Annotated in this window: 216 protein-coding genes, 3 tRNA genes and 4 pseudogenes (2 of these 223 cut by a window edge); 102 read left to right on the forward strand and 121 right to left on the reverse strand. The window is 64.2% G+C overall.

Translation table 11 applies throughout. The features are described from left to right. The 4 genes and pseudogenes from FGF80_RS04640 to FGF80_RS04655 form a co-directional block, all read left to right on the forward strand. A protein-coding gene (locus FGF80_RS04640) for a phosphate uptake regulator PhoU (protein WP_138652484.1) crosses the window boundary here: on the forward strand, window positions 1-169 show its 3' end. 827 nt of this gene lie to the left of the window's left edge; 169 of the gene's 996 nt are visible here — the last part of the coding sequence; the start codon falls outside the window, past its left edge; its stop codon occupies window positions 167-169. A gap of 233 nt (window positions 170-402) precedes the next feature. Next, window positions 403-954 carry an outer membrane protein assembly factor BamB family protein gene (locus tag FGF80_RS19515; protein WP_138652486.1) on the forward strand — a complete coding sequence of 184 codons (552 nt, stop codon included), beginning with the start codon at window positions 403-405 and terminating at the stop codon, window positions 952-954. A 15-nt stretch (window positions 955-969) separates the two neighbouring features. Then, window positions 970-1,134 (forward strand): annotated as a pseudogene (locus FGF80_RS04650) (outer membrane protein assembly factor BamB family protein); the annotation flags it as partial. After that, complete coding sequence (locus tag FGF80_RS04655) at window positions 1,131-1,433, forward strand: outer membrane protein assembly factor BamB family protein (protein ID WP_175416979.1); 303 nt, start codon at window positions 1,131-1,133, stop codon at window positions 1,431-1,433. The pseudogene FGF80_RS04650 and the gene FGF80_RS04655, both read left to right, overlap by 4 nt. A gap of 21 nt (window positions 1,434-1,454) precedes the next feature. Here FGF80_RS04655 and FGF80_RS04660 read toward each other — a convergent pair whose 3' ends face one another. The 3 genes from FGF80_RS04660 to FGF80_RS04670 all read right to left on the reverse strand — a co-directional run bounded on the left by FGF80_RS04660 (window position 1,455) and on the right by FGF80_RS04670 (window position 5,746). After that, entirely contained in the window at window positions 1,455-1,826 is a 372-nt protein-coding gene (locus FGF80_RS04660; RefSeq protein ID WP_006184384.1) for a 30S ribosomal protein S8e, read from the reverse strand. A gap of 199 nt (window positions 1,827-2,025) precedes the next feature. After that, window positions 2,026-3,486: an outer membrane protein assembly factor BamB family protein gene (locus FGF80_RS04665; RefSeq protein WP_138652490.1), complete on the reverse strand. Its 1,461-nt coding sequence runs from the start codon at window positions 3,484-3,486 to the stop codon at window positions 2,026-2,028. Window positions 3,487-3,490: 4 nt separating this feature from the next. Beyond that, a complete protein-coding gene (locus FGF80_RS04670) occupies window positions 3,491-5,746 on the reverse strand; it encodes an NADP-dependent malic enzyme (protein ID WP_006184382.1) in 2,256 nt (751 codons plus the stop codon). Window positions 5,747-5,894: 148 nt separating this feature from the next. Here FGF80_RS04670 and FGF80_RS04675 point away from each other — a divergent pair, with 148 nt between their 5' ends. Next, window positions 5,895-6,362, forward strand: a complete 468-nt coding sequence (locus FGF80_RS04675) for a phosphopantetheine adenylyltransferase (protein ID WP_138652492.1) — start codon at window positions 5,895-5,897, stop codon at window positions 6,360-6,362. 139 nt (window positions 6,363-6,501) lie between these two features. Here FGF80_RS04675 and FGF80_RS04680 read toward each other — a convergent pair whose 3' ends face one another. Further along, a complete protein-coding gene (locus FGF80_RS04680) occupies window positions 6,502-6,810 on the reverse strand; it encodes a transcription initiation factor IIB family protein (RefSeq protein ID WP_006184380.1) in 309 nt (102 codons plus the stop codon). 229 nt (window positions 6,811-7,039) lie between these two features. Between FGF80_RS04680 and FGF80_RS19030 the strand changes: the two genes are divergently transcribed. The 4 genes from FGF80_RS19030 (at window position 7,040) to FGF80_RS04695 (ending at window position 8,809) form a co-directional block, all read left to right on the forward strand. Further along, window positions 7,040-7,213: a hypothetical protein gene (locus tag FGF80_RS19030; protein ID WP_175416980.1), complete on the forward strand. Its 174-nt coding sequence runs from the start codon at window positions 7,040-7,042 to the stop codon at window positions 7,211-7,213. Between the two features lie 95 nt (window positions 7,214-7,308). Continuing rightward, a tRNA-Leu gene (locus FGF80_RS04685) sits at window positions 7,309-7,393 on the forward strand. A gap of 152 nt (window positions 7,394-7,545) precedes the next feature. Beyond that, the gene (locus tag FGF80_RS04690) at window positions 7,546-8,058 is read left to right on the forward strand and encodes a hypothetical protein (RefSeq protein WP_138652494.1); all 513 of its coding nucleotides are present in this window, start codon (window positions 7,546-7,548) and stop codon (window positions 8,056-8,058) included. Between the two features lie 4 nt (window positions 8,059-8,062). Further along, entirely contained in the window at window positions 8,063-8,809 is a 747-nt protein-coding gene (locus tag FGF80_RS04695) for a S1 family peptidase (protein WP_138652496.1), read from the forward strand. 18 nt (window positions 8,810-8,827) lie between these two features. On the opposite strand, the gene FGF80_RS04700 is transcribed toward FGF80_RS04695, so the two are convergent. Continuing rightward, the gene (locus FGF80_RS04700) at window positions 8,828-9,085 is read right to left on the reverse strand and encodes a hypothetical protein (RefSeq protein WP_138652498.1); all 258 of its coding nucleotides are present in this window, start codon (window positions 9,083-9,085) and stop codon (window positions 8,828-8,830) included. A gap of 219 nt (window positions 9,086-9,304) precedes the next feature. Between FGF80_RS04700 and FGF80_RS04705 the strand changes: the two genes are divergently transcribed. The 3 genes from FGF80_RS04705 (at window position 9,305) to FGF80_RS04715 (ending at window position 11,393) form a co-directional block, all read left to right on the forward strand. Further along, complete coding sequence (locus tag FGF80_RS04705; RefSeq protein WP_138652507.1) at window positions 9,305-9,703, forward strand: hypothetical protein; 399 nt, start codon at window positions 9,305-9,307, stop codon at window positions 9,701-9,703. Between the two features lie 108 nt (window positions 9,704-9,811). Then, entirely contained in the window at window positions 9,812-10,624 is an 813-nt protein-coding gene (dacZ, locus tag FGF80_RS04710) for a diadenylate cyclase DacZ (RefSeq protein ID WP_006184372.1), read from the forward strand. A 1-nt stretch (window position 10,625) separates the two neighbouring features. After that, window positions 10,626-11,393 carry a mechanosensitive ion channel family protein gene (locus tag FGF80_RS04715; RefSeq protein WP_006184371.1) on the forward strand — a complete coding sequence of 256 codons (768 nt, stop codon included), beginning with the start codon at window positions 10,626-10,628 and terminating at the stop codon, window positions 11,391-11,393. A 12-nt stretch (window positions 11,394-11,405) separates the two neighbouring features. On the opposite strand, the gene FGF80_RS04720 is transcribed toward FGF80_RS04715, so the two are convergent. Then, the gene (locus tag FGF80_RS04720; protein ID WP_138652509.1) at window positions 11,406-12,227 is read right to left on the reverse strand and encodes a nucleoside phosphorylase; all 822 of its coding nucleotides are present in this window, start codon (window positions 12,225-12,227) and stop codon (window positions 11,406-11,408) included. Between the two features lie 60 nt (window positions 12,228-12,287). Between FGF80_RS04720 and FGF80_RS04725 the strand changes: the two genes are divergently transcribed. After that, on the forward strand, window positions 12,288-12,722 hold the full coding sequence (locus FGF80_RS04725) for a DUF488 family protein, N3 subclade (RefSeq protein ID WP_138652511.1): 435 nt from the start codon (window positions 12,288-12,290) through the stop codon (window positions 12,720-12,722). 45 nt (window positions 12,723-12,767) lie between these two features. Here the strand turns inward: FGF80_RS04725 and cdd are convergent, their stop codons facing one another. From cdd to FGF80_RS04760, 7 genes are all read right to left on the reverse strand, one after another. Next, a complete protein-coding gene (gene cdd / locus FGF80_RS04730; RefSeq protein WP_138652513.1) occupies window positions 12,768-13,187 on the reverse strand; it encodes a cytidine deaminase in 420 nt (139 codons plus the stop codon). 34 nt (window positions 13,188-13,221) lie between these two features. Continuing rightward, entirely contained in the window at window positions 13,222-14,268 is a 1,047-nt protein-coding gene (locus FGF80_RS04735; RefSeq protein ID WP_138652515.1) for an ABC transporter permease, read from the reverse strand. Beyond that, window positions 14,261-15,511: an ABC transporter permease gene (locus FGF80_RS04740; RefSeq protein ID WP_006184366.1), complete on the reverse strand. Its 1,251-nt coding sequence runs from the start codon at window positions 15,509-15,511 to the stop codon at window positions 14,261-14,263. The genes FGF80_RS04735 and FGF80_RS04740 overlap by 8 nt, the downstream gene beginning before the upstream one ends. Continuing rightward, window positions 15,508-17,151, reverse strand: a complete 1,644-nt coding sequence (locus FGF80_RS04745) for an ABC transporter ATP-binding protein (protein WP_138652517.1) — start codon at window positions 17,149-17,151, stop codon at window positions 15,508-15,510. The genes FGF80_RS04740 and FGF80_RS04745 overlap by 4 nt, the downstream gene beginning before the upstream one ends. A 4-nt stretch (window positions 17,152-17,155) precedes the next feature. Next, window positions 17,156-18,208 (reverse strand): BMP family lipoprotein, encoded by a 1,053-nt coding sequence (locus FGF80_RS04750; protein ID WP_006184364.1) that lies wholly within the window; start codon window positions 18,206-18,208, stop codon window positions 17,156-17,158. 118 nt (window positions 18,209-18,326) lie between these two features. Beyond that, window positions 18,327-19,742: a phosphohexomutase domain-containing protein gene (locus FGF80_RS04755; RefSeq protein ID WP_006184363.1), complete on the reverse strand. Its 1,416-nt coding sequence runs from the start codon at window positions 19,740-19,742 to the stop codon at window positions 18,327-18,329. Window positions 19,743-19,822: 80 nt separating this feature from the next. Then, entirely contained in the window at window positions 19,823-20,461 is a 639-nt protein-coding gene (locus tag FGF80_RS04760; RefSeq protein WP_138652519.1) for a MaoC family dehydratase, read from the reverse strand. 264 nt (window positions 20,462-20,725) lie between these two features. On the opposite strand from FGF80_RS04760, the gene FGF80_RS04765 reads away from it, so the two are divergent. The 7 genes from FGF80_RS04765 to FGF80_RS04795 all read left to right on the forward strand — a co-directional run bounded on the left by FGF80_RS04765 (window position 20,726) and on the right by FGF80_RS04795 (window position 27,029). Further along, window positions 20,726-21,046 carry an AbrB/MazE/SpoVT family DNA-binding domain-containing protein gene (locus tag FGF80_RS04765; protein ID WP_138652521.1) on the forward strand — a complete coding sequence of 107 codons (321 nt, stop codon included), beginning with the start codon at window positions 20,726-20,728 and terminating at the stop codon, window positions 21,044-21,046. After that, on the forward strand, window positions 21,043-21,528 hold the full coding sequence (locus FGF80_RS04770; RefSeq protein ID WP_138652523.1) for a hypothetical protein: 486 nt from the start codon (window positions 21,043-21,045) through the stop codon (window positions 21,526-21,528). Before FGF80_RS04765 ends, FGF80_RS04770 begins: the two co-directional genes overlap by 4 nt. A 42-nt stretch (window positions 21,529-21,570) precedes the next feature. Beyond that, window positions 21,571-22,116 (forward strand): poly(R)-hydroxyalkanoic acid synthase subunit PhaE, encoded by a 546-nt coding sequence (locus FGF80_RS04775; protein ID WP_049907885.1) that lies wholly within the window; start codon window positions 21,571-21,573, stop codon window positions 22,114-22,116. Further along, window positions 22,113-23,588, forward strand: a complete 1,476-nt coding sequence (gene phaC / locus FGF80_RS04780; protein WP_138652525.1) for a class III poly(R)-hydroxyalkanoic acid synthase subunit PhaC — start codon at window positions 22,113-22,115, stop codon at window positions 23,586-23,588. The genes FGF80_RS04775 and phaC overlap by 4 nt, the downstream gene beginning before the upstream one ends. 107 nt (window positions 23,589-23,695) lie before the next feature. Then, window positions 23,696-24,439, forward strand: coding sequence for a beta-ketoacyl-ACP reductase (locus FGF80_RS04785; protein WP_006184357.1), 744 nt, complete (start codon window positions 23,696-23,698; stop codon window positions 24,437-24,439). 170 nt (window positions 24,440-24,609) lie between these two features. Beyond that, a complete protein-coding gene (locus FGF80_RS04790) occupies window positions 24,610-26,097 on the forward strand; it encodes a sugar transferase (RefSeq protein ID WP_138652527.1) in 1,488 nt (495 codons plus the stop codon). After that, entirely contained in the window at window positions 26,094-27,029 is a 936-nt protein-coding gene (locus tag FGF80_RS04795; protein WP_138652529.1) for an NAD-dependent epimerase/dehydratase family protein, read from the forward strand. The genes FGF80_RS04790 and FGF80_RS04795 overlap by 4 nt, the downstream gene beginning before the upstream one ends. Before the next feature lie 23 nt (window positions 27,030-27,052). Here FGF80_RS04795 and FGF80_RS04800 read toward each other — a convergent pair whose 3' ends face one another. From FGF80_RS04800 to FGF80_RS04820, 5 genes are all read right to left on the reverse strand, one after another. Continuing rightward, window positions 27,053-28,153, reverse strand: coding sequence for a glycosyltransferase (locus FGF80_RS04800; RefSeq protein ID WP_238705346.1), 1,101 nt, complete (start codon window positions 28,151-28,153; stop codon window positions 27,053-27,055). 21 nt (window positions 28,154-28,174) lie between these two features. Beyond that, window positions 28,175-29,818, reverse strand: a complete 1,644-nt coding sequence (locus tag FGF80_RS04805) for an O-antigen ligase family protein (RefSeq protein ID WP_238705347.1) — start codon at window positions 29,816-29,818, stop codon at window positions 28,175-28,177. Beyond that, on the reverse strand, window positions 29,818-30,912 hold the full coding sequence (locus FGF80_RS04810; protein WP_138652531.1) for a glycosyltransferase: 1,095 nt from the start codon (window positions 30,910-30,912) through the stop codon (window positions 29,818-29,820). Before FGF80_RS04810 ends, FGF80_RS04805 begins: the two co-directional genes overlap by 1 nt. A 64-nt stretch (window positions 30,913-30,976) precedes the next feature. Further along, the gene (locus FGF80_RS04815) at window positions 30,977-32,431 is read right to left on the reverse strand and encodes an oligosaccharide flippase family protein (RefSeq protein ID WP_138652533.1); all 1,455 of its coding nucleotides are present in this window, start codon (window positions 32,429-32,431) and stop codon (window positions 30,977-30,979) included. Window positions 32,432-32,528: 97 nt separating this feature from the next. Continuing rightward, window positions 32,529-32,837, reverse strand: a complete 309-nt coding sequence (locus tag FGF80_RS04820; RefSeq protein ID WP_138652534.1) for a transcriptional regulator — start codon at window positions 32,835-32,837, stop codon at window positions 32,529-32,531. A 366-nt stretch (window positions 32,838-33,203) separates the two neighbouring features. Between FGF80_RS04820 and FGF80_RS04825 the strand changes: the two genes are divergently transcribed. Further along, complete coding sequence (locus FGF80_RS04825) at window positions 33,204-33,461, forward strand: hypothetical protein (protein ID WP_238705348.1); 258 nt, start codon at window positions 33,204-33,206, stop codon at window positions 33,459-33,461. Between the two features lie 13 nt (window positions 33,462-33,474). Here FGF80_RS04825 and FGF80_RS04830 read toward each other — a convergent pair whose 3' ends face one another. The 7 genes from FGF80_RS04830 to FGF80_RS04860 form a co-directional block, all read right to left on the reverse strand. Continuing rightward, the gene (locus tag FGF80_RS04830; RefSeq protein WP_138652538.1) at window positions 33,475-35,931 is read right to left on the reverse strand and encodes an MFS transporter; all 2,457 of its coding nucleotides are present in this window, start codon (window positions 35,929-35,931) and stop codon (window positions 33,475-33,477) included. A gap of 105 nt (window positions 35,932-36,036) precedes the next feature. After that, window positions 36,037-36,864 (reverse strand): undecaprenyl-diphosphate phosphatase, encoded by an 828-nt coding sequence (locus FGF80_RS04835; protein WP_006184344.1) that lies wholly within the window; start codon window positions 36,862-36,864, stop codon window positions 36,037-36,039. Window positions 36,865-36,941: 77 nt separating this feature from the next. Beyond that, window positions 36,942-38,744, reverse strand: a complete 1,803-nt coding sequence (gene glmS / locus FGF80_RS04840) for a glutamine--fructose-6-phosphate transaminase (isomerizing) (RefSeq protein WP_138652540.1) — start codon at window positions 38,742-38,744, stop codon at window positions 36,942-36,944. Between the two features lie 2 nt (window positions 38,745-38,746). Continuing rightward, a complete protein-coding gene (locus FGF80_RS04845; protein ID WP_138652542.1) occupies window positions 38,747-39,925 on the reverse strand; it encodes a sugar phosphate nucleotidyltransferase in 1,179 nt (392 codons plus the stop codon). Between the two features lie 270 nt (window positions 39,926-40,195). Continuing rightward, complete coding sequence (locus FGF80_RS04850) at window positions 40,196-41,224, reverse strand: NAD(P)H-dependent flavin oxidoreductase (protein WP_138652544.1); 1,029 nt, start codon at window positions 41,222-41,224, stop codon at window positions 40,196-40,198. A 13-nt stretch (window positions 41,225-41,237) separates the two neighbouring features. Further along, complete coding sequence (gene moaC, locus FGF80_RS04855) at window positions 41,238-41,744, reverse strand: cyclic pyranopterin monophosphate synthase MoaC (protein ID WP_138652546.1); 507 nt, start codon at window positions 41,742-41,744, stop codon at window positions 41,238-41,240. Next, window positions 41,737-43,164: an NAD(P)H-hydrate dehydratase gene (locus FGF80_RS04860; RefSeq protein WP_138652548.1), complete on the reverse strand. Its 1,428-nt coding sequence runs from the start codon at window positions 43,162-43,164 to the stop codon at window positions 41,737-41,739. Before FGF80_RS04860 ends, moaC begins: the two co-directional genes overlap by 8 nt. A 99-nt stretch (window positions 43,165-43,263) precedes the next feature. Here FGF80_RS04860 and FGF80_RS04865 point away from each other — a divergent pair, with 99 nt between their 5' ends. Next, entirely contained in the window at window positions 43,264-43,761 is a 498-nt protein-coding gene (locus tag FGF80_RS04865; RefSeq protein WP_006184338.1) for a hypothetical protein, read from the forward strand. A gap of 219 nt (window positions 43,762-43,980) precedes the next feature. Here the strand turns inward: FGF80_RS04865 and FGF80_RS04870 are convergent, their stop codons facing one another. Continuing rightward, on the reverse strand, window positions 43,981-44,259 hold the full coding sequence (locus FGF80_RS04870) for an acylphosphatase (RefSeq protein ID WP_006184337.1): 279 nt from the start codon (window positions 44,257-44,259) through the stop codon (window positions 43,981-43,983). A 309-nt stretch (window positions 44,260-44,568) separates the two neighbouring features. Between FGF80_RS04870 and FGF80_RS04875 the strand changes: the two genes are divergently transcribed. Beyond that, on the forward strand, window positions 44,569-45,783 hold the full coding sequence (locus FGF80_RS04875; RefSeq protein ID WP_006184336.1) for a COG1361 family protein: 1,215 nt from the start codon (window positions 44,569-44,571) through the stop codon (window positions 45,781-45,783). A 40-nt stretch (window positions 45,784-45,823) separates the two neighbouring features. On the opposite strand, the gene FGF80_RS04880 is transcribed toward FGF80_RS04875, so the two are convergent. Continuing rightward, on the reverse strand, window positions 45,824-46,705 hold the full coding sequence (locus tag FGF80_RS04880; protein ID WP_006184335.1) for a DNA-3-methyladenine glycosylase family protein: 882 nt from the start codon (window positions 46,703-46,705) through the stop codon (window positions 45,824-45,826). Between the two features lie 142 nt (window positions 46,706-46,847). Here FGF80_RS04880 and FGF80_RS04885 point away from each other — a divergent pair, with 142 nt between their 5' ends. Further along, window positions 46,848-47,318 carry a DUF555 domain-containing protein gene (locus FGF80_RS04885; RefSeq protein ID WP_049907877.1) on the forward strand — a complete coding sequence of 157 codons (471 nt, stop codon included), beginning with the start codon at window positions 46,848-46,850 and terminating at the stop codon, window positions 47,316-47,318. Between the two features lie 217 nt (window positions 47,319-47,535). On the opposite strand, the gene FGF80_RS04890 is transcribed toward FGF80_RS04885, so the two are convergent. The 4 genes from FGF80_RS04890 to FGF80_RS04905 all read right to left on the reverse strand — a co-directional run bounded on the left by FGF80_RS04890 (window position 47,536) and on the right by FGF80_RS04905 (window position 49,832). Further along, complete coding sequence (locus FGF80_RS04890; protein ID WP_008453476.1) at window positions 47,536-47,772, reverse strand: UPF0058 family protein; 237 nt, start codon at window positions 47,770-47,772, stop codon at window positions 47,536-47,538. 285 nt (window positions 47,773-48,057) lie between these two features. Then, complete coding sequence (locus FGF80_RS04895; protein WP_006184332.1) at window positions 48,058-48,237, reverse strand: DUF7836 family putative zinc-binding protein; 180 nt, start codon at window positions 48,235-48,237, stop codon at window positions 48,058-48,060. Between the two features lie 110 nt (window positions 48,238-48,347). Continuing rightward, the gene (locus tag FGF80_RS04900) at window positions 48,348-49,328 is read right to left on the reverse strand and encodes a transcription initiation factor IIB (protein WP_006184331.1); all 981 of its coding nucleotides are present in this window, start codon (window positions 49,326-49,328) and stop codon (window positions 48,348-48,350) included. Between the two features lie 216 nt (window positions 49,329-49,544). Then, entirely contained in the window at window positions 49,545-49,832 is a 288-nt protein-coding gene (locus FGF80_RS04905) for a DUF357 domain-containing protein (RefSeq protein WP_006184330.1), read from the reverse strand. Between the two features lie 123 nt (window positions 49,833-49,955). Here FGF80_RS04905 and FGF80_RS04910 point away from each other — a divergent pair, with 123 nt between their 5' ends. The 3 genes from FGF80_RS04910 (at window position 49,956) to FGF80_RS04920 (ending at window position 55,708) form a co-directional block, all read left to right on the forward strand. Then, the gene (locus FGF80_RS04910; protein WP_006184329.1) at window positions 49,956-51,281 is read left to right on the forward strand and encodes an FAD-dependent oxidoreductase; all 1,326 of its coding nucleotides are present in this window, start codon (window positions 49,956-49,958) and stop codon (window positions 51,279-51,281) included. A gap of 317 nt (window positions 51,282-51,598) precedes the next feature. Continuing rightward, on the forward strand, window positions 51,599-53,221 hold the full coding sequence (locus tag FGF80_RS04915; protein ID WP_006184328.1) for a COG1361 S-layer family protein: 1,623 nt from the start codon (window positions 51,599-51,601) through the stop codon (window positions 53,219-53,221). Window positions 53,222-53,224: 3 nt separating this feature from the next. Beyond that, complete coding sequence (locus tag FGF80_RS04920; RefSeq protein ID WP_138652550.1) at window positions 53,225-55,708, forward strand: efflux RND transporter permease subunit; 2,484 nt, start codon at window positions 53,225-53,227, stop codon at window positions 55,706-55,708. Window positions 55,709-56,319: 611 nt separating this feature from the next. Here the strand turns inward: FGF80_RS04920 and FGF80_RS04925 are convergent. From FGF80_RS04925 to FGF80_RS04935, 3 genes are all read right to left on the reverse strand, one after another. Continuing rightward, window positions 56,320-57,948 carry a DUF7827 domain-containing protein gene (locus FGF80_RS04925; RefSeq protein ID WP_238705349.1) on the reverse strand — a complete coding sequence of 543 codons (1,629 nt, stop codon included), beginning with the start codon at window positions 57,946-57,948 and terminating at the stop codon, window positions 56,320-56,322. Window positions 57,949-58,374: 426 nt separating this feature from the next. Further along, window positions 58,375-60,852 carry an HVO_2072 family ArtA-dependent S-layer glycoprotein gene (gene csg, locus FGF80_RS04930; protein ID WP_138652552.1) on the reverse strand — a complete coding sequence of 826 codons (2,478 nt, stop codon included), beginning with the start codon at window positions 60,850-60,852 and terminating at the stop codon, window positions 58,375-58,377. A 468-nt stretch (window positions 60,853-61,320) separates the two neighbouring features. Beyond that, window positions 61,321-61,926, reverse strand: coding sequence for a TetR/AcrR family transcriptional regulator (locus FGF80_RS04935; protein ID WP_138652554.1), 606 nt, complete (start codon window positions 61,924-61,926; stop codon window positions 61,321-61,323). 266 nt (window positions 61,927-62,192) lie between these two features. On the opposite strand from FGF80_RS04935, the gene FGF80_RS04940 reads away from it, so the two are divergent. Together FGF80_RS04940 and FGF80_RS04945 are read left to right on the forward strand one after the other, a co-directional pair. After that, window positions 62,193-63,803, forward strand: a complete 1,611-nt coding sequence (locus FGF80_RS04940; protein WP_138652556.1) for a COG1361 S-layer family protein — start codon at window positions 62,193-62,195, stop codon at window positions 63,801-63,803. A gap of 3 nt (window positions 63,804-63,806) precedes the next feature. After that, on the forward strand, window positions 63,807-66,344 hold the full coding sequence (locus FGF80_RS04945; RefSeq protein WP_138652558.1) for an efflux RND transporter permease subunit: 2,538 nt from the start codon (window positions 63,807-63,809) through the stop codon (window positions 66,342-66,344). Between the two features lie 172 nt (window positions 66,345-66,516). Here the strand turns inward: FGF80_RS04945 and FGF80_RS04950 are convergent, their stop codons facing one another. Next, entirely contained in the window at window positions 66,517-67,326 is an 810-nt protein-coding gene (locus tag FGF80_RS04950; protein ID WP_138652560.1) for a hypothetical protein, read from the reverse strand. A 106-nt stretch (window positions 67,327-67,432) separates the two neighbouring features. On the opposite strand from FGF80_RS04950, the gene FGF80_RS04955 reads away from it, so the two are divergent. Continuing rightward, complete coding sequence (locus FGF80_RS04955) at window positions 67,433-67,828, forward strand: CopG family ribbon-helix-helix protein (RefSeq protein ID WP_138652562.1); 396 nt, start codon at window positions 67,433-67,435, stop codon at window positions 67,826-67,828. Between the two features lie 173 nt (window positions 67,829-68,001). Here FGF80_RS04955 and FGF80_RS04960 read toward each other — a convergent pair. Further along, window positions 68,002-68,313: pseudogene (locus tag FGF80_RS04960) on the reverse strand (DapH/DapD/GlmU-related protein); the annotation flags it as partial. Window positions 68,314-68,857: 544 nt separating this feature from the next. On the opposite strand from FGF80_RS04960, the gene FGF80_RS04965 reads away from it, so the two are divergent. Beyond that, a complete protein-coding gene (locus FGF80_RS04965) occupies window positions 68,858-69,187 on the forward strand; it encodes a hypothetical protein (RefSeq protein WP_138652566.1) in 330 nt (109 codons plus the stop codon). Here FGF80_RS04965 and FGF80_RS04970 read toward each other — a convergent pair whose 3' ends face one another. The 4 genes from FGF80_RS04970 to FGF80_RS04985 all read right to left on the reverse strand — a co-directional run bounded on the left by FGF80_RS04970 (window position 69,188) and on the right by FGF80_RS04985 (window position 72,210). After that, on the reverse strand, window positions 69,188-70,402 hold the full coding sequence (locus FGF80_RS04970; protein ID WP_138652568.1) for an inorganic phosphate transporter: 1,215 nt from the start codon (window positions 70,400-70,402) through the stop codon (window positions 69,188-69,190). 326 nt (window positions 70,403-70,728) lie between these two features. Then, window positions 70,729-71,064 carry a chorismate mutase gene (locus FGF80_RS04975; RefSeq protein WP_006184316.1) on the reverse strand — a complete coding sequence of 112 codons (336 nt, stop codon included), beginning with the start codon at window positions 71,062-71,064 and terminating at the stop codon, window positions 70,729-70,731. After that, window positions 71,061-71,933: a shikimate kinase gene (locus FGF80_RS04980; RefSeq protein WP_138652570.1), complete on the reverse strand. Its 873-nt coding sequence runs from the start codon at window positions 71,931-71,933 to the stop codon at window positions 71,061-71,063. The genes FGF80_RS04975 and FGF80_RS04980 overlap by 4 nt, the downstream gene beginning before the upstream one ends. Before the next feature lie 46 nt (window positions 71,934-71,979). Beyond that, on the reverse strand, window positions 71,980-72,210 hold the full coding sequence (locus FGF80_RS04985; RefSeq protein WP_138652572.1) for a hypothetical protein: 231 nt from the start codon (window positions 72,208-72,210) through the stop codon (window positions 71,980-71,982). Window positions 72,211-72,244: 34 nt separating this feature from the next. Between FGF80_RS04985 and FGF80_RS04990 the strand changes: the two genes are divergently transcribed. Together FGF80_RS04990 and FGF80_RS04995 are read left to right on the forward strand one after the other, a co-directional pair. Next, complete coding sequence (locus FGF80_RS04990; RefSeq protein ID WP_138652574.1) at window positions 72,245-72,676, forward strand: DUF5796 family protein; 432 nt, start codon at window positions 72,245-72,247, stop codon at window positions 72,674-72,676. Further along, window positions 72,676-72,921: a DUF7508 domain-containing protein gene (locus FGF80_RS04995; RefSeq protein WP_138652576.1), complete on the forward strand. Its 246-nt coding sequence runs from the start codon at window positions 72,676-72,678 to the stop codon at window positions 72,919-72,921. The genes FGF80_RS04990 and FGF80_RS04995 overlap by 1 nt, the downstream gene beginning before the upstream one ends. On the opposite strand, the gene FGF80_RS19975 is transcribed toward FGF80_RS04995, so the two are convergent. Next, window positions 72,823-73,104, reverse strand: coding sequence for a DUF7128 family protein (locus FGF80_RS19975; protein WP_455429712.1), 282 nt, complete (start codon window positions 73,102-73,104; stop codon window positions 72,823-72,825). The two genes, FGF80_RS04995 and FGF80_RS19975, sit on opposite strands and share 99 nt — an antisense overlap. A gap of 40 nt (window positions 73,105-73,144) precedes the next feature. After that, entirely contained in the window at window positions 73,145-74,047 is a 903-nt protein-coding gene (locus FGF80_RS05000) for a ribonucleotide-diphosphate reductase subunit beta (RefSeq protein ID WP_006184311.1), read from the reverse strand. Window positions 74,048-74,133: 86 nt separating this feature from the next. Between FGF80_RS05000 and FGF80_RS05005 the strand changes: the two genes are divergently transcribed. After that, window positions 74,134-74,772 (forward strand): helix-turn-helix domain-containing protein, encoded by a 639-nt coding sequence (locus FGF80_RS05005; protein ID WP_006184310.1) that lies wholly within the window; start codon window positions 74,134-74,136, stop codon window positions 74,770-74,772. A gap of 89 nt (window positions 74,773-74,861) precedes the next feature. Beyond that, window positions 74,862-77,096 (forward strand): AAA family ATPase, encoded by a 2,235-nt coding sequence (locus tag FGF80_RS05010; protein ID WP_138652578.1) that lies wholly within the window; start codon window positions 74,862-74,864, stop codon window positions 77,094-77,096. Window positions 77,097-77,366: 270 nt separating this feature from the next. Here the strand turns inward: FGF80_RS05010 and FGF80_RS05015 are convergent, their stop codons facing one another. The 4 genes from FGF80_RS05015 to FGF80_RS05030 form a co-directional block, all read right to left on the reverse strand. Further along, window positions 77,367-79,595, reverse strand: a complete 2,229-nt coding sequence (locus FGF80_RS05015; protein ID WP_006184308.1) for a CDC48 family AAA ATPase — start codon at window positions 79,593-79,595, stop codon at window positions 77,367-77,369. A 523-nt stretch (window positions 79,596-80,118) separates the two neighbouring features. Further along, on the reverse strand, window positions 80,119-80,739 hold the full coding sequence (locus FGF80_RS05020) for a hypothetical protein (RefSeq protein ID WP_138652580.1): 621 nt from the start codon (window positions 80,737-80,739) through the stop codon (window positions 80,119-80,121). Between the two features lie 1,056 nt (window positions 80,740-81,795). Next, window positions 81,796-82,011, reverse strand: a complete 216-nt coding sequence (locus FGF80_RS05025; RefSeq protein ID WP_006184306.1) for a hypothetical protein — start codon at window positions 82,009-82,011, stop codon at window positions 81,796-81,798. 424 nt (window positions 82,012-82,435) lie between these two features. Then, window positions 82,436-83,221 carry a hypothetical protein gene (locus FGF80_RS05030; RefSeq protein WP_049907867.1) on the reverse strand — a complete coding sequence of 262 codons (786 nt, stop codon included), beginning with the start codon at window positions 83,219-83,221 and terminating at the stop codon, window positions 82,436-82,438. Window positions 83,222-83,656: 435 nt separating this feature from the next. Between FGF80_RS05030 and FGF80_RS19520 the strand changes: the two are divergent. Beyond that, window positions 83,657-84,036, forward strand: a pseudogene (locus FGF80_RS19520) (transposase); the annotation flags it as partial. Between the two features lie 777 nt (window positions 84,037-84,813). Here the strand turns inward: FGF80_RS19520 and FGF80_RS05035 are convergent. Next, window positions 84,814-85,200 carry a hypothetical protein gene (locus FGF80_RS05035; RefSeq protein ID WP_006184303.1) on the reverse strand — a complete coding sequence of 129 codons (387 nt, stop codon included), beginning with the start codon at window positions 85,198-85,200 and terminating at the stop codon, window positions 84,814-84,816. Between the two features lie 742 nt (window positions 85,201-85,942). On the opposite strand from FGF80_RS05035, the gene FGF80_RS05040 reads away from it, so the two are divergent. Next, entirely contained in the window at window positions 85,943-87,457 is a 1,515-nt protein-coding gene (locus FGF80_RS05040; protein ID WP_175416982.1) for a hypothetical protein, read from the forward strand. Window positions 87,458-87,613: 156 nt separating this feature from the next. Here FGF80_RS05040 and FGF80_RS05045 read toward each other — a convergent pair whose 3' ends face one another. Beyond that, window positions 87,614-88,381, reverse strand: coding sequence for a hypothetical protein (locus FGF80_RS05045; protein WP_138652582.1), 768 nt, complete (start codon window positions 88,379-88,381; stop codon window positions 87,614-87,616). A 96-nt stretch (window positions 88,382-88,477) separates the two neighbouring features. Between FGF80_RS05045 and radB the strand changes: the two genes are divergently transcribed. Continuing rightward, entirely contained in the window at window positions 88,478-89,209 is a 732-nt protein-coding gene (radB, locus tag FGF80_RS05050) for a DNA repair and recombination protein RadB (protein ID WP_006184299.1), read from the forward strand. Window positions 89,210-89,408: 199 nt separating this feature from the next. On the opposite strand, the gene FGF80_RS05055 is transcribed toward radB, so the two are convergent. Then, entirely contained in the window at window positions 89,409-90,566 is a 1,158-nt protein-coding gene (locus FGF80_RS05055) for a CBS domain-containing protein (RefSeq protein ID WP_006184298.1), read from the reverse strand. Window positions 90,567-90,671: 105 nt separating this feature from the next. Between FGF80_RS05055 and FGF80_RS05060 the strand changes: the two genes are divergently transcribed. From FGF80_RS05060 to FGF80_RS05080, 5 genes are all read left to right on the forward strand, one after another. Beyond that, complete coding sequence (locus FGF80_RS05060) at window positions 90,672-90,983, forward strand: lycopene cyclase domain-containing protein (RefSeq protein WP_008453553.1); 312 nt, start codon at window positions 90,672-90,674, stop codon at window positions 90,981-90,983. A 114-nt stretch (window positions 90,984-91,097) separates the two neighbouring features. Further along, window positions 91,098-91,841: a CAP domain-containing protein gene (locus tag FGF80_RS05065; protein WP_138652584.1), complete on the forward strand. Its 744-nt coding sequence runs from the start codon at window positions 91,098-91,100 to the stop codon at window positions 91,839-91,841. Between the two features lie 118 nt (window positions 91,842-91,959). Then, complete coding sequence (locus FGF80_RS05070; RefSeq protein ID WP_138652586.1) at window positions 91,960-92,742, forward strand: YihY/virulence factor BrkB family protein; 783 nt, start codon at window positions 91,960-91,962, stop codon at window positions 92,740-92,742. Between the two features lie 81 nt (window positions 92,743-92,823). Then, entirely contained in the window at window positions 92,824-93,477 is a 654-nt protein-coding gene (locus FGF80_RS05075; RefSeq protein WP_138652588.1) for a hypothetical protein, read from the forward strand. Between the two features lie 123 nt (window positions 93,478-93,600). Next, window positions 93,601-93,810: a hypothetical protein gene (locus FGF80_RS05080; protein WP_138652590.1), complete on the forward strand. Its 210-nt coding sequence runs from the start codon at window positions 93,601-93,603 to the stop codon at window positions 93,808-93,810. 145 nt (window positions 93,811-93,955) lie between these two features. Here FGF80_RS05080 and FGF80_RS05085 read toward each other — a convergent pair. Then, a tRNA-Val gene (locus FGF80_RS05085) sits at window positions 93,956-94,030 on the reverse strand. 188 nt (window positions 94,031-94,218) lie between these two features. On the opposite strand from FGF80_RS05085, the gene trpD reads away from it, so the two are divergent. The 4 genes from trpD to trpG are packed head-to-tail and all read left to right on the forward strand — an operon-like array spanning window position 94,219 to window position 98,214. Next, window positions 94,219-95,235 (forward strand): anthranilate phosphoribosyltransferase, encoded by a 1,017-nt coding sequence (gene trpD / locus FGF80_RS05090; RefSeq protein ID WP_006186226.1) that lies wholly within the window; start codon window positions 94,219-94,221, stop codon window positions 95,233-95,235. Beyond that, complete coding sequence (locus FGF80_RS05095; protein WP_138652592.1) at window positions 95,232-95,882, forward strand: phosphoribosylanthranilate isomerase; 651 nt, start codon at window positions 95,232-95,234, stop codon at window positions 95,880-95,882. The genes trpD and FGF80_RS05095 overlap by 4 nt, the downstream gene beginning before the upstream one ends. A gap of 2 nt (window positions 95,883-95,884) precedes the next feature. After that, a complete protein-coding gene (trpE, locus tag FGF80_RS05100; protein ID WP_138652594.1) occupies window positions 95,885-97,573 on the forward strand; it encodes an anthranilate synthase component I in 1,689 nt (562 codons plus the stop codon). Beyond that, window positions 97,570-98,214 (forward strand): anthranilate synthase component II, encoded by a 645-nt coding sequence (trpG, locus tag FGF80_RS05105; RefSeq protein ID WP_006186223.1) that lies wholly within the window; start codon window positions 97,570-97,572, stop codon window positions 98,212-98,214. Before trpE ends, trpG begins: the two co-directional genes overlap by 4 nt. A gap of 105 nt (window positions 98,215-98,319) precedes the next feature. Here the strand turns inward: trpG and FGF80_RS05110 are convergent, their stop codons facing one another. Next, the gene (locus tag FGF80_RS05110; protein ID WP_006186222.1) at window positions 98,320-98,505 is read right to left on the reverse strand and encodes a hypothetical protein; all 186 of its coding nucleotides are present in this window, start codon (window positions 98,503-98,505) and stop codon (window positions 98,320-98,322) included. Between the two features lie 415 nt (window positions 98,506-98,920). Here FGF80_RS05110 and FGF80_RS05115 point away from each other — a divergent pair, with 415 nt between their 5' ends. Together FGF80_RS05115 and FGF80_RS19035 are read left to right on the forward strand one after the other, a co-directional pair. Beyond that, on the forward strand, window positions 98,921-102,043 hold the full coding sequence (locus FGF80_RS05115) for an adenosylcobalamin-dependent ribonucleoside-diphosphate reductase (protein WP_138652596.1): 3,123 nt from the start codon (window positions 98,921-98,923) through the stop codon (window positions 102,041-102,043). A 113-nt stretch (window positions 102,044-102,156) separates the two neighbouring features. Next, window positions 102,157-102,333: an HVO_2523 family zinc finger protein gene (locus FGF80_RS19035; RefSeq protein ID WP_175416983.1), complete on the forward strand. Its 177-nt coding sequence runs from the start codon at window positions 102,157-102,159 to the stop codon at window positions 102,331-102,333. Between the two features lie 55 nt (window positions 102,334-102,388). Here FGF80_RS19035 and FGF80_RS05120 read toward each other — a convergent pair whose 3' ends face one another. Next, window positions 102,389-103,102: a TVP38/TMEM64 family protein gene (locus FGF80_RS05120; protein WP_138652598.1), complete on the reverse strand. Its 714-nt coding sequence runs from the start codon at window positions 103,100-103,102 to the stop codon at window positions 102,389-102,391. A gap of 239 nt (window positions 103,103-103,341) precedes the next feature. Between FGF80_RS05120 and FGF80_RS05125 the strand changes: the two genes are divergently transcribed. Next, window positions 103,342-103,426 (forward strand) — tRNA-Leu (locus FGF80_RS05125). Window positions 103,427-103,932: 506 nt separating this feature from the next. Further along, window positions 103,933-104,496, forward strand: a complete 564-nt coding sequence (locus FGF80_RS05130; protein ID WP_138652600.1) for a DUF420 domain-containing protein — start codon at window positions 103,933-103,935, stop codon at window positions 104,494-104,496. A 51-nt stretch (window positions 104,497-104,547) separates the two neighbouring features. Here the strand turns inward: FGF80_RS05130 and FGF80_RS05135 are convergent, their stop codons facing one another. After that, complete coding sequence (locus FGF80_RS05135) at window positions 104,548-104,745, reverse strand: DUF5800 family protein (protein WP_006186216.1); 198 nt, start codon at window positions 104,743-104,745, stop codon at window positions 104,548-104,550. Between the two features lie 148 nt (window positions 104,746-104,893). On the opposite strand from FGF80_RS05135, the gene FGF80_RS05140 reads away from it, so the two are divergent. From FGF80_RS05140 to FGF80_RS05165, 6 genes are all read left to right on the forward strand, one after another. Continuing rightward, window positions 104,894-105,751, forward strand: a complete 858-nt coding sequence (locus tag FGF80_RS05140) for a polymer-forming cytoskeletal protein (protein WP_006186215.1) — start codon at window positions 104,894-104,896, stop codon at window positions 105,749-105,751. Between the two features lie 255 nt (window positions 105,752-106,006). Beyond that, window positions 106,007-106,873, forward strand: coding sequence for an electron transfer flavoprotein subunit beta/FixA family protein (locus tag FGF80_RS05145; protein ID WP_138652602.1), 867 nt, complete (start codon window positions 106,007-106,009; stop codon window positions 106,871-106,873). A gap of 1 nt (window position 106,874) precedes the next feature. Continuing rightward, the gene (locus FGF80_RS05150) at window positions 106,875-108,464 is read left to right on the forward strand and encodes an electron transfer flavoprotein subunit alpha/FixB family protein (protein ID WP_138652604.1); all 1,590 of its coding nucleotides are present in this window, start codon (window positions 106,875-106,877) and stop codon (window positions 108,462-108,464) included. Then, on the forward strand, window positions 108,457-110,130 hold the full coding sequence (locus tag FGF80_RS05155) for an FAD-dependent monooxygenase (protein ID WP_006186212.1): 1,674 nt from the start codon (window positions 108,457-108,459) through the stop codon (window positions 110,128-110,130). Before FGF80_RS05150 ends, FGF80_RS05155 begins: the two co-directional genes overlap by 8 nt. Window position 110,131: 1 nt before the next feature. After that, window positions 110,132-110,533 (forward strand): hypothetical protein, encoded by a 402-nt coding sequence (locus tag FGF80_RS05160; protein ID WP_138652606.1) that lies wholly within the window; start codon window positions 110,132-110,134, stop codon window positions 110,531-110,533. 173 nt (window positions 110,534-110,706) lie between these two features. Next, window positions 110,707-111,306 (forward strand): plastocyanin/azurin family copper-binding protein, encoded by a 600-nt coding sequence (locus FGF80_RS05165; protein ID WP_138655472.1) that lies wholly within the window; start codon window positions 110,707-110,709, stop codon window positions 111,304-111,306. A 39-nt stretch (window positions 111,307-111,345) separates the two neighbouring features. On the opposite strand, the gene phoU is transcribed toward FGF80_RS05165, so the two are convergent. The 13 genes and pseudogenes from phoU to FGF80_RS05230 form a co-directional block, all read right to left on the reverse strand. Further along, window positions 111,346-112,017 carry a phosphate signaling complex protein PhoU gene (gene phoU / locus FGF80_RS05170; RefSeq protein ID WP_006186209.1) on the reverse strand — a complete coding sequence of 224 codons (672 nt, stop codon included), beginning with the start codon at window positions 112,015-112,017 and terminating at the stop codon, window positions 111,346-111,348. Between the two features lie 127 nt (window positions 112,018-112,144). Beyond that, window positions 112,145-112,780 (reverse strand): annotated as a pseudogene (locus FGF80_RS05175) (IS6 family transposase). Window positions 112,781-112,851: 71 nt separating this feature from the next. Further along, window positions 112,852-113,343 (reverse strand): metal-dependent hydrolase, encoded by a 492-nt coding sequence (locus tag FGF80_RS05180; RefSeq protein ID WP_138652608.1) that lies wholly within the window; start codon window positions 113,341-113,343, stop codon window positions 112,852-112,854. Between the two features lie 162 nt (window positions 113,344-113,505). Beyond that, window positions 113,506-114,375: a phosphate ABC transporter ATP-binding protein PstB gene (gene pstB, locus FGF80_RS05185; protein ID WP_138652610.1), complete on the reverse strand. Its 870-nt coding sequence runs from the start codon at window positions 114,373-114,375 to the stop codon at window positions 113,506-113,508. Window positions 114,376-114,377: 2 nt separating this feature from the next. Further along, window positions 114,378-115,265 (reverse strand): phosphate ABC transporter permease PstA, encoded by an 888-nt coding sequence (gene pstA, locus FGF80_RS05190; protein ID WP_006186203.1) that lies wholly within the window; start codon window positions 115,263-115,265, stop codon window positions 114,378-114,380. After that, on the reverse strand, window positions 115,265-116,194 hold the full coding sequence (gene pstC, locus FGF80_RS05195; protein WP_138652611.1) for a phosphate ABC transporter permease subunit PstC: 930 nt from the start codon (window positions 116,192-116,194) through the stop codon (window positions 115,265-115,267). The genes pstA (FGF80_RS05190) and pstC (FGF80_RS05195) overlap by 1 nt, the downstream gene beginning before the upstream one ends. Next, window positions 116,191-117,165, reverse strand: coding sequence for a PstS family phosphate ABC transporter substrate-binding protein (locus FGF80_RS05200; RefSeq protein ID WP_049908140.1), 975 nt, complete (start codon window positions 117,163-117,165; stop codon window positions 116,191-116,193). The genes pstC (FGF80_RS05195) and FGF80_RS05200 overlap by 4 nt, the downstream gene beginning before the upstream one ends. 276 nt (window positions 117,166-117,441) lie before the next feature. Further along, window positions 117,442-117,687 (reverse strand): hypothetical protein, encoded by a 246-nt coding sequence (locus FGF80_RS05205; protein WP_138652613.1) that lies wholly within the window; start codon window positions 117,685-117,687, stop codon window positions 117,442-117,444. 48 nt (window positions 117,688-117,735) lie between these two features. Continuing rightward, window positions 117,736-118,452, reverse strand: a complete 717-nt coding sequence (locus FGF80_RS05210; RefSeq protein ID WP_138652615.1) for a phosphate signaling complex PhoU family protein — start codon at window positions 118,450-118,452, stop codon at window positions 117,736-117,738. Further along, on the reverse strand, window positions 118,452-119,363 hold the full coding sequence (gene pstB, locus FGF80_RS05215) for a phosphate ABC transporter ATP-binding protein PstB (RefSeq protein ID WP_138652617.1): 912 nt from the start codon (window positions 119,361-119,363) through the stop codon (window positions 118,452-118,454). The genes FGF80_RS05210 and pstB (FGF80_RS05215) overlap by 1 nt, the downstream gene beginning before the upstream one ends. A gap of 1 nt (window position 119,364) precedes the next feature. Continuing rightward, window positions 119,365-121,002, reverse strand: a complete 1,638-nt coding sequence (gene pstA, locus FGF80_RS05220) for a phosphate ABC transporter permease PstA (protein WP_138652619.1) — start codon at window positions 121,000-121,002, stop codon at window positions 119,365-119,367. 46 nt (window positions 121,003-121,048) lie between these two features. Beyond that, complete coding sequence (pstC, locus tag FGF80_RS05225; RefSeq protein WP_138652621.1) at window positions 121,049-121,990, reverse strand: phosphate ABC transporter permease subunit PstC; 942 nt, start codon at window positions 121,988-121,990, stop codon at window positions 121,049-121,051. 43 nt (window positions 121,991-122,033) lie between these two features. Continuing rightward, on the reverse strand, window positions 122,034-123,011 hold the full coding sequence (locus FGF80_RS05230) for a PstS family phosphate ABC transporter substrate-binding protein (protein WP_138652623.1): 978 nt from the start codon (window positions 123,009-123,011) through the stop codon (window positions 122,034-122,036). Between the two features lie 533 nt (window positions 123,012-123,544). Between FGF80_RS05230 and FGF80_RS05235 the strand changes: the two genes are divergently transcribed. From FGF80_RS05235 to FGF80_RS05245, 3 genes are all read left to right on the forward strand, one after another. Further along, window positions 123,545-124,540: a phosphate signaling complex PhoU family protein gene (locus FGF80_RS05235; protein WP_138652625.1), complete on the forward strand. Its 996-nt coding sequence runs from the start codon at window positions 123,545-123,547 to the stop codon at window positions 124,538-124,540. A gap of 111 nt (window positions 124,541-124,651) precedes the next feature. After that, complete coding sequence (locus tag FGF80_RS05240) at window positions 124,652-125,314, forward strand: class I SAM-dependent methyltransferase (RefSeq protein WP_138652627.1); 663 nt, start codon at window positions 124,652-124,654, stop codon at window positions 125,312-125,314. Window positions 125,315-125,452: 138 nt separating this feature from the next. After that, entirely contained in the window at window positions 125,453-126,082 is a 630-nt protein-coding gene (locus FGF80_RS05245; protein WP_138652629.1) for a phosphoribosyltransferase, read from the forward strand. A 53-nt stretch (window positions 126,083-126,135) separates the two neighbouring features. Here the strand turns inward: FGF80_RS05245 and gdhB are convergent, their stop codons facing one another. From gdhB to FGF80_RS19045, 7 genes are all read right to left on the reverse strand, one after another. Further along, window positions 126,136-127,455 (reverse strand): glutamate dehydrogenase GdhB, encoded by a 1,320-nt coding sequence (gene gdhB, locus FGF80_RS05250; RefSeq protein ID WP_138652631.1) that lies wholly within the window; start codon window positions 127,453-127,455, stop codon window positions 126,136-126,138. Between the two features lie 2 nt (window positions 127,456-127,457). Further along, window positions 127,458-127,604, reverse strand: coding sequence for a rubrerythrin-like domain-containing protein (locus FGF80_RS05255; protein WP_006186192.1), 147 nt, complete (start codon window positions 127,602-127,604; stop codon window positions 127,458-127,460). A gap of 112 nt (window positions 127,605-127,716) precedes the next feature. Further along, entirely contained in the window at window positions 127,717-130,713 is a 2,997-nt protein-coding gene (locus tag FGF80_RS05260; RefSeq protein ID WP_138652633.1) for a bacterio-opsin activator domain-containing protein, read from the reverse strand. Between the two features lie 270 nt (window positions 130,714-130,983). Beyond that, a complete protein-coding gene (locus FGF80_RS19040; protein ID WP_006186191.1) occupies window positions 130,984-131,157 on the reverse strand; it encodes a DUF7556 family protein in 174 nt (57 codons plus the stop codon). A 218-nt stretch (window positions 131,158-131,375) separates the two neighbouring features. Next, complete coding sequence (locus FGF80_RS05265; RefSeq protein WP_138652635.1) at window positions 131,376-131,582, reverse strand: DUF2196 domain-containing protein; 207 nt, start codon at window positions 131,580-131,582, stop codon at window positions 131,376-131,378. Between the two features lie 99 nt (window positions 131,583-131,681). Next, the gene (gene msrB / locus FGF80_RS05270) at window positions 131,682-132,080 is read right to left on the reverse strand and encodes a peptide-methionine (R)-S-oxide reductase MsrB (RefSeq protein WP_006186189.1); all 399 of its coding nucleotides are present in this window, start codon (window positions 132,078-132,080) and stop codon (window positions 131,682-131,684) included. A 106-nt stretch (window positions 132,081-132,186) separates the two neighbouring features. After that, window positions 132,187-132,348 (reverse strand): hypothetical protein, encoded by a 162-nt coding sequence (locus FGF80_RS19045; protein ID WP_162831893.1) that lies wholly within the window; start codon window positions 132,346-132,348, stop codon window positions 132,187-132,189. A 212-nt stretch (window positions 132,349-132,560) separates the two neighbouring features. On the opposite strand from FGF80_RS19045, the gene FGF80_RS05275 reads away from it, so the two are divergent. The 3 genes from FGF80_RS05275 (at window position 132,561) to FGF80_RS19050 (ending at window position 135,449) form a co-directional block, all read left to right on the forward strand. Continuing rightward, complete coding sequence (locus tag FGF80_RS05275) at window positions 132,561-134,156, forward strand: bacterio-opsin activator domain-containing protein (protein ID WP_138652637.1); 1,596 nt, start codon at window positions 132,561-132,563, stop codon at window positions 134,154-134,156. A gap of 117 nt (window positions 134,157-134,273) precedes the next feature. After that, window positions 134,274-135,227 carry a phytoene/squalene synthase family protein gene (locus tag FGF80_RS05280; RefSeq protein ID WP_138652639.1) on the forward strand — a complete coding sequence of 318 codons (954 nt, stop codon included), beginning with the start codon at window positions 134,274-134,276 and terminating at the stop codon, window positions 135,225-135,227. A gap of 69 nt (window positions 135,228-135,296) precedes the next feature. After that, on the forward strand, window positions 135,297-135,449 hold the full coding sequence (locus FGF80_RS19050) for a hypothetical protein (RefSeq protein WP_175416984.1): 153 nt from the start codon (window positions 135,297-135,299) through the stop codon (window positions 135,447-135,449). A gap of 32 nt (window positions 135,450-135,481) precedes the next feature. Here FGF80_RS19050 and FGF80_RS19055 read toward each other — a convergent pair whose 3' ends face one another. The 4 genes from FGF80_RS19055 to FGF80_RS05295 all read right to left on the reverse strand — a co-directional run bounded on the left by FGF80_RS19055 (window position 135,482) and on the right by FGF80_RS05295 (window position 139,092). Beyond that, on the reverse strand, window positions 135,482-135,643 hold the full coding sequence (locus FGF80_RS19055; protein ID WP_175416985.1) for a hypothetical protein: 162 nt from the start codon (window positions 135,641-135,643) through the stop codon (window positions 135,482-135,484). An 81-nt stretch (window positions 135,644-135,724) separates the two neighbouring features. Then, complete coding sequence (gene cruF, locus FGF80_RS05285) at window positions 135,725-136,627, reverse strand: bisanhydrobacterioruberin hydratase (RefSeq protein WP_175416986.1); 903 nt, start codon at window positions 136,625-136,627, stop codon at window positions 135,725-135,727. Next, complete coding sequence (locus FGF80_RS05290; RefSeq protein ID WP_138652641.1) at window positions 136,620-137,492, reverse strand: prenyltransferase; 873 nt, start codon at window positions 137,490-137,492, stop codon at window positions 136,620-136,622. Before FGF80_RS05290 ends, cruF begins: the two co-directional genes overlap by 8 nt. 109 nt (window positions 137,493-137,601) lie before the next feature. Next, the gene (locus FGF80_RS05295; protein WP_138652643.1) at window positions 137,602-139,092 is read right to left on the reverse strand and encodes a phytoene desaturase family protein; all 1,491 of its coding nucleotides are present in this window, start codon (window positions 139,090-139,092) and stop codon (window positions 137,602-137,604) included. A gap of 159 nt (window positions 139,093-139,251) precedes the next feature. Between FGF80_RS05295 and FGF80_RS05300 the strand changes: the two genes are divergently transcribed. Next, window positions 139,252-139,950, forward strand: coding sequence for an SDR family NAD(P)-dependent oxidoreductase (locus FGF80_RS05300; protein WP_006186181.1), 699 nt, complete (start codon window positions 139,252-139,254; stop codon window positions 139,948-139,950). A 448-nt stretch (window positions 139,951-140,398) separates the two neighbouring features. Here FGF80_RS05300 and FGF80_RS05310 read toward each other — a convergent pair whose 3' ends face one another. The 10 genes from FGF80_RS05310 to FGF80_RS05355 all read right to left on the reverse strand — a co-directional run bounded on the left by FGF80_RS05310 (window position 140,399) and on the right by FGF80_RS05355 (window position 147,954). Then, on the reverse strand, window positions 140,399-140,683 hold the full coding sequence (locus tag FGF80_RS05310; protein ID WP_081603348.1) for a translation initiation factor eIF-1A: 285 nt from the start codon (window positions 140,681-140,683) through the stop codon (window positions 140,399-140,401). A 133-nt stretch (window positions 140,684-140,816) separates the two neighbouring features. After that, the gene (locus FGF80_RS05315) at window positions 140,817-141,326 is read right to left on the reverse strand and encodes a YkgJ family cysteine cluster protein (protein WP_006186179.1); all 510 of its coding nucleotides are present in this window, start codon (window positions 141,324-141,326) and stop codon (window positions 140,817-140,819) included. A gap of 261 nt (window positions 141,327-141,587) precedes the next feature. Next, on the reverse strand, window positions 141,588-142,007 hold the full coding sequence (locus tag FGF80_RS05320; protein WP_138652647.1) for a hypothetical protein: 420 nt from the start codon (window positions 142,005-142,007) through the stop codon (window positions 141,588-141,590). Between the two features lie 26 nt (window positions 142,008-142,033). After that, window positions 142,034-142,822, reverse strand: a complete 789-nt coding sequence (locus FGF80_RS05325; RefSeq protein ID WP_006186177.1) for an adenosylcobinamide amidohydrolase — start codon at window positions 142,820-142,822, stop codon at window positions 142,034-142,036. Then, entirely contained in the window at window positions 142,819-143,877 is a 1,059-nt protein-coding gene (locus FGF80_RS05330) for a pyridoxal phosphate-dependent aminotransferase (protein WP_138652649.1), read from the reverse strand. The genes FGF80_RS05325 and FGF80_RS05330 overlap by 4 nt, the downstream gene beginning before the upstream one ends. Continuing rightward, entirely contained in the window at window positions 143,867-144,919 is a 1,053-nt protein-coding gene (gene cobT / locus FGF80_RS05335; protein ID WP_138652651.1) for a nicotinate mononucleotide-dependent phosphoribosyltransferase CobT, read from the reverse strand. The genes FGF80_RS05330 and cobT overlap by 11 nt, the downstream gene beginning before the upstream one ends. A 1-nt stretch (window position 144,920) precedes the next feature. After that, complete coding sequence (locus FGF80_RS05340; RefSeq protein ID WP_138655476.1) at window positions 144,921-145,508, reverse strand: NTP transferase domain-containing protein; 588 nt, start codon at window positions 145,506-145,508, stop codon at window positions 144,921-144,923. Continuing rightward, a complete protein-coding gene (cobS, locus tag FGF80_RS05345; protein ID WP_138652653.1) occupies window positions 145,508-146,272 on the reverse strand; it encodes an adenosylcobinamide-GDP ribazoletransferase in 765 nt (254 codons plus the stop codon). Before cobS ends, FGF80_RS05340 begins: the two co-directional genes overlap by 1 nt. After that, window positions 146,269-147,267: an adenosylcobinamide-phosphate synthase CbiB gene (gene cbiB, locus FGF80_RS05350; protein ID WP_138652655.1), complete on the reverse strand. Its 999-nt coding sequence runs from the start codon at window positions 147,265-147,267 to the stop codon at window positions 146,269-146,271. Before cbiB ends, cobS begins: the two co-directional genes overlap by 4 nt. Before the next feature lie 39 nt (window positions 147,268-147,306). Beyond that, the gene (locus FGF80_RS05355) at window positions 147,307-147,954 is read right to left on the reverse strand and encodes an HAD family hydrolase (RefSeq protein ID WP_006186171.1); all 648 of its coding nucleotides are present in this window, start codon (window positions 147,952-147,954) and stop codon (window positions 147,307-147,309) included. Between the two features lie 189 nt (window positions 147,955-148,143). Here FGF80_RS05355 and FGF80_RS05360 point away from each other — a divergent pair, with 189 nt between their 5' ends. Further along, a complete protein-coding gene (locus tag FGF80_RS05360; protein ID WP_138652657.1) occupies window positions 148,144-148,548 on the forward strand; it encodes a helix-turn-helix transcriptional regulator in 405 nt (134 codons plus the stop codon). A 65-nt stretch (window positions 148,549-148,613) separates the two neighbouring features. Here the strand turns inward: FGF80_RS05360 and FGF80_RS05365 are convergent, their stop codons facing one another. Next, window positions 148,614-149,225 carry a translation initiation factor IF-2 subunit beta gene (locus FGF80_RS05365; RefSeq protein ID WP_138652659.1) on the reverse strand — a complete coding sequence of 204 codons (612 nt, stop codon included), beginning with the start codon at window positions 149,223-149,225 and terminating at the stop codon, window positions 148,614-148,616. Between the two features lie 442 nt (window positions 149,226-149,667). Here FGF80_RS05365 and FGF80_RS05370 point away from each other — a divergent pair, with 442 nt between their 5' ends. The 4 genes from FGF80_RS05370 (at window position 149,668) to FGF80_RS05385 (ending at window position 152,525) form a co-directional block, all read left to right on the forward strand. Beyond that, window positions 149,668-150,621, forward strand: coding sequence for a PGF-CTERM sorting domain-containing protein (locus FGF80_RS05370; RefSeq protein ID WP_006186168.1), 954 nt, complete (start codon window positions 149,668-149,670; stop codon window positions 150,619-150,621). A 406-nt stretch (window positions 150,622-151,027) separates the two neighbouring features. Further along, on the forward strand, window positions 151,028-151,255 hold the full coding sequence (locus FGF80_RS05375; RefSeq protein ID WP_006186167.1) for a hypothetical protein: 228 nt from the start codon (window positions 151,028-151,030) through the stop codon (window positions 151,253-151,255). 293 nt (window positions 151,256-151,548) lie between these two features. Continuing rightward, a complete protein-coding gene (locus FGF80_RS05380) occupies window positions 151,549-151,977 on the forward strand; it encodes a hypothetical protein (protein WP_138652661.1) in 429 nt (142 codons plus the stop codon). Window positions 151,978-152,114: 137 nt separating this feature from the next. After that, a complete protein-coding gene (locus FGF80_RS05385; protein WP_006186165.1) occupies window positions 152,115-152,525 on the forward strand; it encodes a hypothetical protein in 411 nt (136 codons plus the stop codon). Between the two features lie 153 nt (window positions 152,526-152,678). On the opposite strand, the gene FGF80_RS05390 is transcribed toward FGF80_RS05385, so the two are convergent. Further along, window positions 152,679-153,029, reverse strand: coding sequence for a thioredoxin family protein (locus FGF80_RS05390; RefSeq protein ID WP_006186164.1), 351 nt, complete (start codon window positions 153,027-153,029; stop codon window positions 152,679-152,681). A gap of 223 nt (window positions 153,030-153,252) precedes the next feature. Here FGF80_RS05390 and FGF80_RS05395 point away from each other — a divergent pair, with 223 nt between their 5' ends. Both FGF80_RS05395 and glnA read left to right on the forward strand, forming a co-directional pair. Next, the gene (locus FGF80_RS05395; protein ID WP_138652663.1) at window positions 153,253-153,606 is read left to right on the forward strand and encodes a hypothetical protein; all 354 of its coding nucleotides are present in this window, start codon (window positions 153,253-153,255) and stop codon (window positions 153,604-153,606) included. Window positions 153,607-153,836: 230 nt separating this feature from the next. Then, a complete protein-coding gene (gene glnA, locus FGF80_RS05400; RefSeq protein WP_138652665.1) occupies window positions 153,837-155,192 on the forward strand; it encodes a type I glutamate--ammonia ligase in 1,356 nt (451 codons plus the stop codon). A 48-nt stretch (window positions 155,193-155,240) separates the two neighbouring features. Here glnA and FGF80_RS05405 read toward each other — a convergent pair whose 3' ends face one another. Further along, window positions 155,241-155,471: a helix-turn-helix domain-containing protein gene (locus FGF80_RS05405; protein ID WP_006186157.1), complete on the reverse strand. Its 231-nt coding sequence runs from the start codon at window positions 155,469-155,471 to the stop codon at window positions 155,241-155,243. Between the two features lie 166 nt (window positions 155,472-155,637). Here FGF80_RS05405 and FGF80_RS05410 point away from each other — a divergent pair, with 166 nt between their 5' ends. Continuing rightward, window positions 155,638-155,940 (forward strand): hypothetical protein, encoded by a 303-nt coding sequence (locus tag FGF80_RS05410; RefSeq protein WP_138652667.1) that lies wholly within the window; start codon window positions 155,638-155,640, stop codon window positions 155,938-155,940. A gap of 654 nt (window positions 155,941-156,594) precedes the next feature. Here FGF80_RS05410 and FGF80_RS05420 read toward each other — a convergent pair. The 6 genes from FGF80_RS05420 to FGF80_RS05445 form a co-directional block, all read right to left on the reverse strand. Next, a complete protein-coding gene (locus FGF80_RS05420) occupies window positions 156,595-157,431 on the reverse strand; it encodes a metallophosphoesterase (RefSeq protein ID WP_138652669.1) in 837 nt (278 codons plus the stop codon). A 10-nt stretch (window positions 157,432-157,441) separates the two neighbouring features. Further along, a complete protein-coding gene (locus FGF80_RS05425) occupies window positions 157,442-159,211 on the reverse strand; it encodes a hypothetical protein (protein ID WP_138652671.1) in 1,770 nt (589 codons plus the stop codon). Beyond that, window positions 159,208-160,482, reverse strand: a complete 1,275-nt coding sequence (locus FGF80_RS05430; protein ID WP_138652673.1) for a Single-stranded DNA binding protein — start codon at window positions 160,480-160,482, stop codon at window positions 159,208-159,210. The genes FGF80_RS05425 and FGF80_RS05430 overlap by 4 nt, the downstream gene beginning before the upstream one ends. A 55-nt stretch (window positions 160,483-160,537) precedes the next feature. Beyond that, window positions 160,538-161,173 carry an IS6 family transposase gene (locus FGF80_RS05435; RefSeq protein ID WP_138652675.1) on the reverse strand — a complete coding sequence of 212 codons (636 nt, stop codon included), beginning with the start codon at window positions 161,171-161,173 and terminating at the stop codon, window positions 160,538-160,540. Between the two features lie 109 nt (window positions 161,174-161,282). Further along, window positions 161,283-162,386: a M20 family metallopeptidase gene (locus FGF80_RS05440; RefSeq protein ID WP_138652677.1), complete on the reverse strand. Its 1,104-nt coding sequence runs from the start codon at window positions 162,384-162,386 to the stop codon at window positions 161,283-161,285. Between the two features lie 95 nt (window positions 162,387-162,481). Then, on the reverse strand, window positions 162,482-164,125 hold the full coding sequence (locus tag FGF80_RS05445; protein WP_006186151.1) for a globin-coupled sensor protein: 1,644 nt from the start codon (window positions 164,123-164,125) through the stop codon (window positions 162,482-162,484). 160 nt (window positions 164,126-164,285) lie between these two features. Between FGF80_RS05445 and FGF80_RS05450 the strand changes: the two genes are divergently transcribed. After that, a complete protein-coding gene (locus tag FGF80_RS05450; protein ID WP_138652679.1) occupies window positions 164,286-166,160 on the forward strand; it encodes a PINc/VapC family ATPase in 1,875 nt (624 codons plus the stop codon). 85 nt (window positions 166,161-166,245) lie between these two features. Here the strand turns inward: FGF80_RS05450 and FGF80_RS05455 are convergent, their stop codons facing one another. From FGF80_RS05455 to FGF80_RS05465, 3 genes are all read right to left on the reverse strand, one after another. After that, window positions 166,246-167,307, reverse strand: coding sequence for a Brp/Blh family beta-carotene 15,15'-dioxygenase (locus FGF80_RS05455; protein ID WP_138652681.1), 1,062 nt, complete (start codon window positions 167,305-167,307; stop codon window positions 166,246-166,248). After that, window positions 167,297-168,079: a lycopene cyclase domain-containing protein gene (locus FGF80_RS05460; protein WP_138652683.1), complete on the reverse strand. Its 783-nt coding sequence runs from the start codon at window positions 168,077-168,079 to the stop codon at window positions 167,297-167,299. The genes FGF80_RS05455 and FGF80_RS05460 overlap by 11 nt, the downstream gene beginning before the upstream one ends. 327 nt (window positions 168,080-168,406) lie before the next feature. Further along, window positions 168,407-169,132 (reverse strand): bacteriorhodopsin, encoded by a 726-nt coding sequence (locus tag FGF80_RS05465; RefSeq protein ID WP_138652685.1) that lies wholly within the window; start codon window positions 169,130-169,132, stop codon window positions 168,407-168,409. Between the two features lie 166 nt (window positions 169,133-169,298). Between FGF80_RS05465 and FGF80_RS05470 the strand changes: the two genes are divergently transcribed. Continuing rightward, window positions 169,299-169,901: a hypothetical protein gene (locus tag FGF80_RS05470; RefSeq protein ID WP_138652687.1), complete on the forward strand. Its 603-nt coding sequence runs from the start codon at window positions 169,299-169,301 to the stop codon at window positions 169,899-169,901. A 272-nt stretch (window positions 169,902-170,173) separates the two neighbouring features. Then, window positions 170,174-171,091 (forward strand): NAD+ synthase, encoded by a 918-nt coding sequence (locus tag FGF80_RS05475; RefSeq protein WP_138652689.1) that lies wholly within the window; start codon window positions 170,174-170,176, stop codon window positions 171,089-171,091. Between the two features lie 64 nt (window positions 171,092-171,155). Here the strand turns inward: FGF80_RS05475 and FGF80_RS05480 are convergent, their stop codons facing one another. The 7 genes from FGF80_RS05480 to FGF80_RS05510 form a co-directional block, all read right to left on the reverse strand. After that, window positions 171,156-171,569: a hypothetical protein gene (locus FGF80_RS05480; RefSeq protein ID WP_138652691.1), complete on the reverse strand. Its 414-nt coding sequence runs from the start codon at window positions 171,567-171,569 to the stop codon at window positions 171,156-171,158. A 45-nt stretch (window positions 171,570-171,614) separates the two neighbouring features. Then, entirely contained in the window at window positions 171,615-171,911 is a 297-nt protein-coding gene (locus FGF80_RS05485) for a MarR family transcriptional regulator (protein ID WP_006186143.1), read from the reverse strand. Window positions 171,912-172,153: 242 nt separating this feature from the next. Continuing rightward, window positions 172,154-173,803, reverse strand: a complete 1,650-nt coding sequence (locus FGF80_RS05490; protein ID WP_138652693.1) for a long-chain-fatty-acid--CoA ligase — start codon at window positions 173,801-173,803, stop codon at window positions 172,154-172,156. 159 nt (window positions 173,804-173,962) lie between these two features. Further along, entirely contained in the window at window positions 173,963-175,147 is a 1,185-nt protein-coding gene (locus tag FGF80_RS05495) for a DUF5305 domain-containing protein (protein ID WP_175416987.1), read from the reverse strand. A gap of 139 nt (window positions 175,148-175,286) precedes the next feature. Next, entirely contained in the window at window positions 175,287-176,465 is a 1,179-nt protein-coding gene (locus tag FGF80_RS05500; RefSeq protein WP_138652695.1) for a signal peptidase I, read from the reverse strand. A gap of 165 nt (window positions 176,466-176,630) precedes the next feature. After that, complete coding sequence (locus FGF80_RS05505) at window positions 176,631-177,800, reverse strand: CARDB domain-containing protein (protein WP_006186139.1); 1,170 nt, start codon at window positions 177,798-177,800, stop codon at window positions 176,631-176,633. 66 nt (window positions 177,801-177,866) lie between these two features. Continuing rightward, window positions 177,867-178,514: a hypothetical protein gene (locus tag FGF80_RS05510; RefSeq protein WP_175416988.1), complete on the reverse strand. Its 648-nt coding sequence runs from the start codon at window positions 178,512-178,514 to the stop codon at window positions 177,867-177,869. Window positions 178,515-178,957: 443 nt separating this feature from the next. Between FGF80_RS05510 and FGF80_RS05515 the strand changes: the two genes are divergently transcribed. From FGF80_RS05515 to FGF80_RS05535, 5 genes are all read left to right on the forward strand, one after another. Continuing rightward, complete coding sequence (locus FGF80_RS05515; protein WP_455429713.1) at window positions 178,958-181,690, forward strand: DUF7289 family protein; 2,733 nt, start codon at window positions 178,958-178,960, stop codon at window positions 181,688-181,690. Window positions 181,691-181,950: 260 nt separating this feature from the next. Further along, window positions 181,951-182,523 (forward strand): DUF7344 domain-containing protein, encoded by a 573-nt coding sequence (locus FGF80_RS05520; protein WP_006186136.1) that lies wholly within the window; start codon window positions 181,951-181,953, stop codon window positions 182,521-182,523. Window positions 182,524-182,526: 3 nt separating this feature from the next. Further along, entirely contained in the window at window positions 182,527-183,627 is a 1,101-nt protein-coding gene (locus FGF80_RS05525) for a hypothetical protein (RefSeq protein WP_138652699.1), read from the forward strand. Between the two features lie 117 nt (window positions 183,628-183,744). Then, window positions 183,745-184,062 (forward strand): EMC6-like membrane protein, encoded by a 318-nt coding sequence (locus FGF80_RS05530; RefSeq protein ID WP_006186134.1) that lies wholly within the window; start codon window positions 183,745-183,747, stop codon window positions 184,060-184,062. A 1-nt stretch (window position 184,063) separates the two neighbouring features. Next, the gene (locus tag FGF80_RS05535; RefSeq protein ID WP_006186133.1) at window positions 184,064-185,878 is read left to right on the forward strand and encodes a ribosome biogenesis/translation initiation ATPase RLI; all 1,815 of its coding nucleotides are present in this window, start codon (window positions 184,064-184,066) and stop codon (window positions 185,876-185,878) included. A gap of 53 nt (window positions 185,879-185,931) precedes the next feature. On the opposite strand, the gene FGF80_RS05540 is transcribed toward FGF80_RS05535, so the two are convergent. Further along, on the reverse strand, window positions 185,932-186,453 hold the full coding sequence (locus tag FGF80_RS05540; RefSeq protein ID WP_006186132.1) for an archaemetzincin family Zn-dependent metalloprotease: 522 nt from the start codon (window positions 186,451-186,453) through the stop codon (window positions 185,932-185,934). Between the two features lie 39 nt (window positions 186,454-186,492). Here FGF80_RS05540 and FGF80_RS05545 point away from each other — a divergent pair, with 39 nt between their 5' ends. The 3 genes from FGF80_RS05545 (at window position 186,493) to FGF80_RS05550 (ending at window position 187,978) form a co-directional block, all read left to right on the forward strand. Next, window positions 186,493-186,897 carry a UPF0146 family protein gene (locus FGF80_RS05545; RefSeq protein WP_269150344.1) on the forward strand — a complete coding sequence of 135 codons (405 nt, stop codon included), beginning with the start codon at window positions 186,493-186,495 and terminating at the stop codon, window positions 186,895-186,897. Next, window positions 186,894-187,034, forward strand: coding sequence for a hypothetical protein (locus FGF80_RS19060; protein ID WP_175416989.1), 141 nt, complete (start codon window positions 186,894-186,896; stop codon window positions 187,032-187,034). Before FGF80_RS05545 ends, FGF80_RS19060 begins: the two co-directional genes overlap by 4 nt. 62 nt (window positions 187,035-187,096) lie before the next feature. Continuing rightward, entirely contained in the window at window positions 187,097-187,978 is an 882-nt protein-coding gene (locus FGF80_RS05550) for a TIGR01548 family HAD-type hydrolase (protein ID WP_138652702.1), read from the forward strand. 33 nt (window positions 187,979-188,011) lie between these two features. On the opposite strand, the gene FGF80_RS05555 is transcribed toward FGF80_RS05550, so the two are convergent. After that, entirely contained in the window at window positions 188,012-188,551 is a 540-nt protein-coding gene (locus FGF80_RS05555) for a Rieske (2Fe-2S) protein (protein WP_138652704.1), read from the reverse strand. 129 nt (window positions 188,552-188,680) lie between these two features. Here FGF80_RS05555 and FGF80_RS05560 point away from each other — a divergent pair, with 129 nt between their 5' ends. The 3 genes from FGF80_RS05560 to FGF80_RS05570 all read left to right on the forward strand — a co-directional run bounded on the left by FGF80_RS05560 (window position 188,681) and on the right by FGF80_RS05570 (window position 191,163). Continuing rightward, on the forward strand, window positions 188,681-188,902 hold the full coding sequence (locus FGF80_RS05560; protein ID WP_006186128.1) for a hypothetical protein: 222 nt from the start codon (window positions 188,681-188,683) through the stop codon (window positions 188,900-188,902). A 79-nt stretch (window positions 188,903-188,981) separates the two neighbouring features. Continuing rightward, complete coding sequence (locus FGF80_RS05565) at window positions 188,982-190,643, forward strand: acyl-CoA synthetase (protein WP_138652706.1); 1,662 nt, start codon at window positions 188,982-188,984, stop codon at window positions 190,641-190,643. Window positions 190,644-190,740: 97 nt separating this feature from the next. Beyond that, window positions 190,741-191,163 (forward strand): universal stress protein, encoded by a 423-nt coding sequence (locus FGF80_RS05570; protein WP_138652708.1) that lies wholly within the window; start codon window positions 190,741-190,743, stop codon window positions 191,161-191,163. A 98-nt stretch (window positions 191,164-191,261) separates the two neighbouring features. On the opposite strand, the gene FGF80_RS19065 is transcribed toward FGF80_RS05570, so the two are convergent. Beyond that, a complete protein-coding gene (locus tag FGF80_RS19065) occupies window positions 191,262-191,480 on the reverse strand; it encodes a hypothetical protein (protein ID WP_175416990.1) in 219 nt (72 codons plus the stop codon). A 231-nt stretch (window positions 191,481-191,711) separates the two neighbouring features. Then, entirely contained in the window at window positions 191,712-192,293 is a 582-nt protein-coding gene (locus FGF80_RS05580; protein WP_238705368.1) for an IS6 family transposase, read from the reverse strand. 401 nt (window positions 192,294-192,694) lie between these two features. On the opposite strand from FGF80_RS05580, the gene FGF80_RS05585 reads away from it, so the two are divergent. After that, window positions 192,695-193,531, forward strand: coding sequence for a GNAT family N-acetyltransferase (locus FGF80_RS05585; protein ID WP_138652710.1), 837 nt, complete (start codon window positions 192,695-192,697; stop codon window positions 193,529-193,531). Between the two features lie 69 nt (window positions 193,532-193,600). Here FGF80_RS05585 and FGF80_RS05590 read toward each other — a convergent pair whose 3' ends face one another. The 4 genes from FGF80_RS05590 to FGF80_RS05605 all read right to left on the reverse strand — a co-directional run bounded on the left by FGF80_RS05590 (window position 193,601) and on the right by FGF80_RS05605 (window position 197,077). Continuing rightward, the gene (locus FGF80_RS05590; protein WP_138652712.1) at window positions 193,601-194,107 is read right to left on the reverse strand and encodes a DUF2391 family protein; all 507 of its coding nucleotides are present in this window, start codon (window positions 194,105-194,107) and stop codon (window positions 193,601-193,603) included. Window positions 194,108-194,175: 68 nt separating this feature from the next. Then, a complete protein-coding gene (locus FGF80_RS05595; protein WP_138655482.1) occupies window positions 194,176-194,907 on the reverse strand; it encodes a hypothetical protein in 732 nt (243 codons plus the stop codon). Window positions 194,908-194,956: 49 nt separating this feature from the next. After that, entirely contained in the window at window positions 194,957-196,342 is a 1,386-nt protein-coding gene (locus tag FGF80_RS05600) for a sodium/calcium exchanger membrane region (protein WP_006186121.1), read from the reverse strand. A gap of 69 nt (window positions 196,343-196,411) precedes the next feature. Continuing rightward, window positions 196,412-197,077: an AIM24 family protein gene (locus FGF80_RS05605; RefSeq protein ID WP_138652714.1), complete on the reverse strand. Its 666-nt coding sequence runs from the start codon at window positions 197,075-197,077 to the stop codon at window positions 196,412-196,414. Between the two features lie 207 nt (window positions 197,078-197,284). On the opposite strand from FGF80_RS05605, the gene FGF80_RS05610 reads away from it, so the two are divergent. Then, the gene (locus FGF80_RS05610) at window positions 197,285-197,746 is read left to right on the forward strand and encodes a pyridoxamine 5'-phosphate oxidase family protein (protein WP_006186119.1); all 462 of its coding nucleotides are present in this window, start codon (window positions 197,285-197,287) and stop codon (window positions 197,744-197,746) included. A gap of 845 nt (window positions 197,747-198,591) precedes the next feature. Here the strand turns inward: FGF80_RS05610 and FGF80_RS05615 are convergent. Further along, window positions 198,592-199,668, reverse strand: a complete 1,077-nt coding sequence (locus FGF80_RS05615) for a hypothetical protein (RefSeq protein WP_138652716.1) — start codon at window positions 199,666-199,668, stop codon at window positions 198,592-198,594. A gap of 2 nt (window positions 199,669-199,670) precedes the next feature. Beyond that, window positions 199,671-201,212, reverse strand: coding sequence for a glycerol kinase GlpK (glpK, locus tag FGF80_RS05620; protein ID WP_006186116.1), 1,542 nt, complete (start codon window positions 201,210-201,212; stop codon window positions 199,671-199,673). Window positions 201,213-201,516: 304 nt separating this feature from the next. Here glpK and glpA point away from each other — a divergent pair, with 304 nt between their 5' ends. The 5 genes from glpA (at window position 201,517) to FGF80_RS05645 (ending at window position 209,277) form a co-directional block, all read left to right on the forward strand. After that, complete coding sequence (gene glpA, locus FGF80_RS05625; protein WP_138652718.1) at window positions 201,517-203,226, forward strand: anaerobic glycerol-3-phosphate dehydrogenase subunit GlpA; 1,710 nt, start codon at window positions 201,517-201,519, stop codon at window positions 203,224-203,226. Then, complete coding sequence (glpB, locus tag FGF80_RS05630) at window positions 203,227-204,531, forward strand: glycerol-3-phosphate dehydrogenase subunit GlpB (protein ID WP_138652720.1); 1,305 nt, start codon at window positions 203,227-203,229, stop codon at window positions 204,529-204,531. It abuts the gene before it with no gap. Window positions 204,532-204,615: 84 nt separating this feature from the next. Beyond that, window positions 204,616-205,947 carry an anaerobic glycerol-3-phosphate dehydrogenase subunit C gene (locus tag FGF80_RS05635; protein ID WP_006186113.1) on the forward strand — a complete coding sequence of 444 codons (1,332 nt, stop codon included), beginning with the start codon at window positions 204,616-204,618 and terminating at the stop codon, window positions 205,945-205,947. Continuing rightward, window positions 205,947-207,113, forward strand: coding sequence for a Cdc6/Cdc18 family protein (locus FGF80_RS05640; protein ID WP_006186112.1), 1,167 nt, complete (start codon window positions 205,947-205,949; stop codon window positions 207,111-207,113). Before FGF80_RS05635 ends, FGF80_RS05640 begins: the two co-directional genes overlap by 1 nt. Window positions 207,114-207,201: 88 nt before the next feature. Continuing rightward, the gene (locus FGF80_RS05645; protein WP_138652722.1) at window positions 207,202-209,277 is read left to right on the forward strand and encodes a hypothetical protein; all 2,076 of its coding nucleotides are present in this window, start codon (window positions 207,202-207,204) and stop codon (window positions 209,275-209,277) included. A 71-nt stretch (window positions 209,278-209,348) separates the two neighbouring features. Here the strand turns inward: FGF80_RS05645 and FGF80_RS19750 are convergent, their stop codons facing one another. Next, complete coding sequence (locus FGF80_RS19750) at window positions 209,349-209,483, reverse strand: DUF7503 family protein (RefSeq protein WP_007108947.1); 135 nt, start codon at window positions 209,481-209,483, stop codon at window positions 209,349-209,351. A 573-nt stretch (window positions 209,484-210,056) separates the two neighbouring features. Then, complete coding sequence (locus tag FGF80_RS05650) at window positions 210,057-212,969, reverse strand: oligosaccharyl transferase, archaeosortase A system-associated (protein WP_138652724.1); 2,913 nt, start codon at window positions 212,967-212,969, stop codon at window positions 210,057-210,059. Between the two features lie 166 nt (window positions 212,970-213,135). Here FGF80_RS05650 and aglG point away from each other — a divergent pair, with 166 nt between their 5' ends. Beyond that, the gene (gene aglG / locus FGF80_RS05655; RefSeq protein WP_138652726.1) at window positions 213,136-214,089 is read left to right on the forward strand and encodes a glucosyl-dolichyl phosphate glucuronosyltransferase; all 954 of its coding nucleotides are present in this window, start codon (window positions 213,136-213,138) and stop codon (window positions 214,087-214,089) included. A 33-nt stretch (window positions 214,090-214,122) separates the two neighbouring features. Here aglG and FGF80_RS05660 read toward each other — a convergent pair whose 3' ends face one another. Then, the gene (locus FGF80_RS05660) at window positions 214,123-215,034 is read right to left on the reverse strand and encodes a glycosyltransferase (protein WP_138652728.1); all 912 of its coding nucleotides are present in this window, start codon (window positions 215,032-215,034) and stop codon (window positions 214,123-214,125) included. A gap of 215 nt (window positions 215,035-215,249) precedes the next feature. Between FGF80_RS05660 and FGF80_RS05665 the strand changes: the two genes are divergently transcribed. The 7 genes from FGF80_RS05665 (at window position 215,250) to aglJ (ending at window position 224,328) form a co-directional block, all read left to right on the forward strand. After that, complete coding sequence (locus FGF80_RS05665) at window positions 215,250-216,677, forward strand: sulfatase-like hydrolase/transferase (protein ID WP_138652730.1); 1,428 nt, start codon at window positions 215,250-215,252, stop codon at window positions 216,675-216,677. Window positions 216,678-216,734: 57 nt separating this feature from the next. Beyond that, on the forward strand, window positions 216,735-218,174 hold the full coding sequence (locus tag FGF80_RS05670; protein ID WP_138652732.1) for an oligosaccharide flippase family protein: 1,440 nt from the start codon (window positions 216,735-216,737) through the stop codon (window positions 218,172-218,174). A gap of 46 nt (window positions 218,175-218,220) precedes the next feature. Next, window positions 218,221-219,417, forward strand: coding sequence for a glycosyltransferase family 61 protein (locus FGF80_RS05675; RefSeq protein WP_138652734.1), 1,197 nt, complete (start codon window positions 218,221-218,223; stop codon window positions 219,415-219,417). 91 nt (window positions 219,418-219,508) lie between these two features. Continuing rightward, window positions 219,509-220,921: a sulfatase gene (locus tag FGF80_RS05680; protein WP_175416991.1), complete on the forward strand. Its 1,413-nt coding sequence runs from the start codon at window positions 219,509-219,511 to the stop codon at window positions 220,919-220,921. A gap of 171 nt (window positions 220,922-221,092) precedes the next feature. Beyond that, window positions 221,093-221,827, forward strand: a complete 735-nt coding sequence (gene aglF / locus FGF80_RS05685; protein ID WP_006186101.1) for a UTP--glucose-1-phosphate uridylyltransferase AglF — start codon at window positions 221,093-221,095, stop codon at window positions 221,825-221,827. A 98-nt stretch (window positions 221,828-221,925) separates the two neighbouring features. Beyond that, complete coding sequence (gene aglM / locus FGF80_RS05690) at window positions 221,926-223,215, forward strand: UDP-glucose 6-dehydrogenase AglM (RefSeq protein ID WP_006186100.1); 1,290 nt, start codon at window positions 221,926-221,928, stop codon at window positions 223,213-223,215. A 105-nt stretch (window positions 223,216-223,320) separates the two neighbouring features. After that, window positions 223,321-224,328: an S-layer glycoprotein N-glycosyltransferase AglJ gene (aglJ, locus tag FGF80_RS05695; protein WP_138652738.1), complete on the forward strand. Its 1,008-nt coding sequence runs from the start codon at window positions 223,321-223,323 to the stop codon at window positions 224,326-224,328. 70 nt (window positions 224,329-224,398) lie between these two features. On the opposite strand, the gene FGF80_RS05700 is transcribed toward aglJ, so the two are convergent. Beyond that, window positions 224,399-224,728 carry a DUF5789 family protein gene (locus FGF80_RS05700; protein WP_006186098.1) on the reverse strand — a complete coding sequence of 110 codons (330 nt, stop codon included), beginning with the start codon at window positions 224,726-224,728 and terminating at the stop codon, window positions 224,399-224,401. A gap of 155 nt (window positions 224,729-224,883) precedes the next feature. On the opposite strand from FGF80_RS05700, the gene FGF80_RS05705 reads away from it, so the two are divergent. After that, the gene (locus FGF80_RS05705; RefSeq protein WP_006186097.1) at window positions 224,884-225,093 is read left to right on the forward strand and encodes a ribbon-helix-helix domain-containing protein; all 210 of its coding nucleotides are present in this window, start codon (window positions 224,884-224,886) and stop codon (window positions 225,091-225,093) included. A gap of 125 nt (window positions 225,094-225,218) precedes the next feature. Here the strand turns inward: FGF80_RS05705 and FGF80_RS05710 are convergent, their stop codons facing one another. Beyond that, window positions 225,219-225,349: the 3' portion of an MPN domain-containing protein gene (locus FGF80_RS05710; protein WP_138652740.1), read on the reverse strand. Its footprint extends 292 nt past the window's final position; only the last 131 of its 423 coding nucleotides appear in the window; its start codon lies beyond the right edge, outside the window; it ends in the stop codon at window positions 225,219-225,221.

The raw sequence follows: 225,349 nt of genomic DNA on the forward strand, positions 1-225,349 counted from the left end.
CGTCGTCGAGATCGACGAGCACACCCGCCAGATCGACGACATGCTTCGAGATCTCGAGCCGGCACAGGCCCAGTCCCTCGGGCTGATCGTCGACTCGCTGTCCCGGAGCGCCGACTACGGCGGGAACGTCGCCGAAACGGCGCTACAGAAGGCCGCGCCGCGCCCGTGACGGGGTGCCGAACGCACAGGTAACCTGAAGTACGTCCGCTGTAGACGGCCGCTGTGACTATCGACCGCACGAGGAGCCGTACTCGGACTCGTTACGGGAAGCGTGACGACAGCAGCGGCTGGCTGTACGACACTGCCCGGCACCGACGACCGTGCTGCCGGAAGCGACTCTGACGGCGACGAATCGGACAGCAGCGACACCGGGCAGTCCGACGCTGACGGGACCATCACCGACTGGCCGACGCCGCAGTACGATGCCGCGAACACGGGCACGGCCGGCACCGGCGTCGGTCCGCGCAATACCGCGACGCTCCGTGGCTCACACACAGCCGAGGACCGGATCGGTGCCGAGCCGGCAATCGCCGACGGCGTCGCAACGCCGGCAGTTGGGACGGCAGCCTCTACGCGCTCTCGCTTGCCGACGGGAACCTCGAGTGGGCCGTCGACACCGGCAGTGGCATCTCGACGCCACCGGCCGTCGTCGACGAGACGGTCGTCGTCGGCAACGGTGCTGGTTCCCTGGCCGCGCTCGACGCGGCCAGCGGCGAGCCCTCGTGGACGATCGAACTCCCCGCACCGGTTCGAGCGGGTCCCGTGATCGCCGACGGGACGCTGTACGTCGGCTGTGGCGACGACCGCCTGTACGCGCGGTCGCCGACCGACGGGTCCGAACTGTGGTCGTTCCGAACGGCGGGGCCGGTCGCCGGGGGACCGACGGTCGCCGACGGGACGGTCTACATCCAGAGTCACGACGACTACGTCCACGCGATCGATATCGCCGATTGATCCGAGCGCTGGACGGTCCGGGTCGAGAACGGCGGCGGGTCGAACGCGCCGACGGTGGTCGACGGCACGGTGTCCGTGGGAGATACCAACGGGACGCTCTACGCGCTCGAGGCGGCGAGCGGGGACGAACGGTGGACCGCGACGGCTACCGGAACCGTCCGAACGCCGGCCGTCGTTTGAGACACCGTCTCCACACGAGCAGCCTGAGTCGCGCCTTCGATTCGACGACTGGTACCCGCCGCTGGCAGGCGGATGTCGGTCGTATCGGCGGCTCGCCGACCGTCGCGGACGGGGTCCTCTACGTCGGGACGTGGGACGCGGTCGTTCACGCGCTCGATATCGCGGACGGGTCACCCCGCTGGACGTACGACGCCGACTACGAAATCTCGCGGTCGGTCGCAGTGACTGACGGCGTGCTCGTCTACGGCGACGACTACGGCAATATCGTCGCGCTCGGGGAGCCGGAACCCGAGCAGTAGGAAACTGCGGTCGAAAATTCGTTACTCGACGAGAACGGCGTTGACCTGCCCGGTCTGGCCGGGACGGGACGTGACGCGGGCCTGTCCTTCCGAGGTTTCGATGACGGCCCCCTTCGTGATGATGTTCCGGCGGACGTAGTTCGGGTTGGCGTCGTTCTCGACGACGTCCTCGATCTCCGCGGAGACCGTTTCGCTGCCCTTGTTGACGCTTGCGACGTTCGTCGCGAGTGCGCGGGTCTTCGATCCGTTCCCCCGAACGTCGACGGTTCGGAACCGCGGCTCGCCGACCTCGGTCTCCGTCGGGAGGCGACCGAGTTCGTTCTTGCGGCGCTTTCGCACGTTCTTCAGTCGACCACCGGTTCGCTTGCGCGTAGAGCGTCCCTGATCTTGCATACCCGATAAAAATCCGGGCGTATACTTGAATGCACTGCTACGAAATTTCACTCTGCGGGCGCGGCTTGGCCGCGCTCTCGGTGAAATTTCGATCAAAAGCACTCCTCCCTCCGTTCCGGGCCGCTTCGTGGCCCTCTACATCGATCGTCGGCCCGCTCGCTCCCTGCGGTCGCTCGCGGTGAGTGTCAGTGGCCCGCACTCAGTCGTCCGGAACCAGACAGTACGCGTGGCCGGGCTCCTCGAGCACCGTCTCCTCGTCATCGTCGTAGTAGTGCGAGAAGTCGCCGCGCTCGGCGTAGTAGATCCTGTTGCCCCGCGGGATCGCGCCGCTGGTCACGTGGCCACGGTTTTCGACTCGCCAGCGCCGGTCGCCGGTTTCCCTGTCGAGGGCGTACAGGTGCGTATCGTAGGACCCGACGAGAATCGTCTCCGCGGTGGCGGTTATCGAGCCGATGACCCGGCCGCCGACGTCCGTCGACCACAGCTCGTCGCCCGTCTCGGTATCGAGCGCGTACACGTGATGGTCGTCGCTCCCGACGTAGACGATCCCCTGCTTCGGATCGATCGCCGGATTCGACATGACGACCTCGCCGGTATCGAACGACCACTCCTCGCTCCCGTCGGCGAGGTCGAGCCGGTAGAAGTGGCCGTCCCAGGAGCCGGCGAACGCCGCGCCGTCGTAGACCGGGATCGTCCCCTTGATCTGCGCGCCGAGATCGAACCGGCCGCCGGCCATCGGTTCGCCGTCGGGACCGCCCTCGCCGCCCGCCTGGAACGACCAGGCGAACTCGAGCGAGGGGAACTCCCAGCAGTAGACGACGCCGTCGTTCGAGCCCGTGACGAGCCGGCCGGTCTCACAGTCGATCGCGGGCGAGGGATGGGGCATCCCCCAGAGACGGTCATCGCTCCAGGTCGGGTTCCCGGTAGCGGCGTCGATCTCCCAGAGCGCGCCGCTGGCGGGGTTCTTGTGCTCGGTCAGGAGATAGAGCGAGCCGTCGACGTACGCGGGGCTCGAGCCGATCGCGATCGCGTCACCGAAGTCGCGAGTCCGGGTGTGCCAGACGATATCCCCGGTCGGAACGTCCACGGCGTAGAGTTCGCCGTCGTAGCCGCCGATGTAGGCGGTGTCGCCGACGATCGCCGGCGTTCCGTGGAAGCCGAGGCTCCGGCCGGCACCGGTCTCGAGGGTCCAGCGGCGCTCGCCGGTCGGCGCGACGGCATGGATCGTTCCGGTGTCGCCGGCGACCAGAATCGTCTCGCCGTCGGGCGTCGGCCGCGGCGTCGACTTGGCCGCGGTGTGTCCGATGCGGTTGACCGGGATCGACCACGCTTTCCGGACGGTCTCGGGGACGGTCGCGTCGGGATAGTAGCCGTACCGGCGCAGTCCGCGGCGGAACATCGAGCGGTCGTCGTCCGCCGGCAGCGGGACGTAGCCGTCGGCGGCATCCGCGGCGCTCGCGACGGCCCCGCAGTCCGGCGGTGACCGGTACTGGCGGGCGGTACAGCCCGCGAGACCGACGGCCCCGGCAGTCGCCGCGGTCCCGAGAAGCGTCCGTCGCGATACTCGAGCACCGCCGGCTTCGGAGCGGGCCCGATCGACCTCCGCGTCGTCGGCGTCCCGGTCGGTGTCACCGTCCCGAGGGGCGGCGTGCTCGCTCACGCGTTTACTCCTGCTGGGCGTCGACGACCGCGACGCCGGCCAGGTTGACGATGTCCTTGACCTCGTCGCCCCGCTGAAGGACGTGGACCGGTTCGTCCATGCCGACCAGCATCGGGCCGATGGCGTCGGCCCCGCCCAGCCGCTGGAGCAGTTTGTAGCCGATGTTCCCCGACTCGAGGTTCGGGAAGACCAGCACGTTCGCGGGCTCCTCGAGGTCGGAGAAGCCGTACGTGCCCTCGAGGATGTCCTCGACGACGGCGGTGTCGGCCTGCATCTCGCCGTCGACCGTGAAGTCGACGTCGGGGTCGTCCTGCAGCATCTGCGCTGCCGTGCGCGGTTTGCGGGTCCCCTCGTTGTCGACGCTCCCGAAGTTCGAGTACGAGAGCAGGGCCGCACGGGGTTCGATGTTGAACCGGCGTGCCAGTTTGCCGGTCTGTTTCGTGACCTCCGCGAGGACCTCCTCGTTGGGGTCCTGGTTGACCGTCGCGTCGGCGACGAAGATCACGCGGTTCTTGAACGTCAGCATGTAGACGCCGGCAGCGTAGTCGACGTCCTCGTCGGTGCCGACGACCTGCAGCGGCGGTCGCAGCGCCGAGGGGTAGTGATGGGAGAGGCCGGTCAGTAAGGCGTCGGCGTCGCCCTGTTCGACCATCACGCTCCCGAAGTAGTTCGAGTCACGCTCGATGAGTTCGCCGGCTTCGCTGCGCGTGATCCCCTTCCGGGCGCGGAGTTCGTGAAGCCGGTCGGCGTACTCCTCGTAGTCGCCGACGGACGGATCGGCGACCGTCGGATCGAAGTCCAGCCCGAGGTTGGCGGCCGTCCCCCTGATCTCGTCCTCGTCGCCGATCAGGACCGGCAGGGCGATCCCCTGCTCCTGAATCTGGTAGGCCGCGCGGATCATCTTCTCGTTCTCTCCCTCCGCGAGCGCGACCGTCTTGGGGTCGCTCTTGGCCTTGTTGAGGACGACCCGCATCATCTCCCGGGACTTGCCGAGGCGGGCCTCGAGTTCCTCCTCGTAGGCCTCGAGATCGATCTCGGTGCGGGCGGCACCGGACTCCATCGCGGCCTGGGCGATCGCCGGCGCGACGCGGAAGAGCACCCGTGGATCGACGGGCTTGGGAATGATGTAGTCGGGGCCGTACTGAATCGGCTCGTCGCCGTAGGCCTTGACAACCGCGTCGGGAACGTCTTGGCGGGCGAGTTCGGCCAGCGCCTCGGCGCAGGCGACCTTCATGTCCTCGTTGATCTCGGTGGCGCGCACGTCGAGTGCCCCGCGGAAGATGAACGGGAACCCGAGGACGTTGTTGACCTGATTCGGGTAGTCCGAGCGGCCGGTGGCCATGATGACGGTGTCGTCGCGGGCCGCCTTGGCCTCCTCGTAGCCGATCTCGGGATCGGGGTTGGCCATCGCGAAGACGATCGGATCGGCGGCCATCGACTGGACCATCTCCTGCGAGACGATGCCGCCGATCGAGAGCCCGACGAAGACGTCGGCTCCCTCCATCGCGTCCGCGAGCCCACCCTCGGGCACGTCGCGAGCGAACTGCTGTTTGTACTCGTTGACCTCGCCCGCCGCGGCGCGGTCCGCGGTGATGATCCCCGTGGAATCACACATCGTGATGTTCTCCTTCCGGACGCCAAGCGAGACGTAGAACCGCGCCGTCGCGATGGCGCTTGCCCCCGCCCCCGAGAAGACGACCTCGAGTTCATCGAGGCTCTTGCCGGCGATGTCGGCGGCGTTGAGCAGTGCGGCACCCGAAATGATCGCGGTGCCGTGTTGGTCGTCGTGGAAGACCGGAATGTCGATCTCCTCGCGCAGTCGTTCCTCGACGGTGAAACACTCGGGTGCTTTGATGTCCTCGAGATTGATGCCGCCGAACGTCGGCTCCATCATTTTGATGGCCTCGACGAGCTTGTGGGGGTCCGAGTCGTCGAGTTCGAGGTCGAAGACGTCGATGTCGGCAAAGCGCTTGAACAGGACGCCTTTCCCCTCCATGACCGGTTTGGAGGCCTGTGCGCCGATGTCGCCGAGGCCGAGCACGGCCGAGCCGTTCGAGACGACGCCGACGAGGTTCCCCTTCGCCGTGTAGCTGTAGGCGTCGGTTTCGTCCTCGTCGATCTCGAGACACGGCGCGGCGACGCCGGGCGAGTACGCGAGCGAGAGGTCCCGCTGCGTGTTCGTCGGTTTCGTTGTCGATATCTCGATCTTTCCGGGCGGATCGGTCCGGTGGTACTCCAGTGCGTCCTCGTCTAGTCCCATATCGGGGACACTGCAGGGGACTACTAAAAACAATGCGAAGGGTAGTTTCGACGTGTGTCGAAGACCCCGCGTATAACGGGATGCGACGTTCCGTGAGAAAAGATGATAATTCGACCGTTTTATACGCACCGCGAGACTGACCTGGGATATGGACGTCGCGCTTGGTGGGACCTTCGACCCCGTTCATGATGGCCATCGACGGCTGTTCGAACGGGCGTTCGAACTCGGAGACGTGACGGTCGGGTTGACCAGCGACGAACTCGCGCCGAAGACACGAGATGTCGACCGACGAGTCCGATCGTTCGACGACCGGAAAGCGGACCTCGAGACCGAACTCGAGTCGATCGCGGCCGACTACGACCGCACGTTCGAGGTGCGGACACTCGAGTCGCCGACGGGGATCGCAACGGAACCGCAGTACGACTATCTCGTCGTCTCGCCGGAGACCCGCGAGGGTGGTGCACGGATCAACGAACTCCGCCGCGAGCGCGGCCACGATACCCTCGACGTGGTCGTCGTGCCACACCTCCTCGCCGACGACGGCGACATCATCTCGAGTACGCGAATCGTCAAGGGCGAAATCGACGAACACGGAACGGTCATCGACGACGACTGAGACGACCGCGGTTCCCAGCGACTGCCCCACCAACTCGGCGCGTTCCACTGGAGTCAGGGTGCGGCGTCCGTTCTCGTATCGTATACTTATCCCGAGTCAGGCCGCCACTGAGCGGCGACCGAGTGGGTGTATGGTGGTGTTACCAGCGCGGCGGCTCGAGCCCGGCCGCCTCGAGCAACTCCTTCCAGCGGGACTGGATCGAGAGTCGGGAGACGTCCGCGGCCTCCGCGACCGCGCCCTGTGTGCGGCCGTCGCCGGCGACGAGCGACCCGGCATAGAGGCTAGCGGCCAGGACCGCCCGTTTCGAGCGATCGGACGCCGGCACGTCAGTCAGAAAGAGGTCGACCGCACACGATCGCGCCTCCGTCGAGAGCTCCAGGCGCTCGGCGACGGTCTCGAGGTCCTCGAGCCACGGTTCGTACTCGATGCGATCCCGGGCGCTGTGCATACTGCCGGATATCGGGTCGGACGGCATAAACCTACGGTCACCACCGTCGGCGCGTTCGGCGGCGGTCGCGTCGGATTGGCTCGCCAACGCTGTACTACGACTGGCAACGTTCAGGTACGAATATCTCGGCCAGACGGCCGTTCTCGGCCGATTTCACTAGGCGACGACTACTAAACCAGCCCTCGGCCCAAGGGCGGAACGCCGGTCGCCGGGGCGGTCGTACCTGTCCATGAAAGACCCAACCTGCAAACTCGTCTGTACCGGGTGCGGACTCGAGATGCCGTACCGGGAGCGGTCGCTGGCCGAACAGGCCGCGGAACTCCACCAGCTACGGGACGCCGAGCACGTGACGTTCATCGTTCCCCCGGACTGGTCGCCGGAGGAGTCGGTGAAACACTGCTAGCGCCGCTCGAGGGGCGGGCGGGACGATTCGACGGCCGGCGCGCGGTTAGCGCGGACCGACAGGTACTTACTCGATTCGTGAAAAGTCGGACGTGAGCGCGGGTAGCCAAGCTAGGCCAACGGCGCAGCGCTTAGGACGCTGTCCCGTAGGGGTCCGCCGGTTCGAATCCGGTCCCGCGCATTGCTGTCGCGAGCAAACTCGCGAGCGACAGCAATCGTCTTCCTCCGGTTCGAATCCGGTCCCGCACAGTGTGAACGTGAAAGACCGTCGTTCAGCACTCCGTTCGGGCGGTATCGGGATAGACTAAAGGAGTCCGTTACGTATGCTCCGCCATGGGCGATCAGGAATCGGAAATCCGCGAAGCCATCATCACGACCGCCGTCACTGATTGGTTACAGGATTCCAATCCGTTTTCGGATATCGTTTTCAAAGACGGGCTGCTTCGAGACGTAACCGGCGAATTGGGGGACGATGTCTCCGAGAACGATGTCGAATACGTGTGGAAACTCATGACTGAGGAGGGGTATTTTCGGCACCGTGGGAAAGCGCGCCGAATCACCACCAAAGAGATCGACGAAGCGGAGGAATTCGGCGTGGAGACACCCATGGATTCGACCGTCCAGGAGGAAATCCTCCGAGAACTGAAAGAGTCGGAGCGGAAGAACGTAACCAAGCCGGAAGTCACCCGATCCGACCTTCTCGAGTCGCTCGAGTACGATCCGGAGACGATCGATTACAATCTCTTCTACTGCAAGTCCAAAGGATGGGCCGACGTGCAATCGTTTATCGAGCGCTCCCCATGGCGACGGGCGGAGATAACCAAATTCGGTCGCAAACGGGTGTGACTGCATGTCGGTTGCTGAGATAGCAGCTGCCGCGGTTCGAATCGAGATCGAAGGGACGCCTCTGGGAACGGGATTTCGGTTTCTCGACGGCGAGACGGTACTGACGAACGCCCACGTCGTCGAACCGACCATCCGGGAAGGAGTCCCCGTCCGAGCGAACACGGGAACGGCGACGGTCGAGTTGGAACTCGTCGATTATTCGCCCGAGCCGGAAGCCGGTGGCCACGATTACGCCATTTTAGCGGCGAGCGAGGGGTTCCCGTCGGAAACGGAACCCCTACAGCCCTGTTTCGACTCGCTAACTCGTGGTGACGACGTACTCTTCGCCGGCTATCCGTTCGAACTGAACGAGGTACTGGTTCACTCGGCCATGGTTTCCGGCGAACACGAGAACGGGTTTTATCTCGATGGCTCGGTAAACTGGGGGAATTCCGGCGGCCCGATCGTAAGCGCAGCGACCGGCCGGGTCGTCGGGATGATCACTGAACGTGAGCTATATCAAGACCGAAAACTGGACGAAATAACGCAGGACCTACGACAGATCGAAAACCAACTCCTGCGGGTGCAACGCGTGTACTCGACGACTGTGAACGATGTCGAACTCGAGGAACTCACCCTCAACACCGTCCAAGAAATCCAAGACGCGATAGAAATACTTCTGGAAAACGCGAACAGTGGGTTGGGAATCGGCTACGATATCAAGCACGTACTCGATGGACTCGAGGCAAACGGCATCGATACTGGTCGATAGAAGCCGCTTCCGGTCTTGCTACTCGTCGTCCGATACCGTACTCGCGTCTAACTCCCCCTCGAGATACGCCGTCCCCGCGTCGGTAATCACGTAGAACCCGCGCGACGGCCGCTCGACGAGGCCGTACGAGGCGAGTTTTCGGCAGCGAACGCCGATGTAGTTGTTGTTTCGGTCGATTTCGTCGGCGATCGATTTGGGAGTCCCAGCGCCCTGCGCTCCTAGATACTCGAGGATTTCGTCGTCTGCCCGCGTCATCCACTCAGCGCGCTTTCGCATTGGTAGAGCTATGCTAAGCAGTACTCCATCAATGTACGCTGGAACGTTGTTATGGGCAATGAACGGCTCTCCTTCGAGATATATCTAATCTTTGTAAATATGTAAGGCACAGTTTTTTGTTAGTAGACAATACAGTATCGAGTACGGGAGTGACGCGACCGTGTCGCTGACCGGCCAGTCAGTGAGAACGACGGTCCGTCATCGTTCCCACGACGATCCATGCCAACCGACGACTCGCGGGGGTCCGACGCCCCCGACCGACCGGACGAATCGACCGAAACCGACGCACGAACGTCGCTTGCGGGGTACGGCGAACGCCTCGGGGCGATCGAGGCGCTCAGTCGCGACCTGCTGGCGGCGGTCGAGGCGACGGCCGACGCCGACGACTGCGAGCAGGAGTGGCGACGGGACGCGGTCCGACACCTGCGGGAAATCCGCGCCGAAGCCGTGTTCGCCCGTCGAGCGCTGGCGGGACGCCCCGTCCACGAGGGCGTGACGACCGACTCGGACGACGGGACCGTGCCGATGATCCGGACCAGCGGCGGCGGGGGCACCGTCGTCCACGGTCCCGACCCGATGGCGTTCCAACGCACCCACGACGACGCCGACGAGCAGTAAGCCGACTGCCGCCACCGATCGTTTCGAGCGATAGCCGCGGAGCAAAACGACAGACGCGCGTCAGACGCTCCATAACGCTTATTCGCGCAGGGCCGGGTTGTAGTATCAATGGCCGGGTTAGACGACGTGTTCGGGGACCTCTTTGCGAATGTGGACGCGGTCGTGCTCTTTTCACCCAGCGGCTCGTACTACGAGCAGTTCATGGCCGTCGACGATCTCGACATCGTCGTCGTCGGAACCGAAAACGATGTCGGCGCGGAGACGTTCGTCGAACTCCCCCTCGAGTTCGCGGCCATCACCGACCGGATTCGCTTCGGTCTCGAGGGTGCCCTCGAGCAGGGCGTCGTCGAGGACGGGGACGACCTCGCGTGTGCGACGAGCGTCTTCAGCGACGAGATCGATACGGTCTCGCGCGTCCGGGCGGACGCGGAGACGCAGACGGGAATCTACGACCTGTTCGTCAAATCCCGGGCGGACCCGGAAGTCGTGAAGTCGGTCCTCGAGGTGGCGATCGAACTCGGCAAGAAGGGCCAGAAGGGCAAGCCCGTCGGTGCGCTGTTCGTCGTCGGCGACGCGGGGAAGGTGATGAACAAGTCGCGGCCGCTCTCGTACAACCCCTTCGAGAAATCCCACGTCCACGTCGGCGACCCCATCGTGAACGTCATGTTAAAGGAGTTCTCGCGGCTCGACGGCGCGTTCATCATCTCCGACGCGGGCAAGATCGTCTCGGCGTATCGCTACCTCGAGCCGTCCGCCGAGGGGATCGACATTCCGAAAGGGCTGGGTGCGCGACACATGTCCGGCGCTGCGATCACGCGTGATACCAACGCGATCTCGATCGTGCTCTCGGAGAGCGACGGGCTCGTCCGGGCGTTCAAGGCCGGTGAACTCATCCTGGAGGTCGATCCGGAGGCGTACTGATATGGTAGCGTGGCAGCCACTCCTCGACGAACCGGCCGTCATCGCGGCGGCGGTCCTGGCGCTCGGCCTCGTCGTCGGCTATCTGGTCGGCCGGCTCAACGAGGAGTTGCTCTCGGCCTCGGGCGTCCCGGAAACCGTCGAGGGCACCCCCTTCGAACGGACGGCCCAGTCGATCGGGACCTCGACGGTCGAGATCGTCGCGCGGCTGAGTTCGTGGTTCATCTACGGGATCGCGGTGTTGACCGCGATCCACATCGCGCAGTTGCTCGACACGGACGCGTTCTGGCTGCGTGTCACGGAGTTCATCCCACAACTGTTCATCGCCGTCCTCGTGCTCATCCTCGGCTTCGTCATCGCCGACAAGTCCGAACTGGTCGTCGGCGAGTATCTCCGGGGCGTCAAACTCCCCGAAGTATCCGTCATCCCGAAACTCGTCAAGTACTCCGTTCTCTACGTCACCTTCATTATCGCGCTCGGACAGGTCGGGGTTCACGTCCTCGCGTTGCTGATCCTGCTGACGGTCTACGCCGTCGGCGTCGTCATCGTCGGCACCGTCGCGTTCAAGGACTTCCTCGTCTCGAGCGCCGCCGGCATCTACCTGTTGCTCAACCAGCCATACGGGATCGGCGACGAGATCAGGGTCGACGACCAGACGGGGATCGTCCAGGAGGTCGACCTGTTCGTCACGAAAATCGAGGACGACTCCGAGGAGTACATCGTTCCGAACCGGAAGGTCTTCGAGGACGGCGTCGTCCGAATGCGGGACTGACGCGGCCGCGGGCTACTCGAGCGACAAGCCGGCGTGCCAGCGGTCGACGCCGGCCTCGCGTTTGACGGCGTCCATCTTCGCGAGGAGATGGGTCGCGAGCGTCGCGGTCTCGGCGGCGCGGGACTCGCCGTCGGTGCGGAACTCGCCGGTCTCGCGGTTGGCGTAGACGGTACAGACCGCGCCCCCCCGAAGCCCGTACAGGTTCGCGAGCGTCAGGATGGCGCTGGCCTCCATCTCGATGTTTTTGACGTTCGCCGCTTTGAGTTCGTCGACCAGGTCGTCTGCGCCGGCGGCTTCGAAGCCGTCGACGCCGGGCCGCCCCTGGCCGGCGTAAAACGAATCGGCACTCATCGTCACGCCGGTGTGGTAGTCGTAGCCGAGTCGTTCGGCGGCGGCGATCAGCGCCGAGACGACCTCGTGGTCCGCTGTTGCGGGGTAGTCCTCGCGGACGTATTCGTCGCTGGTTCCCTCCTGTCGGACCGCACCGGTGGTGATGACCAAGTCGCCGACGTCCATCTCGGGCTGGATCGCGCCACAGGAGCCGACACGAACGAACGTGTCGACGCCGACGCGGGCCAGTTCCTCGACGGCGATCGCAGCGGAGGGACTGCCGATGCCGGTCGACGTGACCGAGATCGGCGTTCCCTCGTACGATCCCGTCGCCGTCCGGTACTCGCGATGGTGGGCTCGAATCTCGTGGTCGTCCCAGAAGGCGGCGATCTTCTCGAGGCGCTCGGGGTTGCCGGGGAGCAATACGGTGTCGGCGACGTCCGCCGAGTCGATCTCGAGGTGATACTGTCGGTCGGCGTTCGGGTCTTCGCTGTCGCGGGTCATCGACGAGCGGCGGTTCGGGTCGGCACGGTATATAAATGCTGGACGGCCGTACGAGAACACATGGCACGCGGGACGATTACGGACGCCTCCGTCAGGGCGATCCGACACGGGTTGGCCGACTTGCCGGCGGACGCGACGCGTATCGGCGTACTGCGACGGCCGCCGTCTCGGGCCCGTGCGGTCGTCGACGAGACCATGCCGGAACTGGGACTGCCCGACGATCTGCTCGCGTCGATGCGTGACGCCGCGGCGGAGATGAGACTGCAGGGGCTCTGCGACGAGGGGGCTCATAACGCCGCGTGGGAGCGGGTTGGGGTCGGCGAGGCCTATCGAACGCACCTCGAGACGGACGCCGATGCGCGAGACGCGCTCGCGGCGCTGGACGACAGGGTGGCCGCCGGCGAGTCGCTCGTGCTCGTCTGTGTCGAGAATACGGAGACGAAACGCTGTCATCGGACGATTCTCAGGGCGGCGCTCGAGGGAGCCGAGTCCTGACGGCGCTCGCTGTCGGTTCGTCTGCGGGACGGATCGACCGCGGCCTCACTCGAGCGTCTCCTGACTGATCGTGTTCGGCAACAGTTCGTCGAGCGTGTACTCGGTCACCGCGTCGCCCTCGTCACAGAGCACGACGAGATCGCCGTCGCAGAACTCCGTGAGCGTCTGTCGGCACATCCCACAGGGGGTGACGCCGTCGCGGCGGTCCGAACTGACCGCGAGCCGTGTGAACTCGCGGTGACCGTTCTTGACCGCCTCCGCCACCGCGACCTCCTCGGCGTGGAGGCTGTTGCTGAAGTTGGCGTTCTCGAGATTGCAGCCGACGAAGACCGCGCCGTCGGTGGTCTCGAGTGCCGCGCCGACCCGGTACTCGGAGTAGGGCACGTGTGCGCTGTCCTGGACGTCGCGGGCGGCGTCGATGAGATCGTGGTCGGTCACGAGCGGTGGTTCCTCGAGCGAGTGCAAGAAGCCATCGACCGGTCGGTCTCGACGGCGGGGGTCAGTCCTCGCCGGACTCGTAGTGGTCGCCGGCGGCGTCGGGCAGGCGGGTGCGCCCGACGAACACGAGGACGACGATGACGGTCATGTGCGGGAGCGTCCGGATGAGCTCCGTCGGGATGGCGTACCCCGCCGCCTGTAGCCCGTTTTGCATCGAGTTGAGCCCCGCAAAGAGGAACGACCCGAGGAGGGCACCGATCGGGTGGTAGTTCGCGAGCAGGTAGGTCGCGATCGCGATGAACCCGCGACCGTTGATCACGGTGTCGCCGGTGCCGGCGAACGTCCCGAGGGTTCCGAGGCCGAACCCTGCGCCGCCGAGTCCGGCGAAGACGCCCGAGAGGAGGACCGCGGCGTACCGGACCTTCCGAACGTCGACGCCGGCCGTATCCAGCGCCTTCGGGTTCTCGCCGCTGGCGACGACCCACCGTCCGAAGGTCGTCCGGGTGAGGAGATACCAGCCCGCGATGGCCCCGGCGAGCATGAGGTACACCTGCGGTTCGGTGTCGAACAGGAGGTAGCCGACGAACGGGATCTCCGACAGCACCGGGACGGTCACGTTCTCGAACCGAGTGATGTTCGCGGTGTTGGGGCTGTCGAAGAGGATTCGCGAGGCAAACGGCGCGAGGCCGAGCGAAATGAGCCAGACCGCGAGGCCGGCGATGATCTGGTCGGCCTCGAACTCGAGGCAGACGATCGCAAACAGCAGCGCGAAGAGGACGCTGACGAGGACGCCGATCAGCATGCCCCACCACAGGTTCGGCAGGCCGGCCGTCGCACCGCCGTCGCCGAGCCGGTTGACGACGACGATCGCGCTGAACGCCGAGACGATGAGCAGTCCTTCGATGCCGATGTTGATGACGCCGCTCTTCTCGGCGAAGATGCCGCCGATCGCCGCGAGCGCGATCGGGACGGCGAATCGGAGCGTCGATGTCTGCCAACTCGCCGGCGTCGCCCAGAGGACGAGCAGGAAGGCGGCAACACCGCCGACGGCCGCCGCAAGCGGGCGCTGTTCGAGGGCCGTTCGCGCTCGATGGACCGAGTTACGCATCGGCATCACCTCCGTCGTTGGCCCCCGCGTCACCGCCGTCGGTCCGTGCGGGGCTCGCCGAGTCGACGGTGACGTACCGCCGTCCGAGCATGCGGAAGAACTCCGGCATCGCGACGAAGAGGATGATGAGTCCGGTCAGGATCCCGACCAGTTCCGGCGGAACGTCCGTCGCGGTCCCGATCGCGTTCCCGCCGCTATCGAAGATGCCGAACAGGAACGCCGCCGCGCCCACGCCGATCGGACTGTTGCCGGCCAGCACCGAGACGGCGATGCCGTCGAACCCGAGCGACGGCACGTTCTCGATCCAGCGGCCGTGGACCATCAACACCCAGAAGGCACCGCCGATCCCGCCGAGCGCTCCCGACAGGGTCATGCTGGCAACGGTCATCCGCTTCTCGTCGACGCCGCCGTAGGCGGCCGCTCCCGGCTGAATGCCGCTCGTCCGGAGTTCGTAGCCGAACGACGTCCGAGCGAACAGCCACGCGATACCGATCATGAGCGCGACGGCGAACGCCAGCGCGAGCAGGGAGAAGTCCATCCGACCGCCGAAGCCGACGACCGGGACGGTCGGTATCTCGGCGTACTCCGGGACCGGTGCCGTCTGCGGGTTGGGACTGTTGGGGTCCTGGAACTGCCAGGAGAGCAATGTCGACGTGATACCGACCGCGATGATGTTGAGCATGATCGTCGTGATGACCTCGTTGGCGTCGGCGTAGGCTTTGAGCGCGCCCGGAACCGCACCGTACACCCCGCCGGCGAGCGCGCCCGCGAGGACGCCGAGCGGAATGAGGACGACGGTCCCGATGAACCCGGAGGGAACGACTGCCGCCGCGTAGACGACCGTCACGGCCGTCGCGAGGCCGCCGACGACCAACTGCCCTTGCGTCCCGATGTTGAGCAGGCCGGCGCGGAACGCAACGGCGACCGACAGCCCCGAGAAAATCAGCAGCGTCGTCCGCTGCAGCGTCGTCGCGAGGCTGTAATTAGTGAGCGTCCAGCCACCTTCGAGGGGGTGGCCCAAGGCCCCGAGGAACAGTTCGTAGTAGACCTGCATCGGGTTGTAACAGAACGTTGCGCCGCCCATCTCGAGGCCGGTCCGGCAGGACGCGAACGCCCCGGAGACGAAGACGAGGACGCCGCCGATGAGGACGGCGGTCACCAGCGCTGCGAGGCTGATGACGAGTCGGTCGACGACTGACGCCCGAGCGAGGCGCTCGGCGATCGACTCGAGTCGGTCCCTCATCGTGACTCACCCGGGTTGGGTTGGCCGTCGGCCTCTCCGGCCGGCCGCTGGCCGGCCATGCGCAGTCCGAGTTCCTCCTCGGTGACGGCGTCGGGCTCGGTGACGTCGATGAACTCGCCCTCGTACATGACCGCCAGTCGGTCCGACAGCGATTGGATTTCGTCGAGGTTCGAGGAGACGAGCAGCACGGCGACGCCCTCGCGCCGAAGCTCGAGCAGGCGGTCGTGGATGAACTCGGTCGAACCGATGTCGACGCCGCGGGTCGGATGGGTCGCGACGACGAGCGAGGGGTCGCGCTCGAACTCGCGGCCGACGATGAACTTCTGCTGGTTGCCGCCCGAGAACGACTGCGCGGCTGCGTTCGCGTCCGGGGGCCGAACGTCGTAGGTCTCGATGATCTCCTCGGCGTGGTCGCGAACGCCGGGCCAGTCGATGCGGCCGCCACTGGTGAATCGCCCCGATCGCTGGCTCCCGAGGACGCCGTTTTCGACGAGATCGAAGGGCATAACGAGCCCGCGCTTCTGTCGGTCTTCCGGGATGTAGGCCATCCCGTTCTCGATGCGGCGGCGGCGAGACCACGCCGTGATGTCGTCCCCCGCGTAGTCGATCGTTCCCTCGTCGGGGATTCTGAGGCCGGTGATCGCCTCGATCAGTTCGGCCTGCCCGTTGCCGTCGACGCCCGCGATGCCGAGGATCTCGCCGGCGCGTACGTCGAGGTCGATACCGGAGACGACCTCGACCCCGCGGTCGTCCTCGACGGTGACGTTTCGGGTCGAAAGGACGGTGTCGCCCGTCTCGACGGGGTCGGAGTCGGCCTCGAGGATGACCTCCCGGCCGACCATGCGCTCGGCCAGCGCCTCCCGGTCCGTTCGGTCGGGATCGACCGTACCGACGGACACCCCGTCCCGGAGGACGGTGATCGCGTCCGCGGCGTGGGTCGCCTCCTCGAGTTTGTGCGTGATGAAGATGATCGTCTTCCCCTGGTCGGTGAGTTCCTCGAGGACGTCGTAGAGACCCTCGACCTCCTGGGGAGTGAGGACGGCGGTCGGCTCGTCGAGAATGAGCACGTCCGCACCGCGGAACAGCGCCTTGAGGATCTCGACGCGTTGCTGGACGCCGACGCTCACGTCTTCGACGGTGGCGTCCGGATCGACCTCGAAGCCGTATCGGTCACAGAGGTCGCGAATCTCGCGGTCGATACGGTCCCGATCGACCGCCATCCCGAACCACTTCGTCGGTTCGTTCCCGAGTGCGATGTTCTCGGCGACCGTCATGGAATCGACCAGCATGAAGTGCTGGTGGATCATCCCGATACCGGCGTCGATGGCGTCTCTGGGCGAGTCGAACGCGCGCTCCTCGCCGTCGATAACGACCCGTCCCTCGTCGGGCCGGTAGAGCCCGTAGAGGACGTTCATCAGCGTCGTCTTGCCGGCACCGTTCTCCCCGAGTAAGGCGTGTACGGTTCCGCGCTCGACGCGGAGATCGACGTCGTCGTTCGCGACGACGCCGGGGAAGCGCTTGGTGATGCCGTCGAGGTGGACGGCGAGGTCACTGTTCGTCCCGTTGAGATCAGCAGTATTCGTCTCCACCGCTGCGGTCGGTCCCGTCCCATCAGTCGTTCCCGATTCGGGCTCACTCATGCGATTACAGTTCGCTTGGGACGTCTATCTCGCCGTCGATAAGCGCTTGTTTGGACTCCGCGAGGGCGTCCTTGATCTCCTGGGGAATGTCGGCACCGAGCTCGTCGCCGTAGACGGCACCGACCCCGTCCTGCTCGAGTCCGAGAGCCTCGGTTTCGCCGCCCTCGAACGTCCCGTTGACGACGGATTCGATGGCGTTGTAGACGGCGGTATCGACGCTCTTGACCATGCTCGCGAGGATGACATCGGCGAAGTCCGCGTTGGATATCGACTGGTCGTCGTCGACGCCGATCGCGAATCGGCCCTCGTCCTGGGCGGCCTGGAAGACGCCGACACCGGTGCGGCCGGCCGCGTGGAAGACGATGTCCGCGTCGTTGTTCTGGTACATCGATCGGGCGGTCGACTGCCCGCGGCCCGTGTCGTTGAAGTTCCCGACGTACGACGAGACGACCTCGGCGTCGTCGTTCGCGTACTCGACGCCGGCGCGAAAGCCGGCCTCGAACGACTCGATCAGGGGCGTTCTGGTCCCACCCACGAAGCCGACGGTGCTGGCGTCGGGGTTCGTTTCGCCGGCACCGGCGGCGAACTCGCGATCGGTCAGCAGGCCGGCCAGGTGACCGACTTGAAACGAGCCCTCCGGCTCGTCGAAGGTGTAGCTCCGGACGTTGTCCACATCGACGACCTCATCGACGATGATGAAGTTCTGATCGGGATACTCGGGGGCGTTTTCCCGTAGGGCGTCCGCCTGCGCGTAGCCGACGCAGTTGATCAGGTCGTAGTCGCCGGACTCGGCGAAGGTCCGCTGTGCGCTCGAGAACTCGCCTTCGTTGTCCGGCTCGGTCTTTTCGTACGAGAGATCGAACTCCTCGAGCGCATTTGTGAGTCCCTGCTTGGCCATGTCGTTGAAGGAGTCGTCGCCGGTCCCGCCGGTCGCGTACACCATTCCGACTCGATACTCCGCGCTGCCATCGTCGCCGAACCCGCCAACGCAGCCGGCGATGCCGGCGAGTCCGACTGCGCTTGCACCCTCGAGAAACCGTCGTCGATTTCGCGTCATGAGGCGGGCTAGCGTAGGGTGTCGATATATACCCGTCGAAACAGTAGAAGTCGACCCCGTGGCTGGCGATCCGCCCTCCGGGCGTTCAATCGGCGACCGCCAACCGCTGCCCTATCGCTTACGCCGTTTCAGTAATCGTCGTCTCGATGACGGCTCGCGCATCGGCGACGAGTTCGTCGACGGCGTCGCTCTCCGCGTAGAGGCGCACGTAGGGTTCGGTGCCGCTGGGCCGAACCAGCAGCCACGACGCATCGTCGAACTCGAGGCGGACGCCGTAGTCCGTGTCGACCGCCGCGTCCGGGAACGCCTCGGGGAGCGCCGACTCGAGGGTGGCCATCGCGTCAGCTTTGGCGGCGTCCGGACATTCGACGCTGACCTTTCGGTAGGGGCGCTCGGTGACCGGCGCGCGGAGCTGATCGGTGTCGCCGGCGTCGGCGACGAGGGCGGCGACGACCGCGGCGCTGGCGACGCCGTCGATCCAGCCGCCGAAGGCGGTGTGGATGTGTTTCCAGGGTTCGGCGGCGAAGACGACCTCCGTCCCGTCGGCTCCGGCGGCGCGTTCGCGGGCGATCCCCTCGTGGAGCGCGCCAAGTCGGACGCGTTCGACGCGACCGCCCGCCGCACGGACCTGCTCGTCGATACGGGCGGAGGCGTTGGGGGTCGTGACGACCACGGGATCGTCGGCGTCGCTCGCCGCCGTATAGTGGGCCGCGACGACCGCGAGAACGGTATCCTCGTGAATTACCTCGCCGTCGGGACCGAGGACGACGAGTCGGTCCGCGTCGCCGTCGTGGGCCAGCCCGAGATCGAAGTCGCCGGTCGCGGGCTCGGTTCCGTCCGCGAGGAAGTCGGTAAACGCCGCGAGCGTCTCCGGCGTGGGCTTGCTCCCGCGGCCGGGGAAGTGGCCGTCGACCGAGGCGTTGACCGCGACGACCGTTGCGCCGAGGCGCTCGAGGACCTGCGGCGTCGCGAGCGCGCCGACACCGTTCCCGCAGTCGACGGCGATCCGAAGCCCGTCGAGAGGGGCACTCGCGGCAGCGTCCGCGTCGGTCCCGGGCCGCTCGCCGAACTGGTTTCGGACGTAGTCGCCGACGGCGGACCGGTACTGATCGAGTACCGAGAGTTCCTGTGCGTCGCCCCACTGGTCCCAGCGGGCGAGGCCGTCGTCATCGCGCGCCACGTGGTCGTCGATGGCCCCTTCGGCGTCGCTGTCGTACTCGACGCCGTCCGCGAAGAGTTTGATGCCGTTGTCCTCGGGGGGGTTGTGACTCGCGGTGAGCATCACGCCCCGTCGCCCCTGTGAGGCGAAGGCAAGCGCCGGCGTCGGTACCTGGCCGATGCGGCGAACGTCCGCGCCGGCGCTCTCGAGGCCGGCTTCCATCGCCGCCGCGAGTGCCGGCCCGGTCTCCCTGCCGTCACGACCGACGACGAACGTTTCCCCGGGGTCGCCCGCTGCCTGGCCGACGGCAAGCGCCAGCGACGGCGAAACCTCCTCGACCGGGCCACGGATTCCTGCAGTCCCAAAGAGTGTCATAGCCGTCCGTTCCGGGAGGAGCCACTTAGCGATATTGCACTCGCCGCTTGCGGGGCAAAACGGGAGTCCCGATGCGACGGCTACTCGGCGGGCAGGTCGTCGATCAGAACGACGGCCTCGCCGTCGATCACGGTCGCGTCATCGTCCTCGTCGCGGACGAGCGTCTCGAGTCGATACTGGTCGTTGCCCAGATCCTCGACGATCTCCACGCGGGCGGAGACGCGGTCACCGATCCCGACGGGGCCGCTGAACTCGAGGTCCTGGGAGAGGTAGATGGTGAGTCCGGGAAGCCGAGCCAGCGCGGCGCTGATGAGACCGGAGACGAGGGTCCCGTGGACGATGCGCTCGCCAAAGCGGGTCTCGGATGCGAACTCCTCGTTGAGATGGAGTCGGTTCGTGTCGCCGCTGACCGCGGCGAACGCCCGGACGTCGTCGTCGCTGAGGACCTTCTCGAAGGTGACTGTATCGCCGACGCTGATCCCGTCCGGATCGTCGACGGTACGGTCGAACTGCCAGTCGAGATCGGAGTAGTCGACCGACGGGATCGGCGGGGCGATCCGGTCGGCCTCCGCGCTGGACTCGCCGTCGGTCGGCGGAAGCATCGCGGAGACGGCGGCACGGTTCGCCGCGGTCGCAGTTCGAAGAAACCCTCGCGTCATAGCCGACCACGCGTTCGTCATGGCGGCGAGGTTGTCTTCGCCAGCGTTCTGGTGGGACATCTACGAGCGGCTAGGCGTGGTGCGTATATGACTTCTTTGGCTCGCTCAAGAGCGTTTTACCGCACGACAGAGCCAGTAATACTGTATTAGGGCCTCTCTTCCGTCCCCGTTCGTATCTAAAACTGAACTGTCACGTCCGGCAGTCAGTCTCGGCCGTCGTCCGATCGACCCCGGTATGCGGCCCGCTCCATTTCATGCCATCTTGTGGTTTTAGATGGTATCTAGAGGAAACGCTTATTGTGTCCGCGAACCAACGTCCTGATGATGACGGACGACTCCGACCGGTCGACCTGGTTCCCGCCTGCGATGTTCACGCAACAGATGCAGGAAGCGGGCGAGCAGGTCGCCGAATCCCAGCAGGAGATGATGAAACAGTTGCTGCAGGCCACGTCGGCGAACCCGCTCGAGAACACGTCGGCTTTCGGGCCGATGAACATGGGCACGGCCACGTTCAAGGCCCGCGTCCAGAGCGGCGGTCGGATCAGCATTCCCGGTCCCGAACGGGAGGCCCTCGACATCGAGGAGGGCGATATCGTCCAGACGATCGTCGTCCCCGTCAAACGCAACCGAGAGGATCACTCATGACGCAGAACCCATTCACCGCAGTACTCGACGCACAGCGCACCGCACTCGAACAGTCCCAGCGCCTGACCCACGACGCTCTCGAGGCCCAGCAGACCTCGATCAGCGCCTTCGCCGACGCCGTCGAAACCTCGAGTTCGCTGGCCGAATCCAATGCCGAGATGACCAAGGGCGCAATCCACGCCTCCTTCGACGCGCTCGAGGCGTCCATGCCCGAGGAGGCCGCGGACTTCGGCGAACTCCGCGACCTCGTCGACGACGGTTTCGACTCGGCCACCGAGGCCCAGTCGCAGTCGATCGACGCCTATCTCGACGCGCTCGAGGAGTCGGAAGTCGCCTACGAGGAGTTCGCCGCCAGCTACTCCGAGGTCGTCGATACCTCTTTCGACGCGGCACTGGAAGCCCACGAGCAGGTCACGGAGAACGTCAGTACCGTCGCCGAAAACGTCGAAGAGGCCGCCGACGAGTTCGACGTCTCGGCGTAAATTCGGGCTCAGCTTTTTATCGTCCACCGTCAATTTTCACCTATGTCAGATTCACAACCTCCGATGGGAGACTGGAACGCGTTCGCCGAACAGTGGAACGAACAGTTCCTCGACGCGCTCGAGGACAATATGGAAGCGCAGGCGCAGTTCGTCGAGAGTTGGTCCGAAACCGTCGGCGAGGTTAGCGAGGAGGCCGAATTCTCCGACGGCGTCGAGGGGTACGCCCGCGCCTACGAGACGTGGATGAACGCCTCCCAGCAGATGGTCGATCGGATGAACGACCAACTCGAAGGCGAGGACGTCGACATCGAGGAGTTCCGCGACATCTGGCTCAACACCGCCAACGAGGCGTTCAAGGACGTCATGTCGACGACCGCGTTCGCCAAGATGACCGGCGAAACAGTCGGCGACGTCCTCGAGATGCAACAGCAGGCCGACGAGGCAGCCCAGGAGACGCTGCGCTCGCTTGGCTTCGCGACGCAGGACGACGTCGTCGAGATCGGTGACCGCCTCGTCGAACTCGAACGCCGCCAACACGCCGTCGAACAGAAACTCGACCGCGTTCTCGAGCACCTAGACGAGCAATGAACAACCCCTTCGCAACCGCACTGACCATGCAACGACAGGCCTGGGAGGCGACCGCCGACCTGGCCGAGAAAACCCGGATCGCCCCCGACCGAACCGACACCGTCGAGAACGTCGCCGTGGGGCAGACGCCCAGCGAAGTCGTCTACGAGGAGAACAAGCTCGAACTCCTCCACTACGAGCCGATGACGGAGGAGCAACACGACGTCCCGATCCTCATCGTCTACGCGCTGATCAACAAGCCGTACATCCTCGATCTGCAACCCGACCGCTCGGTGGTCCAGACGCTGCTCGAGGCCGGCTTCGACGTCTACCTGATCGACTGGGGCGAGCCGTCCACACTGGACCGCTCGCTGTCGATCGGCGACTACGTCAACCGGTACATCGACAACTGCGTCGACGTGGTTCGGGAGCGGTCCGGGCGGGACTCGATCAACATCCTCGGCTACTGTATGGGCGGCACGATGTCGGCCATGTACGCCTCGCTGCACCCCGACAACGTCGAGAATCTGGCACTGATGGCCTCGGGACTGTGCTTCGCCGGCGACGGCGGCGTCCTCGAACTCTGGGGCGGCGAGGAGTACTACGACCCCGAAGTCGTCACCGAGACGTTCGACAACGTCCCCGCCGGGTTCTTGGACGTCGGCTTCGCGTTGATGGACCCCGTCGCGAACAACGTGACGAAGTACGTCCGCTTTTACGACAACATGGAGGACGAGGACTTCGTCGAGAACTTCGCGCGCATGGAGCGTTGGCTCGACGAGGGGATCGACATGGCCGGCGAAGCCTACGAGGAGTTCATCCGCGACATCTATCAGGACAACAAACTCTACGAGAACGAGCTCACCCTGAACGGGGACCACGTCGACATCAGCAACATCGACATGCCCGTCCTCCAGATCGTCGCCGAGTACGACCACCTCATCCCGCCGATGGCCTCGAAACCGTTCAACGACGCGATCGCCTCCGAGGACACCGAAATCCTCGAGTTCGCGACGGGCCACATCGGGATGTCCGTCTCCTCGCGCAGCCACGAGGAACTCTGGCCGCAGGTCTGTGCGTGGTTCGAGGAGCGCTCGAACGGCACCACGAACCCCGCCGACGGCACCTCGAGCGTTGAACCGGACTCGAGCCCCGACCTCGACAGCGAGACGACCGACCGCTCGGACGCGGAACTCGCCGAGCGCGGCGAGGGCGACATCCAGGCGGAACCCGCGGACCCGGGCGAGATGACCGTCGACGAAGAGATCGTCGAGGACGTCGTCGACGAGGCGGCCGCATCCGAGATCGACACCGAGACCGACGATCTCACCGAGCTACGGGGCGTCGGGCAGGCGTACGCCGAAACCCTCACCGCGGCCGGGATCGAGACGATCGACCAGCTCGCCGCGGCCGACGCCGCCGATCTCGCCACCGAGACCGACATCTCGCCGAGCCGACTCGAGGACTGGATCGAGCAGGCACGGGACCGGTAGTGGAGCCGACCGTCGGCTTCGGGCTCGGGACCGCGGGTTCGTCTCGCTCGGACAGGATGGATAACTAACAGGTCGTTATTTATCATCGGCCGTTGAATGTGTGAACTATGTCCATGGATGGTCGTACTTGCGTTATCACGGGCTCGGCGAAGGGTATCGGTCGCGGAATCGCCGAGTACCTCGGCGAAGAAGGGGCAAACGTCGTCATTAACTATCGGACCTCCGAGGGTGCCGCCCACGACGCCGTCGACACCATCGAGTCCGCCGGCGGCTCGGCCGTCGCCGCACAGGCGGACATCTCCGACCGTGCCGATGTCGAGCGGATGGTCGAAGTCTGCCACGACTCCTTCGGTCCGGCGGACGTCCTCGTGAACAACGCCGGTATCACCGCCGACAAACAGTTCACCGAAATGTCCCGCGAGGAGTGGGACCGCGTGATGGACGTCAACCTCGGCGGCATGTTCAACTGCACCCAACTGTTCTACGACGACATCTGGAACGCCGAGGAGGGCCGGCTGATCAACATCTCGAGCGTCGTCGGGAAACAGGGCAACTACGGCCAGGCCAACTACGCCGCCGCGAAAAGCGGCATGTTCGGTTTCACCCGAACCATCGCCCTCGAACTCGCCAAGGGCGGCTCGACGGCCAACTGCGTCGCGCCCGGTTTCACCGCCACCGACATGCTCGAGAGCGTCCCCGACAAGGTACTCGATCGGATCATCTCGGGCATCCCGCTCGAGCGGCTGGCGGAAGTCGAGGACATCGCCGCGGTCGTCCGGTTCCTCGCGAGCAAGGACTCGTCGTACGTCACCGGTGAAGTGATCGACGTCAACGGCGGGATGGACCTCTAGCCGGGCCGCCGTCCGTCCGCCGGCGACCGCGCCACGACAGCTACCACTCGCGTCGCTCCGGAGACGGCGGCTATCGTCGCCGCGGGGGCCACAATCAATAGATAGTCGATCGTCGGCTCAACAGCAGTTCCAAAGGGTATATGTCCGTGTAGTTCCCTTTCAGTTACCAGATGCTTACCGGCTGGCGGTATCGGCTCGCAAGCGCGACCGGGACGGCGGCGTTCGTCGTCATCGCGGTGCTCGTCGCGAACCACCCGATCTCTCAGACCGCGTTCACGACGGTCGTTCCCCTCTTCGATCGGTTGGATCCGGAAGTCCTCGACGGCCCGTCGCTGCGGCGGGCCATCGCGTTGAGCGTCCTCGCGATCGGGGGCGCGGCGTGGCCCCTCTACAAACCCCGCCCCCGACGAATCCTCGATACGGTCGTGCTCGTCCAAAAGCGGGTCCTCGTCGGCGGCTTCGCGCTAGCGACGCTCGGCTATTTCAAGTGGTCTCACCGACTCCCCCGGGCGACGCTCGTGATGACCGTCGGCCTGGTGGCGGTCGTCCTCCCCGCCTGGTTCCTGTTGATTCGCGCCAGCCCGACCGACGACGACGGCCGAATGGTGATCGTCGGCGACGACCCCGCACAGATCGCGCGGGTCACGCCGACCGTTGACGCACCCATCATCGGCTACCTCTGTCCGACGGTCGCCCGGTTTGCGGCATCGGAGACGACCGCGGACAGTCCCGAAGAGCCGATCGCCGACGGCGGAGTCGAACTCCGCCACGACGACTCCGCGTTCGCACACGACGCGGTCGAGTCGACCGTTCTCGACTCGATGACGCGCCTCGGCGGTCTCTCCCGACTCGAGGACGCGCTAGTGGACCACGATATCGACACGGTCGTGCTGGCGTTTCGCCACGCCGACCGCGCCGAGTTCTTCGGCGCGCTGGACGCGTGCCACGAACACGGCGTGGACGCCAAAGTTCACCGCAAGTACGCCGACAGCGTGCTGGTGTCGGCGGGCGACGTCGGCGCGCTCGTCGACGTCGATCTCGAGCCGTGGGACCCGCTGGATCACCTGTTCAAGCGACTGTTCGACGTGGCGTTTGCCGGCATCGGGTTGCTCGCTCTTACACCGATCCTCCTTGCGATCGTCGTCGCGATCAAGCTCGATGACGGCGGCTCCATCCTGTACACGCAAGATCGGACCGCCGTGTTCGGCGAGTCGTTTCCGGTCTACAAGTTCCGGAGCATGATCGAAAACGCGGAGTCCGAAACCGGTGCAACGATCAGCGCGGAAGACGCCGGCAGTGTCGACCCGCGCGTGACCCGCGTCGGGCGCGCCTTACGAAAGACACACCTCGACGAGATTCCCCAGTTGTGGTCGATCTTGGTCGGGGACATGAGCGTCGTCGGCCCTCGTCCCGAGCGGCCCGAACTGGATTCGGAAATCCAAGACGACGGCATCGACTGGGAGAAACGCTGGTTCGTCAAACCCGGACTGACCGGCCTCGCCCAGATCAACGACGTCACCGGCCACGAACCGGCGAAGAAACTGCGGTACGACCTCGAGTACGTCCGCCATCAGTCGTTCTGGTTCGACGTACGGATCGTCATCCGCCAGGTCTGGAAAGTATTATCCGATCTCAGGGAGTTCGCTTCTGACGAATGAACTCCCAGGCCGATTTGCCGTCGATTTCCGGACAGCGCATTCTCGTTACCGGCGGGGCCGGATTTATCGGACGCAACATCGCGCGCGCCCTCGTCGCCGACAACGAGGTCCGCATTCTCGATGATCTCTCGACCGGCTCCCGCTCGACCGTCCCCGAGGGTGCGACGCTGATCGAGGGCGATATCAGAGACGACGACGCGCTCGACCGAGCCACCGCCGACATCGACATCATCTTTCACCACGCGGCACTGATCAGCGTCGAAGCATCCATCCGCGACCCCGAACGGACCCACGACATCAACGTTACCGGGACCGTGAAGCTGCTCGAGCGCGCCCGCGACGAAGCCGCGCGGTTCGTGTTCGCCTCGAGCGCGGCCGTGTACGGCAACCCGGACACGGTGCCGATTTCCGAAGATGCACCTCTCGAGCCGACATCACCGTACGGGCTCTCGAAGCTCGCCGCCGAGCGGTACGTACGGCTGTACGCCGATCTCTACGACCTGTCGGCGGTCGCGCTTCGTTACTTCAACGTCTACGGTCCCGGGCAACTGGACGGGGATTACAGCGCCGTCATCAGCGTCTTCGTCGACCAGGCGGCGGCCGGCGACCCGATCACCGTGGAGGGGGACGGCTCGCAGACGCGTGACTTCGTCCACATCGACGATGTCGTCCAGGCGAACCTGCTGGCCGCACGTGCCGAGCAAACGGGTGTCTTCAACGTCGGAACCGGTGAGAGCATCTCCATTCTCGAGCTCGCCGAAACTGTTCAGGACCTTTCCGATTCAACACCCGAAATCACACACACTGAAGCCCGTTCTGGCGACATCGATCGGAGTTGTGCCCGTATTGCCAAATCAGAGTCGAGTCTCGGATTCGAGCCGTCTGTATCGATTGAAGATGGATTAGAAACGATTCTCCGTTCCGCCGAATAGATATTTGCCCCGTCCGTTTGCTATTACGCGACTAGTTGATCGTATATCTCTTGCACGTCGTTTAGCATCTTCTTGCGAGTGAATAAGTTTTCTACGCGTTCCCGTGCTTGTTCACCGTACCGCTGACGGCGATCGTCGTCTTTGATAAGCGTGTTTATTGCTTGAGCTAGTGCTGAAGCGTCACACGGAGGTACCGTAAGACCGGTTTCACCGTCTTGGCTTACCCACGGAACTCCCGTTGGGAGGTCCGTATTTACGACCGGAGTACCCCGCGCCATTGCTTCGAGTTGAACGATTCCGAACGCTTCGCTCGGTGCTACGGACGGGAGGACAAAGAGGTCTGAAGAACGATATGCGCTTGCGAGATGCTCGTCTGAAACACGTCCAAGAAATCGGATTCGATCCTCGATTCCTCGCTTTTTGGCACGCTGTTCAAGCTCCGACCGTCGTTCGCCGTCCCCGACGATCAGCAATGTCGCATCGATGGATTTCATCGCGTCAATTAGATATTCAACGCCCTTGTAATAATTTAACCGTCCAACAAATAGTATCGTTCGACCCTTGACGCCTAGATCTTCGGAGTTTTCGTCATCAATCGCATCAAGGTCGACCGAGAGAGGAACGACCTCGCATTTTCTTTTGTAAGGCTGAAGCATTGTAGAGTGCTCCAGCAATCGCTGAGAGGTAACGAGAATTCGGTCGACCCTCTCAAGGAATCTCTTAAGAACAGGCTGGTATATTTGAAGCGCCGTTTTTTGACGAACAATATCACTGTGATATGTTGCGACGACTGGCTTATCCTTCGTTCCGAGAGTTAGGTGTGAAACAGTTGAAAGAGGATTCGGAAGATGATGATGAACGATATCGGCATCACGCATTTCCGATCGCAGACGGAAGGGAAACGATGGGGCAAGGGGTACCGATTGAACCGCCCCTAAGCTTGATGCCTTCGTTACCGCTACACCATTATACTCTTCAGAACTGCCGACCCCTCGCGGACGTGCTGCCAGAACACGTGTTCTATATGTGTCGGGGAGCCCTTCGGCAATATTCTTCACAACTTGTTCGATTCCTCCAATCTGTGGGTAATAATACTTATTGACTTGCAATATATTCATTTTCATAGGTTTTGAATTTTATCTCTCCTAGGGTGATTGGGAACCAGTTCGTGATTCTCTGGATAGCCGTAGGTTATTATTATCCTGTTTCCTGGATACTAATGTCGCACAAACAGCGTAGAATGTGAATGAGCCAACAATAGAGTTAAAAAGAAGATGATCCCAGAACATAAACCCGAGGTACCCAATCACCCCTGCTAAAATAACGAGTTGAAGTGGTATTGTATCCGCTGCTGCGGTCATTCCTTGTACCCCACGTCGAAGGACCGTGACTAAGAATCCGGTATAGAGAATAAAGCCGATAATTCCGGTTTCAGCAAGTAGAGAAATGTAGACATTGTGTATCGGCTTTTGTTCGTGTAGATTGTATTCTTGGCTGATCTCTGCAAAATTTCCGCCACCAATCCCAAATATTGGCTGTTCAGTGAATAATGAGACACCTATAGTATACTGTTGAAGACGCGGTCCAAGGTTCGATAAGTCAAATAAGGGAACTGAAACCTCAGATTCATCTACAGGTGAGTTACTTTCTGTCGTATCTTTTTGAGTATGTTGCTCTTCCGGAGTCTCAGGACCTTGCTGAATCGACTGTTCACCTGGTGTTCCGGACATAGTTGATGGGAAAAGAACAATCCCAGTACATAGAATAGCCATAGTGAGGATAATTACCAAAGTACGATGATCTATGGTACGATTATCTCTTAACCACATCACTATAATATATGCAAAAATAATTCCTATGGCAAGTAAGAGTCCTCCTCGTGCAGCGTCACTTGCTGTAAACCGGAGTACGACGACTAAAATTAGAGTCGATAATACGCCGGCCAGTTTGATATATGGAGAATGTTCGAATAATAACGATAGTGAAAACGGTGCAACAAGTATAATTATACTGGCAAGAATAAATGACATTCCGGAAAACCCAGAGACGAAGGTTCCCACAGGCAGTGTAATTGGGCCAACAATTATTCCTGCGATTTGATCAGTATATTCAGGAGATAACTCTCCAAGTGTGGTGAGGCCATAGGAATCACCATGAAGAATTTCAGTGAGAGCAAATAGTGCGTTTGCTAAAACGGCAGTAAATATAATGCTCATCGTTGTTCTTCCCGAAATGGGAAGAATCCGATGGGCACGTCTAACCGCTGCAAAAATCAATCCACCCCATAATATGAATAATGCAAAATAGATAGGGGCGTCAAGACGCACAGGGTCCGTTATAGCAGCTGCGAAGATCGTCCATATAATGAATGCTCCGAGGAATATTTCTTCCTTAGTAATATGGAGAAATTGCTTTTTATCTTGGAAGTAGAGCATACCTAGGAATCCGAAAAGAGGAATATGAGCAAACCAGATACTTGGGCCAATATCTCTTGTCATACTCAAAAGATATTCGCTTGAAGCTAGTGGGATATCGGCAGCGAACATTAGGGATACGAGTAGTGAAACATACACTCCAATTGTTATTCTTCCAATTGCTATTGCTGCTATTCCATAAACCAGACAAATAATAGCTACCCAAACAAGGGATGAAATTGGAGTTATTAATGACAGAATTGGCGTTAACACCATCAATCCAACTATAAGAACGAGTCCTAATGTATATGCGTCTCGCTCCGCACTTAGATCTGTATCAAATGTTTTTATATTTTTCAGAGCGTTTAGTCTCATCATAAAATTACCTCATTAGTAACTTGGCGAATTTCGTCTTGAAACCTAGATTGCCCGAATCTATATTCAATATCCGGGAGCTCACTCCGAAGAGTCTCTTGAAGTCTTTCATTTTCTAAAACACTGCTAATTTTACTGACTGCATCGTTAGTCGAATTATACATCACTCTTTCACAATCACCAACGACTTCCTGTTGTCCACCCCCTTGAGGTACAAACGGTATAGTTCCGCCAGCGATTAATTCAGCAACAGCGATGCCAAAATGTTCATAGTTCATTCCATGGAGCCCATATTTATGTGTCGTAATTAGTTCAATCAATTTCTCTCGATCTACCTCCCCTTCGAGATGAACAAAATCATATTTTTCGCATTTAGATATGACTTTTTCACGGTAACTCTCTGTCCACGGCAATGTAAAACGATCCATTGTAGGGCCAATTATATGGTAATGAATGTCTTTCCCTTGTTCGTAGAGGTTAGCAACAATGTCTATATTTCTTAATATGTTCTTCTCGGGACTTAACCGTCCTACAGTTACGAAGCCGTTCTCTCTATCTTCCCAATTTTGTGGGCTAAAATCAGACGAGTCTACTGGTGGGTAAATAGTTTTAGTATTCGTTCCTAATGCTTTTTTTACTTTAGACCCAGTCCAATCGGAATTGGATAGGTATTTAGTATCCTTGTGGCTACAATTTATATTCGGTGACGCTTTGTCACAAAACCAATCATATGTGGAATAGATAACCGAAGAAAATTCATCCGCGTTTGGATGGACACTTCTGTCAGAATACGGGAAGTGTATATACTGAATTGATTTACATGGTACATGTAATTCATTATATGTGCTAAAGAGCAGATCATATTCTTCCTCCAATTCATTGTCTAATATATATGATTCTAGAAGAGACATTTTTAATTTTCCGAATCGATTATTCGGTAAACGATGGGAAAGTGCGCTTATTCCATCGATTAAGTGGACATCAACATTCGTAACAGATGTGTCGTAATATTCATTCAACTCTCCAAAATCGGGTTCATCGACAGATAGAATCGTTATTTCATGCTCTTCTTGGAGAGCTTCAATCACATTCATACAGACTGATTCTCCACCACCCTTCGCCATTAATGTCGGATGTATTACTAGAATAGTAGCCATACTAAATGATCGTGTTGATTACCTTTCTCATCCAGACCACTTCACCGCTTCGAAACTCGCCAAAAGCAAATAAAGTAAGAAAGTAGACTAATATACCAATAATGCCATCAAACACCAATAATGGAAGCGTCATGTCTATAGCATATCCAAATAGTCCAGTAATAGCCATCCCACAACCTGCCACGGAAACATGTACAAGAGTTTCTCGTGGGATCGTCCAACGAACAGTTTTCCACGACATCAGATACGCGAATATAACATATACTGCGGAACTTAACAGTGTGGCAAACGCGGCACCAATATAACTATATGGAGGAATCAAGAGAAAGTTCAGGAATATATTTGTAACTACAGCAAACCCAACGCCACAAGTCATGATCCCAGTTGCCTCATACAGCTCTAATCCTTTATGACCGATCATGGAAAAGTTCCAGAAAAACAAAGATAGAGCTATTATAGGAATTATAACAAACCCAGAGTGGAAAGAGTTGCCGAGAACAAGTGTACTGAGTGGTCGACTAATGATCGCAGCAAATATTGTAGCACATGTCCCCAATATGATGTAATATCTGCTATATTCTGATATTAGTGATTCTGCTTTTTTATGACTGTTTTCATCCCATTCATTCATGATGATTGGGTGGAGTGTTTGGATAATCGGCGAAAGTACTAATGGAAGTCCGGTTTGTACAAGCATGTAATTTGATGAATAAATACCTACTTCGGATGTAGATGATAGCATTTCTATAAGAATACGGTCCGCAAATGTAAGTAGTGTCAGTCCAAATAACCATCCAATCATTGGAACTCCATACCAGAGTAACTGACGGACAGTATTTTTATCAAAAGACACTTGATAGATATTGAGACGAACAAACATGCTAAGAACACCCACAGCACTCCCAATTGCAGCACCCCACACCCATCCAACTATACTGTCGAAAACGAATACTGAAAGCGAAATACCGACACTAAGTTTAAGAACTGCCCTTATCAGGGAGTATATACTTACTTGCTTTGACTTCAATTGTGATTGAAATATCGATTTGAACACACGGAACGATCCAGTACTAACAGTAGCCACGACTGCAGCCATATAGAAAATCCGGTACTGGCCGAGGTGGTCTCCGAGGAGTACGAAGCTTATTGTGCCGATCGCAATCCCGATAGCTGATATTAAGCAGAGTGTGAGTATCGCCGTCGGTACTATCTCCTCTGAAGTGGATTCAAATCGTAATACAGCTTGTTCAAGCCATCCAAACAAACCTGTGGAAAGAACAGTGACAAAAACAATGGTCAGCGAGTATTGACCATATGCGGCAGTATCAAACACACGAGTATAAAATACGAGTGCAACTAGACCAAGTGCAGCTGGAACAAACTCAGCTACCGTGTAAAATCCAAAATCCTGTATGAATCTGGCTATTGTGTTTATATCTTCTTTACTGTTTCCCATCTGCCGCGATATATAGAATCAATCTTTATTAGCGTGCTGATTTTCTAGCCCATGACTCTGGGAAACGTTATTCGTGTTTGAGATGGGTATCTCGATCTTATTCTTCTTCGAACTCTAGATCACTCGCGTCCAACTCTCCATCGAGGTATGCGATTCCTTTGCTGGTGATCCTGTAGTATCCGCGGTCTTCGTCAGTTTTCTCGAGCAAAGACGCCTGATCGAGGATGTTCATCCGACGGGACACCGTATTCTGGCTTCGGTCCAGGACCTCGAGTTCCTCGACTAGGTTGTACCAGACGGCAGTCGGTGGCAGCGAAATTCGGTGGCCCGCTTCCGTCTCTAATTCCCGCAGGTACTCCAGAATCGCGTCGTCAACCTCGTTCATCCACGAGACGCGGGCCCGCATACCGCTGAAATCGACGGTTCGACGATTAACTGCACCGGATCGATACCTGCTTGGAGTAGATACCTCATATCTGGTCCATATGTGCTAGAAATATAAGTAATAGAGACATGTAGGGATGGCTACGGGAGCGATATCGTGCCGCCGCTACGGGGACGATAAAACGAGCGGGCCGGTGTTCCCCCACCGTGCCCGCGGTAGCTCCCGTCCTCATCCACGGAAGCTATGTGTGATAACGATCCACGGGACCTTGAAAACCCCGACCGATTGTCCGCATCGTCACAAAATAGCACTCCCTCGGATCGGACCAACCGCTCCGAGGACCGCGCGGCCCGCTACCGCATGGCGCTTACCCGGATCGATCGCCTGGTGAGCGGCTTACTCGCCTCCCTCGAGCGGGACGACGACCTCGGCGACGAGGCGACGAAGCGCTGCAAGCGCCACGTGCGTGAGATCAGGGCCGAGGCCGATGCGGTGCGCGTGCTGGTACCCGTCGAGCCGCGGCCGGAGAACGAAACCGTGCCGATGGTCGTCGATCGGGGACCGGAGACGGTCTCCCAGCGCGGACCCGAGCCGGACGCGTTCGAGCAGCGACGGGAACGCTCCGAGTCCGACGACGGCGAGTGAGAAAGCGGGTTGCTTACGCTCCAACTGCGACCGAGCGCCCGTCCAGTACGTCGGCCTCGGTGACGGTCGCCGTTCGGTCGCCGACCGCGTACTCGCCGGCGTACGGGACCGTCACCGTCGCCTGCCCGTCGTCGCCGACCGTCGCCCGCCGTTCGTACGCGATCGTGTCGCCCGAGACGGAGACATCCGTCTCGACGGTCACGGTCGTCCCCGGCTCACCGGGCACCGTGAGCGTCGCCCCGGGGACTACGGCGAACGCTGCGACGTCGTCGGCGACGGAGAGCGCCTGGTAGTGGGCGAGTCCGTCGGTGTCGGCCCCGCCTGCGCCCTGGTTCTCGAGCAATCGCGCCTGCGCGCTGTCGTCCGGGATGTCCCTGTCGTCGAACTCGGTTACGACGACGTAGCCGACCCGCCCATTGAACGTGTCGTACCAGTCGTCCGGATCGGGACTGGTGACGAACGCCTCGTAGTTGTTCTTGGCGTACCCGTAGCTCCGTGACTCGCCGTTGATGAAGTGGTTGTACATCCGGTTGTCACCCCACTCGCTCAGGACGTAGGTGTCCGGATAGGTGCGGTTCGCGGCCTCGGCGTGGTCGTCGATCGCGTCGACCGCCTCGAGCTGGGCCTCGCTGTAGGTCACGTCCGCCGTCAGACTGGGGACGTAGACGAGGCTCAGCCCAAAGACGAGCAGGCCGATGCCGAGCAGGTAGGCGAGCCGTCGGCCGTCCGGCATCGCGATCGCCGGCTCGAGGCCGCCATCGGCGGCCATGGCCGCTTCGTCGTCGGCGCGTCCCGGCCGAGCGGGTTCCGGATCGCGAACCGAGACGGGCGGCCTGGCTAGGTCGACGACGGCGAGCAGTCGAACGAGTCCCAGGCCGGTGAGGACGGCCAGCGGAATCGCGAGCTGGCCGGCGAACCGCACTTGGATGCCCGCGAGTACGAGGAGGGACCCCGCGTAGGTGCCGACGAGCAACCAGCCGGGTTCGTACCGCCGGGAGACGAGCCACGCGACCCAGCCGAGCACCGCCAGCGCGATGTAAAACCCCATTCCGAGTTGGTAGAGCGGCCCGAAGATGACGAAATACTCCGTCGAGAACAGCGAGGCCGTCTCGGTCGCGCCCTCGCGGGCGAACAGGTCCTGAGCGCGAGCCATCGCTGCCGCCCAGTCGGCCGGCTGTAGCTGTCGGAACGCGAGCAGCCCCGCGGCGGCGACGCCCCCTTCGAGGGCGAGCAACCCGCCGAGATGAACGGATAGCCGCTGCCACAGTTCACCGAGCGCGGCCACGGCGATCGAGCCGGCGAGCACCAGCGCGGGCGTCGTTGCGACGAACTCCGCGTGCCAGCCCCAGCGGTGGTGCAGGGCAAGCGAGAGGGCGCTCCCGATGGCCAGGCCGGCGAACAGCGGTAGGTTCGCGCGCATCGGTGACAGACCGGCTCGAGCGTCCATCGCGACCCGTAACGCGACGTAGCCCGCGAGCGGGACCAACAGGAGCGGTGAGCCGCCCCAGGCGTGTACCCCGGCGGTCACCGAGAGCCCGAAGGCCGCGGCGACGAGCCACGTCGCGGGTGCCCTGAGATGGGCGCGAACGGCCGCCCGCCCGTCACCGCCGGTCTCGAGTCGCCGCTGGAGATCGACGGCGAGTCGCGTCAGCGTCAGGAGCGTGATGCCGAGCCAGAAGTACTGGTGGAACTGGTGATCGAGAAAGCCAAGCCCCGTGTACACCGCGTTGATCGGCGTGACGGCGAAGACGAGGACGGATGCGACCCCGACGCGCGCGTCTCGAGTCAGCGAGACGGCACACGCGTAGATCGCGACTCCGAGCGCGACCGACGCGACGACGGGGAGCCACGCCGCGACGGTCGCGGTCGCTCCCTGCCCGCCGCCGAGCAACTCGGCGACGACCCAGTTCGTCGCGTGTGCGAAGGGGCGCGTTCCGAAGACACCGGCCGGCGTATCCACGAGGACGCCGTAGTCCAGCGGTCCCGAGGCGTCCCCGACCAGCGTTTCCATCCAGTAGCGGAAGTAGTAGGGATCGTTGCCGGGTGAGACGACGCGTCCGTGCCGAAAAACGGCCCGAACCGCCGTCGATCTGGCACCGGCGACGACGATCAGCGCCCCGAGCAGCGCGATCAGCGCTCGCGGATCGACGCCCCTTCGAACCCGCTCGAGTCCGCCCGCGCGGTCGGCCGACTCCGTCTCGTGGTCCGTCTCGAGGTCGTCCCCCGTCAGGGCTGCCTCGACGACTGCCGGGTCCGCAACGCGATACTCGCCGTCGGCGTTTTCGACGATGCCACTCGAAACGAGTTCGCCGAACGTCCCCGAGTCAAGTTCGATGTCGTCGAACGTCCAGGTGGCGTGTTCGCCGTCGGTCGCGAGGACGGTCTCGAGCACGCGGTCACCGTCTTCCCGGTCCGCCAAGAAGGATGTCGTCGCGTCGGCGATCGCTCCCGAGTCGCTGTCCTCGGCCATTGGCAGTCAAATTCGGGCAGGAGGCCATGATAGTTACGCTCTCTCCGAACGGCCGACCGACGGATCGGACGGCCCCTCGATCCGTCGCCGGTTACGGGCCGGTCCTCAGACGAACGCGGAGACGACACCGCCGCCGACGATCGCGAGTCCGCCGAGACCGAAACAGACGACCCAGAAGGGAACCCGGTCGACGACCCGCATGAGGGCGTCGATCGTCCAGTAGCCGACGACCGAACTGACGCCGAGCGCTACGAGGGCTGCCCCCGGTGAAATGCCCGGCAGGCCGCCGGCTTCCGCGACGGTCAGCGCGGCCGCGCCGAGGGTTGCGGGGATCGACAACAGGAAGGAGAGCCGGAACGCCGCCGGCGGATCGTAGCTCCGGAACAGCAACGCGCTCGTCGTCGTCCCCGAGCGGGAGATTCCCGGCAGGATCGCGACGCCCTGGACGGCCCCGACCAGGATCGAGTCGAGCAGCGTCGGGGCGTCCCGGCCGCCCATCGAGACCGACTTCGAAACCAGTTGGAGGAGGCCCGTGAGGATTAGCAGGACGCCGATGAGCGCGATGAAGACGCCGCCCGAGACCCGGCCGGCCAGATCGACCGCGGTCAGGTACAACGGGATACCGACTAGTCCCGTCATGAACGACGCCACGACGACGTACGAGGGGATGGCGTTGTCCCCCTGGTAGGCCGTCCCGGGCCGCCAACCGGGCACCGCTCGGAGGGCCGTCGCGATATCGTCCCGGTAGTAGAGCGTCGCCGAGAGCGTCGTCCCGACTTGCAGGAACAGCGCCAACTGCACCGCGTTCGCGGGGTCGGTTCCCGCGAGCGTCAGAAACAGCGAGAGGTTCCCCTGGCTCGAGACGGGAAGCCACTCGACGATTCCCTGGACGATGCCGGCGAGTATCGCGACGACGAACTCCGCGCGGGTCACTGGTGGAAGTGGGAGAACGCGACTACATAAATCGGACTCATTCGACGTGGGGCTCGGCGACCACACGCTCGCACGGTTCACTCGACGGTGACGCTCTTCGCCAGATTCCGCGGTTTGTCGATCGAGCGGCCGAGCAGGTTCGCGACCCAGTAGGCGACGAGTTGGAGTTGGACGTTCGCGAGCACCGACGCCCCGAGGTCGTCGACGGCCGGGAGTTCGAGGACGTGGTCCGCGTACCGCGCAACGTCGGACGCGCCGTCGGTAATCGCCACGACGGGCGCGTCGCGAGCCTCGACCTCCTTGACGTTCCCGATCGTCTTCCGCGCGGTCTCGCCATTGCCGGTGACGACGGCGAACACGGGCGTCTGCTCGGTTACGAGCGCGAGCGGCCCGTGTTTCAGTTCCCCGGCGGCGAACCCTTCCGCGTGCCGATAGGTGATCTCCTTCATCTTCAGCGCGCCCTCGAGCGCGACCGGATAGTGATAGCCCCGACCGATGAAGAAGTAGGCGTCCGCGTCGACGAACGTCTCGGCGATCGCCCGGGCGTCCGTCGTCTCGAGGACCGTCTGGACCTGGCCGGGGATGTCCCGAAGCGCCTCGAGTTCCCCCCGCGTCGGCTCGTCGCCGAGTTCGAACGCCAGCAGCGCGAGGGCGAGTTGCTGGCTCGCGAACGTCTTCGTCGCCGCGACGCCGATTTCGGGGCCGGCGCGGATGTAGAGGGTGTGGTCACACTCCCGTGCGGCGGAACTCGCGACGGTGTTCGTCACTGCGAGCGTCGTCGCGCCGGCGCGGTCGGCCTCGCGCAGTGCACGCAGCGTGTCGGCGGTCTCGCCGCTCTGGGTGACGCCGACGACGAGCGTGTCCTCGTCGACCGGGACGCGATCGCTCGCGTACTCGCTTGCGAGAAACGCGTGTGCGTCCACACCGCCGCTTCGCAGTCGCTCCGCCCCGAACAGCGCCGCGTGATACGACGTTCCACACGCGACGAACTGCATCGGACCGTCGTGATCGATGGCCTCGAGTTCCGGGAGATCGACCGTCCCCTCGAGTTCGTCGATCCGACCGCGGAGACACTGACGCAGGGCGGACGGCTGCTCGTGGATCTCCTTGAGCATGTAGTGGTCGTAGCCGCTTTTCTCCGCGTCTTCGGCATCCCACGCGACCGTTTCCGTCGGCCGATCGACGGGACGGCCCTCGATGTCGGTGACGACCGCTGAATCGGCACTCAGCCGGGCGATGTCGCCGTCCTCCAGGTAGCGGACCCGGTCGGTGTGCTCGACGAACGCGGGGACGTCGCTCGCGAGATACGTCCCGCGGTCGCCGAGGCCGACGACGAGCGGGGAGTCCTGGCGCGCCGCGTACACCGTCTCCGACCCCTCGATAACCGCGGCGATCGCGTAACTCCCCTCGAGATGATCGACCGCCAGCCGGAACGCCTCCTCGGGGTCCGCGCCGCGATCGAGATAGCGCCCGATCAGGTGGGGGACGACTTCGGTGTCGGTTTCGCTGCGGAACGTGACACCCGCGTCGACGAGATCGTCGTGCAGTCGCTGGTAGTTCTCGATGATCCCGTTGTGGACGACGGCGACCCGACCCGCCTCGTCACAGTGGGGATGGGCGTTGCCGTCCGACGGCGCGCCGTGCGTGCTCCAGCGCGTATGCCCGATCCCGACGGATTCGCCCGCGAGTTCGTCCCGCGATACCGTTTCCTCGAGTGCCGACAGTTCGCCGGCGGCCTTGGAGACCGCCATCTCGGGGGTTGGGATGGCCACGCCGGCGGAATCGTAACCGCGATACTCGAGCGCCGAGAGCCCGTCGAGGACGATATCGATGGCGTCGTGTCCGTCGGTCGTGCCGACGTAGCCGACGATTCCGCACATCGTTACTGCACCTCGGTCCCGGTTTCGATCGTCCCCCGAACGGTCGTTCCGGCGTTGACGACGGCATCGGAGCCGACGACCGTTCCCGGCGCGTAGGTCACGCCGCCGCCGTCGCGAACGCGGTCGGCGAGCAACGCGCCCAGTCGCTCGGCTTCGTGGACGCGGTCACCGACGCGGACGTCTCCAGGCCCGCCGACGACGGTCGAGCCGGGGCCGACCCGAACGTTGCGACCGGTAACGCAGTCGACGAGCGTCGCTCCCGACCCTACGCGCGTATCGGCGTCGACGACGCTGTCCTCGACGACGGCGTTCGCACCGACCGTCGCGTTCTCGCCGAGTGCGACGTTCGGGCCGACGACGGAGCCGGGGCCGACGACGCAGTCCGCCGAGATCGCGACCGGGTCGACGATCGTCGCCGACTCGTGGACCCGCGCATCCGCCGAGACCGAACTCTCGACGCCGTCCGCGTGCTCGAGGAGCGTCGCCGTCACCTCGAGGAGGTCCCACGGGTACGTCGCATCGATCCAGATGCCGTCGGAGGTGACGCCGCGGACGGTCGCCCCGGCGTCGATCGCGTTCGCGATGCCGTCGACGAGCGAGTACTCGCGCAACTGCGGTTCCGGGCCGCGGAGGTACTCGAACATGGCCGGCTCGAACGCGTAGACGCCCGCGTTGAGTTGATAGGTGCGGTCGTCGTGGGGATGCTCGACGATCTCGGCGACGTGGCCGTCGTCCTCACAGATCACGCCGCCGTACTCGGCGACGTTCTCGTCCCGAATGAGTCCGAGCGTGGCGACCGCATCGCCGTCGTCGTGAGCAGTGCGGACGTCCTCGACGATTCGCGGGGCCACGAGCTGATCGCCGTTGAGGACGAGTCGCGGCTCCGAGACGTCGGACTCGGCCGCCAACAGGGCGTGCCCGCTGCCGAGTTGCTTGTCCTGTCCGACGTACTCGAGGCTCGCGTCGCGGTACGTCGATCCGAAATGGGACTGGACGTGCGTCCGTCCGTAGCCGACGACGACGGTGAGCTCCGTGATGCCGGCCTCGACGAGCGCATCGAAGACGTATTCGATGATGGGCTTGGTCGCTGCGGGAAGCATCGGCTTCGGCCGATACTTCGTCAGCGGGCGGAGGCGGGCCCCCTCTCCCGCCGCGAGAACTACCGCAGAACGGATCGTCATAGCGAGACTGAGAGTAACCGAGGCTTATGAGTCTTGTGTCTCAATCGGCGGCGTCCGTCGCTAGCGCGTCTCTCGCGGCCCGACGACAGCCGTGACTGACGGCGCGGCGGTGCCGCCGATTCCGAACGCGTCGAGTCGGCGTTCGAGCCGTGCGGGCGGCTCGTCACGCGTGGAGTCGCGCCCTGGACACCGCGTAGGCCGGACCGGCGAGCGCAGGAGGAAAACGGAACCCAACGCCCAGTGGACACCGGCTATCCTGCAGGTATCGACTTAGCTGTCCTCCCGTCCCCGACCGGGGAATGCATCGATCGCGTCCCGCGTTTCCGCGGCGAGCGTCGCGACGACGCTATCGGCGGGGCGGACGGCCTCGGTCAGTCCGACGCTCTGGCCCGCAAACAGCGCCATCGCCTCGATATCGCCGTCGATGTCCGGCGTCGCGAGCGCCTCGTCGTAGCGCTCGATTCGGTCGCCGGCCCCGGTGGTCGCGACGATGTCGGTCTCGCCCGGCCGCTCTCCCGCGGGCGGACGGCCGTCCCCGTCCCACCGCTCGAGCGTCTCGTTTCGCAGGACGCGATGCGGCGTGTCGGGCCAGCCCTTGTCGAAGAGGGTCGTGTACTCGGTGTCGGTCTCGTTGCTCTCACGGAGACGGCGCTGGTAGGTGTCGTGGACGGCCGCTTCCTCGGTCGCCACGAACCGCGTTCCCAGCCACGCGCCGTCGGCACCGAGCGCGAGCGCGGCCGCGATTCCCCGGCCGTCGGCGATCCCACCAGCCGCGACGATCGGGACGTCGTCCTCGACGGCGTCGGCGACGCGGGGAACCAGCGCCGTCGTCGCGACTTCGCTCTGGACGTGGCCGCCGGCCTCGAGCCCCTGCGTGACTACGATGTCGACGCCCGCGTCGACCGCCACGCGGGCCGCCTCGGCGCTGCCGACGGTCTGTGCGACGAGCGCGCCCGCCTCGTGAACCCGGTCGACGTAGGGGGCGGCATCACCGAACGAGAGGCTGACGACATCGACACCGGCTTCGAGGATCGTCTCGAGGTGGGCTGCGGTGTCCACGACGGCCGTCGCGTCGTCCAGCACGAGGTTGACCGCGAACGGCTCGTCGGTCAGTTCGCGCGTGGCGCGGATCGCTGCGCGCGTTTCCACCGTGTCCCGCCACGTGACCGCGAGGTGGCCGAGGCCGCCGGCGTTCGAGACGGCGGCCGCGAGTTCGGGAGTCGTCGCGCTCCCGATCGGTGCCTGGACGATTGGATACTCGATCTCGAGCAGTTCGGAGAGTGGGGTCTGCAGCGTCATCGTTGCCGACGGATCAGGCCCGTCGCTTCTCCTTCTCGAGGACGCGGACGTTCTCGATCCCCGTATCCGGATACTGCCCGTCGTCGTCCTTCTCGATGGCCTTCACCATGTCCCAGACGACGTTCAGGCCGGTCGTCACGCCCTCGAGAGCCTCCATCTCGCAGCCCGTTTTGCCGGTGGTCTCGACGGCGACGCGGAGTTCGATCCAGTCCTCGGCCAGCGAGAAGTCGGTGTCGACGTTCGTGATCGGGATCTGGTGACACATCGGGATCGTCTCCCAGGTGTGCTTGACCGCCTGAATCGCGCCGACGCGGGCGGTCGCGAGTACGTCGCCCTTGCCCACCCGATCGTCCCGGATCGCTTCGATCGTCGACGGTCGGAGGTGAATCTCCCCGACGGCGACGGCACGGCGTTCGCTGTCCGGTTTGTCGCCGACATCGACCATCTGGACGTCGCCGTCGGACGTGGTATGGGTCAGTTCGTCGGCGGTCGCCGACTCGTCCTCGGATTCCTCACGCATCGCGATCACCCCAGAGGGCCGCCGGCAGTTCCTCGGTGACCTCCGACGCGAGGAACCCGAACTCCTGGGTCTCCGCGAGGCGTTCGCCCGCGATACCGTTGACCTGTGCGCCCGCCGCGGCGGCGTCGAGCGGTTCGGCGTGTTCCAGCAGCGCCGCGACGACGCCGGCGAGCGTATCGCCGGTCCCCCCGACTGCCATCCCGGGAGTTCCGGACCGGCTGATTCGCGTCCGCTCCCCGTCGGTAATGACGTCGTTTGCGCCCTTCGCGAGGACGACGTGGCCCAACTCGGCCGCAAACGACGCGATCTCGTCGGCCGCCCCGGCCAGATCGTCCGCGTCCGGGCCGCCCATCCGCGCCAGTTCGGCCCGGTTGGGCGTACAGACCAGCGTCGCGTCGGTTTCGACCGACGGCACGATCTCGAGGGCGTCCGCGTCGACGACTGCCCGCCCCGTGTACGAGGCGAGGAACTGCCGGACGGCCTGGCGGGTCTCGTCGGCGGTGCCGAGTCCGGGGCCGATGACGACGACGTCGTCGTAGCGCTCGGCGGTCTCGAGGAGGTCGTCGGCCACCGCGGGCGTGAGCACGTCGCTCTCGTAGGGCTGGACGATCAGGTCCTCGCCGTAGCCCTGGATCTCGCCGGCGACGGCGTCGGGTGCGGCGACGAAGGCGAGTTCCGCGCTGGCACGCAGCGCAGCCTGGGCGGCCAACGCCGGCGCGCCGGTGTAGGGACCGCCGCCGATGACGTACGGCCGCCCCTCGCGACCGTCGGGCCGCGCGAGGGCGATATCGCCGGGCCCGACGAACCGCTCCGCCGCGGCCGGGATGCCGATGTCCGCGACGGTAACGTCCGCGTCGAGGTCCTCGAGTCCCGGTTTCGCGTCGTGGAAAGTGACGACGCGGTCCGCCTCGACGCCGTTGGCCGCGTGGTCGCCCCCGTCGGCGTCGAAGCCGGAAGGGACGTCGACTGCCACGACGGTCGCGTCGGCCGCGTTGATTTCCGCGGCCGCGGTCGCCGCTGGCTCTCGGAGGTCACCGCTGATCCCCGTCCCCAACATCGCGTCGACGACGACATCGCAGTCGGGGAGATCGAAGCCGCTCGAGTCGGTGGTTTCCCGGGTGTCGTAGCCGGCTCGCTCGAGGGCAGCCCAGTTCTCGCGAGCGATCTCGGTTCCGATCAGTTCCGCGCGGCCGAGCAGCAGCGTCGTCACGTCGTAGTCGTCCAGAAAGCGGGCCGCAACGAAGGCGTCGCCGCCGTTGTTTCCACGACCCGCGACGATAACGACCCGAGCGCCGGGATCGGCGCTCGCACGGATCGCTCGAGCTACCGCGTGCCCGCTCGACTCCATCAACTGCTTTCGCGGCACACCCAGCGCCGCGGCGTTCGCGTCGACGGCGGCCATTCGCTCGCCTGTGATCATGGCTGGGGGTTCGACGGGCCGTCCGTTCAACGTTGCGGACACCACCGGCAAACATCGGTAGGCAGCAGACTCAATCCCTTTCGGAGCCCGCGCTCCGGTATGAACGTCTTCTGGCTCGACGAGGACCCGCGACTCGCCGCGCGCTATCACTGCGACCAGCACGTCAACAAACTGTTGCTCGAGGCCGCGCAGGTCCTCTGTACCGCGGCCCGGGAGAACGGCTACGAGGCCGACTTCCTCTATCGAGCGACCCACGTCGACCACCCCGTCACGAGGTGGGCCACCGAATCCAGCGCGAACTGGCTCCGCCTGCGGGAGCACGCCGCGGCGCTGAACGAGGAGTTCGTCGAGCGCTACGGGAAAGACGACGACCACGCCTCCTGGCAGGTGATCGAGCGTATCGACCCCGCCGCGATTTCGTTTCCCGCCGACGAGCCGACACCCCGTCCGCAGGCGATGCCCGACGAGTACAGGCAGGCCGACGACCCCGTGGCCGCCTACCGCGCCTACTACGCCGGCGAGAAGGCCGACTGGGCCGAGTGGAAATACACCGACGAACCGCCGTGGCTCGAGGCCTTGCTTCCGGAGCACGAGTGAGAGCCACCCACACCCACGGTTTCTCGCCCGATCACGGCCGTGCGCGGGGGCACCGATCCCTCGATGCATGCCACAGCGGCCGGTCCGATAGTTGGATAGCCCGCCCGAACCCGAAATCGCCGTGGAAACGCCGACCACCTCGTTTCCGATTGCCGTCGACATCGGCCTCAGGTGGTTGTTCCGCCGAGGTGACGACGGTCGTCCCGAGCGACGGCTGACTCAGTACCTGATCTCGAACCCGTCCTCACCCCGGGGGTCCTCGTACTCGACCGTGACATCGTCGACGTCGGCCGCGGGACTGCCCGTGTAACACCACTCGACCATCCCTTCGACGGCATCCTTCGGCCCCTCGAAGATCGCCTCCACCCGTCCGTCGTCCAGGTTCTTTACCCAGCCGTCGACGCCCATCTCCGCGGCCGTATCGCGGGTGTTCGCGCGGTAGTAGACGCCCTGTACCGTCCCCGAAACGAAAACGTGTGCACGGGTTCGTGTCGCCATATGAGTGGCATTGACCGCGACCGTAAAAAAGCCGCTTCCGATCACTACATGGCGGAAGTAACGGCGATGACTCGACCGCCCATTTCGGTAGCTGGACGGCATCGTGAGGGGATTGTTTCGACCGATACGGTCGACGGGAGTTCCTCGTCTTTGTGCTCACTCCCGTCTCGGCCCCTCAGAATCCGGATGCGAGGGTCCGACGAGTCTCGTCCGCTCGGGAGTTGACCCGTCGCAAAAGACGGACGCGCCGTCTTTTAGGCTGGCCTAAATAGTAAGACATAAGTAGTTTTAGGTGGGCCTAAAAGTCGTATGCCACGATCGAAACGAAGCGGTTCGACCCGATTACTGACGCTGCTCGTTGCTGGACTGCTCTGCTGTTCGCTGCTCGGCGGGGCGGGAGCCGTCACCGCCTCCTCCTCGAACGTCTACGTCACCGTGTCGGACATCGCCGTCTCGGACGACGAGCCGACGACTGACGATGCCATCACGGTCACACCGACGATTCGACACTCGAGCGGACACGACGGCGGGTTCCAGGTCACACAGGTCGTTCTCGAGGCTCCCGACCGAGGCAAGGTCGACGAAGCCGACGATCTCGGCTCGATCGCCTCCGGGGAGACCATCGACGTGCCCCTCCAGACGACGTTCGACACGGCGGGCGAAAAACGACTCATCGTCAAAGTACGCGGCATCAAGGAAGACGCCGACGGGAACACCGAGCAGGTCGGTGTCATCGAGCGGCCCGTGTACGTCAGCGTCTCCGAACCGTCATCGGACTCGACGACGGACCCGCGGCTCCGGATCGATGCCGACCGCGCAGTCGCCGGCACCGAGGTCCCGGTGACGGTCACGGTTTCGAACGGCGATGACGAGGCCCTGACCGACCTCGTCGCACACCTCGACAGCGAGGGGGCCGTCGAAGAACCGACTCGAATCCACCCGACGCTCGAGGGTGGGAACATGACGACCTTCGATTTCCGGTTCCGAGCCGATGAACCCGGTCCAGACCGCCTCGAAGCCGCATTGGAATACGACGATGGCAACCGAGTGGAAGCCGTCCAACCGATTCGAGTCGAACCGCTGCGTGAGGACGTCGATCTGTACGCCTCGGTTCTCGAGCGCAACGAATCGACGGTGCTGCAGTATCGCGTCACCAACCGGGGGAACGCTCCGATCGACGACGTAAGCATCTCGGGACAAACGGATAGCGAGCAGTTGCCGGGCGCGACGATCGAGACCGTCGACGCCGCTTCGGCCGAAACGGTGTCCATTCCCATCGACGAGGCGCTGACCGGGACTGCTGAGATCGAGGCGGCGTACACGATCGACGACCGCAGGAATCGGTCGACCCGGACGATCGAAATCACCGGCGCGACTGCGACCGAGTCCGATATCGCTTCCATCGGCGGACAGTCGATTATCGCCGCCGGCGCGTCGGGCGCGGGATCGGTGTTCGGGGCGGTAATCGTCCTTCTCGGCCTCGGTGGGATCTCGTTCCTCGGCTATCGCCAGTGGAATCGATAAGTGATCCAGGGCGGTAACGACGGCCCCTCGCCGTCCCGTGTTATGTACCCGTTCTGAGGTGGTGAAAGACGTACGTCTGTGCGTAGCCGGCGTACTCACCGCCGAGGCGGTCGCGAAGCGCCCGCGAGGTCTCGGCGTAGGAGCCGCGATCGCACTCGGGATAGTACTCCTCGACCGCCGACTTGATCCACGTATCCAGCGGGACGGCCTCGTCGAACCCCAGCGAGAACAGGAGCACGCAGTCGGCTACCTTGTCGCCGACCCCGACGAACTGCGTCAGGAACTCCCGCGCGGCTTCGTACTCGAGGTCGCGGGCGTCGGCCGGATGGGCTTTGCCGCCCGCGACCATCTCGGCGGTCCGGACGACGTAGGGAGCACGATACCCCAACCCGAGGTCGCGGAGTTCGGCCTCGGTCGCAGTCGCGAGCTGGTCCGGCGTCGGAAACGCGTGATAGGTCGCCCCGTCGAACGTGATCGGACTGCCGTATTCCCGAGCCAGCGCCGTGACCATGGTATGAATGCGGCCGACCCGCATTTGTGCCGAGCAGATAAACGAGATCAGACAGCCAAACGGCGGGTCCCGAACGAGTCGCATTCCGGGATGGGCCTCGTAGGCCTCCCGAAGCAACGGATCGTCCGGCCCGGCCGCGGCGATCGCCTCGAGATCGTCCTCGAGGCGCAATAGGCGACGCACGGTCGGCTCGGCGTCGGCCGTCGATTCCCACTCGAGGCGACCGTCGCGGGTCCGAACGCGGATCACCTCGCCGTCGACGACCGTCGCGTACCACGCGCCGGGGGCCGGCGTGTCGGTATACATCTCGCCGTCCCCGCGCCGCCAGAGGTAGCTCTGGCCGCTCTCGAGCGTTCGATACAGGTCGAGTCCGCCACCGAGATCGTCGATCGGGATGGTCCCCGTCTCCATTCGGACGCCCCTTCGGGCGTGTGGGTCCTTTGCCTTTCGAAGCGATCCGCCGTGGGGCAGCCGCCGAACGGAGACGGCCCGTAGCGACGGCCCGGCCGCCACGAGGCGAACCTTCTTACTGTATGCGATACAACGTCTATACATGAATTGCAGGGTCGTCGTCGAAGCTGCCGTGCCGGTATTCGACGTTGAAACGGAGGACGAGGCGATCCGTATCGCCATCTCGAAGACGGGCGAGATGCTGAACCCTGACCTCAATTACGTCGAGATCAACATGGGCGAGCGGACCTCGCCGTCGGGCGAGGAACTGCCGCCCGCGTTCATCGCGGCCGACGAAGCGCTCGTCGCGCTCGAACTGGAGATGACCGTCTTCAACGTCGAGCGCGAGGAACACGCCTCGCGTATTGCCCGGAAAGAGATCGGCCAGCTCCTCGAGAATATCCCGCTCGAGGTCGAACGGGTCGATGTCCTGGAAGACGAGGACGGCGACGAGGCGTCGGAGACGGGGGACGCCGAGCACGCGGACGAGCAAGTCGACGCGGCCGGTGCCTCGGACGCCGACGGGGAAGACGACGAGGAGATCCTTCCCGAGTTCGAGGACCTCGTCGAGTAAGTCCGCCCGTCAGCCCCGTCGATCGGATAGTCGGCCCGTCCGAACGAGTTCTGACGCCTCGTAGCAGCCACCTACTGAACGGCGAGTACGGTGCCCCCGGTCGATAGCGTCGGCTCGTCGTGGTCGGCGGTCGCCGCCAACCGAGACGGCTGGACGAGTGACGGCGATACGTCTCACTGGTCAGTATAGCGATCTATCGGAGGATGCGACGAGTTGCTCAGTCTGCAGTTGCGGCGACTGCTTCCTGCTCCCCTTCCCGCATGTTCTTCGTAATTCCCCCGGCGAGTGCAAAAACAGCGGCTTTGTGGTCGGTTTTCGATTTATGGATCGATGTCGGCCGAATACCCCGCGACTCGTACTCTTCGAGATCGATCTGACAGTCTTCCCACGCTGCACACTGATTGGATACCTCCGCGAGAAGGCCGTGAAGGTGAATGAGCTCCTGCTTCTTCATAACCATCTCGTCCTATCCACTGCAGGGTTATATTATTATCTTGAGTCGCGTTAACACACATACAATGTCATATGTGTGGTGTGTCATCCGTGAAGAAGATTCGAATGCCGTCCCTAAAGGAGTGAAACCACGGGACTCCGTGGGGTTATAACTCTATTTATGTGTGTAATATTTTCTTTCTCTCCAGCTTCCGATACGCTGCGTTCGGAGAGTTAAACCGTGGCTACTACTGGAACGACGGTGTGAAAATATCTGTTAGGTATCAGATCGGGGGTGATTTCGACACTACCCGAGCTGTTTCAGCGTCTGTAGATCACGGTCGGTTCGCATGAACTCAGCGGTCCGACGGGAGGCATGACAGTTCGGACAGTGAAACATCTCGGCGGCCGCAGGGAGGTCGTCCGGAGACGTCCGCCAGTCCTTCGTACACTCGGGACACAACAGTTGGACGGTCGTTCTATCCATGTCACATTCTTTCACATGAGTGGTGAAAAACGTTGCCGCGGTTCCATACAACCGAAAAAGACCACCCGCGTCATCGCGACGCGACAGACACGACCGCAGACTCGGCCGATTTAGGCAGGTGCGGCCGTGTCCGAGGCCTCGAGCAGTTCCTTGTACCGGTTCCGGATGGTCACTTCGGAGATGCTCGCGACCTCGCTGACCTCGTTTTGGGTAACCTTCTCGTTGGTCAGCAGGGCGGCGGCGTACACCGCTGCTGCGGCGAGGCCGACCGGGGACTTCCCGCTGTGGACGCCCTCCTGACGGGCCGATTCGAGCAGTTCGCGGGCCATGCGCTCGGTCTCGTCGGAGAGGTCGAGATCGCTGACGAACCGCGGTACGTAGTGTTCGGGATCGGCCGGTTTAACCTCGAGACCGAGTTCCCGGATGATATAGCGGTACGTACGGGTCAGTTCCATCTTCTCGACGCGGGAAACCGCGGAGATTTCGTCGAGACTGCGCGGCGTCCCGGCCTGGCGAGCGGCGGCGTACAACGAGGACGTCGCGACGCCCTCGATCGAGCGCCCCGGAAGCAAGTCCTCCTCGAGTGCGCGTCGATAGATGACCGACGCGGTCTCGCGGACGTTCTCCGGGAGACCGAGCGCGCTGGCCATCCGATCGATCTCGCCGAGCGCTTGCTTCAGGTTCCGTTCCTTGGAGTCGCGAGTGCGGAAGCGCTCGTTCCACGTGCGTAGGCGCTGCATCTTCTGGCGCTGGCGACTCGAGAGCGACCGGCCGTAGGCGTCCTTGTCCTGCCAGCCGATGTTCGTCGAGAGTCCCTGGTCGTGCATCATGTTCGTCGTCGGTGCACCGACGCGGGACTTCTCGTCTTTCTCGGCGGCGTCGAACGCACGCCACTCGGGGCCGCGGTCGATCTCGTCTTCCTCGACGACGAGACCACAGTCCGTACAGACCGTCTCCGCGTGTTCATCGTCCGAGATCAGGCGTCCGCCACATTCGGGGCAGTGTTCCTGTTCGTCGGATACCGCCGTGTTTTCCTCCTCGATTTCGGTCTCCCGCTCGTTCGTATAGGTTCGGATGCTTGTGTCTGTCATAGTGTATCGGGTGGGTTACTCGGGGCTCCCGGGTGGGGTAACCAGAAGAAACCCGGTCGCCTCGCCTAACATAGGGTAAGGCCGTAAGGCATATAAAGGTTTCGGCTACTTTATAAATTGCCCGAATTTTCTGTTATATAGGTTCCGGTTATATACTCATTAATCGTTTGCAATAGTGCAGTGAGAGGTCGGCCCTTTCCCGGCGAACGGGCCGCGCTACTCGACGGTAAAGAGGTGGCCATCCTTCGGTACGTCGAACAACCCGATGCGGGCCCCGGCGTCGAGCCACGCGTGCCCGTACGAAAACGATGCGAGTGCATTGACGGGATCGTCCTGCTCCCGGAAGTGATTGCCGTCCTCCAGATAGGACGCCGCCATCTCGTAGCAGTCGGCGGCAGCGTCCGCCATCGGGGTCCCCTCGGGCGGCGCGATCGTCGCCGCCTCGAGCGCGTCAGTGAGCAGTTCGCCATAGCGGTTCGTCTTCTCCTCGAGATCGGCAGCCATGGTCGACTCTCGTCGCTCTGCCCCGTAAGTGCGTCGGCGTCGGTGGCGATCGGCCCGGCACAGTAAGGGGGAGAGATTGCTGAGAGCGCAAGGCGTTTAGGCGCTCTATCCGAAATAAGGGACATGAGCGACCAGCCACGCGTCGAGATTTATACCAAGACGGACTGTCCATACTGTGAGAAGGCCACGGACCTCTTCGATAGCAAAGGCATCGAGTACGAGACCTACAACGTCACCGACGACGACGACCGCTTCGAGGAGATGGTCGAGCGTGCGAACGGCCGCAAGACGGCCCCCGAAGTGTTCATCGACGACGAACTCATCGGCGGCTGGGACGACACCAGCGCGCTCAACGAGACCGGCGAACTCGACGAAAAGCTGGGCATCGCCGAGGACAACGACGATGGGATCGTCGAACACCGCAAACTCGTCATCGCCGGTACCGGCATCGCCGGCCTCACCGCCGCCATCTACGCCGGGCGCTCGAACAACGAGCCGCTCGTTATCGAGGGCGATGAGCCCGGTGGCCAACTCACCCTGACTACCGATGTCGCCAACTACCCCGGCTTCCCCGAGGGGATCGGCGGTCCGGAACTCGTCAACAACATGAAAGAGCAGGCCACACAGTTCGGGGCCGAATTGAAAAACGGGATCATCGAATCCGTCGATGACTCGAGCCGACCGTTCCGCGTCGAGATGAAAGACGGCGATGTCTACACCGCCGACGCCGTCATCGCCGCCTCGGGTGCGAGCGCCCGCACGCTCGGTATTCCCGGGGAAGACGAGCTCATGGGCTACGGCCTCTCGACGTGTGCGACCTGTGACGGCGCGTTCTTCCGCGGCGAGGATATGCTGGTCGTCGGCGGCGGCGATGCCGCCATGGAGGAAGCGACCTTCCTGACGAAGTTCGCCGACACCGTCTACATCGCCCACCGCCGCGAGGAGTTCCGCGCCGAGGACTACTGGGTCGATCGCGTCCACGAGAAGGTCGAGGACGGTGAGATCGAAATCATGAAAAACACCGAACTGACCGAGATCCACGGCTCCCAGGAGGACGGCGTCGATCACGTCACTCTCGTCGAGAACGACAAAGGTCATCCCACCGACCGCCTCGACGACCCCGGGACCGAGGAGTTCGACTTCGACGTTGGGGCGGTCTTCTTCGCGATCGGACACACGCCGAACACCGACTATCTCGAGGACACCGGCGTCGAAACCGACGACGACGGATACCTGAAGACCAACGGCGGCGACGGCGGCAACCAGACCGAAACCGACGTCTCCGGTATCTTCGGCGCGGGCGATGTCGTCGACTACCACTACCAGCAGGCTGTGACCGCCGCCGGCATGGGCTCGAAGGCGGCCCTCGACGCCGACGAGTACCTCGACGACCTCGAGCGAGCCGACTCGAGTGGGGAAGAAGTCGAGCCGGCCGCGGCGGACGACTGAGGGCGGGTCCGCTCGGCGCAGTCGTCGACTATTATCCGTCACCGTACGAACTGATTCCCTTCGGTTTCGGCTCCTCCTCCGTTCTGCCGATCGCCGTCCGGTTCCCGTGTGGTCTCGCTCGCGGTCCGTCGTCGAAACGACAGCGCGCTCGATAGCCCCCTATCCAGCGAGCACACTGTCGGGACACGGTGAGAAACCAATACCCCTATATGAGACGATCACTGTATTCTCTCTTGAATGAGTATTCAAGACCGCTTAGTACGTCGACATAGCGGACAGGACGGGAACCGAATTCCGTACTCGAGACGGGCAGACCAATGAGGGCGGGTCGCACACTCGGCTGCCTCCTCGTCGTCGTCTTGGTCACCACCGCGGGTATCGGTCCCGCACTCGCCCAGTCGGGGCAACGGTCGGGCCAAGTCGTCGGACAGCCGGATATCACCATCGAATCGTCGGCCGGTGAGCTGACCCCCGGGACGTCGGTCGAACTCCCGCTTTCGATCACGAACCGCGGGCAGATCGACCGCGCCGGCCCGTCACAGTACGAGCAACGGGTCACGACGGCACGCGGCCTGTCGCTCGATTTCCAGGACGAGAACTCGCCGATCGATGTGGATAGCGGGCCGATCTCCGTCGGCAACGTTCCGACGGGGACGAGAGGCGTCTCGCCGGTTCGGGTCACGATTCCCGACCACCTCGAGCCGGGAAGTTACGAACTCCCGGTCGAATACGAGTACTCGTACACGCGCGTCGTCGAATTCAATCAAGCGAGCGCGGAGTACAACGACCTGACGCGGACGCGGACGGCGACGCTGACGATCGAAGTCGAAGACAAACCGCAGTTCGAAGTCGTCGATGTCGAATCGAACGCCCAAGTCGGCGATCGAAACGACGTCTCGGTGACGCTCCGGAACACGGGAACCAAGACGGCACGTGACGCGAGCGTGACCGCACAGTCCAAGACGGCGGAAATGTCCTTCGGTGCCGGTCCGGAGACGTCGACGGGCTACGTCGGCGAGTGGAAACCCGAGGAGACGAAAACGGTCACCTACAGCGTCGCATTGTCGGACGATGCCCCACACCGCGGCTACTCGCTCGGTCTGTCCGTCGGATACACCGATAGCGACGGTATCGAGCGAACGTCACCCCCGTTGGAGGCCGGCGTCCCGACTGCCGCCGAACAGTCGTTCGCCCTCGAGAACGTCTCCTCGACGCTGCGGGTCGGCGAGGACGGGAGCATCTCGGGAACCGTCACCAACACGGGTCCGAAACGGGTCAACAGCACCGTCGTCCGGTTCGCCGACGAGGGTTCGCCGAACGTGATTCCCATCGAGCGGTCCGTCGCCGTCGGGGCCCTCGAGCCCGGTGACTCGGCGTCGTTCCGACTGCCGATCGAAATGAGTAGCGAGGCCGAAGCCGGAGCGAAATCGCTGGACTTCGCCGTCCGCTATCGGAACTCCGAGGCGGAGATTCGTCAGTACACCAAACTCGATGTGACCGCCGATATCGCTCGCGAACGTGATCAGTTCGATGTCGATATACAGGAGTCGACGATCACGGCCGGCGGCGAGCAAGCGATCACCGTCTCGGTCACGAACGAACTCAATCAGACCGTGACCGACGTCGAGGCGCGTATCTTCGCCGACGACCCGCTCGACACCGGTGACGACGACACGGGTTACGTCGAGTCGCTCGAGCCCGGCGAGTCGGTCACCATGACGTTCGAACTGAGCGCGTCGGAGTCGGCGACAGAAAAGACGTACCCGGTCTCCTTTGACTTCCGATACGACGACGAACGGAACAAGAGCCAGCTTTCGAACACGATTCGCGTGCCGATGTCCGTTACGACCGACGACGGCGGCTTCCCGCTATCGCTGGTCCTCATCACGGGCTCGCTTCTCATCGGCGCGGTCGGCGTGTTCTGGTATCGGAGGGACTAATCGATGACAGCGGGCGAGCGAATCGAGACTGCGACCGAAACCCTCAATGACGTGATCATCGCCCGATCACGAACAGTCGTGATCGGGTTTCTGGTCCTCACCGTCGTCTTCGCCGGTGGATTCGGACTGGTCACCACCGATACGGATTCGACGGACTCGTTTACCGAAGACCTCCCGGAGCAGGACGCGCTTGACTCCGTCAACGAGGAGTTCGAGGGCCCGTTCCAGACCTCGGACGAGACGACACAGCTCGTCCATACCGGAGATAACGTTCTGACCAAGGAAGGCCTCATCCGGAGTCTGCTGGTCCTCGAACGCGTCGAACAGCGCGAGGACCTCCGCATGGAGTCGGCGAACGGACCCGCACCGCTTATCGCTCAGGCCATCGATCCGACGGCGACCACACCGGCCGAACAGCGGCGGGTGATCGAATCCGCGACGACTACCGAGATTCGACAGGCGATCCGGGAGCAGAGCGACGATCCCACGTTTAAGCGTACCCTGTCCACGGATTTCAACCCGACGGCGGCGTCGGCGTCGGCCTCGATCACGGTGATCTCCCACGACATCCCGAACGAGTTCACCGACGACGACTTGACCGACATTCAGCTGTCGATCAAGTCGATCGCGAGCGACCAGCCGGGCGACATTCGTGCGTTCGGGAGCGGTATCACCGACGCGGAGACCGCGAACGTCATCGGTGACTCGATGACGCTCGTCATGCCCGTAGTCGTCCTCCTGTTGCTTGCCTTCCTTGCGATCTCGTACCGGGACCCGATCGACCTCGCGCTGGGGCTCCTGGCGCTGTTGATGACGGTCATCTGGACGTTCGGTTTCCTCGGATACTCCGGGATTCCGTTCAACCAGCAGATGGTCTCCGTTCCCGTCTTGTTGTTGGCCGTCGGGGTCGACTTCGGGATTCACATCGTCAACCGGTATCGTGAGGAAACCGTCCAGGGGTACGAACCGCTCGAGGCGATGCGGACCGCGAACAATCAGCTTATGATCGCGTTCGTCATCGTCACGGTGACGACCGTCTTCGGGTTCGGGGCGAACGTGATCTCGGACCTCGGCCCCATCCGGAACATGGGAATCGCCTCGAGTGTCGGGATCATCTTCACGTTCTTCATCTTCGGAATCTTCCTTCCGGCAGCCAAGCTGGAGGTCGACCAACTTCGCGAGCGGTTCGGCGTCCCCGAGTTCGGCTCGGACCCGATCGCATCCGAGGACTCGTCCCTCGGACGCCTCCTTGCGATGCCCGCCAGGGCGAGTCGCCACGCACCGCTCGTGTTCGTCATCGTGCTCATCGTCATAGGCGGCGCGGCGGCCGGGTACGGGGCGGGAGTTGATACCTCGTTCGACACTGAGGACTTCCTGCCTCCCGAAGAGCAACCCGCGTACGTCTCATACGTCCCGGCCCCGCTCGCCCCCAACGAGTACACGGTAACGGAAACGATCAACCTCCTCGAAGACAAGTTCGCGACGGACCAAGACGAATCCGTCAAGATATACGTGGAAGGATCGTTCGAGGAGGACCACGCGCTCGAGGCTCTGGCCGACCCGAACGACGATCCACCGAGCAACCTCGCAGTCGGCTCCGGCGGCGAAGCGGAGGCACGGAGCATCATCACGGTCATCCAGGCCCACGCCGCCGAGGATCCCGAGTTCGCCGCGCTCGTCGATCGGAACGATCGGAACGACAACGACATCCCCGATCGGAACCTCGATCTGATCTACGACGAACTGTTCGCGTCGTCGGCCGGCTCGCAGGCGGAACAGTATCTGACCGAAGACCGACGCAAGGCCCAGGTCGAGTACGCCATCGATGGCGATGCGTCCCAGCAGGCGGTGGCCGCGGACGCCGCCGAGTTCGCCACCGACTTCCGCTACGAAGCGACGGCAACGGGGAATATCGTCGTCTTCGCAGCGGTGACCGACCTGATCTTCTCGTCGTCGGTCCAAGGGCTGATCCTCGCAATCGGCTTGACCGCCGTGTTCCTCGTCATCACGTACGCCGCACTCGAGCGAAAGCCGTTACTCGGGATCGTCAACGTGTTCCCGATCCTGATCGCGATCGCGCTCTTGATTGCCACAATGCGGTCCCTCGGCATGTCGCTGAACGCGCTGACGGGGACGATCCTATCGATCTCTATCGGGCTCGGGATCGCGTACTCGGTCCACGCCACGCACCGGTTCATCGACGAGTTCAAATCGGCTGACGCGTTCACCGCGCTCATGACGACGCTCTCGGGAACCGGCGGCGCGCTCATGGGGAGCATGCTCACGACGGCTCTCGGAACGGGTGCACTCGCACTCGCGATTACCCCCGTATTGGGTGACTTCGGCCTGCTAATGGCGCTGAGCGTCGTCTACTCGTTTGTGACGGCGATCGTCGCACTTCCACCCGCGATGCTCCTCTGGGCCAGCTATAACGAATCCCCATCGTTGTGGCACCGCGTGACCACTGCGGTCGGCATCCGTCACTGACCGCCTCTCCATCGAACGCCCGGTTTCGACTCGCGGACGGTCGGACGGTAAGGCGGTCCGAGTCAGTCACACGGTTGCCCCTTCGTCGTCTCTCTTCGCGCATCTCGACTCAGTACGTGGCTGCCCAGATAGACGACACGTGGGTCTCTCGAGATTACGGCCCTCGATGTCGACGGTCCGGTCGAATAACCTCTCGCGCCTCGATACACGAGCGTCACGTGCGCATGTGTGGAGCCGTGCCCATCACACGTCAGGGCCACGTTCCGACGGCCATGACGACTGTTGGGGCACGGAATCGCCGCAGCTATCGTCGCACAGAAAGGACCCGCACACCTGCTCGCACGACGGCTGTGCGATGAGTATGTCACTCGTTCCGGGTGGTGCTATCGCAACGCGTCGCCGAGATACCCTCCGGCCGGCCGCGAAATCACGTGCCGATTTCGCGCTGTGACCATCGTCGATCGGGTTTTGAACGACTGTGGACCCGCCGCTCTCGGTTGACCGCTTCGGACTCGAGACCCGTGCTCTCGAAACGAGAGTCCCCACGTCGGGGTGTTCGCAGACTGCGTGACGAGCGAACGGTGGTTCGGAGTAGTGTGGACCGCGACGAACTAGCGGTTCGTTGCGTCCGGCAGTTCGTACTGTACCGGCTCCGCGAGTTGCGTCCCGTCTCGTCTAATCGTGACGTTCAGCGGCGATTCGGTATCCGGCAACTCGTATTCGCATGTCACCGTCCCATCTCTTTCGACGGTCGTGTTACACTCGAGCAGGTATCCTTTTCGTAACGGATCCGTTTGCACTCGCATCGCGACATCGTTCCCCGGGGCGAGGTTCGTCGTTGCGTTCACGACGAGCGTCGATTCGTTCATCAGCGTTGGCTCCGACACGCTCGTGGACTGGGGAACGACAACGAACCGTTCGGTCACGACGCTCCCGTCGTCGGAAACGGGAGCGTCGTCGTAGATCTGGAACCTGACAGTGTACGTTCCGGGCTCGAGGTGGGTAGTATCGACATCGGCAACGAGCGTGTCCGTCGTCGAGTTATACGTGGTCGTCAGCGACCGGAGTGGTGCCCCGATCCGTGATCGGTCGTCTGCGGATTGGAGGCGTAGATCGACGCCGTGGGTGAGCGTTCCGAGACTCTCCACCCCATAGGAGATGTCGCCCGTCTCGACGTATTGATCCGCTCCGAAGCGAACACGAACGTCAGCGGTCCCGGTCCTGCTCGGATTCGTCGCCGCATACGCCGCAACGAACGTTTCGGACTCGGCAATCGACACCGGATCGTCGAACCGAATCGTAATCTCACCGGCGGATGTCGTCCGAACGCCCGACACGGACCCCGTCACGGACCGGTCGATGTGTCCGTCGTTGTCCGTATCGACGCCGAGGATTTCGATATCGTTCCAGGAGAGGCTTTGAATGTTCGGGGCGACGCCGCCCGCTTCATCGTAGTCGATCGATATCGTGTCCACGTCCTCGATATCCCGATCGGGGGTCTGTTGGAGGCGATGCGTCGTTTGGGCTCCCGGCCGACTATCGGTTGCAGTTACTAGCTGGTCACGTGCTGTCCGGTCCTGTAGTAGTCCTTCGATACCTCCAACGTCGAACTCGGCGCGGCCGATATCACCCTTTGCGACCGTCGTTTTCTCCGCAGTGGCGTGCATATCGACCCCACTGGCAGCGACGGTCTTTACATCAGTTCCGGGTGCGATCGCCCTGCTTCGACTCTCACCGACCGTTGGCTCTTCGATCTGTAACACGCCCGCGATACGGGACGTCTCGGTCGCTGCGATCATATTGTACCGACCGGCCTCGAGCATCGGCAGTGATTGGGTCGTCGCGTGCGTGCGAACGGTCACGCTGTCGTCCCCACCGGCAGTGAAGGCCGGTCGACCCTGCTGCTCGACTCCGTAAAACGTATTGAATCGGACGCGGACCGTCCCGTCACCGTCCTCGTCCCGAACCCGGAGGTCCGCTTTGAAGTCCCGTTGTGCGGACCGAACCAAGAGACTTGCCTCGTCGGTGTTTGCCAGCTCGAGCTGGATCGTCGCGACGTTCCCCCGTTGCTCGACGACGTTCGAATCGGCAAATTCGACGGTCCCGTCGACCGGTTGGGGCCCGATCTCGGCCCCGGTATCGACCTCGGTTCCGGACCCGGCACCCACGACTGATATCGAGAGAAGCAGACAGAGAGAGAGCACGGCGGTTGTTGTCCATAGCAGCGTACGATGCGTCATAGTAGTTGTAGACTACTTCTTTTCTTCCGGTAAGTACTTTCTGGACAGTTTCTCGTTCGGTGTCATTATGCGAGACTCGCTTCACAACGCCAACACAGGATGAGGCCACCAGTCGATAGTAGGGCGATCAATTTTGAAATACGGCACAGTATGCATCTGAATTAACGAGTCGGACACGCCCGAATACGGGTGCAGTATCGAAACGCCTGATCACTAGTGGCCGTCTCGAGGGCGTGGAAGTCGGTGATCGCCCACCAGTACTGTTCGCGTCACTCGCCAGGACGATCAGATTCGGTCGCTGGCAACCGGATATTCGCTGCGGTCCGATGAACAGGCAGCGTCGTCACTATCCGGTCAGCATTGCAAAAGAAAGGAACGTTCGGCAAGAACTGGGTGAAGGCCCAGTTACCGGTTACCGCTCAGTGCTTAGTTGTCGCGTCGGAGTGCGACCAGCGCAGCGCCGAGCAGTGCGACCAGCGCGACACCGACACCGAAGCCGGGCGTGCTGTCGTCTTCGTCGGAGTTCTCGTCGGAGTTCTCGTCGGAGTTCTCGTCGGAGTTCTCATCCGAATTGTCGTCGGAGTTGTCGTCCGAATTGTCGTCGGAGTTGTCGTCGGAGTTGTCGTCGGAGTTGTCGTCGGAGTTGTCGTCGGAGTTGTCGTCGGAGTCACCCTCTCCGGGGTCCTCGCCGCCCGTATCGATCTCGTCAACGATTTCGATGTCCGCACGGTCGGTAGTTTCACCGTCGTCGGACTCGATCGTGTAGGAGCCGACATCGAGGTTGTCAGTGCTGACCTCGACGGTCCACTGGCCGTCAGTGTCCCACTCGTCCGTGTTATTGATTTCTTTCGATTCGTCGTTCTCGTCCAGAGCCTCTACCGTGATCGTGTTGTCGTCCGGCTGGAGGTTGGTCGAACCTTCGACGATGATCGTGCCGTCGTCCGAAACGGGGTTGATGCCGTCGGCCTCATGCCCCTTGGGGTAGATCGACTCGATCGTGGTCGAAGCGTCAGTGTAGCGGAACGTTTCCGTGACCATACGGTCGTCACTTGCCGACTCGTCGACCGTCTTGTCAGCGAGCTGACTGCGGATCTGTTCGCCGCTCAGGGAGGAGCTACGGGTATCGAACCAGTTGACCATGTCTTCGATATCGCCGTTGCCCCACGTCTCGTCACGTCCATCGGAGAGAACGTGTGCGGAGACGGTACCCTGCGAGAGGTCACCAAGCGAGATGTCCTCTTCATCGAACGTGTAGTCGTCACTGTCGACAGTGGCCGTGGTCGCATACGTGCGGCCACGGTCGTCGACGAACGCGATGACGACTTCATCTTCACCGCGTGCAGCACCGTTCACGTCGATGTCTCCGTCGACGTCCTCGGCGATCTCGCCGTTGATCGTAACGAACTCAGCGGTCAGGTCACCTTCGACGACTCGGAGCGAGGAACTGGTACTGGTTCCCTGGTTGAAGTCCGAAGTGCCGATGGTGTAGAAGTTCCCTTCATCGATGCCGGCCTCGTTCCGCACTTCGTCGGCATCGGACTGGTCAATGACACCGAAGCGGTAGGTGCCGGGGAGACTGAAGACGTCCGAACCCTCGTACTCCGTATCAGAGAGCGTGATGTCTTCTTCCTCGAACGTGTCGTCCGAGTCAACGTTGATGTTCTCTGCGACTAGTTCCCAGTCACTGTTGTCGCGAGCGAAGATTGCGACTTCGTCGGAGCCGGTCGCAGTACCGTTCACGTCGATTTCAGAGCCAACGACGTAGGTGCCGTCCGGACTCTCGATCGTGATGTCACCCGTTTCCACATCGAGGGAGACATCGTCCACACTCTCTGCGTCGCCGCTGACGATATCAGCTATCTGATCAGTGCGGCTGTCACCAGCAGTGTACGACTCGTACACGTCGATGTCGATCGAGGAGTCATCGAGGTACTGGGTCTCGATCGAGCCGACAGCAGTGGTGCCGTCCATCTCGACTTCAGCCCAGGCGAACTCGCCTTCCTCGTATCCAACTGCGTTCGTATCGTCAACGTTTCGGAAGATTCCCTTAGCGTTTTCCTTGTCGAGGTTGTCACGGAATTCGGACTCCTCGATCACGACGAGGTGGTATGCGCCGTCGGTCCCACCGGTGACGGTGTACTGAACATTGTCACCGCGAGTTGCGGAGTCGTCGCTCAGTTCGAGACCAACATCGTCATCGGTGGTCAGTTCAACCGTCGTAGTTTTGACGGCATCACCGAAGTCGAGGTTTTCCGAACCCTGCGCGGTGATCGTGTATTCGCCAGCGTCCTCATCCGAAAGGTCGATCAGGACACTGTCACCGGAGTCGTCGATCGTGTCGGATTCCCCGTCCTGAAGGACCTGGTTCGTGATGTCGGAACCGTCCTCGTCCTCAACGACGACTTCGAGGAGTTCGGCCTTATCGAAGTTGTAGTCGACGACGACTTCCATTTCGCCTGCGTCATCGGTCGAGATGCTGGAGCCGTCAACGTCGGAGATGACTTCCCCGTTCTCGTCGAGGTTGTTGACGGTCAGATCCGTAACGCGGGCGGTCTGAACGTACACGTAGTCAGCTTTGGAGTCTCCACCCTTGGAATAGCGACCCGGAGTCTGATCTTCCGGAATCGAGGTCTGGAGATCAAGGAGTTCGCCCTCAGCGTTACCGCTCACACCTTCGAGGGAAGGCGTATTTTCGAAGTCACCGCCCTCAAGGACGAAGTCATCTTCGCCCTGGAAGAGCGTGTCTTCCGATACAACTGGACTGTCTGGATTATCGTACCGCTCGTTCACCGCCGCTGCTCCGCCCACGAACGCCGCGGACATCGCAACGACAGAGAGTACCATCATCGCGGTCAGGAGCACTGCGCGTCCCTTCTCGCGATAGGTTATGTTGTCTGTTGTCATATTATATCGTAGTCGTGTGTTCTGCACGGCCACGCTTGCGTTCCGATCGGGCGCTCGGTAATCGGATATTACATCCGACCCCGACTCGGCCGTCGATCCTACTTGCTTGCATGACCATGGGTAGGGGTACAGTACAACCGTTGCGAGGCTCACCATATATGCTTTGTTGTCCACCCCCGGTATTTCGCTATAATTGATCGGAAAAATAGGTCTGATTTATAGTATATTACCGGATCGCGTCGTCCGCCGAATCCGGTCTCGAGCGATGACGTCCCCGTCCGGGACTTCGATTCGACTCGCGGGCCACACCCGTACTCCGGTAATACTATCCCTGGAGTTCGTTTCGACCTCGTCCCTCGTCTCGGGCTGGTAATTAAATTTTACCGCAGGAGGGAAATCGAGATCACTGCATCCCAACGGGGAAGAACTGTTTTCGGTCGCTCACCATACTCGGCCGATCGAGAAATTCTATTCCGCGTACACGCGCGAATCAAGATAGTATTCGACTTCATTTGAGACGGCGTCGGCCCACGCATCAGCATCGGTACTGAACAGGCGACTGATCATCCCGAAGAAGACCGTCTGTAGCGTCTCGGCGACCGCATTCGGGTCACAGTCCCGGAAGTCGCCTGTTTCGATGCCCACGCGGATGATCGCTGCGATCGTCTCGGTGAACACCCGATCGCTCCGCGTGAAGTGGGCCCGGTAGGCCGGATCGTGAATCGCCTGTACGCGGAGTTCGAGCACCGTCCTGACGAACGGTTGCCGATCGTCGTCGGCATCGGCCGTTCCGAAACACCAGTTGACCACCTCCTCGAGTCGCTCGCGCGGATCGTCGATCGTCTCGTAGCTGTACTCGTCCCGAAAGTGCTCGAGGAGGTACTCGAGACACGCACGCACCAGTGCGTCCTTGTCCTCGTAGTGGTGGTAGACCAACGAGGGGCTTTGGTCGAGTTCCTCGCCGATCGCCTGCATCGTCAGATCGGCGTAGCCGCGATCCCTGAGCGTTCGATAGGTCGCCGCGAGGATTTCTTCGCGGGTATTGACCGGGTTTTCGAAGACATCGCTGCTCACGGCGACTCACCTCGATCACGAGCCGGTCGTGGTGCCGTCTCCGCGATGAGTCCGGACGAATTCTGATCGGGCACGTTCATACTCGAATGGAGCGCGTCGCGCCGGCATAACCGGTTTGATTCGATTTCGACGTAAGAAAAGTTATAACGATCGCCTTCGCGTCATCGAATAATGTGTGACAGTCCGCCCGCTGGACGCGTCGATCACGTGGCCCCGATGGCGATCGGACCGACGGTCACGCTCGGGGCTCGCTCGAGGTGGATGCCGTGAGGGATCGCCGCGCTGCAGCCCTCGTACTTGCCATTGTGACGAGTCTCGGATTGTTGCTGTCGCTCGCCGGCCCGGCAGCACTGGCTCAGCAGGCCACCGGTGAGGAGACGAGCGGTGAGCCGATCCTCGAAGTCGTCGATTCCAACCCCGACGTGACGCCCGGGACGGAAACCACGCTCGAGGTCCAACTCAAAAACGAGGGGCAACTGGGGACCGGTGCCCAGAGCGATCGCGTCCTGACCGCCCGCGGTGTGACCGCGAGGATCGACGACGCCGGCCCCTTCGAGTCCGAATCCGGCGAAGTCGGCGTCGGTCCGATCCGGGACGGCGAGATCGCAACCGCCCCGCTCGATCTAACGATCCCCGAAAACACCGATCCCGGCGAGTACGAGATCGAAATCGAGGTCGAATACGCGTATACGGCATGGGTTTCCGACGCGTCGGAGTTACAGAAACGCTTCACGAAGACCGAAACGCTCGAGATGACGGTCACGGTTCCCGACGAGCCCCGGTTTTCGATCTCGAACGTCAATACGGACGTCGCACCGGGCGGGAGCGGCGACATGACGCTCGAGATCGAAAACACCGGAACCGAGGCCGCAACCGCGACGCGCGTCGCCGTGACCGGATTCGGCGGCGTGACGATCGACGGTGGGACGAGCGAGACCGCCGTCGGCGACCTCGAGCCGGGGGAGACGACGACCACGACGGTTGAGGCGGCGATCGCGAATTCCACCAGCGCGGCGGCCAAGTCGATCGAGGCAACAGTTACGTACGAGGATCGATCGGGTGTCGAACGGACATCGACGCCCGTTCGGTCGACGTTCGCGCCCGCAGGCGAGCAGACGTTCTCGCTGCGAACGCTCGAGGGGTCCCTCTCGGTCGGCTACGAGGGAACCGTGACGGGTGAGATCGTCAACGACGGCCCGCGACCGGTCGACGACGCGGTGTTGGTCGTCGAACCGATGAGCGACTCGCTGTTCGTCGAAGACACCCGCTACGCGCTCCCCGAACTGAAGTCGGGTGAGGCCGCGACGTTTACCTACCCGATGGAAGTAAGCGGCCAGGCCGACCCGGGTGCCCGGCAGCTCCGATTTACCGTCGAATACACCGGCAGCGGGGACGCGACCCTGCGGGACGGCCCGATCTCCGAGCGGGTCGTGGTCGACGACCGGACCGACGAGTTCTCGATCGGCGACGACAACGCGTCGGTCCGGCAGGGCGAGACGAGCGATCTCGTCCTCGAGATCACGAATCAGCGCCCGGAGACGGTGACGAACATCGACGCCAGACTCTACACCGAAGGGGATCTCGACACGTCGGACGACGAAGCCTTCGTCAAGGAACTCGAGCCCGGGGAGTCGGCCACGATTCCGTTCGATATCTCGGCGTCGATGGCTGCGACCGTCGAGACGCATCCGGTCGAACTCGACTTCGAGTACGACACCGCACGCGGTGAGACGGTCCTCTCGGACGTTTATACCCACCCGATCGACGTCGAACCCGGTACAGACGGCGGTGGCGGGTTCCCGTCGCTGATCGTCGGCATGCTCGGTGTCCTCGCCGTGACCGGAATCGGGATCGGCCTCTGGTTGCGACGGGACTGACCGATGCCGGACCTCGATGAAATCCGCGGCGGGACCGACTCAACGGAGCACGAGTCGTCGCTCGGACGGCGGGTCAATGCAGTGATCACCGACCGACCCTGGCAGGTCGTTCTCGCGTTCGTCATCGTTACCGTGCTGTTCGTCGGTGGTATGGGTGGCGGTGGCGAACAACAGGCCGGAACCGACCAGTTTACCGACGGGCTCGAAGAACAGGAGGCGCTCGAGGACATGCAGGACGATTTCCAGGCCGAGGGCCGCGAGAGCGGCAACTCGAGCGCGAACCTCTTCATCACCGACGAGCGAAACACCCTCTCGAAGTCGAGTCTCCGTCGGATGCTCGTGTTCCAGGAGCGTGCGGAACACGCGGACGGACTCAGGATCGCATCGACGACGAGTCCGGCCTCGTTGGTCGCTCGCCAACTCGATCCGGACGCTGAAACACGCGAGGAACAGCGACGTGCCGTCGAGCGGGCTACCCAACGGGACCTGGAAGCGGCGATCGCGGATGCCGACGAAGCCGCGGGGTTGCCGGTGAGTACGGACTTCACCCGGGAGTCGGCACAGGCCGACGTCGCGCAGATCGCGGTCACGTACGAGACGCCCCCGAAGGCCGATTCGGACGACAGAGCCGAATTACAGACTGGGACCGTCGAGTTAGCGAACGAGATCGAGGGCTACGAGACGGGTGAAAACGTCGAGGTGTTCGGTGACGCAATCATTCAGGAAGAGACGCTGCAGTTGCTCGGCGACACCGCGATCGTCGTGTTCCCGGCGGCGCTGGTGTTGATCATGTTTTTCCTGTTGGTCGCGTACCGCGACCCGATCGATCTCGCGCTCGGATTGGTCGCGCTGGTCATGACGTTGATCTGGACGTTCGGATTCATGGGCTATGCGAACATCCCGTTCTCGGACTCGCTGATCACGGTCTTTCCGCTGTTGCTCGCCGTCGGGATCGACTTCGGAATCCACATCATCAACCGGTATCGCGAAGAGCGGGCGGCGGGAGCGGAGATCGGCGACGCAATGGCCATCACGTCGCGACAGCTCTCGGGTGCATTCTTGATCGTCACGCTCACGACCGTCATCGGGTTCGCCGCGAACCTGACGAGTTCGCTCTCCCAACTTCGTGATTTCGGTATCGTCGCCGCCGTCGGTATTAGCTTCACCTTCCTCATCTTCGGTTTCTTCCTGCCGGCCGGGAAGGTCGGCCTGGACGGACTCCGTGAGGGGACCCGTATGCCGAGTTTCGGAACGAGACCCCTCGGAAGCGAGGACTCGATCCTCGGACGCGTTCTCCCCGTGGGAACGAAAGCGGCACGGATCGCTCCCGTCATCGTCCTCGTGAGCGCGCTCGTCTTCGGTGCGGCAGCGGCCGGCTACGGGACGGGCGTCGACACGGAGTTCTCACAGGAGGCGTTCTTCCCGGACGAGGAGCGGATCGCCCAGTACGAACGGCTTCCCGAGCCGTTTGCACCCGGCGAGTATACGTTCATGACCGTCCTCGACTACCTCGAGGAGGACTTCGATCAGGGGTTCGTGGGCTCGGTTACCGTCTACGTCGACGACCCCGACGTCAGATCGGCCGCCGCATTCCGCGAGGTCGACCGTGCAGTCACGGAGCCGCCCGACGCGTTCGTCGAAACCGACCGGCGGGCAGAAGCGGACAGTCTCGTAAGCGCTCTTAAAGAACGGCAATCGACCGATCCCGAGTTCGCAGCGACGGTCACGCGAGCCGATTCGAACGGCGACGAACTGCCGAACCGAAACGTCGATCACGTCTACGACGAACTGCTCGAGTCGGACGCCGCTCACCAGTACGTCACGAGCGACCGGAGCGCGACCCGGATCGTCTACCAGGTGGACGTCGATGCCGATCAGACCGATGCGACGAACGCCGCCGAGGCGGTCGCCGCCAACATGTCCATGGACGCGACGGCCACGGGGAGTCTGGTGGTCAATCAGGCCGTCATCGACCGCATCAGCGACTCGGCGATCAGGAGCCTCATCGTCGCGTTCATCCTCACCGCGGGCTTCCTGATGCTGTCCTACTGGTGGCTCGAGAGCCGGATGATCTACGGTGTGATCAACCTCGTGCCGGTCCTCGTGACGGTCGCGATGCTCGCGGCGTCGATGCGGCTGTTCGATGTCCCGCTGTCGCCGTTTAATGCACCCATCCTTTCGGTCTCGATCGGACTGGGCGTCGACTACACGGTCCACTTCATGCACCGATTCGTCGACGAGTACGAGGCCGGGGCCGACGTCCACGAGGCGCTGGCGGTTACCGTTCGCGGAACCGGCGGTGCCCTGACGGGCAGCATGCTCACGACCGTCTGCGGACTCGGCGTGTTGTATCTCGCCTTGATCCCCCTGATCATGGAGTTCGGACTCCTGCTCGCGTTGGGGGTCTTCTATGCCTACCTCACGTCGATCCTCCTCCTTCCCTCGACGATCGTCGTCTGGGATCGCCTCGAGCGGCGATTCGGTCCACTCGATGACGTGCAGTGGCGGGCGTCGGTTCGCTCACTGACCGGGAAGTACTAGACGGCCCGAGCCGGGGCGAGACGTGCTTTGCGACGTGTTCGTTCCCGGACGGGAATACAGAACGGCGACAGATCGTTCTACCGATCGTCACCGACCCCAGTTCGGGGATGACGACGTTCAGCCGAGATGGCCCACGAAGTCCTCGAGGCGGAACGAGTCGCGCTAAAACTGATTAAAAGAGTCCCGTAATGAATCCGAGTCCCATGAGGATGAGGACCGACGCCGAAAATGCCGGGAGATACGGTGTGTACTGCTCGAGTTCGTGTTCGAAGTTTTGATAGCCTGCGATCAGTAGCAGCGTCAGCCCGACGATACCGATGACGACCGTGATGGCGTATGCGCCCATCAGTTCGAGACAGTAATTCGAGCCGGCGCACAGCGCGATAATCTCGAACTCCTCCTCGTGAGCGAACCCGAGGACGAACGCAAACCATGCGATTCCGAGAAGGCCACGGGCAGCGGTATCGTCGGGTTCATCGTGCGAATGAGTGTGTGAGGGATCTCCTCCGAACGGGAGGCGTCGCTTCAGCCGAGCCAGTCCCCCATCCGACGAACCGATGTCGTGCTCGTGGCCGTGCTCTGCGGGGGAGTGATCGTGGCTGTGGTCGCCGTGGATGTGTCCGGCCTCTCCGTGCGAGTGGCCGTGGGTGTATTCGCGAATCCCGAGTGCGAGAAGCAGTAGCCCGGCGACGAGACTCACAGGGCCGCCGATTTGGACGTCGCCGAAAACCGTGAGTGGGTCATTGAGTCGTGTGAGGTCGAAGTAGTCCGTCGCGTAGAAGAAGACGGCCACCATTGCGAGGCTGCTGATGAGATGGCCGATTCCGATGAGCAGACTCGCCGCAAGCCCGTACACCCATTTGTTCGTTTGATCGAGCGCGTACGAGGCGGCGACCGGCCAGCCGTGGCCCGGTTCGATCCCATGGATCGCACCGAGCACGACAGCACCGACGAGCGGACCAAGTATCTCGTGTGGAACCATCGACTCACTCGACACGCAGAAACCAGCAAGCTTAGGGATTGTTAATACCGGATCGGGGGATTCGTCATAACGACCCTCTTGTATCTGCGCGAGTCAGTTGAACTCGATGCGAACGAGTTTCAACATCCCCGACGAAGTGATCGAGGAGTTCGACCGGGTGTGGAAGGACGAGGGGCTCGAGAATCGGTCCCGAGCCGTCAGAGAAGCGATGCTGGAGTTCATCGAAGCCCACGCTCGACTCGAGGATACGATCGGTGAGATCGTCGCGCTCGTGGGATTCGACTACCGTCATCACGACGTGATTCAGGAACTCCACGGCGTCCAACACGAGTATCAGGACGTGATCCTCAATACGAGCCACACGCATCAAGGCGAGTGGTGTCTCGAATCGCTGTTCTGTCGCGGTTCCGCCGAACGGGTGCGCGAACTCACGTATCGACTACGTGATTTCGACGGGGTGCGCCGAGTGAAAGTGATGGTCATCCGCGATAGTGAACTGTGATCGAAGAACCAGCTGAACAGCAATCGGAAACGTCCCAACCGAACAGACCGGTACACGCCCTCCGATATTCCCGTTGTGCTATCTCTTGTCCCGTTGTTCGACCTTGTTCAGGTCAATAACTCGCGTTACAAATTTCGCTCAGTTTGCCTCTTTCTGCCCCCGTACCGACGGGTTCAGTTCGTCTTTAGTTCTTTAACCACCGCCGCAGGATTCCCTTGAACGACGACCTCGTCAGGAACGTCCTCGGTTACGACTTCGCCGGACGCGATGACGGCGTCATCTCCAACCGTCACGCCGGGGTTGAGAATCGCCTGGCCACCAATCCAGACGTTGTCACCGACCGTGACCGGTTTTCCGTACTCCGGCCCCTTGATTCGCTCAGTTGCATCGAGCGGATGAGTCGCCGTGTAGATGTGGACGCCCGGTCCGAGTTGGCAGTTCTTCCCGATGTCCACCCGGCACACGTCCAAGACGACGCAGTCGAAGGTCGTCGGCGTCGTAGAGGTCTCCGTTCAGCATCTTCTCCTTCGAGATCATCGGTCTTCGTGTTCTCTTTCTGCCGAAAAAAGAGACGGGAGTGTCCGGGGCGAGCGAATGCCGGGCTATCCTACTCGCTACCGACTCTCCCGTTGCTCAACTTTGTTCAGGTCGCTGAAACCCACCATGGATTCTCGTGGAAAATAGAGCTGTTATGCATTCGAGGTCGCCGATATCAGTCGTCAGAGACCTCGAACCACAACCCTATATAAAGAAACAACGATGGTGATATGAGGCCCTTGTTGAATCCCTCGGTCGGTGATATGTTTCAGGATTTGTGCTGCATACACGTCGCGAGTCTCGCACGATCCGGCGCGAGAACGTAGGCGTCGGGATCGTTCAGGACAGACTCAGAAAGAATCAACGGTCGTCTCATACTCGAGATTCGATACGCCATCGACAGCATCCACGACAACCTCGGGTGCGGTCGCCTGCTCCTCGTGTTCGGGTGCCCCGTACCAGATTTAATGGATTTCAGACGAACACATCCGTATGGTTCTTGACCTTCAGGTCAAGACAGACGACCCGGTTTCCACCCGTGTCAGGGCGGTAATTGAACAGGCTATCGCACCGGAGACGCGCAATTCGTACGACGCGGATGCGTTCTTTGCGGACTCGTTTATCCAGCGCCATACCGAGTTTGAATCATTCGACGCGTTTTGCCAAGCTAGCCCCTGCGAGCGTGATTCTATCGCTGGCATCCGACGACTGTCTGCCAATGAGCGCAACGACTTTGTGGAACGGACGACCGATTTCGAGAGGTGGTCAGAAATGAAAGAAAGCTCCGCCGTGGCAGACCTCATCACACTGACTCACGTCTGATTACCCTGAACCGACAACAGCGGCGAGGGCGTGGTACAGCGCGAAACTGATCGCTGCACCGCCGACCATCGAACCGATCCACGCACCGACTGTATAGCCCGTCTTCTTGGCAGATACGCCACCTGACTCGGACGACCCACCGACGAGACCGGCCCCGACGATACTCGAAATCATCACCTTGTTGAACGAGATAGGGAAGCCGAGGACGATCGCGGTCTGCGCGACGAGGAACGCAGGGATGAACGCGGCAATCGACCGCTTGGGCCCAAGAGACGCGTACTCGCGGGACACAGCCTGAATGAGTCGCGGCGACCGAATCCAGCCGCCCAACAGGATACCGAGGCCGCCGAGCGCGAGCAAGTACAGCCCCGGCAGTCCGAGTGCGGACGAGAAGACAGGCTCCAGCGGCCCGGTTGCGAGGCCGACCTGCGTCCCGCCGCTCGTAAACACGACGACGAGGGCGAGCGCAATCAGGATGCGATTGATCCCCGTCGTCACGTCCTTGTCCAACTGTCTGTAGGTCACCCCGACCGCGGCGAGTGCCACGACGACGCTGACGAGGACGACCACGAGTCCGTCGATCCCGAAGAGCCCAAACTGCCCCGCCAGGTGATGAGCAAGGAAGCCGGCGATCGAACCCTGCTCACCGCGTGGCGTCGAGACGAACGAGAGCTGGACGTTGGCCAGCGCGTACCCGACACCGGCGACCAGCAACGGGATGGAGATCGTGTCGGGAATCCGGTCGCCAAGCAAGAGTCGTGCAAGACCGTAGGCGAGTACCCCCTCAACGACCGGGATTGCGAACCAGAACCCGAGAATCTGGAGGTACGTTCCGACCGCGAGGCCACCGCCGAGTGCGAGGCCCGCGCCGACGGCGGCCCCGCTCACGGTGAACGCGGAGGGGATCGGATAGCCGTAGGTATTGCCGATCGTGATGAGCGTGGCTGCCGTGAGCAACGTCGCGGCAGCGGCGAGGGGTGTGATCGTGACCCCTGTAATCAGCCCATGCCCGATAGTCTTCGAGATACTGCCGCCCTGTGCGACGGCCCCGAGACCGGCGACGATACCGACCACTAACGCTCCCTTGAGGGTCGAGATCGCGTTCGCGCCGACAGCAGGCGCAATGGGTGCGGAGTTGCTGTTCGCTCCGACGGTAAACGCCATGAATAGCGACGTGCCGAGTGCGATAGCTACGATTCCAATGACAGATGACATACGAGGTGGAGAACCCGTTACGTGGCCGGTGAGTACTCATCGATTAATGCCTTTCTGTTCGTTCCCGTTGGTGATCACGATTCACGATCGTGGCCTTTCAGATTACAAGAAACACACGCGTTCCTCGCAGTTGATCCAGCCTACTCCCGAGTCGAACACAGTCAACGTGCTGCATTCATGCTCTATATTCAGCACGCACCACCTGTCACTTCCCGAGTGGTTTAACAAAGCCGAACATCCAATTATATTGGCTGTCTGTCTCGTTGATTTATGTCCTACTTAAAGAGTATTCTCCACGAATCGAAATCACCGCGCCGTCCGGCGATTTACCGGTTTTGTCTTTGTTCTACCTTGTTCAGTTCGATCAGGAGTCGGAAAATCGCCTTGACGAGGTTCGCGTCGACGTCGAACCGTTCGGCGTTCTCCCCCGCACGCTCCATGACCTGCTGTTCCTGTGTTTCGTCGGTCGTCGGCAACCCCTGTTCGTCTTTGACCGCGGCGATGGTATCCGCGACGTAGGTTCGCTGGGCGATCAACTCGACGAGTTCCCGGTCGATCGTCCGGATCTCCGCGCGCAGTTCGTCGAGGTCCATCTCCTCGGGGGTCCGTTCCGCTTCGTCGATTCCGCCGTCCGTCGCCGCATCAGTTGGGTCTCGAGTCATATCCGTCGTGTGCCGTCCGTTCGCGTTCGCAGTAACCGTGTCGTTCCGTCCCGCTCGCTCCACCGTTCCTGAACCGTCTCGAGCGCGTCCCGCTCCCCGACGGCGACGTAGCTCGGGCCGGTGCCCGACAGCGAAACGCCGGTCACGTCAGGCAAGGCGTCGATCATCGGCCCCGTCGGGAACTCGAGTGCAGCCGAGAAGGCGAAGCCGTTGACGGTCATCGCCTCGCCGTAGCGGCCGTCGAGCGCGAGTTCTTCGACGAGGGCGGCCATCGGGGCGACGCGTTCGCAGGCCGATACGTCGGCGTCGGCGCTGTAGGCCTGTTCGGGCGGCGTGTAGACCAGCGCGTTCCAATCGACCTCCTCGCGAGCGAGGAGCGCGTCGGCCGTGTTGTCGGTCACCGTCACGCCGCCGAGCATGCTCGCACTGGCGTCGTCGAACGCCCCGGTCGCCGTCACGCCGGCGTCGCGGGCGGCCCGAACGCCCAGTCGGCAGGCGTCGATCCGCTCGACCGCGTCGGCGACTGCGAGGGCGTCCAGCGTCGCGAGCACCGTCGCGTTGGCGGCGGCGCTGGAACTCTTCAGCCCGGCGGCCATGGGTACCTCGCTTTCGGTGCGGACTCGAGCGCCGACCATCGAGTCGTCCAGCCCGGCCTGCTCGGCGTACTCACCGATCGCCATCGCCACACAGCGTTCGATGAGCGTCGTCTCGGCCTCGGGTTGGCCGGCGACCTCGCCGACGACCTCGCCGTCCTCGGTGAGTTCGACGGTCGCGGTCGTCTCGAGATCGATCGCGAACGCCGACCCGGTGCCGGTCGCAAGCGCGTTGAGTACCGTCCCGGCTGCGGGGGCGACAGCACGGCCATCCATACCCGGACACTCTCAGAGCGCGTACTTACGGCTGACGGTCTCGTGACTACGCGGCGACCGGTCGGTAGCGCTCCGCTTCGGAATCCGGCCACTGGCCGAGCAAGGCGCTGCCCAGTCCGTCGCGACCGGCGTGAAAGTCGAGTTGCTCCATGATACGCATCGAGGCGTCGATGTCCTCGAAGATGTAGGCGACGGCTCCCGCGTCCGGCCGACGTGTTCGATATTTCGCGTTCGAAACGAGAGCAGTGTGACTCGAGATGACGGATCGGGAGAGCACACTGCTTTTCCCCGATCCGATCCAACGAGTCGGTATGAGTGCACGCAACGACGTCGCCCCCAGCACGATCGGCGTCGATTTCGTCGACGGTGGCGTGGTCGTCGAGTACCACGACGGTCGAGAGGTGTTCTACCACGGCCCTCCCGAACCCGTCGAGGGGCCGCTAACGACCCCCCCGGGGAAGGAGGTCCACGTCCTCGTCACCGATCCCGACGGCGTCGAGGGCGTCATGACCTACGTTAACGACCGGAACACGCACGACGACATCCTCGAGACGACCGGCGTCGGTCGCGTCATGCTCGACCGCGACGACGAGACGGAACTGTTCCCGGGCATCACCGTCGCGACGGAGGCGTATTCGATCCGCGTCGACGCCGACCGCTCGGTCGTCGACGGGCGGGTGTTCGTCTTCGCCGAGGACGAGATGAGCGAACACGCCTACGAACTCGTCGAGGGGACGGACTAATGCCGCTGCAAAAACCCTGGCGTGACCTCGAGCGAGAAACGGTCGCCGCCGCGCCGGATCGGCCCGGCGTCTACGAACTCGGCGACGGGTCGGGGACGGTACTGGCGATCGATCACGGCGTCCTCCGGGACGAACTCAAGAGCGCGCTAGCCTATGGGGACGGCGACCGCGTCCGCTGGACGGAGACCCACACGCTCGAGGAGGCCGGCGAACTCGCGGCCGAGCACCGCGACCGACTCGAGTAACCGCTGCCGGATGTCCGTCGGACCGGAGCCGTCACACCGCTTTTCGTGTGCCGCAGCATCGGACTGCTCGTCGAAGAGACGCCGGCAGGTTTCACAACTCGTCCCAGGTGGTGTCGTCGTGCTCCGTCTGGACAACCATGGGAGACGGTGGATACGGACGAGAACAGGCGTTTCTCCGGGCACCGTCGCCGTCGGTCGGGGCGTCGGCCCGGACCGCTCGCGATCAGGCGTCGAGTTCGGTGAGCTCTTCGACGGCCGGGATCTGCTCGCTCGCGGAGGTGATCTGTTGCATTCGCTGTTCGTGTTTCGTGTACGCGTAGTCGGCCAGATCGGCGGGGTTCGGGCCGGGGCCGTCCTCGGAACTGGCCCCCTCGTCGCCCGCGATACTCTCTTGGACGAGCGGCACCAGTTCGTCGATCGTCTCGCGGAGGAGGGCCGGCTCGACCGCGCCGTCGCTGACGAGTCCCTTGAGTTTCGCCATCCCGAAGCCGACGTGACGGCCCTCGTCGCTGCGAATCAGTTTGAGCCCCTCGACCAGCCCCGGCAGATCGGGCAGGTCGGGCTCGTTCTCACCGTAGGCGAGGGTGAGCCCGTAGTAGCCGGTCTGGGCCAGAATCCCCTCGATCGTCAGGTGATAGTGACAGTATGCGCGCGCTCGAGTTTCGGCCGTATCCTCCTCGAGCAGCCGTGCCATCGCCCGCTCGTTGCGCTCGAACAGTTCGTCGTAGGGTTCGTTGAACCACCGCTCGTCGGTCGGCGAGGAGCGTTCCTGCCCGCGTCGGTCCTCTTCGGCGTGGATCACGTCGCGCCAGTAGCGATCGAAGAAGTCGGTGTGTTTCGACTCCTCGTAGAGCTGGGTCGTGATGAACATCTGATCGTCGATGTCCCCCAGCACGATCGCCAGCGGCGCGAGGTCCTCGGTCACCGACTGCTCGCCCGCACCGAACAGCGCGAGCGACTGCTTGAGGCCCGTGAAAGCGGAATCGGGGAGCTCGGCGACGCCCTCGAGATCCGCCTCGAGATCGATCTCGTGGGGGTCCCAGTGTTTCTCGACCGCGTTTCGGTAGTAGTTGTGCGATCGAATCGTCGTATCGAGTTGCATCGCGGGGTGGTCGTTGACGGCCATACTCACCCGAACATATGCGTCGCAGTCCGATGAGCTTATATCTCATCCAGTAGGGCCTTTATATACTCTCCCATCGAAGGACCGCTATGGGACTCATCGCCGAGTTTCAGCTCAACTCCCCCGACCTCCCGTTGACGGACGCGGTAGCGGCCGTCCCGGACGTCACGCTCTACATCGAGCGGATACTCGTCATCGATCCCGATCGACCGGTCGTCCTCTGCCGTGCGGTCGAGGCCGACGACGGGTTTCTCGAGGCGCTCGCGGCGGACCCGACGGTCGACACGTACACGACGATAGACGACGGTAACGGGGAGGGAAGTGCGATGTACCGCATCAAATTGCGGAACCCGCCGCTCCCGATCTACCGGAAGTACGTCGAACTGGGGACTACCCCGCTGGGAGGCATCGTTACTGTCGACGGTTGGTGGGGGCGGGCCCGGTTTCCCGACCGGGACGCGCTCGCGGAGTATCGCGCGTTCTGTACGGACCGCGGCGGGACGTTCAAACTCGAGCGACTCACCCGCGAGTCGTCGACCGATGACCCGCCGTTCGGTCTCACCGACGAACAGTACGAGGCGCTCGTCACGGCCCACGAAGCGGGCTACTTCGCGGTCCCGCGGGAGGCCTCGACCGAAGTCGTCGGCGATCGACTCGGTATTTCGGCACCGTCGGCCTCCGAGCGATTGCGACGCGGGATCGATCGCTTACTCGAGAACGCCCTGTAACCCGTGGCCGGTTCCTGTCCCGAACGGGCGGCGACGGGAAACTGCCGGAGAGGGCAATTCTCAAGGCGACTGGCCCGAAAGGAACGCGTATGAGTTCGTCGGAATCGGACGGCGTGACGCTGTCGGTCCGCGCTGCGGAGAAAGGTGACGCCGGCCGGGGAGTCGCACGGATTCCCGAACCGACGCGTCGCCAGCTCGGTATCCTGAGCGGCGACACCGTCGTGATCGAGGGCGCGGAGACGACGGTCGCAAAGATGTGGCCCGCCGACCAGTCGGTCCCCGAGACCGCCATCCAGATCGACGGGGACACGCGTGCGAACGCCGGCGTCCACGTCGGGGACACGGTTGCCGTCCGTGCGAAGGACAAGTCGACCATTACCGACGCCGACCGGGTCACGCTGATCGCGCCACCGGGACTGCCCGACCGCCAACGACGAGCCGCCGAGAACGAAGCGACGGAAAAACTACGAAACCGACCGGTCCGTGCCGGTGAACAGGTACGGATCGAAGGGATCGACCAACAGCCGTTCAGGGTCACCGACACCGATCCCGACGGCGACGTTCGAATCACGACCGCGACGACGGTTCGGATCGTCGATGCCGAGGCGGGACCGGGCGGCATCGCGAGTTCGAGCGGCTCCGGGACGATCGATCGCGGTCGCGGCTCGACCGATTCGTCGGGGACGGCAGTCACCGCCGACGCCGGTTCCGAGGGCGGCATCGACGGCCCCGGGCCGAGTTCCGGCGTCACCTACGAGGACATCGGCGGATTGGACGAGGAACTCGAACTCGTCCGCGAGATGATCGAGCTTCCGCTGTCCGAGCCGGACCTGTTCCGCCGGCTCGGCGTCGAGCCCCCGTCGGGCGTCCTGCTGTACGGCCCGCCTGGGACTGGCAAGACGCTGATCGCCCGCGCGGTGGCCAACGAGGTCGACGCCAATTTCGAGACGATCTCCGGGCCGGAGATCATGTCGAAGTACAAAGGCGAAAGCGAGGAGCGGCTCCGCGACGTGTTCGAGACCGCCGAGGCGAACGCACCGACGATCGTCTTCTTCGACGAGATCGACTCGATCGCCGGCACGCGCGACGACGATGGCGACGCCGAAAATCGGATCGTCGGCCAGCTGTTGACCCTGATGGACGGCCTCGACGCTCGCGGCGAGGTGATCGTCATCGGCGCGACCAATCGCGTCGATACGATCGACCCCGCGCTCCGTCGGGGCGGCCGCTTCGACCGCGAGATCCAGATCGGCGTCCCCGACGAGGACGGTCGCCGCGAGATCCTCGAGGTCCACACCCGCGGCATGCCCCTCGCCGACGACGTCGATGTCGATACGATCGCGCGACGGACTCACGGCTTCGTCGGTGCGGACCTGGACGCCGTCGCGAGCGAGGCCGCGATGGCCGCGATCCGCGACCGGCCGACCGAGACCGACGAGCGTCGTGACTGGAGCCGGAACCCGACGGTCCGGAAAACGCACTTCGATGCCGCGCTCGCGTCCGTCGAGCCGTCCGCGATGCGCGAGTACGTCGCCGAGTCGCCGACCACCGACTTCTCCGATGTCGGCGGGCTTTCGGAGGCGAAACAGACGCTCCGGGAGTCCGTCGAGTGGCCGCTGACCTACGACCGACTCTTCGAAGAGACCAACACCGAGCCGCCCTCCGGCGTCCTGCTGTACGGCCCGCCGGGGACCGGCAAGACGCTGCTCGCCCGCGCGCTGGCGGGCGAAACGGACGTCAACTTCGTCCGCGTCGACGGTCCCGAGATCGTCGATCGCTACGTCGGCGAGTCGGAAAAGGCGATCCGCGAGGTGTTCGAACGCGCCCGCCAGTCGGCCCCGTCGATCGTCTTCTTCGACGAGATCGACGCGATCACGGCCGCCCGCGGCGAGGGCCAAGAGGTCACCGAACGCGTCGTCTCACAGCTGTTGACCGAACTCGACGGGATGCGGGAAAACCCCAACCTCGTCGTGCTGGCCGCGACCAACCGCAAGGACCAGATCGATCCCGCCCTGTTGCGCCCCGGCCGGCTCGACACCCACGTCTTCGTCGGCGAGCCCGATCTCGAGGCTCGAGAGAAGATCATCGGGGTCCACACCGAAGGGAAACCGCTGGCCGACGACATCGATCTCGGCGATCTCGCGGCCGAACTCGAGGGGTACACCGGTGCCGATCTCGAGGCGCTGGTCAGGAACGCCTCGATGCGAGCGATCCGCGAGGTCGCCGACGAGTACGGACCCGAGGCGGCGAACGAACGGGCGTCGGAGGTCGTCGTCGACCGCCGGCACCTCGAGGCCGCGCGGGAGGAAATGGACACAGTATAAGCCGGTGGTGGATGGTGGGCGACCGGATCGGCGTCGAAGAACCGATCACGTTCCCGTGACACCAACTGCTGCGAGGACGTCCGTTGGACGCCACGCGAACGCTCAGCCGAGGGTGATCGACTCGGCTTGGCCAGCGAACACAGTGGCCGCCGTCGCTGACGATCGTGACGCTACCGAGTCGGACGCGGATCGCTGGCTATCGGCGCTCAAGAGAAGTCCCCGCCGAAAACGAAACGCACCACCCAGGGCCGGGGTGGTCGACGACTGCGACTACTGGAATCCGATGCGACTCCCGCGACGACCCGTCGGATCGGGGCCGCTCGTGCCGCCCTGGAACTCCTCTTCGATCTGCTCGTAGTAGTCGAGGATATCGTCGGTGATCGTCGGCCGGACGTTCTCCATAGCCTGCCGGAAGTGACGCATCTCGACGATATCGGCCTCCTCGTCCTCGCGCAGGGCTTCGATCGCCGCCTCGCGGGCGATCGACTCGAGGTCGCTGCCGACGTAGCCGTCCGTGATCTCGGCGATCTCGCGCAGCGTGACGTCCGCGGCCAGCGGCGTGTTCTCGGTGTGGATCTCGAGGATGCGTTCGCGGCCGTCGACGTCGGGTTCGCCGATCATGACGAGTCGATCGAAGCGCCCCGAGCGCAGTAGTGCGGGGTCGATCATGTCTGGGCGGTTGGTCGCGCCGATGACCATCACGTCGCCCATCTCCTCTAACCCGTCGAGTTCGGTCAGGAGCTGGTTGACGACCCGTTCGGAGACGTTCGAACCGGTTTCACCGCCCCGGCCCGGCGCGAGCGCGTCGAGTTCGTCGAAGAAGATCACCGTCGGCGAGACCTGGCGGGCCTTGCGGAAGGTCTGGCGGATGGCTTTCTCCGACTCGCCGACCCACTTGCTGAGGAGCTGCGGGCCGCGCACCGAGATGAAGTTCGCGTTGGTCTCGTTGGCGACGGCTTTCGCCATCAGCGTCTTCCCGGTCCCCGGCGGGCCGTACAGCAACACTCCGGCCGGCGGATCGACGCCCAGCCGGTCGAACCGCTCGGGGCTCGAGAGGGGCCACTCGACGGATTCCTGGACCTGATCCTTGGCGTCCTGGAGTCCGCCGACGTCGTCCCACGAGATCTTCGGGAGTTCGACCAGCACCTCCCGCATCGCGCTCGGTTCGACCTCGTTGAGCGCGCCCCGGAAGTCCTCGCGTTTGACGATCATCCGGTCGATCAGGCTCGGCGGGATATCCTCCTCGTCGAGATCGATTTCGGGGAGGTAGCGCCGGAGCGCCTTCATCGCGGCCTCCTTGGTGAGGCTCTCGATGTCGGCCCCGACGAAGCCGTGGGTCTCGTCGGCGAGGTGGCCGAGACTGACATCGTCCGAGAGGGGCATGCCGCGGGTGTGGATCTGGAGGATCTCCTCGCGGCCCGTTTCGTCGGGGACGCCGATCTCGATCTCGCGGTCGAAGCGGCCGGGACGGCGCAGCGCCGGATCGACGCTGTCGACGCGGTTGGTCGCCGCGATGACGATGACCTGGCCCCGGGACTCGAGGCCGTCCATCATCGTCAGCAGCTGGGCGACGACCCGTCGCTCGACCTCGCCGGTGACGTCTTCGCGTTTCGGCGCGATGGAGTCGAGTTCGTCGATGAAGATGATCGACGGCGACTCCTCGGTGGCGTCCTCGAAGATCTCCCGGAGTTGCTGTTCGGACTCGCCGTAGTACTTCGAGATGATCTCCGGCCCGGCGATAGAGAAGAAACTGGCGGAGGTCTCGTTGGCGACCGCTTTGGCCAGCAGGGTCTTCCCGGTGCCCGGCGGCCCGTGGAGGAGCACGCCCTGTGGCGGCTCGATGCCGAGCTTCTTGAAGATCTGCGGGTGTTTCATCGGGAGCTCCACCATCTCCCTGACCCGTTGGATCTCGTTTTGGAGGCCGCCGATGTCCTCGTAGGTGATGCCGCCGCCGGTCTTCTCGAAGCCCGAGATGGGCTCCTCGCGGAGTTCGACGTCGGTATCTTCAGTGATGAGGACCACTCCCTCGGGTTCGGTCTCGACGGCGATCAGCGGGATCGCCTGGCCCGGCGACCGCATGAACGGATGGTTCGTCGAGGACATCACCGGAACGATGTCGCGACCGACGACCGGCCGCTTGAGGATCTGCCGTTTCACCATGCCGGCGGCGTCGGAACCGAACTGCACCGACGCCTCCTCGGGCGGTGCGAGCACCAGTTTGTCGGCTTTCGTCGCTTCCGCCTTCCGGATGGTCACCCGTTCGCCGATACCGACATCGGCGTTTTGTCGGGTGAACCCGTCGATACGGACGGTGTCCGTGTTCCAGTCCTGCCGGTCTGCACGCCAGACTTTCGCAGCAGTCGTATCTGCACCCTCGATCTCGATGATGTCGCCCGGACTCAGCTTCAGATGCAACAGCGTGTCCGGGTCGAGTCGGGCGATACCACGACCCGAGTCGTTCGGGTACGCCTTCGCAACCTCCAGTTGAACTTCGTTCATATTTTAGGGACGGCGATGTCAATGACTCCGATTCGTGCGCGGATAGGCTTTTTGCTAGTGTGAGTCATTTCCTGTGCTAGTAGCTATCACACACAGGTAGGACCGGACGTTACAAAGATGTACCGGCCTCGGTTGGTTTTGGCCCTTTCGGGACCGGCCGAATGCGACGGGGAGAGTGGCTTTTGGGTCTTCGCGAACGGAGCGACACACGACTCCTCGCTTTCGACGGTCGAATGGGTACCAGCGGCGACATGCTCATCGCCGGGTTTCTCGACGCCGGTGCCGACCCCTTGCCCTCGAGACCACCCTCGATGACGCATTCCCCGAGGTGCTGAACGGACGGGACGGTCGCGGACGCGGGCACACGGGACGTAGCTGTACCGATGCAGAAGCCACGGCTCGGCCACTCGTGACGGGTATCTGCGAGCCTGCCGATCGAGAGCACGGAAGCGGCCGTCGAGCGCGGGCCGACCGACTCGTCTCGTCGGCGGTCGAAAAAGCGATATCGCGATGGAGGGGCTCCTCAGCCGAGGAGGAGTCCGACCAGGTCAGCAATCGCGGACGACGTCTGAGTTTCCGAGTCGGTCGTCGAGTCGACGATTCCGTCGACAGCCTCGTCGATCGTCTCGTCGTCGGGGACCTCGTACTCGTCGTCGCCATCAGTTTCCTCACCGTCGTCAGCGTTGTCGTCTTCGCCGTCCTCGCCATCGCCGTCCTCGCTATCGCCGTCATCATCGGCGAAGTCACACGCCGTCGCCGTGCCGGTGAACGGATAGGTGCTCGAGTCGACCGCGTAGTCGCACGTCTCACCGCCGGCGGTGACGCGGACCAGATCCGGGTGGTCGCTGCCGACGTACCCTTCGTACGTCCACTCGACTTCGACCGGGCCGTCGTCGGTGTACTCCGTGGGGATCAGGGAGACATCGTCGTTGCCGTCCAGTTTTTCGATCACGAACTCGTCGCCGGTCCACGTCGCCTTGGCGAACTGCTCGAGATCGCCATCGTCGTTGTAAAACGTGATGGAGTCGATCGCGTCCGCGTCGGTGTTTTCGTTCTGGCCTGCGGTTGCCGTGCCGGCAACACCTGCAACCATCATGCTTCCGACGAGGGCGACTGTCAACAGTGCAGTGAATATCCGTTTCATAGTTTCCTGAAGCTCGGATGATCACACACGGAGTCGAACGCTGCCCGATGGGACACGGGTTGTCACGGCTCACCGCATCGCGCGTCGGCCGTGACTCGCTTTTCCATGCGGATCACCCGTCGAAATCGACCGTGTACGGCCATATGAAGGCGAAACACCGTTCAAACTGATAGTCGATATCTAAATTGTGTGTCTGAGAAGATTGTATAAAATCGGCGAAACTAAATCGTTTCAACGTGTAAGAATCGGTATTGTAGAACGGAGTTAGGGGGCTGATATACCGCTGCGACCGAATTACAGCGCTCGTATCAGCTTCGCCGATCATATCACGAATATCATAATTCAGGAAGGCGGAGAGCGAGTCGGTCGCTTGCCGATCGGACGGCTCCCGACGGAACGACCACGTACCCCGGCAACGGCCGCCGTTGTTACGGTTTTCGACCGATTCGAAGCGAGGGCTCGAGACGAAAATCGTCGTCTCGCCGTCGCCATCGGGACCCGCTGGTCGATCGCGGCGAGCCGAACGCCGACCTACTACCGACAGTCCCTAACGACGACCTTCCGTTTCGTCGGCCGGTCTACTCCCGGGGCGGACCGGTGGCGGACTGGGATCGCGGTGTGCCTACCGACGGCCGCGACCGTTCGGTAGGAGCGACCGCTTCGAGTGTCCTGGCGGCCGGGCTGGGGCCACCAGCGCTCCGATTCGTGAGATCGGCGTCATCGAACCGCTCTGTACAGGGGGTCTACGAATCACTCCCGACTGGTGGCACGCGGTGGCGCGCGTTGTCGACTACCCGGGGGAGACCGAGGGCAGTCGACGACAGCGTGCGAGGCGTTGGCAGCGCGTGCTCCGGCGGTGGCTGAGCGAGCGAATCGGCTGGGAAGGGGAAGGACGCGGTCACTCCCTGCCCCGAGGGTCGGACGCTTCGCTCCCGTCAGTCCCAGTTACACACCACGCTCGAGACGCTGGCAGTTCGCCACGCGATCCACTGCTGGTTCCGCCGTGGAGGACGGTGTGCCGATCGGAGACGACTGGACTCGAGCGCCGAGCCCCGATTACTCGTCGCTGCGGTCGGTCTCGCGGTGGCTGCCGCTGTCAGTCTCGCGGTGGAGCAGCCCAGGTGCGACCGAACAGCCACAGGGCCTGACGACGCCAGTATGGGGGCCGGTCGATGTCAGCGCGGTAATGGGCTGCCCGCAACTGGGACACGAGAGCAGCGCCGAGTCGTCCATTCGGCCGTCGTCGCCATCTCCCGTCCCCTCGCTACACATCGCGAACGCACCTCCCGATCGAACGCGGCGTCGACACTGGTCGCGTCGGGCGGTTCTGCCGTCGTGCGGGACGTTTATATCCCGGTAGAATCAACGTAATCATGCTTCGGAACCCTCGCGGGTTTGGAAGCGAGTCTCGGGTGCTATGACCACCCGGGGCATTTCGATACGCCCCCTTGCCGCTGGAGACCGGCTTCCGGTTTTCAGTTTGATGGGTTGTCACTTATATCTACTGTTAACGCCCCGTAAGGATACCGCCTCGAGCGGCAGGGCTCGATGCGACTCCGTGACCGCGAACATGGCATCCGGAGTCGCCGTCACTCGGCCTCGAGTCGGGCCAGTCGTCTGGTCGATACGGTCGCCTAATCGACTCGAGCACAACGTATAAAAAAGCGAACGTGGAATCGGCCGGAGAGCGACCCTCTCAGCCAGCGATGAGTGCGGCCAGATTGCCGCTGAATGCGGACCCGTTGGCGGTCTGCCCGTTATTGTTGGACGCGTCGACCGACTGTTCCAGCGTCTGATTGATCGTTTGGTCGCCGGTAGAGCCGTCGATGGTGACGCCACCAGTGCCACCGTTATCGCCGTTGCCGTCGGTCGAACACACGGACACCGTTCCGCTAACGGGGAGATCAGGTGCACCGGTCACCTCAGGGACAGTGAAGTCACACGTCTGCCCGTTCGACGCGACAGTTGCAGTGGTCGGGGCCTGTCCAGGCGGCAGCCCATCGTTGAGGGTATACGTCGCTTCGATCGGTTCTCCCTGCTCGTTGAACGCAGTCGCGGTCACGGTGATATCACCCACTTCGACCGACTGGATGGAGTCGATAAGGACGAACTCGTCTCCGTCCCATTCGAACACGGCGACTGGGTTCGGTCCTTCCGATTGGGTGAACGTGACGGTCTGAATACCCGGCTGGGTCCCGTCAGCACCGTTATCGCCGCCATCCATCACGCGCTCGTTGAAGTCAACGTCGACCCCGGTCGCGTTCTGATCGGCGAACTGGAGCGCGTTCTGTTCGATCTGGTTCACCTGGGAAACGTCTTGTCCCTGCTCGATGTTCGTCTCTGCGATCCCCAGGTCACCGATCCGCTTGTCGTCGTCGTCGTCGTGATGCTCACCACCTGCAGCTGCCGTTCCTGCAAAGCCCATGACCGCCAGGCTTCCAATTAACGCGAGCGTCAGTAGTACCGTGGATGTTCGTCTCATAGTTAGGTTGCTGTGTTCGTCTGGGCGAGCGCACCGTGTACAAGCGGGCCCTTCGATAGGACACGGATCGTTTCGATCACTCCACCACTCCGTCGTTCTTTGACTGCGAATGCCCGCGTATCACGATGCGTCACCTGGTCGATCCCGACCGCAGTGTTCCATATGAAGGCTGAATACCGTTCAGAACCCTACTCCTGCCCTACAGTGTACCGCTCGAGCGTTCTCCGAAACTACTGCCAGTAGCTGTTTTTTAGTAGCCGATACGGAATATCAACTCGTTGTCCCCAATCCGATGGGGGCAGAGACGGATATAACCTGTCTCTGCGTCCGAATTTGAGCACAACGTACTTGCCGGCCATATTCGCCACCGGCGAATAGCATCTCACTACTGCTGTTCGAGATCAACGGTACAACCCGTCAGAACACCACGGAACGGAAACCAGTACGACCCTGGATATGTACTGTTCGATGAAGCAGCCTCACGATACCCGAGTTGGGCGGCAGGGGACTCACGCGGAATCGCAACCGATTACGGACCGGTACCGCTGACAACGGATATGACTGGACGATTTGCGTGAAGAACTTCGGGAAGCCGGCGTTCGGCTACTGATCAACCACCGTGAGTGTCATCCACTTGATTTGGCGGACAACGGTCGGCATAATGATGTCACCCATCATCACCGAGCAGTAGTTGAGGCCGTCTTCGTTGCGCTCAAGCAGCGGGACAGTGACACGCTCCGGTCTCGGACATGGTTCGGACAGTTCCGGACCGTATTCTAAAAGCGGCTGTGAGGAATATCGAACCGCCTTCCTGATTTCGGTTAGCATCGACTGAACCGATCAAGACGAAGCCTGCTGATCTGTAACCGTTCTGTAGAGTACGAAATAGCAGGCTGGAATCAGAACACCTGTCAGACCCAGTCCGAGGAGTATCGGAGTGATTCCCGTCGGGTCCGGACTCAGCATGAATGAGATTGAAACCCCGACAAACAACGCAAGCACGACCGAGATCGCCCCTCTCACGATAGTCTCCATAGTTAGCAGTCTTGTTGAGAATTCAATAAGCGCGGTGATTCCTGCGCCGGTAATCCAATTAACCCGACAGACCGATTCGTCGGGTCAAGTGCGTGGAACGCATTGTTGTTCCGCGTCTAAACAAGCCGCCACGGAACTATCGGAGTCACTGCACAACTGTCGTGCAATCGGGTGTGCAGTGGCTCCGATAGACCACTCGAGGCGGTCACCAGGTCGCGACTCGAGAGCCCGTCACCCAAATACGGACCGAGGAGACCGGAACGGTGAGCGATCTGATGCACTCGAGATCAAGGCGGCGAGTACGAGCACCGTGACGATCGCGGGCAGGGCGGTCGACGAGGGCGACTGCAGAAGCGCGTCGTACGACGGTGGGTGGTCGGTTCGAGACGGGTTGCACGGCGAACGCGCAGTCGTCGCCCGTAACACCCAGTGGCGATCGACGCCGCAGCTCGCCGCCGATATCTTCGCTCTTCGCTCTCTCGAGGTGGACAACAGTAGTCTCTCCGCTAGACTCCAAAAATAAAAGCGTACGCTGTTGCTAACGTGGGCTGCTATCCTTAAGTGATGAGATTTGCCGGGAAGTCAACGTCGACGTCGATCCCGGTCGCATTGGCGTCGTTGTCGTTGGCCTGGTTCGCGGAGATCGTGTACACGTCGTCAACGACGTTGACGTTGTTCTGGTCGACGTCTTGGTTCTGGAGCGCAACAGTCTTCGAGTAGCTTTCGTCCGAACTGGCGAACGATGCTGCGATCTGGGTCTGTGAGTTGCTGTTACTCTGATCGTTGTTTATGGTCGTCGTCGCGTCCGAGTCCTGATCGATATCCACGGAGGAATTAACGTCTTGATTGAACTCCGGCTGTGCCGCTGCTGTTCCGGCGAACCCCATGAAAGCGAGGCCGCCGATCAGTGCTACCGTCAGTGCGAGCGTGAGTGTGCGTTTCATAGTGGATTGCGGTCACCGCTGTGCAGTCGGGCACCACGCGTCTAACCACACCGGAGCGCATCCATACGGGAGGACACTCCTCGTCAGGCGGCGCTGTCGCTGGTCGCGAACAGGCAGCCTTCTCCCGGTAGCGTCCCGATATGGCGCGTTGCCCGGTCGCTACTCATCACAGGGACCCATTTGAACCCGGCAAACGGTTTCGGACCGAATAGCGGCATTAGAGCACCTGATTGGGGTGGCTATCGTCTCAGGTGGACCGTTCAGCGGCCGGCAGTCGAGTACTTGTCCTCGTTTCGAGGACGTTATCGGGTGTGTCTCCTCTCCGTCGCGTTCGACCGCCTCGGGACCGAGATCACTCCCTGTGAAATGATCGGTACGCGACTCTTGTGCGCTAATATTCGAATTCGGCGGCCGAAACGGTCCACGTATCGTGAGCGTTCGCTTCGGTTTGATTCGGCACGGTTACGACCGCCTTCGTTTGCGATAAGATGCTTTCGGTTGCGGAACCGTGGGCCGGTATCCGATCGAGAAGCCGCCGATTTCCACGGATAAGCAGCGGCCTTCGAATCCATAGGCCGCTTCATACTGCCGCCAACCTGTCGATAACAAAGGGACTCATGCGGATAGGATGGTTTGCATCGCAGAGATTCAGAAACAAACGACCATCACGATACAGATCACACGATCAATGACAACCACTACAACGAGACGCTCACGAACTACGACACTCTTTCTGTCCTGTATGATCGCCCTGTCGATGGTCGCGGCCGGCGTGCCGGCTGCGACCGCAGGCGGAGAGGGTGAGTTGGATGCCGGAACGGTACACGCACTCGAGGAGGGTGAGGAACTCTATCTCGTGTTCGGTGCCGATTTGAGCGACCAGTCGCTCGAGGAGTACGTCGACGAACACGCGGACGACTCGAGTAATGCCGATACCGAGATCGTTCAATACCAGGACGTCGATCAGGTCAACATCAACGAGCAAGGCTCTGCGGTGTCGATCGCGATCGACGGCGGCGAGGCAACCGCCATCCAGGAATCGAACCAGGAGAACGATAACGTCCAGAGCGGCGAGGCGATCTCCAAGAGCGGGAGCGTAGAGACCGCGACAACCCAGTTCGAGAACGTCGGCGATGTCAACATCATTATCGGCAACGGCGGCGACCAGCAGTTCGATGGCTGGGGGGTCAAGGACAAGAAGGGCGATGAGACGATCACACAGGAAGCGGTTGCCAGCGTTGCCCAGTCCCAGACGGTCGGGCAGGTCAACTACAACAACCAGAGCACCGCCTTCGCCTTCGCGATGGACGACAGCGATGCGACCGCGCTCCAGCAGTCCTACCAGCGAAACGAGAACCTCCAGGAGGGGATGGCCAACGCCTCGAACGTCTACCTCGGTGACGGCAAAGTCGGGCACAAGAAGGACAAGTCGGGTGACCACGGCGCTGGCTCGAGCACGGGCCAGGACGCCGACGCGCTGCTCGAGCAGTCACAGGACGTCGTCCAGGAGAACGTCAACGAACAGGGCGGTGCGGTCGCCATCGCCATCGGCGAGAACAGTACCGCCACGGCGATCCAGTTCACCGACCAGAGCAACCTCAACGAACAGATCGGAAGCGTCGACGCCTCGAACCTGATGGCAACGGCCACCGGAATGAACGTCGCGACCGCGGGCAATGTCAGCGGTGACATCCTCTCGACCGAGACCGACGTCGGCGAACCGGACAAGGAGGACAAGAAAGACGGGATCGACGGCGAACAGGTCGCGACCGCCGGCGTCGCTCAGGAGCAGGCGGTCGAACAGCGAAACATCAACCTGCAAAACACCGCACTGGCCATCGCACAGAACGGTAGCGAATCCACCGCGATTCAGCTGGCCTACCAGCAAAACTACAACGCACAGGTCGGCTACGCCGACGCCATCAACGTCTACGCGAGCCCCGGCTACGTCACCGACGACGTTACCCGGACCTCGAGTACGACCGTGACGGTCGACGGCAACGCGGGCGAGGCTATCCCCGGCGCGTCGTACGACTACGCCGGTACCGCGAACCAGACGAACGACGCCGAGCAGACCGCGAGCGCGGCGATCGTGCAGAGCCAACTCATCACGCAGGAGAACCTCAACGAGCAACACACCGCCGTCGCGGTCGCCGAAGACGGCGGCAGTGCCGGTAGCTCACAGATCAGCCTGCAGGAGAACGAGAACGTCCAGCTCACGTCCGTCGCGTCGACGAACGTCTGGGCCGGCGCGTAACGCATTCCAGTCCGTCACACGGCCGACGTTCGGCCACCGTGACCGACGACCTTCGTTTCTTTCGACCTCACCCGACGTCATCGAGCGGCGCGTCCCGTCGTGCGACGGATGCGAGTCTATCATCGAGAACGGCCGCGCAGCCGGGACGGGACCCGACTACGACTCGTCCGGGTCGTCCGGTGGTGCCGATCCGTCCCCGTCGTCTCGATGTTCGGCGAGGGCTTCGTCGACGGTCAGGTCACCGGCGGCGACACGCCGGGCGAGCACCTCGTCGATCGCCCGGTTGTGTTCGCTTCGCTCGCGCGAGCGGTCCTTGATGACCTGCAGTTCCCCCTCCGTCGGTTCGATCTCGCGTGCGTCGACGACCTCCCCCTCGAGCCGGGCGATGTTGACCGCCGCCAGCACGTCGCCCATGCCCCGCGCGCCCGTGCCGAGATAGGGGGTCGTCCCCGTCTCGTCGACGAGTTCGACCTGCACGGTATCGAGTTCGTTGACCAGTTTCGCGCTCTCGAGGCGGGAGCCGTCGCCGATCCGGACGAGGGGCGACGGGGCCTCGGCGGCCTCGCGCTGGATCACGTCGACCGCGTCGCCGAGGGGGACCTGAAACGTCGCGACGATGGTCTCGCCGGTCAGGACGGCGATCCCGGGTTCCTTTCCCGGATCGACGCCGATGACCGTCCGGCCGCCGTTGCCGCGAACCGCCGCCAGCGCCCGGTCGACAGTCCGCCGAGGGTCGTCGGGGTCGGCGACGATCGTCGGTACGTCCGCGAAGGCGTCGGCGTTATCCGCGCCGGTGACGACGACGGTTGCCTGCTCGGGAAGCGCCGTGTCGGGCTCGATAGTCGTAAACGTGGTTCCGCGGTCGCGGAGTTCGTTGACGACGCCGTGGTAGACCTCGAAGTCCGTCGTAGCGACGACGATCACGGCTCGGACTTCGCGCCGGGGGAGAATAAACGTACCCAACCCGCGAGCGGCCGCCCGTTCCGGGGCCTTTTTGCGCATCCCATCCCAACTCGAACCGTGATCGACGAGGCGATTCCGACCGGCTGTGGCCCGATCGACGAGTTGCTCGGTGGGGGGTTCGAACGCGGCACCGTCACGCAGTTGTACGGCCCGCCGGCCGCCGGAAAGACGAACCTCGCGCTGTCGGCGGCCGTGGAAACGGCCGTCGACGGCGGGACTGCGGTCTATATCGACACCGAGGGGGTGTCCGTCGACCGCTTCCAGCAGTTGCTCGAGGCAACCACCGGCCAGTCGTCTCGAGACGGGGCCGAGCCGGACGACATCGAGGCCGTCGCCTCGCGAATCGTCATCGAGGACGTACTGGACTTCGAGGAACAGGCCGAAGCCGTCCGCGACGCCGAGGAGTTCGCCGAGCGCGCGGACCTGATCGTGGTGGACAGCGCGACCGGCTTCTACCGCCTCGAGCGCACCGCAGACGGTGACGAGGGCGAGGCGCTCCGGAGCGTCACCCGGCAGGTGACGCATTTGCTCTCGCTGGCCCGAAAACACGATCTCGCGGTCGTCCTGACCAACCAGGTCTTCGCCGATCCCGATTCGGATCGGACCAAGGGACTCGGCGGCAACACCCTGGAACACTGGACCGGAACGGTCGTCCGCCTCGAGCGCTTCCGCGCCGGGAAGCGACGCGCGACACTGGAGAAACACCGCTCGAAGCCCGCCGGAGAATCGGCACAGTTCCGGATCACCGAAACCGGACTCGAGGGTGAAGACGACACGCGACGGGGCTGACACACGGTTCGGCCCGTCCCGACCGCGTTCGTTTGCCGCGGTCCGTGGTCGGATGGCAGTTCGTCCACGTTCCGGAACCGATCGGCGAGTGCGACGACCTACCGGACCCCAGTCGCTACGACCCGGTTTCCGGGTCGTCTCTCGAAAAAAAGGCGCGACCGCCGGGAGAGCCGCGAGTTCGCGCGCGGTGTGCGCCGCCTTAGATCTGGTTGAGCTTCCGCAGGAGCTGGCCGCGGTACTCCTCGTCGCTGGTGACGCCTTTGAGTTCCAAGACGTTGCGCTCGAGTTTGTCGAGCGCGACCCGGAACGAGTTCTCCGCGCCGTAGCCTTCGCCGGTGCCGGCGACCTGATCCTTGTTCGTCCGCAGGCGGATCTGACACTGCACGAGCGGCGTCCCGCGGAGCTTCTCGTTGTGCTCGTGGAAGCGGACGTGAGCGTGCATCACCTGCATGTCGGCGTACTTGTCCGCGACGTCTTCGATGCTCTGGACGATCGACTCCCGGGTGATGGTATCGAGCATCGAGATGTTCGTGATCTGGACGTCCATGTGCTCCTCCTCGGTGAACGTCAGCGCGCGCAGGACGTCCGTCTTGGTGATGACGCCGGTGACGACGCGGTCGTCGTCCGCCGGCGTGACCATCAGTCCCGCGAAATCGTTCTCGAGCATCGTCTCGACGGCGTCCTTGGCGGTGGCGTCGAGCGTCGTCGTCTCGACGGGGCTCGTCATGATGTCGTAGACCGGCACGTCGAGCAGGCGCTGGGTGTCGCCGACCCGATCGCCGGTCGTCGTCGTGTGGTTCTCCCGGATGACGAAGTCGGCGATATCGTGGGTCGTCACGACCCCGGAGAGGTAGCCGTTTTCGTTCATGATCGGCAGCCGGGAGATGCCGTGCTCGCGCAGGTGGTTGATCGCCTTCCCGATCCCGTCGTCCTCGGTGAGCGTGACCGGATCGGCGGTGTAGATGTCCTCGACGGTCAGCGTATCGAGGTTCTCCAGAACCGCCTCGAGAATGGCGTCGTCGGTAATGACACCCCAGAGGTCGCCGTGCTCGAAAACCGGCGCGACCTTGGCGTTGCTCTCGACGAGCACGCGTGCGGTCTCTCTGACGTCTTCCTGCCGGTCGACCTTGGGCGACGGCGTGCTTCGGCTCGGTTTGGTGAGTGCCGCGACCTTGGCGTCGTCCTCGACGTGGGATTGGAGGATCTCCCGCTCGCTGATGACGCCCTCGTACTCCCCGTCGTCGGTGACGATGATTCCCTTGGGGTTGCCGTTCTCGAACATCGAACGGACCTTCCCCATGCGTGTTCCGACGTCGACTTCGATGTACTCCGTGGTGGCGATATCAGCGATATTCATCCTTCTAGGAGTAGCTACTGTCGCAGAGGTATTTAAGGTACTGCCCGTTTTATCGATGGGGGAGCACCCAGGGGGTTTTTGTACTAGCCGTTGAATCGGCGGCCGATGCTCGATATCAGCGTCTTCGGTCGCTACACCTACCTCCTCACGGAGGTGGTCTGGGGTACCGTCGCCGCCCTCCTGTTACGTCGCGCGAACGCGCTTCGGAAGGCGGCGGTGACCGTCCTCGCGCTCTACCCGATCGCCTACGTCTGGGACCGGTACACCCTTGCCGTGGGCGTCTTCGACATCAAACTCCGGACGGGCATCGACATCGCCGGCATCCCGCTCGAGGAACACCTGTTCATGGCGGTCGTCCCCGGACTCGTCATCGGGATTCACGAGACGATCTTCGGCGACGGAGCCGCGAACTGCTGAGAGGCCCGGTTTCCGTTTTCAACGGGTCCTGTTCGCCTCGCTACGTGGACACCCTGTCTCACTTCATGTAAGCGATCGCGACTGTCTTGTACCGGGAGATCGATACGTAACCTAATGGACGGTCCGCGGCTCGCGGCGACGGCAACCGATACGGCGGAGAGCACTGACCGTGCGCTGCTTCGGGGCGTCGCGACGATTCTCGTCGCCGTCGCCCTCGTCTGCTCGCTCGCGCTCGGAACGGCGCTGTTCGCGCCCACTTTCATCGACGGCCTCGGATTCGAGGACGGACCCTCGCCCAGTTCCGAACCGCCGCCGGCCGGCGAACGCACCCCCGCGGTGACCGACTCGGACGATCCCGGGAACTCGAGTTACGAGACCGATATCGAGACGATCAGGTCCCCCACCGTCGAGGACTTCGTCCACGCCGAAATCAACGAGCGTCGGGCCGAGCACGATCTCCCCCCTCTCGAGTGGGACGGGACGGTCGCGTCCGTCGCCCGCGCCCACGCGTATGATATGGCCCAAAACGAGTACTTCGAACACACGAATCCCGACGGCGAAGGACCCTACGACCGGTTCGAGGACGTCGACAGCTACTGTCGCGGGTACGGCGAGAATATCGCCATGACGTGGGTCGATCGGCGCGTCCAGCGGCCCGACAGCAACGATGTCGTCCGCTATCAGACTGCCGAGGCCCTCGCGAACGGGCTGGTCAATCAGTGGATGAACTCCACGGACCACCGGCACGCGATCCTCGAAGCGGGCGAGACGCCCCGCTGGGATCGCGCGGGTGTCGGCGTCTACATCGCCGCGGACGGCTCCGTCTACGCGGGCCAGAACTTCTGTCGCGAGTGGTGACCATCGGTCGGACACACCGCCTCGAGCAGTGACGGAAGCAGCGCGAACGTGGAAAATAAACGACCGTCGGCACGGCAAACACGTACACGTTCTTAGCCCTGACCGTCGTATGGACCGTATGGCGTTTCCGGAGACACTCACGGCGATCTATCGGACGGCGAGCGACCGCGATATAAGCTTTCTCGCTGCCGGCTTCGCCTACTACGCGTTCGTTTCGCTGATCCCGCTCGTCTTGCTCGCGCTCGTGGTCGGATCGGTGGTCGGCGGCGAGCAAGCGGCCCAGCGGCTGATCACCGCCGCCGGTGATTTCCTCCCGGCGTCGGGCGAACAGTTAGTCACCAACGCGTTGACGACCGAATCGGGCCGTGCCGAGGCGACCGTCGTCGCGTTCCTCGTCGCTACCTGGGGTGCGCTCAAGGTCTTTCGCGGCTTGAGCCTCGCGTTCGACAACGTCTACGACGAAATCGCCGAGGACACCCTCGTCGATCAGATCAGGGACGGCCTCACCGTGATCGTCGCCGGTGCAGTCGCACTCGCCCTCATGATCGGGATCGGCGCGGCACTCCGGCTCCTCCCCGGAACCGTACCGCTCGCCGGCCTGCTCGGCTGGGTCGCGCTACTTGCGGGGCTCGTCTTCGTCTTCCTTCCGATCTACTACGTCCTCCCGCCGATTCCAGTCAGCCTCGGCGAGGCGCTCCCGGGCGCGCTCTTCGCGGCGGTCGGCTGGACGATCCTCCAGTTCGGATTCCAGCTGTACGCGTCGAACGCCGCCCAGTACGAGGCCTACGGGGCCGTCGGGGCCGTTCTCCTGTTCGTCACCTGGCTGTACTTCGCCGGCATCATCATTCTCGTCGGTGCCGTTCTCAACGTCGTCCGCGCCCAGCCGTCGCTCGCCGACTAACGCGGCCTCGGGGACGACGCCGTCTCGGTCCGTCGCGCCCTGGGAGAAGGATTATGTCCCCAGCAGCGACAGAGCATCACGATGAGCGACGAGCAATCGACCTCCACTGCGACCGACGACGCCGATGCGGCCGACGAGACCGAGTCGACGGGTAGTTCCGACCCCGGCGGCGGTCCCCAGCGCGTCGTCTCCGAGGAGAGCGTCGACGATATCCTCGAGTCGCTGGAGTCGACGCCATCGGAATCGGCGGCGTCGACCGATGCGACCGTCACGACGAGCGTCTCGAGCGAGCCGGTCACTACCGCGACCGACGACGACGGGCAACCGACGCCGGAGCCGACCGCCGAAACGGAACCCGACGACGACGGGGCGGACGAGGGAGCGAACGCCACCGACGCCGCGACGGTCGACGCGGCCGCGTCGTCGCCCCCCGACGACGCCTCGCTCGCGGACCTCGCCGCTCGCGTCGAAGACGGAACGGTCACCGGGGCGGACGTCCGCGCGTCCGAAGCCGGCGACGGTCGAGACTCGACGCCCGAGATCGACGACGTCGACCTCTCGATGGACGACCTCGAGACGAGCCACCGCAGCGGGACCGAGACCGGGAGAGCGATGCCCGACGATGCCGGCCCGCTCGCCGGCACGGTCGACCGGGATGGAGGCACCGAGACGACCGACGACGAGGCCGATAGTCCCGGACTACTCGGTCGGCTCGCGCGATTCTTCTCGAGATAACTGGCCCGATGCGGCCGCTGTCTCGGCTCGACACCGCTCGGGCCGTGGAACCGATCCGAGGGAGGGTGGTCCCGAGTCCGTTCATCGGAACAGTGATGATACCGTATTGATCAATAGTACGCAATGTCGTCGGACGACACACGTGAGTGGGCCGGGCGTCGGCAGACGACGAACCTGCTTCTCGGGACGAATATTGTGGTGCTCGCGGCCGGGTTCATTCGGCTCGGCAACGTCGGGCCGTGGCCGATACGAGTCCTCTCGGAACTCGTCCTCGTCCTTGTCATGCTCATCGCGGTGTCCCTCGTCCTCGGGAGCCTCGTGAGTCACGAGTAACATCGGTTGCGGTCACAGCACGGCTGGCCCCGTTCGAACCCGTCCACAGTCGGTCCTGCAACTCACGATCTCGCTCGCGATCGGAGAGGGGACGAGTGCTACAAACGGACACATCGCTCCGCTCGTCGCGTTAGTTCGGAAGAAGTGGGTTGGAGCAGATTTGAACTGCCGGCCTCCTCCATGTCAAGGAGGTGTCGTAACCAGACTAGACCACCAACCCTGGTTTGGCTTTCGTCCGTGGCTCGCGTCGCCACGCTTTCTGACTGCACTCGTTCGTTGCTCCCCACACCAATTGAAGGTTTCGAATCGGCCGCCGTGCGGGAGTCGGAACCACGCACCCGGTCGACACGCTTAAGACGATGTACTGATTTGGGCATTACAAGACAACTACGTACATTGGTGTGCACTATGCAGGAATACGTCGAACGAGTCACGGACGGGGAGGATCTCACGCAATCGGACGCTCGAGCGGCTTCGACGGCCGTTTTCGAGGGCGCGACGGAGGCACAGATCGGCGCGCTGCTGGCGGCACTGCGCGCGAAAGGAGAGACGGAAGCCGAGATCGCGGGCTTTGCCGAAGGGATGCGCGACGCGGCCAGAACGATCACGCCCGACCGGGAGCCGTTGGTCGATACCTGCGGCACCGGCGGTGACGATTACGATACGATCAACGTCTCGACGACGAGCGCGATCGTCGCGGCCGGTGCGGGTGTCCCGGTCGCCAAGCACGGCAACTACTCCGTTTCCTCCTCGTCGGGCAGTGCGGACGTCTTGGAGGAAGTCGGCGTCACCGTCGAAGCTGAACCGCCGGCCGTCGAGGAGGCCATCGAGGACGACGGCATCGGGTTCATGCTCGCGCCGGTGTTTCACCCGGCGATGAAGGCCGTCATCGGCCCGCGCAAGGAACTGGGCATGCGGACGATCTTCAACGTCCTCGGACCGCTCACGAACCCCGCCGGGGCGGACGCACAGGTCGTCGGCGTCTACGACCCGGACCTCGTCCCCGTGCTCGCGGATGCCCTCTCTCGCATGGCCATCGAGCGCGCGCTGGTCGTCCACGGCGCGGGAACCGACGAGATCGCAATTCACGGCGAGACGGTCGTCGCGGAGGTCGACGGCGATACCGTCACCGAATACGCGCTCGAGCCGGCCGCACTCGGTCTCGCGGAACACGACATCGCGGCCATTTCCGGCGGCTCGCCGGCGGACAACGCCGACGACATGCGCGGCATCGTCGCGGGTGACGTGACCGGCGCGAAACGCGAGGTCATCCTCGCGAACGCCGGCGCGGCGATCTACGTCGCCGGCGAGGCCCGCTCGCTCGAGGCCGGAGTCGACGCGGCCCGGGAGGCGATCGACTCCGGCGCGGCGGCCCGAAAGCTCGAGCGACTCCGCGGCGCGACGGCACGGGCGGGGGGACAATGACGCGGGTCAAGATCTGCGGACTGACCAGCGAGGCCGATCTCGAGGCCGCGATCGATGCGGGCGCGGACGCGATCGGGCTCATTTGTGACGTCTCGGTCGACACGCCCCGTGAGGTCTCGATCGAACGGGCCGCGGCGCTCGCGGCGGCCACCCCGCCGTTCGTGACGAGCGTCCTCGTGACGATGCCGGCCGGCCCCGAGGAAGCGATCGAACTGGTCGAGACGATCGAACCCGACGCGATTCAGATTCACAGCGACATCCGGACCAGCGACCTCGCGTACCTGCGCGCGAACCTCGAGACGGACCTCCTGCTCGCGGTCGACGCCGACGACGCGGCGACCGCGGAGACCTACGACGACATCGTCGACGGCCTTATCGTCGACACGCCGGGCGAGGGCGGGGGCGGCGGCACCGGACGAACCCACGACTGGGACCGGACCCGACTGGCCGCTGCCGACCTCGAGTCGCCGCTGATCCTCGCGGGCGGCTTGACGCCCGACAACGTCGGCGATGCGGTCCGCACCGTCGATCCCTTCGCGGTCGACGTCGCGAGCGGCGTGGAAAAACGCGGCGGGGTCAAAGACGCCGACGCCGTCCGATCGTTCGTCGATCGCGCCAAGAACGCCCGCAGACCGGCGGAGCCGTAACCGTGACCGAACACGACTCCGACTCGGTGCCGGCCGACCGGCCCGCGTTCGACGTCGATCGGGAAACCTTCCGCGACTACGCGGGCACGAGCGCGGACCGGGCGGATCGACCCGCCGTCGTCCACACCGTCGCGACGCTCGAGATCGAGACGACGCCGCTGGCCGCCTACGCCGCGCTCACCGGTCGCTCCGAGGCGATCGATCGCGAACGGTCGCCGTACGCCTTCCTGCTCGAGAGCGCGGAGAAGACCGCCTCGAGCGACCCGGATGGAGCGTTCCGACCCAGCGCTGCGGGGACCGAACGGCACGCGCGATACTCCTACGTCGGGTACGACCCCGAGGCCGTCGTGACGGTCGAATCCGGCACGGCCACCGTCGACGCGCTGTCAGACGACGCGCCCCTCGAGTCGATTCGGACGGACGCCGAGGGCGACACCGTCGACGCGCTTCGGGCCGCGATGCCGGACGTGCGCCTCGAGAACGCGCCCGATCACGACCGCCAGCAGCTGGACGGCGGACTCGTCGGCTTCCTCGCCTACGACGCCGTCTACGATCTCTGGCTCGAGGAAGTCGGCTGCGAGCGGCCCGACTCGCAGTTCCCCGACGCGCAGTTCCTACTGACGACGAAGACGCTCACCTTCGACGAGCGCGATGGGACGGTCTCGCTGGTCTGTACGCCGGTCATCGAGGCCGACGACGACCCGGACGAGGTGTACGACGCGCTCGAAACGGAAGCCGCCGCCGTCGCGGCGACGCTGCGCGAGGCCGACGAGCCACGGACCAACGGCTTCACCCGCGACGGCGAGCGTGCCGGACCCAAAGCGGAGTACGAGGAGAGCGTCCGGCGGGCCAAAGAACACGTCCTCGATGGGGACATCTACCAGGGCGTCGTCTCCAGAACGCGAGAGCTCTCCGGCGACATCGATCCCATGGGCTTCTACGAGGCGATGCGGGACGTGAACCCGTCGCCGTACATGTACCTGCTCGACCACGACGATCTCACCGTCGTCGGGGCCAGCCCCGAGACCCTGATCTCGGTGCGCGGGCGCGAAGTCATGTCGAACCCGATCGCGGGCACCTGTGACCGGGGCTCGAGTCCCGTCGAGGACCGTCGATTGGCGGGCGAGATGCTGGCGGACGGAAAGGAGCGCGCCGAACACACGATGCTGGTCGATCTCGCGCGCAACGATGTTCGGCGCGTCTCGGAGCCGGGATCGGTCCGCGTCGACGAGTTCATGAACGTCCTCAAGTACAGCCACGTTCAGCACATCGAGTCGACCGTGACCGGAACGTTGGCCGACGACTCGGACGGGTTCGACGCGACTCGAGCCGCCTTCCCCGCGGGAACGCTCTCGGGAGCCCCGAAGATCCGGGCGATGGAGATCATCGACGACCTGGAGTCCGAACCGCGAGGGCTCTACGGTGGCGGCGTGGGCTACTACTCGTGGACCGGCGATACGGATTTCGCGATCGTCATTCGGACTGCAACCGTTGAGGACGAAGGCTCGTGGGATCGAATCACGGTCCGGGCCGGTGCGGGGCTGGTCGCGGACAGCGACCCCACCGCGGAGTACGAGGAGACCGAGCAGAAGATGGGAGGCGTCCTCGCGGCCCTCGAGGAGATCGACCGCCCGGCAGCGGAGCAGCCGACCGACGACGACCCAGACGCGACGGCGGAGGTGAGCCGATGAGCACTACGGGGACCGAGCGCGATACGGACGCGGCGGCGGATCGCAGCGATGTGGACCCGATCACGGTCCTGTTCATCGACAACTACGACTCGTTCACGTACAACCTCGTCGAGTACGTCAGTCAGCAGGCCGGCACCGAGACCGCGGTGCTGAAAAACACTGCCTCGCTCGCGGACGTCCGCGCCGTCGACCCCGATGCGATCGTCATCAGCCCCGGTCCCGGTCACCCGAAGAACGACCGCGATGTCGGCGTGACGATGGCCGTACTGCGGGACTGCTCGCCAGAGATACCGACGCTCGGGATCTGTCTCGGTCTCGAGGCCGCCGTCTACGAGTACGGCGGGACCGTCGGCCGCGCGCCGGACCCGATCCACGGGAAGGCCTCCGCGGTCGATCACGACGGCGAGGGAGTCTTCGCGGGCCTCGAGCAGGGCTTTCGGGCGGGCCGCTATCACTCGCTCGTCGCGACCGCGGTCCCGGACTGTTTCACGGTCTCGGCGACCGCCGAACACGGGGAGGAGACGCTCGTCATGGGCGTCCGCCACGAGACGTTTCCCCTCGAGTGCGTACAGTTCCATCCCGAGAGCGTCCTCACGGCGAACGGCCACGACGTGATCGAGAACTTCCTTTCGCGGGTCTGATGTGACCCCACCTCGGATCGTCATCGAGACGGGGAGCGAAAAACAGCGGGTCCGCGCGGGGTCCGACCCCGCGCCGGTAGCCGGTCACCGGCCGCGCCGGTCTCGTTAGACGCCGGGGAGCAACTCGAGTTGCCCGACCGCGTAGAGAGCCGCGAGAACGACTGCAGCGACGATACCGACTCGAACGGCGAGTTTGATCGCGATTCGGAGCGCGATGACGGCGACCGCGAAGGCGGCGAGTAGGGCCAACACCAGCAGGATCGGTGGTGCCGACGTTAGTACATCGAACATACGCCAGTTCCCACGCCCCAGGGACGTAACCTTTCTGGATATCGTGACTGATCCGCAGCGACGACTGACTCTCGAGAAACTATTGGCGAACAAAAAAATCAGGAGGTTGCGACCCCATCTCGTCGGTTACAGTCACTTTCAGTCCGGTCTGAAAATCGTTAAGACGGTCCGCGACGTAGCTATCGTTGACCACACAGGCGGCCGTTTCGGCGGTCGTGGGAGAATGGATCACGATAGGTTACAGAGACATCTCTACAACCCTATTTGTACTACTACAAGAAAAGTAGGACAACAACACCACGTTTTATGATGGATGCATGAATACCGAACCTTCGTCACGAATGATGAGCGCACGGAACCCGAGCCACGCCAGAATCGACGCGCGGAAGCGGTATAGCGACGGGGTGACCCGCACATGAGCGATGCCGAGCTTTCCGCGGCGGATCTCACTCTCCCGATCAAACGCTCCGACGGGGAGACTCTCGAGGAGCGGTTGACCGACAACGCGTACAACAACATTCTCCCGGCCCGCTATCTCCGGAAGGACGCAGACGGCGAACTAATCGAGACACAGGAGGACCTCTTCGATCGCGTAGGGAAGAACATCGCCCTCGCGGAAGCCGTCTACGAAGCCGACAAGCAGGACCGCGAGATCACGGTCACGCCCGACCAGCTCAAGCCCGACCACCCGCGCCGGGACGAACTTGCTGCGGACGTCTTCGGCGAGGGCGTCACGGCCGACGACGACGCCGAGACGACGCTCACCGAGCGCAACGTCAACAAGTTCGCCTACGAAACCGTCGTCCCCGAACTCCCCGCCGAAGTACGCGACCACGTCGAGGACGTCGCCGACACCTTTACCGACGGGATGGAGTCGCTTTCCTTTATGCCGAACTCGCCGACCCTGATGAACGCGGGCGACGAACTGCAGCAGCTCTCGGCCTGTTTCGTTATGTCGCCCGACGACGACCTCTCGGACATCCACGAGACCGCCAAGAAGGCCGCGGAAGTCTTCCAGTCCGGCGGCGGCGTCGGCTACGGCTTCTGGCAGCTGCGTCCCTACGGCGACTCGGTCGGCTCGACCGGCGGCATCGCCTCCGGGCCGATCACCTTCATGCGGACCTACGACCAGCTCTGTGAGACCATCGCCCAGGGCGGGACCCGCCGGGGTGCACAGATGGGCATCATGCGCGTCTCCCATCCCGATGTCATCGAGTTCATCCACGCCAAGAACAAGGACGTCTCGCTGGCCCACACGCTGCGACTGAACGACCCGGACGACTACACCTACACCACCTTCTCGGAAGCACTCGAGGAAGCCCGGGACCTGATCGACGAGGACGGCCGCGTGCCCAAACACCTGCGCAACGCCGTCGAGGGCCATCTCTCGAACTTCAACATCTCCGTCGGCGTCACCGACGACTTCATGGAGGCCGTCCGGAACGGCGAGGAGTACACCTTCACCAACCCGCGGACCGAAGAACCCCACATCGCCACCGAGGAGACCAAAGAGATGTACAGCCGCTACGACCTCGGCGAGCACGTCGAGGTCGGCGAACCGCTCTCGGTCCCCGCCGAACTCGTCTGGGAGCGCATCGTTCAGGGTGCCCACGAGAACGGCGAACCCGGCGTGATCTACCTCGAGCGAGTCAACAAGGAACACTCCTTCGACATCGAGGAACAGGACGACCACCGGATGCTCGCGACCAACCCCTGCGGCGAGCAGCCCTTGGAGGAGTACGAGGCCTGTAACCTCGGCCACATCAACCTCTCGACGCTGGCCGACCTGGACGCCCCCGACTGGCGCGTCTGGGCCGACGAGCACGGCGACGAGTACGACTCGCAGGAAGCGGCCGTCGCGGCCTTCCTCGAGGAGGCCATCGACTTCGAGGAGTTCGACGAGCGCATCGAGTACGGCACGCGCTTCCTCGAGAACGTCGTCACGATGTCGGATTTCCCGGTCGAGGAGATCGAGGAGAAGGTCCGTGACATGCGCAAGATCGGCCTCGGCGTCATGGGGCTAGCCCAGCTGTACGTCCAGCTCGGGATCAAGTACGGCAGCGACGAAGGGAACGAAGTCGCCCGCCAGCTGATGACCCACATCAACCACGGCGCGAAGGCAAAGAGCCACGAACTCGCCGAAGAGCGCGGCTCGTTCAACGACTGGGACGAGTCGAAGTACGCGGACCCGACCGCGTACCGCGAGTGGTTCGAGCGCCAGACCGGCGAGGACGCCGACGACTGGGCGGACGGCTTCCCGATCCGCAACCACAACGTCACGACCATCGCCCCGACCGGCACGACCTCGATGGTCGGCAACACGACGGGCGGCTGTGAACCCATCTACAACGTCGCCTACTACAAGAACGTCACCGACGACGTGCAGGGCGACGAGATGCTCGTCGAGTTCGACGACTACTTCCTCCGGACGCTCGAGGCCAACGACATCGATGTCGACGCGGTCAAGGAGGAGGCCCAAGAACAGATGGCGACGAACCAGTTCGACGGCGTCGAGGGCCTCTCGACCGTGCCGGACGCGATCGGTGAACTGTTCGTCATCACGTCGGACCTCTCGGCGAAACAGCACGCGGCAGTGCAGTGTGCCTGCCAGAAGGGCGTCGACTCCGCCATTTCGAAGACGGTCAACGCGCCAAACGACTCCACGCTCGAGGACGCAAAGGAGGTCTTCGAGTGGGTCTACGAGAACGGCGGCAAGGGCGTCACCTACTACCGCGATGGCACCCGCAGCAAGCAGGTGCTGACGACCCGCGCGGACAACGCCGACTTCGCCGACGAAACCGAAGCCGCGCAGGCCCTGGTCGAGCAGATCGACGAGATTTTCGGCGGTCTCGAGGCCTTCCTCGAGAGCGACGAGGTCCGGGACGTTCTCGAAGCGGACGTCGGCTCGCTGGCCGACGACGATCGCCAGCCGGTCGAGATCGACTTCACCGAAAAGCGCGAGCGACCGGACGCCTTACAGGGCGTCAGCCAGCGCATCGACACCGGCTACGGGAAGATATACGTGACGATCAACGAGGACCCCGAGACCGGCCAGCCGTTCGAACTGTTCGCGAACATCGGCCACTCGGGCGGCTTCACGAACTCCTTTACCGAGGCGCTGGCGAAGGTCATCTCGACCTCGCTGCGCTCGGGCGTCGATCCCGAGGAGATCGTCGACGAACTCTGCGGAACCCGATCGCCGAAAGTCGCCTGGGACAAGGGCGAGCAGATTCAGTCCATCCCGGACGCCATCGGCACCGCGATGCGCCGCTACCTCGACGGCGAGATCGACAAACCCTACCCGAAACAGCAGACGCTCGAGGAGTCGGCCGACGCCGAAATCGCCGACTACGACGGTCCCCAGACCGACGGCGGCGCGTCCGCCACACAGGGCGGTGCGCCCGCTGACGCCGACGATACGACCCAGGACCTCATCGACGCCGGCGAGTCGCCGGAGTGTCCCGACTGCGGCTCGATGACGTTGTACTTCTCCGAAGGCTGCAAGACGTGCGAGTCCTGTGGCTGGAGCGAGTGCTGAGCGCTGACTGAGGCCGTTTCGACGCCGCTTTTCCCGGTCGTGTTTTCGTTCGGATCGCACGCGACGACCGCTGAGACGCCACACTTAGCATCGGTCGGCGCGAACGCCGTCGTATGACTGCCGACGGCGGGCGGGGAGCGGACGGTGGCGTCGAGACGGACGGCTCGAGCGACCGGACGGACGCCGGCCCGCGCTGTCCACACTGTGATGCGGCGATGTACAAGCGCCACTGCAAGTACGTCTGTCCCCAGCACGGGGTCATCATCGATTGTAGCGATCCCTTCCGCTGAGCGTCCGCTCTCGAGTCCCGTCCGAGCGGGTGGGGGCGACGAGTATCCGGCTTCCTTAGCTGTCCGTCGATCGCCCCGTCCCGTCCGTCGGCGACCGGCTCCCCGTCCGAATCCGGCGGTACGCGGGTCCAGCAAGGAGGAGGACGGCAGCGGCGGCACAGGCCAGCGAGAGCGCCACGCCGACCCCCTCGAGCCCGCCCGCGGTGACCGTCGCCGCCGAGGCACCGACGACTACTGCGGCGACCGTCCACGGGAGTTCGCCGACCACCGTCCCGAGCACCAACTGGCGACACCCGACACCGCTGACCGCCGCGGCACACGTCGCGACGTCCGAGGGGATCGGTGCCAGCCGGGAGGCGGTAACGCCGCGCAGCGGGCCCGCCGTCTCGTAGTAGCGTGCGACGGTGTCGCCGGCTCGCTCGAGGAGGGCCGCGTCGGCGTCCTCGTCGGACGCCCCGGCGGCCAGCCAGCGCGCCGCGACGAAGACGGGGAAGACGGTCACCACGACGCCACAGAGCGCGATGGGGACGCCGACGGGGACGCCGAAGCCGTAGCCGACGACGGCCGCGAGCGGCGTCGTCGGCCACGCGAGGAGGGGGCGCACGAGGTAGAGTCCAGTAACGAGGAGGCCGAACAGGATCGGGTCCGCCGCGACGGCGTCGACGGTCCCGACGATCGTCGACGGCGAGACGAGCACGCCCGCGGCGACCGCGCCGCTGGCCACGATCGCCCCAGCGAGCGCGCGCGTTCGAACCGACCACAGCGACATCAACCGACGATTCCCCTCGAGTATTGAAGCTTTTGTGTCTCCCGCGAGTTAGCGGCCGCTCGAACGGGTCGGTGGAGTGCCACGGGGGGCCAGCGTCCGTTGCCCACCGGCAGGCGAGTGGCGCGAGTGGCCGTCACTCGCGGGTCCGGTTCCCGTGGGACCCGACCGCAGTCGCCGACCTAAAGGAAAGGGCTTTTATAATCACACTGGATACGAATGAGTGCAGACAGAGACCGCGAGCGTGGGTAGCCAAGCCAGGCCAACGGCGCAGCGTTGAGGGCGCTGTCCCGTAGGGGTCCGCCGGTTCGAATCCGGTCCCACGCATCGCATCGGTGGACGATGTCCACCACTACGATGCAGGTGATCTCCCTCCGAGGACATCACCCACGCATAATCCTTTCCGATGCTACTACCGACGAGCGATAGCCCCGTTGCTCGTACACTATCCCGTCCCTGTGGTTTCTGCTGACAATAAAACAGGCACCTTACGACCTGTTGACGGGCATCGTCATCGACGGCGATACACGTCCGATAGTCACCCGTCTCGAGGCGCTCGAGTCGGAACTCGACTGCCGCGAAAACGAGGTCCATGGCGTCGGCGAGGGCGTGGGCGTCGACGATCGTTTCGAGTTCGCGGTGAGACGGAAGCCAAGTTCGCCGACGGAGCGACGGACGGCGGCTGCATCAGCCGGAAGCGAATAGAACGCCAGATGATTCCGATCTGATGAGAAGCCAGTAGCTGTGGCGATTACAAAACGGCTTCACCCGATCGCTCTCGAGAGTCGGTCAGAGACGGTAATCCCTTTCCCGTTGCACCCGAACGAACAGCCATGGAATACGTTCCTCGAGAGCGCGTGCGCCTGCTCACCAGCGTCCTGAGCGTCGTGTCGCTGGCAGTCGTCTTCGCGGCCGCGGGCGGCCGGATCCCCTCCTCGAGCGTGCCGGCAGCTCCGGCGTGGGTTATCGAGACGATCCCGCTCGTCAACGCCGTGCTCAGCGCGGCCGCGATCGGCACGATCACGCTCGGCTGGCGGGCGATCCGTCGCGACGATATCGAACGCCACCGCGTCGCGATGGTCGCCTCGTTCGGGCTGTTCGTGGCCTTCCTCGCGCTCTATCTTTACCGGCTGACCGTGACCGGCGGTCCACAGCCGTTCCCCGGCCCCGACTCGGTCTATCAGTTCGTCTACCTGCCGCTGCTGGCGATCCACATCTTCCTCGCGATCGTCTGTATTCCCCTGCTCTACTACGTGCTCTTGCTCGCGCTCTCCCGCCCGATCGCGGAGCTACCCGAAACGGGCCACGCCCGCGTCGGCCGCGTCGCGGCGACGCTGTGGCTGCTCTCCTTTTCGCTCGGGATCGTCGTGTTCGTTCTCCTGCACGTCGTCTACTGAGCCGGTCGCCCGAACCCCGAACGGCGACCGTCTCGGACCCCACAGGACGGCTCAGTCGAGGATGTCACCGATCCGTCGGGGTTCGCCCTGCAGGTTCGGCTGTTCGGCGACGATCTGGAGAACCTCGTGGTCGGTCACGTCGTAGTAGGACTTTTCGGTCGCGTCTTCGATGAGGTCCTGCTCGAGGCGGAACTCGGTGCCTTCGTAGACGACATCGACGCCGTCGTCGTCGAATGCGAGCGTTGTCATGGTCGGACGTACGCAGTGGGATGCTAAAAGCGAGGCGACTGTGATCGGTGACTGATGCGATGGGAACGCCGACGGCGGCGGACGAGCGTCTGACGGACGACTGACGACGCGCGAGGTTTATTAGGCGCTACTCCCTTTGAGCCCGAGTGTGGCCTTCAGCAGGGATCCGCTCGACGAACTCGTCGTCCCCGACGGCACGGAAGCCCAAGAGCGCGACCTCGTTACCGACGGGGATATCCTCGTCGGCGGGCGCTCGAGCGTCGAGTTCGGCGTCCGCGGTCGGAACGTGCTGGCCGGCGAATCGGCCGAGTTCGGCGGCGGGATCGAGGCCGAGGGCGACTGTCGGCTCGACATGTGGTGTGACGTAGCCGAGACCGTGCTGGTCGGCGAGGACGCGTACATCGGCGAACGCGTCCACATCGGCGGCCGACTGAAAGTCGCCGGCGATCTCGACATCGGCGACGACGTCGAGATCGAGGACGGGTTCGAAGCCAACGGCTGGATCGTCATCCGGAACCCGATGCCGACGATCGTCTTCCTGTTCGTCTACCTCAAGCACCTCCTCTTGCTCGGCGAGGAAGACGCCGCCCAGCGGCTCATTTCCGAACTCGTCGACGAGGAGGACGGCGAACCCGATACGGAGCCGCTGGTCATCCCTCGGAACGCGACCGTCGGCGACGACGCCTGGCGCGTCTCGACGCCCGCGACGATCGGCGACGACTGCCGACTCCACGGGAACGTCCGGGCCGAGACGATCGACATCGGTGCGGACTGCAACATCTTCGGGAGCCTCCGGGCGCGCGGCGACGTTTCCGTGGGCGGAGACACCCGCATCCACGGCGACGTGACGACCCGCAACGGCGACGTCGTCATCGACCACGACGCCCGCATCCTCGGTGACGTCTCCTGTGCGGACCTCGAACTCGGCCCCGACGCGGAGGTCGACGGCACGATCCGGGCGGACGGCGAGATCACGATGCGGACGACCGAACGCGAGCGCGAGTAACGCGGTCCGATTCGCTCCGGCGGATTCTCTCGACACAGCGGTTCGAGCGGCCGGTTTCGCCGCGCTCGAGCCTGGGCCGACTCCGCCGAGGTACGACGCTGCGACGGCGCAGTCGGCTCCGTTCGTCCGAACCGAACGCGGCAGTCACGACGCCGCCGCTATCTATCGGCGATTTTGACCCCTATTCTTAATACTGATAATCTGATAGGGTGCGACAGGCATGCTAAATATAGACATACATCCACGGGAGGAGTCATGCGATCGATCGTCCTGACGAAAGGCGTCCCGGACTTCTCCGAGGGGGCCGTCTCGTTCGACGAGGACGGCCACCTGGAGCGAGGGAAGACGCCGACAGTGATGAATCCGAACGACGAGTTCGCGCTGCAGGCCGCGCTCCAGACGACGGTCCGCCACGGCGGCCACGTCAGCGGCATGAGCATGGGGCCGCCGGGGTACGGCGAGGTCCTGCAGGAGGCGATGGCGTCGGTCTACACCGACGACAGCTACCTGCTTTCGGATCGTGAACTCGCCGCCTCCGACACGTGGGCGACGGCGATCACGTTGAGCGCCGGCCTCGAGACGTACCAGGAAACAGTCGCCGACATCGACCTCGTCTTTGCAGGGTTCAAGACGGCGGACGGCGAGACAGGTCAGACCGGCCCGCAGACGTGCTGGGCGATGGAGTGGCCGATCGTCACGCACGTCATCGCGCTCGACGTCGACCCCGACGAACGGACCCTGCGCGCGAAACGGCTCGTCGAAGGCGATCTCGACGAAATCGAGACGGTCGAGGCACCCTTGCCCTGTTTCGTCGTCACCGATCCGGAGTTCGAGCCGACCTATCGGACGGCGTCCCACCGGCTGACGCACAAAGCGCTCCGAGCGGAGACCGAAGAGCGGGCCGCCGAGCACGACGACCACCTGACGACGTGGGACCACACCGATCTGAACCTCGATCCCGACTATATCGGGCTCGATGGCTCGCCGACGATCGTCTCCTCGGTCGACCCGATCCCCAAAGCGCCCTCCGAACGGGAGGCGACGATGATCGATCCCCACGACGAGGGTATGAGTGACGTGCTCGAGACGATGCAACCGTACGCCGCCGAGGCAGGTGAGTAACATGACGGAACTCGATCCGAACGACTACACTGTCGACGAACTGACCACGGCACTCGAGACGATCGACGACACGGACGACCTGCAGTCGATTCTCGAGGCGGAGCGGGCCGGTCAGGACCGCGCAACGGCTCGCGAGGCGGTCCACCGGCGGCTCGAGGAGGTCGGTACCGCGTCGGACGCCGAGAGTGACGGCGTGGAAGCAGACGCCGAAACCGAAGGCGCGTCCGAGGAGACGAACGCCGACGTGGGCGACGACGCCGAAAGCACGGATGGGGACGACAGCGAAGCCGACGACGCGGAGGCCGAGCCGGGCGAGGCAGACGGGGAAGACCCGGGGGAGGACGACGCCCTCTCTCACCCCACCCGCGACAAGAAACACGTCCGGGCGCTCGAGGACGGCGACTACGCGGACATGTGGATCTTCTGTGAGACGCAGGGCGGGGAGTTACTCGATGTCTCGCGGGAGATGCTGGGCAAAGGCCGTGAACTGATGGATCAGTTCGAGGCGGACTACGGCGATCAGGAGGCGGTCGTCGCGTTCCTGATGGGCGACGACTGCGAGGCCCTCGCCGAGGAGTGCATCGCCTACGGGGCCGACGTCGCGGTCTACCACGAGGACGAGCGCCTCGGGCGGTTCCTGCACGACCCCTACACCGAGATCGCGGCTCACATGGCTCGGGGAGACGGAACCGTTGAGAGTACCGACTGGCGCGAGTACGACGAGCCGCGCTATATCCTGTTCCCGGCGACGAACAACGGCCGCGACCTCTCGGCGATGGTGCAGGCCGAACTCGACTCCGGACTGGCCTCGGACTGTTCGGACCTGTTCATCGAGGAAAACGAAATTTCGAATCCAGTCAAAACCGGCGAGCCGGGCGTCAAGAAGACCGTCGAGAAGGTCCTGCACATGAAGCGACCCGACTTCTCGGGCTTCGAGTACTCGACGATCCTCTGTCTCGACAACCCGACCCGGGACTTCCACCCGCAGGGGTGTTCGGTCATCCCGGGCAGCTTCGACCCGATGGAGCCGGACGCCGACCGCGACGGGCTGGTCGTCGAACACGACATGGCACTGGCCGACGACTGGTTCCGCGTCGGCATCACCGATCACGACCGGCTCGAGGCCGGAATCGACCTCACGGGTCACGACGTGATCGTCTGTCTCGGCCGCGGGATCGCCGACGATCCCACCGCGGGGATGGAACTGGGTCTCGACCTCGTGGACGCGTTCGAGGACGCCGCCCTCGGCATCACGCGTGGGATCGTCACCTCCTCCTACCAGTTCGAGGGACACGTCGAGGCGTACTCGGCGGAGGAACGCCAGATCGGCGAGACCGGCCAGGTCGTCGCGCCGGACGTCTACATCGCCGCCGGCGTCTCCGGCGCGGTCCAGCACAAGGTCGGCATGGACGAGTCGGACACGATCGTCGCGATCAACACCGATCCCGACGCCCGCATCAGGGACTTCAGCGATTACTTCGTCGAAGGGGATCTCTTCGAGGTCCTGCCGCGGCTGACCGAGGCGATCGAAGCGGGCGAGACGGATCTCGAGGCCGAGGCCGTCGCCGACGGGGGTGAGGACGATGACTGACGACCGCGAACACTACGAGGCCGTCGTCGTCGGTTGTGGACCCGGCGGGGCCGCAGCGGCCGCGCGGCTCGCCGATCACGGCGTCGAAACGCTCGTCCTGGAGCGGGGTCCCGAAGCAGGCTCGAAGAACGTCTCCGGCGGACTGATTTACGCCGAGGAATCCGCGCCGTACACGCTCGACGACCTCTTCGACGGCTTCCGGGAGGCGGCGACCGAACGTCCCATCACGGACTACTACATCCACAACGTGGCCGGTAACTCGGTCAAGACCTACGACCTGACCGATCTTCACGAGCACGACACCGACTGGTGTGATGCCGTGCTTCGGCGTGACATGGACGCCTGGCTCGAGACGCGGGTCCACGAGCAGACGAGCGAGACCGGTGGCGGTGTCCTGACGAGCGTGCGAGTGAACGGCTTGCTCCGCGAACACGGCGAGATCGTCGGCGTTACCTGTGACGAACTCGAGCCGATCGAGGCGGACCTGATCGTCGCGGCCGACGGCGTCAACTCCGAACTCGCCCGCGACGCCGGACTGATGGACTGGGCGGAGCCCGAGGAGTGGTTTCAGGGGGTCAAGGCCGTCGTGGATATGGCCCCCGACGCGATCGACGACCGGTTCGACATCGGCCCCGAGGAGGGGACCGCCCACCTGTTCTCGGGCGACCTCTTCGAGGGTGTCCGCGGCGGCGGGTTCCTCTATACCAACGCTGACTCGCTGTCTATCGGGACCGTCTTCCATCTCGATAGTCTCGTCGAGCAGGCGGCCGAACCCCACGAACTGCTCGACGCCCTGCTGACCCACCCGCTGCTCGCCGGCTGGTTCAAAAACGAGTATCACGAGCGCGAGTACGCGGCGAAGCTCGTTCCCGACTCGAAGAAGGTCGCCCACCGCCGGCCCTACCGCGACCGCCTCGTCCTCGTCGGCGACGCCGCCGGCCAGATGCAGGCTCAGGGGCCGATCATCAAGGGGATGAACCACGCCGTCACCGCCGGCGCGCTCGCGGCCGACGCCTTCGCCGCCACCCGCGGCAACGCCGACCCGGCGGCCCCCGGACGGCGATACACCGAACTGCTCGACGACTCCGGTACGATGGCCAAACTCCGGCCTCGCCGGTACGATCTCGCCCGAACCATCGGCGAGCGCGACGCCGTGACAAACGCCGTCGAGCGAGTGCTCGCCTCGCCGATCGGCCCGCTCGCGGTCGGGAACCCGATCGCGGACCGCCTGCTGCAGCGAGCGTACAACTCGCCGTTCCTGGTCTCGATGCTGCCGGATACGAAAACCGGCTACGTCTCCCTGCCGACGCTGATCGCCGAGGCACACGGCAAGACGATCCACTGGGAGAGCGACATCGAACCGCCGACGCTCGAGGAGCGCATCGGCGACCTCACCTACGATACCGATGTCGGCAATCCCCACATCGAACTCAGAGACGAGTCGGCCGAGGCCAGCGGCGCGGCGGTCACCGCCTGCCCGGTCAGTGCGCGGGACTTCGGCGGCGGCTGCTACCGCACGGAGGCGGTCAAGACCAACGGGACCGAGGAGACGCTGGTCAGTCTCGACACCCAGCCCTGTGTCGAGTGTGGGACCTGCGCGATCGTCGCCGACACCGAGTGGGAACACCCCCGCGGCGGTAAGGGCGTCGAGTATCGCGAGGGGTAGAATGAGCCGGTACGGCCCCCGCATCGCCGCACTCGCCCGCCGGGCAGAGCGCGAGCGGGCGGCGTTCGACGACCGCGGCCCCGACGAGTCGGCGGCCCGGGTTCCAGACCCCGCTGACGCCGAGCGCTACCTTCGCGAGGGTGTCGGGCCGGCCATCTGGCTCTACGTCCAGGCTCGGACCGGCGGTCGCATGGTTCCGTTCGCGCGATCCGAACTCGCCGCACTCGAGGATGCGATGAACCGCTGGCTCGAGTGTTACACGCGTTGTCACGGCGTGGCTCTCGAGGCCGAGTTTACGGTCCGCGAGGCGGCCGAACTCCTGCTCGAGACGCGCAACATCGTCGATACGGCCCAGTTGCTGACCCGCGTTCCGGGGCGACATCGGCGGTCGGCTCCCGACTGAGGACCACCCCTGTTCTCCCGGGCGGCGCGACGCCGATCGCAATCTGAAACCGGCGGAAGACCGCCGCAAACCGGCCCGTACTTGACTCCCACGCAGTAGACGGGTATTCGACTATTCCTGTTGAGCGCAAAGTCAACTCGATGGCACGAGACGATCGGTTATCCCGACGGCGAATGCTTCAGTTGACCGGTGTTGCGGCGTCGACGGCGTTCATCGCAGGCTGTGGCGGTGGTGGCAACGGCAATGGGAACGGTAACGGAAACGGCGGTGGCGGCGGTAACGGCGGTGGCAGCGGCGGGTACGAGATCGAACCCGGCACGACGATCGATTTCAGTGGCGAGACCAGCCACTGGGAAGGACTCGCCCCGTCCGCCATCGAGGGCGAGGAGAACCCGACGCTCATCCTACAGGAGGGCGAAGACTACACGATCGGCTGGTCGGAAGGCAACGGGCAGCCACACAACATGGAAATCCGGAACGAAAACGACGAAGTGATCGGTGATCTCTCGACCGAAGTGGTGTCCGAGCCTGACGAGAGTCAGATGCTCGATATCACGGCGAGTAGCGATATGTACCAGTACGTCTGTCAGCCCCACGAGGCCCAGATGCGCGGCGATCTGGAGATTGCGGGCGGCACCGGCGGCGGTGGCGGCAACGAAACCGCTGATAACGAGACCAGCGGTAACGAAACCGCCGAGAACGAAACCAGCGGCAACGAGACTAACGGCAACGAGTCCGACGGCAACGAAAGCGGCAACGAAACGAGCGAGTGAGACCGGTCGGCATCCGGTGGGACGCCGTCCGCGGCTCCCTCAGTAGATGAGTTCGTCGTCGTTCTCGACCATGTACAGGGTCCGCGCGGCGATGTTGACGGTGTGATCGCCGACGCGTTCCAAGTCACGGATCGTCAACAGGAGCCGCGAAACGTCCTGTAGAATCCGCTCGACCTCTTCGGTCGACTCGAGTTCGCGCTCGATGAGGTCTCGGACGACGATCTCGCTGGCCCGTTCGGCGAACTGGTCGAGTTCATCGTCGCGGGCGGCGAGTGCTCGACAGCTGTCGGTATCCTCGGTGTCGTAGGCGAGCATCGCGTCCTCGAGCATGTCGAGCGTCAACTCGCCCATCTCCTGGACGTCGACGTCGGGGAACAGGTCCCGCTCGGCGTCCATCGTGTACTCGCCGAGGTTGGTCGCCAGATCGGCGATCCGCTCGAGGTCGGTGATGATCTTGAACGAGGCGGCGATGAACCGCAGGTCGCTCGCGACCGGCTGCTGGAGGGCGAGCAGGTCGATACAGTCCTGTTCGAGATCGAGATACATCCGGTTGATCTCGCCGTCGCCCTCGATCACTTCGCGGGCGAGGTCCTCGTCTTTCTGCTCGAGGGCATCCATGCCCATTCGAAGCCGTTCCATGACGACCTCACTCATGTAAAGGACGTCCTCACGGAGTTCCGTGAGCTTTTCCTGGTAGGATTGTCTGGCCATACTGGTTGAAACCTGCCCATCCTTGATAAAGACTGCGTGCGATCTCACCTCGGTCGCCGTCCCCTCGAGACTCGCGGTCGGCGTCTCCGGTGGTCCCGATCGGCGGGTCCATCGGTGGCGGTCGTGTTTAGTTTGTAGCAGTCTGCCAGACAGCGACGGCTTGGAGCCATGAGTTTGTGATTGGTCGGCAGACATGACTGAAACAGTTTGAGACCGAGGAGGAACGTCGCCGTATCTCCCTAAAAACACGTTCAACAGCAGTCCGATTTCCCTGTTTTTCATATCGAAACCGGAGCCCATGTCGGCGAAGTGCTGTCTGAAGATGCTGTGCGTCATCAACGAGAAACACAGCATCTTCGATGTCATGGTTCTCGGTTAGTTCTCGTAAAACGAGTTCAGTCAACGCGGTCGTCGTCGTGGAGAACAGCCGTCTATGGAGGATTCTGTTCGTTTCAGGAACGACTGCAGCGTACAGCCACTATTGCTGCTCCTCGATCCGAATCACGGTTTCGCCGATCGCAACATGATTTGGATTCGCATCAGTTGCTGGCTGTAGATCGGCTTTCTGTACCCAATCGTCAACGGCCTTTCGCGATCGCTTGACACCGAACTTCTCGAGCTCTCGAACGGTATTCGAAAGCGACAGTCCAGCAAGGTGGAGTCGAATACCGAACTCCATCAGCTGCCGCGGTGTCCGCTCTCGGTCCACACCACTCAAATCGATCCAGTCGCTACACCCGCTGAGGCGGTCGGTTTTTGGCATAAGAACCACAAAATCGTACCGCCTCACTGTTCACGCTTACCGAAACACGGCCTAAACGAGGCCAATAACTGTTAGCGGAGCCACTCGAGGATCGGCTCCGCGGTATACGACTCGGTTCGGGTCTCGAGGCCGTATTTCCTGCCGAGCAGGTCGCCGAGAAGTACGGTGACAGCGAACACCGATGTCAGCGCGTTCAGGAGTACCCAATCGAACGACAGTCCGTACAGCGTTCGATCGAGGGGGGCGAGCAGTCGGACGCCACCGGACAGGAAATCGAAGACGACGTGGGAACCGAACCCGATGGCAGCGGCCCGCCACGGACCGACGAACGAGAGGAGGACGATCACGACGACCCCTCCGAGCAGCGAGTGTGTGAGCCCCCGATGGCCCCACAGGACACCCCCGGCGTAGCCGATTTCGACCAGCGGCCGAAACACGAACGTGTCGCTATCGGGGACGGCGGCGGCGAGTGCCCCGACGAGGTACGGCTCGGGCCGTCCGGACCGACGGAGGACTGAAATCAGTGCTAGACTGAGCAGGATGTGAACCCCGGTGGCGACCATGGGTCTCGAGACCATGCGATACCCGATAATAAGCGGCATGGTCAGCCAAAAACAAGTAGTCGACCGCCCGAGGGTCTCCGTCGGGAGACTTCCACTCTCATATGGGAGGAACGCGACGATGATTCGTCGAAACCGCAACCGGACGGCACGCGACGACCGGAGTTATCCGAACTTGCCGGTGATGTAGTCCTCGACGCGGTCGTGTTCGGGGTTCTCGAAGATTTTGTTGGTGTCGTCGAACTCGACGAGTTCGCCGCCGGTCAGGAAGACCGCCGTCTTATCCGAGATCCGGGCCGCCTGTTGCATGTTGTGGGTGACGATGACGACGGTATACTCCTCGGCGAGGTCCTCGATCAGATCCTCGATTTTCGAGGTCGCGACCGGGTCCAGCGCCGAGGCCGGCTCGTCCATCAGGATCACGTCCGGGTCCGGCGCGATCGCGCGGGCGATACACAGCCGTTGTTGTTGGCCACCGGAAAGGTCCAGCCCGCTCGAGTCCAGTTGGTCTTCGACCTCATCGAGCAACGCCGCCCGCTTGAGGGCGGTGTGTACTTTCTCGTCGACGTTGTCCTTTTTCCCCTGGACTTTGAGCCCGTAGGCGACGTTGTCGCGGATGCTCTTCGGGAAGGGATTGGGCGACTGGAAGACCATGCCGATCTTCCGGCGCAGGGCGACGGGGTCGACATCGTCATCGTAGACGTTCTTCCCGTCGAAGCGCAGTTCGCCCTCGACGCGGGCGCTGTCGACGAGGTCGTTCATCCGGTTGATACACCGGAGGAACGTGGATTTCCCACAGCCCGACGGGCCGATGACCGCCGTGACTTGCTTTTCGGGGATCTCGATGTCGACATCGGAGAGCGCTTGCTCCTCCCCGTAGTAGACGCTCAGGTCCCGCGCCTCGAGCAGCGTTCGATCGGTCATCGTTTCCCCGTCGAAATCGGCGGTATCGGCGAGGCCGTCGGTGCCCGGCGTCGGGGCGGTCTGGTTGTCGGTCGGTTCCGTTTCCGAGGGAGTCATCTGTTCGTTAGTCATTGTCAGGTGCGCTGTTGATACCGGTTCCGGATGACGATCGCGATCGAGTTGATCGTAAGCAAGACGACGAGTAGCGTGACGACGCCGGCGGCGACGACGCCGTACTGGAACTCCGTCTGGGGATAGGACGCCCAGTTGTAAATCTGGAGTGGCATGGCGCTGACTTTGCTGAAGAAGCTGTTGGGCAGCCCGAAGACCGTCGTCGGCGCGGCGATCATGATCAGCGGTGCCGTCTCGCCGATTGCTCGCCCCAGCGCGAGGATCGTCCCGGTCATGATGCCGGGCATCGCGCGGGGCAACACGACGTTGCGGATCGTCTGCCACTTCGTCGCGCCCATCCCGTACGACGCCTGCCGCTGGGAGTCGGGGACGGCCCGAATCGCCTCCTGTGCGGAGATAATCACGATCGGCAGGATGAGCAAGGCGATGGTAAACGCGGCCGCCAGTACCGACCCGTAGCCGATGTTGAACAGGCCCACGAACAGACCCAGGCCCAACAGGCCGTAGACGACTGAGGGGACCCCCGCGAGGTTCGCGATATTGAGTTGGATGAATCGCGTGAGATAGCCGTCGTTGGCGTACTCCTCGAGGTAGACCGCGGCCCCGACGCCGAGCGGGAAGGTAACGAGCGCGATCATCAGCATGATCGCGATCGAGCCGACGAGCGCGGGCAGGAACCCGGCCTCGTAGGGGTTGGGGTGTGGCGGGTTCGTGAGGAACTGCCAGTCGAGCCAGCCGACGGCGTCGACGGCGACGTTCAGCAGCAACGCCGCAAGCGACACGATGCCGACCAGCGTCGCCGCGAGCGCGAGCAGGCGGAACGCGACGTCTTTCGTCCGACTGACGCGCCCGAAGCCGTCGGCAGGCGTCTCTCCGGTGTCGGCCGCCATCAGCGATACACCTCCCGGTACCGCGACGCGACGAGTTCACTGATCAGGTTCATGACGAAGGTGATGACGAACAGGGTCAGCCCGACCGCGAAGAGGCTCTTGTACGCCGGGCCCTGCCCGACGATGTCGCCGGTGCCGATCTGGACCATCGCGGAGGTCATGGGCTGAATCGAATCGAGGAACATCCCCGCCGGGTCGGTCAGGTCGATCATCCGCGGCGTCTGGCCCGCGGCGATGGCGACGATCATCGTCTCGCCGATCGCCCGCGAGAGCGCGAGGATAAAGGAGGAGAAGATTCCCGACAGCGCCGCCGGTACGACGACCGACGTCGAGACGGTGAATTTCGTCGCGCCGAGCCCGTAACTGGCCTGTCGCAGCGAGTCCGGGACGGCGCTCATGGCGTCCTCGCTGATCGAGGACACCATCGGGATGATCATGATGCCGACCATGATCGAGGCCGACAGCGCGTTGAACGTCGAGAGATCGACCGGCAGGATCGCGTCGATCGCCGGCGTGACGTAGACCAGCGCGAAGTAGCCGTAGACGACCGTCGGGACGCCGGCGAGTACCTCGAGCGCAGGCTTGAGGTACGCCCGCCGTCGATCGGAGGCGTACTCGCTGAGATAGATGGCAGTTAGCAGTCCGATCGGGAGCGCGACCAGCGCCGATCCGATCGTGATGACCAGCGTCCCCGAGATCAGCGGGAGGACGCCGAAGGCGATCGGCTCGTTCGTCGGACTCCAGCGCGTACCGGTGAGGAAGTCGACGAGCGAAACCTGCGCGAAGAAATCGACCGCGTCGATCAGCAGCGTCAGGATGATCGCGACGGTCGTCAGGATCGACAGGAGCGCACACAGCATGAAGAGATAGCGGAAGGCGGTGCCCCGCGCCGTGCGGATCCCGTCGTGGGAGAAGTCCGGCTGGCTCATGCCGTCACCTCCTCGATCGCGGCCTTGAGTTTCTCTATGTTCTCGTCGCGTTTGTCCTCGGTGATCGGCACGTAGCCGACCTCCGAGACGAGGTCCGTCGCGGCCCGCTTCATGTAGAACCGGGCGAAGTCGCGGACGGCCGCCTTCTCGAGCGACTCCTTGGCGACGTAGATGAACAGGGGTCGCGAGAGGGGCGTGTACTCGCCGTTCATCGCCGTCTGGATCGACGGCTCGACGCAGCCGTCGCCGTCGTCGACCGAGATCGCCTTGATCGAGTCCGGGTTCTCGCTGTAGTACGAGAAGCCGAAGTAGCCCATCGCGTACTCCGAGCCCTGTACTCCCTGAACGATCGTTCGGTCGCGCTCGGTCGCGTGGTAATCGCTCCGGTGGTTTTCTTCCTCACCGATGATGGCCTCGTTGAAGTAGTCGAACGTCCCCGAGGTCGTCGCGGCCCCGTACAGTTCGAACGGTTCGTCGGGCCACTCCTCGTTGATATCGCTCCAGTGGGTCGCGCCGCCGGCGCGCCAGATCTCCCGGAGCTGTTCGACAGTGAGACAGTCGATCCAATCGGCGTCGGGATTGACGACGACCGTCAGCGCGTCGGTCGCGACCTGGAGTTCGATCGGCGTGATATCGTTGTTCCCGCACTGTTCGATTTCGGCGTCGGCGATCGACCGACTCGCGTTGTTAATGTCGGTCCGGCCCGCACAGAAGAAGTTCCCGAACCCACCACCGGTTCCGGTCTTGCTGAGCGAGAGGTTGACGGTGGGATTCTGTTCGGAAAACGAGGAGGCGATCGCCTCGGTCACGGGGAAGACGGTACTGCTCCCCGCGATGTTTACGTTGTTGCCCTCCGCGGCGAAGACGCCGGTACAACCGGCCAACCCGCCGGAGAGGCCAACACTTGCCGCGGCGAGAAAATCACGCCGACCGAGTCCGGCCGGCAAAGACGCCGTGGAATCTCTCGACATCACCGAATCGAAGCCACAGAGCGGATAAGTATACTACTATGATACCTATATAGTGCTATATACCACCTGGCGGAGCTGATGGCGATACGGTGAGTACCGACAGCTGTCCATGGAACGCGTACATATGCCAATAGATACCGTTCCGTTTATTTGACCTTCGAGAACGGAAAACATTCCAGACCAATTGCGATCGGAATAACGGCGACATATATAGACCTGGTCGCCGTACCACAGACGGCCGACTACGCGACGCCACGTTCGTTCGGGGGCACACTGCTACTCGAGACCCTCGAGTAGCCAGTCCGTTACCAGGGACGAAACGCGCTTCCCGAGACAGACCTGTCCCCGCGCCGTTGACGCGGTTCGGATCGCGTTACTCGTTCTTCGGAGGAAGATGTCGATCGGCCAGGTCACTGAAACGAGGGGCTTCAGGTACTGAACGTGAAAAGACGGGACGACGAGGAATCGATGGCGAGGTATCGTACTCCGGAGATCGAGTCGATCCGCTGTTTGGGTGCCCATGCCGCCGACTCAACGGGATGTGCTTCCACCGAGAACCCAAAGCAGCCGTCAAACCAGCAACTCCTCGTTGTTATCGAGGGCGTACACCGTGCGTGCAGCCACGTTTACGGCGTGGTCGCCGACCCGCTCGAGGTCGCGAACGATCACGAACGTCCGCGAGACATCCGCGATCACGTCCTCGACCGGTGACCGACTGTCTCCATTTCGGGGCCGGCAGCCGTTTCTTCCACCGTCTTCGACGCCCCGCTCGATGAGCGTCCGCACGATACGCTCGGTGACGCTGGCACAGCGCCCGTCCAGTTCGTCGTCGCGGTCGGCAATACCGAAACAGGCCTCCACATCGTCCGCGACGAACGCCTCGAGTGCCCGTTCGACCTGCTCGAGGGCGAGCGCGGCGAGCCGTTCGAAATCGACATCGGGGAGCGGTGGAGATGACCCGGTCGAATCCAGTGTGTATGTCGCCAGATTGGTTGCAAGATCGCCGATCCGTTCGAAATCGGTGACGATCTTGAACGCGGCGACGACGAACCGAAGGTCGCCGGCGACGGGTTGGTGGAGTGCGAGCAGGTCGAGACACTCCCGCTCGAGTTCGAGGGATCGGTCGTTGACGGCGTCGTCGCCCGTGATCACTGCCCGTGCGAGCGCACTGTCGTCGGTAAACAACGCGGTAACGGCGTCGTCGAGTTGCGCATGGACCCGGTCGCCTATCGCGACGACTGCGTCGCGAAGCCGCTCGAGGCGCGCCCGATAGTCCTCGCGGGTCATTACCCGAACTTGCCGGTGATGTAGTCCTCGACGCGATCGTGTTCGGGGTTCTCGAAGATTTTGTCGGTGTCGTCGAATTCGACGAGTTCGCCGCCGGTCAGGAAGACCGCCGTCTTATCCGAGATCCGTGCCGCCTGTTGCATGTTGTGGGTGACGATGATCACTGTGTACTCCTCGGCGAGATCCTCGATCAGGTCCTCGATCTTCGAGGTCGCGATCGGATCGAGCGCGGAGGCTGGCTCGTCCATCAGGAGCACGTCCGGATCCGGCGCAATCGCCCGGGCGATACAGAGACGCTGTTGTTGCCCACCCGAAAGGTCAAGCCCGCTCGAGTCCAGTTGGTCTTCGACTTCATCGAGCAACGCCGCCCGCTCGAGCGCTCGATGCACCGTTTCGTCGACATCGCCCGCTTTGTCCTGCACCTCCAGTCCGAACGCGACGTTGTCGCGGATGCTCTTCGGGAAGGGGTTGGGTGACTGAAAGACCATGCCGATCTTCCGGCGCAGAGCGACCGGATCGACGTCGTCGTCGTAGACGTTTTTCCCCTCGAACCGGAGTTCGCCCTCGACGCGCGCAGCATCGATGAGGTCGTTCATCCGGTTGATACACCGGAGGAACGTCGATTTCCCGCAGCCAGAGGGGCCGATGAGCGCCGTGACGCCGTTTTCCGGAATCCCGATAGTGACGTCCTGTAGAGCCTGGACGCCGTCATAGAAGACGTCGAGATTCCGCGTCTCGATCACTGGGTCGGCGTCCGCGGACAGCGTCCCGCTGGTGACGTCGAACGAGTCGTCAAGCAGCGAGTCGCTCGTTGCGTCGGGTCGTGTAGTCGGTTCGGAGACGGCCGATCCGCTGCCGTCAGTTCGCTGTTCGTCGCTGTCGTCGGCTTTCCGTGTGTCGTTTCGAGTCATCTTAGTCACGTCTCTGGTACTTGTTGCGAAGCAGGATCGCGGTGCCGTTCATCATCAGGAGGACGACGAGCAAGACGAGGACGCCGGCCGCGAGGACCCCGTGATAGAACTCCGGTTTGGCCAGTTGTGCCCACGAGTAGAGCTGTCGGGGCATCGCACTGAACAGTCCGAAGAACGACCTCGGGGAAATCCGGACGACTGCCGCGACACCGACCATCAACAGCGGTGCCGTCTCGCCGATCGCCCGGCCGAGCGCGAGAATGGTTCCGGTCATGATGCCGGGCATTGCTCGCGGCAAGACGACGGTCCGCACTGTCTGCCATCGTGTCGCACCGATCCCGTAGGCTGCCCGCCGCTGGGAGTCGGGCACCGCCCTGATCGCCTCCTGTGCGGAGATAATGATGATCGGCAGAATGAGCAACGAGACGGTTAGCCCCCCAACGATGACGATTCCGGGCCGCAACTCGCCCACCTTGACGAACAGCGCCAGGCCGAGTAGTCCGTAGACGACCGACGGGACGCCGGCGAGATTCGCGATGTTGATCTCGATAAGTTGGACGATCGATCCGCTCAATCCGCCCGTCGGCGCGTACTCCTCGAGATAGATCGCGGCACCGACGCCGACCGGAAACGCCGCGAGTGCGACGACGATGATCATCATCACCGACCCGACGAGCGCGGGATAGATGCCGGCCTCCCGCGGCGTCCGATTGTGAGCGCTGGTCAGGAACTCCCAGTCGATCCAGACATCAGGTCCGGCGAACCCGGCCGTTTCGACGATGACAGCGCAGACGACGACGCCGGCCGCGAGTACGACCGGGAGCGCGAGTCCGGAAACGCCGTTCCCACCTCTGTGAACCCGCTCGACGTACAGTCCAACGGGAACACCGACGACCGTTGTCAGAACGAGCCACGTCGTCCAGGAGACGCCGACGACCGGTCCGGCGACGGCACCGATGGCGGCCGCGGCGACCGTCACGCCGCCGGCGATCAGACCCGCACGATCGCTTTCGCGGGCGCGACGGACGGACCAGCCGGCTCCCACCCCGATCGGAACCACGAACGTTCCCAGAAGCGACAGCGAGGCCATCGGGAGGACCGGAAGCGAGAGGAGCAGCGTCCGGAGACTGGGAACCAGTCCGGGGACTCCGACGATCGTGAGTCCGATCACGGCCGCGCCGACTACGACTCGCTCGAGTACCCCGGCTTCCCGAGCCCGATCGTGGACCTCGAGTGCGCCGTACGCCACGAGCGAAGCGACGACGAGGGTGAGCCACTCGTGTGGGCTCACGATGTGTCTGAAAACGATACTAACGCCGCCAGCGAGTAGCGTCGCGGCGACGGGTAATCCAAGCGCCGTGTACGCGACTTCACCCGCCCGGGGAGCGAAACGATAGTAGTAGATCGAGAGAGCGACTGCCGGACCCGCGACGGTCGTCGCGACTGTCGCCCACCATGCCGGATCGGCCGTTCCGGGTTCGATCGCGTCGATCGCCACGTAGACGAGAAAGACGAACACGAGAAACAGCGCGAGCAGTGTCGCGCCGAGGCAGCCGGCTTTGAACAGCAGTCCACGGAGCTGGCTCACCTGTCCGTCCGAGCCGAACCAGGTGCTCGTCGGTTCGTCGGTCGTGGCCATCAGCGACCAACCTCCGTTGTGAACGCGACGGTGACGGTGGTCCGGGTCATTGGTACTCCTCCCGATACCGAGCGGCGATCCGGTTGCTGAGCAGGTTCATACTGAAGGTGATGGCGAACAACGTCAGTCCGATCGCAAACATCGAATAGTACCCGGCGGTTCCGCCGGACAGGTCCGTCGTCACCGCCTGTACCATGGCAGCGGTCATCGTCTGCCCGGAGTTGAGGAGATTCGCGAACGGTTCGGACGGATCGAACATTCGGGCTCGGCTGCCGCCGGCCACGACGACGATCATCGTCTCGCCGATCGCACGCGAGAGCGCCAGGATATACGAGGAGAAGATTCCCGAGATCGACGCGGGGATGACGATCTTCGTCGAAACCTCGAACTTCGTGGCACCGAGACCGTACCCCGCCTGTCGAAGCGAGTCCGGAACGGCACTCATGGCGTCCTCGCTGATCGAGGAGACCATCGGGATGATCATGATGCCGACCATGACCGACGCGGACAACAGGTTGAACAGGCTCACATCGAGGCCTAATCCCTGAAGCCAGGGCGTCAGATATACCAGCGCGAAGAACCCGTACACGACAGTTGGAATCCCCGCGAGGATCTCGAGCGCCGGTTTCAACACCGACCGCATCCGATCGCTCGCATATTCGCTCAGATAGACTGCGGCCGCCGTCCCGACTGGGATCGCGACGAGCGCCGAAACGATCGTCACGATGAGTGTGGCGGTTACCAGTGGCAGAATACCGAGAATCGGGTTATCGCTACGCAGCACCCACTCCGTACCGGTGAAGAACGCGTACGGGTCGACACGGCCGAAGAACTCGAGGGCGTCGATCGCCAGCGTGGCGACGATGCTAATCGTCACGAAGACTGTTACTGCCGCACAACAGAACAACAGCCCGTGGTACAACCGTTCCTTTGCGATCCGTCCGTTCGCCGATCGCGTGAGATCGGCTTCTATTGATGTGTCACTCATTCTCTATTCGGTTTCCTCCGGAAAATCGAATCTGTTGCCCGTGTTACTCGCCCGCTGCGCTCTCGAGTTTGTTCATGTTCTCGTCGACCATGTCCTGATTCGCGGGGACGTAGCCGACCTCGTCGGCGATCCAATCGGCGCTCGAGTTCTCAAGGTAGTAGTTGACGAAATCGTAGACTGGCTCACGCTGGAGAGCGCCTTCGGCGGGGTAGATGAACAGCGGTCGGGCCAGCGGATACGTTCCCTCACTGGCCGCCTGCAGACTCGGAGCAGAGGGGTCGTCGCCTTCGCTCTCTGCGATCTTGAGGGCTTTGACGCGGTCCTCGTTTTCGGAGTAGTACGCGTAGCCGAAGTATCCCATCGCGTACGGGCTGTTCTCGAGGCCCTGAATGATGGTGTTGTCGTCTTCCGTGCCCTCGTACTCGGTCCGGTGGCTGCCGCCGTTGACGTTCTCGGTGAACCAGTCGTAGGTCCCTGAGGTCGTGTCGGGGCCGTAGAGCTCGAGCTCTTCGTCTGGCCAGTCGGAATTAACGTCGGACCACATGGTAGCGCTGTCGTCGCCCCAAATCTGGGCCAGTTCGTCGAAGGTCATGCTATCGACCCAGTCGTTCTCGGGACTGACCGCGACCGTGAGGGCGTCGCCCGCGATGTGCATCTCGATCGGCGAGACATCGTTTTCGGCGCAGTGATTCGTCTCCTCCTGCTTGATCGGCCGCGATGCGCCGTTGATGTCGGCGTTCCCGGGGCAGAAGTGATTCTCGAAGCCACCGCCGCTCCCGGTCGGGTCGACCGTGACGTTGACCTTCGGATGGTCGTTCATGAATCGCTGGGCCATCTCGTCCGAGATGGGGAAGACGGTACTCGATCCCTTGACGATGACCTCTCCGGAGAGCTCATCCCCGTCACCGTTCCCATCGCTCGTCTCGCTGCAGCCTGCGATGGCTGCGACACTGGCGGCACCCGTCCCGGCGATGAACTTCCGTCGCGATACTGCGTCGCGTCCGAACTGGTTGTCTGCCATCACGTGATTGATTCGATGGGGTATAAAAAAGGGATGCTATGAGCCATATATATCGATCAGTGTCCACATATGTCTATATAGCACAATCGATGCGGCGGCGATGGCAACTGGAATCGGTGCCGTCGGCCGGAGAACATTCGAAGGTGGCTCGACGGACTCGAGCAGCACCGTTCCCTCGAAACGACCGTCTGGACATCGAGTGTGGGCAGTATCGTTCGAATTACCAGCACCGAACCACTCCGCTAGCCGGTCGAGACGAGACGGGAGTCGTCAGAGTTCGGCGATTGCGTTCCGACTGCGGACCGTCCGATATGCCGGCCGACAGTACCGGGACGTATCGGGTCGTAGTCGAAAATCGAGTCCCTCCTCCAGCTACGAATGTCTATATATCACACAACCAATTACAGTATTCCTATGCATTACTCCCACCTGAAATCGGTCAGAAACGAGTCAGTAGGTGGCGTATACGCATCTACAGAGGCTGCTCTATAGTTCCACCTGTATTTATATTCGACCGGTCGAAACACCGCCACATGGAGACGCGCAAGGTCCAGGTGACGGGCGGATCGACATACACCGTCTCGCTCCCCAAAACGTGGGCGACCGACAATGACGTCAGCGCCGGAACGACCGTCGAGTTCTATCCCGAGGACGACGCGCTCTTGTTGACGCCCAAGAACGAAACGGACCGGCAGGAAGGCACCCTCGACATCTCGAGTCTCGAGGGCGAACGCCTGACCCGGGCCGTGATGACGATGTACGTCAGCGGCTTCGACATCATCAGGCTCGAGGCCGGTCGGATCACGACCGACCAGCGGCGGGCGATCCGTGACGCCACCCAGGGGTTGGTCGGCGTCGAGGTGCTCGAGGAGACGACCGACAGCGTGGTCATTCAAGATCTGCTCGACTCCTCGGAGCTGTCGATCGTCAACGCCGTCACGCGCATGCGCCTGATCGCCCAGTCGATGCTCGAGGACGCGGTGACGGCGCTGACCGAGAACGACGACGACATCGCCCACGACGTGATCGAGCGCGACGACGACGTCGACCGGCTCTGGTTGGTCGTCTCGCGGATCTTCCGTGCCACCCTGCGATCGCCAAAGGCCGCCGAGGAACTCGGCGTTCCGCGCGAGGATTGCTTCGACTTCCACTCGAGTGCCCGCCAACTCGAGCGCGTCGCCGACCACGCCGCCAAGATCAGTAACCTCGCGCTCAAGCTCGCGGAGATCCCCGAGCCGGTCGCCGAGGGGCTCGAGGAGTTGCGAACCGACGCCGCGACGGTGTTGGAGAAGGCCATGGACGCGCTGTTTGCCGACGGGACCGAGGAGGCGAACCGACTGGGCCACGACGCCCGCGAGGCCGTCCTCGAGATCGACGAACACACGCGCCAGATCGACGACATGCTCCGGGACCTCGAACCGGTGCAGGCCCAGTCGCTGGGGCTGATCGTCGACTCGCTCTCCCGGAGCGCCGACTACGGCGGGAACATCGCCGAAACGGCGCTGCAGAAGGCCGCACCGCGGCCCTGAGAAGCGACCGGCGACGAGTGGGTGCGGTCCGACGCCGCGTGTCGGGGGGTGTACGCGTCGACGGGGAAACGGGTTTCACACGGGTTGCCGTCAGTTGGGTCGGGTGAGACGATGGTAGACAGGACCCCACGGTGTGCCGCGGGCGAGCGGACGATCTCCCACCCCGCGTTCGCCGCGCTGTACGATCGGTTCGTGCCGGATCGGTTTCTGATCGGCCCCCACCGCGAGTATCTCGCGGCCGACCTCTCCGGACGCGCTCTCGATATCGGTGCGGGAACCGGCGCGATGATACCCTACGCGGTCGACGCCAGCGACGACCTCGAGTACCACGCGATCGAACCGGACCCGCACATGCGACGCCGGGCCGCTCGCAAGGCGGCGGGCACCGACCTCCAGGTCTCCCTCCGGGACGCTCGCGCCGAGTCGTTGCCCTACGTCGACGACGCCTTCGAGACCGTGCTCTCGAGTCTGGTCTTCTGTACCATCGACGACCCCGACGCGGCGATCGAGGAGGTCGCTCGCGTCCTGACGCCCGGCGGCGAACTGCGATTCCTCGAGCACGTCCGCAACGACGGCTGGCGCGCGCGGGCGCAGGACCGGCTGAATCCGATCTGGGAACGCGCCGCAGGCGGTTGCCAGTTGACCCGGGAGACCGTCGAGCGGTTCGTCGGACACGACGCGTTCGACGTCCTCGAGATAGAGCGGGTCGATGTCGGGGTGTTTCCGGTGACGCCGATCGTTCGCGGGCGGCTTCGACGCCGGCGGGACCCGTAAGTGTCGCAGCGACCGGCGGGGCCGCGTTCCGGACCTCACTGTGAGCCGTTGGTGGGCGCGTTCCGGGTCGGTTCGCGTCCGCCCGGCGTGTGCGACGCAAACACATAGTGCGCCGCCGTCGTACGCCCGGACGGAACCATGTTCGACGACAGAACCGATGCGGGCGACCGCCTTGCCGCAGAACTCGAGGCCCGCGACCTCACGGTCGACATCGTTCTCGGAATTCCCCGCGGAGCCCTGCCCGTCGCGCGGCCCGTCGCCGACGCGCTCGATGCCGACCTCGATGTCGTCGTCGCGCGCAAGATGGGGGCACCGCAGAACCCGGAGGTAGCGCTCGGCGCGGTCGCCAGCGACGGCAGCGTCTGGTACAACGACGACCTGATCGATCGGCTGCACCCCTCCAAGGAGTACCTCGAGGAGGTCCGAGCGACGGAAGCCGAGAACGCGCGTAAAAAGGCGGACCGCTACCGCGAATCGGGCGGCGTGCCGGACCGTCGAGGCGAGCGAGTCCTGCTCGTCGACGACGGCGTCGCGACCGGTGCGACCGCGACGGCCTGCCTCCGCCAGGTCCGGGAAGCCGGAGCCGACTGGGTCGGTCTGGCCGTGCCAGTGGGCTCACCGCGGGCGGTCGACGCCCTCGAGCGGGAAGCCGACGCGGTGATCGCCCTGCAGACGCCCGCGGACTTCCGTGCCGTCGGCCAGTTCTACCGGACTTTCGACCAGGTGAGCGACGAGGAGGCCCTCGAGTACCTCGACTCAGAACCCTGAGCCGTGCGTCCGAGTCGATCCGTCCGACCCTGAGAGCCGACGCACCCGCTCCCTTACGGCCAGAGCCCGCGCATCTCGTGGGAGTCACCGATGCGGTCGAGCGCGACCGCATACGCGGCGTCGCGCCACGTCACGTCCCGGCGTTCGACGTGGTTCTTGAGCGCGTTCCAGGCCGTCTTCATTTCGGCGTCGAGTTCCTCGTTGACCCGCTCGAGGGACCACTGGCGGCGGTTGATGTCCTGAAGCCACTCGAAGTAGCTGACGGTGACGCCGCCCGCGTTCGCGAGGATATCCGGGATCACGTGGACGCCGCGTTCCTCGAGGATGGTGTCGGCGGCGAACGTGGTCGGGCCGTTCGCGCCCTCGACGACGATGTCGGCGGCGATCGCGTCGGCGTTGTCCGCAGTGATGACGTTGCCGACGGCCGCGGGAACGAGGACGTCGACGTCGAGTTCGAGGAGGTCGCTGTTCGAGATGCGGGAGACGTCGTCGCCCTCGTCGAGGTCGGTCGCGAACCGCGTGACCGCTTCGGGCTCCTCGTCGTGGGAGGGAATCGCCGAGACGTCGATCCCGTCGGGATCGTATACCCCGCCGTTGACGTCGCTGACCGCCACGATCGTCGCTCCCCACTCCTCGAGCAGGCGGGCGGCGTTCGCGCCGACGCTTCCGAAGCCCTGGACGGCGACGGTCGTCTCGGCGAGCGGGTAGTCGTAGTAGTCACAGGACTCCCGGGTAACGATGGCGACGCTCCGGCCCGGCGCTTCCTCGCGGCCGTAGGAGCCGCCGATGACGGGCGGCTTCCCCGTGACGACGCCGGGGATCGTCTCGCCCTCCTGCATGCTGTAGGCGTCCATCAGCCAGGCCATCGCCTGCGGGTCGGTCCCCATGTCGGGGGCCGGGATGTCCGTGTTCGGCCCGATCACGTCGCGGATCTCCTGTGCGAACCGGCGGGTGAGCCGTTCCGTCTCGCCGTCGCTCAACGACTTCGGATCGACGACGATGCCGCCTTTCGCGCCGCCGAAGGGGAGGTCCATCACGGCACACTTCCAGGTCATCCACATCGAGAGACCGACGCACTCGTCACGGGTCACGTCGGGATGGTATCTGAGCCCGCCCTTGTAGGGCCCGCGGACGCTGTCGTGCTGGGCCCTGTAGCCGGTAAACACTTCCACGCTGCCGTCGTCGCGCTCGAGGGGCACCGTCACTTCGTGGACCGCCCGCGGGTGAGAGAGGCGTTCGATGACGGCATCGTCGATGTCTAGCTGTGCGGCGACGCGGTCGAGCTGTCGGCGCGCGGTCTCGAGTGCGGTCTCCGACGCGGCCGATGCGGCCGTCGCTTCCCGTGTCGTCGTCGAACGGTGCTGAGAGGCCATGATTATTCGATCGGTGTGCGTCGATTCCGCATCTCGGCACCGCACTCGGGACAGGCGTCCGGCGCTGTCGCACGGACGACGGTTCCACAGTCGAAGCATTCGTAGGTCGATTCCGCCTGCGGATCGAATTCCGCGTCTTTCTGGTTCATTGGAGAGACAACGAGCGGTCGTGCTCGTAGTGATTGCGCACTGAGGAATACTAGGGATATTAGGATGAACCTATCCGTCAGATAACTAGCGGTACCAAGCAAGCCCCCTTCATTATTCAACCCCCGCCGACGCTTTTGCCGGGACTCCGATCTCGTCGAACACGACATCGAAGAGCGTCCGCTGGACGGTCCGAATATGGCGATAGAACGCAGCCGGCGAGATATCGAGCGTCTCGGCGATATCTTCCCCCGAATTCTCGCGCGGTGATTCGAAGTAGCCGCCGTAGTACGCGAGCTGGACCACCTCGAGCTGGCGGTCGGTCAGTCGCTCGCGCAGTTCCGACCGGAAGTCCCGTGGTGTCGTCCGCTCGACGGTCCGTTTGGAGCGCAGTTCGACGTCCGAGAACGCCGTCGAGATGAGATCGGCGCTCCCTCTCGCGTCGGCGGATCGCGGTACGTCGACCACGAGCCGAGTGCTCGAGGCGGTCGCCTCGAGACCCCGCAACACCACGCCGTGATCCGCGAATTGCTGGGCGAGAACCGGCCGTGAGAGGTCCAAGAGGACCGCCCCACCGAGGTCGGCATCGTCACTAGCGTCGTCGGTCGCCCCGCCCTCGCTTCCACGGCTGACTCCGCCGGTACTGACGACCTGTGCGCGCTCGACGTCGACGAGTGCGTCGGCCGCAGTCACGACGGCGTCCGGCGACGCACCCTCGACGGTCGCGAACACCGTCGTCCCGTGCTCGTGCTGGCGAACGCCGCCATCGAAGGAGAGCACGCAGTCGACCCGTCGGGCGAGTCGGGCGAAGACGAACGAGTCGTCGGCCACCTCGAACTCGAGTCGCGTCCGCGCGTCGGCGACCAGTGCGCGCTTGCGCTCGACGGCGGCGATCGCCGAGGCGATCGTCTCCCCGAGTTCCGCGAGGACGGCGCGGATCATGTCGTCGAACGCGTCCGGCCGATCGGCGTAGACGGTCAACGCCCCGTAGGCAAACTCGTCGTAGGCCAGCGGGACGCTCACCGCGGACTGGTACTCCCGGGCGAGCGCCGCCGATCGCCACGGTTCGTCGCGGAGCCCGTCGGCGACGTTCGAGACGACGGTCACCGCCCGGTCCGTCGCCGTCCTGACGGCGGGTTCGCTCGAGTCGGAAAGTGAAAGCGAGACGGTGTCGAGATACGCCGCTCCCTCCGCCGGGCCACCGTGAGCGCGCGACTCGAGACGGTCGCCGCCGATGTCGGCCCGACCGATCCACGCGAACGAGAACCGGTCGGCGGCCGTGAGCCGATCGCAGACGGCGCGTTCGATCTCCTCACGGGTCTCCGCGCGAACCAGCGCCTGATCGAGATCCCTGATGATCTCGTTGATGTCGTTGAGGCGGGTGAGCTGTCGATTCCGGCGCTCGAGTTCCCGATCCCGTTCGCGAAGCGTCCGCTCGCGCTCGACCCGGTCGAGCGCGGCTTCGGCGGTCGCCGCCAACAGGTCGGTCAGTTCTCGGGACACCTCGTCGAACGCGTTCGACTCCGTCGAGCCGACGACGAAGACGCCGTGATCACCGAGCGGGACGTACGCGGCGCTTCGCAGGTCGGTCCCGGGATTCGAGAGGCTCGGGGAGTCGTGTACATCGGCGAAGAACCGACTCTCGCCGTCGACGAAGACGTGTCCCGGGATGCTGTCGGTCGCCGCTCGGTGGTCGCGGGTCGGCCCGTGTAAGCGCTTCATGCCCGCGGAAGACGCGGCGGGCCGTAACACGTTCTCGTCCGTATCGAACAGATACACGGCGCTCGCCTCGCAGTCGAGGACGGCCGTCGCGTCGTCGACGGCGAGGGCGGCGATTTCGCGATCGGTTTCGGCGTACAGCAACTCGCGAGCAGTTCGGTGGAGCGCCGTCAGCGCCTCCTCGCGGCGCTTTCGCTTCGTCACGTCTCGACAGCTGTAGAGGGTCGTCCCGCCCTGAATCGACACCTCGCGTACGTTGACCAGCAGCGTGTGTTCGCGGCCCGCCCGATCGGTCGTCGTACACTCGATGTTCGTGAGCACGCCCTCCCGCTCGAGGGCTTCGCGGTCGAAGAGGTCCGGTCCGAGCAACTCGTCGATCGTCCTGAGGTCGTGAATCTCGTCGTCCGAGTAGCCGAAAATGAAGTGGACATTCGGACAGACGTAGGTGAACGCGCCGTCGTCGTCGGTGATGAGGACGGTATCCGTCATGTTATTCAGCGTCACCCGGTGGAGTTCCTCGGACTCGCGTAACTCCCGCTCGAGGCGGGCGCGGTCGGTGATGTCGGTCGCCCGTGCGAGCAGCGAGACGATGTCGCCGGACTCGTCCCGGATCGGCCGGACGGTTACCTCGAACGTGTGGGTCTCGGTCGCGTCTGCTCCCTCGCTCGACGGGGCGGTCATGTCCGAATCGGCGGACCCAGCGCCGTCGGCGCGGACCCGTGTCAGTTCGCGGTGTGCGACCTCGCCGGCCGCCGCCCGTTCGATCGCGTCCCCGATCGCGGTGCCCCCGTCGGCGGTACACCGCCACCAGGGCAGGTCCCGTAACGGCCGGCCGCGAACGTCGCTCGCGGTCGCGTCGATCGCCTCGAGCGCGGACTCGCTGGCCCGTCGAACGGTGCCGTCCGTCTCGAGCACCCACGAGTAGGTCTCGGGGGCCTCGAAGATCGCGTCGAACCGGCGAGCGCGCTCCCGTCGGCGGCGTCGCTCGCGGCCCGTCGACAGCGCCCGTTCGATCGCCGCGCGGCAGTCCGCGATCGAATCACTGCCGGGGTCGTCGCACGGCACGTACGCCGTGACATCCGCGGCGATCGCCGCGCTGGCCAGCGACTCGTCACCGTCGACCGGTGCGAGCACGACCGGGAGATCGGGATCGCGCTCGCGAACCGTCTCGAGAAGGTCGAGTCCGGTCGTCGCTGCCTCCGGCAGGGAATGGGCGGTCAGGAGACAGTCGACGGGGCGGTGCTCGAGGTGCTCGAGCGCAGCGGCCGCGGTCGCGACTGCGGTCACGTCGCGCGTTTCGTCCGCCAGCGCGTCCGACAGGCCGGCGGCTCTCCGATCGGGCGGTGCGACGACGAGGAGCCGGGCGTCGTCGAGCGGGCGTGCGGAAGCCATTCGTCCCCGATAGGACCGCCTGCGGATAGAACCCATCGGTCCGATTGCGATCGCTGCGGCAACGCCCGGTCACTGCTCGAGCGCAGTGATACGTGGCCGCGTTGCGGTCGGCGTCGAACGCGAGACGCGGCGACATTGATCCGATTGTTACGGACCTCACGCGACGGGACCGAGGAGATGCGGATGACGATACGTCACGATATCGTCCGCGACCGTGGATACGATGGCAGAAGGAAAGCGCGGGTAGCGGTCAGCACGGTTCCGAAGCGATTACCGCCACTCGTCGAGCGCGGCTACGTCGGGTTCGGGCATGGCGACCCAGCGCTCGTCCCGTGCGATATCGGCGACAACGAGGTGCGGGGTCCCGTCGATCTCGTCGACCGCCGCGACGACATCGGCTGTATCGCTCGATCGGCTTCCGATCGACTCTGCTTCGGGCACCATACTCGGGAATAATACTCTGTCGACTATGAATGTATCGATACGCCCCGAATATGTGATTAGATATTAAACTGTAACCGACATATTTCTATATTTTCTAAACTGCGTGTCGGTGGCGGTCGGAGTTCGACGACTGTGAGCCACCGATCGACTCGGATGGATTTCGATCGAGCGCTCGCAACCGACCCCGCTTCGGTTTCGAGTCGGTGCGCTCGAGCGGTCTACTCGTCCGGTACGACCGAGCGAACGTGACCGACGACGCCGCTTTTCAGCTTCACGTGGGGTCCGTCGGGTTCGTCACCGTAACCCACTCCGATCTCGCCGATGAGCGGCTCCGTGTCCTCGGAGTGGGGGTCCGCGTTCTCCTGGCCGATCTCGACGGTCATTCCCTGTCGGAGTTCCTCGGCGGTCGGTCGTTCGGCGGCCATGACTGGCGGTGATCGGGGGTGCTTCAAAACCGTGTCGCCTGCACCCGCGGGCTCGGACGGGCGTCGCTTCGCCGCGTGCCCCCGCTCCGAACGCCGGCGTTACTCGTCGAACTCGAGGGCGACGGAGTTGATGCAGTATCGCTTGCCGGTCGGTTCGGGGCCGTCCTCGAAGACGTGACCGAGATGGCCGCCACAGTTCGCACAGACGACTTCGGTGCGGCGCATGCCGTGGCTGGTGTCGGTTCGGGTTTCGATCCGATCGTCGTCGGCGTCGTAGAAACTCGGCCAGCCACAGCCGGAGTCGAACTTGGTCTCCGAATCGAACAGTTCGGCCCCGCAGCCGGCGCAGGCGTAGGAGCCGTCCGCCTTGTGGTCGACATACTCGCCGCTGAACGGCGTCTCGGTGCCTGCTTCCCGGAGGATTCGATACTCCTCGTCGCTCAATCGTTCGCGCCACTCCTCGTCGCTCGTCGGGACGTGATCCGACTCGTCGCTCATGGGCGCTCGTAGGGGGGAGACACTCAAGAGTCTGTCTGCGCGGTCGCCGAGTCCGGCGGCGTCGACCGAACACGGCCGCGCCGATATCGGTGCCCGGGCGTCGCAGTCACCGGCTGGTAATGATATCCGTGCTCTCGCAGTCGGGACACTGGGTCATCCGCCCCAGTTTCGGGACCTCGATCCGCCGCCACTCGTCGTCCCCACCGGGCGCTTCGAAGCCGCAGTTCCGACACCGTGACCGTTCGTGTGTCATCTGGTCGCTACCCATGTCTCGACATATGCGATAGGGTTACATAGTCGTTTGTTCAGCCGGCAGAGAGCGTCACGAGTGCCAACGGGTCGTGCGACCGATCGCAACGGGAGGATCGGTCGCGGGCACGCCATCGGCGACAGTGGTGAGCGTGGACGTGACGATTCGGTCACACCGCACCACCCGTCGTGCCAATCGTGTTAAGCCACAGCAGACCGTACGTCCGAGCGATGGTTCCCCGGCACGACCTCGCCGCAGCGACGCTCGAGACGCTCCCCGTTACCATCGCTGTCATCGACGACGAGGGTGAAATCCTTCTGACGAATCGATCCTGGCGCGACTTCGGCCCGGACCCCGACGACCACGTCGGCGCGGATTACGTCGCGACCGCCGCGACTGCGGACGACGAACACGCCCGTCGGGCGACCGCGGGAATCGAGGCCGTTCTCGCGGGCGAGCGCGACTCCTTCGAGATGGAGTATCCGTGTCACTCGGCGGACAAGAAACGCTGGTTCATGATGCGTGTCAGTCCCTTTACCGACGACGGCCAGCGGCTGGTCTCGCTCGTTCACCTCGAGATCACCGAGCGGAAACTGGCCGAGATCGCCGCCGAGGAGAACGCCCGTCAGGTACGCAACGAACGCGAGGCACTGGAACACGTCCTCGAGCGCGTTGACGGACTCGTCCGGAACGTCACCGACGCCGCCGTCGGCGCGGGGACCAGAGCGGAGATCGAACACGAGGTCTGTGCGTGTCTCGCCGAGACGGACCCCTATGTCCTCGCCTGGATCGGCCGCGCGGACGTCACGGCACAGCGGCTCTCACCCCACGAATGGGCCAGTCAGGGTGACATCCCTCTGGAGGACGACGAACTCGTCATCGGGACCGACGAGGAGCACCCGGCCGTTCGGGCGTTCGTGGATGGGGAGCCAGCGGTCGTCCAGAACCTCGAGTCGGTCGCGGACGCCGACCGGTGGTGGCCGACCGGGGCCGGCGATGCCGTCCGATCGGTCACCGCCTTGCCGCTTTCGTACGGCGAGGTCACCTACGGCGTCCTCGTCGTTTTCGCCGCGGACGCCGACGCCTTCGACGATCGGGAACTCCTCGTGCTTGAGTCGCTCGCCGGCACGATCGCGACCGCGATGAACGCCCTCGAAGTCAGGCGCATGCTCACGACCGAGACCGTCGTCTCGGTCGAGGTCGCCATCGAGGACCCGTCGCTGTTCGTCACGGCGCTGTCGGCGACGCTCGAGGCCGCGATCAGCTACCGGGGCGTGACCTACGACGGGGACGGAACGCCGCATCTCTACCTCCATGCCGATCGGGCGATCGCCCCTGAAGACATCCACGACGCGTCCCCGAACGGCGGCGACGTGACGATCCTCTCGAAAACCGACGGGCGGACCATTCTCGAGATCACCACCGACGACGGGCTGGTGACGGCCCTGAGCGAGTACGGGGCGGTGATTCAGGAACTAACGGTCGCCGAGACGGTCGCCGACCTCACCGTCGAACTTCCGAACGGTCGCTCCGCTCGCTCGGCGTACGACCTGCTCGAGCGTCGATACGAGCGCGTCGAACTCGTCAGCTACCACGAGACCGACGAGCCGACGCCCACTCGAGAGAGCATCACGACACGCCTCGAGTCGTCGCTGACCGACCGCCAGTTCACGGCGCTCCGGAAGGCCTACTATGCGAACTACTTCGAGTGGCCCCGCGACGTGTCGGGCGAGGAGTTAGCCGAGTCGATGGGCATTTCGCGGTCGACGTTTCACCAGCACCTGCGAACCGCCCAGCGGAAGTTGCTCGACGAACTCCTCGAGTGAGACCCTCGCCGGCGACCCGTCTCCGGCCCGACTGAACATAGTGAGGGGGGGTTATTTTATATACATCTGTCGTAGTGGAGACATCCGATCACCGTCGGCGGGTCTACGGGACAGAGAATGCAACAGGAACACATCGACGCAGGCAAGGCGATACAGAAGCGAACCGGGAAGACGTTCTATCTCGCGACGCGGTTTCTCCCCGAGCGAGTGCGACATGCGACCCACGTCCTCTATGCGTTCTTCCGCATCGCGGACGAAGTGGTCGACGACGCCGACGACGTCGACCCGGCGACACAGCGGGCCCAACTCGAGTCGCTCCGGGCGCAGGCGCTGGGCGAGCAAGCGCCCGACGATCCGGTGCTCGAGGCGTTCGGGGAGCTCAGAGAGCGGTACGGGATCGACGACGAGGAGATCGACACGTTCATCGACGCGATGGCGACCGACATCGAGACCAGCCGGTACGAGACCTACGAGGACCTCGAGTCCTACATGCGCGGGTCGGCCGCGTCGGTCGGCGTGATGATGACCGCGATCATGGAACCCGACGCCGAAGACGTCGCCATCCCCCACGCCGTCAAACTCGGCGAAGCGTTCCAGATGACGAACTTCCTGCGGGACGTTCGCGAGGACATCCGCGAGCGCGACCGGATCTACGTGCCACAGGAGACGCTTCGGGACCACGGGGTCGATCCGGCACAGATCGAGCGACTCGAGTACTCCGAGTCGTTCGCGAGGGCGATGGCCGCCGAACTCCAGCGCACGGAGGAACTCTATCGCGAGGGCGTGGCCGGCATCAGATACCTGCCCGAGGACTGCCAGCTTCCGGTCCTGTTGGCGGCGGTTCTCTACGCGGAACACCACACCGTCATCCGCAATCAGGGGTACGACGTGCTCTCGCGGGAGCCGTCGCTATCGACGACCCGAAAGCTGTGGTGTCTGGCGAAGACACGCTGGCACTGGCACTGGAATCGGGACCCCGAAGCAGTGTTCCAGCGCGTCTCGGCGGTGCCGACGACCGACCACGACCATCGCCACCCGGAACACGGAGACGGCGTGCCGACACGCACCTGACCGGCCGTTTATCAAATCCCACGATATAGTGGCCCGACTTTCGTAGCCATCGCGTTCGAAGCCCAGTGTATGCCCACAGAGGCGACCTCCGATATCGTCGACGAAGAGCGTCAGATGGGCCGAACGACCGCGATCGGACTCGGCGTCTGGCTCGCGCTGATCATCGCCGCCGCGATCCTGTTGGTCGTGTTCGGCGACGCCATCTCGAGCCTGTTCGTCTGAGCGGACCGGCCGTGAGTTTTCACCGCGGGTCGCTACTCGGAAACGTCTTCGTTCGTTTGCACGGTCGTTTCCGCGACGATGAATTTCGCGAGTTTTCGTTTCGTGTGCGTGGTAACCAGGTGCTCCTCGAGTTGCTGGTTGGTGGCCGGGGGTTCCCGGCAGACGGGGCACTCGATCGAGTTACGCGTTGCCATAGCAATGGCAGGGCGGTCACGAGCAAAAGTGACGTGCCGGCATGTTCGTCCCGCACCTCGCAGGGAACCGAATGCCGTCGGTCAGCGACCGCGCCACCGCCCGGGGAGCGCCGTCGAAAGCATTGCGAGGTCGTAGCGGTCGGTCCGGAACAGGCCGAGACAGAACAGGCCGGCGACCCCGGCCGCCAGCCAGTTGCCATAGAGCACGTTGATCGCACCCCACAACAGGACGAAACTCACCAGATCGTCGAGCGCGAACTCGCAGGTCCGGACCCGCTCGAGCAGGACCGCGCGATCGAACGCGCGATCGACGAGGACGACGGCGACGGTCCCCGAGAGGAGCCACCCCCAGTAGTTCGAGCGGGGTACGCCGTAGTAGCCGCCCGGCGGAACGTACTCCCAAAACCCGATGGCGACGGCTCCGGGGTCGAGGACCAGATCGACCGCGACGACGGCGGCGATTGCCGCGAGCAGTCGGGGACCGACGCGCGCGGCTCGGTCGCGAAGCACCAGCAACGTCAGCAGGGTGGCGTTGAGCACCAGCGGGACGAAAAACAGCGGCAGGGCCAGGGGCACGTCGCCGCCCAGCATCGGCCCGAGCCGAATCCCGTACTCGAACGTGCCGTAGGGCCAGCCGGTCCGAACGCCGACGAGTTCGATGGCGTAGGTGTAGCCCGTCAACACGGCCAGGACCGCGACCGCCCGTCGATCGATCGTCGGCAGCAAGGCGACGACCAGCGGCGACCGCATCACCAGCGTTCCGAACAGGATCAACAACGGATTGTACGCGAGCGGTGCCGGAAGCATCCCTTCGGCGCTGCCGACCAGCGTCACCGCGCCGATGACCGGGAAAACCACCGCGACGGTAAATCGGTTCTCCCGGATGAGCGCCTCGAGTCGCCGCTGTACCGTCTCCCGTGCCGTCCCGCTGCTCACTCCCGCGGTCGGATTGGATGGCGGGCCCGCCGACTCGCCGCTATCCATAGAGGAGCCTCCAGAGGCCGCCCATGGTCAGGAGCGCGCCGACGACGGTGTTGATCGCCGGGAACCACCAGTAGGCCCGATCGACGATGACACTCGCGGTCGCGATCGCGGCGACGAGCCCCGGATACACGAGCATGAGTGCGCCCAGTCGCCCGTCGAGCGCGCCGAAGGCGACCGCGCTCGCCAGCCAGCACGCGCCGCAGTAGGCGTAGGTCCGTCGCTCCCCGAGCATCGTCGCCGTCGTCCGGGTCCCGGTTTCGCGGTCGGGCTCGATGTCGGGGATCGCCGAGAACGTGTGCATTCCCATAGCCCACAGCCAGCCGCCGACGATCGCCAGCACGGGCGGCTGGGAGCCGGCGACGGCGGCGTACGCGGCCACGCCCGGCGTGATGTAGAGCCCGTTGGAGACCGAATCCAGCGCCGGCGTCGTCTTGAATCGGGCCGGTGGGGCGCTGTAGGCCGCACCGAGGGCGAGAAAGGCGACGAGCCACGGGATCGCGGCCGCCGCAAGCAGCGGCGCGAACAGTAGCGGCAGGGCCGCACAGAAGGCGACGGCGACGGGAACGGATCGCTGTCCCCGATAGCGCGCCTCCCGATCGTCCTTTTTCGGATTCGCCGCGTCGATCTCCCGGTCGTAGATATCGTTGATGCCATAGAGGAAGACGTTCGCGGGGAGGAGGAAGTACGCGAACAGGACGGCCGTCGCCGGCGTGATCAGGTCCGCGACCGACCCCGCGGCGTAGGCGACGCCGACGAGGACCGGCCCGGCCAGATAGAGCCAGAACCGCGGCCGCGAGAGCGTCAGCAGGTACGACAGCTGTTCGCCGACGCTGCCCTCGCTTCCCGCCGTCGGCTCCCTCTTCATCGCTGGCGTCTCGAGCGCGCGGGCGGTCGGATGCGGACGATCACTTCGGTTCTGTAAGCGGGTCGGCTCAGTTGCGCGTCCCGATCCGTCCCTCGGGGTTCCGGCACGGTCAGCCCCCGCGTCCGTGATCCTCGAGCACTTTCTCCGCCGTCAGGTCGCCGCTGATGAGACACATCGGGACGCCGATTCCGGGTGTGGTATCACCGCCCACGAAGTAGAGTCCGTCGACTTCCGCCGACCGGTGTGGCGGGCGGAAGAGTGCCGTCTGGCGGAGGGTGTGGGCCAATCCCAGCGCCGTCCCGCCGTAGCTGTTGTACCGGCCCGCAAAGTCCGCGACGGAGAACCGCTCCTCGAGGACGATCCGGTCCCGGAGATCCGTCCCCGTGTTTTCGGCGATATCGTCGAGGATCACGTCCCGATACTCGTCGCGGATTTCGGGCGTGTCCTCGAGACCGGGTGCGACGGGCACGAGGACGAACAGGGCGCTGTGGCCCTCGGGGGCAACGTCGTCGTCAGTCGTGGAGGGGACACACAGGTAGTAGGCCGGGTCGTCCGGCCACTGGGGGTCCTCGAAGATCTGATCGAAGTGGGCCTGCCAGTCGGTCGGCAGCACGAGCGTGTGGTGGGCGAGGTCGTCGACATCGCCCTTGACGCCGAGATAGAGGAGGAACGCGGAGGGCGCGTAGGTCCGGTCGTCCCAGTAGTCGGCGTCGTGGCCGCGCCGTTCGGGGGTCAGCAGTTCCTGTTCGGTATGGGCGTAATCGGCGTTGCTCACGACCAGATCCGACTGCAGGGGGCCGGCCGGCGTTTCGACCTCGAATCCGCCCGTGCGGCCTTTGATCTCCGTTGCCGGGCGATCGGTGTCGTACTCGACGCCGAGTTCCGCGCCCAGTTCCGCGACGCCGTCGATGACCGCGCCGATCCCGCCGTCGGGGTACCAGACACCGAGGTTGAAATCGACGTGGCTCATCAGGTTGTAGAGCGCCGGCGTGTTAGTCGGCGACCCGCCGAGAAACACCAGCGTGTACTGCATGATCTGCTGGAGCTTCGGATGGTCGAAGTAGCCGGCCACGTGCCCCTGCATCGAGCCAAGCAGCGAGAGGCCCCGCGCCTGTCGCGCCACGTCGAGATCGAGGTAGTCCCGCAGGCGCTCGCGATCCTCGTAGACGAAGTGTTTCATCCCCACCTCGTAGTTTTCTTTCGACTTCTCGAGGTACCGCTCTAGGGCCTCACCCGCACCCGACTCGTACTCCTCGAAGACGGCTTTCGTCCGCTCCAGGTCGGGCGTGACGTCGACCCGGTCCCCGTCCTTGAAGAAGATTCGGTAGTGGGGATCGAGGTGTTCGAGGTCGTAGTAGTCGCTCGGCGTCCGATCGAAGTCGGCGAAGAACCGCTCGAAGACATCGGGCATCAGATACCACGAGGGTCCCATGTCGAACCTGAAGCCGTCCCTCTCGAGGCGGCTCGCTCGGCCACCGAGCTGTTCGTTCTTTTCGATGACACGAACGTCGGCACCCGCGTCGGCGAGGTAACAGGCCGTCGAGAGCCCACCGATGCCGCTCCCGATCACGACGATCGACTCACCGGCCAGCGATTGCATGGTCGACCGTGAGTATCGGACCGCTGTTAAACGTGTCTCATACATAGATAGGGAATCCGGCCGGTCGTCGGCGCGGCGGGCGGGGTCGGGGTCGCCTCGAACTCGGCGGTCGTTCCCCACGTCCGGTAGGTTCCTGTGGATCGCGCCCGTACGGTGCGTATGGACGGCCAGACAGTCATCGTGACCGGTGGAACACGCGGTATCGGTGCTGCCGTCGCCGAGGCGTTCGGTGCGGATGGTGCGACCGTCGTCGTCGGTGCTCGAGACGCGGACGAAGTCGACGCGACCGTCGACGCGCTCGAAGACGCGGGGACCACCGCGGCGGGGCTCAGAACCGACGTTCGGGACGAGTACGACGTGGAGCGGCTGACGGAGACCGCCTCGCGGGCGGGCGAGACAGCCGGTATCGATGTCGTCGTTCCCGCGGCGGGCGTGTATCACGGCGAGGCTGGAGCGACGCCGACCGACGACGAATCGTATGCCGCGTTCGACGACCACTGGCGGACGAACGGACGCGGCGTGTACGCGACGATCCGCGAGTCGCTGCCGCACTTAAACGACGGCGCGCGGGTGCTCGTGCCGACGGGCTCGGTCGCTCGAGACGGGCAGTCGGGCTACGGCTCCTATGCGATCTCGAAGGCGACGGCGGAGGCGGTAACTCGCGGGTTCGCCGCCGACACCGACTACGTCGTGGGCTGTCTGGACCCGGGGGTCGTCGCCACGGGGCTGTCGGGGGAGGCCGGCCGCGACCCGGACGCCGTCGCCCCGATGTTCGTCTGGGCGGCGACCGAAGCGGAGCCAACGGCCGTCGACGGGGCGGTCGTCGGACTACGCGAGTGGAAGCAAGCGACGCGATAACGCTCGAGAAGTCGGTTACTGCGGTAGTCGAGTACTTGAGTGCCTCGAGTCGCTCCGACTGCAGTCCCGGACCTGGGCGGATCGCTACGTCGGGATGTGCATCAGCGCGCGGATCGACTATTGAGAGGAACGGCCGTTCGCGGTTCGATACGGTCGATGCGACCGGTTCTTCGGACGCCAAACGGAGCGACCGCTCGCGTAAGCACCGTCTCGCATCGGCCCGATGGGAGACGGAGGTAAAAGTGCGGCAATCGAGCGCGGCGCTTGGCGAGTGCACGGTCACGTGCTCACGTGACCATACCGACTGGTATACTTCTGCGAACGCACCTCGTTTTGCCGTCCTGTCACCGGGCTATCGGCGAGCGACCGAATACGAGCGCCAGCGCGACCGCTACGGGCGACCTATCGGCGGGAGAAATCTAGTAAGTATCGGAACCGCTACCGAGGATCAATCGATATGGCCTTCGCGACGCAGTTGATCTGCGTCCTGGCCGGTGTAGCGCCACTCGATAGTGGCCTTCTCGTCTTGCCAGTCCCACGGTTCGGCGACGACGATATCGTCTTGCTCGATCCAGGTCCGGTATTTCATGCGACCCGGGATGCGGCCGAGTCGCTCCTCGCCGTCCTCACAGCGGAGGCGCACGTGGTTGCCTCCGAGGTGTTCGGTTACGACGGCGAATACTTCATCGCTGTTGGGCATACGGAGGTTCCGTCGCCCGGAGTCTTCTGTCACAACTTAACTATGTGCGGCAGACGTTTAAACGCTTGGAAAGACGTGGTATCCCACAACATAGTATCGCCGATCTGTATCCCAACTGATCATTCCGGCTGACATTCATCGTCACCCGACTGATCGCTACTGCGGTCTAGAGTTCGCGGTCCGACTCCGGATTCTCGAGGTCCCACAGCAGTTCGGGCAGAAAGGCCTCGAGGTTGTCGATGACCGACCGCTCGCTGACGTTCAGCCCTTCGCAGTGGTCGTGAGCCGAGTCGCGGATATCGACGTGGAGGTCGCCGTCCTCGAGCCAGACGGCGAGCGGAAAGACCGAACACCGGGTGGGTTTCCAGTCCGCGTCCAAGTGCAGCGAACAGAGGCCGTCCTCGCGCAGAAAGGCACACGCGTGGCCGTCCTCGGCGACGTGATCCTCGCGGTCTTTCGCCTCTCGAGTGACGAACTTCTCGCCGCGGAAGTCGGTCGTCGTCTCCGCGAGGTTTGCCCGCTGGGCCAGCTCGAGGAGGTCCCGATCGTACAGTAACACGCCGTGGTGACAGCACCACGTGCAGTCGTCGACGCACTCGAAGGTGAGGTCGGGATCGAACTCGACGACGACCTCGCGGTCGGGGTATACCTCGACGCGTCGGGTGTCGGCGCTCACGTGTCGTCGGTGGGCGGTCGCCGTGAAGTGCCTTTCTACCCCGACTTTGTGGACGTAGCTCGAGTCGACGTTTCGTCCACGCTTTCAGTCCCGCCCGGCGGTGGGTTGGTGGGGGTGCTGGGCGGTGGTGGGGTTGCTGTAGCGCGTTCGCGGCCGTCGCCCGTTGTGCTCCGCGCGAGTTTCATTAGCGGGGGTCTCGAGTCCGAGCGAGTCGTGGTATCGGGTTGTCGGCGTCCCGGCTCCGGCCGATCGCAGGCCTCGCTAGCCGAGCGTCTTGAGTTCGACGCGGTGCGTTCCGTCGTCGGTCTCGAGCACGATCGAATCGACGATCGCGTCGCGTGCCCGCGTTCGCCACTCGGCGATGGCATCGGCGTGGCGGTCGCGGAGCCGGTCGTCCGCGGCCGGGTCGTCGTCCGCCTCCGCCAGCGCCGACTCGAGGTCCGGGTACGCCGCGAGGACATCGTCCGCGATGACGGTTGCGGGGGAAAGGTGTACCGCACCGGTTAGTTCGGCGTCGTCGACGTGGTAGACGTGGATGCGGGCCCGCATCCGGCCGTGAAACGGCGGCGTTACCCGGAGGACAGCCTCCCCCGGGTTTTCCCGCCCGTAGACGTAGGCGTCGACGGCGTCCGCCGGGGAGAGCGCGATCGACCGAATGGCTGACGGGTCGTCCTCGACCATCGGTCGACGGTTGGACTCGCAACGGATTAACTGTCGGGTTGGGAGCGCTCGCTCGCGAGCGGCGGCTGAAAAACGTCGGCGCGACGGGCGGTCGAAACACCGTACGTCGCATCGTCGACCGCTGCCGGCAGCTCCGCGTCGGCGGTCGCGTAGTGGGCGCTAAGCGACGCCCGGACGGCCTCCCGGACGCAGGCACGCGCCGCCGCGCCGAGTTGGGTGCCGCTGCCCGAGAACGCCGCCGGCGACCCCGACGGGTCGTGGCCGACGATGATCGCGTCCGTCGTCGTCCCCGGGAACCCGGTCTCGGCGAGCAGCGTCGCCGCCTTCGCCTCCGCGGCGAGCGCGATCAGGTTCTCGAGCGCGCCCGCGGCGAGCGCGCGCGTCGTTCCGACGATGACGTTGACGGTCCCGCGCCCCTGCCCGGGTCCCGCATCGTCGGCTTCGACCGCAGTCGACTCCGACGGGTCGGTGGGAGTCGGCTCCATCGGTAACGCGGCGGGGTTCGAGATGCCGGCTGTCGCGTAGGCCGTCACGGACCCGCACCGAGCGCCGCGAGCGTCCGCGATGTCGACGCCGGTCAGCAACGCCGGGCCGGCCGCGTCCCCGGCGGGCGTCCCGAATCCCGCCCGCTCGAGCCGGTCGCCGACGTAGGGTCCGAGTTCCGTCCGCTCCCATCCTTCCGGGACCGAGATGTTGTAGGCGCAGTCGGCCGTCCGGCGGCCGCCGTTCCAGCCGGTCGAGAGCCATTCGGTGTCCGGTCGGCGAACGCGAAGCACGCCCGCCCGCCGGATCGCGTCGTAGTCCGAGTCCGTCATCGCTCCGTTTCCGGATCGTCGTCCGCGCGCTCGCGAACGCCCAGCGCGGCGAGCAGCCGGTCGTTGGCCGTTCGATCCTTGACCGCGACGCGGACGTGGGAATCGAGCGTCCGGAACGTCGTCGCGTCGCGGATCGCGACGCCGGCCGCACGCGCGTCGTCGATCACCGTCGCCACGTCCCGGTCGCCGACATCACAGAGGAGGTACGGTGCGTCCGAGTCGTGGACGTCGAACCGTTCCTCGAGCGCCTCGCGCAACCGCTCGCGCTCGCTGGCGACACGGGTACGCGTTTCGCGGACGAACGTCTCCCGTCGCAGGCAGTGTGTGCCGACCCGAGCGGCCGGCGTCCCGAGCGACCACGCACGGCGAGCCGTCTCGAGCGCGGCCCGGCGTTCGCCGGTCGCGACCGCGAAGCCGGCCCGAAGCCCCGGCAGCCCGAACAGTTTGGTCAGCGAGCGCGCGACGACGACGTGTTCGCGGTCCAGGGTCGCCATCGACGGGCGATCGGTAAACCCCAGGAACGCTTCGTCGACGAGCAACGTCGTCTCAGCGTCCGCACAGCGGGCGGCGAACGACGCGAGTGCGTCCGGATCGATCGCGTCGCCAGTCGGGTTGTTCGGCGTACAGCACACGGCGAGCGCACACGGCTCGAGCACGGTCGGGCCGAGTTCGGTCAGGTCGTCGTAGCGAACGAACCGCGGCGTCGCCCCCTGTAATTCGACTTCGCGGGCGTACTCCCCGAAACTGGGGTATGGGACGAGCGCCTCGTCGCCCGGCTCGAGGGCGGTCTCCATCGCGAGTCGAATCGCGGCCAGTCCGCCGGGGGTCGGAACCACCCGTTCCGGCCCGCAGCCGACGAAGTCGGCGGCGGCGGCGCGAAAGGCCGGATAGCCGTCGTCGGGGTAGCGCCGGGATTCCTCGAGTGCGGCCGCGTACGCGTCGTCGACGCCCGTGGGGGTTCTTGGGTTCGTGTTGGCCGAGAAGTCGAGCAGGTCGCGGTCGGTCTCGCCACCGTGGGGAACCCGGTCGCCGGCGCTGATCGCGTCAGGGTCCACGACCGCCCTCCGTCCGGGCGTCGGTGTCCGCACCGTCCTCGGCGCTCGGGTCGGCGTCGCCCTCGATTCCGAGCCGGCGACAGACCGTCTCGAGTCGATCCCTGACCGCCGCCATCTCGCCGTCGGGGACGAGCGAGAGCGCGCCGCCCATCCCGACGCCCTCTTTGGCCTCGCCGGCGCAGTAGCGGTCCATCGCGACATGGTCACGCTCGTCGAAGCCGGGGTCGGTGACGGTCAGTTCGCAGTCGAACCGCTCGCAGGCGTCGGCGAGCCGATCGCCCTGTTCGTCGGCCACGAACGAGGTCGTCGCGACCGACAGCGGCGCGTCGATGCCCGCGTGACGCAACACGGCGGCAACGGCGAGCATCTGGGTTCCGCCGGCGAGCGTCACGGCGGTGCCGGACTCGAGCGCCCCGGCCGCGATCCCGGCGACCGTCGGCTGGACGGGATCGCCGACCGCTTCGATCGCCGCGAGCGGCGTCCCCTCGCAGTCGCCCGGCTCGAGGTCGCTCGCGGCCAGCGCCTCGTCGACGACGCGCCGTTTGCGCTCGATCGGGTTCTCCGGGAGCGACGAGGAGACGCCGGCCGGCTCGCCGAGCGCGGTCAGGACGCCCAGTGCGGTCGTCGTCCCGCCGGGAACCGTCTCGCCGATCAGCAGTTCGTCGTCGAGCAACCTCGCGCCGTAGTCGAACGCCCGATCGAAGGCCGCCGCCGCGTCGGGCACGGCGACCGCTTCGCGAACGTCGTTCCCGGGGTCGCCGCCGAGATCGACCGTCGGCGCGGCCGTCGACTGCGTGAGCCCCGCGTCGATCACCGACACGTCGAAGCCGACGACCTCTCTGACCGCACGGGTCACGGCAGCCGGGGTCGGACAGCCGTTCGGGCTCACTGGCGTCACCGGCGACATGATCGGTGCGCCGTGTTCGACGATTTCGACGTCCGCCGAGGGCGTGTGTTCCATCAGCTCCGGTGCGGCCCCGGCGGCGCTGATGCCGTCGATCAGCGCGGTCTCGGTCGTTCCAGCGGGAAGGACGACGCGCATCTCAGCGCTCCTCCGCGGTGCGGTCGCACAGCATGTCGGCTGCGAGACGGGCGTCTTCGCGTCGGTTCACGTTCACCGCAAGTCGTGGATCGTAGTGTACGTCGGTCATCGTCGTGGATTCGTCCGTGGTGCCGACCACGTTGACCCCGGTCGGCGCGAGGTGGTCGTCGGGCTCGAGTCGCGTCTCGATGCTGACGCCGAGCCGCCGTTTGAGCGCCGCGGGAACGCAGACGGTGCGCGAGGTCTCGGCGTCGCCGTGGGCCGCGAGTATCCGGTCGACGACCGCCGCCTCGAGCAGCGGCAGGTCCGCAGCGACGGTCAGGAGCGGCGGCGAGAGTGCGGGCCGCTCGAGGGCGGCCAGCAGATCGGTCACGTAGCCCTCACCGGCCGTCTCGATCGTCACGACGCCGTCGCGCTCCTCGAGATGGGACCGCGTCGCCGGTGCGTTCGGCGAAACGGCGGCGGTGATCGTCTCGACCCGGCTCGCCTCGAGCGCCGCACGGACGTGGTCGACCATCGCGGTCCCGTCGATCGGGTGCAGGGGCTTCTCGTGAGGGCTCTCGAGGCGGGTGCCTTTCCCGCCGCACATCACGAGAGCGTCCACGCGATCACCCCCACGTGAACGCCGGCGACGCGGCCGATCTCGTTGGCTGCCCCGAAGATGTCGCCGTTGATGCCCCCCAGCTCGCGATCCGCCCAGTACCACGGGAGCCCGATGCCGGCGACGGCACCGGAGAGGGCGATCACACCCGGGTGAGGCCAGACGAACACGGCTGCCGCGAGAACGATCGTTGCGGGCACGAGAAACGCCCCGGCAGTGCTCACGTCGGTGAACTGCTCGCCCATTCCCTCGTAGGCGGCACGCCCGAAGCAGGCCATCGCGGCCATCCCGAGTTTCGTCCCCACTTCGGCCCCGATCGCGATGCCGACCGCCGCGAGGACCGGCAGGTCGGCCAGTCCAAGCCCGCCCAGTGCCAGCGCGGCGACGATGATCGCCACCGCGAGCAACGCGCCGACGCCGGTCGTCGTGTCCTTCAGCACCTCGCGGCGGCGCTCGACGTCGCCGTGGACGACCAGCGCGTCGCCCAAATCGGCGATCCCGTCGAGATGGTGGATTCCAGTCACGGCGTAGACCGAAAGCAGGTAGCCAAGCGCGACGGTCGGCGCGGTCAGCGTGTCGGCAGCGAGCAGCGGGATCGCCGCCAGCGATCCCGCCACGAGGCCGACGACGGGGAACGCGGCCGGCGTCGCGCGGAACGCGTCCCAATCGCCGTCGCGGTGCCCGACCGGAAGCCGCGTCAGAAACCCGAGCGCGCCGCGAACAGCCCCGACCCAGCGGCCGATCACGGTCATTCCGCTTGCACCCCCGCGATCGAACCCGTACTCGAGGCGATCATCGACTGCCAGTACGTCTCGAAGCCACCTGCAAGCTCCGGAACGGCACTCGCCAGCACAATGGCAACGAGGATCGAAACGACGGCCGCTCGCCCGACGAGGCTGACGGCCCGCTCGCCTTCGGCCAGCGTCGGGCGGTCGGCATCGGGATTGAGGACGTAGACGTTCTCCTTCTCGAGGCGAACGCCGAGGGCGCAGGCGAGCGTCGCCATCGGCCACCCGGAGTTGGGCGACGGCGGCGCGCGAGCCCACTGCCGGGCACGCACGATCGCGCCCGGATCGACCGCGGCGACGGCGATCGCCCCGGCAGCGAGTCGGGCGGGCAGATACATGACGAGATCGTCCAGCCGTGCGCTCGCGGTGCCGATCGGTTTCGAGGGGTAGCCAAGCATCGAGTCGAGCGTGTTGACCCCCTTGACCCACGCGGCGGCGGCCGCCGCGGCCGGAAGCGAGATCGGTGCGAGTATCGCGAACGGGATCAGGGTCGCGACCAGCCCGTCCGCGAGGTTCTCGGCCGCGCTCTCGACGGCCGCGCTGCGGAGCGCACCGGCCGAGAGCGTCGCGGTCTCTCGCCCGACCAACCCGCGGACCCGGTCGCGGGCTCGCTCGAGATCGCCGGCCGTCGCCCCGACGACATCCGCGGTCAGGTCGAGCAGCGACCGCAGACTGGTCGTCAGGAAGAGAGCGAACGCGGCAGCGATACCGCCGGCCATCGGTCCGAACGAACTCGCCGCGAGGACGCCCCCGCCAACGACGGCGGCGGGACCGAGCGGCGCGAGCACGGCGATCACGACGCCGGCAAGGCGCTGGCGGCGCTCGTCGTCGCTCCACGGCCGATCGACCGCGCCGACGAGGCGGCCGAACCACGCGACCGGATGCGCCGCAGTCGGCAGTTCGCCGAGCAGTAAGTCGAGGCTGAACGCCAGCCCGACGACCGCGAGCGTCCTCAACACGCCGCCCTCGCCTCCATACTGTCGTCCGAATGAGGCCGCTCAGTCATTACTGCTGTGTTCGTCGGGCGTCGACGCTGCCAGTCGCGCCGGCACGGCCGCGAGCGACAGGTCCTCGAGTAGCACTGCCGTGCCACCCGCGGCTTCGATCCCGCCGTCGGTCCGGGGATCGTCGCCGACGTGGACGAGATCGGCGGTAGCGACGCCGAGTTCGGCGGCGGTCCGGTCGAAGATTTCGGGGGCCGGTTTGCGCCAGCCACAGCCGACGCTCGTGACGATCGCGTCGAAATCGTCGCGCTCGAACGCCGATCTGACGAGCGTGCGCCCGACCAGTTCCGGGACGCTGCAGTTCGAACAGATCGCCACCGGACCCCGCTTTCGGGCGGCGGCGACCGCCTCGAGCGCGCCGGGTCTCGTCTCGACGGTCGGGTCGAACGCCGCGACGACGGCCCGTCTGGCCGCGTTGTGTTCGGCGTCCACGCCGCGACTCGAGAGCGCGCGCGAGACGTGGGCCGGAAGTGGCACCTCCGCGCCCTCCGGTGCGTCGACGTGTGGCTCCGCGTAGGCCGTGGCCCAGTCGTCGGGGACCGCGACGTCTCGCTTCGCGAGTTCCGTCGCGACGGCGTCGGCCGGATCGTCCGGCCGGTCGGCGGTCACCAGCGTCCCGAAGAGGTCGAACGATACTCCCACACCAGTGTGACTAGCACAACCTACCTTTAATTTCGCGGTATCCGGGTGGGGGGTTGTTTGGACGGTTTTGTGCATACCCCTTTGTTCACATGGCCACCAGGACGGACTACAATGCACGGACGACGGAGTGCGATCGATTCCGGGCTCGTAACTGCTGTCATACGAACGGTTCGAACCCGTGTCGCCCCGGTGGACTCGAGCAGCGCGAACCGACGTGCCGAGGGGTCGACGATCGGCCACCACGGGCAGTGCAGGGCTCGATCGGCCGACGATCTACCCGGTGACGCGTCGGCAACGGGGTCGGACGAGGACCGGTCGATCACGGACGACCTCGTCGATCCCGACAGCGGTCCCACGACCAGGAGCGAACTCCTCGAGTACGGTCTCACGCCCGAGGAGTACGTTCGCGCCGTCCTCATCGAACACGGCGGCCGGATCAAACAACGGCGGTTCGCCGAGCGCTACGGCTGGGCACACGCCACGCTCAGCCGCCTCCTCTCGGAGCTCGAGGAGCGCGATGTCATCGACCGCTATCGGGTCGGTCGGGAGAACGTGGTCTGTTTGCCGGATGCGATCCCCGAAACAGCGCGCTGACGGTCGCGTCGCCGCGCTCCTTCGCGGATCGTCCGACACGCCGCACGAATCGAATCGAATCGCGATCAGTCGAGGCGGGCGAACGCCAGGTTGCCCGAGATGTTCTTGATGTAGATGTCCACGACGTCGCCCTCCTCGGCACCGGGGACGAAGATCGTGTAACTGCCCTTTTCGGCGACGCCGTCGCCCTTGCGTCCGGTGCCGGTGATCTCGACCGTGTAGGTCTGGCCCTCCTCGACGGCGTCTTGCTGTTGTTGCTGCTGGCTGCTGGTCGAGCGCTTAGTGACGGGCCGGAACGCACCGCAGGCGTCACAGCGCAGCATCGGTGTTCGGTCCTCGCGGACGAGACGGGTGTCCGGCAGGCCACACTCCGAACAGAGGACGTACTCGTCGACGTAGGCGTCGATCGCCGCGTCGAGATCCGTCTGTGAGAAGGTCCCGTTGTACCGCCCACGGCCGTCCTCGAGTTTGCCGCTGGTCCCCAGTTCGCGCTGGATGAACCGGTGGAGATGTTCGGTATCGCGCGAGAGCACGTCGGCGATCTCGTCGAGGTTCGTCACTCGCGTGAACGCGCCGTCTTTCTGTGGCTCCGGATCGGGAATCTGCAGTCGCTGTTCGTCGCCCCCGATATCGGGGACGTCCTCCATCGCTCGGTCGAGACTCGATTCGTAATCCATACGCGAAAGCAGGTGACGCGAACGTAAATCCGTTCTGCTATCACAATCCGCCCGACAGCACGGCGTTCGGGCGAGACGCGACGACCGGGGAACGGCCGGCCCCGACGTGCGGCCGCGATGACGGACGGCCGTGGCGATACGAGACGGACGGTCGCTGCGTGGGGTGAGTCGCACCCGGACGAGCGGCGTCCTCGAACGGTCGGGTCAGTTCGGCCGCCGACGAGTCGGGGGACTGTCTGCAGTAGCATTTCGATTCGGACCGGTCGCCCAAACGCTGCCTACTCAGCGTAACGACCTGCTACTTCGCGGTACGCTGCTCATATATAGAACGGGACATCCGGTATCTCGGATCGATGACTAGTACTCTCACACGACAGTCATCGTCGCAGTACAGTCGTCCGATCGACCCACTCGGTATCGGAATGGGGACGGACGCGTGACCATGTCCGGCGCACGCGGCTCACGGGGTCCGCTCCCGAACGGTTGTCGGCGGTTGCTCGCGCTGGCGCTCGGGCTGGCGGTGATCGGCAGTCTCGTCGCGACGGGTGCCGGAGCGTCCGCGAGCCTCGTCGATCCGGAGTCGAACGGGTCCGTCTCGGAAGCGGAATACGTCGAGTCCACGCCCGAACCGGGCGACCCCTACTTCGAAGCGGCAGCGGAAGACGGTAGCTGGATCAGCTACGAGAACCCGCGGGACGAGTATCGCAGCCCGTACCTCGGCGAGGGCTCCGGAAAGATCTGTGTCACGCTGCTCAACGAAAACGGCGATCCCGTCGTCGGCGAGTCGGTCCCGAACACGTCCGTTACGATTCCGACGAACAACGTGACGAGCTGGCACTCCAAGGCGAATCCGATGACCGTCAAGTTCCCCATGACCGACCACTACGACCGGCCGCTCGACGGCGATGAGTTCGGAACGAGCCCGGAGATGTCCCAGGGCGACGGCTACCTGGATTCCCACTGTATCGAGATGCACGGACAGCCCGAAGACGCGACCATCGAGTACGGCGAAGCGGAGATCAGCGGCGAACACGCCGACAAGATCGACGTCGTGGGGTACATCCAACAGGTCCCCGAAGGCGACGGCTGGGACTCGGATATCGATCCGGTCGCCGCCGCGGAGCCCTACGAGGAAGTCGGCGGCAGCTGGACCTACGAACCGGAGGCCACTCACGCACAGGTCAGTGTCATCCTACAGCTCGATGCAGCGCCGGGCGGCTCCGTGAGCCCGTCCGATCCCGACGGGAACGGCTCGAGCGGCTCCACGAGCGGGACCGATCAGGAGCCCGACGACGACGAGGCCGAGGACGGGAACCCGATGCCCGGGTTCGGCGCGCTCGCGGCCCTCGTCGCGCTGTCGGTCGCCGTCATCGCTCGCCACCGCAACCGCGGATAAGGCGGTCCGGAGACGGTATCGATCCGGCTCCGAACCCGGCCCGACGACGACCGCCGCAACGGCGTCGTCACTCGGCGGGAACTGACTCGGCCCGAAAGACAGGGAACGGCTACGGATGTAGCCGGGAACCATGGAGCTCCTCGCACGTCATGACGGGGCGGACGGATCGGGTGGACCTCCCCACCGACAGACTGTCGTACCCCCCGTCTACCTGACTGTTCGCTCGAAACACAATAATACTGCTGGCCAATTCACGGGCAAACCGGCGAAAACGGACGGAAGATTTCCACGATATGTGCGGTATGCTATTATACTGCGGCCTCGAGACGCGGACCGAACGGCTACGCGGGACCGCCGGTCGTCCGAACCAATCAGGTTTTATCGGTTGGCGCGAGATAGCCGACAAATGACGAACACAAGCGAGTCGGACGGGGATGCACCGCGCGTTCCGGTCGTCTGTCCTGACTGTGAAACGACTTCCCGCGTTCCCCTCTCGGATGTCGCCGACGCCGTCGAACGGCACAACGACCAACTCCACGACGGCGACGACGTCGCCGAAGTCGATCCCGATGTCGCCGACCGCATCGCGGATCTGGTCGCCACCGAACTCGGCCTCCTCGAGGACGACGACTGAGACGGCCACTGTCGGTTCGGACCGCTGCACCCGCCCGGACGTCGGTCCGCCGGACAAGCGGGACAGCAGACCGGATGCACACCCTCGTATCGGTTGCACACCTCGATTACCGACCGAAGTCTTCACGGAACCTGTCGACGAGCGAGCCGTCGATGCCTCTCTCGATGGGAGAGCGATCCGGCGATTGCGTTCAAAATTTCACCGATGTTCCGCTCGAGAGGTTATATTTCACCGAATCGGACCGTTGGTTCAGTGAGAAGGCTTATGCTGTCATACCCGACTCTACCCACCATATGGCACGCGAGAAAGCGCCAGCGGCTCCCGACACCGGAGCCGGTACAGCCGACGACGAGGCCGAGGACGCGTCACCGCTCAGCACCGAACCGACCGCGACGGCGACCATCGCAGCGACGCGGGCGGGAGCGGACGCTGGCGGTGCCCTCCCGAACACGCTGACGATCATCGGACAGGGGGTCCCCTCGAGCGTCGAACTCACTGTCGACGGCGAGATCGAACCGGCCGGCGAGGACGGAACGAGCAATGTGACCGTCCTCTCGGGGACGACGGTGGAGGGAACGGTCGAGGACGGCACGGTAACGGTCCGCTTCAGCGGCGAGTTGACCGACGTGACGTTCGTCGATCGCGGGATCACCGGCCGGACGCCGGCGACGACCCCGAACGTCCACGTCGATTACGGCACGCCGGAACGATCGCAGTCGTAGTCGACCGAGACGGTCTCGTCACGGCGTGGTTCGCCGGTCGAGACCCGAGCGACCGCTCCCGACCGGACGAGCGCGCCGGGCGCTCCCGGCGATCCGAGACGTAAACATACTCCCGGACGGGGACCTAACGTCACCACATGGACGACCACACACCCGACGCCGACGCGGAGAGCGACACCGGTGTCGAGGCAGACACCGACGTTACGGTCGAAACGAAGGCTCACAGCCACACGGAAGGCGGACACGCCGTCGAAACGAAGGCTGGTGCCCCGATCTATTCCGACGCCGGATCGGAAATCGACGCCAAGTGGATGGATGCCGCCGACGGGCGCATCCTCGAGGTCATGCAGTCGGAAGACGTCTTCGAGCCGCAGCAGTTCGAAGAAGAGGGGATCTGTCCGGGGAGGTTCGCGGCCTATCGCTGTCGGGAACTGTCCAAGTACGGCCTCCTGAAGCGTCACATGCCCGGTGTCTACGAACTCACCGACGCGGGCGAGCAGTATCTCGCGGGCGACCTCGATCCGAGCGAACTCGAGCCCGACGAGTAGCGGTACGAGGTCGAGACGGGTGGTCGAGCTCGTCGCGAGCGCGACGGCGTCACAGCGGAGAGCTACCGGTTCCGCACGGCCTTCGGACATCGCAGAGACGAGTGGGCGACACGAAGGGTGTAGCCGTTCGCTCGCCGTGCCGTGTTCTCCGCTTTAGTCGGCGTCGGCGGCGTTCGGAACGTGGCTTTCGAGGAAGTCGGTCACTGCGTCGCCGCCCTGGAACCCCTCCGCCAGCCGCGCGGTCTCCGTTCCGTCCTCGAACAGGATCAGCGTCGGGACCGACCGAATGTCGAAGCGATCGACGAGGTCGATGTCGTCGCCGGGATTGACCATTCCGATCGCGACATCCGTTGCGCGGGCGACGTTACCCAGTACCGGTTCCATCGCCTGACACAGCGCACAGCCGCTGGTGTAGAACTCCACGAGCGCGACGTCGTGGTTCGCCACGAACTCGTCGAGTTCGTCGCCGGTCTCGAATCGACTCGGTTTGCTGGTCACGGCCATAGGATCGGCTACGCGTCCGCGATAGAAACCCCTGACGGACGCAGCAGGCCTCGAGCCCGGAACTCTCGTCAGCCCGGCCTCGTGCTCGGGAATTCGAATCACGGGTCGGTCTCGCACGTTCCGATTTGGATGACGGTATCGCATCGAGGAGTCATCGGTCGGCTGTATTGTGTGACGGGGACACGGAGTGTGACTTTATAGCTGGATTCTGTACCCACGCTCGATGACTCCACCCGCAACTGACCGCGACGACGGTGTGTCGGTCCAGCGGAAAGCGACGCTGTTTTGCTGGGAGTGTGACCACTCGAGTCCGGTCGACGGCAACTGGCTGGTGGACCCCCGCGATCAGTGCGTCGCGTACGTCTGTCCCGAATGTGGGACGACGCTCACGAAGCGACCGCGGTCGACCGGGTCGTCACGCGACCGGGCAGCGACGGGACCGCTGGCGGCGTGGCAGCGAACGATCCACGCGTCGACGATGGTCTGGCGGGCGAGCGTCGATGTCGGGTTCTCGAGTCTGGCCGCGTTCGTCGGCGTCGGGGCGACCACCGGTATCCGAGGATACCCCGATCCGTAGCCGATTCGTCGAACGGCATCTGTCCCCGACCGTTGGGAAAATTACTGACGGTGATTCCGGAGCTTCCGAAACGTGCTTTCACTTTCGTCGCCGATTTCGTCCGATATCAGTCTTCGGCCGCATATGCCGGATCGTAAAACACATTTGGACACTGCTAATGACATTTGCGGATATTCGCCAACAACAGTAGAGCTTTAATAGTAGAATCCGTTTGCATACTCGAGTAGAAGATGACGAACGGGAACCTAACCGCTGCGGAAGAGGAGGTACTGGACGAAATCGAGGCGGAAGACATCGACTTCCTTCGGCTGCAATTCACCGACATTCTGGGAACGGTCAAGAACGTCTCCGTGCCGGCCAGACAGGCCGAGAAAGCGTTTACCGAAGGCATCTACTTCGACGGCTCCTCGATCGAAGGCTTCGTTCGCATTCAGGAGTCGGACATGCGCCTCAAGCCCGACCCCGAGACGTTCGCGGTACTGCCATGGCAGAACCGCGAGGACGGGGCGTCCGCCCGGATGATCTGTGACGTCATCGATACCTCGACCGGCGACCCCTTCGAGGGCGATCCGCGCCGCGTGCTCAAGAACGCGCTCGAGCGCGCCGACGAGATGGGGTACAAGGTCAACGCCGCCCCGGAGCCGGAGTTCTTCCTGTTCGAGGAGGACGACGACGGCCGCGCCACGACCATGACGAACGACGCCGGCGGCTACTTCGACCTCGCGCCGAAGGACCTCGCGAGCGACGTTCGCCGGGACATCATCTACGGACTCGAGGAGATGGGCTTCGAGGTCGAGGCCAGCCACCACGAGGTCGCCGAGGGCCAACACGAGATCAACTTCACCTACGACGACGCGCTCTCGACGGCCGACAACGTCGGGACATTCCGAACGGTCGTCCGCGCCATCGCCGCTCAACACGACCTGCACGCGACGTTCATGCCCAAACCGATCCCGCGCATCAACGGCTCGGGAATGCACACCCACCTCTCGCTGTTCACCGCGGACGGCGAGAACGCCTTCCACGACGAGGACGACGAGTTCAACCTGAGCGAGGAGGCCCACGCCTTCACCGCCGGCATCCTCGAGCACGCGCCGGCGATTACGGCGATCGCGAACCCGACGGTCAACAGCTACAAGCGACTGGTGCCCGGCTACGAGGCACCCGTCTACGTCGCCTGGTCCGATCGCAACCGCTCGGCACTGATCCGCAAACCGGCGGCGCGGACGCCCGCAGCCTCACGCGTCGAGTTGCGCTCGCCGGACCCCTCTTGTAACCCCTACCTCGCCCTAGCGGCCATGATCCACGCCGGGCTCGAGGGGATCGAAAACGACCTCGAGTGCCCGGATCCGGTCCGGGAGAACATCTACGAGTTCGACGAGCAAAAGCGCGAGGAGTACGGAATCGACACGCTGCCGTCGAATCTCGGCGAAGCAGTCGCGGCCCTCGAATCGGACGAGGTCATCTACGACGCGCTGGGCGACCACGTCGCGCCGAAGTTCGTCGAAGCCAAACAACAGGAGTTCCAGGACTACCTCGTCGACGTCTCCCAGTGGGAACTCGACCGCTACCTCGAAACATTCTGAGAGAACTTCGAACGGCGATTCGGCTCTCGTGTCGGCACCGCCGTCGGATCAGTTCGCGACGTACTCCGATCCCGTTCGTTCCACGTGGCCGTCGCTCGAGAGCGAACGCAGGACGCTCAGGACGTTGATCTTCTTCATCGCCAGAATCTCCCCCAGTTCGTCGACCGTCGCCCCCTCGGTAACGTCGAGATAGATGTACACTAGCTTTGCACGGGCCGATTCGAGGTCGTCGGGAACCGGCTCGAGCTGCGTCGCGGGACGGTGCTCTTGTGAATTCATTGTCAGCACTAGCCACCTCGTTCGTGTATATAAATCCACACGTAAGTTGGATACCAATGGATACTAGGACATGATATGGTCCATGATACCGCACACCTGTGCGGGTCCGCAGCCCGATTCGGGCCGAACAACGAGTTTTAGGGACCAGCAATTCCCAGCAGCGAGTATGACCGCGGACGAACGACCGAGCCCACCGGCGGAGCTAGACCGCGTTGGCCACGAGGCACTCGACGAACTCGCCACCCGGGAGCCGGCGGCGCTCCGTGCGGCGAGCGAGTACCTCGAAACGCTGGCGGCGTGGAAAGAGGGGGAAGACGCACGCTCTCCTGACGACGGCGAGCTGGTCACGTATCCCGACGGCGTCCCCGAGCGGGCGAGCGTCTCGGCGACCGAAATCGCCGGTACCACGTACTACTACTATCAGTGGCGCGAGGGCGACGAGATCAAGTCGGAGACGATCCGACGGTAGGCGGCGGTCCCGCGCGCGACGGCGGAGGGTCGTCAGTCGGCCGCTGATGCGGACTCGAGGACCCGTCCGAGCGCGTCCGCGACCCGGTCGGGTGCGCCACTCGGCTACCACTGGTTCCCGTTCGTGGAGCGCGGTGACGTGGCGATTTATGCTGATTAGATAGACGACTGCACCGCCGAAACTGAAGACGACGATTTCCACGACCCACGTTCGTAGCCACGGCTCGACGCCGCGCACTCCGATCGTCGTGAGGACCCAGACGACGGCCCCGAGGACGACCACCGCGAACGGGAGGGCGTGCAACCGCGTTCGGACGAGGGTCGCCGCAGGCGTAGGTCGGGTATAACACTGGCTGGCCGCGACCAGCCCGGCACACGCACCGATCGCGACGGGCCACAGCGCCGTGTACGCTGCGCCGAGGACGCGACTGGCCGCACACAGCGTGAGTCCCCCGACGTATCCGCCGAGGACGATCGAAAAGAACGCAGCCGATGGGTTCCGGAGGGACATCTCTCGTTGGGCGTCTTTCATGATTCTGGTCCTACAATTGAAGCGTTTTCGGTCGGCCACGGCGGTACCGCTGTCGAAACGAGCACCGAACGCCGTCGCTTGGACCGGACGATCGACTGGAGACCAGCTAGAGCGCACCCGGGCTCAGACTCCCTCGTAGGGACCGAGCCGCGTCCCGTCCAACAGATAGGCCTCGCCGCCGGCTAGTCCCGACGGAAGAAACGGGGAGAGAAACGACTGTCCGGTCACGTTGATCCAGGTCCCCCCGACGAGGTCGTTGAACGCCGGCACGACGATTGCCGCCGGTGGCGATTGGTCGGCACGCTCGAGCCACGAGACGCCCTCGTATTCGGGCCGGTCGCGGAACGCGGCCGGGTCGAGCCGCCCTCGAAGCCACGCGCGTTCGACGCGGCTGCCGCCGACCGCGTCCTCAAGTCGCACGCACGGGTGTTCGTGGCCCAGACAGAGGACATCGCTCTCGAGGGCGGCCCGCGAGGGCCACGTGTGGCCGTGACAGATGCCAACGTCGCCGAGTGCGACACCCTCGCCGGGAACGATGTCGACGGTCGCCTCGACAGCGTCGCGCTCCGCGAGCCAGGTCTCGATCCGACCGTCGTGGTTCCCTTTGACGACCGTGACCGTGAGGTCGCTCGCGAACGATTCGAACAGCACCTCGAGTTCGCCGCGCTCGGCCCCGCCCGGGTCGCCGATCGAGTGCATGAGGTCGCCGAGCACGACCAGTCGGTCGGGGTCGGTACGCTCGAGCAGCGCCGAAAGTCGCTCGCGGCGGTCGGGGGCCCGGCTGGGAACGTCGACGCCGCGCTCGTCCCGCAGCCCGGACTCGTAGCCGGCGTGATAGTCGGCCACGAGCAGGGCACGCTCCGGCCCGATCGCGGCAGTCGCGGCCGGTTCGCCCGGAACGGGCTCGACTCGAGTCGGCGACGCCGATCCGGCCGCGGCACGTCGGGGGTCGTCTCGCATTGCCGCCCGATTAGATCGCTTTCAGCGTCTCGTCGTCGGGCTCATAACACTGGCCACCCATCAGAGCGTCTTGGATTGCGTTCTCGACATCGTCGGCGGAGGCCCCGGTGTCAGCGGCGACCCGCTCGATCACCGCCGTCCGCTCGGCACCGTCGCCGTCGTCGAGTTCCGACATCGTCTCGACGACGTACGCCTCGAGATCGATGTCGGCGGTCGCCTCGGTTTCGGCGTCGTCGCCGGCATCCGGGTCCGACGCCGGCTCGCCCTCGGTCTCGAGTCCGGACTCGGGCGGCGCGCCGGGATCGTCGGCCGCTCCGGTGACGGCCTCACCGGACCCGTCGTCCCCCGCGGGCTCGTCCGCGTCCGGTTTTGATTCGGTCGCCGGTTCGTCGCCGTCGACATCCTCCGGCTCGGGAACGTCGATATCTGCCTCGCCGGGGTCCTCGACCTCAGTGCCGGTCGTGAACTCCGCACCGAACTCCTCCTCGAGTTGTTCGCGCTCCTCCTCGTCCATCTCGTACATACTGTCGTCGACGTCACCGGCGTCGAAATCGCCGAGTTCGTCGTCGCCGTCGTCGGACACCGACTCGGCGACATCGTCGGCTGCACCGCCGTCGTCGCCCGTCGTCGCTGCGGGCGCGGCCTCGAGCGCGTCGTCGGAGTCCACCTCATCACCGTCCGGGTCGGAGTCGACCGCTGGCTCGTCGGCCGCCATTTCGGCCGCGCCGGCAGCGGTCTCCGGCTCGTCGGTCTCGTCGGTGACGGTCGGCTCGTCGGCACCGCTCCCGTCCGCCTCGCCGGGCTCGAGCGCGTCGGGGTCAGGCTCGGATTCGACATCGACCGCGGCAGTTTCGGTCCCGTCGCTGGTCGCCGTTCCGGCTGCAGAGCCCGAGTGGGCGTCCTCGGGGTCGGTCGCCGCGCCGCCCTCGCCCGCCGCGACCGGTTCCATCGGTGCTGCGTCGGCGTCGGCCCCGGACTCGGCGGCGGCAGCGCCGAGCGACTCGATATCGACGCCGTCGAGATCGGCGAGCGAAGCGACCGTCGCGTCGAACTCGGGACTCGTCGCGTCCGGCGCGATCTCGAGCCCGTTCACCTGATCGCGATCGCCCGCGACGACTTCGCAGGCCTCGAGCGCACAGTTCCGGAGCGCCGCGAGGTACGACGGCGTCGTTCCGTAGTGGTCCTGCGCAAGCGGGATTCCCGCCGCCAGACCGGCGTCGACGCCGGCCTCGAGCAGGGCGTCGGTCACCGCTTCCTCGCCTGCATCTGGGTGCTCCGTCCGTGCCGCGAGTGCGGCGGCTCCGGCGTAGGTCCCGATACGGTCGATCGTTCGTTCGGCCGCGCTGACGACCCAGCGGTCCCGGGTATCGGCGTCGACCGCCGCGATGCTTTCGGGGCGGATCGAGGTGTAGACCTGGTCCGAGTCGTCGGGTTGGAAGGTCCGGGCTTTGCCCGTCACTGCGACGAACGCGGGCGGCTCCGTCTGCTCTAAGAACGCCAGTTCGTCGGGCTGGTACTGGCCGGCGTAGACGACGAACGCGCCGGTCGGATCGACCACCCGGGCGCGGACCATCTCGTCGTTGACCGACGTGACTTCGGTGAGGGTGCCGACGACGAAGACGCGGTTGAGCCGCGCGCCGGTGGGCGTGATCACGTAGTTTGGTGCCCGCTCCTCGTCGCTCTCGGCGTAGGAAAGCGAGGCATCGTCGTACTCGGCCGCGAAGAGTCGGTACGCGATTTCCCGGCCCGGAATATCGTCGTCGCTTTCGGTCGTGCTCATGCGTCCACCTCCTCTAGAACGGCCGCCGCACGGGCGACCGGATCGTCGTCGCTCTCCTCGAAGCGCTCGGCGTCAAGGTTCGCGCCGTACTCGTCGACCGAGAGGTGACCGCGGATGCGGTATTCACGACCGACGATTCGCTCGCGGATCCGGTCCGCGACGACCTCTTGATCCATGGCCTCGCGGGCCTGCTCGAGGGCGTCCTCTAAGCTACCGCCGTAGACTCGCTCGGTGAGTTCGTCGTCGAGGACGACGGTGACGGTCCCGGTGCCGTCGTCGAGGATCGCCTTGACGCGCATGTCGTCGATCCCGTCGACATCGCCGTGGGTCCGGCACTGTCCCTTCTGGATGACACGGTAACACTCCGGACAGCGCTGGATGAGCCCGGAGCCGTCACGGACCGCGAGCAGGTTACCGACGACTTCGACGTCGTAGATGCCGCCGGTGGCGACGGCGTCGCCGATGTCCATCGTCGACGTGTTACTGCCGACGTCGATCGCCCGGTCGAGCGCGGTGACCGTCGAAAACTCCGAGACGTTGATCTCGGGGACGCCCCGGAACTCCTGAACGTAGGCGTTCTCGATGCGAACCGTGCCGCCGTCCTCGATCTCGGGAGCCGGTTCCCAGTTCGTGAAGGGGAGCCGCCCGCTCTCGTCGCCGACGACACCGCTCAAAATGTCCGTTTCGCCGTCGCGACCGTCGATCGTCTTGCGCTCGCACTCGAGGACGGTGACCTCGATAGTGACCGCGCGATCGCCGGTCTCGAGGTCGGCCAGGTGTGCGTCGCCGCCGACTTCGTAGGGGACCTCGAGCGCGTCACCCTCGAACGACAGCGAGGTGCTCTCGCCGAGGTTGAGTTCGGGGTCGCCGTCCCACTCGCGGACGCCCGCGTTGCCCGCGGTGATCGTGTCGCCGGGCTCGAGATCGAAGTCCTCCCACGCGGTGTAGTCGATGACGCCGGTCTCGTCGGCCAGTCGGCCTTCGACGATGACGTGATCGGAGCCCTGATACCGGATCGATCGCTCGCCCGCCGTCAGGACGACGCCCGTCACGGTGACGGTGCTCTCGTCGGGCGTGATCTCGGCGATGTCCTTCGCTGACGGCGTGCCGCCACCGCCGCTGGACCCGTCGCCGTACTTCCGTCGGAGGCTCTGTGTGGCCTCGTCGATCGGGACGCTGTACTCCACGAGGTTCTGCAGGTCGTCTTTGACCTCCTCTTTGTCAACACCGAGGTCGGAGGCGAGATCCTCGGCATGATCGTCGAGTTCCATCACTTGCCCTTCGAGTTGGGGCTTAAAAAACGTTCCCGCAGGAGGGTGGTCGCGTTCAGATTAGCTGATTCCATGCGAAGGCGAACGATTTGAGCCATTCATCAGCAGTTTCTGCACTTGCGTGACCGAAACAGTTCGAGAAAACGGTAGTTCTGCGTTTTACCTCTTGAAAGACACGGTCGACGCTGTTGCGATTTTCGTGACGTTCGTAGCGGAAATCGAGCCCGTGACGCGTGCAGGCGTCTTTCAGCGGCGTCGCGCCGTCGACGAGGAACACGGCGTCGTCGATGTCGTGCTTCTCGCGTAGTTCCGTAAAGAACGCATGTGCTAAGACGTTCGTTCTGGTCGGTTCGAGCGTTGTATGCAGCAGTTCGTTGGTTTCTGGATCGACGGCAGCGTACAGCCAGTACTGTTCAGTATTGAGTCGGATCACGGTCTCGTCGACCGCAACGTGATCCGGTGACTGACCGTCTTCGGGCTGTAGGTCGGCCTTGCGAACCCAGTTGTGGACGGTCGACTTGACGCGGTTAACGCCAAACAGTTCGAGAATAGAGACAGTATCAGAAAGCGATAATCCAGCAAGATGTAGCTGAATACTGAGCTTCATCAACAGTCGCGGTGTTGCTTCGCGCTCCACAAAACCTAACTCGATCTCGTCCAAACAACCGTTGAGGACGGCGCTTTTGGGCATAGACACTTCAAAAATGCCGTTCCTCACTTTTCAGTGCTTATCTGAACACCGCCGGTTCACCACGGCTAGAGTATATCGTAACTCGCATCGACGGCCCACCAGTCACTGCTCACTGCGCCGACGGCCACCGATCGGCGACCCGCCGATAGGTCTCGAGACAGCGCTCGAGGACGGCGATCGAGACGCTCTCGTCGTCGGTGTGGGCCTCGCCGGGTTCCGACGGCCCGCAGATCACGCACTCGGTACCTGCCCGCGAGAGCCACCCCGCGTCGGTCGCGTGGGGTTTCGTCACCAACTCGGGGTCTGCCGCTTGCACGCCGTCAGCGGCCTCGAGAACCGTCTCGGCGAACGCATCGTCGTCACAGCGCATCGGCGGCAAGTCCTGGTCGACCGTCCACTCGACGCCGTCGAGATCGGTGACCCGCTCGAGGGCCGCGCGTTCGCCTGGCACCGTCCGTTCGTCGACCGTGACCGCACACCGAGCGGGGACGACGTTCATCGCCGACCCACCCTCGATCTCCGTGACGGTGAGCCGACCTGCGATCGATTCGCCCGCCACGTCGACCGACGGGGGCTCGAGGTCGCGAACGCGATCGACGGCCGCGGTGGCGCGATAGATGGCGTTCTCGCCGGCATTGGCTTCGCTGGCGTGTGCGGCGGTGCCGTGAGCGGTGATCGTACTCCCGCGACGGCCCTTGTGGGCGACGGCCACGTCGGTGACGTTCGGGCCGGAGTAGTTCGTCGACCCCTCGCCGACGACGGCGTACTCGGGGGCAAACCCGTCGTCGATCGCGTACTGTGCGCCGACGCCGCCGACCTCCTCGCCGACGAAGGTCGCGACGACGAGTTCGCCGGCGGGGTCGGCATCGCGGAAGGCCAGCAGCGCGGCCGCGAGCGCCCCTTTCATGTCCGCCGCCCCGCGACCGTACAGGCGGCCGTCCCGCTCGTCGACGACGTACTCGCTCGCGTCGTCGACGGTCCCGTCCGCGTCCGCGACCTGCGACGCGGCCGGCTCGACGACATCGTGGTGTCCGACCAGTGCGAGCGTCTCTGGTCCCGTCCCTTTTCGGGCGATCACGTTACCGACGGCGTCCCGAGTCACGTCGGCGTCGGTCTCGCGGCGCAGCCACGACTCGAGGAAGTCACCGGCGGCGGCCTCGTCTTCGTGGCTCGGGATCGACACGAGATCGCGCGTCAACTCGACGAGAGTCATACGCAATGTCTCGGGGGCTGTGCTGTTCAGTGCACCGACTCCCGACATCGGGACAGCAGCCTGGAGAGCGGTCGCCCTGCCGGGGCGTTCGATACTTACTCGTACCGTTCGTACACCGGCGGCTCATCGTCAGTGTCGGCCTCCGTCAGCCGCGCAACCGACTCGCGGACCTCTCGCAGACTGGCCGTTTGCTGTTGGCTCGCCGCCGCGACCGACTCCGCGGCGCTTGCGACGGTGTCGGCCGACTCCGAGAGATCCTCGAGCGTCTCCGCCGTCACCTCGACGCCCCGAGCCTGCTGATCGGTCGCGGCCGCGACGTCTTCCATGCCGGCCGCCGTCGTCCGTGCCGACTCGTGGATCTCCTCGAGCGAGTCGACCGTCTCCCGAACGCGGTCGGTTCCGGTATCGACGCGGGTAACGGTCTCCTCGGTGGTTTCGACGGTCGCCGCGGCGTCCTGCCGGACGGCTTCGACGGCGTCCTCGATCTCGGCGAGATCGGACTTCGTCTGTTCGGCGAACGAACGGACCTCGCTCGCGATGACACCCATCGTCTCGCTGCCGCCCGCGTCGTCCCGCGAGGACTCGATCTTCGCGTTCGCCGCCAGCACCGTCGTCCGTTCGGCCAACTCGTCGAGTCGGTCGACGATCTCGTCGATCTCCTCGGTTCGGTTCGCGAGCGTGTCGACCGCGTCGGCGACGCGGTCGGTCGCGTCTTCGATCGCCGCGAGCTCGTCCAGCGCGTCGTCGGCCGCCTCGACGCCCTGCGCGGCGAGCGTTTCGGTTCGATCGCTCTCCTCGCTGACCTCGTCGGCGACGCTTGCAACCTCCTCGATGGCCGCGCTCATCTCGTTGAGTTCCCCCGCCGCCCGCGTGATGCCCGTCGCCTGCGAGTCCGTCTGCTCGCTGATCGCCTCGGCGCGCTGAGCGACGACCTCGCTCGAGTCGTGGAGTTCGGCGATCGGTGCCTCGACGTCGGTTTCGACCTCTCGTGCGAGCCGTTCGCGCCGTTCGATCGAGTCCTCGAGTCGCTGTGCATAGGAGTCGACGTACGTGTCGACCGCGACCTGCATGTCGAGGTTGATGATCCGCAGCAGCGAGAGGACATCCATCATCCCGTCGTCGATGGCGTCTCTGACCGTTTCCTCGAGCGACTCCTCGAGACCGTCGTTCTCGTCTTCGGCGCTGCCGCCGAGGCCGAGCGCGCCGACGAATCGGTCGAGACCGCCGTCGTCCTCGGTGTCACGCTCCGCGGCCCACTCCTCGATAGCGTCGACGACCTGTTGCTGGACCCGCTCGTTGAGTCGAGACATGATCAGGTCGTAGTAGACGCCGTACTGTCCCACGTACTGTTTCAGGGGCATGTCGAGCAGTTCGTGGAGTTTGCCGATCCGGGCCCGGTTCTTGAAGAACGCCTGATCGTAGTCCCCGGTCGCGAGCGAGACGAGGTACGCCTGCTGTGTCCGCTTGAGCGCGTCGACGTTTTTCGGGGAGCGGTCGACGATCGCCCGCGTCTGCTCGTAGTGCAAGACGTTCTCGTAGAAGTCGTCCGCGATCGCCTCCGCGTTGGCCTGCAAGAGCGGCTCGAGAGCGGCCAGGCGCTGTTCGTCGGTCTCATCGAACCCGATGAACGCCTTTCGCCACGCGATTTCGTCTTCGTCGAGTTCGATCCGGTCGACGAGATCGTCGACATCGAGAAAACCATTGAGTCCGCCGCGCCCGAACGTCTCCTGGGGTTGCATGCGGGAAACGTGTTCGGTCGGTCCGTTAACTGTTCATTACTGTTCCCGCCGAATAGGAACACCCGACACGAATTCACGGGACCTAACTCTCGAAAAATACGTCCGCGAGACGGGGCGATGCTGTGGACACCCTTATAGGCGTACGTCGATCAGTTTACGTATGAACGTCGTGCCGGATACGAGCGTGGTCATCGACGGCCGCGTCTCGGCGACAATCGAAGACGGGCAGTTCGAGGGAGCGACGATCTGCGTCCCCGAGGCGGTCGTCGCGGAACTCGAGGCGCAGGCCAACGACGGGATCGACAGCGGCTGGGACGGTCTCGAGGAACTCCAGCGGCTGGCCGACCTGGCCGACGACGGGGTCATCGACCTCCGCTACGTCGGGGAGCGGCCCAACGCGATCGAGCGGGGCCACGCCTCCGAGGGCGAGATCGACGCGCTGATCCGCGATCTCGCGGAGGAGTTCGATGCGACCTTCGTCACCAGCGACATCGTTCAGGCCGAGGTCGCCCAGGCGAAAGGACTCGACGTCGAACGCGTATCCCCCGAGGTACGGGAGGTCGGGACGCTGGCCATCGAGGAGTTCTTCGACGAGGAGACGATGAGCGTCCATCTCAAGACCGATGCCGTCCCGAGGGCCAAACGCGGCGACCTCGGCGCGATGGCCTACGAGGAGATCGCCGACGAACCGCTCGACGAGGCGACCATGGACGAGTACGCCCGCGAAGTCGTCGACGGCGCGAAGGAGACTCCCGACGGCTTCATCGAACTCTCGGAGCCGGGCATGAAGATCGTCCAGTTCCGGGACTACCGGATCGCGATCGGCCGACCACCCTTCTCCGACGGGATCGAGATCACCGCCGTCCGGCCGATCGCCCAGACCGATATCGAGGACTACGAACACGCCGACGAACTCAAAGAGCGACTGCTCGAGCGCCAGCGTGGCGTCCTGATTTCGGGTGCGCCCGGGGCCGGGAAGTCGACGTTCGCGCAGGCGGTCGCCCGGTATATCTCGGATCACGATTACTCGGTCAAGACCATGGAGAAGCCGCGGGACCTGCAGGTCGGTCCCGACATCACCCAGTACACGGAACTGGGCGGCGAGATGGCCAAGACCGCCGACGCCCTGTTGATGGTCCGGCCGGACTACACCATCTACGACGAGGTCCGCAAGACCGACGACTTCGAGGTCTTCGCGGACATGCGCCTGGCCGGCGTCGGCATGATCGGCGTCGTCCACGCGACGCGGCCGATCGACTCGCTCCAGCGACTGGTCGGCCGGGTCGAACTCGGGATGATCCCGCAGGTCGTCGACACCGTCGTCTACATCGAAGCCGGTGAGGTCGAGACCGTCTACGACGTCAAGACGGAAGTCAAGGTCCCTGCCGGGCTCACGGAAGAGGACCTCGCTCGCCCGGTCATTCAAGTCACGAACTTCCAGACGGGTGAGCCGGAGTACGAAATCTACACCTTCAACCGCCAGGTCGTCACCGTCCCGCTCACCGACGAGGACGGCGGCCCCGGCACCGAGTCCGGCGTCGACCGGATCGCCAAACAGGAGATCGAACGGGAGATCCGATCGATCGCCCACGGCTACGTCGACGTCGAACTCAAAAGCCAGGACACGGCCGTCGTCTACGTCGAGGAGGACGACATCTCGAGCGTCATCGGCAAGGGCGGTGGCCGAATCACCGACATCGAGAACCGGCTTGGGATCGATATCGACGTCCGGACCCACGACGAGAACCCCAACTATGGCGCAGGCGGCGGCTCCGGCGGTGCGAGTGCGAACGGCGGAAGCGGCGGTTCTCAGGCCGGCCAGATGGTCCAGCCCGAGATCACCTCGCGACACATCGTTATCCCCGTCGACGGTAACCACGGCGAGACCGTCGAGGTGCAAGCCGGCGGCGAGTACCTCTTCACCGCGACGGTGAGCCGCGGTGGCGAGATCCAGGTGTCTCGAGGGAGCGCGATCGCGGAGGAACTCGAGCGAGCGATCGACCGCAAGGACCCGGTGACGGTCGTTCCATCGTAGACGATCGATCCGCGAGCGAGCGACGTGAGCGAGCTTTTTCGTGCAGATTTTTGAGGGGTGGTACGCGAGCGGCCGCTCCCACGACTCAGGGCGACCAGATCCCGTCTTCCCGATCGAGCAGCGTGACCACGACGACGTGTGGGAGGGTCAGCACGGCGATCCCGACCAGATAGACCGCGATGATGTCGGCGACGGTGGCGGGCGTTCGCGGGACGGCGAGCCAGATTCCGACGAGGACGGCCAACGCGGCGAGGGTCAACGGCGCTGCGTCACGGGCGAACCGGGACACGGCAGTCCGAATCGCCCCGCGCTCGAGGGCCGCGCTCGCGACGGGGTCCACGAGCATCGTTCTGAGGACGTGCCGGAGCGAGTGCCAGCAACAGAAGTAGAGGCCGATCGCGAGGATCGGCGGCACGGTGGCGAAGTAGCCGACCAGACCCAGCGTCTCGGCGGCGTCGACGAGCCACGGCCACCGCTCGCCGGGGCTCGTTCGACAGCCCCCGCGGAGGAGCGAGAGCGCGATCAGCGATCCGAACCCGATCATCACGGCCGCCCGACCCGTCGGTTCGAAGAGGGGATCGAGCGCGGTCGCCGCGCCGGGATCGAACACTCCGATGAGCGTCTCGGCGACGAACGCGTACTGCCCGGGAAAGGCGACCAGCGGGACGAGCATCGGGAGGCCGCCCCTGACGAGGAGGGCGAGTAGCCGACTGGCTCGCGTCTCGAGGTGGTCCGCGCCGACGAACTCGAGGAGCGCGTAGACATCGCCCTGTCCCCAGTGGACGAGCGTAACGAGAATGAACAGGATGAACGCCGCGACGGGTGCGAGGACCCAGACGAGCGCGTAGGCGGAGCCGAGGAGGAGGTAGAGGACGCCGACGAAGGCGAGCGATCGCGGCGTAACCGGGTCGCCCCGGACCCGCGGTAACACGAGGTGGTCGACGGCACCGTGGGGGAGTCCGAGAACGACGACGCTGAGCGCTAGCGGCACGTACTGGTAGACGAGCGGCGGCGACCCGAACGCGATCGTCGCCCCGGCAGCGACGGCGAGCAGCGAGCCGAAGCCAAAGGCCAGCCGAGCGGCGCGCGATCGACTCTCGGCGCTCGCTCGCGCGTCGGCGCGCCGGCCGATCGCGTCACCGGTCATCGGAACTCGTCGGCACCCGCGGTGCTGTGCTCGTCCACGCCGAACCGCTGCCGATTCGATCGAGCACCCAAACGTACATGGTGATCCCCTGAACGATGAAGAGATTGGTCACGAGGAAGAACAGCGCCTCCTCGATCGGGAGACCGAAGAGCGCGTGACCGGTGGTGTACGTGTCGGAGATGACCCAGACGCCGAGTTCGATCGCGATCCGGTCGACGAGCCAGAGGTACAGCGTCGGGACGGCGATCGCGACCAGCAGCGACCGGCGGATGGCCCACAGGTACGTCGACCCGAACCCCCACTGGAGAGCGAGGACCGGCCCGGCCCAGAGGAACAGCCAGCCCAGATAGTACGTGGCGGTGTCGCCGAGGAGTACCCAGCCGACGACGGCGATCGCCAGCCCGCTGGCGACGCCGAGCAGTCGGTGTGTTCGAGGAATCGCCAGCGACCGATCGGCGGACGGTCGTACCTGAAACAGCCAGAGCGCGGTCAGTATCGGCTGGAGGACGAAAAAGAGGTACTCCTCGAGTGGCGTGTGCCAGACGGTCGCGAGGACGGTCCCCTCTCCGTACCACCAGACGCCGACGGGGATGAGGCGGTTCGTAAACGGCGTCGTGTAGACGATGGCGAGGACGATCATGATGCCGAGTCCCGAGAGGGGGCAAACACCCCACCAGGTGCGGTCGCGCCGGATCGCGAGCCATCCCTGAATCAGGATTGGCGGCAGCAGGAAGGCGAGATGGATGCCGAAGTACGTGAACTGGTCGGTCATGGGCGGATCGACGTTCGCCATCGGTGTACGGGCGGAAACCGGAACCGCTGTGAACGGCAGTACGGACGGGAGCCGGATAGCGCCATATCCATACTGGTTCGGAACGATCGGGACACGCGATATAGATCGGTTCGGTCAGTCGTCGGCCGGAGCGAGTCCGGGTGTACTGGTGCCACAGTCCGCTCGGCCCGGATCTCTTCACCAGAGCGACACATAAACGAGTGGCCGTCCCGGGCCGGCTGCACACGAGCAGTACCGGAACAGCGTCCGGGTCTCTGCTATCGCGTCGATCGCCGGCACCGTCCGTCGGGAGTCGATGCAGCGACCTCAGGTCGGGGCAGCCGTCGGCGTCGCGACCCGCTCCAGGACGGAGCGGCTCTGGAGCAGGATCACGCCGAATCCGACCTTTGCCGAGAGGTCGAGCACCATGAACGCCGCGGTTTCCCAGTACAGCGGAAGGATGCCGAACGTCCCTTCCGTGCCGAGGATCCAGACCACCGGGTAGAGGAACCACAGCGCGATAACCAGGTTGCGGAGTCTCCCGAACAGCGATGCGACCTCGGGGGCCCGGTTGCGCGCGTTCTCGGAGAGCGTCCCGACGAGGACGTACAGCAGGGCGAGCAGAGCACCGGTGCTGATCGCCCACCAGGCGATCCGGGTACCCGGGGTGGACGAGAGCGCTGCGATCGCGCCGGTCCCGATCATGAAAACGTCGAGGCCGATCAGCGTCGCGATCGTGTTTCGGTTCGCCCCGGCTAGCAGCGAGAGGTCGAGCAACAGTAGCGGCGTCGTGAACAGCCAGTCGGCGTAGCGCGCCCAGTAGATCGTGAGCGCCTCGTCGCCGACCATGACTTCGGTGACGCCGAAGCCGGTCGCCATCGCGAAGTACATGGCAGCGGCGATGGTTGTGATGAAGATCGTGATGATATAGAACTCCTGCATTTTCCGATCACGAACGCCACGTCCGCGACCGACGAAGTACAGGGTTCCGAGGGTCATGCCGATCGTGCCGATCCATAGCCAAATGGATTCTGGGCCAACTGTTGCGGCCATGGGTGGTGCTAGAGCAGCGCAACACATATTGCTTGACCCTAACGAAAATAACCCTCATTGTAGCGTGTATGTCCAGAAGTTTGACGTGGAAGATGAAACCGCAGCGTATTTTGGGGCGTTCTGTGTTCGGTCGGATAGCCCGATCACAACGCTCCCTCCACAACCGATGACCTCGACTGATCCGAACGATCCGATTGCGGACGCACTCCTCGGCGAATCGACGTACGAACGACTCAGAGTGGAGCGATACGCGCTGATCAAGCGCCGCATTCCACAAAAACTCGTCTACCAGAGCGGCCTGCTGCTCGTGCTCGCGCTCGTCGTTCCGATCGTCGCCACCTATCCGTCGTCAGTACAAGCGACGTTCCCGGGCGGCGCTCCGCTGTGGTCGTCGCCGCTCGTCCTCTGGGTGGGGGTCTACGCCGGCGGCATCGAAGTGGGGACTGCAACCTGTCTCGTCGCGGTAGCGATCGCGCGTCAGCGGTACGAGCCCTCCCTCTCGGAGTCACAGGTACACACGCTACTAAACCTCGAGGACGTCGCGTCGATGTTCGGACTGGCGACCGGCGGCTTCGCGATCCTGATTACGGTCGGCTTCTTCCTGCTCGGCCACGCCGGCGTCGAGACCGTCACCGCCATCGTCGAATCCGCGCCACGAGATCCCTACGGACGGACCGGTATCCCGGTCCCCGTGATCGCCGTCGGTGCCGCGGCAGCGATCAGTTCCTGCGTCGTCTACGCCGCCGGCCGATACCTCTCCTCGGCGTAAGCGACGATCGGGATTCCTCGCGTATCATCGCAGCGGAACTCGAGCGAGCGACCGGACGAACCCGGTGACGACCGACCCCGCCGACGGAAAGGCTGCACCCGTACGGAAGGACAGCGTCGGTGGCGTGAACGTGGGCATATGATCAGGACACGTCGCAGACACCGGACCGTGTGCAGCTTCGACACGGGAAGAACAACTAGGTGTTTAAGGATTAGCTTCATATGTGGAATGATCGTTCAGACATAACGTGATCAACGGAGTGATTCCAACGTATGAGCGTAGATAGGACGACGTTCGTCTTCTCGGACGCGGAGCGGACGAACGAGGCGTTCGTCACGGATCGCCGCTCGCTCGAGGCGATACGCGAACGGATCGTCGCCGACGTTCGAACCCGGGTCGCCGACGCGGGGGCGACCGGCGTCGTCGTGGCGATGAGCGGCGGCCTGGATTCGACGCTGACGACAGCGCTCGCGGTCGAAGCCGTGGGCAACGAGAACGTGCTCGGACTGGGGCTGCCCTGTCACAAGACGGACGGGGCTCACGTCAGCGATGCCCGGACGCTCGCCGAGGGACTGGGAATCGATTACGAAGAGATTCAGTTGCGGCCGCTCCTCGAGGCGTTCGATGGAACGGTCGCGGACGAACTCGAGTCGGTAGCGAACGAGCGCGGGCAGCCCGACGAACGCACCACCGAGGTCGGCAACGCCGTCGCGCGGCTGCGGATGGTCACCGCGTACTACGCGGCGAACCGCCAGTCACGGCTCGTCCTCGGCACTGCGAACCGTTCCGAGCGGTTGCTGGGCTACTTCACGAAGTATGGAGACGGCGGGGCCGACGCCTATCCGATCGGCGACTGCTACAAGACGGAGGTCCGCGCACTCGCGAGACACATCGGGCTCCCGCGACGGATCATTTCCAAGGAGCCGACGGCTGGGTTCTCGGCCACGCAGACCGACGCCGACGACCTCGGCGCGCGCTACGCGGTCATCGATCCGCTCCTGTACCGACTCGTCGACGCGGAACACTCCCTCGAGGAGGCCGTCGCCGACCTGCGAATCGACCGCGAAACGGCCGCCGAGATCGCAGCCCTGCACGCCGCTACCGCCCACAAACGGACGACCCCGCCGACGCCGGGGCTCTGCGGCCGCGACGATGGCCGCGCCGGCGACCGAACGGACGCTCTCGAGTAACGGTGGCGGTTTGCGGGCGGGACACCGCGTCGCTCGTGGCGGAGGCGACTCCGATGGGACGGCCTCACCGATCCGTTTCAATGGCGTACATGTCCGGGTTACGCCACCAGAACAGCCCCCACGCCAGCAGGAATCCGGCGGCCATCGCGAGGACGTCCTGCAGGAACGAGGACAGTCCCAGATCGATGATGGCCGCGAGCGCGACCGCCGAACCCAGCGCCGCGCCGGCCACGACGAAGAGGATATCCCCGACGACCCGCGCACGCGAATGGTCCCAGTAAGACTGGCGCTCCTCGTCGTACCAGATGCCAACGTAGATCAGTACCGGCGACATGATCGCGATGACCGTGACCGACCGATACGCCTCGGGGAGCACCGTCGGTACCAGAACGAGTAGGTTGAGCAGATTCGCACCGAGTGCTGCCAGAAACAGGCCGATCAGCAGCCATCCCCACCGCGGGAGCCGCTCTTTGTCCATATCGAATCCGCACTCCCCGAGAAAATAACCCTGACGTTCTCGCCGTTATTCGGCACAGCAGGCGTCTTTCTTCGGGGACTCCTCGACGCCCCCGTTTCCGTCGGCCGCGACCGGCTCCTCGAGCCGATAGAGGCTCTGCCGGGCATCCGCGAAGTAGATGTCCTCGTCGACGATCCCGATCTCTTCGAGGCGCTCGAGGGCGTATCGTACCGTCCGAGCCGAGAGCATGGATTCCTCGACGATCTGTTTCTGCGTCAGCGGCCCGTCGTACTCGAGGACCTTGAAGACGAGTTTCGCGCTCGGTGGCAAGTCTTCGATCTCCTCCCCGTCGGTCTCTGCCATATTACGATTCGAAAGGCCCCAGAAGTATAAAAGTTGAGCCTTACCGATCGGGAACGACGATAGATTGCAACATGTTCTAACGAGTAAAGTGCCGAATAAGGCGCTGAGGGTCAGGATAGTCGTCTCATCGCCGAACGAAACGAAGATGTCGAGTCCGACGAGAGTCGGCGAGCGTGATCCGTTCGACGACGGGATGTGCGAGCGCCGTCGAGTCCTCACCCGTCGGTCCGGCCGCTCCCCGATTACCCCTCGCCGATCATCCGGTCCTCATCGGCCCACTCCCGCTGGCGGAGTTCGTACTTCTGTGTCTTCCCGGTCGCGGTCTTGGGTAACTCTGACACGTATTCGACCCGACGAACGACCTTGTAGCTCGCGAGCTGTTCACGAGTGAACGCCGTCAACTCGTCGGCCGACACCGGCGGATCGGCCGGATCGCCGTTCGACGGCACGACGAAGGCCTTCGGCGTCTCGCCCCACTCGTCGCTCGGTGCCGGGATCACCGCCGCGTCCGCGACCGCCTCGTGGTCGAACAGCGTGTCCTCGAGTTCGATGCTCGAGATGTTCTCGCCGCCGGAGATGATGATGTCCTTCTTGCGATCGCGGATCGCGATCATGCCGTGCTCGTCGATGGTTGCGAGGTCACCCGTGTGATAGTAGCCTTCGACGCGGTCGTTGAACGCTTCCTCGGTCGCGTCGGGCTTGTTCCAGTACCGATCCATGATCTGGTTGCCCCGGACGACGATCTCGCCGAGGGTCTGATCGTCGCGGGGGACGTCGGTCCCGTCTTCGTCGACGACCCGAACGTCGGTCCCGAGAACGCCCATCCCCTGGCGCTTCTTGATCTCGAAGCGGTTGTCGTCGGTCATGAGCCGCTTCGCGTCGGAGATCGTGATCAGCGGCCCCGTCTCGGTCGCGCCGTAGAGGTGTTTCAGGTACCAGCCAAAGCGGTCCTCGACGGCCCGAATCGTCGCCTCCGGCGGCGCGCTGCCGGCGGTCGTGACTCGGACCCGGCTCTCGCCGGTCATCGCCGGCTCGCCCTCGCTCTCGTAGTAGTCGATCAGCTGGTTGAGCACCGCGGGAGCGGCACAGAGGAAGGACACGTCTTCCTCACGGATCGATGAGACGACCTCGTCGGGGTTGACCCCGCGCGTACAGACGTGGGTCGCACCCATGCCCGTCACTGCGTAGATGTGTCCCCAGCCGTTGACGTGGAACATCGGAAGCGTCCACAGGTAGGTGTCGTCGTCTGTGATCTCGTGATAGATCGACATCAGATAGGCGTGGATCGTCTCGGTCCGATGCGTACGACAGACCCCCTTCGGATCGCCCGTCGTCCCCGAGGTGTAGTTGATCGTGATGATCTCGTCCTCGGCCATCTCGGGCCGGTCGAACTCCGTTCCGGCCGCCGACACGACGGCGTCGAAGTCCTCCCACGTTCCGTCGGACGCGTCCGACGCGGCTCGCTCGGCGTCGCCGTCCCCAACGGCGTCGATATCGTTCGTGATGAACGTTTCCGTCGGCACCTCGTCGCGAATCGCCTCGATCTTGTGGGCGTACTCGTAGTCGGCAAAGATCGCGTCGACGCCCGCATCCGACAGGATGTACTCGTAATCGTCCGGCTCGAGCCGGTAGTTCAGCGGCGTATGCACGGCCCCGATCTGCATCGCGCCGAAGGCCGCCTCGAGGTGGTAATGCGTGTTCGGGTCGAGGACGGCCACGCGGTCACCCTTCTCGATACCGCGCTCCTGGAGCGCCGCGGCGAAGCGATCCGCGCGCTCGCCGAACTCCGCGTACGTAAACCGGTCGCCATCGGCCCCCACGACCGCCTCCTGCTCCCCGTAGTGGTCCCGTGCCTGCTCAAGGAAGTCCGTGACAATGAGTGGCGTTTCCATACGGAGACGCATTCGGATATGGATCGTATAGTGATTTCGTTTATCATCGATCAGGCAGATTATCGACGCGGACCGTCGGCGGCGCGTTTCGTCCCTCGAGGAGACGCCGGGCTATCGACGACTCGCGTCGGCGGCAGCCGCCGCGGTGAGAACAGGACGCTACAGCTGTTTCCAGACGTCTTCGTCGTCCTCGAACCCGTCCGGATCGTCGGGCGCGGCGAACTCGTCGCTCGGATCGAGTTCCAGAATCTCCTCGGTGGACAGGTCCCGGTCGCCGTCGATCACGTCCGGTTGCTTCTCGAGGTCCATCTCCGGCCAGGCGGTTTCCTCCCAGAGACCGCGATCGCTGTAGTAGTAGACGACGCCGTCGTTGACGACCGCGAACAGCCCCCGCTGGGTGTCGTGGACGACCCGCTCGTTGGTGTCGATCGCGACGTCGACGACGTCCTCGAGCGTGTCGAGCGAAACGTGATAATCGCCGATCCACATCGGGATCGAGCCCCGGGAGATCCACTCGGCGTAGCGCTGTTCGTGGACCGCGCGGCGAGCGCCCTCGACATCGGTCGGCGAACGTCGGGCGACGATCGCCGCCCCGGCCAGCGAGAGCGTCCCGAGCACCGACAGCCCGCCGACGAGCGCCGGGCTCCGGGACTCCGTCGTACGGACCGTTCCGCTCCGATGGCTGTTCGAGGCGGAGTCGGAGAGCTCCCCCTCGAGCCAGTAGGCGTCTTCCGTGATCGTCACCGGCGTCGTGCTCGTGAGGGTCCCCTGATGGCGTCCCGTCTCGTACTCGACGCGGAGCACCATCTGGAGGTCGACCGAGCCGACGCCGCTGATCTCGCGCTCGAGTTGGCGCTGGCGCTGCCGGTAGGACTCGAGGTCGATCGTCGCTTGCGACGTCGCGACGCCGTTGTCGACCGAGGGCGACTCGCGGAGCACCTGATGGGTTTCGTTCCAGAACGGAGTGCTGTCGCGCTTCGCTTCGAACCGAAGTCGCAGTTCGTGGGTGACTTCCCCCTCCTCGATCGGCGTCCCGCTGGTTTCGTTTCGGAGCGTCGTCCTCGGTTCGACGGTGAGCTCCGGTGTGGCGTTCAGAAAGTACACCGAGCTATCGGTGAGTTCCTCGCCCTCGGTCCAGAGCGTCCCGCTCTCGGTGACGACGGCGCTCGTGTCGGCGTCAACCGCGACCCGTTCCTCGCCGAACTGGGGTGCGGTCGTCGTTTCCGGGTTCGCGACGGCCCAGCCGGTCGCGCCGATCGCGAGCAGCCCCACCGCGAGCAGCGCGATCGTGATCGTCCGGCCCTGTTTGGCCAGCAGCAACTCGAGACGCGGGTTATCGAGCATTCGTTGTCCCCCGGGTTCGGACCCCATGTCCGAGCGCATTCGGTGGCCGAACCGTCCACTTTCGAACTGGTCGGTCACCGAGACAATTCATACGTGAGTGAAGGAAATGAACCACTATAAGCGTAGCGGCCTCGCGGTGCTAGTCCCGGTTTCTGCGCCACTTGCGAAGCTTTCGGTGGAGCCGTGTCGACAACGGGATGTGATCACCAGCGGAGCGAAACCGGATGTCGTTACTGCCGAAGATCACGAGCACGATTCCGACGGCGAGCCCGACGACGACGCCGTTTACCACCGCGATCGCGACGAGCGGATGGAGATCGTGGAGCCAGAACAGGACGGACGGCGGCAACACGGCGAGATAACGGTACTCGCCGAGGTGACGCGTATACTCGCCCGTCTCCGCGGGGGCTGACAGTGAGATCGTCGTCTCGCCACTGTCGCGGATACCGACGGTCTGCCGTGCCGGGTCCGCACTGATACTGCGGCTTTCGGCCTCGTGAACGACCGCGATCGGCAGATACCCCGAGTTGTCGACGGTGCGGGTGAGCGTCGCCGTCTCGCCGGGGGCGACGATCTGTGGATTGTCGTCCGGCGACTCCGAACTGATGAGTTCGTACTCGGTCGTCCCCGAGGGAACGACCATCGCCGCGGTCGCAAACGTGACGAACACGAGCAAGACGAGCCCGAGCGCGGTCCAGAAGGCGATCACGTTCTCGCGCGATCGCGATCGCCTCGTGTCGCGCTGGGATGGGCCGAGCCGCTCGAAAAGCGTTCCGAAGCCGAGCAGTGCGACGCCGAGCGCGACCATGAGCGCACCGAGGCCGTTCGCGGACATCGTCGCCAGGCCGAACACCGACGCGACGACGCCGGCGGCCGACGCTGCGACCCCCTGAATCCCCACCACCGCGGTCCCGAGTTGTGGGATCGTTACCACGGTCCCCCCCGGCTGCCAGACTTCGGCGACGATCTGGCCCTCCGTGACGTGGGGTTCGCCGCCGTCCTGATCGGTAAACGGGTTCGCGTCGCCTTTCGTAACGTACCCTTCCTCGGTTTCGCCGACGACGCGGTGGGTCGTCAGCCCGCCGTCGTGGAGGGTTCGAGCCTGGTAGACGACGATATCACCCTCCTCGACATCACCGGCAACGAGGCTCGGAATCGCCACGAACCCGTCGCCCGTGTCGATCGTCGGCTCCATGCTCCCGGTCGCGACGTACCCGAGCAGGATCGGCTGACCGAGCAGTTGGCCGACTATCAGCAGGAGGACGGCCAGCACGAGGACGAGACCGAGCCCTCGCTTTGCGAGTCCGACGGCGGTCATGAATCAGTTGGTGACACGGTCATGGTCGGCTGACTGTTCAAGTACTGTTTCTTTCGGATCCAGCAGCATAAAGGTCGCGAGAGTACGACCCGAGTCGCGACGATTCGCGAGCGCAAAGCGCGATCCACCACCGTCACAAGGTACGGACCGCCCTCCGACCGCGTGCTAGCGGAGGAACGCCCACCGGCGGTTCGCAGCGATCACCAGGATCAACAGTCCCGCCGTCGCCGGCGGAGCGAGCGCCGCCGTCGTCGCCGGCGAGAGTTCCCGATCCCGGATCGAAAACGCCGCGCGCTCGACGGATACCGTGCCCGCGGACACGCCGCTGATGGCGGTCTCGTACGTTCCGGGCTCGTCGAACCGGCGCTCGAAGGTCACCGTCCGCTCGCCGTTCGCCGGAATCGAAACGGCCCGACTATCGACGACGATTCCGTCGACCGCAACCTCGAGCGTGCGCGTGGCTCGCTCGTCGGTTGGGTTTTCGACCGTCGCTTCGATCGTCGTCGACTCGCCGACGGTGATGTCGGGATCGACGACGGTCGCGTTGACGATGTCGGCCGCCGGCCCGTCGACGGTCACCGACGCGCTCCCCACCCCCTCGATACCGACATCGTACGTCCCGGGCCACTCCATCGACCGCTCGAACGTGACGTGCTGGGATTCGCCGGGCTCGAGGGTAATCGTCCGCCGATCGACCACGGTCCCGTCGACGGTCAGGGCCGCGGTCACCGAAGTCGTCGTTTCGCCGTCGTTTCGATACGTCGCCGCCACCGTCACCGTCTCGTCCGCCTCCACCGTCGTGGGTGACAGCTCGAACCCCGAGCCGCCAACGGCCGTCGATTCGGTTGGGGGCGATCCGCTCGAGCCCCCTGTGGACCCCCCTGGCATTGTTTCGCCGTCCGCGTATTGGACCGTGATCGTAAACGTCTCCGTCCCGGACCGCGCGATGTGCGTATCGACCGCGACGCCGATACGCGCGACGGTTCCGGCCGACGGCTCGAGCGGGCGTGCCTCGCTGACCGTCGCCGTCGGCTGGTCGTTCCGATAGAACGTGAGCCCGGGGATGTCGTGGTCGATCCAGATCCGCTTGACCGCGTCATCGGTGACGGCGATCCTGAACACGTCGTTCGCACGCGTGACCGAGCGGTCGTTCAGGGCTTCGAGGTCGAGTTCGAGTTCACCGTTCTCGACGGCCGCGTACTGTCCGTTGGCAGCGTCCCCGGACTCGAGAATAACGTCCTCAGTAGCGTTGTCCGCACTCATCGTCAGTGCCGCCGTTGGCACGATGAGCGAGATCAGCAGCGTGGCCACGAGTAGATAGTAGTACGATTTCATATAGCAGAACCGGACTCGATCGGCCACCGATACGCGGCTCGCAACTGTCAGTCCAGTACGACCAGGTTATGCGGAACTGGCCACGACGGTCACTTCCGAGAGGTACCCGCTGATACTCGTGCTCGGATCGAAGCTCGAGCCCGGATTCGCAACACCGATGACCAACGAGACCTCCTCGTTCGGGTCGGATCCGCCCGTCGCATCCAGGGAGACCGAAAAGCCGTTCGTTCCGTCGCCGACGATCGAGTTATCGTTTTCGTCGGTGAACGCGTACTCGATCGTGAGCGAGTTACTATTCCCGTCGGTGATCGTGTTTTCGATCACGGCATCGTAACTATCCAGAATCGTCGGCGACGTCTGGATGGTCCCGTCCTTCGAGTACACACTCAGGTTGACGCTGTTCGAACCGTTGTTGATCGTCCGGAACAGCGGACTGAACGTCGTCTGTGCGCCGACGTTTATGCCGGAACTGTTCCCCAAGTTGTCGAACGCCAACTCGAGCGTCCCGTTCGTAATCGATGACGCTTCTGTATATTCGTTGCCATCCGCATCACTGGTATCGAACGCGAGCGCACTGGATTCGTCTCCGGCGACGGCGACGGAGACGGTCCGGTCCGCCTCGACGCTACTAAACGCGCCCGTTCCGAGCGCAGCCCCGCCACCCGCAACGATCGTTCCCAGTCCGACTAACACATTTCGTCGATTCATGTTCATGGTTGATATCTCCGTGCTACGTCCAAGCACCGATCGTCGGGGGGTGCTGGAACGCAGTTCCTATTCACGACCACGACCCCTACCCACTTTGTATTGAGTACCCGGAACCGGCGAAAGACCGGCCATACAGCCGTTCAAGGCGGTCTTGAACGCGTTCTCCCGGGCCTCGATACGAACAAGTGCCGCCTGAAACACTGCCGCGGGCGAAGCGAGACGACGTGATAGCAGCCGCCGTGTGGGACGTTCGATTGCCGACAGCACACGAGTCGGGCGGGGACGAACGCCGATTTGGCCGATCAGCGCTCGTCTTTCCGCGTTCAGCGGTCGGAGTGACCGGGTGGGGGCTCGATCAAGTGGTACTTGAGACGGCCGTTCTCAGTTATGATAATAGAACTATCTCGCGTATTTTTATATGTTTCTTCCGGGTAGCCTGAATAGAGCTAATGGTGGGTACACAACGTCCATCCCAGAGTCGGGAAAACGACCCTGGGGAGCGAGGGGCAAGTTCGATAATCGGGATCCTGTTGCTGTTTACACTCGTTATACTGGGGGCAGCAGTGGTGTTCGTCGCCGGGTCGGCGATGTTCGATGCGATCCAGACACAAGTGAACTCCGAACAGACACAGAAGTTCGTCGAAGAAACGGACCAGGGGATCATGACGGCCGCGACGACGGGCAAGAACCAGCCGCTGCCGATCGACGAGATGCAGGCGGAAAAACCGATGATCACGGACGATGGGTCGATCAACGTCACGTGGTACAACGAAACGGGGCCGAGTTGCTCGACCGGCGAGAAGAGTCTCCGCACGCTCGAGTTCGACCTCGATGACCGGACGATCGCCCATCAGGGTGGCGGCGTCTGGAAGAAGGCAAACGGGCGGACCACGGTCGTTTCGGAGCCCCAGATCGGGTACGACGGTGAGACGTTACGACTCCAAATCCTCCAACTCGAGGAGGGCGATTTCGGTGCCTCCGAAGCGGTGGCGAAAGCCGACCACAGCAAGGCGACGGATCTGACCGAGGAGATCAATGACGTCGCCCAGAACTGTCCGAACGGGACGAGCGTCAAATTCACGATCGAAAGCTCCTATCACGAGGGATGGTATCAGTACCTCGACTCGGAGTTCGGAACGGAAGCGAACGTGACCCGAGACGGAAATGCGGTGACAGTGAAACTCACCGATGTCAGAGAGCCGTTCGACCCTGCGAAGTTCATCGTCAAAGAGGACCACGGTCTTCGGGGTCCCGGTGGCAAGGCGCTGGCGGAGGACCAACGACTCGCACGCTCTCTCGCCGGAACGGGGAACGGCGGCGGAAAAGGCGGCAATGACGTCTTCAGTATTAAAACGACGATCAAGAACGTCGGGCAGCGAGACGAAAGCCAAGATATCACTGCAACGATCTGGGATGACGAACTCAACAAGAAGCTGTTGACGACCACCCATCCCGATCTCTCAGTTCCCAAAAACGGCGGGGAACGGACCATCGGCCATCCGGAACTCAAGTTCGAACTCGATGCGGCCGCGAAAAAGAAACTCGACCACGGTGAGACGTACAAGTACATCATCGAAACCGAAGACGACCGGACCGATACGCCCGGTACGTTCTACGTCGGCACGCCGGACCCGTACTTTAACGTCTCGAATGCCAGCCACGAAATCGACGAGAACGTGACGATCACCGCGGACGTACAGAACATCGGCGTCGAGAACGCGAGCGCGGACCTCGAGAACGCGAGCGCGGACCTCGAACTCGAGTATCTCGACGACGAGACCCCGGATGCGTATAAACGAATCAGTCCGAATACCGTCAACGGCTCGTACGGTGCGACGACGACCGTCGAATGGACCATCAACGCGAGCCGGATGATCCGAGGGGACTACGAATACAGCATTACCACCGACGACGACACGTCGGTCACGAGGACGTTCACCCTCAACTCGGGCGTCGATCCGAGCGACACGGAACTCGTTCTGGACGCCGGGAACGAGGTCAACGTCTCGGTTATGGGGACCGAAGTGTCGGCAGAACGGCCAACTCGTGAGGAACGAGCACAACTCGTTGACGGCGATAAAGCAAACGGAAAGTGGAAAAAGAGCGGTCGAGGTGAATGGGGCTTCACCAATCAGGGTTGGAATGCGAACGGCGGGTGGAGGTCCGATGGAGATTTGCGGTGCAGCTACTATTGCGACGAGCCGACGGAGATCTGGTGGGACGACGATGGCGGCTGGGACCTCGAGTGGACCAAGAGCAGATACGGCGACTGGTCCTGGAACGGGGCAGGGTCGTGGGAACAACACCGCGTCTACAACAAGCGATGGGCACCGGTGACGACGGAGATCATCACGCAACCGGTCGACGAAAACGGACAGTCGATCGGCGAGTCGAACACGATCCAGCCGGAGAGTTGGGGAAGCGAGAACTACGAGTCGTACCGATCGCCGGAAGACCAGAACCTCAACACCCACGATACGAGAGACAAGATCTGGAAGTACAACTTCACGACGGAGGATCGAATCAGCCTCACGCTGAGTTCGACGTTGTACAGCTGTAGCAATTACCGGAAGACGAACACCGATCTGTATACCGACGGTGAGTATTACCCGTATCACGACACGTGGTCGAAATACGACGGTAACGGCTACTGGGACCACTACGACTGTGCGAATATGTACGGGAAGTCGCTCGAGGTGGACGCAACGACCGACTCGAACAAGGCAAACGTCCGTGTCAGGAGCAGTGAAAACAACACGGTGCCGGAGCTACGGGCGGGACATCAGCGCCAGGAGAGTGCTGACGAAGTGCTCGAACGCGGAGAGAAGGACCTGTTCGGTGGCAAACTCGAGAACGGAACGGGATATCTCGACCTCGAAAAAGGACAGGAGTTCGTCTTCATGTACGAACTCACCGAGGAAGCGCCGGCCAACAAGGACCCCGAGGAGTTCTGGAACGAAGCCGAGGAAACCGACACACCGGGGGACCCGAACTTCAACGACGTGATCGTCCTCGTCGAAGTCGACGAGATTCCGACTGAAGATATCGTCTCCCCAATACCCGTCGGCGAGGGCGGGGAGATCGTCGATGTCGGACGCGGGGAGTCGGATAACGACTCCAGTGATCAATCCGGATTCGACTCCGGCGTCGAGGTCGATACGGACAAGATCATCATCGGCTAACGACCGCCGGCGGTGAGACGGCTGGTTCGGACACCAATAGTAATCCTTTTGCCCGGTATTATTACTACTGTTATAACTCAGTGGTTCGAAATAGGAATCCAACTGAACGATCGTTCAGGCGGGAGACGTTCGCTATCCGCGTCTTGGGTGGGGATGTCCACGATAGATGATCTGTCATAAATTGGTACTAGTGACAGTCAGCGCAGGTGTAGCAACAAGCGTTATGTATCAACAGCGCCGATATTCATACTGAACAGGGGATGGCAACGACCAGCGAAAGCAACCCGAATGCGCCGGACGGGACGGGTCAAGACGACCAATTATCGGCGGGTGAAATCTTCGACCTGCTGAGCAATCAGCGTCGCCGGTACGTCATCCACTACTGTAAGCGCGAGGACGAGCCGGTTCCGATCGGTGACCTCGCCGAACACGTCGCTGCCTGGGAACTCGAGAAGGATGTCGCGGAGGTCACGTCCGCCGAACGAAAGCGGGTCTACACGTCGTTACAACAGTCGCACTTGCCCACCCTCGATCGCGCCGACGTGATCGCGTTCGACGATCGGACGATCGAACTCACGGACGAGGCGGCCGAGTTGGACGTCTACCTCGACATCGTGCCCGGCGACTCGATCCCCTGGGGGACCTACTATCTGGGGCTGGCTGCGGTCGGGTCGGTCGTGATGGGTGGGTTGTGGCTCGAGGTGATTCCGACCGAAACGGTCCCGGAACTCGGCTGGGCCACGCTGGTGGTCGGGCTTTTCGCCGCCTCCGCGGTCGTCCACGTGATCCAAAACCGACGGCTGCGGCTCGGTGAGATGGAGCGGCCACCGTAACTCATGAACGCGTTCACCAAACTCGCAGTCGTTTTCCTCTTCATCGGAGCGGTGCTACTGGCCGGACCGGTGTTCGGGTTTAGCTCACTAGCGGCGAATCGGGGAGCCGACGTTGCAGTCGGCGGGAGTGACGCGTTGATCGGTGTCGATGCGACGCACCTCACGCTCGACGGGCCAGGTGACGAAGCGACGGTCTCGATCGAGAACAATGCGGGACGGCGACTCGCTCTCGAGGCCGAGGATACGACGGGACCGGACTTGCAGGTCAACGGGCAGTTGTCGGGCACGCTCGCGGCAGGGGAGAGCCTCCAGGCGACGGTTTCGTGCGACGGCGGGGGGACGAGCGGCACTGATTCGGGAATCATCACCGTAGCCGAAGCGATCAGCGACGACGGTTCGATCACCGTTCGGGAGGCGACTCTCCCGGTCACGGTCGACTACGAGTGCACTGGCGGCAAACCCGGAACGCCCCCAGGACAGCCGAGCGACGACGACACCGTCATCGAAGCCGGCGGCAAATCCAACGACGAAATCGACAGCGAGGGGACTGTCTGGATCGGCGACAACGGCAAGGCGAACGACGAGGTCAAGGCAGACGGCGACGTCTCGATCGGCACCGGTGGAAAAACGAACGACGAAGTCGAGGCGGGCGGCGACATCGTCACCGGCGACGACTACACCGCAAACGGTGAACTCTCCGCCAGGGGCGATATCTCGACCGGGACCAACGCCAAGATAAACGACGAAGTCGAGGCGGGTGGCGATGTCTCGATCGGCGACGGCGGCAAAACCAACGGGGAGGTCACTGCCGGTGGCAGCATCTCCACTGGGGACGGTTACACCGCGAACGGCGAACTCACCGCGAGCGAGGATATCACCGTCGGGTCGGGATCGAAGATTCAGGACGAGATCAGTGCCGGTGGGGACATCCATATCGGTAGCGGGTCCAAAATCGACGGCGAACTGGATGCGGGCGGCGACGTCTACGTCGGTGACTCCGTGACGTTCAACGACGACGTCACGGCCGAGGGAACGGTCTACGTCGGGTGCGACGTCAGGTTCAACGGCGATTTCGCCGCCGGCTCCGTGGTCGACGAGTGCTGAAGCCGTGCCGCGCGACGGTCCATACCGAGCGCGGAACGCTCGAGCGAACGGTTCCCGGGTGCGATTCGTGTCCGACGATGCGAACCCCTTTTCACCACTGACAACAGAGTTCGGACTATGTCGACCGAATCGATCAGCGACCGGCGCGAGCACATCCGCTCGGTCAGCGTGACGGCGTTATCCGCGCTACTGGGTGTCGGTGCAGCGCTGGCATCCGCAACCTGGGTCGGCCTGTCAAAGGCGGCGGCACAGGACACGCAGGCGCTCGCGTTCGTTCTCGGGGCGATCCTCGTCCAATACGTCCTCATCAACCTCTCGGGGATCTACGGCGAGGACGAGTTCGGGGCGAAACACTACCTGTTCATCGCGTTCATGACTTTTTCCCTGTGGTTCGTGACGTGGGGCATCCTGCTGACCGCGGAGGTCACGGGGTAGCATGGCCGACGACAGCATCGCCGTCGTAGACCTAGACCGGTGCCAGCCGGATCGGTGTGGCTACGAGTGCAAGAACTACTGTCCGCCGAACCGCACCGGCAAGGAGTGTATCACCCTCCGGGGCGAGGAGGCCAACGAGGGCCAGCCCGAACAGATCCACATCTCCGAGGAGATCTGTCTGGGCGAGAGCTGTGGCATCTGCGTCGAGAAGTGCCCCTTCGACGCCATCGAAATCATCAACCTCCCACAGGAGCTGCAGGACGAGCCGGTCCACCGCTACGGCGAGAACGCCTTCTCGCTGTACGGGCTCCCGGCACCACAGGAGGGGCAGGTCACCGGCATTTTAGGGCCAAACGGGATCGGGAAGACGACCGCCGTCCGTATCCTGGCCGGCGAACTCGAGCCCAACCTCGGTCGCCACGACGAAGAACCGGGATGGGACGAGGTCCTCGAAGCCTATCGCGGGACCGAACTGCAGGATTACATCGCCGACGTCCGCGACGGCGATATCACGATCGCACGGAAGCCACAGTACGTCGATCAGATCCCGAACAGCTTCGACGGCAACACCCGACAACTGCTCGAGCGGACCGACGAGCGCGGCGTGCTCGACGACCTCGTCGAGCGACTCTCGCTCGGCCCCGTCATGGAGCAATCGATCGACGACCTCTCGGGCGGGGAACTCCAGCGGGTCGCCATCGCGGCCACGCTGGCCCGCGATACGGACTTCTACTTCCTCGACGAGGTGACGCCGTATCTCGACATCGGACAGCGCGTGACCGCGGCGCGGCTGATCCGCGAACTCGCCGAGGAGGCGGACAAGTCGGTGCTGGTCGTCGAACACGACCTCGCGATTCTCGACCTGCTCGCCGACACGCTCCACGTCGCCTACGGTGAGCCGGGTGCCTACGGTGTGATCACCTCGCCCAAGTCCGTCCGCAACGGGATCAACGAGTACCTCTCGGGCTATCTCGAGAACGAGAACATGCGGATCCGGCCGGACCCGATCGAGTTCGAGGAGCACGCGCCCCGAAGCGCGACCCACGCCGATGCGCTCGTGGAGTACCCCGACCTCACGAAGAGCTACGGCGACGGCGAGTTCAGCCTCGATATCGAGGGCGGGACGATCCGGGAAAACGAGGTGCTGGGCATCGTCGGTCCCAACGGGATCGGGAAGTCGACGTTCGCGAAACTGCTGACCGGCAACCTCGAGTCCGACGCGGGTGACACCGATCTCGATCTGGATATCTCGTACAAACCCCAGTACGTCACCATCGACCAGCACATGCGCGTCGACGCGTTCCTCTCGTCGATCACCGACCAGTTCGGCTCCTCGTACTGGAACACGGAGATTGCACAGCCACTCCAACTCGAGCGGATCATGGAGCAGAACCTCTCCGATCTCTCCGGCGGCGAGCGCCAGCGAGTCGCCATCGCGGCCTGCCTCTCCGATTCGGCCGACCTCTACCTGCTCGACGAGCCCTCCGCACACCTCGACGTCGAACAGCGGGTGCAGGCCACCAAGGCGATCCGCCGCTACGCCGAACAGCAGGATGCCACCGTGTTGGTCATCGACCACGACATCTACATGATGGACCTGCTCGCCGACCGGCTGATGGTCTTCGACGGCGAACCGGCCGTCCACGGTCGCGCCGGCCAGCCCCAGCCCATGCGCGACGGCATGAACGAGTTCCTCGCGAACCTCGAGGTCACGTTCCGCCGGGACGAGCGCACGTCCCGACCGCGGATCAACAAGCCCGAGTCTCAGTTGGATCGCCAGCAGAAAAGCGACGGCGAGTACTACTACGCGCCGTAGGTCGTCGACTCGAGTCGTAACCGTTGCAATCGCGGCGGGCGGAACGCCGATGATTAACTAATCAGGCGCTGACAGCTGCCACAGAGGTGTTCCTCTTTGATGTCGACCTCGCGGACGGTCGGCGAGAAGTTCATGACACAGCGGTTGTTATCGCAGTGCTCGAGGCCGTAGGTGTGCCCGATCTCGTGGACGATCTCCTTGCGGACGCGGTCCTCGAAGATGTCGGCGGCGCTTTGGTTCGAGAAGCCGCCGTCGCTCGAGGTCTGGAGCCGGTACGTCGAGACGACGCTCCCGCTGCCGTCGAGGTAGGCGAGCCCGAAGACGTAGTTCCGTCGCCGGTAGAAGAGATCCTGTGGCGTAATCGCGATATTCTTCTCGCCGCGGCCGACCCGTTCGGCGAGTTGGATGAACGTTTCCGCGGAGTACTGGTTCCGATCGGAGTCGTAGGCTCCGTTCGGGATCGACTGCGAGTCGTTGACCGACACGTCGCAGTCGTAGACCGATCGCAACGCGGTGGAGGCCGCCCGCTTGACCTCGGCGGGGACGTTGCCGACCGGCACGATATCGACGAGCATAGCAAGGGCTATGACCGCGGGTGTCATAAACGTCCCGCCGTGGCCCACTCGCGCCGGAATCCCGATGCAATGATCGATTACATTGACGAGTACGATCAGGTCGTCGAGGTCGGGATCGGCCATCGGGCCGATCTCGCTCGAGCGCTCGCCGAACGCGGGGTGTCGGTCACCTCGACGGATGTCCACGACCGCGACGTTCCGGACGGCGTGGCGTTCGTCCGCGACGACATCGTCGATCCCGATCCGTCGGTCTATGCCGGCGCGGACGCGGTGTACGCGCGGAATCTGCCGCCGGAACTCCACCGGCCGGCGCTGGCGGCTGCTCGAGCGGCTGACGCCGACTTCCTCTTTACGACGTTGGGCGGCGATCAGCCCGCAGTGCCGGTCGAACGGGTGACGATTGAAGCGGGGACGCTGTACGTCGCTCGCGGGCCGCCGGGGTGACGGCCCGTCCGCTTCGGGACCTGGTCCTCATCGGCGTCGCACCGTTCGTCTCGTGGGTGTGGGACGACGCGTTCTACGCGTTCGGACTGGGAAGCGCGGCGCTCCTGCTCGTGGGCGGTCCGGTGCCGTTCCGCTGATCGTCGCACGCCCACGGTCGAATACCGGTCGCCTTTATCCTCGCCGGCCCGTTCCCACGAGTATGAACGCAGACGCAGTCGTCCTGGATATCGACGGCGTGCTCGTCGACGTCGCCGACTCCTACCGGCGGGCGATCGTCGAATCCGTCGACGCGGTCTACGGCCGGACGATTCGTGCGGACGACATTCAGGAGTTCAAGGACGCGGGCGGGTTCAACAACGACTGGGAGCTCACCCACGCCGCCGCGCTCTACATCCTCGCGGTCGAAGAAGGGTACGGCGAGTCGCTCGAGGCGTTTACCGACGAGATCGCCGCTGCTGGCGGCGGGCTCGAGGCGGCCGAGGATGTCGTCCGAGGGGCGATCGGCGCGCGGGCGACCCAGCGCGTGACCGACCGCTGGAACCGCGACCGACTGCGCGACGTGTTCCAGCAACTGTACCTGGGCGACGAACTCTATCGCGGACTCGAGGGCGGCGAGCCGGATCTCGAGCGCGATACGCCGGGATTCATCCACGACGAGCCGGTGGTGATCGAGCGCTCGGTCCGCGATCGGCTGCTCGCGGACTACGACGTGGGCGTCCTGACCGGCCGGCCGGAAGCCGAGGCCGAGATCGCCCTCGATCGGGTCGGTCTCGACGACGCGGTTCCGGTCGAGCACCGCTTCACGATGGACGACTGGGAGGAAGGGAAACCCCATCCGCACGCGCTAACGACCCTCGCGGAGCGGTTCGAGGCCGATGCGGTCGTCTTCGTCGGCGACACGCTGGACGACGTTCGGACGGCGGGTAACGCCGGCGAGGCAGACCCCGATCGCGAGTACCGCGGAATCGGCGTCCTGACCGGCGGGCTGACCGGCGAGGAGGGACGGCGAAAGTACGAGCGCGAGGGTGCGGCTGCCGTCCTCGAGTCGGTAAACGACCTGCCCGAGTGGCTCGAGTCGTAGTCGCGAGCCGGGGACGCGACGGCGGGGGACGCGCTACTCGTCCAACCGGCGACAGGAATCGAAACGATCGTCGGTCAGGTAGACGGTCCCGTCGCGAACGGCGACCGCGATCGAGTCGAGCGCGTCGCCCCGGCAGGGTCCCGCCGTACAGACGCCGTCGTCGCACTCGAAGCGCGCGCCGTGTTCGTGACACACCAACTGATCGTCGCGGACGATCGCCCCCGGCCCCGGATCGAGGCGGACGTCGGGCTTGTGCGGACACGAGTTCCGCCACGCTGCGACCTCGCTGCCCTCTCGCCGAAGGATTAGTTCCGTCCCGCGACGGTCGCGCCGGGCTTCACACCGGAGCGTCCCGTTCGTCGGGACGGCCGCCAGCGGGGCGATACGGCGGGGGTCGTCGTCGCCACTGGCCCCCGCAGCGCCGACCGCATCGTCCGACTCCCCGTCGGTTCCGCCGTCGACGCTGAATCGAAACGTCGCGTCGCCGGTCGACACGTCTCCCTCGTCGTCGTAGATGCGAACGGCCCTCGATTCGTCGGTGCTCTCGAGGGTCACTCGCACGGAATCGCTCATACCCTTCGTTTTCGGCCAGCCTAAAAATGCGTTCCGGACCGAGGGTCCGGGTATGCGGACGCGGGCGAGCGGATTCGGTCCGCGAAAACGCGCGACATTCCTTTATAGCGGCCGCCGGAAAGGGGCGATATGGACGACGACGTTACCGTCGACGTGGAGGTTGAAGTCGAAGTGGACTCGAACGAACTCGAGATCGAAGTCGGCGACGAACGCGAGTTCGAGGGCGAACTCGAGGCCGATGGGCTCTCGATCGAGGTCGAAGCGGAGATCGAGGTCGCGGGCGAAACGGAAGCGGACGGCGACCCCGACATGGACGCGACGGACGAACCGGAGACGACCGAAGAGGACTGATCGGGAGTACCCGGCCCGACCGGGTGTGATTTTCGCGCGTGTCGAAAAACGCTATGTGCTGGCCCCGGTACGCCACCGCATGGCCTGGACGGTGATGCCGACCTACGACGACTACGAGACCGCCCGTGCGGCGTTCGCGTGGGACCTCCCCGACGAGTACAATCCCGCCGTCGATTTCCTCCGCAAACACGAGGACACGAGTCGGACGGCCCTGCAGTATGAGTCCCCCGACGCCGGGCTCGAGACCTACTCGTTCGACGACCTTGACGAGCGATCGGATCGCCTCGCGGCCGCGCTCGCCGACCTCGGCGTCGCGGCCGGCGATCGGGTGGGCGTCGTGATCCCGCAGAAACCACAGAACCCGCTGACTCATCTCGCGAACTGGAAGCTCGGTGCGGTCTCAGTACCGCTGACCGTCCTCTTCGGTCGCGATGCGCTCCAGTACCGTCTCGAAGACAGCGAGGCGACCGTCGCCGTCGTCGACCCGAGCGTCCGGGAGACCGTCGACGAGATCCGCGCGGCGTGTCCCGCACTCGAGCACGTGATCGAACTCGGCGACGGTGAGTCGGTCCGGAGCGGGGCCCACGCGTTCGATGAACTCCTCGCGGCCCACGAGCCCGGGATCGACGTCTACGACTCGACGCCCGAGACGCCGACGGCGATCATGTACACAAGCGGCTCGACCGGGCCGCCGAAGGGCGTCCGCCATAGCCACGCGCTCTGGCTCGGGCGGGCCGCGGCGGCGTACAACTACTTCGACCAGGGGCTGCGAGCGGGCGAGTCGACGCTGTGGACCCCGGCGGACTGGGCGTGGGGCGCGGCGCTGGGCGGCACGCTATTCGCGGCGTGGCACCACGGCTGTCCGGTCGTCGGCTGGCCCCGCGACGGGTTCGACCCCGACGAGGTCTACGCCCTGCTCGAGCGTCACGACGTGACCGCGACCTTCATGCCGCCGACCGCGCTCCGGATGCTGATGGGCGTCGACGACCCAGACGCGCGGTACGATCTTTCGCTCGAGACCATTGCCTCGGCCGGCGAGCCGCTCACGTCTGAGGTCGTCGACTGGGTCGACGCGGCGTTCGAAGACGTCGCGATCAACGAATTCTACGGGCAGACCGAACTCAACCTCGTCGTCGGCAACGCCGAGCGCTGGTTCGACACGCAGCCGGGGAGCATGGGCAAACCGTTCCCCGGCTACGAGATCGCGGTGCTCGACCCCGAGACCGGCGAGCGACTCGAGCGCGGTGCGGTCGGCGAACTCGCGGTGAAGCCGGGCGATCGGCGGGTCTTCTTCGACGAGTACCATGGCCTGCCGGAGAAGACGGCGAACAAGCGGACCGAGGATGGGTGGTTCCTGACCGACGATCTCGTCGAGCGTGACGCGGACGGCTACGTCTGGTTCCATTCGCGGGCCGACGACGTAATCCTCACCAGCGGGTATCGCGTCGGCCCCATGGAGGTCGAGGACGCGATTCTCACGCACCGGGCCGTCGAACAGGCGGGCGTCGTCGGCGTTCCGGACGACACCCGCGGCGAGGCGATCAAGGCCTTCGTCAAGCCCACGACCGACGACTACGACCCCGACGGACTCCGCGCGGAGATTCGGACCCTGGTTCGCGACCGACTGGCCGAGTACGAGTACCCCCAACACATCGAGTTCGTCGAGCGGCTGCCGACCACGACGACCGGCAAGATCCGTCGTCGCGCCCTGCGAGAGCGCGACCGACCCGGCGAGGAGTGAGCCGCGGCGATCGACAGCTATCGTTCCCCGCCCGGAGACCGCCGTGAGGCTGGCATTCGGAGTCGGTTTTATTACCCACCCATGCAAATGCGGGTCCATGTACCGCGTACTGATACCCGTCGATACCAACGAGGACCGCGCGCTGGCCCAGGCCGACTACGTCAAATCGCTCCCGAACGCCGCCGAGTCGGTCGAAGCCTACCTTATGTTCGTCTTCACCGGCCACAGCAATGAGCTCCCACAGGAGTTCGAGAAGTTCAAGTCCGCGTCGCGGATCGCCTCCGTTCGCCGGGCACAGGAGTCACTCGAGGAGGCCGGCATCGAGGTAACGGTGCTCGAGGACAGCGGCGACACCGAAGACGACATTCTCGACGAGGCCGAGGCCCGCGATGTCGATTCGATCGTCCTCGGCGGCCGGAAACGATCGCCCGTCGGGAAGGCGATCTTCGGCAGTACTACTCAGGGGATCATTCTCGGCTCCGACCGGCCGGTGGTCGTCACCGGTGGAAGTGGCGACTAGATAGGCACGGTCTAGTTCCTTGGCGTCGCACGTGAGATGACCATGCCTTCGATTCAGTGCAACAGCTCGTCTGTGCTACGGTTTGGGCTGTTGAGCGCTCAAGTCAGAAGGTTTTGAACGCGTTCGCGGACGGAGCGTTTGATGTCGTTGCGGAGCGCAGTTGCTCGTTCGAGGATCGGTCCACGGGCGCTATCTGCAGCACCGAACTCGAGGAGGCTGTCGGCCAGCATCAGCAGGTGCCAGTGGCGACTGGCACCTGAAACCCACTCTGTACCGTAGGTTTCGAGGTGTGACGAACTCCAAGTCAGGGTCAGCACCGTGTCCCCCTTTCTCCCAGATGGTCTCGCTGTCAGCGGTCACAATGAATGCACCTCAATGGTTGGGGGTCAGGGTGACACTGCCCAGCTCTTGTCCCAATTCGTTCAGGAGTCGGGTCTGCGTGTCAATTGCGAGGTCAAGTAATTCACAGGGTACGCAGTACTCGAGTTCAACTGAAGTCATGCCTATGCTCTTCTCAGGGCGTACGGTCGTGTTTAGTTTGTAATATTCTACCAGACGGCGAAGGCTTGAAGCCACGATTCTGCGGTTGATGGGTTAGCGTGACCAAAACGGTTCGGGAACGAAGAGGTGCGGCGTTTTATCTCTCTAAAGATACGCTCAACAGCATTCCGATTTCCGTGTTTTTCGTATCGAAATCGGAGTCCGTGTCGACGGAGTGCTGTCTGGAGATGCTGTGCGCCATCGACGAGAAACACAGCGTCTTCGACATCGTGTTTCTCCGTGAGTTCTTGCAGAAACCGTTCAGTCAACGCGGTCGTAGTCGTCGAGAGCAGCCGTATATGGGGGATCTCGTTCGTTTCAGGATCGACTGCAGTGTACAGCCAATATCGGTGATCATCGATTTGAATCACGGTCTCGTCGAGCGCAACGTGATTCGGAGTCACGTCAGTTGCTGGCTGTAGATCGGCTTTCTGTACCCAACCGTACACAGCCTTGCGCGATCGCTCGACACCGAACTTCTCAAGCTCTAGAATGGCATTCGAAAATGATAATACTGCAGGATAAAGTCGAATACCGAGTTCCAGTAGCTGACGCGGTGTCCGTTCTCGCTCCACAGCACTCAAATCGATCTAGTCGCTACACCCGCTGAGGCGGTCGATTTTTGGCATAGGAACCAGAAAATCGTGCTGCCTCACTTTTCACGCTTACCTAAACACGACCTGAACGGGTAGGCTAACATATTGGAGAGTGACGTAGAACTGAATCTATTCCCGATCCTAAAATATAAATAAAATTGTGGGGTCGGAGTATAAAGTGGTCTTCTCGTTGGTGGGACTGTTCCTCATTTTTAACTCTATTGAACACCTTCTCATTCCTGCTGACGCCTATCTGTCTTATGCAATAATGGGGTTTCTGTACTCTTGTCCGTGACTTCCATACTTGGCTTCAAATATTTTGGATAGGACGACTACATGTGAATACTTGTTCCCGCCGGCACCCATCTTATCCGGGTTGACGGCGACTACCCGATATGGAGATCCGGGAAGCGGACGCGGACGAGGCCGAGCGGATTCGAACGGTCGTGGACAGTTCGATGACGGCCTCGTTCAGGCTGAGTCCGGCACAGATCGACGGCATCACCGACGAGGAGTTCGCCGATGACGCCATCGCCGCGAAGATCGACGACGAGAACACCCTGCTGTACGTCGTCGAAACCGGCGACGGAATCGAGGGGACGGCCATCGCCGGCTTCGTCGAAGGCCGCCTCGCGGACGAGTGGGGCGAGGTGAACTGGTTGTTCGTCGATCCCGAACACCGCGGCCGGGGGATCGGAACGACACTGTACGAGACCGCGAGCGACGCCCTCCGCGAGCGTGGCGCTTCCCACGTCTGTGTCACTGTTCTCGAGGCGAACACTGAAGGCCATGGGTTCGTCGACCGGTTCGGCCTTGAGCACGACGGCGACCGGCGGATCGAGGTCGCCGAGGAGTCCCTCGTGAAGTACGTCTACGCGGACGCTGATACCGACGTGGACCTGCCCACGGAGTCGGGAACGGCGGAGTCGGACCGCGAGGCGGACGCGGCGGGCGAAGCGTTCCCCGACACGGAGACGACGGACGGACAGTTGACGGTGACCGACGGCGACGAAACGGTGTACGTCGCCCGCGACGAGGCGGAGTCGGGGACCGCGGCGTCGTTTTTCGTCACCTACGAGGACGCGGCCCACGCGAACCAGTACGGCTTCTACTGTTCGAACTGCGGTTCGCTCGACGTTTCGATGGGCGACATGGAACGGCTCGAGTGTGCCGAGTGTGGGAACGCTCACGCCGAGCGCTCCGAGCAATCGTACGACGACTCGTACCTCTAGTCTCGCCGTTTCCACGCCCAGTCGTACCCTCTGTCCGCGGCGGTGCCCTCGACTCGGACCGAGCGGCCGTCACTTCGCGAAGATGCTGTCGGCCGTCGCTGCGCCGACGACGCTGAAAACCGAACCGACGGTCACTGCCTTGAATGTTGTCAACACGAGTCCACACGAGGCCGCGGCGTTCTCGAGGAACGGTCCGGGGGCGCGAGCCAGGGAGACGGGATCGCAGGCGGTCGTGGCGTCCTTGAGGAACGTTTCGGGCGCACCGAACAGGAGCGCGAGCACGGTCACCGAGCCGAAGGTGACGCACATGAGTGAGATAAAACGGACCGGAACGCCGGCGACCTCCTGTTCGTCGTCGATATCCCTGGTCGTGTCCGCCTTGTACAGCGCCGCATAGCCGATCGCGAAGACGATGGCGACGATCGACAGCGCCTGCAGGATGTGCATGTTTCCCGCGAGGGTCCAGACCTCTTCGGTGACGACGAACGGACCCGCCAGCAGGAAGCCGCCGACGATCTGCTGGGCCGAGTCCGCGAGCCGGAAATCACGCGGCCGGCGCGGCCGTCGAAGTTTCATAGCGAACGATTGTAACGAAACAACAAAACGCTCCCGTTCGATCGATCTTCGAGTCGGGCGAGCGATGCTCACACGAGGAGCAACAGCGCGGCGTATCCCGCTGCGCCCACAGCGAACGCCCAGAACCGGCTCTCGCGGTCGGACGGCAGCTCTTCCTTGATCACGTTGAGGATGATCCCCCCGGAGAGGAACGGCACGAACACCGCGATGAGGAGTTCGGTGTCCTCGAGAACGTAGCCTCCGCCGAACCCGACGAGTACGGCCGCCGAAAGGACCCATCGACCGCGGTGGTGGTACGCCGCGCCGTGGTCAGTTCGGAGGCCGTCGTCGGTGACGAGGAAGTGAAGCGCCATCGCGACGGTAAACAGGAGTACGCTGCCGAGTTCGCGATCCCACAGGAGGTAGCCGATGATCGCATTGTACGCGGCGAAGGAGCCGATGTGAACCCAGAACACGCCGAGTCCGGTCGGTTCACCGTCACTGTCGGTCGCCCGCCCGACGAACTGCTCGAGCCCGTAGTAGCTGACGAAGCCGAACAGGGCGATCAGGTAGCCGTGGTGGTCGGCGAAGACGGCCGGATCTCCCCGTTCCGCGAGCGTCGCCGCGGCCGCTCCGATATCGGGCAGGAGGTGGACGAACACGTACGCGACCGAGACGCCGCCGGCCAGCGACAGCCATCGGCTCCGTGGAACTCGGCCACCGACCCCGAGCCGGCCGGCAACGAGGGGGACCGCTGCGAGGACGATCACGGCGACGTGGATGGCCACCGTATCGGGCCGAAGGAGATCGCTCGAGAGCATCGATACCGATGGTACCACGGTCACGAACGTAGGCCTGTGGCCGGCCGATTCAGTCGTCAGCGCCGTGGGAGTGTTCGCCACCGGCCGACATCGCGTCACCGATCGTCCCCGCGGTTCGTCGGAGGAGCCGGCCGAACGCCCGGCGACGACTGACGAACAGCGCCGTTCCGAGGACGACGTAAATCCCGGTGTAGACGAGCAGGAGGTCGGTGCTCGAGATCGGCAATGCGACGAGGTCACGGATGATGGCGAACTCGAGGAAGACCTGCGAGAGGAATAGGCCGAGCAGCGTACCCGCCTCCCCGACGGAGATTTCGAACCTGATCAGGAGGGCGATGGCGAAGAAGGACTGGGCGGCGGTCAGCCAGATCTCCGCCGACTGCTTGAAATCGAACGCGAGCACGCCGTACTCTCCCAGCGCGAGCGAGTGGACGATGACCAACGTCCCGATCAGCAGCGTCCACTGGTTGAGCTTCGAGGAGATCAGGGCGTTGAAGCCGGCGGTCGAGCGCGCCTTGTTCACCAGGTAGATGACGACGATGAGCTCCGGCGCTTCGGAGGCCAGCGGCGCGATCCACTGGATCATGAAAAAGGAGGGAATGCCGGCGCTCTCGCCGAGGTGTTCGAGCCCGTGAGCGAAGGGTTCGACGGCGGTGAAGATCATCGCGCCGGAGTAGGCAAAGAGCACGAGGACGGTGGCGATCCGGCCCGGCTTCGAAAAGCGCTGGAGGGACGCCGGGACGCCGACGTGGTCCGTCTCGGGTTCGACCTCGTCCCGGAGGATCACCGCGATGTAACAGACGTAGAGCCCGACCAGAAACAGCATGTCGAGGACGTCGATCCCGCCGTTGAGCGGGACGAGGAACGCCCAGAGCGTCGCGAGCAACAGGAACACGATCTCGAGACCGATCTCCCGGTCCAGGATCACGACGTCCGAGAGGAAGCCCGGTCGGTTCTCGACGGAGGGATCGGTCGACGACCCCCGACGGAAGACGGTAAAGAGCGCGACACCGGCCCAGCCGATGCCGATAAGAATCCGGTTCGCACCGGTCATGTTGGCGACGGCCAGGTTGCCAGCCTCGACCCCGCGTTCGGTGCCCGCGAACACGCCCGCGTTCCAGGCGTAGAGCGCGTCGACCGCATACTCGGGTGCGACCGCTAACACGGCAAGTACCGCGATCGCGAACGCTTGCGGAACGTCTTTCTCGGCGGTCTCAGCGGCCCATGCGAGCAGAAACGAAGCGCCGAGGACTGTGAGCCCGGTCAGGAGAACCGTCCAGAGCGTCGACACCGTCCGGAGTGCAGCCGGTGCTTGATACTCGAGTCCCGCGGCCGCCGCGAGCCAGGGGAGACCGTCGGTCGCTCCCACGATGGCGAGCCAGGGGACCGTCAGTGCGACTGCGGCCGATATCGCGCCGAGCGCTCGTCGTCTCATGGAAATCGTCTAGGAACGCGTACTGGTCGAGCGGGCATACGTGGTACGGTGCGATGTCGATGCTGCCTGCTACTGCTGTGGAGTGGTCTCCTCGTACGGCTGAACGACGACGAACCCATCCGAGCCCGTAAACTCGAGCTGATAGGTCTCGTCGGACGACTGTCCGATCAGATTCGAGAGCACGCTGTCGACGTGGCTGTCGGGTGTCGTCCCGCTCCAGGCGACGGTCGCACTGGGGTCGGTTCTGACCGGTGGGCGCAGGACCAGCGGCTCGCCGTGGGTCGTAATCGCGATGGTTCCCGGCCCCTCGAGGAAGACGTTGGTCATGCCGCCGGCCGAGAAGCCGGCGATGCTCTCGACGGTCCGGATCTCGTAGGTCACGCTCGACTCGAACGCGAGCACGTCGTTCCCGTTGACCGAAACCGACTGGCCAGCCTCGAGTTCGAGGAGTTGGATCTTTTTCTCCTGATCCGCGAGATAGAGGTGACCTGTCCCGGTGGCTTCCATCACGGGCGTTCCCTCTCCCGTCGTCGCCTCCTTGAGGAAGCCGGTGATGCCGCCTTCGGCGGAGGACTGCCCCTCGAAGGAGATGTCGCCGTCGTGGGCGATCATCGAACCGGCCTTCGCGATCACCGATCCGTCGAGCGCGACATCGAGTAGCTTGTCGTTCTCGAGTTGGAACTGTTCGCCGTCGTCCGTCGGCTCGTTGGTACTGACGAAGTCGTCGATATTCATGATCGCTCGAGCGGCTGCTCTACCGACCTCGTCGGACGGGGACGGAAAATAGCTACTCATATTCGATTTGCTGCCGATGTGTTTCGGGTTTCCGTTCACGTCGTCGGCTGGCCGTTCGGTTCCGGAGGACGGACAGAGAGCGCCGATCCAGCGACGGGGCAGCCGTTGGGTCGAGCTTTTTTAGACTGCGTTCCGAACGTCCCCGATATGACCGACTTCCGCGGCGCCTGGACCGAAGCCGACGTCGAGACTTTCCTCCGGGAGACGACGATCCCGATTCGGCTCGGCACTCGGCGGCCGGACGGATCGCTGTGGCTCGTCACCCTGTGGGTTCGCTATCGCGACGGCGTACTCGAATGTGCGACGCAGGCGAACGCGGACGTGGTTCGATTCCTCCGGAACGACCCGGAGATCGGGCTCGATGTCTCGACGAACGACATCCCCTACCGCGGGATCAGGGGGACCGGGACCGCCGAAATCGAACCCGACGGGAAGCCGGTCCTGCGGGACCTCGTCGAGCGCTACCTCGGGGACACGGACTCCCCGCTCGCCGAGTGGTTGCTCGCCGAGGACCGCGAGGAGGTCGCGATCCGGATTGAGCCACGAGCGATCTACAGTTGGGACTACAGCGATCGGATGGGGGACGACTCGGACGCGACGACCGAGTGAGGCTGCTCGGACTGCCGCCCCACCGTCCGACGGGATCGGTCCGGTCGATGACTCGAGACCGACGCTGGAACCGACCGGCGGTGCTCGATTTGACTGTAGCGGGATATCGTCCCGGTGGCAGATACCGATCACCATACCCTGATCCGACGAGCGATGTTTCCGTACCGCTGTACGGACGCGACCGTACCCACTGCGTTGAAGGTGAGTAAAAAACAGGTGTATAATCATACCAGATCTCGTACCACCGCTACCTGCTCGAGCGTTCCGAACGATGTCAGAAGCCGGTCAAAAACGGAGAGCCGACTGACTCGTGTCTCACTTCGGACCGTCGCGGGGCTCACACGGCTTTCGTGTTGATACCGTTGCAGAAGTCGGTTACGCGTTCAACGGCGTTTCATCGATCTGCGTCGTCCCCGTTATCCCCTCTCGAGTGCGGTGTGTCAACCGGAGAACTGCGCCGGTGGCGTACGGGGCGCTGTGAGTTTGCGGCGCTATCCCCTGGTGACACAGCTATCCATCCGCGATGACGATCTCGTCGGAATCCGCGTCTGCTTCGAGTCGTCGAATCGCCTCGTTGACTTCCTCCTGGGTCGCTTCATCCATCGACTATCCCCGTGCTTACCGCAGTGGGGACGAACCCCGTAAAGTCATCTCAGCGTATTCAGGGTGCGAAAACACCGCCCCGGTGAGCACGGCCGCTATCGGAACAACTGGACCGATCGAGACACTGCTCACACGACGGCTGTGCGATCAGGTACGTCGTGGCTTGCAGCGGCTACAAGTATCCCCGTTACAGCGGTGGCGAGGCGAAATCCCACGATGTTAGCTGTGGGACGAAACCGACATCACAGGCCGAGGTAGCCCGCGTTGGGCAACAGCCCGGCCAGATACAGGAGTCCGAGCACGAACATGAACGCCGCGATGGCCATCGCCGGCGGGTCGACGTGCGTCCCGGAGTGGGAGTAGAACACGCGCTGACTCAGTTCGCCGATGAGACCGCTGATCGCGCCGAACGCACCGGCGACGAGCAGGGCGGCCGGCTCGCTGCCGATGGCCGGCATCGCGATCACCGCACCGACAGCGCCCAGCAGCGTGATATGATGGGTGACCGGAATCTTCTCCACCCCGAGGTTGAGGAACAGCAGGCTCATCGCGGAAATCGCATAGCCCATGAAGATGCTCCCCGTCTTGAGCCAGATGAAGCCGCCGAGGATACCGCCGACGAGACCGATCGCGGTCACGCCGGACCACTTGTACTGGTGTGGCAGCCAGGGTTCGGTCGCCAATCGATCGGTCTCGGTACCGCCGTCGGCCGCCACGCGCATTTCTTCGCGCTCGAACGGCGACATGTCAAGGAGGCTCGAGCCGCCGGCCTTGCCGACGATCGGGTAGCCGAACACGATGCGGGCGAGGAACGCCGTGGCGACGACCGAGAGTGCGATGTTATCCGTCGGGAATCCCAGGCCGTCCATCACCTGGGTGACGAACATCCCGACGACGCCGAAGATCGCACCGACCGCGAGGATATCGGGTTTGGTGCCGAACGCGTACAGGATGTCCTTCCCGAAGTGGTAGTCCCAGTCGTCGGGTTCCATCTCGGGATACTTCCGGCCGGCGTAGGCCGTCGCGGCGACGCCGCCGGCGAAGGCGATGTGCGGACCGGTGACCGCGCCGAAGCCGATCGTCCCGGTAACACCGGTGGCGATATTCCCTGCTCCGGCGACATCGAGGCTACTACCGATCTCTCGTTGCAGAATGGCGATCCCTTCGCCGAGGAAGACCACGAACCCCGTGAAGACGAACGAGGGCAGCGCGCCGAGGGCCGCGCCGAACGCGCCGCCGGCGAGGGCGGCGATGAACAGCACGGCGAACTGCTCGAACTCCATGCCGATGACGGGAACCTGCAGTAGCACCTCTATCATGGTTACTCCTCCCCGTCCCGCGCCCAGTCACGCGATCGTTCGACGGCGTCCGACCACCGATCGTACCGCTGGTCCGCGACCGCCGGATCCATCTTCGGTTCGAACTCCGCGTCGACCTGCCAGTTGCTCCGCAACTCGTCGGGATCGCTCCAGTACCCGACGGCGAGGCCGGCCGCGTACGCGGAGCCGAGCGCCGTCGTCTCGTCGACGACCGGGCGGACGATCTCCGAGCCGATGATGTCGGACTGCAGTTGACAGAGGAAGTTGTTCTTGACCGCGCCGCCGTCGACCTTCAGCGAAGTCATCTCGATACCCGAGTCGGCTTCCATGGCCTCGGCCACGTCCCGGGTCTGGTAGGCGATCGACTCGAGAGTCGCGCGAACGACGTGTTCCTTCCGGGTACCGCGGGTCATCCCGACGATGGTGCCGCGTGCGCGCTGGTCCCAGTGGGGTGCGCCCAGTCCGGTGAAGGCGGGGACGACGTAGACGCCGTCCGTCGAGTCGACGCTACGGGCGAGCTCCGCCGTCTGGGCGGGGTTATCGATCAGCGACATGTCCTCGAGCCACTCGATCGCCGCGCCGGTGATGAAGATCGATCCCTCGAGTGCGTACTGGACGTCTTCTCCCGAGCGCTGGAAGCCGATCGTCGTCAGCAGGCCGTGATCGGACTCGACGGCCTCGTCGCCGGTGTTCATCAGGAAGAACGAGCCGGTGCCGTAGGTATTCTTCGCGTCGCCGGCGTCGAAACAGGTCTGGCCGAACAGGGCCGCCTGTTGATCGCCGAGCGCGCCCGCGACCGGGACCTCGGCTTCGAGGAACCCATCCGGATCGGTCGAGCCGTAGGTCTCGTCGTCGCTCGAGGGGCGGACCTCCGGAAGCATCTCCTCGGGAACGTCGAACTCCGCGAGGAGGTCGTCGTCCCACTCGAGATCATGGATGTTGTACAGCATCGTCCGCGAGGCGTTCGTGACTTCGGTGATGTGCTCACCCGTGAGGTTGTAGATCAGCCACGTGTCGATGGTCCCGAAGAGAACCTCGCCTTTCTCCGCGCGGTCGCGGATGTCCTCCGGCCGGGAGCGCTCGAGTTTGATCGGGTCGGCGTTGTCGAGCAGCCACTCGGCTTTCGTCGCCGAGAAGTAGGCGTCGGCCTCGAGCCCGGTCTTCTCGCGGATGGTCTCGACGAAGCCGTCCGCCTCGAGTTGTTCGACGCGGTCGGTCGTTCGACGGTCCTGCCAGACGATGGCGTTGTGGACCGGCCGACCGGAGTCGGCGTCCCACAGCAACGTCGTCTCCCGCTGATTGGTCACCCCGATGGCCTCGAGTTGGTCGGGGCTAACGCCCGCCTGTCCGAGCGCCCGTCGAATGACGTCTTTGGTGTTCTCCCAGATTTCGGTCGGGTCGTGCTCGACCCAGCCGGGTTCCGGATAGATCTGTTCGTGTTTCTCGTACGCGTTCGCGACGACTTGCCCCTCGTGATCGAACACGATGAAGCGCGTGCCGGTCGTTCCCTGGTCAACCGCACCGACATAGGTATTAGCTGTCATAGGTGGTCACCCATACTCCCACGGGCCGATTTACTGGTGGAAGCGTGCTACTGGTAAACAACTCCTACGATCATTATAAATGTTTTCAAATCCATAAGTTATGTTTCATAAGGGGGAGTGGCAATCGTCTTCCAGACTATCTGAAATAGCCGTTTTCGACGAATTTACGACATCGGCCGCAGCGCAGTCGGGCGTTCGACCCCCCGATCGAAACGCGCGCCGTTCGAAACTCATCAATTGTTATGGCCGTTATCGGATCGCCGATAAAATAAAGATGGAGGTGTCCGTAGAGGGTAGTGACAGAATGCCACGGGATACCGAGGTCCTCGTTCTCGGCGGTGGCTCGACCGGCTGTGGCATCGCCCGCGACCTGGCGATGCGCGGCCTCGAAGTCACGCTCGTCGAGCGGGGGAACCTCACGGACGGAACGACCGGTCGGATGCACGGCCTGTTGCACAGCGGCGGGCGGTACGCCGTCTCCGACCAGGCCAGCGCGACGGAATGTATCGAGGAAAACGAAATCCTTCGGGATATCGCCGGCCACTGCGTCGAGGAAACCGGCGGGCTGTTCGTCCAGCGACCCGAGGACTCGGACGAATACTTTCAGGAGAAACTCGAGGGCTGCCGGGAGTGTGGAATTCCCGCCCGCGTGCTCTCCGGGAGGGAAGCCCGCGAGGTCGAACCGTACCTCGCGGACGACGTGGCGCGCGCGATCGAGGTCCCCGACGGCGCGGTCGACCCGTTCCGGCTCTGCGTCGCGAACGCCATCGACGCCGAGAACCACGGCGCGCGGGTCGAGACCCACGCCGAGGTGGTCGACCTCCTGCGCGACGGCGACGACATCTACGGCGTCGAGGTGCGACACGAGTCCGGTCCCGGCAAGCGCACGCACGCTTCGCCCGGCACCACCGAGGAGATCACCGCGGACTACGTGGTCAACGCGACCGGCGCGTGGGCCGGACAGATCGGCGCGATGGCCGACCTCGAGATCGAGGTTCGCCCTTCGAAGGGCGTCATGACGATCATGAACGTCCGGCAGGTCGACACCGTCATCAACCGCTGCCGGCCGAAGGGCGACGCCGACATCATCGTCCCCCACGAGACGACGGCGATCCTCGGGACGACCGACGAAGAAGTCCCCGACCCCGACGACTACCCCGAGGAGCAGTGGGAGGTCGACCAGATGATCGACACGCTCTCGGAACTGGTGCCGATCCTCGAGGAGGCCCGTACCATCCGCTCGTTCTGGGGCGTCCGCCCGCTCTACGAGCCGCCGGGAACCGGCACGCAGGACCCGACCGACATCACGCGGGACTTCTTCCTGCTCGATCACGCCGACCGCGACGGCGTGGCGGGGATGTCCAGCATCGTCGGCGGCAAGTTCACCACCTACCGGGCGATGGCCGAGGAGATCGCCGACCACGTCTGTGACAAACTCGGGGTGACCGCCTCGTGTTCGACCGCGGACGAGCCCCTGCCGGGCAGCGAGAACATCGAGACGCTCGAGGCGGGGATGGACGACTTCGGGCTGCGCTCCCCGGTGGCCCGCCGGAGCACGCAACGGTTGGGGAGCCGGGCAAGCGAGGTGCTCGAGACGGACGAACCGAACCCGGTGATCTGCCAGTGTGAGGGCGTGACCCGCGCGGAGATTCGGGACGCGATCTCGCAGTCTGGATCGGACCTGAACGCGGTTCGCATCCGGACGCGGGCCTCGATGGGCAACTGCCAGGGCGGCTTCTGCTGCCAGAACATGGCGAACGAACTCCATCCGACGTACGACGAGGAGACGGTTCGCGAGGCGCTCGACGAACTCTTTCAGGAGCGCTGGAAGGGCGAGCGTCACGCGCTGTGGGGCGAACAGCTCTCGCAAGCGATGCTCAACTACGCGCTCCACGCGACGACGATGAACCGCGATCACGATCCCGCAAGCGCGACGGGAGACGTCGACTTCGCGGCATTCGACGGCGGCCGGGCGGCGAGCGATCGGGTCGACGGGACCCAGGGGGCCGATTGAATGGCGATCGAGGACGATGTCCTCGTTGTCGGCGGCGGACTCGCCGGAACGACCGCCGCGCTCGCCGCCGCGGAGCGGGACGTACAGGTTCGACTCGTCTCGTACAGACAGAGCACGCTTCGCAACGCCAGCGGACTGATCGACATCCTGGGCTACACGCCGGCCGGTGACGGCCCGCTCGTGGACCCCTTCGAGGCCCTCGACGACCTCCCCACGGGCCATCCCTACGAACGCGTCGGCAGCGAGGCGGTCCGCGAGGCCCTCGCGTTCTTCGACGGGATCGTCGGCGACGCCTACGCCGGCGCGCACACGGACGCGAACGCGCTCGTCCCGACCCACGGCGGCACCGTCAAGCCGACCGCGCGGTATCCGACCTCGACGGCGGCCGGCCTGGCGAGCGACGACCGCGACGCACTGCTCGTCGGCTTCGAGACGCTGCCCGACTTCGAGGCCCCGCTCGCGGCATCACATCTCGAGGCGGCCGGCGCGCCCTTTACCGCCCGTGGCGTCACGGTTCGGTTTCCCGGTATCGTCCGGGACGACGCGAAGGTCACGCGGTACGCACACCTCCTCGATCACGACGAAACCGTCGAGACGCCGGCCGGCGAGACCACCGCTCGCGAGGCGCTCGCCGAAACCGTCCGCACGCATCTCGAGGGGGAGGCCCGCGTCGGCTTCCCCGCCGTGCTCGGTGACGACCGCGCCGACGCGGTCAGGGCCGACCTCGGCGACCGGCTCGGCGTCGACGTCTTCGAGGTCCCGATGGGGCCGCCGAGCCTGCCCGGCATCCGCCTCGAAGACCTGCTCTACGAGGCGCTCGAGGCGGCGGGCGTCCGGGTAACGACCGGCGTACCGGTCGTCGACTACGAGACCGACGGCGAGGGGACGAACGCGACCGACCCCGAACGGATCGACCGCGTCGTCGTCGATCGCAACGGGGCCGAGGTCCCCCATCGTGCGACCCAGTACGTCCTCGCGACGGGGGGGCTGGTCGGGAAGGGGGTGCAGTCGGAGCGCGACGGGGTGTTCGAGCCGCTCTTCGACTGTCACGTCCCCCAGCCGGCGGACCGCTACGACTGGTTCGTCGACGATGTCTTTGGCGACCAGCCGTACGCGCGGTTCGGCCTGCCGGTCGACCGCGACCTCAGGCCGCTCGACGCCGGCGACGACCCGGAGTTTTCGAACCTGCGCGCGGCCGGTGCGGTGCTGGGCGGGTACGACTTCGCGGCCGAGAAATCCGGCAGCGGCGTCTCGCTCGCGACGGGCTACGTCGCCGGCCGACGCGCCGCGGAGGGATGTCGATGACCGCCGACCGGCCCGCACGCGGAGTGGCATCGACCATCGAACGACCCACACAAGCGACGGCGACGGAGCGATCGACGTGATTCCATGAGTGACGCAGAACAACCGACCGACGACGGCGTACCGGGCGACGACGAGTTCGAACCGATTCAGGTCTTCCCTGAAGCCGAGGAGATGGACCTCCGGCCGGGCGCGGACAACTGCTACAAGTGTTCGACCTGCGACACCAACTGTCCGGTCGCAGAGGTCGACGACGAGTTCCCCGGCCCGAAGTTCCAGGGACCCGAGCAGTGGCGACTCAAACGTCAGGACGACCAGGATATCGACGACTCCGTGATGAAGTGCTCGAACTGCATGCGCTGTGACAGCGCCTGTCCCTCCGACGTCCCCCTGTCGCAGATGCACAACACCGCTCGAGGGGAGTATGTCGAGGAACAGATGAACAAGTTCTCGCGGGAGTACGTCCGCAATCGCATCCTCGCGAACTACCGCCGGCTCGCCCCGCTGGGATCGATGTTCCCGCGGACGACGAACTTCGTGATGGGACTGTCGGCGACCCAGTGGCTCGGCGAGAAACTCCTCGGCATTACCGGCGAGCGGGAGTTCCCCGAGTTCGCGACCGAAACGTTCCGCGAGTGGTGGACGAAGCGCGGCGGTGCAAACGTCGACAATCCCGACAAGCGGATCGCGTACTTCCACGGCTGCTATTCGAACTACAACACCCCCGAGGTAGCCAAGGCGCTGGTCCGCGTCTACGAACACTTCGGCTACGAGATCATGGTCCCCGACCAGCACTGCTCGGGGACGCCGATGTTCGCCAACGGGATGCTCGAGGACGCACGCCGGTCGGCCGAGACGAACGTGCGGGAACTCGCCGCGGCGCTCGAGGACGGCGCGGATATCGTCGCCTCCTGTAGCTCCTGTTCGATGTCGCTGCGCCAGGAGTATCCCGAACTGTTCGACTTCGAGGGGACCGAGGCGGTCGCGGAAAACACCTGGGACGCCGTCGAGTATCTCCGGGTTCACGAGGACCTCGAAGGCGAACTCGAGGGAACCTCGGTCGACGAGTTCGACGACTTCGCCTACCACGCGCCGTGTCACGCCCGCAATCAGGGGCTCGACGGCCAGACGACGGAAGTGTTGGCCCCTATCGACGGCGTCGCAGCCCACGACGTCGGCGACTCCTGTTCGGGTATTTCCGGCACGTATGGCTGGAAGGCGGAGAATTACGAAACCTCCATGAAAATCGGGGAGGAAATGTTCGACCACATGGAAGAGTCGGAGGCGAACACGGGACTCACGGAGTGTCCGACCTGTTCGATGCAGATGGAACACGGAACCGGCTACGAGATCTCACACACCCTCGAAGTGCTCGAGGCGGCGCTCGTCGGGGACCGGACGGAGGCGGCCGCACAGTAATGGATTTACAGGAGCGTATCGCTCGTCGGCGGTCGGCGCGACGGGGCTCGCGCGTCGTCGTCGACCGCGACCAACTCAGCCCGGTCGTCCACCGGCCGGAGCCGGTCGGTCGCGGCCCCGTCCTAGAGCAACTCCTCGACGCGCTCGAGGCGGTCTTCGACGGCGAACTCCCGCCGCCAGTCGCGGTAGTCGGGCCGTCGGGAGCGGGCACCTCCGCGATCGTGACGGCGCTGTTCGACGCGTTGAACCAGCAGTTCGGCGGCTCGGACCGGACGATTGCCACGACGACGCGGGGCGGGAGCACCGAGCCGGTTACGTGGTTCGTCACCGTCGACGGCCGCCACGTCGAGAGCCCGTTCGCGTTCTATCGGGCCGTCCTGTCGGGAATCTCGAACGAGCGGGTCCCCGAGAGCGGCGTCGGGACCGACGACTTGCGCGAGCGTCTGTCCGACAGGCTCGCCCGCACCGATCGTCGCGCAATCGTCGCGATCGACCACCACGACGAACCGGAGACGCTCAGCGCCGAGCGCGTCCACGAACTGCTGGCACCGGTCGAGGACTGTACCGCCACCGTCGCGGTCGGACAGCGAGCGCCCGACGACCATCGAGGCCCCACGGTCACCGTTCCCACCTACCGCGACCACGAACTCGTCGACATCGTGACCGACCGTGCCTCGACGGGGCTGGCCGCCGGCGTGCTCGATCACGATGCCGTTCGGGAACTCGCCGGTTGGGCCGACGGGAACGCACACGACGCGCTCGCGGCCCTGTTCGGGGCGGCCGTCCTCGCGAGCGAAACCGATGCGGACCGGATCGAGCCGGCCCATCTCGAGCGAGCGTGGGCCGACGTGCCCGACGACGGCGTCCACGTGAGCCGAGCGCTCGCGCTTTCCAAGACCCGCCAGCGAGTGCTGATAGAACTGGTCGATATCGGACCGGGCGAGCGGTCGATTCGCGAGATCGCGACCGCGATCGCGGATCGGTCGTCGCTGACCACCGGGACGGTCAAGCGGTTCCTCTACGAACTCGCCGACCGTGGCGTCATCGAACGGCTCCCGCTCTCGACGGCCAACAACGGTAGCGGTCGCCGGCCGAGCACGGTCGCGGTCCGGTTTCCGACGATCGCGTTCCGAGCATTGAGCCCGATCGGGCTGGAATCGCTGTGAGCGACCCCCATCAGCGAGCGCGAGGCGGAGTCTCGGCGGATGGGCAATCTATTTTGTCGGCCCCCGATAACGATAGTGATAACCGGGTATGACGATCGAGTTCACTGAGACGGCGGACGAGACCGGGCTCGAGGTATACGACTCGATTGAACAACGCCGCCTTCGCATCGGGACGCCCTCGCCCGTCTCCCCGGCCGTACTCGAACCCGATCGGTTCCGTTTCCCGATCGACAAGAAGTGTGCTATCGAAACGGATGCGCTCGTCTTCGACCAATCGTACTCCGTTACCGTTCACAACAGCACCGGGCAAACCGAAACGAGCCTCGACGCCGGAGAGACGGTTCGGCTCGAGGAACGGACCCAGTTCGTCGGGCTGAGCGGCCCGATCAGACTGTACTGCCGGATCGATGCCGCCGGCACCATCGATATCGGACTCACGTCGATCCGGATCACGTTCGACGAGGCGACCGAAGTCGAAGTCGGTGCCCGGTCGCCGCACGATCGGCCGGCAGCGACGATCACGACGCCGCCGGACATCGAATCGATGATGGCGGCCGTGTCGGCGCTGCCGTCCGCTTTGAAGACGACATCGCCCGAGCGGACGTGGCCGACGCTGCGTGGCCATCCGCCGCTGATCGAACTCGGGGATCGACTCCGGATCCCGGACACCGTCGATCGACCGGACGACGACATGATTCTCACGGTGCCACCCGAACGCAGTGCCCTCTATCAGGCGGCCCCGCTGGGATTCTTCCTCGGGGCAACGATTCGACCGGGCCGGGAGCCGACACTCGAGACGCCGCGGTTCGAACACCCATTGACGGCCGAGCACTCGTTCGAAGACGCGGTTGCCAGACTGCTGAAACGCTTCTTCTTCCTCGACTGCCTGACGCGAACTGAAGGGTTCTACCGGTACGAACTCCACGAACGGCGGCTGCTCGAGGATGAACTGCCGTACGATCTCGCCGAGATGTACACGGCGGACCTCCCGGAGCGACTCGACCGGTATCTCGACATTCCCTACGACCAACTGGCGTCGCACATGCCACGCTGGCCGCTGACCGCACACGTCCCGGCGGAGCCGGACACCATCGAACTGTTACCGTTCATCGTCAACGAACTCGGCGTCGTTCGCGACGTGGGTGGAAAGCCGCCCAAAACGGTCCCCGACCCCGGCAACGCGGCGGGACTCGTCCGTTCCGTGAGTCGAACCCGCGACTCGTCACGGACGTCACGACCCGACCGGTCGTTCGTCGTCCCCGACATCACGGACGAATCGGTCGAGCACGCCTGGTTCGGCGACGACATTCCCCAGCAGGCCTCGAAGGCAACCCTCGAGGCGTACCGCAATCAGCTCGCACGCGACGCCAGAAACGAGTCGACCGAAATCCTGCTCGTCTGTAACGATGCGCGGATGCTCGGCGAACACGATGCGCTCGGGGACGTCTACGGGAACCGCGAGACCCTGCCGTTCGAGATCCACTCGGAATTCGGCGTCGATACGGACCGTCTCGCGGACCTGCTCACCGATGGCAGCTACGACTTCTTCCATTACATCGGGCACGCGACCGAGGACGGACTTCGCTGCCCCGACGGTGAACTCGACGTGCGATCCCTCGAGTCGGTCGACCTCGGCGTCTTCTTCCTGAACGCCTGTCGGTCGTACGAACAGGGGCTCGCGCTCACCCGTCGGGGTGCGTTCGGCGGCGTCAGTACGTACGCGGACATCGTCAACGACCGGGCCGTCGAGGCCGGAGAGACCATGGCTCGGTTGCTCAATCGAGGGTTCCCGCTCCGGGCCGCGCTCGAAATCGCGCGGACCCACTCGTCGCTCGGGAAGCAGTACCTGATCGTCGGGGACGGATCGGCGGATATCGCACAGTCCGACGGCGGTGCGCCCATGATCGTGGACCTCGAACGCGACGGGGACGAACCGTTCGACTTCGCCGTCCAATCGTATTCGACCAAGGAGTTCAAACTGGGAACGGCGACGGAATCGACGCTCCCGACCGTCGCGGACCGTCACTTGAGTCCCGGTCGAACGTCGTTCTCGCGGGCAGATCGGGACGCTGTCAGGGAGTATCTTATTTGGAACGAGGTTCCGATTCGGGTCGACAGCGACCTACAGTGGAACGACGGCATCGGGTCACCGATCTTCGAGTGATCAATCGCAGAAGAACAGGAAACGGGTCGGTATCGCGTCGTTCGGCGAACGCTTTTTGATGAATCGACTGATTACGGCCCGATTTGGGACGAACTTCCTGCGACCACCGTTCCGGCCTGGCTGAGCAGGACGAACATGGTGAACAGCGCGCCGATCATTCGTGGGTTCTGTGCGAGATAGTCCTTCATGCTGTCTTTCGCGGACATTGCATTCCAACAGTTGTGGCCGTTGGAAATAAATTTATCTAATACTTACCTATATGAATTATTATAGCAGAAGTGAGATCCGATACAGGACGGTGACTCCGGTCACACGCCGGGCCTCGACTACGGGGGATGGCTCATCGGGTCCGACGTTACGGTCTCCCGGCGAGCGAGTCGGTACCGCTCTCCGAACACACCACTCCCTGTGGTCCAAAAAGCGCCACCGAAGTGGCTGTGGTCGCTACCGAAACGATTTCACACCGAGAACTCGTCGGCGCAACGCCGGACGACGGTACCGATCACTATCGGACATCGCGCCGGTCCGTCTCACGTCGACACGCACGGACGGCGTTCGATTCGTGACCCGACGATGTCCATCCCCAGCTCGGAACGATGTCGCCACTCGACCGAGCGGCGACTCGAGAATACACGAGATCGTCGTCTCCCCACTGCGGAGCCGCTACCGATCGACGCGACGACAGGGCTTGACTCGCTCGAGACCGAGCGAGCGTTCGTGAACGTCCGCGTGCGTTGCCCACCGACCGCCGGGTCGCGACGAGCGCCGTTCGCGACGGCTTAGTGGGCTGGCTCGACCGCAACCGCGGAGATCGATTCGGCCGTTCCGTTCTCGGCCGTTCCGTCGTCCGCCGCTCCGGCGTCGCTCGAGTCCGCGGTCCCGTCGTCGGCGGTTTCGTTGCCGGACGTTTCGTTGCTCTCGTTGCCATCGGGCTGTTCCGCGGTCTCGACTTCCTCGAGACTGACGTCGACCGTGTCGCCGTCGATGACGGCGGTTTCGGAGACGGTCGCCTCGCCGGTATACCGCGTCATGCCGTCGTCGCCCGATACCACCGCGCCGATGGTGTAGTTGCCGGTGGCTTCGACGCTGCTGTTGGTGTAGCCGTCGTCGACGCCGAGTGCGTCGTCGGTCGCGTACGGAACGGTCAGTTCGAAGCGCCCGTCCGCAGCGGGGTCGGCCTGCTGCGTGTACGTGAACGTTCGGCCGGTGTCGGTCTGGAGTTCGACTCCGGCTCTGACCGTCGCGTTCTCGGTGTCGATTCCGCTCGCGCCGTCGATGCTCCCCGTGATGGTTGCACCCTCGACGCGCTCGAAGGTCTTCACCGACGAGACGACGTGGGCGTCCCACATCGGGGTTCCGAGGCCCTGATACACCTGATCGTTACTGCGGGCTGCGGCGAGTTGCGTCTGGAGCGATTGGGTCTGGTTACTCCAGCCGGAGCCTCTGAGCGAGACCGAGTTCCGGGGCAACAGACCGCCGCGTCCCCGCATCCCACCGACGACGGAATACTCGTCGCTCTCGTGAACGAGTCGGTAGTGTTCCATCCGCGCGGCGTCTTGGAGGTACAGCGACGCCATCGTCGTGTTGTCGTAGTTGTCGTTTACGCTCGGTGCCTCTACCGTTTCGTTACCGACCTGGAACGGTTGGTTCTCGACGTACGTGCCGTAATCCGGACCCGACCACTGCGTGATCGCCCCGAACTTCCCGCCGGCCATCTCGTCGTCGATCATGACGTACCGAATCTCCTCGTCGGTCTCGTTGCCATCGGTGATCGCCTCGAGCTCCGCGGACGACTTATCCGCGACGGAGCCGCCGGCGGCGATCCCGTCGAGGATCAGTTCCGCTCGTTCCTCCGACTGGGCGGTCAGATACGCTGACGACGATTTCGCGTTCTGCTGGAACGGGTTCGAGTGGGGAATCCGTTCGGCCTGGGTCGTCACCAGGTGGCCGTAGTCCCACCAGGACATGACCCCGTACGACCCCTCGGGATAGTCGTAGTCCCCGTCTTCAGGGGTGTACGTGCCGTAGTAATCGATCTGACTCGCGTTGTCCGCACCGCCGTAGTTGCCGACCGCGGGCGTGTTCTCCTGTAGCCACTCGTTCGATCCCTCCCACTTCATCGAACTCGACTGCGGCCCGGTCTGTTCCGCCTGCCCCCAGGCCGTTGCGGTTGCCAGCGGCGGCAACAACGGGGCAAACAGGAGCAAGACGACCAGTGCGATAGTGATGACCTGATAGGTCTCGACCGATCGCAGCGACTCGAGACCGCCCGTCAGGTCCAGACTGAAGAGCCGGATGAGTTCAGCGACGAACGCGGCGTTGACGATCGCGACCGCGAGCAGGAGGTAGTACGAGAAGCGGATCTGGGTCGCCGCCATGCTGATCAGGAACACCGACCAGACGACGACGAGCGTGTGTTCGGCGCGGAACTTGCGGCCCAGAAGGGGACGAAGCAGGAGAAACGCCAGTCCGGCAACCATCGTGACGAACGCGCTCCCGAACTCGGCGAAGGTGTGTGGCAGGAAGTTCTCCGGCGGGGACGCTTCCTGAATGGTGGTGTCGGTAGTTGCCTCGCCGAAGGGAACCATCCGCCGCGTCGCGTTACCGATAATCGCATCGAACAGGTCGGGAAGGGCGAGCCACATCACCAGAAACGTCGCGGCGATGAGCCCACCGACCGCGACGGGATAGTACCGTCGCTCGAGGTTCCGATCGTTCCACTGTCGGGCGAGCCAGGCCATGAAGACACAGCCGGCTGCCACGAGGACGGCGGTCAAGGGCTGGAGGAGACCGAAACTCGTCGAGCCGGTACTCCCCGGTGCTTCGATGAGCAGTGCGGTCAACACGGCGGTCACGCCGAGACTCACCGCACCGACGAAGGCGACGTGATCCGGCGAGACCCCGCGGAGGTAATCGAGGGAGAGCTGGACGGTAAAGAACACCGCGAGGATCCCGATCAGTAGGACCGCGGACGGCCAGATCCAGATGTAGAGCGTGAGCGCGAGTCCCGCCAGCCCGCTGTAGATGGCGGGCGTTCGGAGCGTGGTCCAGTCTCGATCGGCGACGAGTTCGTAGATCGGTTTTTCGCGTTCGGCGACGGTGACCGCGACCATCATCGCGAGGATCGCGAGTCCCATGAACAGGACCTCGGCGACGTGGTGGTCGAGTTGTCCGACCGTCGACCGACTCAGGAACTGGCCCCGCGAAAGGGCAAGGATCAGCACGGAGACGATTCCGCCGATCGTCCCACCGAGTCGGCGCCCGGCGTAGAAGACCGGAATCGCGACGAGCGCGGCCATGACCGGAATCGAAAGCAGTGAGACCGTATACAGCGTTTCAGCCGACGGATCTCCGAGCCCGACGATCATCGCCACGGTGACGATGAGTTGGTCGAACAGCGTCCCGAACTGGCCGACGTAGGTGCCGGTCGGGAACCCGGTCCAGGCCTCGTACGGCATCGTGTGCGGATAGTTCTCGGCCGTCCAATTGATCGTCCGCCAGTGATACCACGAGTCGATGCCCGCCAGCGCGGGCGTTCCGTCCTCGGTGACGAACCGGCCGTACGACTGGGTTCGCAACCAGACCATAAACAGCATCACGACCCCCAGAACGGGGAAGTGATACCAGTCTCGGAACGACTCGAGGAGGGTCGTTTCGGTCCCGTCCTCGACGCGTTCGGTGTCGGTACTCATTAGCTTGCACCAGACCGAACCCAAGAATAAGTCTTATTATATACACGCGGCCGTTGGAGCTCCGGTCTCGAGCCGTCTCGATCGCGCGTCTCACCCGGGCGTGGCCGTCACGGCGACCCCGTTCGAACGAAAAAGCTTATTCGCGACTCACCGAAATCCGACGGCAATGAAGGTTTCCGTCGTCGTCTGTACCTACGCGATGGACCGCTACGATGTCTTTTCGGCGTGTGTCGACAGCGTTCTCGCTCAAACCTACGAGCCGCTCGAGATCGTCCTAGTCGTCGACGGGAACGAGGCGGTTTTCGAGCGCGTTCGGGACGACTACGGCGACCTCGATGACGTCGTCCTGCACTGTAACGACGAGAACCACGGGATTTCCTACAGTCGAACGCGAGGCGCGAAGATCGCGACCGGGGACGTCGTCGCGTTCATCGACGACGACGCCGTCGCCGAGGACGACTGGGTGGCGGAGTTGGCTCGCGGCTACGACGAGACGGACGCGATCGCGGTCGGCGGCCACGTCGCCGCCGACTGGGTGACCGAAAAGCCCGATTTCTTTCCCGCGGAGTTCTACTGGCTCGTCGGGTGTGACGAGCGCGGCATGGGCGAGCACATGGAAGAACTGCGGAACACGTACGGCTCGAACATCTCATTCCGGCGAGACGTGTTCCTGAACGTCGGCGGCTACGACGAGAACACGGGTCGCAAGGGAGACCGCCATATCCAGGCCCACGAAGCGCCAGTGTGCATCCGAATGGCGAATCAATACGGGAAAGGCGTGATCTACAACACCGACGCGGTTGTTCACCACAAGCTGTTCGACTACCGCGGCGACTTCCGGTGGCTCGTGTTCCGCTCGTTCTGGCAGGGGTATTCGAAACGGATCATGGACCTGTTGTTACCCGAGGCGTCGGGAGACAAAAACGAATACCTGCAACGGCTTCTGCTCGAGTTCGTCCCGAGTCGGCTGTCGGATCTCGTTCGACGCCCGTCCAGTGCGAAGGTCCAACAGCTCGTGACCATCTTCGTGTTCACCGCTGCGGTCGGCTTCGGCTACCTCTACGGACTGTTCGATGTCGATCGTTCACGTCTGCGTTCCGGACGGGAGAACACGGCCTGAACCGAGAGACACGGGCAATCGTCACGCCTCCGGTCACTCTTCGAATGTCGGCAGCCCGCGCTCGCGGCTGCTCTCCCGGTCGTCGGCGAGGTATTCCCGATAGTACCCAATTCCGCGAACGGCGGTGAGCAGAGTCGAGAGCGCACTGAAAGCGATGCGATCGGTCCGCGGGAGATTCCGGTCGGGAGCCTTAACGCCGCTCGGTCGTGGCGGAACGCCGGGTGTCCCGTATCGATCCGGGTGATAGCGTTGGAGTTGACAGAGACCACGACCCACGCGCAGGTCCTTTCTGACGAGTTCGCACAGCGAGTTTCGCGTTGGATGAACCATCGAGACGCCCTCGGCAAACGCCGTGTCGTATCCCGCGTCGTGAACCCGGTTCCCGAACTCCTTGTCGCCGCCGGAAACGAGTCGGTGATCGAAGAGTCCGACATCCGCAAACACTTCGCGGCGGACGAACAGACAACACGTGGGGACGAACTGCTGGTGCTCGAGGTACTGGGGAACGGGAAATCCAGTGTGGTGATCGTATCGTGATGCGAGTGTCGGGCTGTCAGGGAGGGTCAGTTCGACGTTGCACCCCATATAATCAGTAGCAGCCGTGTCGAACGCCTCGAGTGCGTGCTCGAGCCACTCCTCCGGAACGGTCATGTCCGCGTCGACGAACGCGAGTATATCACCGTCTGACGCTCGAATGCCGGTGTTTCGAGCGGCGTATGATCCCTGTCGCTGGGCCTCGACCAGCGCCCGCGCGTTGTCGGCACCGTCGAGGCGGTCCGTGATGACCGCTCGCGTCCGGTCCGACGAACCGTTGTCAACGATCAAGAGTTCGTACTCGTCCTCGGGCAGGGACTGGGACCGCAATGACGCGATCGTCGTCGCGATCCCGCTGGGATCGTTGTAGACGGGAACGATCACCGAGAGATCGGGCGATACGGAAGCCATACGAGTTAGTCGCGTGAATGGTCGGAAAAAGTCATCGTTACTAAGGGTCGCCGGAAGGCGGGACGACGCCGAGTACGGTCCGTGGACTATCGGGAACGTTCGACCCCGAAGTGACCGTGGACGACTCACCGGAGGTCAATTCGGCCGGTTTCGTGGGTCTCGCTACGCGTCGAACCGATACATACTTTCCCGTCGAACAGGATGCTTACCGCTATATGTCCCCTCCGAACGTGCTCTTGATCGTTCTCGATAGCGTTCGTGCCCGGAACACCAGTCTTCACGGGTATCACCGCGAGACGACGCCTGTTCTGGACCGTTTTGCGGAGGGGGCGACGTGGTATACACAGGCTCGCGCACCCGGGGTACATAGTATCACCAGTCACGTCAGTCTGTTCACCGGTTACGCCGTCGCACAACACCAAGCGACCGATCACGGCGTCTCGCTCGAGTCGGGTCACACGATCTGGGAGACGCTGGCCGAGCAGTACGGCTACGAAACCGGACTCTTCACCCCGAACTCGATCGTTTGTGAATCGTCGAACCTTGCCGACTTTTTCGACTATTCCGTCGGCCCGAAACGCCGGATCGAAGCGTTCCCCGAGGCGATCTCGCCACAGGATATCTCGGGAGACCCGTCCTACGTCGAATACGTTGCGGAGTGCCTTCGTGACGACCGGCCGCTCCGGTCGATCTGGAACGGACTCGCTCGGCTGACCGAATCCGGGTCGCTCGCACACGCCCCCTCGAAAGAACACGGCGGTATCTACGCGGACGAACTGCTCGAGTGGGTCGACGATCGGACCGGGCCGTGGGCAGCGTGTCTCAACCTGATGGACGCACACTACCCATACGTTCCGGCCGACGAGTACGATCGCTGGGGGGGTCGGAAACTCCGGGCGATTCGAGACGACGTTCCCGACGGTCCGCTGGTCAATGCCGGCTTTTTCGAGGACAGACCATGGTGGCAACTCGCGGTCCTCGAGACGATGTACGACGGCTGTATCAGACAGGCCGATGCGCATGTCGGTGAGTTACTGACCGGGCTTCGCGAGCGCGGCGCGTTCGACGATACGCTCGTCGTCGTGACGGCCGATCACGGTGAAGGGTTCGGCGAACCGAGCGTCGTCTCGCCGAGCGCGCGACTCGTCGACCACAACTGGGGGATCGACGACGTAATAACGCACGTCCCGCTGGTCGTTAAGCAGCCGAACCAGCGAAAGGGTGAAACGATCACTGACCCCGTCTCACTTGCCGCGTTTCCGTCGGTCGTCGAGCGAACGCTCGAGGGGGAGAGCGTTCCCTCGTTCGTGTCCGACGAGCCGGTCCTGACGACGTGTTATCGGCTCGAAAAGCCCGACGAATCGCTGTCGATCCCGCGGGCAGAGCAAGAACCGTACCTCGGTCCCTGGCACGCCCGCTATCGGCCGGTCGAGCACGGCGTCGAGACGGATGTCCATCATCGAGGGACCGAGATGACCGTTCACTCCCCCGATCCGCGATCGTCCTACAAGCGGTCACGAGATCCGCCGGGCGATTCGATCGAATCGACGATCGACGCGCTCGAGCGAGTGAACGTCGTGGCCGGCGAACGCGACCTCTCGGACGACGTCGAAACCCGTCTCGAAGAACTCGGGTACAGATAACCCATGACAGTGAACACAGCTCGGACCGGCGGCGAGCGGGAGGTGAGGTGAGTCAGTATGCGGCTCGGTCAACAGTCGTTCGTCTATTTCCTCGCGAAGAACGCCGCGTACGTCGTCTCCTTCCTGGCAGTCGTCTATTTCGCCCGGCTCGTCGATCCGAGTACGCTCGGCATCTACTACGTCGTCATCGGACTCCTCTCCTGGTTACAGCTGCCCGGAAACATGGGGATTTCGTCGGCGATCAAAAAACGGGTCAGCGAGGGAACCGATGCCGACGAACACGTCACGGCCGGCGTCATCGTCATCGGAGCGTTGTTCGTCATTACGGCAGCCCTGTTGTTCGTCTTTCGTGGGCACGTCACGGCGTACATCGGGGCCGACGTGACCGAATATCTCGTCTTCCTCCTGTTTGCTGGCCTCAGCTATTCGATCGTCCAGGCCGTGCTCGAGGGCAGACAACTGGTCCACGTCTCCGGACTGCTCTTCCCGGTGAAAGTCGGCGGCAGAAGCCTCTTGCAGATTCTGTTGGTAATCGCTGGGTTCGAACTCGTCGGCATGCTCGTCGGATTCGCTACCGGCGTCCTCGTGGCCGCCGTCCTGGGAGCGACCGTGCTGGCGCTCCGGTTCCGGCGACCGGCCAGGCGGCACTTCGAAAACATCGGTTCCTTCGCGAAGTACTCGTGGCTCGGATCGGTCCAATCGCGGACGTTCAACTGGATCGATATCCTCATCCTAAACGTCTTCGTCTCCAGCGCACTCGTCGGGTCCTACTCCGTCGCGTGGAACGTCGCGGCCTTTCTCAATACCTTCGGCGTATCAGTCAGTCGATCCATCTTTCCGGAAATCAGTAAGCTATCGACGGACGATGGTATCGATTCGACGACCCACTTGATCGAAGACGCACTCTCGTATGCGGGACTGATGCTGATCCCCGGATTTATCGGTGGGCTACTCATCGGCGATCGGGTGATACGACTGTACGGGGCGAAATACGTCACCGGAACGGCAGTTCTCGGAATCCTGATCGCAGCCTGTCTGGTCAACGGTTACCAGCGGCAGCTCCTGACGACGTTCAATGCGCTCGATCGTCCCGATCTGGCGTTCCGCGTCAACGCGGTTTTCGTCGCGAGTAACGTCGTACTCAACGTCGCTTTTGTCACCTGGTTCGGCTGGATCGGGGCGGCGTACGCGACGTTGCTCACCGTGTCCGTCGCGACGTGTGCGTCGTTTCTCCTTCTTTCCCGACTCGTTACGTTCTCCGTCCCAGTTACGGAAATCGGCCGCCAGTGGCTGGCGGCGATCACGATGGGCGTTGTCATTCACATCACTGAACCAACAATTGCTGCACTCGAGGGGGCGATCCCGTTCGGGACGGCCGTCGGAACGATCTGTCTCGTTGCGATCGGGGCCGCCGTCTACTTCCTGACGCTGATCGGCATCTCGAGGCAGTTTCGGACGACGGTCGGCCGAAACCTCCCCGTGGACACACCGTGGTAAGACACAGTCCGATACATATTACTCACCGTCGCCGGATGTCCCCAGCGTGAACCTGCTGCGACGCGCGTTTCGGAAGTACCGGATGTCGGGCATCGAGCCGGTCATCTCGGAGGCACAGACGCTCATCTATCGTGATCAGATCCTGTCCGATCTGTTCGTCGAACGCTGGTTCGACCGGCTCGAGACGGAGGGACGGCTACTCACGAGGCCAGCACTTCGCGACCGAGCCGAGTGGACGGTCGATCCGACGCCGCCGGACTCGGATATCGTCGAAAAAGGGAGTTTACACATCGGTGAGCCGTTCGCGAACAAGGAGATGAAAGCACTTACCGCACCGCTCGTCGCGTCGTTTCCCAACGGTCGACTGCTCGGCCCGGTCGGACTCGGGACGACCGAGAACGGGGCCCTGATCGCGGATACGATCGCACGACCGGAGAATACGACCCGTCGGCTCCCGATCGGAATCGGGACCCTCGCGGCCGAAAACGGCGTTCGTCGGACCCGGTCGGCGCTGTTCGGTTCCGGCCCCGCCCCAACGCGGCGGGTCGAACGGGCGAGTGCGATCCTTCCTCTCTGGAACAACTACTACCACTGGACGGTCGAGTGTCTCCCCCGACTCCGTTCGCTCGAACAGTACGCGGCCGAGACGGGAACGAGACCGACCGTCTTCATCCCGTCGGAAGCGTCCGGCTGGATGCGCGAGTGGCTCTCGATTCTCGGCTGGGAGGCGGACGTCGAACCGCTCTCGAACGAGGTCATCGAAGCGGAGCAGTTAGTCGTCACGTCTCACCCCGAACCGATTCCAGCGGACTGTACGTGGCTTCGGGACCGCGGACTCGAGGCCGTCGACCGGGACGATGACTCGAGCTCGCGGCGGATTTTCATTTCGCGGACGGACGCGACCAGACGGCGTGTGAGCAATCGCGCTCGATTGGACCCGCTCCTTGAGGAGTTCGGGTTCGAATCGTACGTCCTCGGAGAGCTCACGGTTACCGAACAGATCGAATTGTTCTCCGAGGCCGAAATCGTCCTTGCACCACACGGTGCAGGACTTACGAACGTTCTCTTCGGCAGCGATCTCTCCGTCGTCGAACTGTTCGGACCAAAGAAGAACACGACGTTCTATCGGCTTGCGGACCTGTGTGGCCACGAGTATCGATCGCTCGAATGTCCCTCCGACGGGATCGATATCGACGTCGATCTGAACGTCTTGCGAACTGTACTGGAGCAACTCACGGAATGAGGTGACCGCGCATGGCCGATGATCAAATCCGGGTCGACGCCGAACCGGTAGCTCCAGTAGCGTTATGGCAACCGCCCAACGAGAGGTTCGCATGCCCTCGCCCAACGTTCTTCTCGTCGTTCTCGACAGCGTCCGAGCGGCGAACACGAGCCTGCATGGTCACCACAATGAGACGACGCCGACGCTCGAGGCGTTCGGCTCGACGGCGACGGTGTACACGCAGGCCCGATCGCCCGGCATCCACAGCATCGCGAGCCACGTCAGCCTGTTCACCGGATACGAGGTCGCCGAACACCGCGCAGTCGACCACGCGGCGGCACTCGAGCCGGGAACGACCATCTGGGAGGAACTCTCTGAGACGGGATACCGGACGGGGCTGTTCACGTCGAATAGTGTCGTCGCCGAAGCATCCTCGCTTGCCCGCTCGTTCGACGATGTGGACGGCCCCTCGTCCTCGACGTATCCGTTTCCCGACGCGCTGTCGCCCGACGAGCTGAGCGGCGAGACTGGGAAGCAGGAGTTTCTCAGGGCCGCACTCGGTAGCGACAGCCCGATTCGCTCGCTAGCAAATGGCGTCAGCGATCAAGTGAGACGAATTCGCGGACCGACAGTCGATCACGACGAAAGCCGCCGCCATATCGACTCGTTTCTCGAGTGGACGGACGAGCAGACGCAGCCGTGGGCAGCGTGCCTCAACCTCATGGACGCCCACTATCCGTACCTTCCAGCGCCGCGCTACGACCGATGGGGCGGATCACGGCTCCGCGGACTGCACGAGGAGATCAGCGAGCCGCTGCTACGCGAATTTCTGGGTGACCGACCGTGGTGGCAACTGCGCGCGTTCGAATCGTTGTACGACGGCTGTATTCGTCAGGCCGATGCGCTCGTCGGTGAGTTACTCGACGCGTTGCGCGCTCGGGACGCACTCTCGGAGACGTTACTCGTCATTACGTCCGATCACGGTGAGGGGTTCGGAGAGCCGTGTGAACTCGGAACTCCGGTCCGACTGATCGATCATAACTTCGGACTCAACGAGCAGTTAACGCACGTTCCGCTCATCGTGAGCCACCCCGGTTGCGACCGGAGTCGGACGATCGACGAACCGGTCTCGCTGGCTCAGTTCCCCGATGTCGTACGCGCACAACGCGAGGGATGTCAGCGGACGTTCAAACGCGATGAGCCGGTCCTCACCACGACGTACCGCATCCAAGAACCGGGTACCGAACTCCCGCTCGAGGACACCGACCGGGCTCCGTACTTCGGACCGTGGCACGCGACGTATGGGACCCAGGACGGAGTCGTCCGAAAGGACGCCCTTCACGGCGAGTACGATGCACAGATGACGATTCCGAACGCCCGAGAGCGGTCCGTCGTCGGCCGCGCCGATCGGACGCGTGTCGAGGAAACCATCGCCTCGCTCGAGTCGGCCGCCGTCGTTTCCGGGCAGCAGCAGGTTTCGGATTCGATCGAACAGCGACTGAGCGATCTCGGCTACATACGGTAGTTTGAACGACCGGTCGTATACCGATCGACCAGCTCATAGATTCGTCGATGCAGTCTTGACGAATCGCCGCCGTCGTGGCCCCGAGCCGCAGATCACTAACTGCCCGGACCGGTCAGCGTGAGGAGGTACGACCCCGAAGACATATACTGTTCAAGTGTAATCGGTTGGCACATGCAAGCAGTCGTGTTAGCCGCCGGGAAGGGAACCCGCCTCCGGCCGCTCACCGAGGACAAGCCGAAGGTCCTCGTCGAAGTCGACGGCAAGCCGCTCATCGAGGACGTCATGGACAACCTCATCGAGGTCGGCGCAACTGAGTTCGTCCTCGTCGTGGGTTACATGAAAGAGAAGATCATCGAGCGCTACGGTGACGAGTACGAAGGCGTTCCGATCACGTACGCTCACCAGCGCGAACAGAACGGCCTCGCCCACGCCATCCTCCAGGCCGAACCGCACGTCGACGACGACTTCATGCTGATGCTCGGTGACAACGTCTTCCGGGCGAACCTCGGCGACGTGATCAACCGCCAGCGGGAAGAACGAGCCGACGCCGCGTTCCTGGTCGAGGAGGTCCCCTACGAGGAGGCCTCGAGATACGGCGTGCTCGACACCAACGAGTACGGGGAGATCGTCGAGGTAATGGAGAAACCGGAGGACCCGCCGTCGAACCTCGTCATGACGGGCTTCTACACGTTCACGCCCGAGATCTTCCACGCGTGTCATCTCGTCCAACCCTCGGACCGCGGGGAGTACGAACTGCCGGACGCGATCGACTTGCTCATCCAGTCCGGCCGGACCATCGACGCCATCCGGATGGACGGCTGGCGTATCGATGTCGGCTACCCCGACGACCGGGACCGTGCCGACGAACGGATCACGGAGCAGGAAGCCGAACCGATCGGGCAGTAAGCCCCGTCTCCCGCTCGAGCGACGGGTTCGTCCTCGCGTCGAGCACCGACTCGGGACGACCCAAAAGCGACTAATCACCGCCCGTCCTCTCACGCCACATGAACGTCTCCATCATCGGGAGCGGCTACGTCGGTACCACCGTCGCCGCCTGTCTCGCGGATCTCGGTCACGATGTCGTCAACGTCGAGATCGACGAGGGGATCGTCGAGACGATAAACGCCGGCGAGGCCCCGATCCACGAGTCGGGACTCGCGGAACGGATCGCGGAACACGCGGGAACGACGCTCCGCGCGACGACGGAGTACGACGCGGTTCGCGAGACGGAGGTCACGTTCCTCTGTCTGCCCACGCCGCAGACGGCCGACGGCAGTCTCGACCTCGCGATCATGGAGGCCGGCGCGGAGTCGCTCGGTCGCGCACTCGCCGCGACGGACGACGATCACCTCGTCGTCGTCAAGAGCACGGTTCTCCCCGGGACGACCGAAGACATCGTCGGGCCCGTCCTCGAGCGGGAGTCCGGAACCGAGATCGGCGACGGGATCACGCTCGCGATGAATCCCGAGTTCCTCCGGATGGGAACGGCGGTTCGGGACTTCCTCGAACCGGACAAGGTCGTCTTCGGTACGGCCGACGACGAGGCCGCCGCGACGCTGCGAGAGCTCTACGCGCCGATCCTCGAGCGAACCGAGACGGACCTCGTCGAGACCGATATCCGCGAGGCCGAACTCATCAAGTACGCGAACAACGCCTTCCTCGCGTCGAAGGTCTCGCTGGTCAACGAACTGGGAAACATCGCCAGGGAGTACGGCGCGGACGCCTACGAGGTGCTCGAAGCGGTCGGGCTCGACGAGCGGATCTCGGAGCGATTCATGCGGTCGGGACTGGGCTGGGGCGGCTCCTGTTTCCCCAAGGACGTCAACGCCCTGCGGGCCGGCGCTCGCGAGCAGGGGTATGACCCCGAACTTCTCGATGCGGTCGTCGCGGTCAACGACGAGCAACCGCGACGGCTCGTCGGGTTGCTCGCGGACCACGTCTCCCTGTCGGGGGCCCGAATCGCGGTGCTAGGGCTGTCGTTCAAGCCCGGTACCGACGACGTCCGCAAGTCCCGTGCGCTCGACGTGATCGCGGAGTTGACCGAGCGCGGTGCGGACGTCGTCGCGTACGACCCCGTGGCAATCGAGAACGTTCGGCCCGACTACCCCGACATCGAGTACGCCGACACGGCCGAGCGTGCACTCGCGGGCGTAGACGGTGCCGTCATCGCGACCGATTGGCCGGAGTTCGACGACCTCTCGTTCGACGGAATGGCCCGCACGGTCGTCGTCGACGGGCGTCGGATCGATGTCGACGAGGACGCTCTCGACGTCTACGAAGGGCTGACGTGGTAACCCGCTTCGGGGCCACCCCCCGCGAATTCGGCTCGTACTGCCCGTAAAAACCCGACAGTGGGCAATCAGTAACCTTTTGCAGTTCGATAGGGGAATTACTCCCCGATGGAAGACGACGCGGTCGACACGGGCGTGAGCGTCAACTCGAACGGCGGCGAGACGGTTGCCGCCACGGAGGTGGCGACCGAGATCTCACCCGAGGAGGTCTGCGTTCTCATTCCGACGCTCAACGAGGCCGCCACGATCGCGGACGTGATCGAGGGCTTCTACGATCAGGGGTACACGAACGTCGTCGTCGTCGACGGCGACTCGAGCGACGGCACCCGTGAGATCGCCCGCGAGCACGGTGCGGAGGTGGTGGTCCAGTCCGGTGACGGAAAGGGCCAGGCCGTCCGCGAGGCCCTCGAGTACATCACCGTCCCGTACGTGGTGATGCTCGACGGCGACGGCACGTACGATCCGGCCGACGCCGATACGATGCTCGAGCCACTCGCACGGGGCTACGAACACGTTATCGGGAACCGATTCGCCGATATGGACGACGACGCGATGCGGGCGCTAAACGGCGTCGGGAATCGGCTGATAAATCGCGCGTTCGGGTTCGTCCACGGGGCTAACTACGAGGATATTCTCTCGGGCTATCGGGCGTTTACCGTCGACTCGTTCAGGCGACTCTCGCTCGATTCGGACGGGTTCACGATCGAAACCGAACTCGCCGTCGAGTGTGTCAAACACGGCGTCGAGACGACGGTCGTGCCGATCAGTTACAGCGCCCGCCCGGACGAGTCCGAGACCAACCTGCACCCGGTCAAAGACGGCGGGACGATCCTCCTGGCGCTGTACTCGCTGGCGAAGATCAACAACCCCCTGTTCTACTTCGGGAGCCTCGGGATGGCCGGGATCGTCTCCGGCGGCTTCATCGCGGTCTACGTCCTCTGGGAGTGGCTCCGCTACCAGCAGGGCCACGAGATCATGGCGCTCGTCTCGGCCGCCGCGATTCTACTGGGCGTCCAACTGCTCATGTTCGGCGTCCTCTCGGACATGCTCGTGACCTTACATCGCGAACAACGCCGACGCCTCGAGCGAATCGCTCGCAACGAGCGCGACGAGTGAGTGCGCGGGCGCTCGGAAACGCAGAAACGTGACGACGGCGTCCCGACCGAGCGGGCGCGCGAACTCGTCCTCAGAACGGGAGCAGGGAGCGGACCTGCGCGACGACGCCGCCCGAGTTGTTCCGGCGGTACGCCTCGAACGGTTTGTGGAGTTGGTTCAACAGTTCCTGCCGGGAGTCGAACTCCGCCGTCGGTACTTCGGCGAGCATCTCGCTCAACGGCACGTCGTTCCCGTGTACGTCGTAGGGGATGCGCTCGTGGCCGAGTTCGGCCTCGATGTCGTCTTTCGTGGCCGGAAAGGACAGGTCGGCATCCCTGAGATGAGCGTCGACGGCAGCGATGCCGAACTCGATACTGTCGGGTTCCTCGTTGTCTCCGCTCGATGGTGGCCGAACTCCCATGCCTGTACGTCTCGCTACGGAGCCGACTATAAAAATGGCTTGGACGCGACCGGCGAGGGACGGCGGTCGCCGTAGTCGGCACCGACCCGTCCGACTGTCGAGCGTCGTCGCCACCCTGTCGACACTCCTTTGGGCACCGCGCCGGAGTATGGGATATGACCGAGTACACCACAGTGTCGATCCCGAAGGACCTCGCGGATCGGGTCGAGGAGACCATCGAAGGGACGAGCTTTCAGAGCACGAGCGATCTCGTCCGGTTCCTGTTGCGCAGCATCGTCATCCAGCACCAGAAAGAAGGCGAACTCACCGAAGCGGAGTTCGAAGAGATCACCGAGCAACTCCGCGGACTGGGCTATCTCGAGTAGGCGCTCTCGTGACGGGGTCAGATAGTAGCAACTGAACGTCACTGCACACCTGATCGCAGGACGGTGTTGCGATCAGTATGTGCATCGTTTCAGTTGCTACGATAGCTCGAGGACGCGGCGTCGTTTCAGTCGGTCAGCGACTGTCCCGGCGGCGAGGCGTCGATGATCTCGAGGGGCTGGCGCTCGCCGCCGCGGTCGAACGCGCCGAACGACCGGTCGTCGACGTCCCAGGGTGGCACGGCCACGAAGATGACCT

It is taken from the genome of Natrinema pallidum (genome assembly GCF_005890195.1).
GTDB classification, from domain to species: domain Archaea; phylum Halobacteriota; class Halobacteria; order Halobacteriales; family Natrialbaceae; genus Natrinema; species Natrinema pallidum.

Excerpts from the sequence above, each read along its gene's own strand:
- FGF80_RS04705 (WP_138652507.1), top strand. The coding sequence starts at position 9,305 with ATGCCAACCGACGACTCGCGGGGGTCCGACGCCCCCGACCGACCGGAC.
- FGF80_RS05505 (WP_006186139.1), bottom strand. The coding sequence starts at position 177,800 with ATGAAATCGTACTACTATCTACTCGTGGCCACGCTGCTGATCTCGCTC.
- FGF80_RS05040 (WP_175416982.1), top strand. The coding sequence starts at position 85,943 with ATGATCGCCCTGTCGATGGTCGCGGCCGGCGTGCCGGCTGCGACCGCA.
- dacZ (WP_006184372.1), top strand. The coding sequence starts at position 9,812 with ATGGCCGGGTTAGACGACGTGTTCGGGGACCTCTTTGCGAATGTGGAC.
- FGF80_RS05005 (WP_006184310.1), top strand. The coding sequence starts at position 74,134 with ATGGGACTCATCGCCGAGTTTCAGCTCAACTCCCCCGACCTCCCGTTG.
- FGF80_RS04875 (WP_006184336.1), top strand. The coding sequence starts at position 44,569 with ATGCCACGATCGAAACGAAGCGGTTCGACCCGATTACTGACGCTGCTC.
- pstA (WP_006186203.1), bottom strand. The coding sequence starts at position 115,265 with ATGGCGGCCGACACCGGAGAGACGCCTGCCGACGGCTTCGGGCGCGTC.
- trpG (WP_006186223.1), top strand. The coding sequence starts at position 97,570 with ATGAGCACTACGGGGACCGAGCGCGATACGGACGCGGCGGCGGATCGC.
- FGF80_RS05485 (WP_006186143.1), bottom strand. The coding sequence starts at position 171,911 with ATGGCAGAGACCGACGGGGAGGAGATCGAAGACTTGCCACCGAGCGCG.
- FGF80_RS04815 (WP_138652533.1), bottom strand. The coding sequence starts at position 32,431 with ATGGGAAACAGTAAAGAAGATATAAACACAATAGCCAGATTCATACAG.
- aglG (WP_138652726.1), top strand. The coding sequence starts at position 213,136 with ATGAAGGTTTCCGTCGTCGTCTGTACCTACGCGATGGACCGCTACGAT.
- FGF80_RS05230 (WP_138652623.1), bottom strand. The coding sequence starts at position 123,011 with ATGGCAGACAACCAGTTCGGACGCGACGCAGTATCGCGACGGAAGTTC.
- FGF80_RS04920 (WP_138652550.1), top strand. The coding sequence starts at position 53,225 with ATGACAGCGGGCGAGCGAATCGAGACTGCGACCGAAACCCTCAATGAC.
- FGF80_RS04680 (WP_006184380.1), bottom strand. The coding sequence starts at position 6,810 with ATGCACAGCGCCCGGGATCGCATCGAGTACGAACCGTGGCTCGAGGAC.
- FGF80_RS05535 (WP_006186133.1), top strand. The coding sequence starts at position 184,064 with ATGGCCGACGACAGCATCGCCGTCGTAGACCTAGACCGGTGCCAGCCG.
- FGF80_RS19050 (WP_175416984.1), top strand. The coding sequence starts at position 135,297 with ATGCCCACAGAGGCGACCTCCGATATCGTCGACGAAGAGCGTCAGATG.
- FGF80_RS05480 (WP_138652691.1), bottom strand. The coding sequence starts at position 171,569 with ATGGACAAAGAGCGGCTCCCGCGGTGGGGATGGCTGCTGATCGGCCTG.
- FGF80_RS05000 (WP_006184311.1), bottom strand. The coding sequence starts at position 74,047 with ATGGCCGTCAACGACCACCCCGCGATGCAACTCGATACGACGATTCGA.
- FGF80_RS05430 (WP_138652673.1), bottom strand. The coding sequence starts at position 160,482 with ATGGAACTCGACGATCATGCCGAGGATCTCGCCTCCGACCTCGGTGTT.
- FGF80_RS19055 (WP_175416985.1), bottom strand. The coding sequence starts at position 135,643 with ATGGCAACGCGTAACTCGATCGAGTGCCCCGTCTGCCGGGAACCCCCG.
- FGF80_RS04800 (WP_238705346.1), bottom strand. The coding sequence starts at position 28,153 with ATGAAAATGAATATATTGCAAGTCAATAAGTATTATTACCCACAGATT.
- FGF80_RS05600 (WP_006186121.1), bottom strand. The coding sequence starts at position 196,342 with ATGAGACGACGAGCGCTCGGCGCGATATCGGCCGCAGTCGCACTGACG.
- FGF80_RS04720 (WP_138652509.1), bottom strand. The coding sequence starts at position 12,227 with ATGACCCGCGACAGCGAAGACCCGAACGCCGACCGACAGTATCACCTC.
- FGF80_RS05500 (WP_138652695.1), bottom strand. The coding sequence starts at position 176,465 with ATGACCGCCGTCGGACTCGCAAAGCGAGGGCTCGGTCTCGTCCTCGTG.
- FGF80_RS05560 (WP_006186128.1), top strand. The coding sequence starts at position 188,681 with ATGGACGACGACGTTACCGTCGACGTGGAGGTTGAAGTCGAAGTGGAC.
- FGF80_RS05030 (WP_049907867.1), bottom strand. The coding sequence starts at position 83,221 with ATGAGACGAACATCCACGGTACTACTGACGCTCGCGTTAATTGGAAGC.
- glpB (WP_138652720.1), top strand. The coding sequence starts at position 203,227 with ATGGCGATCGAGGACGATGTCCTCGTTGTCGGCGGCGGACTCGCCGGA.
- FGF80_RS05530 (WP_006186134.1), top strand. The coding sequence starts at position 183,745 with ATGTCGACCGAATCGATCAGCGACCGGCGCGAGCACATCCGCTCGGTC.
- FGF80_RS05570 (WP_138652708.1), top strand. The coding sequence starts at position 190,741 with ATGTACCGCGTACTGATACCCGTCGATACCAACGAGGACCGCGCGCTG.
- FGF80_RS05490 (WP_138652693.1), bottom strand. The coding sequence starts at position 173,803 with ATGGAAACGCCACTCATTGTCACGGACTTCCTTGAGCAGGCACGGGAC.
- FGF80_RS04910 (WP_006184329.1), top strand. The coding sequence starts at position 49,956 with ATGAGCGACCAGCCACGCGTCGAGATTTATACCAAGACGGACTGTCCA.
- FGF80_RS05010 (WP_138652578.1), top strand. The coding sequence starts at position 74,862 with ATGAGTTCGTCGGAATCGGACGGCGTGACGCTGTCGGTCCGCGCTGCG.
- FGF80_RS04865 (WP_006184338.1), top strand. The coding sequence starts at position 43,264 with ATGAACGTCTTCTGGCTCGACGAGGACCCGCGACTCGCCGCGCGCTAT.
- FGF80_RS05370 (WP_006186168.1), top strand. The coding sequence starts at position 149,668 with ATGTCCGGCGCACGCGGCTCACGGGGTCCGCTCCCGAACGGTTGTCGG.
- FGF80_RS04895 (WP_006184332.1), bottom strand. The coding sequence starts at position 48,237 with ATGGATAGAACGACCGTCCAACTGTTGTGTCCCGAGTGTACGAAGGAC.
- FGF80_RS04880 (WP_006184335.1), bottom strand. The coding sequence starts at position 46,705 with ATGGAGACGGGGACCATCCCGATCGACGATCTCGGTGGCGGACTCGAC.
- FGF80_RS05290 (WP_138652641.1), bottom strand. The coding sequence starts at position 137,492 with ATGAAGAGGGAGCCGACGGCGGGAAGCGAGGGCAGCGTCGGCGAACAG.
- FGF80_RS05585 (WP_138652710.1), top strand. The coding sequence starts at position 192,695 with ATGGAGATCCGGGAAGCGGACGCGGACGAGGCCGAGCGGATTCGAACG.
- FGF80_RS04790 (WP_138652527.1), top strand. The coding sequence starts at position 24,610 with ATGCTTACCGGCTGGCGGTATCGGCTCGCAAGCGCGACCGGGACGGCG.
- FGF80_RS05240 (WP_138652627.1), top strand. The coding sequence starts at position 124,652 with ATGGTAGACAGGACCCCACGGTGTGCCGCGGGCGAGCGGACGATCTCC.
- msrB (WP_006186189.1), bottom strand. The coding sequence starts at position 132,080 with ATGAGCGACGAGTCGGATCACGTCCCGACGAGCGACGAGGAGTGGCGC.
- FGF80_RS05665 (WP_138652730.1), top strand. The coding sequence starts at position 215,250 with ATGTCCCCTCCGAACGTGCTCTTGATCGTTCTCGATAGCGTTCGTGCC.
- FGF80_RS04695 (WP_138652496.1), top strand. The coding sequence starts at position 8,063 with ATGTCGGTTGCTGAGATAGCAGCTGCCGCGGTTCGAATCGAGATCGAA.
- FGF80_RS05420 (WP_138652669.1), bottom strand. The coding sequence starts at position 157,431 with ATGCGAGACGACCCCCGACGTGCCGCGGCCGGATCGGCGTCGCCGACT.
- FGF80_RS04760 (WP_138652519.1), bottom strand. The coding sequence starts at position 20,461 with ATGTCCCACCAGAACGCTGGCGAAGACAACCTCGCCGCCATGACGAAC.
- FGF80_RS04890 (WP_008453476.1), bottom strand. The coding sequence starts at position 47,772 with ATGAAGAAGCAGGAGCTCATTCACCTTCACGGCCTTCTCGCGGAGGTA.
- FGF80_RS05265 (WP_138652635.1), bottom strand. The coding sequence starts at position 131,582 with ATGGCCGCCGAACGACCGACCGCCGAGGAACTCCGACAGGGAATGACC.
- FGF80_RS05385 (WP_006186165.1), top strand. The coding sequence starts at position 152,115 with ATGGACGACCACACACCCGACGCCGACGCGGAGAGCGACACCGGTGTC.
- aglF (WP_006186101.1), top strand. The coding sequence starts at position 221,093 with ATGCAAGCAGTCGTGTTAGCCGCCGGGAAGGGAACCCGCCTCCGGCCG.
- glnA (WP_138652665.1), top strand. The coding sequence starts at position 153,837 with ATGACGAACGGGAACCTAACCGCTGCGGAAGAGGAGGTACTGGACGAA.
- FGF80_RS05275 (WP_138652637.1), top strand. The coding sequence starts at position 132,561 with ATGGTTCCCCGGCACGACCTCGCCGCAGCGACGCTCGAGACGCTCCCC.
- FGF80_RS05165 (WP_138655472.1), top strand. The coding sequence starts at position 110,707 with ATGCTTCAGTTGACCGGTGTTGCGGCGTCGACGGCGTTCATCGCAGGC.
- FGF80_RS05180 (WP_138652608.1), bottom strand. The coding sequence starts at position 113,343 with ATGGTCGCCACCGGGGTTCACATCCTGCTCAGTCTAGCACTGATTTCA.
- aglM (WP_006186100.1), top strand. The coding sequence starts at position 221,926 with ATGAACGTCTCCATCATCGGGAGCGGCTACGTCGGTACCACCGTCGCC.
- phoU (WP_006186209.1), bottom strand. The coding sequence starts at position 112,017 with ATGGCCAGACAATCCTACCAGGAAAAGCTCACGGAACTCCGTGAGGAC.
- phaC (WP_138652525.1), top strand. The coding sequence starts at position 22,113 with ATGAACAACCCCTTCGCAACCGCACTGACCATGCAACGACAGGCCTGG.
- FGF80_RS04900 (WP_006184331.1), bottom strand. The coding sequence starts at position 49,328 with ATGACAGACACAAGCATCCGAACCTATACGAACGAGCGGGAGACCGAA.
- FGF80_RS05340 (WP_138655476.1), bottom strand. The coding sequence starts at position 145,508 with ATGTGCGGCGGGAAAGGCACCCGCCTCGAGAGCCCTCACGAGAAGCCC.
- FGF80_RS05120 (WP_138652598.1), bottom strand. The coding sequence starts at position 103,102 with ATGTCGCTGTGGTCGGTTCGAACGCGCGCGCTCGCTGGGGCGATCGTG.
- FGF80_RS05495 (WP_175416987.1), bottom strand. The coding sequence starts at position 175,147 with ATGCTCGATAACCCGCGTCTCGAGTTGCTGCTGGCCAAACAGGGCCGG.
- FGF80_RS05615 (WP_138652716.1), bottom strand. The coding sequence starts at position 199,668 with ATGATAGAGGTGCTACTGCAGGTTCCCGTCATCGGCATGGAGTTCGAG.
- FGF80_RS05660 (WP_138652728.1), bottom strand. The coding sequence starts at position 215,034 with ATGGCTTCCGTATCGCCCGATCTCTCGGTGATCGTTCCCGTCTACAAC.
- FGF80_RS05565 (WP_138652706.1), top strand. The coding sequence starts at position 188,982 with ATGGCCTGGACGGTGATGCCGACCTACGACGACTACGAGACCGCCCGT.
- FGF80_RS04905 (WP_006184330.1), bottom strand. The coding sequence starts at position 49,832 with ATGGCTGCCGATCTCGAGGAGAAGACGAACCGCTATGGCGAACTGCTC.
- FGF80_RS04850 (WP_138652544.1), bottom strand. The coding sequence starts at position 41,224 with ATGACGCTGCAGACCCCACTCTCCGAACTGCTCGAGATCGAGTATCCA.
- FGF80_RS04785 (WP_006184357.1), top strand. The coding sequence starts at position 23,696 with ATGTCCATGGATGGTCGTACTTGCGTTATCACGGGCTCGGCGAAGGGT.
- FGF80_RS05260 (WP_138652633.1), bottom strand. The coding sequence starts at position 130,713 with ATGGCTTCCGCACGCCCGCTCGACGACGCCCGGCTCCTCGTCGTCGCA.
- FGF80_RS04830 (WP_138652538.1), bottom strand. The coding sequence starts at position 35,931 with ATGGCCGAGGACAGCGACTCGGGAGCGATCGCCGACGCGACGACATCC.
- FGF80_RS05465 (WP_138652685.1), bottom strand. The coding sequence starts at position 169,132 with ATGGCCGCAACAGTTGGCCCAGAATCCATTTGGCTATGGATCGGCACG.
- FGF80_RS04820 (WP_138652534.1), bottom strand. The coding sequence starts at position 32,837 with ATGCGGGCCCGCGTCTCGTGGATGAACGAGGTTGACGACGCGATTCTG.
- pstA (WP_138652619.1), bottom strand. The coding sequence starts at position 121,002 with ATGGCCACGACCGACGAACCGACGAGCACCTGGTTCGGCTCGGACGGA.
- cruF (WP_175416986.1), bottom strand. The coding sequence starts at position 136,627 with ATGGATAGCGGCGAGTCGGCGGGCCCGCCATCCAATCCGACCGCGGGA.
- FGF80_RS05325 (WP_006186177.1), bottom strand. The coding sequence starts at position 142,822 with ATGACGGACTCGGACTACGACGCGATCCGGCGGGCGGGCGTGCTTCGC.
- FGF80_RS05155 (WP_006186212.1), top strand. The coding sequence starts at position 108,457 with ATGACTGACGACCGCGAACACTACGAGGCCGTCGTCGTCGGTTGTGGA.
- FGF80_RS05455 (WP_138652681.1), bottom strand. The coding sequence starts at position 167,307 with ATGACCGGTGACGCGATCGGCCGGCGCGCCGACGCGCGAGCGAGCGCC.
- FGF80_RS05235 (WP_138652625.1), top strand. The coding sequence starts at position 123,545 with ATGGAGACGCGCAAGGTCCAGGTGACGGGCGGATCGACATACACCGTC.
- FGF80_RS04995 (WP_138652576.1), top strand. The coding sequence starts at position 72,676 with ATGCCGCTGCAAAAACCCTGGCGTGACCTCGAGCGAGAAACGGTCGCC.
- FGF80_RS04775 (WP_049907885.1), top strand. The coding sequence starts at position 21,571 with ATGTCAGATTCACAACCTCCGATGGGAGACTGGAACGCGTTCGCCGAA.
- FGF80_RS05680 (WP_175416991.1), top strand. The coding sequence starts at position 219,509 with ATGCCCTCGCCCAACGTTCTTCTCGTCGTTCTCGACAGCGTCCGAGCG.
- FGF80_RS04860 (WP_138652548.1), bottom strand. The coding sequence starts at position 43,164 with ATGATCACAGGCGAGCGAATGGCCGCCGTCGACGCGAACGCCGCGGCG.
- FGF80_RS05520 (WP_006186136.1), top strand. The coding sequence starts at position 181,951 with ATGGCAACGACCAGCGAAAGCAACCCGAATGCGCCGGACGGGACGGGT.
- gdhB (WP_138652631.1), bottom strand. The coding sequence starts at position 127,455 with ATGGCCTCTCAGCACCGTTCGACGACGACACGGGAAGCGACGGCCGCA.
- FGF80_RS05070 (WP_138652586.1), top strand. The coding sequence starts at position 91,960 with ATGGCGTTTCCGGAGACACTCACGGCGATCTATCGGACGGCGAGCGAC.
- FGF80_RS05645 (WP_138652722.1), top strand. The coding sequence starts at position 207,202 with ATGACGATCGAGTTCACTGAGACGGCGGACGAGACCGGGCTCGAGGTA.
- FGF80_RS05375 (WP_006186167.1), top strand. The coding sequence starts at position 151,028 with ATGACGAACACAAGCGAGTCGGACGGGGATGCACCGCGCGTTCCGGTC.
- FGF80_RS04955 (WP_138652562.1), top strand. The coding sequence starts at position 67,433 with ATGCGAACGAGTTTCAACATCCCCGACGAAGTGATCGAGGAGTTCGAC.
- FGF80_RS05280 (WP_138652639.1), top strand. The coding sequence starts at position 134,274 with ATGCAACAGGAACACATCGACGCAGGCAAGGCGATACAGAAGCGAACC.
- FGF80_RS05595 (WP_138655482.1), bottom strand. The coding sequence starts at position 194,907 with ATGCTCTCGAGCGATCTCCTTCGGCCCGATACGGTGGCCATCCACGTC.
- FGF80_RS05405 (WP_006186157.1), bottom strand. The coding sequence starts at position 155,471 with ATGAATTCACAAGAGCACCGTCCCGCGACGCAGCTCGAGCCGGTTCCC.
- FGF80_RS05390 (WP_006186164.1), bottom strand. The coding sequence starts at position 153,029 with ATGGCCGTGACCAGCAAACCGAGTCGATTCGAGACCGGCGACGAACTC.
- FGF80_RS19040 (WP_006186191.1), bottom strand. The coding sequence starts at position 131,157 with ATGGTGCCCGAAGCAGAGTCGATCGGAAGCCGATCGAGCGATACAGCC.
- FGF80_RS05605 (WP_138652714.1), bottom strand. The coding sequence starts at position 197,077 with ATGAATATCGACGACTTCGTCAGTACCAACGAGCCGACGGACGACGGC.
- FGF80_RS05245 (WP_138652629.1), top strand. The coding sequence starts at position 125,453 with ATGTTCGACGACAGAACCGATGCGGGCGACCGCCTTGCCGCAGAACTC.
- moaC (WP_138652546.1), bottom strand. The coding sequence starts at position 41,744 with ATGCGTGAGGAATCCGAGGACGAGTCGGCGACCGCCGACGAACTGACC.
- FGF80_RS05705 (WP_006186097.1), top strand. The coding sequence starts at position 224,884 with ATGACCGAGTACACCACAGTGTCGATCCCGAAGGACCTCGCGGATCGG.
- FGF80_RS04740 (WP_006184366.1), bottom strand. The coding sequence starts at position 15,511 with ATGAGGGACCGACTCGAGTCGATCGCCGAGCGCCTCGCTCGGGCGTCA.
- FGF80_RS05640 (WP_006186112.1), top strand. The coding sequence starts at position 205,947 with ATGGATTTACAGGAGCGTATCGCTCGTCGGCGGTCGGCGCGACGGGGC.
- FGF80_RS05435 (WP_138652675.1), bottom strand. The coding sequence starts at position 161,173 with ATGCCCAAAAGCGCCGTCCTCAACGGTTGTTTGGACGAGATCGAGTTA.
- FGF80_RS19030 (WP_175416980.1), top strand. The coding sequence starts at position 7,040 with ATGAAAGACCCAACCTGCAAACTCGTCTGTACCGGGTGCGGACTCGAG.
- FGF80_RS04750 (WP_006184364.1), bottom strand. The coding sequence starts at position 18,208 with ATGACGCGAAATCGACGACGGTTTCTCGAGGGTGCAAGCGCAGTCGGA.
- FGF80_RS05095 (WP_138652592.1), top strand. The coding sequence starts at position 95,232 with ATGACGCGGGTCAAGATCTGCGGACTGACCAGCGAGGCCGATCTCGAG.
- FGF80_RS05445 (WP_006186151.1), bottom strand. The coding sequence starts at position 164,125 with ATGCAACCCCAGGAGACGTTCGGGCGCGGCGGACTCAATGGTTTTCTC.
- FGF80_RS05075 (WP_138652588.1), top strand. The coding sequence starts at position 92,824 with ATGAGCGACGAGCAATCGACCTCCACTGCGACCGACGACGCCGATGCG.
- FGF80_RS05055 (WP_006184298.1), bottom strand. The coding sequence starts at position 90,566 with ATGAATATCGCTGATATCGCCACCACGGAGTACATCGAAGTCGACGTC.
- FGF80_RS04870 (WP_006184337.1), bottom strand. The coding sequence starts at position 44,259 with ATGGCGACACGAACCCGTGCACACGTTTTCGTTTCGGGGACGGTACAG.
- FGF80_RS04745 (WP_138652517.1), bottom strand. The coding sequence starts at position 17,151 with ATGAGTGAGCCCGAATCGGGAACGACTGATGGGACGGGACCGACCGCA.
- aglJ (WP_138652738.1), top strand. The coding sequence starts at position 223,321 with ATGGAAGACGACGCGGTCGACACGGGCGTGAGCGTCAACTCGAACGGC.
- FGF80_RS05255 (WP_006186192.1), bottom strand. The coding sequence starts at position 127,604 with ATGAACCAGAAAGACGCGGAATTCGATCCGCAGGCGGAATCGACCTAC.
- FGF80_RS05525 (WP_138652699.1), top strand. The coding sequence starts at position 182,527 with ATGAACGCGTTCACCAAACTCGCAGTCGTTTTCCTCTTCATCGGAGCG.
- pstB (WP_138652617.1), bottom strand. The coding sequence starts at position 119,363 with ATGACTCGAAACGACACACGGAAAGCCGACGACAGCGACGAACAGCGA.
- FGF80_RS04885 (WP_049907877.1), top strand. The coding sequence starts at position 46,848 with ATGAATTGCAGGGTCGTCGTCGAAGCTGCCGTGCCGGTATTCGACGTT.
- FGF80_RS04670 (WP_006184382.1), bottom strand. The coding sequence starts at position 5,746 with ATGGGACTAGACGAGGACGCACTGGAGTACCACCGGACCGATCCGCCC.
- FGF80_RS04990 (WP_138652574.1), top strand. The coding sequence starts at position 72,245 with ATGAGTGCACGCAACGACGTCGCCCCCAGCACGATCGGCGTCGATTTC.
- FGF80_RS05135 (WP_006186216.1), bottom strand. The coding sequence starts at position 104,745 with ATGACAACGCTCGCATTCGACGACGACGGCGTCGATGTCGTCTACGAA.
- FGF80_RS05365 (WP_138652659.1), bottom strand. The coding sequence starts at position 149,225 with ATGGATTACGAATCGAGTCTCGACCGAGCGATGGAGGACGTCCCCGAT.
- pstC (WP_138652621.1), bottom strand. The coding sequence starts at position 121,990 with ATGAGTGACACATCAATAGAAGCCGATCTCACGCGATCGGCGAACGGA.
- FGF80_RS04715 (WP_006184371.1), top strand. The coding sequence starts at position 10,626 with ATGGTAGCGTGGCAGCCACTCCTCGACGAACCGGCCGTCATCGCGGCG.
- FGF80_RS05160 (WP_138652606.1), top strand. The coding sequence starts at position 110,132 with ATGAGCCGGTACGGCCCCCGCATCGCCGCACTCGCCCGCCGGGCAGAG.
- FGF80_RS05060 (WP_008453553.1), top strand. The coding sequence starts at position 90,672 with ATGCTCGATATCAGCGTCTTCGGTCGCTACACCTACCTCCTCACGGAG.
- FGF80_RS05295 (WP_138652643.1), bottom strand. The coding sequence starts at position 139,092 with ATGCAATCGCTGGCCGGTGAGTCGATCGTCGTGATCGGGAGCGGCATC.
- FGF80_RS04915 (WP_006184328.1), top strand. The coding sequence starts at position 51,599 with ATGAGGGCGGGTCGCACACTCGGCTGCCTCCTCGTCGTCGTCTTGGTC.
- FGF80_RS05650 (WP_138652724.1), bottom strand. The coding sequence starts at position 212,969 with ATGAGTACCGACACCGAACGCGTCGAGGACGGGACCGAAACGACCCTC.
- FGF80_RS04675 (WP_138652492.1), top strand. The coding sequence starts at position 5,895 with ATGGACGTCGCGCTTGGTGGGACCTTCGACCCCGTTCATGATGGCCAT.
- FGF80_RS04965 (WP_138652566.1), top strand. The coding sequence starts at position 68,858 with ATGGTTCTTGACCTTCAGGTCAAGACAGACGACCCGGTTTCCACCCGT.
- FGF80_RS04845 (WP_138652542.1), bottom strand. The coding sequence starts at position 39,925 with ATGACGATCCGTTCTGCGGTAGTTCTCGCGGCGGGAGAGGGGGCCCGC.
- FGF80_RS19750 (WP_007108947.1), bottom strand. The coding sequence starts at position 209,483 with ATGTCCGCGAAAGACAGCATGAAGGACTATCTCGCACAGAACCCACGA.
- FGF80_RS05200 (WP_049908140.1), bottom strand. The coding sequence starts at position 117,165 with ATGTCGAGAGATTCCACGGCGTCTTTGCCGGCCGGACTCGGTCGGCGT.
- FGF80_RS19035 (WP_175416983.1), top strand. The coding sequence starts at position 102,157 with ATGACTGCCGACGGCGGGCGGGGAGCGGACGGTGGCGTCGAGACGGAC.
- FGF80_RS04980 (WP_138652570.1), bottom strand. The coding sequence starts at position 71,933 with ATGGATGGCCGTGCTGTCGCCCCCGCAGCCGGGACGGTACTCAACGCG.
- FGF80_RS05610 (WP_006186119.1), top strand. The coding sequence starts at position 197,285 with ATGACCGACTTCCGCGGCGCCTGGACCGAAGCCGACGTCGAGACTTTC.
- glmS (WP_138652540.1), bottom strand. The coding sequence starts at position 38,744 with ATGTGCGGAATCGTCGGCTACGTCGGCACGACCGACGGACACGACGCC.
- FGF80_RS04805 (WP_238705347.1), bottom strand. The coding sequence starts at position 29,818 with ATGAGACTAAACGCTCTGAAAAATATAAAAACATTTGATACAGATCTA.
- FGF80_RS05320 (WP_138652647.1), bottom strand. The coding sequence starts at position 142,007 with ATGGTCGAGGACGACCCGTCAGCCATTCGGTCGATCGCGCTCTCCCCG.
- FGF80_RS04975 (WP_006184316.1), bottom strand. The coding sequence starts at position 71,064 with ATGACTCGAGACCCAACTGATGCGGCGACGGACGGCGGAATCGACGAA.
- FGF80_RS04765 (WP_138652521.1), top strand. The coding sequence starts at position 20,726 with ATGACGGACGACTCCGACCGGTCGACCTGGTTCCCGCCTGCGATGTTC.
- FGF80_RS05510 (WP_175416988.1), bottom strand. The coding sequence starts at position 178,514 with ATGAACATGAATCGACGAAATGTGTTAGTCGGACTGGGAACGATCGTT.
- FGF80_RS05015 (WP_006184308.1), bottom strand. The coding sequence starts at position 79,595 with ATGAACGAAGTTCAACTGGAGGTTGCGAAGGCGTACCCGAACGACTCG.
- FGF80_RS04795 (WP_138652529.1), top strand. The coding sequence starts at position 26,094 with ATGAACTCCCAGGCCGATTTGCCGTCGATTTCCGGACAGCGCATTCTC.
- FGF80_RS04735 (WP_138652515.1), bottom strand. The coding sequence starts at position 14,268 with ATGCGTAACTCGGTCCATCGAGCGCGAACGGCCCTCGAACAGCGCCCG.
- FGF80_RS04770 (WP_138652523.1), top strand. The coding sequence starts at position 21,043 with ATGACGCAGAACCCATTCACCGCAGTACTCGACGCACAGCGCACCGCA.
- FGF80_RS04755 (WP_006184363.1), bottom strand. The coding sequence starts at position 19,742 with ATGACACTCTTTGGGACTGCAGGAATCCGTGGCCCGGTCGAGGAGGTT.
- trpD (WP_006186226.1), top strand. The coding sequence starts at position 94,219 with ATGCAGGAATACGTCGAACGAGTCACGGACGGGGAGGATCTCACGCAA.
- FGF80_RS05670 (WP_138652732.1), top strand. The coding sequence starts at position 216,735 with ATGCGGCTCGGTCAACAGTCGTTCGTCTATTTCCTCGCGAAGAACGCC.
- FGF80_RS05450 (WP_138652679.1), top strand. The coding sequence starts at position 164,286 with ATGAACGTCGTGCCGGATACGAGCGTGGTCATCGACGGCCGCGTCTCG.
- FGF80_RS05475 (WP_138652689.1), top strand. The coding sequence starts at position 170,174 with ATGAGCGTAGATAGGACGACGTTCGTCTTCTCGGACGCGGAGCGGACG.
- FGF80_RS05300 (WP_006186181.1), top strand. The coding sequence starts at position 139,252 with ATGGACGGCCAGACAGTCATCGTGACCGGTGGAACACGCGGTATCGGT.
- FGF80_RS04810 (WP_138652531.1), bottom strand. The coding sequence starts at position 30,912 with ATGAATGTGATTGAAGCTCTCCAAGAAGAGCATGAAATAACGATTCTA.
- FGF80_RS05700 (WP_006186098.1), bottom strand. The coding sequence starts at position 224,728 with ATGGGAGTTCGGCCACCATCGAGCGGAGACAACGAGGAACCCGACAGT.
- FGF80_RS04945 (WP_138652558.1), top strand. The coding sequence starts at position 63,807 with ATGCCGGACCTCGATGAAATCCGCGGCGGGACCGACTCAACGGAGCAC.
- FGF80_RS05410 (WP_138652667.1), top strand. The coding sequence starts at position 155,638 with ATGACCGCGGACGAACGACCGAGCCCACCGGCGGAGCTAGACCGCGTT.
- FGF80_RS04970 (WP_138652568.1), bottom strand. The coding sequence starts at position 70,402 with ATGTCATCTGTCATTGGAATCGTAGCTATCGCACTCGGCACGTCGCTA.
- FGF80_RS05065 (WP_138652584.1), top strand. The coding sequence starts at position 91,098 with ATGGACGGTCCGCGGCTCGCGGCGACGGCAACCGATACGGCGGAGAGC.
- csg (WP_138652552.1), bottom strand. The coding sequence starts at position 60,852 with ATGACAACAGACAACATAACCTATCGCGAGAAGGGACGCGCAGTGCTC.
- FGF80_RS05440 (WP_138652677.1), bottom strand. The coding sequence starts at position 162,386 with ATGACTCTCGTCGAGTTGACGCGCGATCTCGTGTCGATCCCGAGCCAC.
- FGF80_RS05145 (WP_138652602.1), top strand. The coding sequence starts at position 106,007 with ATGCGATCGATCGTCCTGACGAAAGGCGTCCCGGACTTCTCCGAGGGG.
- FGF80_RS05460 (WP_138652683.1), bottom strand. The coding sequence starts at position 168,079 with ATGACCGACCAGTTCACGTACTTCGGCATCCATCTCGCCTTCCTGCTG.
- FGF80_RS04660 (WP_006184384.1), bottom strand. The coding sequence starts at position 1,826 with ATGCAAGATCAGGGACGCTCTACGCGCAAGCGAACCGGTGGTCGACTG.
- pstC (WP_138652611.1), bottom strand. The coding sequence starts at position 116,194 with ATGAGCCAGCCGGACTTCTCCCACGACGGGATCCGCACGGCGCGGGGC.
- FGF80_RS05020 (WP_138652580.1), bottom strand. The coding sequence starts at position 80,739 with ATGAAACGGATATTCACTGCACTGTTGACAGTCGCCCTCGTCGGAAGC.
- FGF80_RS05210 (WP_138652615.1), bottom strand. The coding sequence starts at position 118,452 with ATGACCCGCGAGGACTATCGGGCGCGCCTCGAGCGGCTTCGCGACGCA.
- FGF80_RS05080 (WP_138652590.1), top strand. The coding sequence starts at position 93,601 with ATGTCGTCGGACGACACACGTGAGTGGGCCGGGCGTCGGCAGACGACG.
- FGF80_RS05380 (WP_138652661.1), top strand. The coding sequence starts at position 151,549 with ATGGCACGCGAGAAAGCGCCAGCGGCTCCCGACACCGGAGCCGGTACA.
- FGF80_RS05635 (WP_006186113.1), top strand. The coding sequence starts at position 204,616 with ATGAGTGACGCAGAACAACCGACCGACGACGGCGTACCGGGCGACGAC.
- FGF80_RS05540 (WP_006186132.1), bottom strand. The coding sequence starts at position 186,453 with ATGCTCGTCGATATCGTGCCGGTCGGCAACGTCCCCGCCGAGGTCAAG.
- FGF80_RS05395 (WP_138652663.1), top strand. The coding sequence starts at position 153,253 with ATGACTCCACCCGCAACTGACCGCGACGACGGTGTGTCGGTCCAGCGG.
- FGF80_RS04690 (WP_138652494.1), top strand. The coding sequence starts at position 7,546 with ATGGGCGATCAGGAATCGGAAATCCGCGAAGCCATCATCACGACCGCC.
- FGF80_RS05515 (WP_455429713.1), top strand. The coding sequence starts at position 178,958 with ATGGTGGGTACACAACGTCCATCCCAGAGTCGGGAAAACGACCCTGGG.
- FGF80_RS05025 (WP_006184306.1), bottom strand. The coding sequence starts at position 82,011 with ATGTGTAGCGAGGGGACGGGAGATGGCGACGACGGCCGAATGGACGAC.
- FGF80_RS05470 (WP_138652687.1), top strand. The coding sequence starts at position 169,299 with ATGACCTCGACTGATCCGAACGATCCGATTGCGGACGCACTCCTCGGC.
- FGF80_RS05425 (WP_138652671.1), bottom strand. The coding sequence starts at position 159,211 with ATGAGCACGACCGAAAGCGACGACGATATTCCGGGCCGGGAAATCGCG.
- FGF80_RS05035 (WP_006184303.1), bottom strand. The coding sequence starts at position 85,200 with ATGAAACGCACACTCACGCTCGCACTGACGGTAGCACTGATCGGCGGC.
- FGF80_RS19045 (WP_162831893.1), bottom strand. The coding sequence starts at position 132,348 with ATGGGTAGCGACCAGATGACACACGAACGGTCACGGTGTCGGAACTGC.
- FGF80_RS05550 (WP_138652702.1), top strand. The coding sequence starts at position 187,097 with ATGAACGCAGACGCAGTCGTCCTGGATATCGACGGCGTGCTCGTCGAC.
- glpA (WP_138652718.1), top strand. The coding sequence starts at position 201,517 with ATGCCACGGGATACCGAGGTCCTCGTTCTCGGCGGTGGCTCGACCGGC.
- FGF80_RS05110 (WP_006186222.1), bottom strand. The coding sequence starts at position 98,505 with ATGTTCGATGTACTAACGTCGGCACCACCGATCCTGCTGGTGTTGGCC.
- glpK (WP_006186116.1), bottom strand. The coding sequence starts at position 201,212 with ATGACAGCTAATACCTATGTCGGTGCGGTTGACCAGGGAACGACCGGC.
- cobT (WP_138652651.1), bottom strand. The coding sequence starts at position 144,919 with ATGCGCGTCGTCCTTCCCGCTGGAACGACCGAGACCGCGCTGATCGAC.
- FGF80_RS05115 (WP_138652596.1), top strand. The coding sequence starts at position 98,921 with ATGAGCGATGCCGAGCTTTCCGCGGCGGATCTCACTCTCCCGATCAAA.
- FGF80_RS04700 (WP_138652498.1), bottom strand. The coding sequence starts at position 9,085 with ATGCGAAAGCGCGCTGAGTGGATGACGCGGGCAGACGACGAAATCCTC.
- FGF80_RS04725 (WP_138652511.1), top strand. The coding sequence starts at position 12,288 with ATGGCACGCGGGACGATTACGGACGCCTCCGTCAGGGCGATCCGACAC.
- cobS (WP_138652653.1), bottom strand. The coding sequence starts at position 146,272 with ATGACCGTGATCGGCCGCTGGGTCGGGGCTGTTCGCGGCGCGCTCGGG.
- FGF80_RS05130 (WP_138652600.1), top strand. The coding sequence starts at position 103,933 with ATGGAATACGTTCCTCGAGAGCGCGTGCGCCTGCTCACCAGCGTCCTG.
- FGF80_RS04950 (WP_138652560.1), bottom strand. The coding sequence starts at position 67,326 with ATGGTTCCACACGAGATACTTGGTCCGCTCGTCGGTGCTGTCGTGCTC.
- FGF80_RS04925 (WP_238705349.1), bottom strand. The coding sequence starts at position 57,948 with ATGACGCATCGTACGCTGCTATGGACAACAACCGCCGTGCTCTCTCTC.
- FGF80_RS05555 (WP_138652704.1), bottom strand. The coding sequence starts at position 188,551 with ATGAGCGATTCCGTGCGAGTGACCCTCGAGAGCACCGACGAATCGAGG.
- FGF80_RS05150 (WP_138652604.1), top strand. The coding sequence starts at position 106,875 with ATGACGGAACTCGATCCGAACGACTACACTGTCGACGAACTGACCACG.
- FGF80_RS05205 (WP_138652613.1), bottom strand. The coding sequence starts at position 117,687 with ATGGGCACCCAAACAGCGGATCGACTCGATCTCCGGAGTACGATACCT.
- pstB (WP_138652610.1), bottom strand. The coding sequence starts at position 114,375 with ATGACTAACGAACAGATGACTCCCTCGGAAACGGAACCGACCGACAAC.
- FGF80_RS05590 (WP_138652712.1), bottom strand. The coding sequence starts at position 194,107 with ATGAAACTTCGACGGCCGCGCCGGCCGCGTGATTTCCGGCTCGCGGAC.